The organism is Mycobacterium florentinum (assembly GCF_010730355.1).
GTDB lineage: Bacteria > Actinomycetota > Actinomycetes > Mycobacteriales > Mycobacteriaceae > Mycobacterium > Mycobacterium florentinum.
Genome location: NZ_AP022576.1, coordinates 3,080,419 through 3,311,104 on the forward strand (window position 1 = coordinate 3,080,419; position 230,686 = coordinate 3,311,104).

The 230,686-nt window shown below is 67.2% G+C and carries 204 protein-coding genes, 1 tRNA gene and 4 pseudogenes (2 of these 209 running past the window's edge); 89 read left to right on the plus strand and 120 right to left on the minus strand.

The window, feature by feature from the left end:
* The 4 genes from iniR to G6N55_RS14625 form a co-directional block, all read left to right on the plus strand.
* On the plus strand, positions 1-62 hold the 3' portion of the coding sequence (gene iniR, locus G6N55_RS14610) for an isoniazid response ATPase/transcriptional regulator IniR (protein WP_085222609.1). The gene continues 2,323 nt to the left of window position 1, outside the view; the window shows 62 of its 2,385 coding nt (coding positions 2,324-2,385); its start codon lies off the left edge, out of view; its stop codon occupies positions 60-62.
* A 136-nt stretch (positions 63-198) separates the two neighbouring features.
* The gene (locus tag G6N55_RS14615) at positions 199-3,183 is read left to right on the plus strand and encodes a (Fe-S)-binding protein (RefSeq protein WP_085222608.1); all 2,985 of its coding nucleotides are present in this window, start codon (positions 199-201) and stop codon (positions 3,181-3,183) included.
* A gap of 30 nt (positions 3,184-3,213) precedes the next feature.
* A complete protein-coding gene (locus G6N55_RS14620) occupies positions 3,214-4,503 on the plus strand; it encodes a pyridoxal phosphate-dependent aminotransferase (protein WP_085222607.1) in 1,290 nt (429 codons plus the stop codon).
* A gap of 21 nt (positions 4,504-4,524) precedes the next feature.
* The gene (locus tag G6N55_RS14625) at positions 4,525-5,796 is read left to right on the plus strand and encodes a YibE/F family protein (RefSeq protein WP_085223015.1); all 1,272 of its coding nucleotides are present in this window, start codon (positions 4,525-4,527) and stop codon (positions 5,794-5,796) included.
* On the opposite strand, the gene rfbA is transcribed toward G6N55_RS14625, so the two are convergent.
* The 8 genes from rfbA to G6N55_RS14665 form a co-directional block, all read right to left on the minus strand.
* Positions 5,747-6,613, minus strand: a complete 867-nt coding sequence (gene rfbA, locus G6N55_RS14630) for a glucose-1-phosphate thymidylyltransferase RfbA (RefSeq protein ID WP_085222606.1) — start codon at positions 6,611-6,613, stop codon at positions 5,747-5,749. The two genes, G6N55_RS14625 and rfbA, sit on opposite strands and share 50 nt — an antisense overlap.
* Positions 6,614-6,630: 17 nt before the next feature.
* Complete coding sequence (locus G6N55_RS14635) at positions 6,631-6,996, minus strand: nuclear transport factor 2 family protein (protein WP_085222605.1); 366 nt, start codon at positions 6,994-6,996, stop codon at positions 6,631-6,633.
* A 52-nt stretch (positions 6,997-7,048) separates the two neighbouring features.
* Positions 7,049-7,804: a maleylpyruvate isomerase family mycothiol-dependent enzyme gene (locus G6N55_RS14640; RefSeq protein WP_085222604.1), complete on the minus strand. Its 756-nt coding sequence runs from the start codon at positions 7,802-7,804 to the stop codon at positions 7,049-7,051.
* A 29-nt stretch (positions 7,805-7,833) separates the two neighbouring features.
* Positions 7,834-9,159, minus strand: a complete 1,326-nt coding sequence (locus G6N55_RS14645; RefSeq protein ID WP_085222603.1) for a UDP-glucose dehydrogenase family protein — start codon at positions 9,157-9,159, stop codon at positions 7,834-7,836.
* Positions 9,160-9,250: 91 nt separating this feature from the next.
* Positions 9,251-10,798, minus strand: coding sequence for a DUF7159 family protein (locus tag G6N55_RS14650; protein ID WP_428838888.1), 1,548 nt, complete (start codon positions 10,796-10,798; stop codon positions 9,251-9,253).
* 151 nt (positions 10,799-10,949) lie between these two features.
* Positions 10,950-13,124, minus strand: a complete 2,175-nt coding sequence (locus tag G6N55_RS14655) for a DUF7159 family protein (RefSeq protein ID WP_085222601.1) — start codon at positions 13,122-13,124, stop codon at positions 10,950-10,952.
* 49 nt (positions 13,125-13,173) lie between these two features.
* Positions 13,174-13,746 carry a dCTP deaminase gene (gene dcd, locus G6N55_RS14660; protein WP_085222600.1) on the minus strand — a complete coding sequence of 191 codons (573 nt, stop codon included), beginning with the start codon at positions 13,744-13,746 and terminating at the stop codon, positions 13,174-13,176.
* A gap of 34 nt (positions 13,747-13,780) precedes the next feature.
* On the minus strand, positions 13,781-14,428 hold the full coding sequence (locus G6N55_RS14665) for a hypothetical protein (RefSeq protein ID WP_179968152.1): 648 nt from the start codon (positions 14,426-14,428) through the stop codon (positions 13,781-13,783).
* A gap of 137 nt (positions 14,429-14,565) precedes the next feature.
* On the opposite strand from G6N55_RS14665, the gene G6N55_RS14670 reads away from it, so the two are divergent.
* A tRNA-Gly gene (locus tag G6N55_RS14670) sits at positions 14,566-14,639 on the plus strand.
* A 20-nt stretch (positions 14,640-14,659) separates the two neighbouring features.
* Here the strand turns inward: G6N55_RS14670 and G6N55_RS14675 are convergent.
* Positions 14,660-15,034: a hypothetical protein gene (locus G6N55_RS14675; protein ID WP_085222598.1), complete on the minus strand. Its 375-nt coding sequence runs from the start codon at positions 15,032-15,034 to the stop codon at positions 14,660-14,662.
* 219 nt (positions 15,035-15,253) lie between these two features.
* Here G6N55_RS14675 and G6N55_RS14680 point away from each other — a divergent pair, with 219 nt between their 5' ends.
* From G6N55_RS14680 to G6N55_RS29840, 4 genes are all read left to right on the plus strand, one after another.
* Positions 15,254-17,305, plus strand: a complete 2,052-nt coding sequence (locus G6N55_RS14680; protein WP_179968153.1) for a DUF7159 family protein — start codon at positions 15,254-15,256, stop codon at positions 17,303-17,305.
* A gap of 93 nt (positions 17,306-17,398) precedes the next feature.
* Positions 17,399-18,202, plus strand: a complete 804-nt coding sequence (locus G6N55_RS14685; protein ID WP_085222597.1) for a mycofactocin-coupled SDR family oxidoreductase — start codon at positions 17,399-17,401, stop codon at positions 18,200-18,202.
* An 82-nt stretch (positions 18,203-18,284) separates the two neighbouring features.
* Positions 18,285-18,593, plus strand: coding sequence for an alpha/beta fold hydrolase (locus G6N55_RS29835; RefSeq protein WP_232079009.1), 309 nt, complete (start codon positions 18,285-18,287; stop codon positions 18,591-18,593).
* Positions 18,594-18,755: 162 nt separating this feature from the next.
* Positions 18,756-19,310, plus strand: a complete 555-nt coding sequence (locus G6N55_RS29840) for an adenylate/guanylate cyclase domain-containing protein (protein ID WP_232079010.1) — start codon at positions 18,756-18,758, stop codon at positions 19,308-19,310.
* On the opposite strand, the gene G6N55_RS14695 is transcribed toward G6N55_RS29840, so the two are convergent.
* Positions 19,311-19,952 (minus strand): S1 family peptidase, encoded by a 642-nt coding sequence (locus G6N55_RS14695; RefSeq protein WP_085222596.1) that lies wholly within the window; start codon positions 19,950-19,952, stop codon positions 19,311-19,313. It lies immediately after the preceding gene.
* Between the two features lie 171 nt (positions 19,953-20,123).
* Here G6N55_RS14695 and G6N55_RS14700 point away from each other — a divergent pair, with 171 nt between their 5' ends.
* Positions 20,124-20,978 carry a L,D-transpeptidase gene (locus G6N55_RS14700; protein WP_085222595.1) on the plus strand — a complete coding sequence of 285 codons (855 nt, stop codon included), beginning with the start codon at positions 20,124-20,126 and terminating at the stop codon, positions 20,976-20,978.
* A gap of 192 nt (positions 20,979-21,170) precedes the next feature.
* Here the strand turns inward: G6N55_RS14700 and G6N55_RS14705 are convergent, their stop codons facing one another.
* Together G6N55_RS14705 and G6N55_RS14710 are read right to left on the minus strand one after the other, a co-directional pair.
* Positions 21,171-21,713, minus strand: a complete 543-nt coding sequence (locus G6N55_RS14705; RefSeq protein WP_085222594.1) for a hypothetical protein — start codon at positions 21,711-21,713, stop codon at positions 21,171-21,173.
* Positions 21,714-21,900: 187 nt separating this feature from the next.
* Positions 21,901-22,743: a carotenoid biosynthesis protein gene (locus tag G6N55_RS14710; RefSeq protein WP_232079011.1), complete on the minus strand. Its 843-nt coding sequence runs from the start codon at positions 22,741-22,743 to the stop codon at positions 21,901-21,903.
* Positions 22,744-22,898: 155 nt separating this feature from the next.
* Between G6N55_RS14710 and G6N55_RS14715 the strand changes: the two genes are divergently transcribed.
* Positions 22,899-23,669, plus strand: a complete 771-nt coding sequence (locus G6N55_RS14715) for an alpha/beta hydrolase family protein (RefSeq protein WP_085222593.1) — start codon at positions 22,899-22,901, stop codon at positions 23,667-23,669.
* Between the two features lie 23 nt (positions 23,670-23,692).
* Here the strand turns inward: G6N55_RS14715 and G6N55_RS14720 are convergent, their stop codons facing one another.
* Positions 23,693-25,219 (minus strand): GMC family oxidoreductase, encoded by a 1,527-nt coding sequence (locus G6N55_RS14720; RefSeq protein WP_085222592.1) that lies wholly within the window; start codon positions 25,217-25,219, stop codon positions 23,693-23,695.
* A 102-nt stretch (positions 25,220-25,321) separates the two neighbouring features.
* Here G6N55_RS14720 and G6N55_RS14725 point away from each other — a divergent pair, with 102 nt between their 5' ends.
* Positions 25,322-26,047: a TetR/AcrR family transcriptional regulator gene (locus tag G6N55_RS14725; protein WP_085222591.1), complete on the plus strand. Its 726-nt coding sequence runs from the start codon at positions 25,322-25,324 to the stop codon at positions 26,045-26,047.
* A 1-nt stretch (position 26,048) separates the two neighbouring features.
* Here G6N55_RS14725 and G6N55_RS14730 read toward each other — a convergent pair whose 3' ends face one another.
* Positions 26,049-27,539, minus strand: a complete 1,491-nt coding sequence (locus tag G6N55_RS14730; RefSeq protein ID WP_085222590.1) for a bifunctional phosphatase PAP2/diacylglycerol kinase family protein — start codon at positions 27,537-27,539, stop codon at positions 26,049-26,051.
* 42 nt (positions 27,540-27,581) lie between these two features.
* On the opposite strand from G6N55_RS14730, the gene G6N55_RS14735 reads away from it, so the two are divergent.
* Positions 27,582-28,364: a hypothetical protein gene (locus tag G6N55_RS14735; protein WP_085222589.1), complete on the plus strand. Its 783-nt coding sequence runs from the start codon at positions 27,582-27,584 to the stop codon at positions 28,362-28,364.
* Between the two features lie 12 nt (positions 28,365-28,376).
* Here the strand turns inward: G6N55_RS14735 and G6N55_RS14740 are convergent, their stop codons facing one another.
* A complete protein-coding gene (locus G6N55_RS14740) occupies positions 28,377-29,066 on the minus strand; it encodes a GAP family protein (RefSeq protein WP_085222588.1) in 690 nt (229 codons plus the stop codon).
* A gap of 118 nt (positions 29,067-29,184) precedes the next feature.
* Here G6N55_RS14740 and G6N55_RS14745 point away from each other — a divergent pair, with 118 nt between their 5' ends.
* Positions 29,185-30,579: an amidohydrolase family protein gene (locus G6N55_RS14745; protein ID WP_232079012.1), complete on the plus strand. Its 1,395-nt coding sequence runs from the start codon at positions 29,185-29,187 to the stop codon at positions 30,577-30,579.
* 12 nt (positions 30,580-30,591) lie between these two features.
* On the opposite strand, the gene G6N55_RS14750 is transcribed toward G6N55_RS14745, so the two are convergent.
* A complete protein-coding gene (locus tag G6N55_RS14750; protein WP_085222586.1) occupies positions 30,592-30,897 on the minus strand; it encodes a hypothetical protein in 306 nt (101 codons plus the stop codon).
* Between the two features lie 119 nt (positions 30,898-31,016).
* On the opposite strand from G6N55_RS14750, the gene G6N55_RS14755 reads away from it, so the two are divergent.
* Positions 31,017-31,244 (plus strand): hypothetical protein, encoded by a 228-nt coding sequence (locus G6N55_RS14755; RefSeq protein WP_085222585.1) that lies wholly within the window; start codon positions 31,017-31,019, stop codon positions 31,242-31,244.
* Between the two features lie 47 nt (positions 31,245-31,291).
* Positions 31,292-32,794, plus strand: a complete 1,503-nt coding sequence (locus tag G6N55_RS14760) for a glycosyltransferase family 39 protein (protein WP_232078756.1) — start codon at positions 31,292-31,294, stop codon at positions 32,792-32,794.
* Here the strand turns inward: G6N55_RS14760 and G6N55_RS14765 are convergent, their stop codons facing one another.
* The 3 genes from G6N55_RS14765 to G6N55_RS14775 all read right to left on the minus strand — a co-directional run bounded on the left by G6N55_RS14765 (position 32,795) and on the right by G6N55_RS14775 (position 35,009).
* Complete coding sequence (locus G6N55_RS14765; protein ID WP_085222583.1) at positions 32,795-33,628, minus strand: glycoside hydrolase family 16 protein; 834 nt, start codon at positions 33,626-33,628, stop codon at positions 32,795-32,797. It lies immediately after the preceding gene.
* A 121-nt stretch (positions 33,629-33,749) separates the two neighbouring features.
* On the minus strand, positions 33,750-34,577 hold the full coding sequence (locus tag G6N55_RS14770) for a glycoside hydrolase family 16 protein (protein WP_085222582.1): 828 nt from the start codon (positions 34,575-34,577) through the stop codon (positions 33,750-33,752).
* 12 nt (positions 34,578-34,589) lie between these two features.
* Positions 34,590-35,009 carry a MarR family winged helix-turn-helix transcriptional regulator gene (locus G6N55_RS14775; RefSeq protein WP_085223013.1) on the minus strand — a complete coding sequence of 140 codons (420 nt, stop codon included), beginning with the start codon at positions 35,007-35,009 and terminating at the stop codon, positions 34,590-34,592.
* A gap of 117 nt (positions 35,010-35,126) precedes the next feature.
* Here G6N55_RS14775 and G6N55_RS14780 point away from each other — a divergent pair, with 117 nt between their 5' ends.
* Positions 35,127-35,765 carry a hypothetical protein gene (locus G6N55_RS14780; protein ID WP_085222581.1) on the plus strand — a complete coding sequence of 213 codons (639 nt, stop codon included), beginning with the start codon at positions 35,127-35,129 and terminating at the stop codon, positions 35,763-35,765.
* A 112-nt stretch (positions 35,766-35,877) separates the two neighbouring features.
* On the opposite strand, the gene G6N55_RS14785 is transcribed toward G6N55_RS14780, so the two are convergent.
* Positions 35,878-36,897 carry an NADP-dependent oxidoreductase gene (locus tag G6N55_RS14785; RefSeq protein ID WP_085223012.1) on the minus strand — a complete coding sequence of 340 codons (1,020 nt, stop codon included), beginning with the start codon at positions 36,895-36,897 and terminating at the stop codon, positions 35,878-35,880.
* Positions 36,898-36,944: 47 nt separating this feature from the next.
* Between G6N55_RS14785 and G6N55_RS14790 the strand changes: the two genes are divergently transcribed.
* Positions 36,945-37,673, plus strand: coding sequence for a DUF3060 domain-containing protein (locus tag G6N55_RS14790; RefSeq protein ID WP_085222580.1), 729 nt, complete (start codon positions 36,945-36,947; stop codon positions 37,671-37,673).
* Positions 37,674-37,677: 4 nt separating this feature from the next.
* Here the strand turns inward: G6N55_RS14790 and G6N55_RS14795 are convergent, their stop codons facing one another.
* The 4 genes from G6N55_RS14795 to G6N55_RS14810 all read right to left on the minus strand — a co-directional run bounded on the left by G6N55_RS14795 (position 37,678) and on the right by G6N55_RS14810 (position 44,715).
* Positions 37,678-40,851, minus strand: coding sequence for an adenylate/guanylate cyclase domain-containing protein (locus G6N55_RS14795; RefSeq protein ID WP_085222579.1), 3,174 nt, complete (start codon positions 40,849-40,851; stop codon positions 37,678-37,680).
* A gap of 52 nt (positions 40,852-40,903) precedes the next feature.
* Positions 40,904-41,290, minus strand: a complete 387-nt coding sequence (locus G6N55_RS14800) for a hypothetical protein (RefSeq protein ID WP_085222578.1) — start codon at positions 41,288-41,290, stop codon at positions 40,904-40,906.
* Between the two features lie 91 nt (positions 41,291-41,381).
* Complete coding sequence (locus G6N55_RS14805; protein ID WP_085222577.1) at positions 41,382-43,331, minus strand: Hsp70 family protein; 1,950 nt, start codon at positions 43,329-43,331, stop codon at positions 41,382-41,384.
* Positions 43,332-43,485: 154 nt separating this feature from the next.
* Positions 43,486-44,715 carry a hypothetical protein gene (locus tag G6N55_RS14810; RefSeq protein WP_085222576.1) on the minus strand — a complete coding sequence of 410 codons (1,230 nt, stop codon included), beginning with the start codon at positions 44,713-44,715 and terminating at the stop codon, positions 43,486-43,488.
* A 38-nt stretch (positions 44,716-44,753) separates the two neighbouring features.
* Between G6N55_RS14810 and G6N55_RS14815 the strand changes: the two genes are divergently transcribed.
* Both G6N55_RS14815 and G6N55_RS14820 read left to right on the plus strand, forming a co-directional pair.
* On the plus strand, positions 44,754-45,374 hold the full coding sequence (locus tag G6N55_RS14815; RefSeq protein ID WP_085222575.1) for a TetR/AcrR family transcriptional regulator: 621 nt from the start codon (positions 44,754-44,756) through the stop codon (positions 45,372-45,374).
* A gap of 137 nt (positions 45,375-45,511) precedes the next feature.
* Complete coding sequence (locus G6N55_RS14820) at positions 45,512-45,991, plus strand: nuclear transport factor 2 family protein (protein ID WP_179968069.1); 480 nt, start codon at positions 45,512-45,514, stop codon at positions 45,989-45,991.
* Between the two features lie 3 nt (positions 45,992-45,994).
* Here G6N55_RS14820 and G6N55_RS14825 read toward each other — a convergent pair whose 3' ends face one another.
* Together G6N55_RS14825 and G6N55_RS14830 are read right to left on the minus strand one after the other, a co-directional pair.
* Complete coding sequence (locus G6N55_RS14825) at positions 45,995-46,660, minus strand: L,D-transpeptidase family protein (protein WP_085222573.1); 666 nt, start codon at positions 46,658-46,660, stop codon at positions 45,995-45,997.
* 74 nt (positions 46,661-46,734) lie between these two features.
* On the minus strand, positions 46,735-47,382 hold the full coding sequence (locus G6N55_RS14830) for a phosphatase PAP2 family protein (RefSeq protein ID WP_085222572.1): 648 nt from the start codon (positions 47,380-47,382) through the stop codon (positions 46,735-46,737).
* 68 nt (positions 47,383-47,450) lie between these two features.
* Between G6N55_RS14830 and G6N55_RS14835 the strand changes: the two genes are divergently transcribed.
* Entirely contained in the window at positions 47,451-47,933 is a 483-nt protein-coding gene (locus G6N55_RS14835; RefSeq protein WP_085222571.1) for a hypothetical protein, read from the plus strand.
* A gap of 10 nt (positions 47,934-47,943) precedes the next feature.
* Here G6N55_RS14835 and G6N55_RS14840 read toward each other — a convergent pair whose 3' ends face one another.
* A complete protein-coding gene (locus G6N55_RS14840; protein WP_085222570.1) occupies positions 47,944-48,195 on the minus strand; it encodes a hypothetical protein in 252 nt (83 codons plus the stop codon).
* Positions 48,188-48,688 carry a tautomerase family protein gene (locus G6N55_RS14845; protein WP_085222569.1) on the minus strand — a complete coding sequence of 167 codons (501 nt, stop codon included), beginning with the start codon at positions 48,686-48,688 and terminating at the stop codon, positions 48,188-48,190. Before G6N55_RS14845 ends, G6N55_RS14840 begins: the two co-directional genes overlap by 8 nt.
* Before the next feature lie 110 nt (positions 48,689-48,798).
* Between G6N55_RS14845 and G6N55_RS14850 the strand changes: the two genes are divergently transcribed.
* On the plus strand, positions 48,799-49,278 hold the full coding sequence (locus G6N55_RS14850) for a winged helix-turn-helix transcriptional regulator (RefSeq protein ID WP_085222568.1): 480 nt from the start codon (positions 48,799-48,801) through the stop codon (positions 49,276-49,278).
* Positions 49,279-49,319: 41 nt separating this feature from the next.
* Here G6N55_RS14850 and G6N55_RS14855 read toward each other — a convergent pair whose 3' ends face one another.
* Complete coding sequence (locus G6N55_RS14855) at positions 49,320-50,216, minus strand: alpha/beta fold hydrolase (RefSeq protein ID WP_085222567.1); 897 nt, start codon at positions 50,214-50,216, stop codon at positions 49,320-49,322.
* 129 nt (positions 50,217-50,345) lie between these two features.
* Here G6N55_RS14855 and G6N55_RS14860 point away from each other — a divergent pair, with 129 nt between their 5' ends.
* A complete protein-coding gene (locus tag G6N55_RS14860) occupies positions 50,346-50,795 on the plus strand; it encodes a DUF4383 domain-containing protein (RefSeq protein ID WP_085222566.1) in 450 nt (149 codons plus the stop codon).
* An 18-nt stretch (positions 50,796-50,813) separates the two neighbouring features.
* Here the strand turns inward: G6N55_RS14860 and G6N55_RS14865 are convergent, their stop codons facing one another.
* Positions 50,814-51,098, minus strand: coding sequence for a hypothetical protein (locus G6N55_RS14865; protein ID WP_085222565.1), 285 nt, complete (start codon positions 51,096-51,098; stop codon positions 50,814-50,816).
* Between the two features lie 46 nt (positions 51,099-51,144).
* On the opposite strand from G6N55_RS14865, the gene bluB reads away from it, so the two are divergent.
* Together bluB and G6N55_RS14875 are read left to right on the plus strand one after the other, a co-directional pair.
* Positions 51,145-51,858: a 5,6-dimethylbenzimidazole synthase gene (gene bluB / locus G6N55_RS14870; protein ID WP_085222564.1), complete on the plus strand. Its 714-nt coding sequence runs from the start codon at positions 51,145-51,147 to the stop codon at positions 51,856-51,858.
* Between the two features lie 179 nt (positions 51,859-52,037).
* Positions 52,038-53,399, plus strand: a complete 1,362-nt coding sequence (locus tag G6N55_RS14875; RefSeq protein WP_139826899.1) for a sulfatase family protein — start codon at positions 52,038-52,040, stop codon at positions 53,397-53,399.
* A 6-nt stretch (positions 53,400-53,405) separates the two neighbouring features.
* Here G6N55_RS14875 and G6N55_RS14880 read toward each other — a convergent pair whose 3' ends face one another.
* Positions 53,406-54,185 (minus strand): trans-aconitate 2-methyltransferase, encoded by a 780-nt coding sequence (locus G6N55_RS14880; RefSeq protein WP_085222562.1) that lies wholly within the window; start codon positions 54,183-54,185, stop codon positions 53,406-53,408.
* A 154-nt stretch (positions 54,186-54,339) separates the two neighbouring features.
* Here G6N55_RS14880 and G6N55_RS14885 point away from each other — a divergent pair, with 154 nt between their 5' ends.
* Positions 54,340-55,542, plus strand: coding sequence for an alpha/beta hydrolase family protein (locus G6N55_RS14885; protein ID WP_232078757.1), 1,203 nt, complete (start codon positions 54,340-54,342; stop codon positions 55,540-55,542).
* Here G6N55_RS14885 and eccE read toward each other — a convergent pair.
* The 15 genes from eccE to G6N55_RS14960 all read right to left on the minus strand — a co-directional run bounded on the left by eccE (position 55,529) and on the right by G6N55_RS14960 (position 76,120).
* Positions 55,529-56,539, minus strand: a complete 1,011-nt coding sequence (gene eccE / locus G6N55_RS14890; protein WP_085222560.1) for a type VII secretion protein EccE — start codon at positions 56,537-56,539, stop codon at positions 55,529-55,531. The two genes, G6N55_RS14885 and eccE, sit on opposite strands and share 14 nt — an antisense overlap.
* The gene (mycP, locus tag G6N55_RS14895) at positions 56,536-57,948 is read right to left on the minus strand and encodes a type VII secretion-associated serine protease mycosin (protein ID WP_085222559.1); all 1,413 of its coding nucleotides are present in this window, start codon (positions 57,946-57,948) and stop codon (positions 56,536-56,538) included. The genes eccE and mycP overlap by 4 nt, the downstream gene beginning before the upstream one ends.
* On the minus strand, positions 57,945-59,345 hold the full coding sequence (eccD, locus tag G6N55_RS14900) for a type VII secretion integral membrane protein EccD (RefSeq protein WP_139826866.1): 1,401 nt from the start codon (positions 59,343-59,345) through the stop codon (positions 57,945-57,947). The genes mycP and eccD overlap by 4 nt, the downstream gene beginning before the upstream one ends.
* Positions 59,346-59,428: 83 nt before the next feature.
* Entirely contained in the window at positions 59,429-60,307 is an 879-nt protein-coding gene (locus G6N55_RS14905; protein WP_085222557.1) for an ESX secretion-associated protein EspG, read from the minus strand.
* 10 nt (positions 60,308-60,317) lie between these two features.
* The gene (locus tag G6N55_RS14910) at positions 60,318-60,608 is read right to left on the minus strand and encodes a WXG100 family type VII secretion target (RefSeq protein ID WP_025736523.1); all 291 of its coding nucleotides are present in this window, start codon (positions 60,606-60,608) and stop codon (positions 60,318-60,320) included.
* 32 nt (positions 60,609-60,640) lie between these two features.
* A complete protein-coding gene (esxG, locus tag G6N55_RS14915) occupies positions 60,641-60,934 on the minus strand; it encodes a type VII secretion system protein EsxG (protein ID WP_085222556.1) in 294 nt (97 codons plus the stop codon).
* 54 nt (positions 60,935-60,988) lie between these two features.
* Positions 60,989-62,470: a PPE family protein gene (locus G6N55_RS14920; protein WP_085222555.1), complete on the minus strand. Its 1,482-nt coding sequence runs from the start codon at positions 62,468-62,470 to the stop codon at positions 60,989-60,991.
* 2 nt (positions 62,471-62,472) lie between these two features.
* Positions 62,473-62,781, minus strand: a complete 309-nt coding sequence (locus G6N55_RS14925; RefSeq protein ID WP_085222554.1) for a PE family protein — start codon at positions 62,779-62,781, stop codon at positions 62,473-62,475.
* A gap of 35 nt (positions 62,782-62,816) precedes the next feature.
* Entirely contained in the window at positions 62,817-66,785 is a 3,969-nt protein-coding gene (gene eccCa, locus G6N55_RS14930; RefSeq protein ID WP_085222553.1) for a type VII secretion protein EccCa, read from the minus strand.
* Positions 66,782-68,383 carry a type VII secretion protein EccB gene (gene eccB, locus G6N55_RS14935; protein WP_085222552.1) on the minus strand — a complete coding sequence of 534 codons (1,602 nt, stop codon included), beginning with the start codon at positions 68,381-68,383 and terminating at the stop codon, positions 66,782-66,784. The genes eccCa and eccB overlap by 4 nt, the downstream gene beginning before the upstream one ends.
* Positions 68,380-70,233: a type VII secretion AAA-ATPase EccA gene (gene eccA, locus G6N55_RS14940; protein ID WP_085222551.1), complete on the minus strand. Its 1,854-nt coding sequence runs from the start codon at positions 70,231-70,233 to the stop codon at positions 68,380-68,382. Before eccA ends, eccB begins: the two co-directional genes overlap by 4 nt.
* A 562-nt stretch (positions 70,234-70,795) precedes the next feature.
* Positions 70,796-72,292: a PPE family protein gene (locus tag G6N55_RS14945; protein ID WP_085222550.1), complete on the minus strand. Its 1,497-nt coding sequence runs from the start codon at positions 72,290-72,292 to the stop codon at positions 70,796-70,798.
* 202 nt (positions 72,293-72,494) lie between these two features.
* Positions 72,495-73,400: a class I SAM-dependent methyltransferase gene (locus G6N55_RS14950; RefSeq protein ID WP_085222549.1), complete on the minus strand. Its 906-nt coding sequence runs from the start codon at positions 73,398-73,400 to the stop codon at positions 72,495-72,497.
* A 72-nt stretch (positions 73,401-73,472) separates the two neighbouring features.
* The gene (locus G6N55_RS14955) at positions 73,473-75,065 is read right to left on the minus strand and encodes a PPE family protein (protein WP_085222548.1); all 1,593 of its coding nucleotides are present in this window, start codon (positions 75,063-75,065) and stop codon (positions 73,473-73,475) included.
* Between the two features lie 155 nt (positions 75,066-75,220).
* Positions 75,221-76,120 (minus strand): oxygenase MpaB family protein, encoded by a 900-nt coding sequence (locus G6N55_RS14960; RefSeq protein ID WP_085222547.1) that lies wholly within the window; start codon positions 76,118-76,120, stop codon positions 75,221-75,223.
* 92 nt (positions 76,121-76,212) lie between these two features.
* Here G6N55_RS14960 and G6N55_RS14965 point away from each other — a divergent pair, with 92 nt between their 5' ends.
* On the plus strand, positions 76,213-76,908 hold the full coding sequence (locus G6N55_RS14965) for a TetR/AcrR family transcriptional regulator (RefSeq protein WP_372517584.1): 696 nt from the start codon (positions 76,213-76,215) through the stop codon (positions 76,906-76,908).
* Here G6N55_RS14965 and G6N55_RS14970 read toward each other — a convergent pair.
* Complete coding sequence (locus tag G6N55_RS14970; protein ID WP_085223010.1) at positions 76,841-77,389, minus strand: hypothetical protein; 549 nt, start codon at positions 77,387-77,389, stop codon at positions 76,841-76,843. The genes G6N55_RS14965 and G6N55_RS14970 overlap by 68 nt on opposite strands.
* Positions 77,390-77,424: 35 nt before the next feature.
* Positions 77,425-78,006 (minus strand): VOC family protein, encoded by a 582-nt coding sequence (locus tag G6N55_RS14975; protein WP_085222546.1) that lies wholly within the window; start codon positions 78,004-78,006, stop codon positions 77,425-77,427.
* A 93-nt stretch (positions 78,007-78,099) separates the two neighbouring features.
* Between G6N55_RS14975 and G6N55_RS14980 the strand changes: the two genes are divergently transcribed.
* The 4 genes from G6N55_RS14980 to G6N55_RS14995 are packed head-to-tail and all read left to right on the plus strand — an operon-like array spanning position 78,100 to position 83,040.
* On the plus strand, positions 78,100-78,732 hold the full coding sequence (locus G6N55_RS14980) for a TetR/AcrR family transcriptional regulator (protein WP_372517617.1): 633 nt from the start codon (positions 78,100-78,102) through the stop codon (positions 78,730-78,732).
* Position 78,733: 1 nt separating this feature from the next.
* The gene (locus G6N55_RS14985) at positions 78,734-79,867 is read left to right on the plus strand and encodes an alpha/beta hydrolase (RefSeq protein ID WP_085222544.1); all 1,134 of its coding nucleotides are present in this window, start codon (positions 78,734-78,736) and stop codon (positions 79,865-79,867) included.
* A complete protein-coding gene (locus G6N55_RS14990; protein ID WP_085223009.1) occupies positions 79,864-80,814 on the plus strand; it encodes a 2-hydroxyacid dehydrogenase in 951 nt (316 codons plus the stop codon). The genes G6N55_RS14985 and G6N55_RS14990 overlap by 4 nt, the downstream gene beginning before the upstream one ends.
* A gap of 51 nt (positions 80,815-80,865) precedes the next feature.
* Positions 80,866-83,040, plus strand: a complete 2,175-nt coding sequence (locus G6N55_RS14995) for an acyl-CoA dehydrogenase (protein ID WP_085222543.1) — start codon at positions 80,866-80,868, stop codon at positions 83,038-83,040.
* Between the two features lie 171 nt (positions 83,041-83,211).
* Here the strand turns inward: G6N55_RS14995 and G6N55_RS29490 are convergent, their stop codons facing one another.
* Positions 83,212-83,577 (minus strand): hypothetical protein, encoded by a 366-nt coding sequence (locus G6N55_RS29490; RefSeq protein ID WP_179968070.1) that lies wholly within the window; start codon positions 83,575-83,577, stop codon positions 83,212-83,214.
* Positions 83,578-84,209: 632 nt separating this feature from the next.
* On the opposite strand from G6N55_RS29490, the gene G6N55_RS15005 reads away from it, so the two are divergent.
* Positions 84,210-84,593 (plus strand): ATPase, encoded by a 384-nt coding sequence (locus tag G6N55_RS15005; RefSeq protein WP_372517585.1) that lies wholly within the window; start codon positions 84,210-84,212, stop codon positions 84,591-84,593.
* 19 nt (positions 84,594-84,612) lie between these two features.
* On the opposite strand, the gene fadD2 is transcribed toward G6N55_RS15005, so the two are convergent.
* Positions 84,613-86,292 carry a long-chain-fatty-acid--CoA ligase FadD2 gene (gene fadD2, locus G6N55_RS15010; protein WP_085222542.1) on the minus strand — a complete coding sequence of 560 codons (1,680 nt, stop codon included), beginning with the start codon at positions 86,290-86,292 and terminating at the stop codon, positions 84,613-84,615.
* 58 nt (positions 86,293-86,350) lie between these two features.
* Here fadD2 and G6N55_RS15015 point away from each other — a divergent pair, with 58 nt between their 5' ends.
* The 10 genes from G6N55_RS15015 to G6N55_RS15060 all read left to right on the plus strand — a co-directional run bounded on the left by G6N55_RS15015 (position 86,351) and on the right by G6N55_RS15060 (position 96,771).
* On the plus strand, positions 86,351-87,625 hold the full coding sequence (locus G6N55_RS15015) for a DNA polymerase domain-containing protein (protein WP_085222541.1): 1,275 nt from the start codon (positions 86,351-86,353) through the stop codon (positions 87,623-87,625).
* A gap of 70 nt (positions 87,626-87,695) precedes the next feature.
* On the plus strand, positions 87,696-88,697 hold the full coding sequence (locus G6N55_RS15020; RefSeq protein WP_085222540.1) for an ABC transporter substrate-binding protein: 1,002 nt from the start codon (positions 87,696-87,698) through the stop codon (positions 88,695-88,697).
* A gap of 100 nt (positions 88,698-88,797) precedes the next feature.
* Complete coding sequence (locus G6N55_RS15025) at positions 88,798-89,460, plus strand: 5-oxoprolinase subunit B family protein (RefSeq protein ID WP_085222539.1); 663 nt, start codon at positions 88,798-88,800, stop codon at positions 89,458-89,460.
* A gap of 14 nt (positions 89,461-89,474) precedes the next feature.
* Complete coding sequence (locus G6N55_RS15030) at positions 89,475-90,377, plus strand: 5-oxoprolinase/urea amidolyase family protein (protein ID WP_232078758.1); 903 nt, start codon at positions 89,475-89,477, stop codon at positions 90,375-90,377.
* Positions 90,378-90,427: 50 nt separating this feature from the next.
* Positions 90,428-90,973 (plus strand): GNAT family N-acetyltransferase, encoded by a 546-nt coding sequence (locus G6N55_RS15035; RefSeq protein ID WP_085222537.1) that lies wholly within the window; start codon positions 90,428-90,430, stop codon positions 90,971-90,973.
* 223 nt (positions 90,974-91,196) lie between these two features.
* Positions 91,197-92,597, plus strand: a complete 1,401-nt coding sequence (locus G6N55_RS15040) for a nitrate/nitrite transporter (RefSeq protein ID WP_139826898.1) — start codon at positions 91,197-91,199, stop codon at positions 92,595-92,597.
* Between the two features lie 345 nt (positions 92,598-92,942).
* Entirely contained in the window at positions 92,943-94,340 is a 1,398-nt protein-coding gene (locus G6N55_RS15045; protein ID WP_085222535.1) for a nitrate/nitrite transporter, read from the plus strand.
* 77 nt (positions 94,341-94,417) lie between these two features.
* Entirely contained in the window at positions 94,418-95,563 is a 1,146-nt protein-coding gene (locus G6N55_RS15050) for a uroporphyrinogen-III synthase (RefSeq protein WP_085222534.1), read from the plus strand.
* Entirely contained in the window at positions 95,560-96,297 is a 738-nt protein-coding gene (locus G6N55_RS15055) for a sirohydrochlorin chelatase (RefSeq protein WP_085222533.1), read from the plus strand. Before G6N55_RS15050 ends, G6N55_RS15055 begins: the two co-directional genes overlap by 4 nt.
* A gap of 24 nt (positions 96,298-96,321) precedes the next feature.
* Positions 96,322-96,771, plus strand: a complete 450-nt coding sequence (locus G6N55_RS15060) for a TetR/AcrR family transcriptional regulator (RefSeq protein WP_085222532.1) — start codon at positions 96,322-96,324, stop codon at positions 96,769-96,771.
* Here G6N55_RS15060 and nirD read toward each other — a convergent pair.
* Together nirD and nirB are read right to left on the minus strand one after the other, a co-directional pair.
* On the minus strand, positions 96,768-97,124 hold the full coding sequence (nirD, locus tag G6N55_RS15065) for a nitrite reductase small subunit NirD (RefSeq protein ID WP_085223006.1): 357 nt from the start codon (positions 97,122-97,124) through the stop codon (positions 96,768-96,770). The genes G6N55_RS15060 and nirD overlap by 4 nt on opposite strands.
* 14 nt (positions 97,125-97,138) lie before the next feature.
* On the minus strand, positions 97,139-99,706 hold the full coding sequence (gene nirB / locus G6N55_RS15070; RefSeq protein WP_085222531.1) for a nitrite reductase large subunit NirB: 2,568 nt from the start codon (positions 99,704-99,706) through the stop codon (positions 97,139-97,141).
* A gap of 225 nt (positions 99,707-99,931) precedes the next feature.
* Here nirB and G6N55_RS15075 point away from each other — a divergent pair, with 225 nt between their 5' ends.
* Positions 99,932-100,372 carry an Hsp20/alpha crystallin family protein gene (locus G6N55_RS15075; protein ID WP_085222530.1) on the plus strand — a complete coding sequence of 147 codons (441 nt, stop codon included), beginning with the start codon at positions 99,932-99,934 and terminating at the stop codon, positions 100,370-100,372.
* A gap of 65 nt (positions 100,373-100,437) precedes the next feature.
* On the opposite strand, the gene G6N55_RS15080 is transcribed toward G6N55_RS15075, so the two are convergent.
* Positions 100,438-100,977, minus strand: coding sequence for a DUF302 domain-containing protein (locus G6N55_RS15080; protein WP_085222529.1), 540 nt, complete (start codon positions 100,975-100,977; stop codon positions 100,438-100,440).
* 8 nt (positions 100,978-100,985) lie between these two features.
* Entirely contained in the window at positions 100,986-101,987 is a 1,002-nt protein-coding gene (locus tag G6N55_RS15085) for a quinone oxidoreductase family protein (RefSeq protein WP_085222528.1), read from the minus strand.
* A 90-nt stretch (positions 101,988-102,077) separates the two neighbouring features.
* Between G6N55_RS15085 and G6N55_RS15090 the strand changes: the two genes are divergently transcribed.
* Complete coding sequence (locus G6N55_RS15090; RefSeq protein WP_085222527.1) at positions 102,078-102,572, plus strand: winged helix-turn-helix transcriptional regulator; 495 nt, start codon at positions 102,078-102,080, stop codon at positions 102,570-102,572.
* A gap of 3 nt (positions 102,573-102,575) precedes the next feature.
* Here G6N55_RS15090 and G6N55_RS15095 read toward each other — a convergent pair whose 3' ends face one another.
* The gene (locus G6N55_RS15095) at positions 102,576-103,337 is read right to left on the minus strand and encodes an isocitrate lyase/PEP mutase family protein (protein WP_085222526.1); all 762 of its coding nucleotides are present in this window, start codon (positions 103,335-103,337) and stop codon (positions 102,576-102,578) included.
* Positions 103,338-103,450: 113 nt separating this feature from the next.
* Here G6N55_RS15095 and G6N55_RS15100 point away from each other — a divergent pair, with 113 nt between their 5' ends.
* The 4 genes from G6N55_RS15100 to G6N55_RS15115 all read left to right on the plus strand — a co-directional run bounded on the left by G6N55_RS15100 (position 103,451) and on the right by G6N55_RS15115 (position 107,361).
* A complete protein-coding gene (locus G6N55_RS15100; RefSeq protein ID WP_085222525.1) occupies positions 103,451-103,747 on the plus strand; it encodes a hypothetical protein in 297 nt (98 codons plus the stop codon).
* A gap of 79 nt (positions 103,748-103,826) precedes the next feature.
* Complete coding sequence (locus G6N55_RS15105; protein WP_085222524.1) at positions 103,827-104,657, plus strand: hypothetical protein; 831 nt, start codon at positions 103,827-103,829, stop codon at positions 104,655-104,657.
* 41 nt (positions 104,658-104,698) lie between these two features.
* Complete coding sequence (locus G6N55_RS15110; RefSeq protein WP_085222523.1) at positions 104,699-106,615, plus strand: fumarate reductase/succinate dehydrogenase flavoprotein subunit; 1,917 nt, start codon at positions 104,699-104,701, stop codon at positions 106,613-106,615.
* Complete coding sequence (locus tag G6N55_RS15115; RefSeq protein ID WP_085222522.1) at positions 106,615-107,361, plus strand: succinate dehydrogenase/fumarate reductase iron-sulfur subunit; 747 nt, start codon at positions 106,615-106,617, stop codon at positions 107,359-107,361. Before G6N55_RS15110 ends, G6N55_RS15115 begins: the two co-directional genes overlap by 1 nt.
* A gap of 95 nt (positions 107,362-107,456) precedes the next feature.
* Here G6N55_RS15115 and G6N55_RS15120 read toward each other — a convergent pair whose 3' ends face one another.
* Together G6N55_RS15120 and G6N55_RS15125 are read right to left on the minus strand one after the other, a co-directional pair.
* On the minus strand, positions 107,457-107,945 hold the full coding sequence (locus G6N55_RS15120; protein WP_085222521.1) for a flavin reductase family protein: 489 nt from the start codon (positions 107,943-107,945) through the stop codon (positions 107,457-107,459).
* Positions 107,942-109,009, minus strand: coding sequence for an isopenicillin N synthase family dioxygenase (locus G6N55_RS15125; protein WP_372517586.1), 1,068 nt, complete (start codon positions 109,007-109,009; stop codon positions 107,942-107,944). The genes G6N55_RS15120 and G6N55_RS15125 overlap by 4 nt, the downstream gene beginning before the upstream one ends.
* A 201-nt stretch (positions 109,010-109,210) precedes the next feature.
* Here G6N55_RS15125 and G6N55_RS15130 point away from each other — a divergent pair, with 201 nt between their 5' ends.
* Entirely contained in the window at positions 109,211-111,046 is a 1,836-nt protein-coding gene (locus G6N55_RS15130; RefSeq protein ID WP_085222520.1) for an acyl-CoA dehydrogenase, read from the plus strand.
* Between the two features lie 301 nt (positions 111,047-111,347).
* On the opposite strand, the gene G6N55_RS15135 is transcribed toward G6N55_RS15130, so the two are convergent.
* Positions 111,348-112,694: an acetyl-CoA C-acetyltransferase gene (locus tag G6N55_RS15135; RefSeq protein ID WP_085222519.1), complete on the minus strand. Its 1,347-nt coding sequence runs from the start codon at positions 112,692-112,694 to the stop codon at positions 111,348-111,350.
* A 123-nt stretch (positions 112,695-112,817) separates the two neighbouring features.
* On the opposite strand from G6N55_RS15135, the gene G6N55_RS15140 reads away from it, so the two are divergent.
* Both G6N55_RS15140 and G6N55_RS15145 read left to right on the plus strand, forming a co-directional pair.
* The gene (locus G6N55_RS15140; RefSeq protein ID WP_085222518.1) at positions 112,818-114,182 is read left to right on the plus strand and encodes a 3-oxoacyl-ACP reductase; all 1,365 of its coding nucleotides are present in this window, start codon (positions 112,818-112,820) and stop codon (positions 114,180-114,182) included.
* A gap of 16 nt (positions 114,183-114,198) precedes the next feature.
* Entirely contained in the window at positions 114,199-115,041 is an 843-nt protein-coding gene (locus tag G6N55_RS15145; protein WP_085222517.1) for a MaoC/PaaZ C-terminal domain-containing protein, read from the plus strand.
* Between the two features lie 8 nt (positions 115,042-115,049).
* On the opposite strand, the gene G6N55_RS15150 is transcribed toward G6N55_RS15145, so the two are convergent.
* From G6N55_RS15150 to G6N55_RS15160, 3 genes are read right to left on the minus strand one after another with little or no spacing between them, the layout of a single operon-like run.
* A complete protein-coding gene (locus G6N55_RS15150; protein WP_085222516.1) occupies positions 115,050-116,309 on the minus strand; it encodes a chloride channel protein in 1,260 nt (419 codons plus the stop codon).
* An 18-nt stretch (positions 116,310-116,327) separates the two neighbouring features.
* Positions 116,328-116,957, minus strand: coding sequence for a TetR/AcrR family transcriptional regulator (locus G6N55_RS15155; RefSeq protein WP_085222515.1), 630 nt, complete (start codon positions 116,955-116,957; stop codon positions 116,328-116,330).
* A gap of 52 nt (positions 116,958-117,009) precedes the next feature.
* Positions 117,010-118,161, minus strand: coding sequence for a glycoside hydrolase family 3 N-terminal domain-containing protein (locus G6N55_RS15160; RefSeq protein WP_085222514.1), 1,152 nt, complete (start codon positions 118,159-118,161; stop codon positions 117,010-117,012).
* Positions 118,162-118,556: 395 nt separating this feature from the next.
* Between G6N55_RS15160 and G6N55_RS15165 the strand changes: the two genes are divergently transcribed.
* The 4 genes from G6N55_RS15165 to G6N55_RS15180 all read left to right on the plus strand — a co-directional run bounded on the left by G6N55_RS15165 (position 118,557) and on the right by G6N55_RS15180 (position 124,836).
* Positions 118,557-118,772, plus strand: a complete 216-nt coding sequence (locus G6N55_RS15165) for a hypothetical protein (RefSeq protein ID WP_085222513.1) — start codon at positions 118,557-118,559, stop codon at positions 118,770-118,772.
* A gap of 85 nt (positions 118,773-118,857) precedes the next feature.
* The gene (locus G6N55_RS15170) at positions 118,858-119,031 is read left to right on the plus strand and encodes a DUF2613 domain-containing protein (protein ID WP_066947240.1); all 174 of its coding nucleotides are present in this window, start codon (positions 118,858-118,860) and stop codon (positions 119,029-119,031) included.
* A 43-nt stretch (positions 119,032-119,074) separates the two neighbouring features.
* The gene (locus G6N55_RS15175) at positions 119,075-123,307 is read left to right on the plus strand and encodes an alpha-(1->3)-arabinofuranosyltransferase (RefSeq protein ID WP_179968071.1); all 4,233 of its coding nucleotides are present in this window, start codon (positions 119,075-119,077) and stop codon (positions 123,305-123,307) included.
* 86 nt (positions 123,308-123,393) lie between these two features.
* Positions 123,394-124,836 (plus strand): lipase maturation factor family protein, encoded by a 1,443-nt coding sequence (locus tag G6N55_RS15180; protein WP_085222512.1) that lies wholly within the window; start codon positions 123,394-123,396, stop codon positions 124,834-124,836.
* Between the two features lie 9 nt (positions 124,837-124,845).
* Here the strand turns inward: G6N55_RS15180 and G6N55_RS15185 are convergent, their stop codons facing one another.
* A complete protein-coding gene (locus tag G6N55_RS15185; protein WP_085222511.1) occupies positions 124,846-125,313 on the minus strand; it encodes a PaaI family thioesterase in 468 nt (155 codons plus the stop codon).
* 146 nt (positions 125,314-125,459) lie between these two features.
* Here G6N55_RS15185 and G6N55_RS15190 point away from each other — a divergent pair, with 146 nt between their 5' ends.
* Together G6N55_RS15190 and G6N55_RS15195 are read left to right on the plus strand one after the other, a co-directional pair.
* Entirely contained in the window at positions 125,460-126,404 is a 945-nt protein-coding gene (locus tag G6N55_RS15190) for a R2-like ligand-binding oxidase (protein WP_085222510.1), read from the plus strand.
* Position 126,405: 1 nt separating this feature from the next.
* Positions 126,406-127,296 (plus strand): HNH endonuclease signature motif containing protein, encoded by an 891-nt coding sequence (locus G6N55_RS15195; RefSeq protein WP_163667347.1) that lies wholly within the window; start codon positions 126,406-126,408, stop codon positions 127,294-127,296.
* A gap of 164 nt (positions 127,297-127,460) precedes the next feature.
* On the opposite strand, the gene G6N55_RS15200 is transcribed toward G6N55_RS15195, so the two are convergent.
* The 4 genes from G6N55_RS15200 to G6N55_RS15215 all read right to left on the minus strand — a co-directional run bounded on the left by G6N55_RS15200 (position 127,461) and on the right by G6N55_RS15215 (position 131,742).
* Positions 127,461-127,850, minus strand: coding sequence for a DoxX family protein (locus G6N55_RS15200; RefSeq protein ID WP_085222508.1), 390 nt, complete (start codon positions 127,848-127,850; stop codon positions 127,461-127,463).
* 73 nt (positions 127,851-127,923) lie between these two features.
* Positions 127,924-129,078, minus strand: coding sequence for an NAD-dependent formate dehydrogenase (locus G6N55_RS15205; protein ID WP_085223003.1), 1,155 nt, complete (start codon positions 129,076-129,078; stop codon positions 127,924-127,926).
* A gap of 97 nt (positions 129,079-129,175) precedes the next feature.
* A complete protein-coding gene (locus G6N55_RS15210) occupies positions 129,176-130,093 on the minus strand; it encodes a LysR family transcriptional regulator (protein ID WP_085222507.1) in 918 nt (305 codons plus the stop codon).
* A gap of 5 nt (positions 130,094-130,098) precedes the next feature.
* Positions 130,099-131,742 (minus strand): acetolactate synthase large subunit, encoded by a 1,644-nt coding sequence (locus tag G6N55_RS15215; RefSeq protein ID WP_085222506.1) that lies wholly within the window; start codon positions 131,740-131,742, stop codon positions 130,099-130,101.
* A gap of 82 nt (positions 131,743-131,824) precedes the next feature.
* Here G6N55_RS15215 and G6N55_RS15220 point away from each other — a divergent pair, with 82 nt between their 5' ends.
* Positions 131,825-133,201, plus strand: a complete 1,377-nt coding sequence (locus G6N55_RS15220; protein WP_085222505.1) for an NADP-dependent succinic semialdehyde dehydrogenase — start codon at positions 131,825-131,827, stop codon at positions 133,199-133,201.
* A 14-nt stretch (positions 133,202-133,215) separates the two neighbouring features.
* On the opposite strand, the gene G6N55_RS15225 is transcribed toward G6N55_RS15220, so the two are convergent.
* On the minus strand, positions 133,216-134,151 hold the full coding sequence (locus G6N55_RS15225) for a R2-like ligand-binding oxidase (protein ID WP_085222504.1): 936 nt from the start codon (positions 134,149-134,151) through the stop codon (positions 133,216-133,218).
* Entirely contained in the window at positions 134,148-134,849 is a 702-nt protein-coding gene (locus G6N55_RS15230) for a TetR/AcrR family transcriptional regulator (RefSeq protein ID WP_085222503.1), read from the minus strand. The genes G6N55_RS15225 and G6N55_RS15230 overlap by 4 nt, the downstream gene beginning before the upstream one ends.
* A 269-nt stretch (positions 134,850-135,118) precedes the next feature.
* Between G6N55_RS15230 and G6N55_RS30150 the strand changes: the two genes are divergently transcribed.
* Positions 135,119-137,749, plus strand: coding sequence for a helix-turn-helix transcriptional regulator (locus tag G6N55_RS30150; RefSeq protein WP_085222502.1), 2,631 nt, complete (start codon positions 135,119-135,121; stop codon positions 137,747-137,749).
* A gap of 118 nt (positions 137,750-137,867) precedes the next feature.
* Positions 137,868-138,216: pseudogene (locus tag G6N55_RS29570) on the plus strand (PPE domain-containing protein); the annotation flags it as partial.
* Positions 138,217-138,859: 643 nt separating this feature from the next.
* On the opposite strand, the gene G6N55_RS15245 reads toward G6N55_RS29570, so the two are convergent.
* Positions 138,860-140,557: an acyl-CoA dehydrogenase gene (locus tag G6N55_RS15245; protein ID WP_085222501.1), complete on the minus strand. Its 1,698-nt coding sequence runs from the start codon at positions 140,555-140,557 to the stop codon at positions 138,860-138,862.
* A gap of 121 nt (positions 140,558-140,678) precedes the next feature.
* Here G6N55_RS15245 and G6N55_RS15250 point away from each other — a divergent pair, with 121 nt between their 5' ends.
* From G6N55_RS15250 to G6N55_RS15260, 3 genes are read left to right on the plus strand one after another with little or no spacing between them, the layout of a single operon-like run.
* The gene (locus G6N55_RS15250; protein ID WP_085222500.1) at positions 140,679-141,659 is read left to right on the plus strand and encodes a phosphotriesterase family protein; all 981 of its coding nucleotides are present in this window, start codon (positions 140,679-140,681) and stop codon (positions 141,657-141,659) included.
* On the plus strand, positions 141,652-143,142 hold the full coding sequence (locus tag G6N55_RS15255; protein ID WP_085222499.1) for an AMP-binding protein: 1,491 nt from the start codon (positions 141,652-141,654) through the stop codon (positions 143,140-143,142). Before G6N55_RS15250 ends, G6N55_RS15255 begins: the two co-directional genes overlap by 8 nt.
* A gap of 49 nt (positions 143,143-143,191) precedes the next feature.
* Complete coding sequence (locus tag G6N55_RS15260; RefSeq protein ID WP_085222498.1) at positions 143,192-143,671, plus strand: YbjN domain-containing protein; 480 nt, start codon at positions 143,192-143,194, stop codon at positions 143,669-143,671.
* Here the strand turns inward: G6N55_RS15260 and G6N55_RS15265 are convergent.
* The gene (locus G6N55_RS15265; RefSeq protein WP_276072508.1) at positions 143,668-144,768 is read right to left on the minus strand and encodes an acyltransferase family protein; all 1,101 of its coding nucleotides are present in this window, start codon (positions 144,766-144,768) and stop codon (positions 143,668-143,670) included. The two genes, G6N55_RS15260 and G6N55_RS15265, sit on opposite strands and share 4 nt — an antisense overlap.
* A 153-nt stretch (positions 144,769-144,921) precedes the next feature.
* Between G6N55_RS15265 and G6N55_RS15270 the strand changes: the two genes are divergently transcribed.
* Together G6N55_RS15270 and G6N55_RS15275 are read left to right on the plus strand one after the other, a co-directional pair.
* A complete protein-coding gene (locus tag G6N55_RS15270; protein ID WP_163667350.1) occupies positions 144,922-146,193 on the plus strand; it encodes a DUF3068 domain-containing protein in 1,272 nt (423 codons plus the stop codon).
* 42 nt (positions 146,194-146,235) lie between these two features.
* Positions 146,236-148,004 (plus strand): annotated as a pseudogene (locus G6N55_RS15275) (hypothetical protein).
* 51 nt (positions 148,005-148,055) lie between these two features.
* Here the strand turns inward: G6N55_RS15275 and G6N55_RS15280 are convergent.
* Positions 148,056-149,219 carry a glycosyltransferase family 4 protein gene (locus G6N55_RS15280; protein WP_085222495.1) on the minus strand — a complete coding sequence of 388 codons (1,164 nt, stop codon included), beginning with the start codon at positions 149,217-149,219 and terminating at the stop codon, positions 148,056-148,058.
* A 40-nt stretch (positions 149,220-149,259) separates the two neighbouring features.
* Here G6N55_RS15280 and G6N55_RS15285 point away from each other — a divergent pair, with 40 nt between their 5' ends.
* Together G6N55_RS15285 and G6N55_RS15290 are read left to right on the plus strand one after the other, a co-directional pair.
* Positions 149,260-150,030: a class I SAM-dependent methyltransferase gene (locus G6N55_RS15285; RefSeq protein ID WP_085222494.1), complete on the plus strand. Its 771-nt coding sequence runs from the start codon at positions 149,260-149,262 to the stop codon at positions 150,028-150,030.
* 92 nt (positions 150,031-150,122) lie between these two features.
* Complete coding sequence (locus G6N55_RS15290; RefSeq protein ID WP_085223001.1) at positions 150,123-151,592, plus strand: aldehyde dehydrogenase; 1,470 nt, start codon at positions 150,123-150,125, stop codon at positions 151,590-151,592.
* 23 nt (positions 151,593-151,615) lie between these two features.
* On the opposite strand, the gene G6N55_RS15295 is transcribed toward G6N55_RS15290, so the two are convergent.
* On the minus strand, positions 151,616-152,440 hold the full coding sequence (locus tag G6N55_RS15295; RefSeq protein ID WP_085222493.1) for a crotonase/enoyl-CoA hydratase family protein: 825 nt from the start codon (positions 152,438-152,440) through the stop codon (positions 151,616-151,618).
* Positions 152,441-152,890: 450 nt separating this feature from the next.
* Between G6N55_RS15295 and G6N55_RS15300 the strand changes: the two genes are divergently transcribed.
* Positions 152,891-153,472, plus strand: a complete 582-nt coding sequence (locus G6N55_RS15300; RefSeq protein ID WP_085223000.1) for a TetR/AcrR family transcriptional regulator — start codon at positions 152,891-152,893, stop codon at positions 153,470-153,472.
* 8 nt (positions 153,473-153,480) lie between these two features.
* Here the strand turns inward: G6N55_RS15300 and G6N55_RS15305 are convergent, their stop codons facing one another.
* From G6N55_RS15305 to G6N55_RS15345, 9 genes are all read right to left on the minus strand, one after another.
* On the minus strand, positions 153,481-153,777 hold the full coding sequence (locus G6N55_RS15305) for a hypothetical protein (protein ID WP_085222492.1): 297 nt from the start codon (positions 153,775-153,777) through the stop codon (positions 153,481-153,483).
* A gap of 17 nt (positions 153,778-153,794) precedes the next feature.
* The gene (locus G6N55_RS15310; RefSeq protein ID WP_085222491.1) at positions 153,795-155,303 is read right to left on the minus strand and encodes a class I adenylate-forming enzyme family protein; all 1,509 of its coding nucleotides are present in this window, start codon (positions 155,301-155,303) and stop codon (positions 153,795-153,797) included.
* Between the two features lie 69 nt (positions 155,304-155,372).
* Entirely contained in the window at positions 155,373-156,152 is a 780-nt protein-coding gene (locus tag G6N55_RS15315) for a crotonase/enoyl-CoA hydratase family protein (protein WP_139826863.1), read from the minus strand.
* Between the two features lie 145 nt (positions 156,153-156,297).
* Positions 156,298-157,707 (minus strand): WS/DGAT/MGAT family O-acyltransferase, encoded by a 1,410-nt coding sequence (locus G6N55_RS15320; RefSeq protein WP_085222489.1) that lies wholly within the window; start codon positions 157,705-157,707, stop codon positions 156,298-156,300.
* Between the two features lie 44 nt (positions 157,708-157,751).
* A complete protein-coding gene (locus G6N55_RS15325) occupies positions 157,752-158,957 on the minus strand; it encodes an alpha/beta hydrolase (RefSeq protein ID WP_085222488.1) in 1,206 nt (401 codons plus the stop codon).
* A gap of 112 nt (positions 158,958-159,069) precedes the next feature.
* Positions 159,070-159,582 (minus strand): hypothetical protein, encoded by a 513-nt coding sequence (locus G6N55_RS15330; RefSeq protein ID WP_085222487.1) that lies wholly within the window; start codon positions 159,580-159,582, stop codon positions 159,070-159,072.
* A gap of 1 nt (position 159,583) precedes the next feature.
* Positions 159,584-160,828, minus strand: a complete 1,245-nt coding sequence (locus G6N55_RS15335) for a molybdopterin-dependent oxidoreductase (RefSeq protein ID WP_085222486.1) — start codon at positions 160,826-160,828, stop codon at positions 159,584-159,586.
* Positions 160,825-161,481, minus strand: a complete 657-nt coding sequence (locus G6N55_RS15340; protein ID WP_085222485.1) for a class I SAM-dependent methyltransferase — start codon at positions 161,479-161,481, stop codon at positions 160,825-160,827. The genes G6N55_RS15335 and G6N55_RS15340 overlap by 4 nt, the downstream gene beginning before the upstream one ends.
* A 181-nt stretch (positions 161,482-161,662) precedes the next feature.
* Positions 161,663-162,478, minus strand: a complete 816-nt coding sequence (locus G6N55_RS15345) for an alpha/beta fold hydrolase (protein WP_332103839.1) — start codon at positions 162,476-162,478, stop codon at positions 161,663-161,665.
* Between the two features lie 110 nt (positions 162,479-162,588).
* On the opposite strand from G6N55_RS15345, the gene G6N55_RS15350 reads away from it, so the two are divergent.
* Positions 162,589-163,491 (plus strand): alpha/beta hydrolase, encoded by a 903-nt coding sequence (locus tag G6N55_RS15350; protein WP_085222484.1) that lies wholly within the window; start codon positions 162,589-162,591, stop codon positions 163,489-163,491.
* On the opposite strand, the gene G6N55_RS15355 is transcribed toward G6N55_RS15350, so the two are convergent.
* The 3 genes from G6N55_RS15355 to G6N55_RS15365 are packed head-to-tail and all read right to left on the minus strand — an operon-like array spanning position 163,488 to position 166,991.
* On the minus strand, positions 163,488-164,789 hold the full coding sequence (locus G6N55_RS15355; protein ID WP_085222483.1) for an amidohydrolase family protein: 1,302 nt from the start codon (positions 164,787-164,789) through the stop codon (positions 163,488-163,490). The genes G6N55_RS15350 and G6N55_RS15355 overlap by 4 nt on opposite strands.
* Positions 164,783-165,955, minus strand: a complete 1,173-nt coding sequence (locus G6N55_RS15360) for a CoA transferase (RefSeq protein ID WP_085222482.1) — start codon at positions 165,953-165,955, stop codon at positions 164,783-164,785. The genes G6N55_RS15355 and G6N55_RS15360 overlap by 7 nt, the downstream gene beginning before the upstream one ends.
* 19 nt (positions 165,956-165,974) lie before the next feature.
* Positions 165,975-166,991, minus strand: a complete 1,017-nt coding sequence (locus tag G6N55_RS15365; protein ID WP_085222481.1) for a MaoC family dehydratase — start codon at positions 166,989-166,991, stop codon at positions 165,975-165,977.
* Positions 166,992-167,048: 57 nt separating this feature from the next.
* Here G6N55_RS15365 and G6N55_RS15370 point away from each other — a divergent pair, with 57 nt between their 5' ends.
* The gene (locus tag G6N55_RS15370) at positions 167,049-168,194 is read left to right on the plus strand and encodes an acyl-CoA dehydrogenase family protein (RefSeq protein WP_085222480.1); all 1,146 of its coding nucleotides are present in this window, start codon (positions 167,049-167,051) and stop codon (positions 168,192-168,194) included.
* Positions 168,195-168,315: 121 nt separating this feature from the next.
* On the plus strand, positions 168,316-168,810 hold the full coding sequence (locus G6N55_RS15375; protein WP_085222479.1) for a CD225/dispanin family protein: 495 nt from the start codon (positions 168,316-168,318) through the stop codon (positions 168,808-168,810).
* Here the strand turns inward: G6N55_RS15375 and G6N55_RS15380 are convergent.
* From G6N55_RS15380 to G6N55_RS15410, 7 genes are all read right to left on the minus strand, one after another.
* A complete protein-coding gene (locus G6N55_RS15380) occupies positions 168,804-169,772 on the minus strand; it encodes an enoyl-CoA hydratase/isomerase family protein (protein ID WP_085222478.1) in 969 nt (322 codons plus the stop codon). The genes G6N55_RS15375 and G6N55_RS15380 overlap by 7 nt on opposite strands.
* Positions 169,773-169,775: 3 nt before the next feature.
* On the minus strand, positions 169,776-171,305 hold the full coding sequence (gene fadD4, locus G6N55_RS15385; RefSeq protein WP_085222477.1) for a fatty-acid--CoA ligase FadD4: 1,530 nt from the start codon (positions 171,303-171,305) through the stop codon (positions 169,776-169,778).
* Between the two features lie 84 nt (positions 171,306-171,389).
* Complete coding sequence (locus G6N55_RS15390; RefSeq protein WP_139826862.1) at positions 171,390-172,460, minus strand: alpha/beta fold hydrolase; 1,071 nt, start codon at positions 172,458-172,460, stop codon at positions 171,390-171,392.
* Positions 172,461-172,538: 78 nt separating this feature from the next.
* The gene (locus G6N55_RS15395) at positions 172,539-172,829 is read right to left on the minus strand and encodes a hypothetical protein (RefSeq protein ID WP_085222475.1); all 291 of its coding nucleotides are present in this window, start codon (positions 172,827-172,829) and stop codon (positions 172,539-172,541) included.
* Between the two features lie 145 nt (positions 172,830-172,974).
* On the minus strand, positions 172,975-174,801 hold the full coding sequence (locus tag G6N55_RS15400; RefSeq protein ID WP_085222474.1) for a phosphoenolpyruvate carboxykinase (GTP): 1,827 nt from the start codon (positions 174,799-174,801) through the stop codon (positions 172,975-172,977).
* Positions 174,802-174,976: 175 nt separating this feature from the next.
* Positions 174,977-176,518: a hypothetical protein gene (locus G6N55_RS15405; RefSeq protein ID WP_179968181.1), complete on the minus strand. Its 1,542-nt coding sequence runs from the start codon at positions 176,516-176,518 to the stop codon at positions 174,977-174,979.
* Positions 176,512-177,555, minus strand: a complete 1,044-nt coding sequence (locus G6N55_RS15410; protein ID WP_085222473.1) for a hypothetical protein — start codon at positions 177,553-177,555, stop codon at positions 176,512-176,514. Before G6N55_RS15410 ends, G6N55_RS15405 begins: the two co-directional genes overlap by 7 nt.
* A 221-nt stretch (positions 177,556-177,776) precedes the next feature.
* Here G6N55_RS15410 and trmB point away from each other — a divergent pair, with 221 nt between their 5' ends.
* From trmB to G6N55_RS15425, 3 genes are read left to right on the plus strand one after another with little or no spacing between them, the layout of a single operon-like run.
* On the plus strand, positions 177,777-178,601 hold the full coding sequence (trmB, locus tag G6N55_RS15415) for a tRNA (guanosine(46)-N7)-methyltransferase TrmB (protein WP_085222472.1): 825 nt from the start codon (positions 177,777-177,779) through the stop codon (positions 178,599-178,601).
* Entirely contained in the window at positions 178,598-179,317 is a 720-nt protein-coding gene (locus G6N55_RS15420) for a PIN domain-containing protein (RefSeq protein ID WP_085222471.1), read from the plus strand. Before trmB ends, G6N55_RS15420 begins: the two co-directional genes overlap by 4 nt.
* 52 nt (positions 179,318-179,369) lie before the next feature.
* Positions 179,370-182,210: an MMPL family transporter gene (locus G6N55_RS15425; protein WP_085222470.1), complete on the plus strand. Its 2,841-nt coding sequence runs from the start codon at positions 179,370-179,372 to the stop codon at positions 182,208-182,210.
* 12 nt (positions 182,211-182,222) lie between these two features.
* Here G6N55_RS15425 and G6N55_RS15430 read toward each other — a convergent pair whose 3' ends face one another.
* Positions 182,223-183,368 carry an AI-2E family transporter gene (locus G6N55_RS15430; protein WP_085222469.1) on the minus strand — a complete coding sequence of 382 codons (1,146 nt, stop codon included), beginning with the start codon at positions 183,366-183,368 and terminating at the stop codon, positions 182,223-182,225.
* A 122-nt stretch (positions 183,369-183,490) separates the two neighbouring features.
* Between G6N55_RS15430 and G6N55_RS15435 the strand changes: the two genes are divergently transcribed.
* The gene (locus G6N55_RS15435; RefSeq protein ID WP_232078759.1) at positions 183,491-184,711 is read left to right on the plus strand and encodes a lysylphosphatidylglycerol synthase transmembrane domain-containing protein; all 1,221 of its coding nucleotides are present in this window, start codon (positions 183,491-183,493) and stop codon (positions 184,709-184,711) included.
* Here G6N55_RS15435 and G6N55_RS15440 read toward each other — a convergent pair.
* The gene (locus G6N55_RS15440) at positions 184,708-185,247 is read right to left on the minus strand and encodes a hemophore (protein WP_085222467.1); all 540 of its coding nucleotides are present in this window, start codon (positions 185,245-185,247) and stop codon (positions 184,708-184,710) included. The genes G6N55_RS15435 and G6N55_RS15440 overlap by 4 nt on opposite strands.
* Before the next feature lie 240 nt (positions 185,248-185,487).
* Here G6N55_RS15440 and G6N55_RS15445 point away from each other — a divergent pair, with 240 nt between their 5' ends.
* Together G6N55_RS15445 and G6N55_RS15450 are read left to right on the plus strand one after the other, a co-directional pair.
* Entirely contained in the window at positions 185,488-188,499 is a 3,012-nt protein-coding gene (locus tag G6N55_RS15445) for an MMPL family transporter (protein ID WP_085222466.1), read from the plus strand.
* Entirely contained in the window at positions 188,496-189,005 is a 510-nt protein-coding gene (locus G6N55_RS15450) for a transcriptional regulator (RefSeq protein WP_085222465.1), read from the plus strand. Before G6N55_RS15445 ends, G6N55_RS15450 begins: the two co-directional genes overlap by 4 nt.
* Before the next feature lie 4 nt (positions 189,006-189,009).
* Here G6N55_RS15450 and G6N55_RS15455 read toward each other — a convergent pair whose 3' ends face one another.
* Both G6N55_RS15455 and G6N55_RS15460 read right to left on the minus strand, forming a co-directional pair.
* Positions 189,010-189,699: a hypothetical protein gene (locus tag G6N55_RS15455; protein WP_085222464.1), complete on the minus strand. Its 690-nt coding sequence runs from the start codon at positions 189,697-189,699 to the stop codon at positions 189,010-189,012.
* Entirely contained in the window at positions 189,696-190,346 is a 651-nt protein-coding gene (locus G6N55_RS15460; protein WP_085222463.1) for a hypothetical protein, read from the minus strand. Before G6N55_RS15460 ends, G6N55_RS15455 begins: the two co-directional genes overlap by 4 nt.
* Positions 190,347-190,424: 78 nt before the next feature.
* On the opposite strand from G6N55_RS15460, the gene G6N55_RS15465 reads away from it, so the two are divergent.
* Entirely contained in the window at positions 190,425-192,410 is a 1,986-nt protein-coding gene (locus tag G6N55_RS15465; RefSeq protein ID WP_085222462.1) for a M13 family metallopeptidase, read from the plus strand.
* A gap of 47 nt (positions 192,411-192,457) precedes the next feature.
* Here G6N55_RS15465 and G6N55_RS15470 read toward each other — a convergent pair whose 3' ends face one another.
* The 5 genes from G6N55_RS15470 to G6N55_RS15490 all read right to left on the minus strand — a co-directional run bounded on the left by G6N55_RS15470 (position 192,458) and on the right by G6N55_RS15490 (position 198,171).
* Complete coding sequence (locus G6N55_RS15470) at positions 192,458-194,704, minus strand: molybdopterin-dependent oxidoreductase (RefSeq protein ID WP_085222461.1); 2,247 nt, start codon at positions 194,702-194,704, stop codon at positions 192,458-192,460.
* Positions 194,705-194,723: 19 nt separating this feature from the next.
* The gene (locus G6N55_RS15475; RefSeq protein WP_085222460.1) at positions 194,724-195,299 is read right to left on the minus strand and encodes a TetR/AcrR family transcriptional regulator; all 576 of its coding nucleotides are present in this window, start codon (positions 195,297-195,299) and stop codon (positions 194,724-194,726) included.
* Between the two features lie 86 nt (positions 195,300-195,385).
* Positions 195,386-196,174 carry a TrmB family transcriptional regulator gene (locus G6N55_RS15480; RefSeq protein ID WP_085222459.1) on the minus strand — a complete coding sequence of 263 codons (789 nt, stop codon included), beginning with the start codon at positions 196,172-196,174 and terminating at the stop codon, positions 195,386-195,388.
* A 15-nt stretch (positions 196,175-196,189) separates the two neighbouring features.
* On the minus strand, positions 196,190-197,821 hold the full coding sequence (locus tag G6N55_RS15485) for a solute symporter family protein (protein ID WP_085222458.1): 1,632 nt from the start codon (positions 197,819-197,821) through the stop codon (positions 196,190-196,192).
* Positions 197,818-198,171 (minus strand): DUF485 domain-containing protein, encoded by a 354-nt coding sequence (locus G6N55_RS15490; protein ID WP_085222457.1) that lies wholly within the window; start codon positions 198,169-198,171, stop codon positions 197,818-197,820. Before G6N55_RS15490 ends, G6N55_RS15485 begins: the two co-directional genes overlap by 4 nt.
* A 436-nt stretch (positions 198,172-198,607) precedes the next feature.
* Between G6N55_RS15490 and G6N55_RS15495 the strand changes: the two genes are divergently transcribed.
* Positions 198,608-199,666: a carbon-nitrogen hydrolase family protein gene (locus tag G6N55_RS15495; RefSeq protein ID WP_085222997.1), complete on the plus strand. Its 1,059-nt coding sequence runs from the start codon at positions 198,608-198,610 to the stop codon at positions 199,664-199,666.
* Here G6N55_RS15495 and G6N55_RS15500 read toward each other — a convergent pair.
* The 3 genes from G6N55_RS15500 to ricR form a co-directional block, all read right to left on the minus strand.
* On the minus strand, positions 199,663-200,664 hold the full coding sequence (locus tag G6N55_RS15500) for a L,D-transpeptidase (RefSeq protein ID WP_085222456.1): 1,002 nt from the start codon (positions 200,662-200,664) through the stop codon (positions 199,663-199,665). The two genes, G6N55_RS15495 and G6N55_RS15500, sit on opposite strands and share 4 nt — an antisense overlap.
* 117 nt (positions 200,665-200,781) lie before the next feature.
* A complete protein-coding gene (locus G6N55_RS15505) occupies positions 200,782-202,026 on the minus strand; it encodes an MFS transporter (protein ID WP_085222455.1) in 1,245 nt (414 codons plus the stop codon).
* Between the two features lie 139 nt (positions 202,027-202,165).
* On the minus strand, positions 202,166-202,456 hold the full coding sequence (gene ricR / locus G6N55_RS15510) for a copper-sensing transcriptional repressor RicR (protein WP_085222454.1): 291 nt from the start codon (positions 202,454-202,456) through the stop codon (positions 202,166-202,168).
* Positions 202,457-202,581: 125 nt separating this feature from the next.
* On the opposite strand from ricR, the gene ilvD reads away from it, so the two are divergent.
* The gene (gene ilvD / locus G6N55_RS15515; RefSeq protein WP_085222453.1) at positions 202,582-204,294 is read left to right on the plus strand and encodes a dihydroxy-acid dehydratase; all 1,713 of its coding nucleotides are present in this window, start codon (positions 202,582-202,584) and stop codon (positions 204,292-204,294) included.
* Positions 204,295-204,362: 68 nt separating this feature from the next.
* Here ilvD and G6N55_RS15520 read toward each other — a convergent pair whose 3' ends face one another.
* Entirely contained in the window at positions 204,363-204,803 is a 441-nt protein-coding gene (locus tag G6N55_RS15520) for an SPW repeat protein (protein ID WP_085222452.1), read from the minus strand.
* Positions 204,804-204,934: 131 nt separating this feature from the next.
* Positions 204,935-205,600: an O-methyltransferase gene (locus G6N55_RS15525; protein ID WP_085222451.1), complete on the minus strand. Its 666-nt coding sequence runs from the start codon at positions 205,598-205,600 to the stop codon at positions 204,935-204,937.
* A 199-nt stretch (positions 205,601-205,799) separates the two neighbouring features.
* Here G6N55_RS15525 and mymT point away from each other — a divergent pair, with 199 nt between their 5' ends.
* On the plus strand, positions 205,800-205,955 hold the full coding sequence (gene mymT, locus G6N55_RS29850) for a copper-binding metallothionein MymT (RefSeq protein ID WP_085222450.1): 156 nt from the start codon (positions 205,800-205,802) through the stop codon (positions 205,953-205,955).
* Between the two features lie 34 nt (positions 205,956-205,989).
* On the opposite strand, the gene G6N55_RS15535 is transcribed toward mymT, so the two are convergent.
* Genes G6N55_RS15535 through G6N55_RS15550 form a run of 4 tightly spaced genes read right to left on the minus strand, consistent with a single transcriptional unit; the run spans position 205,990 to position 210,282 of the window.
* Positions 205,990-208,050 (minus strand): beta-glucosidase family protein, encoded by a 2,061-nt coding sequence (locus tag G6N55_RS15535; protein ID WP_085222996.1) that lies wholly within the window; start codon positions 208,048-208,050, stop codon positions 205,990-205,992.
* A 53-nt stretch (positions 208,051-208,103) separates the two neighbouring features.
* On the minus strand, positions 208,104-208,667 hold the full coding sequence (locus tag G6N55_RS15540) for a TIGR04338 family metallohydrolase (RefSeq protein WP_085222449.1): 564 nt from the start codon (positions 208,665-208,667) through the stop codon (positions 208,104-208,106).
* Positions 208,664-209,413: a DUF2786 domain-containing protein gene (locus G6N55_RS15545; RefSeq protein ID WP_085222448.1), complete on the minus strand. Its 750-nt coding sequence runs from the start codon at positions 209,411-209,413 to the stop codon at positions 208,664-208,666. Before G6N55_RS15545 ends, G6N55_RS15540 begins: the two co-directional genes overlap by 4 nt.
* A gap of 35 nt (positions 209,414-209,448) precedes the next feature.
* Positions 209,449-210,282, minus strand: coding sequence for an alpha/beta hydrolase (locus tag G6N55_RS15550; RefSeq protein WP_085222447.1), 834 nt, complete (start codon positions 210,280-210,282; stop codon positions 209,449-209,451).
* On the opposite strand from G6N55_RS15550, the pseudogene G6N55_RS15555 reads away from it, so the two are divergent.
* Both G6N55_RS15555 and G6N55_RS15560 read left to right on the plus strand, forming a co-directional pair.
* A pseudogene (locus G6N55_RS15555) lies at positions 210,236-211,367 on the plus strand (sigma-70 family RNA polymerase sigma factor). The gene G6N55_RS15550 and the pseudogene G6N55_RS15555 overlap by 47 nt on opposite strands.
* A gap of 32 nt (positions 211,368-211,399) precedes the next feature.
* Positions 211,400-212,818, plus strand: coding sequence for an alpha/beta hydrolase domain-containing protein (locus G6N55_RS15560; RefSeq protein ID WP_085222995.1), 1,419 nt, complete (start codon positions 211,400-211,402; stop codon positions 212,816-212,818).
* Positions 212,819-212,827: 9 nt separating this feature from the next.
* Here G6N55_RS15560 and G6N55_RS15565 read toward each other — a convergent pair whose 3' ends face one another.
* Positions 212,828-213,679 carry a LysR family transcriptional regulator gene (locus G6N55_RS15565; protein ID WP_085222445.1) on the minus strand — a complete coding sequence of 284 codons (852 nt, stop codon included), beginning with the start codon at positions 213,677-213,679 and terminating at the stop codon, positions 212,828-212,830.
* A gap of 172 nt (positions 213,680-213,851) precedes the next feature.
* Between G6N55_RS15565 and G6N55_RS15570 the strand changes: the two genes are divergently transcribed.
* Together G6N55_RS15570 and G6N55_RS15575 are read left to right on the plus strand one after the other, a co-directional pair.
* Entirely contained in the window at positions 213,852-214,784 is a 933-nt protein-coding gene (locus tag G6N55_RS15570; protein ID WP_085222994.1) for a DMT family transporter, read from the plus strand.
* A 186-nt stretch (positions 214,785-214,970) separates the two neighbouring features.
* A pseudogene (locus G6N55_RS15575) lies at positions 214,971-216,144 on the plus strand (DUF222 domain-containing protein).
* Between the two features lie 124 nt (positions 216,145-216,268).
* Here the strand turns inward: G6N55_RS15575 and G6N55_RS15580 are convergent.
* A complete protein-coding gene (locus G6N55_RS15580; RefSeq protein WP_179968072.1) occupies positions 216,269-217,405 on the minus strand; it encodes an NAD(P)H-dependent amine dehydrogenase family protein in 1,137 nt (378 codons plus the stop codon).
* Between the two features lie 61 nt (positions 217,406-217,466).
* Here G6N55_RS15580 and G6N55_RS15585 point away from each other — a divergent pair, with 61 nt between their 5' ends.
* The 4 genes from G6N55_RS15585 (at position 217,467) to G6N55_RS15600 (ending at position 221,705) form a co-directional block, all read left to right on the plus strand.
* On the plus strand, positions 217,467-218,333 hold the full coding sequence (locus G6N55_RS15585) for a MarR family transcriptional regulator (protein WP_085222443.1): 867 nt from the start codon (positions 217,467-217,469) through the stop codon (positions 218,331-218,333).
* 22 nt (positions 218,334-218,355) lie between these two features.
* Positions 218,356-219,075 carry a pirin family protein gene (locus G6N55_RS15590; protein ID WP_085222442.1) on the plus strand — a complete coding sequence of 240 codons (720 nt, stop codon included), beginning with the start codon at positions 218,356-218,358 and terminating at the stop codon, positions 219,073-219,075.
* Positions 219,076-219,109: 34 nt separating this feature from the next.
* Positions 219,110-220,516 carry a YhgE/Pip domain-containing protein gene (locus tag G6N55_RS15595; RefSeq protein WP_085222441.1) on the plus strand — a complete coding sequence of 469 codons (1,407 nt, stop codon included), beginning with the start codon at positions 219,110-219,112 and terminating at the stop codon, positions 220,514-220,516.
* Between the two features lie 79 nt (positions 220,517-220,595).
* Positions 220,596-221,705, plus strand: coding sequence for a phosphodiester glycosidase family protein (locus G6N55_RS15600; protein WP_139826860.1), 1,110 nt, complete (start codon positions 220,596-220,598; stop codon positions 221,703-221,705).
* Here the strand turns inward: G6N55_RS15600 and G6N55_RS15605 are convergent.
* The 9 genes in view from G6N55_RS15605 to G6N55_RS15645 are tightly spaced (at most 38 nt apart) and all read right to left on the minus strand, a layout consistent with a single transcriptional unit that may run on beyond the window.
* Complete coding sequence (locus G6N55_RS15605; protein ID WP_232078760.1) at positions 221,702-222,421, minus strand: YoaK family protein; 720 nt, start codon at positions 222,419-222,421, stop codon at positions 221,702-221,704. The genes G6N55_RS15600 and G6N55_RS15605 overlap by 4 nt on opposite strands.
* Before the next feature lie 38 nt (positions 222,422-222,459).
* Entirely contained in the window at positions 222,460-223,179 is a 720-nt protein-coding gene (locus tag G6N55_RS15610; protein ID WP_085222439.1) for a hypothetical protein, read from the minus strand.
* Positions 223,146-223,703 carry a mammalian cell entry protein gene (locus G6N55_RS15615; protein ID WP_085222438.1) on the minus strand — a complete coding sequence of 186 codons (558 nt, stop codon included), beginning with the start codon at positions 223,701-223,703 and terminating at the stop codon, positions 223,146-223,148. Before G6N55_RS15615 ends, G6N55_RS15610 begins: the two co-directional genes overlap by 34 nt.
* Positions 223,700-224,665 (minus strand): RDD family protein, encoded by a 966-nt coding sequence (locus G6N55_RS15620; protein ID WP_085222437.1) that lies wholly within the window; start codon positions 224,663-224,665, stop codon positions 223,700-223,702. Before G6N55_RS15620 ends, G6N55_RS15615 begins: the two co-directional genes overlap by 4 nt.
* On the minus strand, positions 224,662-225,528 hold the full coding sequence (locus G6N55_RS15625; protein ID WP_085222436.1) for an Mce protein: 867 nt from the start codon (positions 225,526-225,528) through the stop codon (positions 224,662-224,664). Before G6N55_RS15625 ends, G6N55_RS15620 begins: the two co-directional genes overlap by 4 nt.
* On the minus strand, positions 225,498-227,048 hold the full coding sequence (locus G6N55_RS15630; RefSeq protein WP_085222435.1) for an MCE family protein: 1,551 nt from the start codon (positions 227,046-227,048) through the stop codon (positions 225,498-225,500). The genes G6N55_RS15625 and G6N55_RS15630 overlap by 31 nt, the downstream gene beginning before the upstream one ends.
* Entirely contained in the window at positions 227,042-228,187 is a 1,146-nt protein-coding gene (locus G6N55_RS15635; RefSeq protein ID WP_085222992.1) for a virulence factor Mce family protein, read from the minus strand. The genes G6N55_RS15630 and G6N55_RS15635 overlap by 7 nt, the downstream gene beginning before the upstream one ends.
* An 8-nt stretch (positions 228,188-228,195) precedes the next feature.
* Entirely contained in the window at positions 228,196-229,809 is a 1,614-nt protein-coding gene (locus G6N55_RS15640; RefSeq protein ID WP_085222434.1) for a virulence factor Mce family protein, read from the minus strand.
* A protein-coding gene (locus G6N55_RS15645) for a virulence factor Mce family protein (protein WP_085222433.1) crosses the window boundary here: on the minus strand, positions 229,806-230,686 show its 3' portion. Its footprint extends 709 nt past the window's final position; only the last 881 of its 1,590 coding nucleotides appear in the window; its start codon lies beyond the right edge, outside the window; its stop codon occupies positions 229,806-229,808. The genes G6N55_RS15640 and G6N55_RS15645 overlap by 4 nt, the downstream gene beginning before the upstream one ends.

Here is a 230,686-nt window from a genome sequence, read left to right on the forward strand (position 1 = left end):
GCGCCGGATCACGCTCGGAGATGTTGTCTATGTTACGTGCCATGCTGGCCCCGGAAGGCTAAGCCGCAGGTCAAAGGCTTTCGCGAATCCCAGTTAGGGCAACCTTTCTCGCGTCGATACCGGCCCGGATGTCACTATGAGCTAGCAAAGATCGAACGAATTTTCGTTGAGTGACGATGCAATGGGGAGAGACCTTCGGTGACCACGCAGACGATCATCAGATTGGTGTTGGGGCTGGGCCTGACCGCGATCGTGGCGTTGTTGGCACTGAAACGCGTCTGGTGGCTCTACCGGCTGATCATGTCCGGCCAGCCGGTCAGCGGCCGCACCGACAACGTCGGCACCCGAATCTGGACACAAATCGCCGAGGTGTTCGGTCAGCGCAAGCTACTGAAATGGTCGATCCCCGGCCTTGCCCACTTCTTCACCATGTGGGGGTTCTTCATCCTCATCACGGTGTACATCGAGGCATACGGCACCCTGTTCCAACCCAACTTCCACATCCCGATCGTCGGCCGCTGGGACGCGCTGGGTTTCCTGCAGGACTTCATTGCCCTCGCCGTGCTGGGCGGCATCATCACGTTCTCGATCATCCGATTGCGTAGCGAGCCAAAGGAACACGGCCGTTCGTCGCGGTTCTACGGCTCCCACACCGGCGGCGCCTGGCTGATTCTGTTCATGATCTCGCTGGTCATCATCAGCTTTGCGATTTTCCGCGGCGCCGCGGTCAACACCGGAAACTTCCCGTACGGCTGGGGGGCGTTTTTCTCGCAAGGCATGGGCAAGCTCATGCATCCGCTGGGCGAAACCGCCAACGAGTGGATCGAAACGTTCGCGCTGCTAGCCCACATCGCGGTGGCACTGTTCTTCCTGCTGATCGTGCTGCACTCCAAGCACCTGCACATCTTCCTCGCGCCGATCAACGTCACCTTCAAACGCCTGCCCGACGGCCTGGGCCCACTGCTGCCGATGGAATCCGGTGGCAAGCCGATCAACTTCGAAGATCCCGGCGAGGACGACGTTTTCGGTCGCGGCAAGATCGAGGACTTCACCTGGAAGGCGAACCTCGACTTCGCTACCTGTACCGAGTGTGGGCGCTGCCAGTCGCAGTGCCCAGCCTGGAATACCGGAAAACCCTTGTCGCCCAAGCTCGTGATCATGGACCTGCGCGACCACTGGATGGCCAAGGCGCCTTACATCCTGGGCGAGAAGACCGCCGAGCCGCTCGAGGGTCTGGACCTCGAGACGGAAAAGGACGAAGGACACCATGTCCCGGAGTCCGGCTTCGGTCGCATTCCCGGGCACGGACCCGAGCAGGCGGCCCGTCCGCTGGTCGGTACCGCCGAACAGGGCGGCGTGATCGATCCCGATGTGCTGTGGTCCTGCGTGTCCTGCGGCGCCTGCGTCGAACAGTGCCCGGTGGACATCGAGCACATCGACCACATCATCGATATGCGCCGCTACCAGGTGATGATGGAGTCGGAGTTTCCGTCCGAGCTGTCGGTGCTGTTCAAGAACCTGGAGACCAAGGGCAACCCGTGGGGCCAGAACGCCGGGGACCGCACCAACTGGATCGACGAGGTCGACTTCGACGTTCCGGTCTACGGCCAGGACGTCGAGAGCTTCGACGGCTACGAGTACCTGTTCTGGGTGGGATGCGCCGGCGCGTACGACGACAAGGCCAAGAAGACCACCAAGGCGGTCGCCGAGCTGCTGGCCATCGCCGGGGTGAAGTACATGGTGCTGGGCACCGGGGAATCCTGCAACGGCGACTCCGCACGCCGATCGGGCAACGAGTTCCTGTTCCAGCAGCTGGCCGCCCAGGCCGTCGAGACCCTCGACGGGGTCTTCGAGGGCGTGGAGACCGTCGACCGCAAGATCGTCGTCACCTGCCCGCACTGCTTCAACACGCTCGGTAAGGAATACCGCCAGCTGGGCGCCAACTACAGCGTCCTGCACCACACCCAGCTGCTCAACCGGCTGGTGCGCGACAAGAAGCTGGTTCCGGTAACGCCTGTCTCGCAAGACATTACGTATCACGACCCCTGCTACCTGGGCCGACACAACAAGGTGTACGAAGCGCCGCGCGAGCTGATCGGCTTTGCCGGGGCGAACCTCACCGAAATGCCGCGCAACTCCGACCGCAGCTTCTGCTGCGGCGCCGGCGGTGCCCGCATGTGGATGGAAGAGCACATCGGCAAGCGCATCAACCACGAGCGCGTCGACGAGGCGCTGGCCACCGGCGCCGCCACCATCGCCACCGGCTGCCCGTTCTGCCGCGTGATGGTCACCGACGGTGTCAACGACCGCCAGGAAGAGGCCGGCCGCAGCGGGGTCGAGGTGCTCGACGTCGCCCAGATCCTGCTCGGGTCGCTCGAGTACGACAAGGCGACGCTGCCGGAGAAGGGCACGGCCGCCAAGGAAGCAGAGGAAAGGGCGGAAAAGGCCGCGAAGGCCGAGCCCAAGGCCGCTGCTCCCGCCGCCACGGCACCGGCCGAAGCACCCGCAGAGGCCGCGGAACCCACCGAAGCCGAGCCCACCACCAAGGCCGCCCCGGCGCCCGCGAAGGGGCTGGGTATCGCCGGCGGCGCCAAGCGACCCGGCGCCAAGAAAACTGCGGCCCCGGCCGCCGAAGCCAAGACGGAAGCCGCGCCCGCCAAGGGGCTCGGCATGGCCGCCGGCGCCCGGAAGCCCGGCGCCAAGAAAGCCGCTGCCCCGGCCGCGGAAGCCCCGGCCGCGGAAGCCCCGGCCGCCGAGGCGGCGGAAGCCAAAACGGAAGCCGCACCCGTCAAGGGCCTGGGCATGGCCGCCGGCGCCCGGAAGCCCGGCGCCAAGAAGGCAGCCGCCCCGGCCGCCAGCGCACCGGCGACCGAAGCCAGGCCAGAGCCCGCCGAGGCCGAGGCGTCAGCGCCCAAGGCAGAGGCCACCGAACCCAAGGCACCGGCCGCACCCGTCAAGGGCCTGGGTATCGCCGCGGGTGCCAGGCGCCCCGGTGCCAAGAAAGCGGCCCCGGCAGCCGAGGCGAAAACCGAGGCCGCCGCGCCCGTCGAGCAAAAGACTGAGGCCAAAGCGGAGCCCAAGCCGGAGCCGGCCGAGGAAACCAACGGCGACGCGGCCCCACCGGCAGCGCCCGTTAAGGGGCTCGGCATCGCCCGCGGCGCCCGCCCTCCGGGTAAGCGCTGATCACAGATTGGCCTCTATCAGCAAAAATCGGTGGACACCGATGGCACCATGGGTGACGTGACCACTCACCAGGTGCCCGTGCACAGCCCCGGCCACCACCGGCAGCGGACCTTCGCGCAGTCGTCCAAGCTTCAGGACGTTCTGTACGAAATCCGCGGCCCGGTGCACCAGCATGCTGCGCGGCTGGAGGCCGAGGGGCACCGCATTCTCAAGCTCAACATCGGCAACCCGGCGCCGTTCGGCTTCGACGCACCCGACGTGATCATGCGCGACATGATCCAGGCGCTGCCCTACGCGCAAGGCTATTCGGACTCGCAGGGGATCCTGCCGGCCCGGCGCGCGGTGGTCACCCGCTACGAACTGGTCGACGGCTTCCCGCGGTTCGACGTCGACGACGTCTTCCTCGGCAACGGCGTATCCGAGCTGATCACGATGACGCTGCAGGCCCTGCTCGACAACGGCGACCAGGTGCTGATTCCCTCCCCCGACTACCCGTTGTGGACGGCGTCGACGTCGCTCGCCGGGGGCACGCCCGTGCACTACCTCTGCGATGAGACCCAGGGCTGGCAGCCCGACATCGCCGACATGGAGTCGAAGATCACCGAGCGCACCAAGGCGCTGGTCGTGATCAACCCGAACAACCCCACCGGCGCCGTGTACAGCCGCGAAATCCTGAGCCAGATGGTCGACCTGGCCCGCAAACACCAGCTGCTGCTGCTCGCCGACGAGATCTACGACAAGATCCTCTACAACGACGCCAAGCACATCAGCCTGGCCACTCTCGCGCCCGACCTGCTGTGCCTGACCTTCAACGGCCTGTCGAAGGCCTACCGGGTCGCCGGGTACCGGGCCGGCTGGCTCGCGATCACCGGACCCAAGGACCACGCCGGCAGCTTCATCGAGGGAATCAGCCTGCTGGCCAACATGCGGCTGTGCCCGAACGTCCCCGCCCAGCACGCGATCCAGGTCGCCCTCGGCGGCCACCAGAGCATCGACGACCTGGTGCTGCCCGGCGGCCGGCTACTCGAGCAGCGCGACGTCGCGTGGACCAAGCTCAACCAGATACCCGGGGTGTCCTGCGTCAAGCCGGACGGCGCGCTGTACGCGTTCCCGCGGCTGGATCCCGAGGTCTACGACATCGAAGACGACGAGCAGCTGGTCCTCGACCTGCTGCTGCAGGAGAAGATCCTGGTGGGCCAGGGCACCGGCTTCAACTGGCCGGCCCCGGATCACCTGCGCATCGTGACCCTGCCGTGGGCGCGTGATCTGTCCGCCGCGATCGAACGGCTGGGCAACTTCCTGACCGCCTATCGGCAGTAAGCCGCCTCTACGGTGGAGCGGGTGACCCACTCGCACTCGCACACCCTGTCGTCAGGACCGTCCCCGCTGGGGCCGCTGCCCGCCAAGATCGTGGTGGGGCTGCTGGTTGCGATCGGGATCGCCGCGATCGCCGGTGCGGCGATGCTGTGGCCGAGCCGCCAGCACGTCGACATCCCGATGCCGTATCAGAGCGCGACCGGCGGGGCGGTGAGCACCGAGCGCGCGCACGTGCTGTCCAGCGGGTTGGGCGACTGCGGCAGCCCGTCGGCCAGTCAGGTGCTCACCACGACTCCGCAGCCGGGAACGCCGGGCGCCGGGCGATGCGTCCAGACAGTGGTCGCGATCGATTCGGGTCCGAACGCCGGCGCCAAAACACTGTTGGAGTTCTCCCCGGGCCCCGGCCAGCCGCAGTTCAACCCCGATGACCGCATCCGGGTCGTGCGGCAGGTCGACGCCCAGGGCGCCACCACGTACGCGTTCTACGACTTCGAGCGCGGCTGGTCGCTGGTCGCGCTGGCCCTGGGGTTCGCGTTGGTCATTGTCGCGGTGGCACGCTGGCGCGGGCTGCTGGCGCTGGTCGGCATCGTGGTCGCGTTTCTGGTGCTGGTGGTCTTCTTGTTGCCGGCGCTGCGCGACGGCGCACCCGCGGTTCCGGTAGCCCTGGTGGCATCGGCCGCGATCCTGTACGTGGTCATCTATCTCGCGCACGGAGTCAACCTGCGCACCAGCGCCGCCCTGCTGGGCACCTTGTCGGCACTGCTGCTGGCCGCCGGATTGTCTTGGGGGGCAATCGAACTGACACATCTGACCGGACTCTCGGATGAGCAGAACTCGGCGGTCAGCGCGTATCTGGGCAGCGTGTCGATCAGCGGCCTACTGCTCGCCGGGTTCATCATCGGATCGCTGGGCGTGCTCAACGACGTAACTGTGACGCAGGCGTCGACCGTGTTCGAGCTCGCCCACGTCGGCGGTGACACCTCGCGGCGGGCGATTTTCCTGAGCGCAATTCGGGTGGGGCGCGACCACATTGCCAGCACGGTCTACACGCTGGTGCTGGCGTACGCCGGCAGCTCGTTGCCGTTGCTGTTGCTGTTCAGCGTCGCCAACCGATCGCTGAGCGACGTGCTGATCAGCGAGAGCGTGGCCATCGAGCTCGTGCGCTCCGCGGTCGGCGGGATCGCCCTGGCACTGTCGGTGCCGTTGACGACGGCGATCGCCGCGGTGCTGGCCAAACCGATTGGCGTCAGCCCCGTTCCAGCAGCTCCAGCAGGTAGCCGCCATACCCGGACTTGACGGTCTTATGGGCCCGTTTCGCAAGCTCGTCGTCGCTGACCCAGCCCTGCCGCCAGGCGATTTCCTCGGGCACGCCGACCTTCAGTCCCTGTCGGCGTTCCAGCGTACGAACGAAATCGCTTGCGTCCAACAATGAATCGAATGTCCCGGTGTCCAGCCACGCCGTGCCGCGGGCCATCACCTCGACCGCCAGCTGGCCGCGGTTCAGATAAATCCGGTTGACGTCGGTGATCTCGTACTCGCCGCGCGCCGATGGTTGCAATCCCTTGGCGATTTCGATCACGTCGTTGTCGTAGAAGTACAAACCCGGCACGGCGTAATTCGACTTGGGCGTCTGCGGCTTCTCCTCCAGCGACAACGCCATGCCGTCGGCGCTGAATTCGACGACACCATAGGCCGACGGGTTGGCCACCCAGTAGGCGAAAATCGCTCCGCCGCTGACGGATTGGAAGCGACTCAGGCTGGTACCCAGCCGTGGGCCGTAGAAGATGTTGTCCCCCAGCACCAATGCCGCGCAGTCATTGCCGATGTGCTTTGCGCCGAGGACGAAGGCCTGTGCCAGGCCGTCGGGCTTCTCCTGCTGGACGTAACTGAGGTCGATGCCGAACTGCGAGCCGTCACCCAGTAGCCGTCGAAAGCCGTCCGCGTCGTGGGGCGTGGTGATGATCAGAATGTCGCGGATTCCGGCCATCATCAACGTGGACAGCGGGTAGTAAATCATCGGCTTGTCGTAGACGGGCAGCAGCTGCTTGCTGATGCCCATCGTGATCGGGTGCAGGCGGGTGCCCGAACCGCCGGCCAAGATGATTCCGCGCATGTAGTGGCTCCTAAGCCCTAGGTAACGAGGTCGGCCCGGGTGAGTTCGGTGGCTGCCAGCGCCGACGCCAAGTCCTGGTGACGGAACACCGAAGTGACGTGGTCGTGGACGACCCGGAACGCCAACGCGGTGTTGGTGGCCGCATCGGGGGTGTCGCCCGTTAGTTCGGCGACCACGACACCGTCGTGCACGTACATCTCGCCGAGTTCGGTGGTCGCCCGGCCGGAGGAGGCCCAGGTGCGCAGCGCCTCGTGGCCCTGTGCGGCTCCGTGCGCATCACCGATCTCGATGTCGTCGCTGGACAAGGCCGCCAGGGTGTCGATGTCCGCGGCATTGAGAGCGTCGTGCCACGCCAGCACGGTGGCAATCTCCGATGTGGTCATGGCCTAAAAATTACCGTGTGCCACTTCCCAGCACCTCGTTTCCCCGACGTTGCTAGAGAGGCGTGCGCTCCAGCCAGTTTTGCCACACGGCCTCGTTGCCGAACAACTCGATACCGGTGTCTGCGAGCGGAGTTCGACGCGCCATCGCCAGCAACAGTTCGGTGGCCGCGCCCCGCAACGCCGCACTACCCTTGCCGTGCTCGTGTGACCAGGAGATGGCGGTGCCCGAGACGCCAACCGTCCATTCGCCCGCTTCGCCGAGCCCGGGGTCGGTCGCGTGCAGGTGCAGGGTCTGGTCGTCCGCGAGCGGCAGCGGCTCGCCGGTGCTGCCGGCCTGGATTGCGATCCGCTCCAGGAACTCGGTGATGCCGTCGGCCGCGACAGCGGGCTCGAGGGTGAATTCACGCCCCAGCGCGATGGCAGCGTCGGCGCGATGCACCGAGGTTTCGTGCAGCCGGCGCCGGATCCACCAGTTCGCCGGGCGCTCACCGAGAAAGGTCCACACCGGCGTCTCCACGCCGGACTGTTCGACGGCGTCGAGCAGACGTTGGGCTCCGCCGTGCAGCCAGGAGATCGCGTCGGCCGGGTCCGGTGGCGGCTTGCCAGCTTCGACGCTGCGGACGTCGAGCGGTTCGCCGAGCCGGTCCCGCACGATTTGCGCCGCCCAGCGATCGCCGCGGCCCACATGTCGGAACAGCTGCTTGAGGCTCCAGCCCGGGCAGGTCGGCACCGGGTGTGAGTCGTCGACTTCGTGGAAAAGCTCCGAAAAAGCGCGGTTTTCGTCGAGAAAGGCTGCCGCGTAGTCCACGCAATCAGGCTACTCGCCAGGGGTGCGATTCAGGGACGTCGCGCTCCGAGCCGGAACACCCGCCAACCCGCCCGCGTCCAGCGCTCGGCATCCAGGCAGTTGCGGCCGTCGACGACGACGCGGGCCCGCACCCGGTCGGCGAGGTCGTCCGGGTCGAGGTCGGTGAACTCCTGCCATTCCGTCAGCACCAGGACCGCGTCCGCGCCCTCACAGGCCTCGGTCACCGACACCGCGTAGTTCAGCGTCGGGAACAGGCGGCGCGCGTTTTCCAGGGCTTTCGGGTCGTAGACGTTGACCGCGGCCCCGTTGAGCTGCAACTGACCGGCGACGTTGAGCGCGGGCGAATCCCGGACATCGTCGGACTCGGGCTTGAAAGCCGCACCGAGCACGGCGATGTTGGCGCCCAGCAGCGAACCGCCGCACGCGGCGGTGGCCAGCTCGACCATCTTGGTGCGCCGACGCATGTTGATGCTGTCGACCTCGCGCAGGAACGTCAGCGCTTGATTGGCGCCCAGCTCGCCGGCGCGGGCCATGAACGCCCGGATGTCCTTGGGCAGGCAGCCACCGCCAAAACCCAAGCCCGCGTTGAGGAATTTGCGCCCGATGCGGGAGTCATATCCGAGCGCGTCGGCCAGCAGCGTGACGTCGGCGCCCGCCGCTTCGCACACCTCGGAGACGGCGTTGATAAACGAAATCTTCGTCGCAAGAAAGGCATTGGCCGAAACTTTGACCAATTCCGCTGTCTGCAAATCGGTTACGAGGAATGGCACACCCGCGTCGAGGATTGGCGCGTACAACTCGCGGATGACGATCTCCGAGCGTACCGAATCCTGTTGGATGCCAAGCACAATACGGTCCGGCTCCAAGGTGTCGTGCACCGCGTGTCCCTCGCGCAAGAACTCCGGGTTCCAGGCGATTTCGACGTCAACCCCCGCGGGCGCCAGCGCGGCGGTGCGCTCCCCGAGCTCGGCCGCAGTGCCCACTGGCACAGTCGATTTGCCGACCAGCACGGCCGGGCGGGTCAGCCGGGGTACGAGGTTGTCGATGACGGCGTGGACATGGCTCAGGTCGGCGCCGTATTCGCCCTTCTTTTGCGGCGTGCCGACGCCCAGGAAGTGCACGTCGGCGAAATCGGCCGCCAAATCGTAGTCGGTGGTGAACCGCAATCTGCCGGCAGCCAGGTTGTCGGTCAACAACTCTCGCAGGCCGGGCTCGTAGAAGGGGATATCACCTGCGGCCAGCTTGGCGACTTTACCTGGGTCGATGTCGACTCCGACGACCTCGTGTCCCAGTACCGCCATCCCGACTGCGTGCGTAGCACCCAGGTATCCAGTGCCAAAGACGGTGCATCGCATACCACCGTGTGTAGGTGGCCGCGATGAGCTAACTGCATCGCCCCGTCAATCGGGAGGCAAACGGGAGGTGACTAGGTGGCTCTCGGGAAACCTAGTGGCGACCAAATCCGCCGTGGCCGCCGCCGAAACCACCGTGACCGCCGCCACCCGGGAAGCCACCGCCGCCGTGGCCGCCGCCCGGGAACCCGGGGAACCCGCCGCCGCCGTGGCCGCCACCGGGGAAGCCGCCACCACCGGGGAACTCGCCGCGTCCGCCGCCGGGACCTTGGTTACCTGGGAACTCATCGCCGCCGTGGCCTCGGTTGGGGAATCCGCCGCCGGGACCCAACGGCCCGCCGGGCACGCCGATAATCGGCGGTATCGGCAGCGGGATCGGGACGGGAATGGGCGCCATGGGTGCGGGAGCCGGGGCCGCTGGGACCGGGACCGGCGCGGGCGCATCCGGTATTGGTGCGGGCGCATCCGGCACCTGGACCGGGACCGGCGCCGGGGCGTCGGGTATTTGGACCGGAGCGGGTGCTTGAGGAACGGGCGCCGGAGCGGGGATCGGGGCCGCCACAGGCGCGGGAGCCGGTGCCGCGGGCGCGGGAGCCGGAGCCGCGGGCGCCGGTGTGGCCGGGGCGACGATGTTGTGGCTGGGAACGGGCTTCACGCCGGCAGTCGGCCGAATCGCGATCGCCAGCGAAACGACCAGCGCCGCGACGCCGACGATGAAGATCGACGCCACCACGCTGCCTACCAGTCCAAATGATCGGCGTTCGTGATAGTCGGCGAGCGAGGTGGCAGCGGTGTGCTGGCCGGTGTAGGCATCGGCATAGTCGTCGGGCATAGCGCTGTATGCCAGCGCATCGTCGCCGGAGTCCGGGTTGTCGAAATATCCGGGGGCAATCGCGAACGGGGCGATGGCACCGGTGCCCGGGTCCTGCGCATAAGCCTGTGCGGCGGTAGACGAAGCGAACAGCGGCGCGTGCGCCGAGGCCAGCGCAGCGCCGCGAGCGAGCGCGGTGTCCGGCTCCTCGGGCATGGCCAGCGGGAGTGTCGTTGCGGCCTCCAGCGCCGGCTTGATCAGCGGAACATCGACGCCGGAGCCCACGACGAACACGGCGCCAGGGCACGTGTTCAGCGTCTCGGCCTCGGAGACCATCGAGGCCAGCTGGGCCACCGCGGTCTCATCGTCCTCGGCCAACGGCTGGCGATGCACATCGGCGATCGACCCGTCGGCCGTATCGACGAGCGCCAAGGTCGCGGTGTCGGGCTCGATGAACAGCAGCGCGGTCTGCGCGTAGTTGGTTTCGTTGCCGACCGCCTGCGCCAGCGCGGCCGCGGCCAGGAAGGCCGAGACCAACATCACATTCTCGACCTTGTGGGCGGCCAGTGCGTCGCGCAGGGCCGCTGCCTCGATGGGATCGGTCCAGGTGACCCCGGTCGAAGTCAGCTGGTAACCGCCCTGAGCCGCACCCTCCTGGGTTCCCAGGATCGCCGAGACGACTTGATCGGCAGCGCTGGTCGTTGCCGCGTCGTCGTCGGACGCAACGTCGAAGTTGTCTTCGTCGACGGTGACGCCATCGCCATTCTCGCCTTCGACCAGAACCATCCGGACTACCGACGGCGCCATCGACACCCCAAGTACGGTGTCCAATGCCCCTCCATTGTCATTTGCTAGACAGTGCAGCGGAGGACGTCGCCATCACAGGCTCCGGCTGCCTCGAGACGTCGTGAATCCCCACCCTGTATTCCCGTAGCGACCCGCTTTTACGCGTGATCCGATGCAGTTGCCTCGAACGAGATCGCTAATGGTGTCCGCCGCCACCACCACTGTGACCGCCGCCGCCACCACCGAAGCCGCCTGCGCCACCGCTGTGACCACCACCGAAGCCGCCGCCCCCGAGGCCACCGCCTCCACCAAAACCGCCACCACCAAGACCGCCACCAGAATGGCCGCCTCCGCCGATGGGTCCACCCCCGATAGGCCCGCTTGGCGCCCTGCCGCCTCCGCCGAACGGTCCCCCGCCACCGTGGCTGCCTCCACCGATCGGCCCGCCACCAATGGGGCCGCCACCGATGGGCCCACCCGACGGCCCACCGCCAAAGGGACCACCCGCACCGTGGCCACCTCCACCGATCGGTCCACCACCGATCGGTCCACCACCGATCGGTCCACCACCGTGGCCACCGCCGCCAATCGGACCACCCCCAACGGGGCCGCCACCGATCGGAGCACTGCCGCCGTGGCCAGGCCCGCCGCCGTTAGGTCCGCCCCCGAAGGGGCCGCCCGAACCGTGGCCGCCACCACCGGGACCCGAGCCAGGATGACCACCAGGGCCACCACCGTTGGCGCCACCCGAACCCGAACCAGGCGGCGGAACATGCCCGCTGCCAGGACCACCCGGACCCGAACCGGGGATGCCGTCGCCGGGACCACCGGGACCCGAACCAGGATGGCCACCCGGGCCATTCGGCTTGGTCGGGCCAGTTTGTGGAGGAGTTTGATGCGGAGGTGACTGCGGGACCGAGTCCGGTGGCTCCGGGAAATGCACCGGTGGCGGCTGCTGCACCACTACAGGTGGCGGCAGTACGCGCGGTGGCGCCTGGATCACCGGCGGAGTCATCAGCCACTCCGGGGCAGGCACGCGGATCTGGGGCGCCGGGATCGGCACCACGGCCGGAACCGGCACCACCGGCGCAATGGGAGGAGCCACGGGCAGTGGCGGCGGAGCAGCGGGCGCCGGAGCAGCCGGCAGCGGTGCCGCTAACGCAGGATGCAATGGCATCGGCGCCGCCGCGGGCGCCGGGAGACTGAACTTCGGCTTCGGAGCGGACGCCTGCACGGGCGGGGGCGCGGGAACCGGTTGGCTTGGCACGATGAGGTTTTGGTTGGGACTGGGCTGCACCGCCACGTTCGTCGTGCGGATGCCGATCGCCAGTGCGATCTCAAGCGCCACCACGGCGCTGATCGCGACCACCGCCATCCCACTGCCGACCAGCAGCACCGGCCTGCGGCGAGGTTCGATTTCGTCCGGCCCGGCGAAGTCAGCCGGGTCGATCACGACTGTCGGCGCGTCGGCGTCCTCGTCGGACACCAGGCTGTAGGCGAGCTCGTCGCGGCCGAGCGTCGCGTCGGAAAGGTAGGACACGCCAAGGTATTCGGGCCTGTCGGCCGGCTGGACGGCACCGGTTCCCGGGTCTTGCGCGTACGCCAGCGCGGCAGTCGACGACGCGAACAGCGGCGCGTTCGCCGACGCCAGCGCGGCCCCGCGGGCCAGCGCGGTCTCGGGCTCTTCCGGCGTGTTGACGTTCAGCGCGGTTGCCGACTCCAGCGCCGGCTTGATCGCCGCGATGTTGACGCCCGAGCCGACCACGAACACCCCACCCGGCGGCATGTCCATCTCCTCGAGCCCACCGATCAGGCCGGTGAGTTGGGCGGTGGCTTCCTCGTCGGACTCGGGGTCGAGCTGTTCTCTGAAGAACTCGCTGATGGACCCGTCGGAGGTCTCGACGACGGCCAGCGTCGCGGTGTCCGGCTCGACGAAGAGCACTGCGGTGGTCTCGTAACCCATTGCCCCGCCGACGGATTGACCCAGCGCCGCGGCAGCCAGGAACGCCGAGACCAGCATCACGTTCTCGAGCTTGTAGGAGGCCAGCGCGTCACGGAGCACGGCCGCATGCAGCTGGTCGGTCCACGTCACCCCGATCGAGGACAGCTCAAGCCCGGCATCGGCCGCACCCTCGCGGGTACCCAGGATCGCCGAGATCACCCGATCGGGGACACCGGTGGGTTCGGTGAGATCGGTTGCGGCGAAGTGGAATTCGTCCTCTTCGACCAAAGCACCGTCAGCGTTCTCGCCTTCAACCAGGACCATCTGGACCGAGTCCGGTGCGACCGAGACCCCGAGCACAATATCCAAAACCAACCCCTCCAAAGGTGGTGCTAGCCGAGCCGTGCTCGGGCGGAGGAGAAAAACCATTGACTATCTAATAATCCCGCAGAAACGCTGTGCGGGCACCCTGCCGAAGCTATGTAGTTCTTATGAAGTTCTCATAGGAGCGCGACGGCGTCGGGCCGCGCTGCCCCTGGTACTTCGAACCCACTCGCGAACTGCCGTAAGGGTGTTCGGCCGGGCTGGTCAGTCGCAGGATGCACAGCTGGCCGATCTTCATGCCGGGCCACAGGATGATCGGCAGGTTGGCGACGTTGGACAGTTCGAGGGTGATGTGACCGGTGAATCCGGGATCGATGAAGCCCGCGGTCGAGTGCGTGAGCAGGCCCAGCCTGCCCAGCGACGACTTGCCTTCCAGACGCCCGGCGAGGTCGTCGGCCAACGCGACCTGCTCGAGCGTCGAGCCCAGCACGAACTCGCCCGGGTGCAGCACGAACGGCTCCCCTGCGGCGGGTTCCACCAGGCTGGTCAGCTCGTCCTGCTGCTTGGCGGGGTCAATGTGGGTGTAGCGGGTGTTGTTGAACACCCGGAACATGCTGTCGAGGCGGACGTCAACGCTCGAGGGCTGGACGAGGGTGTCGTCGAACGGGTCGATGCCCAACCGGCCGGCGGAGATTTCGGCCCTGAGGTCACGATCGGAGAGCAGCACGCGACGAGCCTATCGGTTGCTCGGGGTCCGGCCTTCAGTCGGCGAGATACGTTTCGCCACCCTTGGGGTAGCCGCCACCGGTGGTCGTGATGTGGACGTGGTCATAGTGGCCGAGCCTGCTCGTCTGTGCACCATTGGGCGTGTAGTAGACGCCGCGCCAGATCGCATCCTGCATCCCGAACCGATTCGAGTTCTGCAGCACGTAGGCGACGATCGCGTTGCCCAGCGCGATGCCCTGCGCGCTCCCGGGATCCGGGATCATCACATCCAGCGCCAGGCCGAGCGGGTGCCAGGGCAGCGGATCCGGTCGGACGCCGCCGATTTCGTGAATCTGCGGGAACGTGGCACTGATCGCGCGGGACGCCAGGATCGTCCGCACTTGCAGGCCCTGCTCGGAGCAGAGTCCCACAGGCAAGAAACGGGACCGGACGTGGTATCTCGATGCGACCTGCTGGCCATCGGGGACTGCCAAGCCGGGCGCGCCATGCGGGATATTCGGTGCCGCAGCGACAATTTCTAAGTACGACGGCGCGGGCTCACTAATAACGGGTTTGGCTTCCGCAGGGGCGGCGAATGGGCCGACATCACCCGACACCGCGAAGAACACCGCGGCGGGAGCCAGCATCGCTGCCAGGACAACCGGCGATTTCCGCCGCTTCTTGGCTAACCTGTGCCGACCCACTCAGGGCACATTACGGCATGATAACGAAAGAATAAATGTGAGCATTTTAAATTTCATTGAATAGGCCCATTTCCGCGTGGCCATTCGACTGTTGCGGCTGGTCGAGCGCCCGGGTGCTAGCCTTCTTGGGCAACCGCGCCGATGTAGTTCAATGGCAGAACATCAGCTTCCCAAGCTGAATACGCGGGTTCGATTCCCGTCATCGGCTCCACCATTGCAGCTGGCGTCGCGCTATCGCATCCGCCGGAGAAGATCGGCGAGCTGAAGCGTCGCCGACAACAACATGCCCTCGACCTGTAGCTGCTGACCCGGCGGCAGATTGCGAGTCTCGGCGTCGACTAGGGGGGCCTCCTGTTGTAAGGCCTTCAGCCGCCGATTCCGCTCGTCCGGGCTCAGGGTGTCCCAATTGTCATGCAAATCGGAGATGTGGGCTTGAAAGTTCTGCACCGCCACCAGCGGATCGGGGTCGACAACGGGACCGGGCGGTGGCTGCAGCGGATAGACGTGGGCCGGCACCGGCCCGGCCGTCACGTCTGCCTGGGCGGTGCTCGCTGTAAGCGATGTGCCGACCATAAGAGCGGCAAGTGCCATGGCGGCAATCTTCATGGAAACTCCATCGGGTGGTTCGAATTACCTCGTCGCGGTAAGTCCACCCCCAGCGTGTCGCTACCGATCCCAACATCGACGTGGCTGGAAACGCATAGCGCGCACCCAGCATCCGCCGGACCCTGACACAGCTTCCCCAGCGACGATCGGCTCACGACTCCGTGTGGCTCTTTCGGTCCAAACCAGGGCCGGCCGCCGAGATGTCGGGAGGCGTGGGCAATGGACATCGTGCTCGGAGTTTCGATAGCGCCGGCTTCGGTTCAAATGGTCATGCTGCAAGGCGAAAACGCCGACGGCCCCACGATCGACGAGAACGAGTTCGCGATCGCGGCTGCCGACGACTCGCCCACCGTCAGTGCGTCCGACCGAGTGATCGCCGCCATCATGTGTACCCGTGAGGACGCGGCCGGCGCCGGGCTCGAACTGGACTCGATCGGGGTGGCGTGCACCGACCAGCTAGAAGCGGCAGTGCTGCGCGACGCGCTGGCCGCCCACAAGATTGAGAACGTCTTGCTGGTCTCGGCGTTTGTGGCCGCGGCCGCATTAACCCAATCCGTCGGCGGCGCAATGGGTTACGAGCGCACCGCAATGCTGTTCGTGGAGCCCGACACCGCGACGCTGGCTGTTGTCGAAACCTCCGACGGTTCCGTCGACGATGTCCGCAAAGAACAGTTGGATACCGGGTCCGCGGTCACGGCGGAACTGGTGGAGTTGATCATCGGCCTGGACGAGCTGCCGATACCGCCGGGCGGCCTGTTCGTGGTCGGGTCCGGTGTCGACATCACCCCGATCAGGCAGGGTTTGGAAGACGCGACGTCGCTCATCGTGAACGTGCCGGAGGAACCGGAGACAGCACTTGCCCGAGGCGCGGCCCTGGCGTCCGCGAATGCGCTCGCGTCGCCGACTGCCGCACTGGCCTACGCACTGGACCCCGGCACGGGGGCGGTCGACGTGTCTGCCCTGCCCGAATATTTGAGCATCACCCACACCGAGCTGGGCGAGGACGACCTCGCCTACAGCGCCGTCACCGACGATGAAGCCGATGCCCAAACCGTCGTCATGGACGCTTCGGATGACAGCGAGCCCCGTGCTCGCCCGGGCCTGCTGGTCGGAAGTGCGGTGGCAGTAGCCGGCTTCAGCGCGGCGCTGGCCCTGGAGATCGCCCTGTCGCTCGGCATTCGCACGACGGTCGGTTCGTTGCCCGCCCCGATCCAGGGCATCATCGCCCCCGTCCAGCAGGCACTATTGCCCGCGCCCGAAGTGGCCGCGATGAAGATGGTGGCGCCGGAGCCGCTGCGTCCACCCCCGGTCGCACCGGCTCCGACGGCCCCGCTCCCCGCAGCGCCGCCCGTTGTGGTCCCCGCACCCGCCGTGGCTCCCGTGGCGCCGGCCATGCCCGTTCCCGTATTTGTCCCGCCGATCGCGCCGGCTCCGGTGCCACCGGTTCAGCTGCCCGATCCGCCTGCGAGTCCGCCGGTGGTCGAGGCTCCGCCGCACTCGTGGCCGCCGATTTACCTCCCCCGACCCAAGTCGCCGCCGCACCGGCCACCTCCGGAGCAAGGGCCTCCGCCCAACTCCGGCGGTGGTGGGCCGACTAGCGGCTCGGGCCCGGTCCGCGGCAACCCCGGCACCGGTGGGCCGCACGGCGGCGGCCCCGGCCACGGCGCTCCCGGCAGCGGACCAACCAGCGGCGGTGACAGTCCGAGCAGCGGCCCACCCGCGGGAGGCGGACCCGTTACCGGTCCCGGCCACGACGCTCCCGGCAGCGGACCAAACAGTGGCGGGCCGACCGGAGGCGGACCAACCAGTGGCGGGCCGACCGGAGGCGGTCAAACCCCTAGCGGTGGCGCGCCCACCAGCGGTGGTGAAGGTCCGAACAGCAGCCCGCCTGCGGGCAGTGCACCACCCGCCGCCGGTGCGCCTTCGGGCGGCGGGCCAACCGGCGGTAGTGAAAGCCCGAGCGGCGGCGCGCCGAGCGGCGGCGGCGAAACCCCTAGCGGCGGTGGGCCTGCCAGTGGCAGCTCTAGCAGTGGAGGCGCCGAACTCGGCGGTGGAAGCAGCCCCAGCAGTGGCGGCAGCGAGAGCGGTGGAAGTAGCCCCAGCAGTGGAAGCAGCTCCAGCGGCAGCGAAAGTAGCGGCGGGAGTTCCAGCAGCTCGAGCAGTGGCAGTGAAAGCAGCTCCGGCAGTTCCAGCAGCTCGAGCAGCGGCAGCGAGAGCAGCAGCTCCAGCAGTAGCAGCAGCTCTGGCAGCTCCAGCACTGGCGGCCACTAGCTAGCGCCGAAATATGTTCCACAGCAACTGATTTCATGGCATAAGCCGGACCTGCAAGCGCCTCGTCCAAAACTGCAGGTAGCTTCTACCCCTATGGGTGCTTTGGACGGACGCGTGGCCTTCATCACCGGGGGGGCTCGAGGACAGGGACGCGCACACGCGGTGACGCTAGCGGCCGAGGGAGCCGACATCGTGGCCGCCGATGCCCCCGACGCGATGACGGACCTGACCTACCCCCTGGGCACCGAGGACGACCTACGCGAGACGGCGAAGCTGGTCGAGGCGCTGGGCCGACGATGCCTACCGCTCACCCTCGACGTGCGCGATTCGGCCGCGGTCGGCGCGGCGATCAAGCAGACGGTCGCCGACATGGGCAGCCTCGACATCGTCGTAGCCAACGCCGGAATCGTCAGCACCGGGCTGCTGGAAGACGTCAGCGACGTCATATGGCAACAGCTGATCGACACGAACCTGACCGGCGCATTTCACACCCTGCGGGCCGCCATTCCGGTGATGCGACGCCAGCAGTTCGGACGGATCGTCGTGACCTCCTCGATGGGCGGCCGGATGGGCATCCCCGAGCTCGCCGCCTACAACGCCACCAAGTGGGGTGTCATCGGCCTCGCGAAATCCGCCGCCCTGGAGGTCGCCAAGGACGGCGTGACGATCAATGTCGTCTGCCCGACCACGACCCAAACACCGATGGTGCAACCCGCCGGCGGCGACGACATCCCCGACGATCTGGTGCGCCGGATGATGCGGGCCAACCCGATACCTCAACCCTGGCTGCAACCCGAGGACGTCAGTCGCGGTGTCCTGTACCTGGTCACCGATCCCGGCGTCATCACCGGAAGCGTGCTGGAGATCGGCCTCGGCGGCAGCGCGCGCATCCACTGACATTCGGCTCCCAAGCCCGCACACGCTGGTTCGATTCCCGTCATGGCCTGCGCAGCGAACTCGGTGATGCCAAGATGTCGCTATGAGCGACCCCCGGGTCCGCTACGCGCGCAATGGCTCTGTTCGTCTCGCGTATCGCGAGTTCGGAGAGGGCGACACGACGCTCGTGTGGAACCCCGGTTGGTTCAGCAACGTCGACCTCGTCGACGAACCGACAAGTCCAGTCGCGGCCTTCGTCGAACAGCTAGCGGAATCCACCCAATTGATCGTGTGGGACAAACGGGGTACCGGCCGACATACCGGGATTTCGCGACCTCTATGGGCGGTATCAACGGGTGAGCGCGAGCCCGACGATGGCCGCGTGGCTGTGGCAGGCACTCCTGGAGATTGATGTTCGGGGCATTCTTGGTTCCATCCGGGCCCCCACCCTGGTACTGGCAAGGCCGGACGATCGAGTGGCCCCATTCGAGGGCGCGAAGGCGCTGGCGGCCGCCATCCCCGGGGCCCAATTCATGACGCTGCCCCAGGGACCGCACTCGCTCTCGACGACGCGGTGGGTTCGGCCATTATCGATTTCGTCTGCGGCGCAACGAGTGCCGCCGTCGACGAACGATTGGTCAAAACGGTGCTTTTCACCGACATCGTCGGTTCCACCGAACTGCTCAGCGCTCGGGGCGATGCGCACTGGCGTCGCCAGCTCGATGCACATGACAAAGCCGTCGACTGGCTAATCGAGAAGTACGGCGGCCGCCGCGCGAAACACACCGGCGACGGGATCTTCGCGCTCTTCGACGGCCCGACCAAGGCCGCCCGCTGCGCGCTGGAACTGGTTCCGGCCCTCGCCACTCGCGGGATCCGGATCCGCGCGGGCGTCCACACGGGTGAATGCGAGCGTCGCGGCGAGGAGTGGAGCGGCGTGGCCGTCCACACGGGTGCGCGTATCGGGGCCTTCGCTGGTACAGGTGAGGTGTTGGCGAGTCGGACCGTTCGCGATTTGTCCGCCGGTTCGGGACTAGCCTTCGACAGCCTTGGACCACAACGGCTGAAGGGCCTACCCGAAGAGGTCGACGTCTACCGGGTCACTACACCCGGCGGGCGGACACCATAATCAGCCGACGATGTGCACGCCCCATCTGCCCAGCAGTGGCTGCACCAGGACGAAGTAGGTCGTGTTGGGGTCACCCGCCAACGACGTGGACATCACCAGGCCGACCGCGGTGACGGTGCCGTCCGCGTTCTTCACATAGCCCGGACCGCCACTGTCACCGGGCTGAGCGAACACATTGGCTTCGATGACCTCGCCGTCGATGCTCTTGACGGACCCACAGGTCTCACCGGTCATCGCTCCGAACTTGCAGAACGGCATGCCCGACTTGATCTGCGAAGCACTCAACACGCCCCGAACGCGCTGGCCGCCGACGCCACCCGGTGGTGCACCGATGTCCGGGTCAAGACGGATGATCGCTGCGTCTTTGAGGTCACCCAGCATCTCGCTGGCCGTGATGTGCCCGAGCGGGACGTTCTCGTCGTAGGTAAACGGCGCGCCATGGTCGCAATGCCCGCTGGTGAACAGGTAGTAGCCGCCGTCGCCGCCCTGGGCCGCGAAACCCGTTGAGCACTTGGTGATTCCATCGCTGACCAGGATCCCCGGCGCGGGAGGCGGCGCGGCTGCCGCGGTGCCCGCGACCCCCGCGGCGCACATCAGCATGGCACCGGCCAGACCAACTCCTCGACACCAACGTGCGGGCATTGCTCTCCTCTATCAGGACGACGACTCGCGACGATCACGTTGACAGATCAGATCGCCGTAGCCAAATCGTGACAGAGACTTGATCAATTACAAACGCGCCCTTACGCTTCCGCAGCTCAACAGCCATTTACCATCTCTATTGCAACTCTGTCAGTTAAAGGAATTGAGGCTATGCGAGCGGGTATTCGGGGTGCCGTCGCTGTCATCGGAATCGGCGCGAGCGTAGTTGCCGGGACGGCGGTCGTGAATCTGCCGGTGCCCGCCGACGTGAGCCTCGCCTCCGCGAGCCAGTCGTACGCGTTCCCAATCGCCTCGGTGCTGCCCACGAGCACCCAGGCGGTCGGCGTGGCGCACCCGGTCATCGTGACCTTCCGTGCCCCCGTCACCGACCGGCGCGCCGCCGAGCAGGCGCTGAAGATCACGTCGAAGCCCGCGATGACCGGCAAGTACGAATGGCTCGACAACAAAGTGGTGCAATGGGTTCCTGACCGATACTGGCCGGCGCACAGCACCATTGCGCTGACGGTGGAGGGCCAGCCCTCCGAGATCAAGACGGGCCCGAGGGTCATCGGCATTGCCAGCATCTCCGAGCACACCTTCACCGTGAGCATCGATGGAGTCGAGTCGGGACCGCCGTCGTCGCTGCCGTCGCCGCACCACCGCCCGCACTTCGGCCAGGAAGGCGTGCTGCCGGCTTCGTTGGGTCGACCCGAGTATCCGACGCCGATCGGCTCCTACACCGTTCTGTCCAAAGACCGCTCGGTTCAGATGGATTCGAGCAGCGTCGGCATTCCCGTCAGCGATCCCGACGGTTATCTCGTCACGGTGGACTACGCCGTTCGTATCACCAACCATGGTCTTTTCGTGCACTCGGCTCCCTGGGCGGTCAATTCGCTGGGGCTGGAGAATGTCAGCCACGGCTGCATCAGCCTGAGCCCCGAGGACGCCGAGTGGTACTACAACACCGTCAACGTCGGCGACCCGGTCGTCGTGCGCGAGGCCACCAACGAACTGCCCTCGTCGTAAACCGTTGTCGCACAATTTCTAGCGTTGCTTCGCGTCGTCGAGTGTGTACTCACGGCGGGATTTCCGCGGGTTCCCCACCAAGGCGTCACACTCGACAAGAGAGCACCCGACACTCGGCAACGGAATACCTGCCCCCGCAATAGAAATGACCCGCCGGGCTGAGCCCAGCGGGTCATTCAATCCGAGCGGAGATCAGCCTCCGTGCACCGGCGAGGGACCGGGCGAGACCGGCTGACCGGCCACCGGCCCACCGGTGGGCGCCGGACCGGTCGGCGCGTCCTTCACCCCGGACATGTCGATCAACGGGGCAACCGGAATGCCATCCGCAACCCCACCCAGCGCAACCAGCGGAGCACCCAGCGGCAGCGGCGCGGCGATCGGCACCGGAGGAGCGCCCAAAGGCAACGGCGCACCCAGCGGCACGGGTGGTATCGGCGGTCCGAGCGCAATCAGCGGAGCACCAGCGGGAACCGGAACAATTCCCGGCCCGGGCACCACCATTGGGACACCGGCCATATCAGTCAGTGGAGCGGCGCACGGTGCTGCCGCTGCTCCGGCGCCCGCGGCCCCGACGGGTCCACCAGCTGCCGGGACCTCACCGGCCTGCCCATACATGCACGCCCCGCCACCCGTCATATATGGGACGGCTGCAGCGTCCGGGCTCAACGCTATGGCGGCACCGCACAATCCAGCGCTAGCAACAACACCGATGTTGAATCGATCGAAGATCGTCATCAACGTCCAACTCCTTCATTCGCGCAGCAGAACCACATAGCCGTAGCCAGGTCGCACCTCGACGACCGCCCCCATTGTTGGTGGGTGACGCGCGACACGGCGCGCGCCGCACCGCGCTGTTTCCAAATGGTGACGTCACGACGGCGTCACAAGTCGGTAGCGCGAATACTGCGCTACGCCAAGGGGATCAGCGAGGCGACGGTTGACGGCTGTAGAGCCGGATCAGCGCCATGATCCCGGTGAATACGATGGTGAATAGTGCTGTCGACGCACATGATTCGTACACGTCGGCGATCGCGATGGTCTTGCCGCCACGCACCGCGACGCCGTCGGTCCCATGGATCAGCTCGACGAAGACCTGGGCGCTGGTGGAAAGCCAGAACAGGCATGCCGGCAGCCAGTAGCTGCGACCCTGGGTGACCGGGCGACCGGGGAATTTCGTTTCGACCAGAGCGACGAGCTGAAAGATCACCCAACCCGTCAGCAGCCAGCCGAGGTAGTTGGTCACCGGAACACCCAGCGCACCGGTCGGTTGGTCGTAGGAGTACCAGCTGTGCGCCGTCGCCCCGACGGCGTCGTACGCCAGGTCATAGCCCCCGAGAATGAACGTCGCCACGATCGGGGTCGTAAAGCGTTCGGCGCCACCGAGAGCCGTAGCCGGCACGGCCCGCATGATCATCCGAGCCAGCGCCCAGGCCAGCCAGCCGAACATAATCCAGCCAAGCAGGACCGCGAGCGGAACCCCCAGGGGTTTCACACCGGGCAGGTGATGCGTGTAGGAGCCGAACGGAAAACCGGTGGCGATGCTGAGTGCTTCGAATGCGAAGGAGATGACACCGGCGATCACCACGAAGGCGGCCATGCCTCGTGCGGAGTAGCCCAGCCACGCGTGGACGACGACGAACAGGATGAGCAGGGCGGCCTGGGCGGATGCGGCTTGGGCGGCCAGCGACGGCCACAGTGCCATCACCGCCACCGCGACCACCGTGAGCGCGAGCAGAACCCAACACAATGCGCTGAAAAGTTTCATGTGTGCCGCAACCTCCGTTGGCCAGGACGCTGGTCACCTTATGGGGGACGCGGGCCGACCGCCAGCGGCATGAGCAAATCCTAGGTTGCCGACGCAGCAAATTCCTGCCGTATTGCCAACTTCGCCCTCGGGCGTCACGTAGTTAGATCTGCACTATGGGCGAACGTGTCACGTTCCTAAGCTCCACGGGCGCGAATCTGGCCGGGGTCATCGAGGTCCCGGAAACTCCGGCGCGCGGTTGGGGGGTGTTCGCGCACGGCTTCACCCTCGGCAAGGACTGCCCGGCCGCGGCCCGGATCTCCAAGCAGCTGGCGTCCGACGGCATCGGCATGCTGCGCTTCGACGCGCTGGGGCTCGGTGGATCCGACGGAAACTGGGGTGACGGGTCGTTCACCGTGAAGGTCGACGACGTCGTCCAGGCCTGCGAGTTCATGGCCAACCGCGGGACGCCGGCCGACATCCTGGTCGGGCACTCGTGGGGTGGCGCCGCGGTGATCGCGGCGGCGATGCGGGCGCCGGGCGTGCGATCGGTCGTCACGGTGGCCGCACCGTTTGACCCCAGCCATGTCGAAAAGCATTACGACGCAGTGGTCGACCGCTGCTTGGCCGAGGGCAGCGTCGAGTGGCTGGTCGGTGGGCGCAAGCTGATCCTCAAGCGCGCCTTCGTCGAGGACGTCCGCGCGGCGCATCTGCACGACAAGATCAAGGGCTTGCGGCTGCCGCTGCTGATCCTGCACTCGCCGACGGACAACACCGTCGGCATCGACAACGCGAGCGAGATCTTCCGGTTGGCGCGCCACCCGCGCAGCTTCGTCTCGCTGGAGGGCTCCGATCACCTGCTCACCGCCCGCGGCCAGGCTCATCGGGCCGGCCGGATCATCGGCGCCTGGGCCGACGCCTACCTGGGAGCAGACGCGGAAGGCTAGCAGGCAGAACGGAATTCGGCCCGTCAGCCACCGATCATCTCGGCGGCCCGCTCAGCGATCGCGTAGACCGTCGCGGCCGTGTTGGCCGACGGGATCGACGGCATCACGGATCCGTCGGCGACCCGCAGGCCGCTGATGCCGTGCACCCGCAATTCGCTGTCGACGACCGACATGTCGGTGTCGCCCATCGCGCAGGTCCCCACGGGGTGGAAGTAGGACATGTAGGCGGCCTTGGCGAAAGCAGCGAGGGCAGCATCGCCCTCGACGGCCGGACCGGGCGCGGCTTCTTCGGCACGCCACGGCTCGTAGGCACTGGCGGCGCCGAGCCGGCGGGCCAACCGCAGGGCGGTGATCATGGTGCGCACGTCGCGCTCGTCGCCGAAATAGTTGGGGTCGAGCACCGGCGCGTGATCGGCGGTCGGTCCGGACAGCCGGACGCTGCCGCGGCTGTAGGGCGTCATCAGCGACGCGCCGATCATGTAGCCGACCACGCTGCCGTCATCCCCGGGCAGGCCGATACCGGTGGAATCGATCAGTAGGAGTTGGACGTCGGGTCCGTGCTCGGCGTATTCGGTCTGGATCAATCCGAGTGCCTCGCTGTGACTGCTGCGGCTGGGCGGCATCGGCCGGGTGGAGCGGTACACCACCGGCGACATCACGTGGTCGTGGAAGTTGGAACCCACGCCCGGCAGGTCGAGGCTGACCTCGATGCCGACGTCCCGAAGGTGTTGCGCTGGGCCAACTCCGGACAGCATCAGCAGCTGCGCCGAGCCGATGGTGCCGGCGGTGAGCACGACCTCGCCGGAGCGCACCAGAGAAGTCCCGTCGGCCGTGGTGTACTCCACGCCGGTGCAGCGGCCATTCTCGATCGCAAGCCGGTGCACGGTGGCTTCGGCGACGAAGTCGAGATTGGGTCGGTTGAGGGCGGGGAGTAGATAGGCGTCGGCGGCGCTGAGCCGTTTCCCGTCGACGATGTTCAGAAAGGTCGGGCCGAATCCGACTTCGGATCCCGCGCTGATGTCGGTCGCCCGGCGGTATCCGCACTCGAGCGCGGCCTCGAGCCCGGCGGCGATGATCGGATGTACCGGATCCAGTGTGCCGATCCGCATCGGGCCGCTGTCGCCGCGCAGCGCCGGGTCGCCGCCGACCGCGGTCTCGCTGCGTTTGAAGTACGGCAGCAGGTCGTCGTATCCCCAACTCTTGGCGCCGACGTTCTCCCACGGCGCGTAGCTGTCTCGGTGTCCGCGAACGAACATCATGCCGTTGGTGGCCGACGATCCGCCGACACCCCGGCCCCGGGACAACGGCACCGACGATCCGGTCGCCGCCTGCACAGTGGTCGACTCGCCCCAGTCGGCCTCGCCGCCGATCAGGGTGGGCCACAACTGGGGGTTGGCGCTGGCCGGCGGCGGCGTTGCGCTACCCGCCTCGAGGAGCAAAACGCGGGTGTCGGGCTGTTCCGAGAGTCGGCTGGCGAGCACACAGCCGCCGACCCCGGCGCCGACGACAACGAAGTCGTAGCTGGTCGATGGGTTCGATGCTGAAGACATTGGGGGTTCCTTTACGCGGTCCTGTTGTTAACAGCGATATCGCATCAAACGATATCATCGATTCGTATCACTGCAATCAGGCAATTTGTTATCGTTGAAAACATGAATGCCCAGAAGCCGAGGACTCCCGGCCCCGAGGCGGCGGGGAAAGTGCTGGAAGCCGCGGCCGGACTGCTTGCCTGCGGCGGCGTCGACGCGGTCTCGACCAGGGCCGTCGCGGCGGCGGCGGGTGTGCAGCCACCGGTGATCTATCGGCAGTTCGGCGACAAGCAGGGCCTGCTGGATGCGGTGACCGGGTACGTGCTGCAGAGCTACCTACGGGACAAGCGGGGTGCCGCCCTCACCGACGACCCCGTGCAGGACTTCCGCGACTCGTGGGACTTGCACGTAGGCTTCGGCCTCACCCACCCCGATTGCTACATCCTGGCCTACGTCCAGGACCGTCCCGGCAAGATGCCAATGCTCGCCCGCGAATCGCTGGAGATCCTGCACCGACTGGTCTCGCGCATCGGGGACCGCGGCCTGCTCAAGATGAGCGTCAAGCGCGCTGTCCAGGTCACGCATGCCGCCGGACTGGGCTACGTGCTGGCCCAGATTCGGGTGCCACCCGAGGACCGCGACCCGGAGTTGTCTTTCATCACGCGGGAGAACACCATCGCCGCGATCGTGACCGACGGCCCGCGGCGGGCGCCCCCGTCCGATCTGCCCGGGCGTGCCGTTGCCCTGCGAGAAGCATTGCGCGCCAACAGCAATGGCCCGCTGACCGCGGGTGAGAAGGCGATGATGGCCGAATGGCTCGATCGCCTGGCCGACCAGCCGGCCGGGTAGCTCAGCGAATCGGCCGGAACACCGGCAGAATCCGGTACTTCGCGGTGAAGCTGGCCTCGCGGTACTCGTCGCCGACCTCTCCGTCATGCGCGACGACCGTCGGCGCGTCGACGGCCGAGAAGCTGAATTCGGGCACCCGCAGCTCGTGGTAGAGCGGGCTGCGCTGCAGCCGCCCGAGGGCGAGCGCGGTCAGGATCCTCGTGGTGGCGAACCGGCGACCGGTTTCCAGGATGCGCACGTCGATCAGGCCGTCGTCCATCCGGATTCGACGGGACGGGGCGAACCCGGTGGGCAGATACAGCGAATTGCCCAGGAAGACCAGCGATGTCAGCAGCGTCTTGTTGTCGTAGCGGATGCGTACGGGTTGGTCGGTGCGCAGCGTGTGCAGCATCGCGTAGAAGCCGGCCAACGGCTTGCCGATGCGTTTCTCCAACTTTTCGCGCTGCTGCACGAACGCGGGGTACGCGCCGATGCTGGCGGTGTTGATCACGATCTGACTTTCGTTGAGGCACACCAGATCAACGCGGGCCACGCTGCCGCGACGGATCGACTCCACCGTCTTGCCCACGGTGTCGCAACCGATGTCCTTGGCGAAGTGGTTGAACGTTCCGGCGGGAAACACCGCCAGCGGCAGGCCCGCTTCGACCGCCACGGCCGCGGCGGTGGCCACCGTGCCGTCGCCGCCACCCACCGCGAGCACCTCGGCCCGCGACGCGGCGTTGCGCAGCACCCTCTCGGGGTCGTCGTCGGGACCGAGTTCCACGATCTCGGCCTTCGGCAGCTCGGCACGAACCTCGTCGACGACGCGAGCACCGGTACCGCTGCCCGACGCCGGATTGACCACGAACACCACGCCGGAACCGTCCGGCCGTTCCGGCGTCTCGATGCGCAACGGTTCCGATTGCGCCAGAGCGGTTTCGACGACGGGTGGGACCAGCCGCCCGCCCAGCACGGCGATCCCGGCGCCGATGCCCAGGCCCGCAATAACATCTCCGGGGTAGTGCGCGCCGGTGGCCACCCGCGACAATCCGACCAGCCCGGCGAGTAGGGCCAGCCCGAAGCCCAGCGGCGGATTCTCCAGACTCACTCCGACGGCGAATGCGGCGGCGCTGGCCGAGTGTCCCGACGGGAGCGAGTTGGACGTCGGGCGGCGGTGGGCTCTTCTGACCACCGGCACCGAGTCGTAGAGCGGCCGCTGGCGCGGGCGGATTCGTTTGGCGACCTGGTTGGTGAACAAGCTTGTGACAGCGAGCGTCACGAGCCCACGGGCCGCGCCGCGCTGCGCGGCGGGCTTCTTGGTCGCGAACAGCAAGCCGGCAATCATGATCCACAGTTTGGAATGGTCGGCCGCCCGCGTCAGCGGAGGCATGACTGAGTCGAGCAGCGGGGTCGGGGTTTCGGCCACCGCGACGAACAACTCGCGATCCAGCGTGCCCAAACCCCGGGTGATCTGCTTGATCCCGCGCACGCGTTGCCAGGGCCCCCTGCTCATTCGCTACACCTTAGCCGCGGGACTGATAACAATTGACGCACTATGACCAGGCGGACGGCGGCGGACTATCACCAGAAGTGGCTGGCCAACGCCGAACGTCTGGGCGTGCCGTCGACGAACATCACCGCGATCGCCAGGCAGCACGGCATCACGCACGAGAGCTTTCGGGTACTGGAAGAAATGGCCGAGCTCAACGACCCGGACGGCAAGTCGTTCTTCCTCATTCCGCCGGGCACCGCCGGCGACGAGGCGCGCGACGCGACGCTGATGACCTACATCCTCAACGCGGGCACCGGCTACGGCGGCCCGGCGAACGACTTTCCAGAAACACCGTACACCGCCGACGAGGTGCGGCGGATTGTCGATCGGCAACAGGCGAACAACTGGAGTTACGGCCAGGACGTCGGATTCGTCGACCGCAACGGCGGGCGTCTCGTCACAACCCCGAACGGCATGCTGATGGGCTTGGGCGGCAACTGGATCCAACGGCTGTTCAGTCAGCAGGGCGGCACCGCGTGGGGTGACATCTTCATGGTCAATGTCGCGGTCGACGCCCAAGACCCGGCCGGACCCGCCCGGCGGCTGCGCCAAATCGTCGAGTCCGGGCACGCGTGGTACACCGACCGCAAGGGCCGGCCCGTGGAAAGCAATCTCGCGCTCGACCGCGTCCTGCACCACGAGGAGCTGCATTCCCAGCAGTGGGCGACCAAAGGCCACTCCCGCATGATCGCTGCCTACGTCTGGGAAGTGTTCCGCGACAGGATCTTTGGCAAGACCAACAGGCTCGAAGCGCAGGCCGGCCTGGCCGATGGCGGCTACCGGTAAACCTCGCCCGGGCTATAGGGCCTTAATTCCGTTGTGCAGCACCATCAAACCGATCAGGATCAGGATGGCCGCCATCAGCGCGGCGTTGTTCTTCTCCATCCAGTCTTTGATCTTTTCCATCGTGTTGTCGAGCCGGTGGCCCGCGGCCACGTAGGCCAGGATGGGGATGGCGACCGTCGACGCGGACACGGCGACGAAGACGATTCCGGCAGACAGTTTGTCGGCATCGTGCAGGTCGGCGGTACCGATGGCCAAGCCGGCTGCCAGACACATCAACAGCACCTCGACCCGGATCACGGTCAGTACCAGTCCGGTGATGGCCGCGCGCCGGGGGCGCATCGTGGAAAAGGAACGCATCCAGGCCGGTGACTCGGTGTGCCGGTGGCGGGTCACCCACCGGTAAATACCGAACAGGATCAGCGCGGACCCGAGCACCACCCGCAGCCAGGACGCCCACGTCGGTGGCGATTTATGCATACCGCCCAGCGCACCGGAGCCCTCGACGAAGAGCACGGTCTGCACCACGAGCCCGACCAGCCAACCCCCGAGGAAGGCGAGCCCGGCGGGCCGGGGCTGCGGCGCGTGCAGCACGAGGACGGCCGGGATGATCGACAGTGGCGAAACGGCGATCACGAGCGCCAGCGGAATGAGCGTGGTCAACAGCGAACTCCAGCTTTCTGCCACGGGCAGCAATCCTTTCATCGACATCGTCACCGCGCCACCGAACCAGCCGCGCTCGCTGTCCGGGCCGTCGCCGAACACGCCCAGGTGGTTGTATGTGAATTGCAGCGCGACGGGGAAAACACTAGGGGAAGATCACGTGGCTCGGATTCACCTTGGGCACATTTTTCACCTTGCCGGCTCTCCGCTGGTGTCCGAAGCCGCCCATGCGTTGGTGTCGATCCCAGAGGGCGCGTTGGTGGTCGAGGACGACGGCAAGATCGCATTCTGCGGCGATCGCGCCGGCGTCCCGCTGAAGTACCGGGTCACACCCGTGACGGATCACCGGCCCGGGTTTCTGCTTCCGGGCTTCGTCGATACCCACGTTCATTTCCCCCAGACCTTCGCGGGCGACTCGTACAACGGTGGCCAGCTGCTGGAGTGGCTCAACCACTGCATCTATCCCGCGGAGGCCCGCTTCGTCGACCGGAACTTCGCGAAGCGGGCCGCCGTCGAATTCTGCGATCGGCGCATCGCGAGCGGAACCACGGCCGCGATGGTCTTCGGATCTCCCTTCCCCGAGGCGCAGGATGCGTTGTTCGCCGAAACGGCGCGCCGCGGGCTGCGGATCGTCAGCGGCCGCGGCATCCAGACTGTCGGGCCGCAGGCCGCCAAGCCGTTGATGACGTCGGAGGACGACGCGATCCGGCTGGCCCGCGAAGAGATCAACAAGTGGCACGCCGCCGATACCGGCAACGTGAAAACCGCCCGGCTGCATGTGGCGCTGGTACCGCGATTCGCGATCGCGGTGACCGGCCAGACCTTGAAAAGGCTTGGCGAACTGTATGATTCGGTGCGAGATCGTGGCGTGTACTTTCACACACACCTCAACGAGAACAACCGGCCCGACACCGGCGAAGTCGACCAGACCAAGCAGATCTATCAGGTCGACTCGTACCTGGACACCTATGACGGCAAGTTTCTGCCCGGCTCGAAAGTCGGTGGGCCGAGCATGCTCGGGCGGCGCAGCGTGATGGCGCACGCGGTGCACTGCCAGGACACCGAACTGCAGCGGATGTCGGAGACGGGCACGTCGATCGCGCACTGCCCGGTGTCGCAACAGTTCCTCGGGTCCGGCACCATGCCGTGGCTGCGGACGGTCGCTTCCGGGGTAAACATCGCTGCCGGAACGGATTTCGGTGGCGGGGACGAGTGGCCGATTCCGCAGGTGCTCGCGACGGCCTTCAAGGTGCACATCGGCGAATCCGGCGACGCGGGCGTGTCGATGCATCCGGCCGAGATGCTCTTCATCGGGACGCTCGGCGGTGCCCGCGCGCTCGACATGGAGGACCGGTTCGGCAACTTCGACGTCGGCAAGGAGGCCGACTTCGTCGTCATCGACCCGAACCGCACGCCGGCGCTGAAGGCCGTGATCACCGAAGGCGTGCGATCCGACGATCCGGCCATGGCGCGCGACCAGACCCTGTTCGGTTTGCTGATGCGAACGCGTGAGACGTCCATCGCCGCCACCTTCGTGCAGGGCCGCCGGCTGTAACCCACACCGGCTCTAGCCCTTTCGCCGCAGCGTCCAGGCCGGTACCCAGTGCGTCACGTTTTTCTGCTTGGACCCGTACACGATCGGATAGGTCACCAGCCCCCACCAGTCGCCCTGCTCGCACAGGCCCCAGCAGCTCAGCCACCCCTCGACGACCTTGTGCAGCTGCAGCCCGTTGGGCTGATACCGGCCGGAGCGATGCGGCTCGCGCGGAAAAAGCACCGTCAGATCGATCAGCACCGCGATCGGCGGACGCACCACCCGAAACGGGTCACGGAGCGGCTGCCCGTTGTACCCGATCGACGCCAGCGGCCTCATTGTTCGATCATACGTTCGAATTGTGAAGGTCTGGTTGCGCCCGAGCAATTACCCTCGGCCGCCCCAGCAAATCGATATAGTTCGCCTGGCAAGCGATCGCTACGACAGGGGAGATCCGCATGAAGAGGGTTATCGCTGCCGGTTTACTGGCGTTGGGCGGGCTGATGACCACCGCGGTGGGCGTCGCCAATGCCGACGAAGTTCAGGTCGAGGGTTCCTACTCAACCCTGGCCGCGTGCGAAGTCGACGGCCCGCACGTCGAGATCGCCCAGAACAACCACCTGTACACGCACTGGGACTGCCGCCAGCACGCCGACGGCCTGTATTACCTGTACCTGACGAACTAGCAGGCGCGCCCGGGAGAGTCCGGGTTTGCTTCTGGCACCATAACGGTGTGTCAGGGCGTCGCGTGCTGGACCCGCTGATCGTCGCAGTATTGGCCACCGCGGTAAGTCTGGTCGGCGCCGGCCGCCCCTCGTTCTGGTACGACGAGGCCGCGACCATTTCGGCCGCATACAGTCGTTCGCCGGCTCAGCTGTGGCAGATGCTGAGCAACGTCGACGCCGTCCATGGCCTGTACTACCTGCTGATGCACGGCTGGTTCCAGCTCGTCGCGCCCAGCGAGTTCTGGTCCCGTGCGCCAAGCGGTCTGGCCGTCGGGGGCGCCGCGGCCGGAATCGTGGTGCTGGGCAACCAGTTTTCCTCTCGCACCGTGGCGCTGACCGCCGGAGTTATCTGCGCGATCTTGCCGCGTTCGACGTGGGCGGGCATCGAAGCTCGCCCGTACGCCCTGTCGATGATGGCCGCGGTGTGGCTGACCGTTTTGTTCGTCTACGCGACGCGTCGCAGCAGCGCCTGGATTTGGGCGGCTTACGGTGTTGCTCAAGCATTTTCGGTCGTGCTCGATGTGTACCTCGTGCTGCTGTTGCTGGTGCACTTCGCGTTCGTCTGCGCCTTCCTGCGCAGGCGGTCGGTGGTGACCGGCTTTGTCGTCACATCCGTTCTGGCAAGTTGTGCCGTGGCGCCGTTTCTGTTCGTGGCGGCGGGTCAGGTGCATCAGATCAGTTGGGTCGCACCGATCGGGCACCGAACGATCGAGGACGTGACGGTCCAGCAATACTTCGAGCGGAGCCCACCGTTCGCCGTGCTGTCTGCCCTGGTGATCGCGACAGCCTTTGCCGTGTGGCGCTGGACGTCGACGAAACTCGTTGCGGCAGATCGGCAGTTGCTGACTTTGGCGGCCGCGTGGCTGTTGTTACCGACCGCCCTGATCGTGGCTTGGTCGGCATGGGTTCACCCGATCTACACGCCGCGCTATCTGTGCTTCACTGCACCGGCGATCGCGCTGGTCCTGGGTGTCTGCATTGGCGCGCTCGCGGCCAAACCCTGGGTTGCGCCGGCGATCGTTGCCCTCTTCGCGGTCGCGGCGGCGCCGAATTACCTATGGGTGCAACACAACCCGTATGCCAAGTACGGGATGGACTACAGCCAGGTGGCGGATCTGATCACCGCCCAGGCGGCGCCGGGTGATTGCCTGCTGATAAACGACACTGTGACGTTTATGCCCGCACCGATGCGGCCGTTGATGGCGGCACGCCCCGATGCCTACCGGAAGCTGATCGACCTCACCCTGTGGCAACGGGCAACGGCGCGCCGGGACGTCTTCGACACCAACCTGATCCCGCAGGTCGTCGCCCAACCGCTGAGCCAGTGTCGCGTGGTGTGGATCATCACCCAGGCCGACGAGTCGATGCCCGCCCACGAACAGGGTTCGGCACTACCGCCCGGCCCGCGCTACGGCGCAACACCGGCCTTCGCGGTCCCGCACGACCTCGGCTTCCGGCTCGTCGAGCGCTGGCAGTTCAACCTTGTTCAGGTGTTCAAGGCACAGCGGTAGCTACCAGATGCGGATGTAGTCGACCAGCATGGACGCCGGGAAGACACCCGCGGCGGGATCACCGGCGCCGACGCCACCGACCGCCAGGGTGAACATCGGCGTCATCCAGTAGCCGGGATTGTTGAACGGCCAGCGCATGTCTTCCGGCGGGTTGCCGGCCACGTGGATGGGTTTGTTCGGGACCTTGAAGTACTCGGACCCGTCGCGCGAGAATTCGAATCCCTTTTCGCCCCAATGCATCCGCCAAGTGTGCCAGTCACCGTCGACCAGACCGGGAATCGATTTGCCTTCCCAGGTCTTGCCGTTGGATGCCGCGTGGACCGTGGTACCGGGGGCCCATTGGCCGTTGCCGTACCACTCGAAAATGTCCACCTCGCCGTCGGGCAACGGGTCTTCGTTGACTCCCCAGAACGACGGCCACAGGCCGGGGGTCAGGCAGTCGAGTTTGATCTTTGCTTCCCAGGTCTGGTTGATCATGCTGCGGAAGTTTCCGCGCAGCTTGCCGGTGTAGTAGGTGTTGGCCAGGAAGTCATGGGTGGCGCGCAAGACGAGGTTGGAGTGACCGTCCTGGAATACGTTTTGGGGGTCGGCGCGGTAAATCCCCTCGACCGGCGGGTAGACGTCGTCTTGCCAGGTCTGGATCGTCCACTTGCCCGGATCGGGAAGAGAGCCCGCGGGGCCGTCGAACTCGTCGGCAAAGATGTACGGCCCGCCGGGACCGGCGGCCGGCGCGGCCGGCGTGGAGGGGGACGCCAGCGCTTCGGGGAGCGGCGTCGACGCCGCTGCCGCCAGGATGCCGAGCCCCGTCGTCAACAACATGCGGCGACGATCCATATGCACCTACCACCCATCGCTCATGGCCGGAGCTCCGACTCGGCACGGTCCCCCCGGCCAACTCCCGCAAACGGTGTTATACAACCATGCGCCGCGAGGGCGTGCATCCCGCACCCGCCGCTTAAAACACGCGCACCCAATCGACCAGCATCTCCGCCGGGTAAGCACCCGACCCGGGGTCGCCGCCGCCCGAACCGCCGACCGCAAGGTTGAGCATGGGAAACATCGTGTATCCGACGTCGTTGAACGGCCACATTCGGATCGGGTCGTGCACGTCCTGGATGCCGGTCGCCGGCACGCTGAAGTAGGGTTCGGCGCCCTCGGCAAAGTCTTGCCAGAAGTACATGCCGCCCGTATTCCACGTCACGCGCCAGGTGTGCCATGCGCCGTCAACCGCGATCGGGTGGGTCTCGAATGCGGTGCCGTCCGGGTTCGCGTGCACGGTGGTGCCCGAGGGCCACTGCCCGTTGCCGTACCACTCCATCAGGTCGACTTCCCCGCTGCGACCGGGATCGTCATTGGACAACCACCAGGCGGGCCAGCAGCCGCCGGTAAGACAGTTGAGTTTGATGCGCGCTTCCCAGGTGGTCCCGATGGCTCCCCGCCAGGTACCGCTCACCAGGCCGCCGAAGTAGTTGCCGCCGTCTCGGGTGGCGCGCAGCACGAGGTTGGATTTGCCGTCGACGAACACGTTTTGCCGGCTGTCGCGGTACTGTCCGAAAAACTCGGGCCGGTCGAACCCGGTCGGGTTATGGATCGGCGTACGTTGGCTCGCTACAACCCATTTCGAGGGATCGGGAGCCGAGCCGGCCGGACCGTCGAACTCGTCGTGAAACAGGTATGCCCCGGCCCGCGCCGGCGCGGCGCCGACCCTCGCGGTGGGGACCGCCGCGGCCACGAATCCCGCCAGCATCATCATCCGGCGACGATCCATACCTGGCATTCGCAAACGACTTTCGGTTCAAGGGGTGCCCGCAGCATAAAGCAGTTCTTTGAGCTGACTTTGCTGCTCGGCGGCGAGCCGGGTCAGAATTCGCTGTTCGGCCACCGCCACCGCCGCATCCGCACGCTTCAGCAGGGCTTTGCCGCGCCGGGTTAGCCGGGCCGGCATTGCGCGGCCGGCCGGCGCCGTCGCCGCACGGCTGCATGCGCCGCGGTCCTCGAGTGCGTGCAGCACCTGGTTGGCCGCCTGTGCGGAGACATTGGTGCCGCGAGCCAACTCCGCACTCGTGAGCCCGGGGTGGTTGGCCAGGATCCGCATGCACACGAATTCGGGCAGGCCGAGTCCCAGCGGCTTCAGCTCCGCTGCGACCTGGGGCCGCAACGACGCCATCACTCGGTACAACAGGAACCCCAAAGGCTCGTCATGGGAAGCACTCATGTTCACATGCTGACATGCGCCACAACGTTCATCGCACGGAACCATCAACTTTGTTGACATTGCCGGAGTCGGTGGTATCAAGGAACTTGATGGTCCATAACGAAAGGAACGACAAGGATGTCTGGTGACGGATTCTTCGGTGGCCCCGGCGGTTTCGGGGGCGGCTTCGGCGGCCCCGGCTTCGGTGGCTTCGGTTTCGGTGGCGGCCCCGGCGGTTTCGGGGGCGGCTGGGGCAAACACGGTTGGGGTCATGGCGGGCCCGGCGGCCCCGGTTTCGGTGGTGGTTTCGGTCCGGGCGGTCGTCCGCCGCTCAAGCGCGCGGCCTTTGTCACGGCGGCGCTGTTGCTCGACGGGCCGGCCGATGCCGCGCAGGTGATCCAGCGGGTGTCCGACGCGACCGACGGCGCGATCACCCCTGCGCAGGAGATCGCGGAGCTGGCCATCGGTCTGCTCGCCGGCCGTGGCGTGGTGACGGTCGACAACGGCGTGGCAACGCTGACCGAGCTCGGCAACAACCTGTTGAAGTGGCGGGGCGTCAGCAGCGAAACCGCGCACGCTTTCCTGGCCCGCGCGGGTCAGTTCGGCGACGTGTTCAAGATCCGCAGGGAACTGTTCGAGATCGCCGGCCTGGCGCGCACGATCACCTGGACGGGCACCGACGAGCAGAAGCAACAGCTCGCCGAATCACGGACCAAGGTTCTCGAGGCGCTGCGCGAGGCCAAGAAGACGCTGCACCGCGTTCTCGGCGAGGACTAGCGCATGAGTGTGCGTCCACGGCGATGCGTGTGCGCTTAGGGCGGCGACACGCCGGGCGAGACCGCCGTGGGCGCACACTCAAAGCCCTAGACGCACACTCAAAGCCGAACCCCTAGGGAGCCGAGGGCTCGCTCAGCTTGACCAATGTCTTGCCGATATTGGCGCCGGTGAACAACCCGTTGAGGGCGTCGACGCACGACTCGATGCCGTCAAAGACGGTCTGGCGATGGGTAAGCCTGCCCTCGGCCCCCCACTTGCGCAGCGCTGCATGGGCCTCCTCGAAGCGGCCCCATTGATCCAGCGCATTGAATCCCTGCATCCGCGCGGTCTTCGACAGCAGGTTCACGTAGTTGGCCGGGCCCGGGTGTTCACCGGTCAGGTAGCTGGAGATGACGCCGCACAGCACGACGCGGGCGTTGTTGGCGAGCCGGCCGAGCACCGCGTTGAGGATCGGCCCGCCGACGTTGTCGAAGTAGACGTCGACGCGCTTCGGGCAATGCTGCTTGAGCGCGGCGGGAATGTCGTCGTTCTTGTAGTCGATGCACGCGTCGAATCCGAAGTCCTCGACCACCGCCCGGCATTTCTCCGGCCCGCCCGCGATGCCCACCACCCGCGCGCCGGCGATCTTGGCGATCTGCCCGGCGATCGATCCGGTGGCGCCCGCCGCGGCCGAGACCACCACCGTCTCCCCCGGCTGGGGCATACCGACGTCGACCATTCCGATGTACGCGGTGGCGCCGGTCGGCCCGTACACCGACATGATCGCCAGCTGGTCGTCCTCACCGGGGATGGGCGTGCTGAACACGTCGTCGCGGATGATCACGTACTCCTGAAAACCGGTCAGCGTGGTGACCACGTCCCCGACGGCAAAGGCATCGCACCGCGTCTGAACCACCTCCCCGATGCCGGCGGCGCGGATCACCTCGCCGAGTTGCACCGGCGGCAGATAGCTCGGCTGGTCGTTCAGCCAGGTCCGGACCGCCGCGTCGAGCCCCACGTAAGTGGTTCGCAGCAGCGCCTCGCCCTCGGCGGGCTCGGGTGCCGGCCGGGTGATCAGCTCGGTGTCATCGGGTGCGACGAGCCCGATCGGGCGGCGACGCAGGACGATCTGGCGATTCGGCATGTCGGGCACGCTGCTGAAACTACCCATTAGACGCCCTCGGGTGGGAGCATCTGTCCATGGAATCGCAGGACGACCCGGAAAAACGGATCCGGGACCTCGAGCGCCCGCTGGCCGAGACCGCGCGCGCTTCCGAATTGGGCGGCACACCGCAGGGCGGCCACGCCTACCCACCGCCGCCACCGGGCCCGGTGCCACCGCCACCCCCCGGCTCGGTGCCACCGCCGCCGTCCATGTACGGCTACGGCGGCCCCTATGGCGGGCCTCCGCCGAAATCTTCGGGCAACCGGCTGTGGTGGATCGTGGGCACGATCATCGTCGTCGGCGTGCTGGCGCTCGCGGGCGGCATCGCCGCCTTTGCCGCACACCAGATTTCCGGTGTCCGGTCGATCATCAACTCGGAGATTTCGACGACGCCCAGCACGTCCTCGAGGGTGACGACGTCACCCCGGACTACGCCGCGGAGCCCGCGGTCGTCGACCAGCGCGCCGCAGACCACCTCGACGTCGGCGTTGCCGCCGCAGGGCGCGCCGCTCGACATCTCCGGCATCGACGAGAACAAGACGATCGCGTGCAACGACAACGTGGTCACCGTCAGCGGAATCAACAACACGATCGTGATCACCGGCCACTGTGCGAGCCTGACGGTGTCGGGCATGAAGAACACGGTCACCGTCGATTCCTCCGACAGCATCGACGCGTCCGGCATGAACAACCACGTGACGTATCACTCGGGTGCGCCGAAGATCTCCAACTCCGGGGTCGACAACGACGTCTCGCAGGGCTGAGGTGTCAGCCGGCGGCCATCGCGTCGGCAAGGGCCACATAGCCCTCGAACCCGACGTCTTGGGCTCTGGCCCGAAAGCGTTGCAGGAACTGCCGATAGCCGGACTCGTCGCCATGAACTCGGGCCAGCAGCGCCCGCAGCCGTAACACCGGAATTTCGTGCAGCACGAATCCCGGCTCGACCGGGACATCCGCGAGTCGGTCGATCGCGCGCTGCGCGGCCTCGATATCGCCCGGGCCGTTGCGCGCCAGCAGTGTCTCGACGAGCGCGGTGGTGGCGGGTGCCCGGAACATCATCGTCCCGGCCTCGAACTGTGCGTTGAGGATCCGGGAAACCAGGTCGATCGCGCCGTCGAGATCGCCGGAACGGGCCCGCCCACGGGCGATTTCGGCGTCGGTCATGCGCCGGATCGCCACGATCAGCTTCTCGTCGACCAGCATCTCGCGAGCCTTGGCCAGATATTCCCAGCCTTCCCCTGAGCTTTCGTCGTTGCGGTGGATCAGCGCGGTGGCCCGATTCACCAGCGCGTACGCCAAAGCGGCGTTGTCACCGGAGCGTTGGGCGATGTTCAGCGACTCGGCCGTCTGCGCCACGTCTTCGGCGGTGGGCAACACCGCGCCGTTCTGCACCGCGGCCGCGTATTTGTACAGCTGCGCGAACGGGTGGGTGGTCGGGTCGAACGACCGGGCCATCGCGATGCCCTCTTCGAGATCCTGCCGCCAGCCCGACCGGCCCAAAAACATTCCGGCCGCCCCCTTTAACGTGATCGCCCAGGCCAGCGGGGAGCCGATCACGAAGTTGCCCATGGTGGGATCACCGTGTGCGACGTCGATGATCCGCTGCGCCAGCCGCAGGCATTCGGTCGCCTCGCCGACCTCCCACTTGGCCTGGGCAGCGGCATAGAACAGCCCGGCCGTCATCGCCGGATCGCCGATCGATTCGACGAGCGTGGCGAATTCCGTCGCCATGGCGGCCGCCTCCCGATGCTGGGAGTTGAACGTCAGCGTGGTGAGGTGGCCCGCCATGCCGACGGCCAATGACCGCTTGTCGCCGGCCTGCGTGGTGAGAGCGCGTAATTCGTCGAATCCGGTCTCGTCGGGCGTGCCACCAACCTGAAACACGCTGCCGCACAGCAACGCTCGCGGAGCGATGCGCATAGCCAGCCGGTCGGGGTGATCGTCGGGCAGCCGGTCGGCGAATCGCTGCGCCTGTTGCCAACTGGCCCGGGCGGCGCGGATATCCCGCCCGCCATACCAAGTCCCGGCCTGCATGTACCACTCGTAGGCCTCGCGCAAATCCCCGGCCGCCGCGTACTGGGTTGCGACGATCGAGGCCTCCTGGCCGGTGAATTCACCGTAGGTGCGTTGCAACACGGCGGCGACGTGGCGGTGCAATTCCGCTCTGCCGGCTTTCAATTGGGATTCATAGGCCACCGCCTGGATCAGGGGATGGCAGAAGGCGTACGTCTCGTGCGGTGTGAAGCCGATCTGCTCGACCAGTGACGCTGCTACCAGTGGCGCCACGTCGACGGCACCCAGCAGACACTTGAGCAATTCGGTGTCGAACTGCGCCCCGATGACTGCCGCGGCGTTCAGGGTGCGCTTCGCCGTGGCATTGAGTCGATCGATGCGCGCTCCGATGATGGCCTGCAGGCTTGCCGGAACATGGATTTCGCGCACTTCGCGCACGCACACGTAGGCGCCCGGCGCGCCCTCGAGCTCGCCTCGCTCGGCGAGGTCACGCACGATCTCCTCGGCGGCGAACGGCAGGCCGGCGGCGCGATCGGCGATCACCGCCGCCAATCCGGCCACCGAAGGGTCAGCCCCCAACAGCTCGTTGATCAATTCTTTGATATGCGAATCACACAGTGGCGCGAGTAAAAACGGATGGGCGTCCGGGATCCGGGACAGGGGCCCAGAGTATTCGGGCCGATAGACGACGAGCAGCGCCGCACGCATGCCGGGCACCGCCGCCGCGAATTCGGTGAGCAGCGATTCGCTGACGCTGTCGATCCACTGGGCATCGTCGACGACGTAGAGCGCGGCCCCGGGCCGAGCCGGCGAAATGGTGTTGATCAGGTCCACCAGCCGGCGGCGCCGCGCGTCCGGGGTGATGTCCGGGCAGGGCATATCCGGGTCGCGGATGCCGAGCAGGTCGTCGAGCAGCACCAGATCCTCGGCGCTCGCCTCGGGGATTTCGGCGCGCACCCGCGCCCGCGCCACCTCCAGGGTGAGGCCGCCGAGACCGAAGACCGCGCGCAACAGCCGCGAGATCACGTGTAACGGGACGTCGCGGGTATGGGATTCGCAATAGGTGACGAACACTTCGACACCGCCGCTACGTGCTGTCGCCAGCGTCTCGCGCATCAGCCTGGTCTTGCCCACGCCCGGGCGACCGGTCACCGTGATCACGGTTCCCTCGCCGCCCGCGGCCCGGTCCAGCAACTCCGCGATGGCGTCCTTCTCGCTCTGGCGTCCAACCAGCCGGGACTGCTGACGGGGCTTGCGACGTCCGGCATCGACGCTCAGCAGGCGCCGCGCCGGCACCGTGGTGGCGAAGCCCTTGATGTGCACGGTCTCGGGCTCACCCAGCACCGCGCGGTTCTCGACGAGCCGTGCCGTCGACTCGCTGAGCATCACACCGCCGGGCGGCGCCACCGTTTCCATCCGCTGGGCCATGCCCACCTGTTCGCCGACCGCGGTGTACCCGAGATGGGTCGCGCCGACCTCGCCGGTGATCACCTGACCGGAATTCAGCCCGACCCGCAGCCGCAGGTCGATCCCGTCGCGGCGGCCCACCTCGACCGCCAGCTGGCGGACCCCCTCCTGAATCTCCAGTGCCGCGAGACAGGCGCGAAAAGCGTGGTCTTCCAACGTGATTGGCGCACCGAACAGCGCCATGATGCCGTCGCCGGTGAACTTGTCGACCGTGCCGCCGTAGCGCTGGACCACGGTTGCGGAATGATCGACCAGTTCGGTCATCACCTCGCGCAGCCGCTCCGGGCCCAGCGCCGCGGCGATGTCCATCGACCGCACCACGTCGGCGAAGAGAACGGTCACCTGCTTGTATTCGGCGGTCTCGACCTGCGGCGCCAGTGGACTGCCGCAGGCGTCGCAGAAGCGGGCGCCCTGACGCGGGACCGAGCCGCACACCTGGCACACCGACGACGCTGGCGTCACCTCTAAACCCTAGGCGGAATCCCTGCCAGGGGGAACGCCCGGAATAGGCATCCTACGTTTGCTCTTCCGCATCGTCGTCGAGGACGCTGACCGCGATGCCGTAGGGCAGGAAGCGCACCTTGCGCTTCGGATCGACATTGTTCTTGTTGGCCCGCAGCGCGTCGAGCTCGCTGGCATACACCTGTTCGACGTGCGCGTCGCCCGCGGCGTCCACGGTGTAGATCGCCCAGACGCCGTCGCCGGCCTCACCCGCGGTTTCCGGCCCGGAACGGGACCGCCGCGACAGGTCGTCGAAGAATGCCGAAAACCCGGTCCGGGCACCCGGAGCGGCGGCGAACCTGCCGATCCGCTCGAACACGTCGCGCAGCCCCTCGCTGCCCTCCCTGATCACCCGATCGAAGTCCTCGGGATCAAATCCGAATGCACCGTGCTCGCCCACGCGGCCTCCTCGCAGCTCGTAGCGTTAATGCCCAGTGTGCGCCCGCGCGCGGCGATCCGCCACGGAGTTTGCTCCAAGCCGAACGCCACCGCTAATAGCCGGGGCCCAGGAACGGGTTCTGTGAGTACCCGCCCCCGCTGGGGGGATATCCGCCGCCGTAGCCGCCACCCGGATACTGCCCCGGATATTGCTGAGCCGGGTATTGCGGAGCGGCCGGTGCCTGACTTGCCGGCACCTGGATCGGGATCGGCACCGGCAGCAACGGAACGTGGATCCACTGCGTGGTCATCGGCGGCTGCGTGGAGGTACTCGGCGGCGGAGGCGTCGTCGTCGGCGGCGGCGGCGTCGTCGAGGGCGGCGGAGGCGTCGTCGTCGGCGTGGTCATCACCGGCGACGGCGGCTGAGTCGTCTGCGGCGGACGCGGATGCGGATGCGTGACGACCGGCGGCGGCTCGGCGGTCACCACCGGTGGCGGCGGTGGCGACGGTGGAGGTTCCGGCGGCGGCGGCGGCACCGAAGAGGGCACCGGCGCAGCGGTGGGCGGCGGTGGTACCGCCGTGGGAGGTGGCGGTGCAGGACTAGGCATCAGCGAGCTGACCGGTGGCAGCGGCACGGGCGCGACGGACGGCACCGGAGGTGCCTGTCGGTTTTCGATCCCGGTCAATGTGTACGCCACACCGCCGACCGCGGTCATGGCCACCAGTGCGAACATCCCGACGACCAACTGCGACAGCCGCACCCGGCGCCACGCGCGGTCCCGGGGCGGCTCGATCACGTTCAGGCGCATCGACCAACCACCGGGGTTGCTCTCTTCGTCGAAGGCCTCGGGCGTGTAGGGCACCCGGATATCGCCAGGGTATTCGGTTTGCGACCAAGCCAACTCGCGATCGGTGAGCGCTTCCTCGTCGATCACCAACAGGTCGCCGGCGGGCAGTTCGATGATGTCGCTGCCCGACGAAGCGGCGAGCAGGCCGATGGACGTGCGGGTGCGCAGGTCCTGTTCTTCACCGCGCGCGGCCAGCACCAGTGCGCCGGCGGCGGCCGCGAACGCGGGTTGTGCCGGTGACACCACCGGTCGGCGGCTGTGCACCGAAAGGCGTTCGTTGACAAGTGGAATGCTGGCGACACCGCCGACGGTAACCACCGCGGACAGATCACTCCAGCTCTTGCGGTGCCGGCACAACATATCGTCGAACGCGTAGATGAGGCCGGTCAGCCGATCCTGGATGAGGTCACCCAACTCGTCACGGGTGAACTTCATGGTGGCCCGGCGCCCACCGAGCTCGGCCACGAATTCCGTTGTGCGTTCTGTAGATAGCTGCTCCTTGGCGGCGCGGCACTGCTCCCGGAGCCGGGCCAGTTGCCCGACCGCGGCGGTGCTGGCCGGGTCGATGCCGCTGCCATGTCCCAGCTCCTCGAACACGCAGAGCAATAATGCCGCGTCGATCTCGCCGCCGGAGAAGTCGGTGTAACGCATTGTGGCGCTGAGCGGTTTGAGATCACCGGCGAGGTCTACCAGGGTGGCCGAGGTACCCGAGCCGCCGAAATCGAGCAATCCGACGACTCCGGTTGCGGCAAGGCACAGCTCGGCGTTCGCCGCGGTCACCGACGCGATCGCGTCCGAGACCAGGCGCGGTGCCATACCGCTTCGCACGAAACCTAGATGTGTGCGCAATCCGTTGCGTAATGCCTGCGTGGTAGCGGGTTTCCAGTACGACGGAACGGCGATCGAGATCTCCGAGGAGCCCGCGTCCGCACCCGCGGCGAGCACCATCGCGTCCAGTGCTTCGACCATCAACAGGTCGGGGTCGTGAGCCGAGCCATCGCCAGAGACGAGCGCCACCGAGTCGCCGACGCGGTCGACGAACCCGCTCATCAACATGCCGGGCTCAGTGAGGTTCGGGTCCTCTTCGGGCAGACCAACTTTGGGTGCGCAGTGCGGGTACAGCGTGAGCACTGCTCGACGTGAAACCGGCGGGTTTCCGTCACGCGCTGCGACCAGGTTGGTGGTTCCGATCGACAACCCAAGTGGGTCGTACATAGAGCGAATACTTTCGTCTATAGGGGTCGGTGGCCAGCGTTAACGATAGCCGCGGACACGCGGAAAGCCGATGGCTTGCAATCCCATTGGTATCGCCCCGATGCGATTGTGTCACCGAAGCGGTACTAAAAACCCCTTGACAAACGTCGCTTTATCACACGACGGTGAGTGGCAGCGAACGCCGCGGTTCGAAGACCCACGACGCTCCGCCACTGAACTTGACCACTTCCACCTCAGGTAGTTCGGCTGCGGTGGTGTCGGTTTCGGTGAACCCTGCCGTCCAGTCGGTGTCCGTCCCGCTAACCCGCACCTCGATATGCGGATCCACCGCGGTAGCGATCGCCTGCAGCGGCTGCACGGACTCCGGTGAGCACAACGTGATCCACGAGCCGTCGTCATGGGCCGCTGACCGACGCACGGCCAGCCGGTTGGCCTCGATGTCGGCGCAGACGTAGCCCCCCGGGTTCAGCAGTGGGTGCAACTCCAGCACGCGAAGCACGCCCTCGGGCCCGCCCGGCAATTTCAGTGCCTTGTGAATGCGTTCGGCGGCAACGCCGGCGATGCCGGTAAGACCCTTGGTGCACACCGAGATGGCTTCGGCCTCGTCGGCGGCGCGTGCCCGCACCGCGATCGCGAACGAGAGATAGAGCAGATGCATCTGCAGGCAGACCTCGTCGGCCATCCGGACCAGTGCCGAATGCGAGAAGGCGGCAAAGTCGAAATCGGAGAGCAGCGGACCCGAGTAATCGGCCTGCCCCTCGTCGGAGGTATCGATGGGATCGAGTTTCCAAGTCGCAGCGCGTGTTTGGCGAACAATGTCCAACGCGGGAATGCCGTGAACCTCCGGGTAGGACTCGTCGATTTTGACGGTCCACGCGCAGTGCGGATGCCGATCCGACGGCGTCCGCGGCGGACGGTGGATCGGGCGCACCTGAGCCCGGGCGTTGGTGGCCACCGCGGTGGCATCGAAGGTCGGGTCCTCGATGGTGTGGCACATCCCGAACACGTACTGCTCGCCCATCGGCTCGACGTCGAGCAGGGCGCCGCAGTGGTCGAGGTGGAATTCGCCGTTCCATCGGTCGTGGACGGTGTAGCGGAAATCCATGAATTGCGGTGGGGCGCCGATGTCGAGCTGCAGACCCTTGAAGATGGTCACCACGTCGACGCCCTCGTACTTGAGGGCCTGCTGCATGCGCCGGGTGTAGATCGGGCTGGCGCCGGCCCACTCCTCGATGGCGATCTGCACCATCTCGTCACGGCCGAACGAGCTGATGCACCAGGCCATTCCGGATCGGTCGATCAGCTGCCCGATCAGCAGCAGCTCGGGAACCAGGACGGTCAGCTGTTCACGGGACAGTTGCGCGTATCGCGAGGGGCTGCTCACGCTACAAAAATAGACTCGACTATGTTATAAAGTCAACGATGTTCATCGTCGGAGGCCAGACACACGGGCGCTCGGTCAGGCCGACCCGGCGCACCAGTGCGCCGCGCAAACGTGGCGACGACACCCGGGCGAAGATCATCGACGAGACGGTGCGCTGCATCCAGGAGGAAGGCTTCGCCGCCGCCACCGCCAAGCACGTGGCCGAACGTGCCGGTGTCACCTGGGGCGTCATCCAATACCACTTCGGTGATCGCAACGGCCTGCTGATGGCCGTCGTGGACGACGGGGTGGACCGGCTGATCGAAAGCCTGTCGTCGGCCGACGTCAGCGAGCTGCCGCCACAACAGCGCATCGAGGTCGTCATCGACACCGCGTGGAGTTGCTACAGCAGTCCGACGTCGATGGCCGCGTTCGAGATCCTGCGAGCCACTCGCGGCAGCCTCGGTGATTCCTCGCGGCGCCACCTGCTCGAGATGAACTCCGCGATCGCCCAGCTCGGTCGGCTGATCACCACGGATCCGGCGAATGCGGGTGTGGCCGAGGTGATTTGGGCCACGCTACGGGGTGTGGTGCTGGCCCAGATGGTCACCGGGACGACCATCGATTGGAGCCTGGAGCGACGGGCCCTGATCGACATGGTCACCCGTGTGCTGCAATGACGGGATCGGGCCGCCCACCTGTCCGCGACACTTAAACCACGCACACGACACGCCGCGCCGGCTCGCAATGGTTTAAGTCTCGGCGACGCAACCGGTCCGCAGGAGGATGCCCGCGACCCGTGTGCTGCAATGACGGGATGACCCTCGACGATCTGGCCGACATCGAAGCCATCAAGCAAGTCAAATACCGGTATCTGCGCGCACTGGACACCAAGCACTGGGACGACTTCACCGACACCCTGGCCGACGACATCAAGGCAGACTACGGGCCGTCGATCGGCAACGAGTTGCACTTCACCAACCGCGCCGACTTGGTCGAGTACATGCGGACCTCGCTGCCCGCGAACGTCCTCACCGAGCACCGGGTGACCCATCCCGAGATCATCGTGGACGGCGACTCCGCAACGGGCAGTTGGTATCTGCAGGACAAGGTCATCGTCGCCGATTTGGACTTCATGCTGATCGGTGCGGCCTTCTACCGCGACACCTACCGGCGGACCGAGAACGGTTGGAAGATCAGCGGAACCGGTTACGACCGAACCTACGACGCCACAATGTCGTTGAAGGGCATGGACTTCAACGTCAAGCCCGGTCGCGCCATCAACAGCGCCGGCTGAGCACTACTTGGTGATCGCGATGACTGCGCCGGGCCGCAGCCATTTCATGATCGACACCAGCTGAGCATCGTCGACCGCCACGCAACCCTCGGTCGGCTGGCCGTCGGTGGTGTGGAAGAAGAAGGCGGCGCCACCACCCGGCGTCTTGTTCTTGTTGACGCCCATCACGACCGCGTGCTTGTACTGCGGGATCTGCAGGTTCTCACTCTCGGACGTGTTGAACTGGCACTGCGCCTTCGGACACACCTGCATCGAGTTGAACGTCGGGCTGTGGTCGTCGCCGCTCCACCAGTAGTTGGGTCCGGCGACCTGGGTGTACGGCAGTCCGGTACCGGGATTCGGCGCGGTGCCGAATGCGGCGTCAAGGCTGTAGACGCCCATCGGCGTGGCCGGAACGCCGCTCTTGGCCTGCGGCGCCATGCCCGCCGACCCGACGTGCGTCGGGATGCCGGACCGCAGCGACTGCCAGCCCGCCGCGGTGCGCTGGAATATCTCCATCGTCGCGTTCGAACCGCCGGTGCTGACAACCGAAACCACCTGTGTGGCATTGCCAACCGAGTTCGCAAACCACGGAACGGCGCCCGGGGTGCCGGCCGGGGCGGCACCTGCCGTCGGCGCGAGCACGAGCGAAATCCACAGGGCGCACAGCGAAGCGAGCAGTCGGCGCATGCACTCCATCGTCCGGCGACGCCAAGCTCGGGGTCAAGTCAAGCTTTGGCCCCGGTTGGGTCACAGCCTCGTGATCAACGAAAAGCCCACCACGGCAGTGGTTTAGGACGAAACACCGCCAGGCACAGCAGAACGTAGAGGTATCCGAGCGCCCAGCCGGCCAGGACGTCGGACGGGTAATGCACGTTCAAGGCGACCCGGGAGATCCCGACCACCAACAGAATGATCGCGCTCACCGTCATCGCGATACGCCCCATCGTCGCGTTCATCATCGGCACGACGAAGGCCAGCAGCGCGAGCACCGACGCCATCGTCTCCAGCGCGTGCCCGGAGGGAAACGACGTCTGCGCGATGGGCACCAGCATGGTCGACGGCCGCGGACGATCGGCCAGGCCCTTGGCCGCCTGCGTCACCAACCCGTTCAGCAGCCCGCAGGCGAACAGCACCAGCGCCGCGCGCACGTTGCGCCGCAGCAGCGCGACCACCGTCGCCACCGTGCCCACCAGCCGCAGCGGGACCGGCCCCAGCACATTCGTCACGACTTCCCAGAACCGCAGCCACATCGGATGCTTGACCGCGACGTCGTGTGAGGCGTTCAGCAACGACCAATCCAGCCCATGCAGCCAGCCCCAATTCTGGCGGTACCCCACCCACATCAGCGCATAGACCGCGACGGCCACCAGCGCGGCATAGGCGGCCATGGACGGCCGTGGGCGAGTCACCCCTAAGCGATACCAGGCTCACCACGCGGATCGGTGGACCCCACTCGGTTCCGCGTCATACTGGCTTCATGGCGGTCATCGTCCGCAGATTGCTCGGCATCGGAAAGCTACCCGACGACCTGCATGCCCAGGTCGAAGCCGAAGGGGTGCTCTACCTCGCCGACTACGTCGCGGTGACCAGGCGGTTCAGCGGCGTCATCCCCGGTGTGCGGTTGCCGCACAGCGTCGCCTACTACACGGGCTCGCTCGTGCTCACCAGGGAACGAGTGCTCGCGACGCTGTCGATGCTGCCGAAGCTGGCCGGCGTGACCGTCGACGTCCGCTGGGATGCACCGCCCACCGGCGCGGCCCGAGTGGAGATCTCGTCGACGGGCCTGGAGGTCAACGTCGACGTCGCGCAGGTCGACGACAAGTTCAGCGGCGAACTGTCGCTGGTCTACAAGGCCGAGATCCCGCCGGATGTGCTCAGCGGGTTGCCGGCACGTACGTTGACGTTCGACATGACGCCAGACTGCGTCGTGCGCGCGGTCGGCGTCACCTACAGTCCGTGAGCGGGCCCTCTCACAGCCTGAACATCTCGCGGGACATCGCCGCGTCCTCGACGAAACGTTCGCGCCGGTGGTAGTGGGGTTGGGCAGGCCGCTCCCTGCGCCGCGGTGAAATGACCACGGCGCAGCCGGCGATCACGGTCTCGGCTATCCGGCGCGCGAATTTTCGAGCGCTGAAGGTGCGTGCCGATCCCCCGCCCGGCAATCGCCACGCCACAGGCTCGTTGCCCGCGGGATGGCTGGCCCCGACCGCGAGGTCAGTCACCGGAGGACTCCGCGAACGCGACGTCGCGCCCAGCCAGGCGTTGCTCGGCGTAGTCACGCCCCTTGTCGCGGTCACGCAACACGGCGCCCGCGATGTCCGCAAGACGGACCACCCGTCCGCCGGCGCCCCAGTTGCCGTCGGGAATCTCGTTGCCAATGACCCAGATTCGTAATGGGTCCTGGTCGTAGCGCCCCTCTTCGGCCGCCAGGATGGCGTTGGTGATGTCGGCGACGACGCTCGCGGTGCGCGCATCGTCCAGCTGGCCTTGGGGCACCGAGGCGATCACCTTGTAGTGCGGGGCCGAGGGTGTCTCACCGGCGTGCAGCATCGCCGCGGGCCGATGCAGCCACACCTTGGCGAGCGACCGCGCAACCGGATCGGATGGGTCGGCCCCCTCGTGTTCGATCAGAATCTCGGCGAGCTGGCGCAGCAAGTCTTTTTCGGCATCTGCCGGCAAGGCCTGGTCGGGAATGTAGACGTCGAGCATGGGCATAACGGTCTGCCTTCCGATCGGGGCGGCGGGCCTGAACCGCTCTGAGTTGTGTAATACAACGCAGCCTAGAAAGGCTGGGTTGCAATGTCAAACTCTGATAGGGTCTGAATATGTCCGACATGCGTGAGCACTATGTCGCCGACAATTGCTCGATCAAGCGGGCACTCGACGTCGTCGGCGAAAAGTGGACCCTGCTGGTGATGCGTGAAGCGTTCTACGGTGCCCGCCGATTCGATCAGTTCCAGGCCCGCATCGGATGTGCGCGCAACATCCTCAGCGATCGCCTGCTGACCCTGACCGAGGCCGGGATACTCCGGCGGGTCCCTTACCGCGAACCCGGACAACGCGAGCGACACGAATACCGGCTCACCGACAAGGGATTGGACCTCATCACCGCCGTCATCGCCCTGATGCAATGGGGAGACCGCTGGGAAGCCGACGAGGACGGACCGCCGGTCAAGGTCTTGCACGACGATTGCGGCCACCCCGTCGAAGCAATCCTGCACTGCCCCCACGACGGCACGCTGCTGACCGCCCGAGACCTGCACGCCGTGCCCGGACCCGGTGCCCGCCTTGCAGCCGGCGCGTAGAGGTACGAATTACGGTTTCAACCAATGCTTTCCGACGAAAGCTAGGTGATCGACCAGAATTCGAGCAGGGTGCGCAACGTCGCGACAAGCGGCAGCGGTTGGTCGAGCATGGGATGGTGACCCGCCTCGGCCAGCTGCACGAACGGGCCCCTGAGTTGGAAGAGCGACCGCAGCAGCTCGCCCATGGCAGCGGACACCAATCCAGCTTCGCAGCTCAGATAGCCTATGCGGCAGCGCATTTGGGCAATCATGGTCTCCAGCGACTCTTCGTCGTCGGGTTCTGGCTCGAGCAATTCACCATCGAAGATGGTCGGGTCGAATTTCCAAACCCACTTTTTTCCGGCCTTGCGGACCGATTCGGCGGCGATGTGCTTGGCGACGTAGGGCAGCACCAGCTCCTGCCGGGGCACCGCTGTGAAATGCGACAGGATTTCGTCTCGTGATCCATACTCGGTGCGCTTGCGGTTGCGCAGCCTTGCCGCTTCGGGCGCACGGTCTCGCAACGGCGAGTCGATCACCACGACGCTGTTGATCTCGTCGCCACGATTGATCGCCGCGGTCGCCGCCACCCAACCACCCATGCTGTGGCCGACGATGGTCGGCCGGCCCGAGGCCCCGGCGGCCGGCAGGATCGCCATCACTTCCCGCGCCCAGGTTTCCAGGTCGTAGCTGGCGCGGGTGTCGCTGTCGCCGTGTCCGGACAGATCCGGTGCGATCACGCGATGGGTGTGGGAAAAGAACGGGGCGATGTGGTCCCACCAGCCGGAGTGCGCGGCGCCACCGTGGACGAACACCACGGGCGGTTGGTCCGGGTCACCCCAGGCGCGCACGTGTATTCGGCAGCCGTCGACCTCGGCATCGCAATGGTCCGGCTTTTGCGCGAGTGCGGCCGTGAACCACGACGGCTCGGCCGGGGTCAGGCGAGAACGGGAAAACAAGTCCGGATCCTTCCCGTTCGCGATGAAAAGTCAGCCCAATCGACGTCTCACATTAGCGGCAACTCTTGGCAACAATTACTACGCTATGTAGTATTCGACTATTACCCGCCGTCCCCAGGGAGGTGCGCGGTGAAGTGGAGTTTCGCGCAGATCGCTCTGCTGATCATTTGTGCGCTGCACGTCATTGAGTCCGTGATCGGATTCATTCTCGAACCCAGCTTCGCGACCGGTCCCGGCGCGCCGACCGTGCAGCTGCTCGGCATGGACTACAACGGGTGGCACGCCGTGGCCGGACTGGCCCTCTTCGCGCCCGGCTTCGTGTTCGCCCGACGAAAATCGTGGGCGGTGCTGTATCTGATCCTCGCCGCGATCGGCGGTGCGCTGCCGGGCATCTGGGCCTTCTTCTCGCACCAGGTCGCCGTCGTTTTCACCTTCCCCAACAACACCACCGACGCCGTGGTCCACCTGGTCACCGGGGCGGTGATGGCCGCGGCCGCGGCCGTGCAGATCCACATCGACGGTGGCCTCAAAAACTCGCTGGCCGATCTGCACGCGAACCATCGGTCCGCGGGGCGTTGATCTCGTCGGCGGTCGGCGCTACCGGTTCTCGGTGATCGTCATCAGGGGCCACGGCGGCTGCCGGAGCACCGCGAGGCTGCCGATGACCGCCGCTAGCAGACCGGTGAGCACTCCGAGCAGCGCGACGCGACTGGCGTCGACGGCGGGCACCCAGGTGCCCTTGCCCGCGTGGATGACGAAGACGCCGAGGGGCTTTTCGACCCGGATCACGGTGGTACCGTCGCTGGTCTCGAAGGGCTCGCCGTAGACACGGCCGGCGCTGCCGTCGGTGGGCAGTTGTTCGAGCACGTCCGAATACTTCACTGCACGCTCCCTTGCTGTTGTGGGACTGCGCGATACATTGACGCTAATGCCATTCTCCCCCGGTGAGTACTCCGATGGCGCTGTGAGCGAACATGCGTTCAGCTCGCAAGACCGTCGCGTCGTCTACCGGGTGATCGCCGAACGACGCGACATGCGCCGGTTCGTGCCCGGCAGCGTGGTGCCCGAGGAGGTGCTGGCCCGCCTGTTGCAGGCCGCGCACGCCGCCCCCAGCGTCGGGCTGATGCAACCGTGGCGGTTCATCCGGATCACCGATGACGCGGTGCGCCGCAGCATCCACGCCCTCGTCGACGAGGAACGCCCGCGCACCGCCGAAGCGCTGGGACCGCGCGGCGCGGAGTTTCTGCGGCTGAAGGTCGAGGGCATCCTCGAATGCGCCGAACTCCTGGTGGTGGCGCTGGCGGACAATCGCGACGTCCACATTTTCGGCCGGCGCACGCTGCCGCAGATGGATCTGGCATCGGTGTCCTGCGCGATCCAGAACCTGTGGCTGGCCGCTCGGGCCGAAGGTCTGGGGGTCGGCTGGGTTTCGCTGTTCGATCCGCAACCCCTGGCCGAGCTGCTGGCAATGCCGGCCGGTGCCGAGCCGGTGGCCATCCTGTGCGTCGGACCGGTGCCCGAATTCCCCGACCGGCCGGCCCTCGAGCTCGACGGCTGGACGCGGGCACGACCGCTGTCGGAGTTCGTCTCCGAAAACCGATGGTCTCAGCCGCCGGACGCCCGGCCCGGCCGGCCCGCGTAATCCCACTCGGTGTGAGTCATACGCGCACCATGCGCCGAACGTGCTCTCATGGCGACAAAATGGCCGAAAACCCGCCCTGAGAGCACGTTCGGCGATGGACTGGGTGGCACACCCAGATTCATCGCACGTCGCTGCGGGTATCGTCGCCGGTCGCAAGGCAAGGTGTAAAGGTGACGGAGATGACCGGCGACAACGTACTGATCGTGCACTGGCACGACCTGGGGCGCTATCTCGGCGCCTACGGTCACTCGGACGTCACCAGCCCGCGATTGGACCGGCTCGCCGCCGAGAGCATCCTGTTCACCCGGGCCCATGCCACCGCACCGCTGTGCACGCCGTCGCGGGGCTCGTTGTTCACCGGTCGCTATCCGCAGAGCAACGGACTGGTCGGCCTGGCCCACCACGGCTGGGAATACCGCGCCGGCGTCCAGACCCTGCCCCAGATCCTGTCCGAATCGGGCTGGCATTCGGTGCTTTTCGGTATGCAGCACGAGACGTCCTACCCGAAACGTCTGGGCTTCGACGAATTCGACGTGTCCAACTCCTACTGCGACTACGTGGTGGACAGAGTCCAGGATTGGCTGCGCACCGACGCCGCGGCGCGGGGCGACCAACCGTTCCTGCTGACGGCCGGATTCTTCGAGACCCACCGCCCCTATCCGCGAGACCGCTACGAGCCGGCCGACAGCGCGGCCGTCGATCCGCCCGACTACCTGCCCGACACCCCGGAGGTGCGCGGCGATCTGGCCGACTTCTACGGCGCCATCAGCACGGCCGACGCCGCGGTGGGCCGGATGCTGGACACGCTGGCCGAGACGGGCCTGGACGCCAGCACCTGGGTGGTGTTCTTCACCGATCACGGCCCCGCCTTCCCTCGGGCGAAATCCACGTTGTACGACGCCGGAACCGGCATCGCCCTGCTCATCCGCCCGCCGGCCAGCCGCGCCGCAACACCTCAGGTCTACGACGAGCTGTTCAGCGGCGTCGACCTGGTGCCGACACTGCTGGAGCTGCTGGGCCTCGACGTGCCCGCCGAGATCGAGGGCGTCTCGCACGCGCACGCCCTGCTCGCCCCGGACACACCGGCCGACCCGGTGCGTGAGCAGGTGTACACGATGAAGACCTATCACGACTCGTTCGATCCGATTCGGGCAATCCGCACAAAGGAATACAGCTACATCGAGAACTACGTGCCACGCCCGCTACTAGACCTGCCCTGGGACATCGAAGAGAGCCCCTCGGGTTTGGCGGTTGCGCCGTTCGTGAAATCGCCACGCCCGGAGCGCGAACTCTACGATCTGCGAACCGATCCCACCGAGACCACCAACCTGCTGGCCGACGGCGATTCGGGCATGGACGCGGTTGCCGCGGATTTAGCTGTCCGCCTTAATGATTGGCGCCAGCGTACCGGCGACGTCATCCCGTCGGACTTCGCCGGCACCCGCATCGCGATGCGCTATACCGAGACGTACCTGCAGATCCATCACACGACACCGACAAGCCGGTCGGCGATCGCCGCCGACCGCGGCGTCGAGGAGTAGGCAGCGCTATCCGCCGTCGGCGCCGCCGACCTCGGCGACGATGAACACCCGCCGGAACGGGAAGATTGTCGTACCGTCGGCACGGGGCGGGTAGGCGTCGTCGAGCAGCGGGATGAGTTCTTCACGGAACTGTTCCCAGCCCGCGTCGTCGAGCCGCTCACGCACCGGGACCAGCGCGGTGCCGGTAATCCATTCCAGCACTGGGTGTTCCCCGGTCAGCTGGTGTAGATACGTCGTCTCCCAGGCATCGACCCGGCAGCCCGCATCCATCAACAAATTGGCGTAGTACGCCGGCGGCTGGACCACCGCGCCGACGCGGAAAGGTATGTCCTTCAGCATCTTTGCGTAGTGTTCGCGGCGTGCCACGGCCCGCACCGCGGCATGTGACGGAGTTTCGAAGTTACCCGGAATCTGGACCGCGATCCACGATCGGGACGGCAGCTCGCCCGCCCACCGGACCAGCAGGTCGGCATGCTCGGGAACCCAATGCAGGGCGGCGTTGCTGACCACCACGTCGGTGTCGGGTTTCGGCTTCCACTCCCGCAAGTCGCTGACCGAGGCATCGATCCCGCGTTCCCGGGCGGCGGCCACCATCTCCGGCGAGGTGTCCATCGCCTCGATTGCCGAGCCGGGCCAGCGCTTCTCCAAGTACTTCGTCAAGTTGCCGGGTCCGCAGCCCAGGTCGACCACCCGGCGCGCCCGCTCGGCCCCCACTCTCGAGAGCAAGTCGTAAAACGGACGGCTGCGATGGTCTGCAAATGCCAGGTAGACGTCTGGATCCCACATGTCGGTCCTCCTGATCAACACCGCGGCTGGTCGGCCACATAGACAAAACCGTATTACCGCATCGTGCACCCGCGCCGCCCGAGTGGCCCCGGAATCCGCGCGGAACCCGTCAAATGCCCAGAATCCGCCGTCGGGCGCGTTAGCATCGGCATTCGTGGGGAGCGACACAGATCCGATCGATCCGCCCCTTCCGGTTCCCGACATTCCCGGTGCCGATGTGCCGCCCGGAGCCGACGGATTGCCCCCGCTTTCGGCCTTGTCGACGCACGAACGCGGGGTGGTCGCGGCGTCGGCCGCCGGCGACATCGCATTGCGCACCTGGGTCTCGTCGCTGCTGGCCGCGACGGCCGCACCGGTCGTGGTTGCCACCTCGTTGCGCCACACCAAATCCGGTAGCGAACGCAGCAACCTGAACTTCTACGCCGAGCTGGCCGCCGAGCACGACCCGGTCAAGTCGTTTCCGGCACCCACCGAACTGCCCCGGGTGTCGTCGCGGCCCGCAGGTCCGCTCGCGAGATGGATCGCCCGCGGCACCGTCGAGAACATCTCGTTTCCCAGCAGCTTCACGGCGATCAACCCCGCGATGCGCGAACGGTGGAATGCGTGGGGGTCCAACAACACCGCGCGCGCCCAGCATTGGCGCCACGACGACGGGCCGCGTCCCACGCTGTGCGTGATCCACGGCTTCATGGGGTCGTCGTATCTGGCGAACGGCCGCTTCTTCTCGATGCCGTGGTATTACCGGTCCGGCTATGACGTGTTGCTGTTCACGTTGCCGTTCCACGGCCAGCGCGCCGAAAAGTACTCGCCGTTCAGTGGTTTCGGCTATTTCGCCGGCGGGCTGAGCGGGTTCGCCGAATCGATGGCCCAGGCCGTGCACGACTTCCGGTCCGTCATCGACTATTTACGTCACACCGGCGTCGATCGTATTGCGCTGACCGGCATTTCGCTGGGCGGCTACACTTCCGCACTGGTGGCCTCCGTCGACGACAGGTTGGAGGCCGTCATCCCCAATTGCCCGGTCGTCACACCGGCGACGATGTTCGACCAGTGGTTCCCGGCCAACAAACTGGTCGGCCTGGGCCTTGGGCTGTGCAGCATCAACCGCGACGAACTAGACGCCGGGCTCGCCTACCACTGCCCCCTGAACTATCAGCCGCAGATTCCCAAAGACCGGCGGATGATCATCACCGGTCTCGCCGACCGGATGGCTCCCCCGGGCCAGGCCGTGATGCTCTGGGAGCATTGGGATCACTGTGCGCTGCACTGGTTTCCGGGCAGTCACGTGCTACACGTGAGCCAGCTGGACTATCTGCGCCGGATGACCGGCTTCCTGCACCGTTTTATGCTGGACTAGCCGCCTCGGTGCGCGCAGCGCGGTGCGCGCCCGTGATCGGCGTCGGCCAGTCGAGGCCGCCCAGCAGGCCGGCGGGCGGGGCGGTGTGGCCGTCAAGTCGCTGCGTGGACAACAGGTCCAGCGCCGCCAGCGCCGGCGCTTGGTTGCCGCGCTGCGGGATCAGGCCGTCCACCGGTGGCGCGCCTTCGGGCATCGCGTCGGTCTGGAAGGCGCACGCGGCCGCGACCGTGTTCTGGTCACCTGAGCGCGCGCCGGCGATCTCGAGCGCGGTGCACGTCTCGCGAGCCCCATGCGACCGGATGGCCTCCAACGTCGCGGGCAAGCCCGCATCGACCACGATCTGGTATGCGGCAACGAAATCCGAGGTGCCGCGCTGCACCGCACGCCAGCTCTCGCGGGCGTTGGCCGTCACCCACCGTGGCACGTCATCCGGCGCGACAGGGTTGGCCTCCCAACCGATCTCGCGCAGGTGGTCGGCAAGTCGCCGGGCGGCAACCTCGGCGGTCTCGTACAGCGGGATGCGCGACGAACGGGCCTGCAGTGCCGGCAGGTTGTCGGCGGCCGACACCGTGATGCCGATCCACGTCTCGCGTCGCGAGGCGTCGGATGCGTTGTCGCGGCTGGTGATACGGACCTTGTCAGCGCGGATGCCGTAGCGGTCCAAGTACCGGGCGATCAGCTCCAGGGGAAGCACCGCGCCGTCGGCGCTGGACGGGCCGATCCGCACCAGCGCGGTTGTCGCTGCCGCAACGGCGGATTGGATGTCGGACTCGTCGGTCTGGTTGGAACGACGGCTCATGATGGCCAGCCGGCGCCCCAGAATCGTGGTGAAGTGCAGTCCACGCCACCAACCGAACAACACGATCACCGCTACGGCGGCAATGCCGAGCAGCCAGTAGTCGCGCGTCGTGTGCCAGGGGTAGGCCAGCGCCGCGGGCACTATCGCCAGTGCCGCCAACGTGATTCGGGCGCTCCCCGGAATCGGGATCAAGCTCACGAGGTCGTCTCCTTCCGTCGGCGCGCGGCGGTGATCGCGGCCGCGGCGGCAACCGCCGCGACAATCAACGCCAGCGCGGCGGTCCCGGCGAACGCGACGGTCCGCGGGGTGTTGTCTTTCGGCGCCGGTGCCGGAGGCACGGCGACCGGCTTCACCGGCGTTCCGGCCGGCCCGGTGCTCGCGGGCAGTTCCCAGGTCAGGGCCGCCAGCGGGTCCACACTTCCGGTGCCGACGAGGTTCGACGGCGCCCGGGCGCCGTTATGCGCGGTCGCGGTGATCCGGTGCATCACCTCGGAGGCGGACAGGGTGGGGTACTTGCTGCGGACCAGCGCCGCGACGCCCGCCACGTAGCCGGCCGCGTAACTGGTGCCGCTGAGCGCGCTCAGCTGCTGATGCTCGTCGGGCAGGCCGTTGGCCAGGCCGCCGCCGTCGCGATTGCTCACCGACACGATCTTTTCGCCCGGGGCCGCGATACCGACCCACGGCCCGGACATGGTGAATTTCGACGGCTGGCCCTCCGCCGTCAGGGAGGCCGCCGACAGCACGTACGGCTGCCAGTACGACGGAATGGAGACCGAAGTGACGCCGGCCCAGTTGCGCGCGTCGTCGGGGCGGCTCAGATCGGTGAGCGGGTTGGCCTCGCAAGACATTCCGCCGCCGAACGATCCGGAAGACCCGGTGTTTCCGGCGGCCGCCACGATCACCGCGTCCTTGTCCACCGCCGCGAAGCGGATCGCCGCACCGAGCGCGGCCTGGTCGACAGGCCGATCGGCGGCCATGCAGGTGACCTCCGAGATGTCGATCACCCGGGCGCCGAGGTCGGCCGCGTGCACGATCGCCCGGGCCAGCGTCGCGACCTCGAGAGACACCCGCGCCACCATCGGATCGCCGCCCGGTGAGCGCGGCGAGAACTTGCCGGACGCCGTCCGGATCGCCAGCACCCGGGCCGCGGGCGCGACCCCCGAGAAGCCGTCCTCGGCGGACGGCTGGCCGGCGACGATTCCGGCGACCAGTGTGCCGTGCCCGTCGCAGTCGGTCAGGCCGTCGGTCGTCTCCACGAAATCGCCGCCGGGATCGACATTGGGCAGCCGGGGCCCCGGCCGCACACCGGTGTCCAGCACCGCCACCAGCTGACCCTCGCCGCGGGAAAACTGCCATGCCGCGGGAAGATTCAGCATTGCCTGACTGGGCGACACGGCGGCGGGATCGCTGCCGCCGATGACGCCCGAGGCGGCGCAGGGTCCGCGCTGCTCCATCGGCTGCACCGGTCCGGCAGTCCCGCTAGGCGGTTGCACGCCCGGGTCGACCACTGGCTGGCTGATCGCCGATGCCTGCGGACAGCCCCACGGCACAATGGCCTGCGAGAAGACCAACGCCGCTGTGAGGCAGGCGAATCCGGCACGAATCATCGATTGAGCACCCAGGCGAAGAGGCCGACCAGGTAGGCGATGACGGGGATCAGCGAAGCGTCCAGGCCGGTCGCGACGAAGCCCAGCAGGCGGCGCACCGGCAGCGAATAGGTCTCCGGTGAGGCGATGCTCGGGTTGAGCGCCACCACCGCCCATGCCAGCACCAGCGCGACGAGCACCGCCGCCGCGATCAGTGCGGCGAGGAAACGTCCGGTCGACGCGTAGAGCACCAGCAGGACACCGGCGACCAGGAACGGCTGAGCCAGCAGCCAGGCCTTGCACGCGGCCGAATCCCACACGCGGGCACGCAGGACGGAGGTCGCCGCGGTGGCGGCCAGTACGTACCAGCCCCAGCCGCTCAACGACTCGGGCCGCAGCGCGATCGCCACCGATCCCAGGACACTGAGCAGCACCGCGCCGGCGATGAAGCCGCTCTGGTGGGCATCACCGATACGCACCCGCCGCGGCAGGTCCTCGAGCACCCGAAGCGCGGGCGCCGACGGGGTCGGGTCGCCCGGTGCCGGAATGACCGGCAACGGGAACCGCGCCCACAGGGCGGAAAGCTGCGCCGCCTCGATGGTCACCAGTAGCGCCACCACGATCAGTCCGGCTCCGATGGTCAATATCGGTAGTTGCCAAAGCAATTCGGCGACCGCGGCCAACAACACCCCGGCGCCGACCACCGCGGTCGCGGTGAAGAAACCGGCGATGCGCTCACGCTCGGTGGTCGGCACCATCAGGACGATCAGCGACCACGCGGTCACACCGGCGGTGGCCAGCACCAGCTGTGCGGCCCCGAACTTCCCGGGCACCGCCAACGCCAGGGCGGCACCGATGGGCACCAGCGCCGACGCGGACAGCGCCATCCCGGTGCGTTCCGAACGCAGCGTGACGAACAAACCGGCGATCGCGGTCACCGCCGCGATCACACTGACCGCGACGAGTCCGGCCAGGCCGCCGGTGGCCACGCGGTAGGTCACTCCCAGGCCCGTCGCCAGGAAAGCCACCAGGATCGCGGCGAGCAGCGCCCCGCGCTGGATCTGCGCAATGCCCCATGGCTTGCCCCGCGATGTCGAGAAGATCATCGCGGCGTCGGCGATGTCCTCGACGATGCCGGGCGCGGACGGCCCTAACGGAACAGGCTGCAGCGCAAGCAGATCCCCGTCGACGACGCCGACGGTGTCCAGGCTGGCGTCCAGACTGAACGGCGCTCCCCCGATGGGGGCCAGGCTCAGCTGGGAAACCGCGCCGTCAGGGTCACCGCCGTCGCCGTTCTGGGCCGTCGGGACCACCAATCGCTGTACCGCGGGCAGGACTTCGCGCAGCGGCAGCTCGGCGGGCAGGGCAACTTCTGTCAGCCTGCTGTGCGCGAGGATGGCCACGCGAACGATTGGCATGACGGCGCCGGACGTCACCGGACCCTCGAATTGGCCTGCGGCCGTTCCTGGAACATCGTGCTCTCTCTCTATCTGGTTGTGATTTACGCGTATTGGATGGACAAATCTCGGGACAGCCGCTGATTGGGGAACCAGTGGCCATCGGGCAGGCACCCGGTCAAGTGCTCGACCGCGACCGCTATGGCGAACGGGGTTCCCGAACTGAACGTCGAGACCCATTCGCCGTCGAACGCGCGGGACGGACTGACCAGGATCCGGCCCGAGGTCGTATCGACGATGCTCATTCCGACTTCGGTGGTGGCGTGCTGCCCGTCGCGTTGGCAGCCGGCGACGATCTCGACGTAGGTACGCGGACCGGTGAATACCGATTCCACCACCGCGCGCGCTGATTTTGGAATGCCCAGGTAGTCAAGGACTTCGGTCAGCGGCGCACCGGAGCGCAGACGCTCGTCGGCGCGGGCCCCAACCCGTGTCGGCATGCTGAACTCGGCGAACTGCGCCGGCGGCCGCTGGCCCAGCCCCACACCGAGGACCGGAACCAGCGCGCGGGCATCGTCGATGTTCATGGCGGTAAAGGTGACCAGCTGCGCGCTGCGTAGCGCGACGACGGTCTTCGAAGACTTGCCGGTGGTGCCGGGGCGCCGCGCGACCACACCGCGCAGCAACTCGCCGGCATCGCCGGCTGCGCCGGAGCCCACGTAGCGCAAATCAAGCCATTGCTCGGGAAAACACACCAACTTGATCCAGTCGGCGACCGCCGGGTTCACGACGCCGTCTGGCGACATCAGACCCATCCGGGTCAACTCGTCCTTCTGCTCTCGGAAGAACGCATCGCGTTGCGCGGCATCGCGATACGGCGTCGTGATCGCCAAAACCCACGGGAAGCTGCCCGCTCCAATGGTTTCGGCGATGAACCACGCGTTTTCGACCGTCAGCTCGACGGCATTGGGCTCGACACTCATCGAGGGAGGACTAGCCGCCCCACTTGGCGGCTTCGGCCGTGTCCCGCGCGAACATGGCCAGGGTGTTGTTCTCGTGCGTGCTGGCCATCGCCTGGTAGGAACGCACCAACGCCTCCATGGCCTGGTTCCACTGGGCCTGCCACACCTGGTAGGTCATACCGGTGTCACCCTGCCAGGCGTTCTGCAGTGCTGCCTGCTCGGTGGCGATGTCGGCGCCGAGCCCCTGCATCGTGCCGGCGTAGCCCGACATGTCGGCGGCGTGGCTCAGCATCGCCGGGTAGTTGTACATAATCTGCGACATCTCAAGTCCTTTCGCGGTTACTAGTGGTCAGCTCAGAACGAGGTGTAGCCGGAGGCGGCGGCGGCATCAGCGGCCACGTAGGTGCCCGCTGCGTCGCCGAGGTTGGCCTGAGCGATGTCGAGCAGGGTGTTGACCCGTGCGGCCATTTCCACAAACCGGGCGTGCGCGGCCTGGAATGCGGCCGAGGACTCACCTTGGTGGAACGCCTGGGCGGACATCGCTTCCTGCTCGGCGCTCTGGATCGTGCTGCGCATCAGGGCCGCCTTGGCGCTGAACGCCGACTGCGAGGCCACCAACTGTGGAATGTGTGCATCCAGAAGACTCACAACGTTTCCTTTCTCTTCTGTCCCTTATGATTTCGGCTGTTGGCTGACATGTTGCTAACTTTTGGAGCCCCCTCCCCCCGCTTCATCGGGCTCGCCCGGGCCCGCGCCGTTCTGGTCCCAGGTTCTCGGCACCATGGGCATCCGCGGGCCGCTGCCGTACTCATCGCCGGCCAGCTCGGTCAACCCCGACGCCTGCAGATCCGCTTCTTTGCGCGCGGTTCCGGCAAACCCCAGCCGCCCGGCTCCACTTCCCGAAGCCATCGCCGCCCCCACGAGCTCCTGTTCATCGGCGCCGCCCCAGTCGGGGTCGACATCGACGTTCATGTCGAGGAATTCGTCGCCGTGGTCACGCATTGCGGCCCGCCTGCGCCGCCGCGCCGCGGCCGCCCGGCCCGGCACCGCCGCGGCGGCCGCCGGGATGGTCGCGGCCGGCGCCTTGATCCCGCCGCGGCCACCCAGGGTGGGGCCGAAGCCGGATTCCGGATCGCCGCCCATGGCCACCAGGTAGCCGAAAGTCCCAGCGACCGGCGCGGGTGCCGGTGCGGGGGCCGCACCGGCCGCCGAGGCCGGCGCGGACGCCGGAGCCGAGGCGGGCGACGGTGCCGGCGGCGCCATGGCTGCCACCGGCGGCATCGAGGGAGCCTGGGACGCCGACGCCGGTGGGACCACCGCGGGCACCAGATCATCCGGTAGATCGCCGAGACCTTGCAGATAAAAGTAGGCGCCGATGCCGATGACCAGGGGGATCAGGAATGGTGCGGTCAAGATCGCGCCCCAGGTGGGCCAGCCGAGCAGGTTGGTGACCAGCTGGTAAGCGAGGAAGAACAGCAATGGGCCATTGGCCACCAGGAACGGCCCCAAATTCTGCATGAACTGCTGAATCATGTCGGACAGGTTCTGGAAGAACTGCTGCAGCTGCCTGAGCAGGTTGTCCCACCAGTTGCCGGAATCGGAGTCGTTGGCGGCCAGCGTGGAGAAATTGTTGGTTTCGCCACCGGGCCGCAGCACGTTGGGCGCGGGGCCCGTTTGCGGCGCCGCCGCCAGGGCCGCGTCGGACACGACCTGATAGGTGCTCATCGTGGTCGCGGCCTGGATCCACATCCGCGCGTAGTCGGCCTCGTTGACCGCAATCGGAATCGTGTTGATCCCAAAGAAATTCGTCCCCACCAGCACCCCGTGAATGGTGTGGTTGGCGGCCAGCTCCCCCAGGGTGGGCATGGCCGCCAGGGCGCCGGTATAGGCGGCCGCCGCGACCTCATGCTGGGCGGCCACGCCCGCGCTGTCGGCACTGGCCTGCATCAGCCACGCCAGATACGGGACGTGCGCGGCCGCATACTGCGCGGCGCTCGGCCCTTCCCACGCCCCCGCTTGTACCTGCCCCAGTAGCCCACTGAGTTCGGCTGCCGCATTGGCATATTCGGTGCTGAGCGAGGTCCACGCGCCGGCGGCCGCCAACAGCGGCCCCGGTCCCGGACCAGCGGTCAGCAACGCCGAATGCACCTCCGGCGGAGCAGCCATCCAGATAGGCGCAGTCATTGTCAGACGCCGCCCACTCCGTACGTAGCGGCGGCCGCGGTGTCACCCACGAGATAGCTTGCGCCACCTTCTCCCACACCGACACCGGCGCGGCCCAGCTCCTCGACGCCCTCGGCAGCCACCACCGAGTGCATCTGGCCCTGGGCGCTGAATCCGGCGGCGGTCGTCAGCGACACCGGATCCGCCGCGGGCGGCACCACTGCGGTGATCGCCGGAGCGGCCGCCGCATGCGCACTCGCCAGCCGCGCCGTCAACGCCTCCACCGCCGCACTCGTCGCCGCCAGGCCTTCAGGAACAACTCGCAACGTCACAATGACTCCTTTTGTTGCGCTTCACTAGATCACCATCAGCGGGCGAAACCTTCGTCGGCTCCCCCTACAACAGACTCGCCAACCAACGGGTTGACCAACTGCACATACGTCGGGCTTTCGTTGTCTCCCAACAGGATTGCCCGTCCGGCAGGCAACCGGCCAAACCGTTGACCACGGATCTTCCCGCTGTCCTGCGGGTTGCCCGCCATCATCAACGTGGTCGCCTGCAAGTCGTTGAATCGGCGCAGCAACGGGCTTGTCATCAGGGCGTGCCCCGACCCCGTCGCCCGTGCCGTCACGATCACCCTCAGCCCCAGATCGGCGGCCTGACTCAGCTCCGGGATGAGGCTGGTCCATGGCCGCTGTCCAAGGTAGGGGCCACTCGTCGCCGGCGTATCCGGAATCTGGTCGACGTCATCGATGATCAGGTAGTGAGTCTGGCCCTCGTAACTCCACCGGGCCAACTCCGCCGCCGACAGGCCGGCCGGCGGGCGCCGCGATCCGATGATGTTGGACAGCCCGAGCATCGCGGGGATGATCCGGTCGATGTTGGCGGTGTATTCGTTGTCGCCGAAGAGCGGTTCGTCGACGAGATGCAGCCGCCGATCCAGCACCGTGAACGCCACCTGGTCCGGCGTGGAGTGCTCGCGGATGGTGCGAATGATGTGGCGCAGCAGCGTGGTCTTGCCCGCCTTGCTGTCGCCGAACACCATCAGCAGCGGGTTTTCCGAGAAGTCGAGCACGACCGGCGCCAGGTCCTCTTCGCGCTGGCCGATGACGACCTGTTCGGGTCCGCGATACAGCGGCCCGAGGGCATCGGCTGCCAGGTTGGCCGGCAGCAGCCGAACCGGAGGTGCGGCCACGCCCGGGTAGCGGGCATTGATCGCGGCCACCTGATCCAGCTGCGGAGCCGCGAACAGGAAGTGCTCGGCGGCCATGGTCAACCCGCGACCCGGCTGGTCGGCCGGCACCGCGTCCGCCGGGCGGCGCAGCGCCCCGACCACCCGCACATTGCTGTCCCGAGCATCATGCAGCTTGAGCTCGAGGCGCAGCCCGAGGCCGTCGCGCATTGCCAACGGCACCTCAAGCCAACTCGGGGTGGTGACGATCACGTGGATGCCGTACGCGAGGCCGACGTTGACGAGCTCAGTCACCTTGCCCAACAACGGGTTACGCGTGTTGAACTGGTCTGTGTTGTCCCTCGCGAAGGCGTAGAGGTTGTCGATCACCAGGAAGACCTCGCCGAAGCCGTCGTCGTGAGTCGAACCGTGCTTGTCCCGGAACGCCTCGCGCTGCTGCCGGGAAACCAGCAGCTGCTCGAGCTCGCCGAAGGTGCGGCGAATGCGCTCGGGTTCCAGCGGCGACGCCACACTGCCGACGTGCGCCAGGTCTTCCAGCGCGCGCAGCTGCCCACCGCCGTAGTCCAGGCAGTAGAAGCTGACGTCGCGCGGCGAGTGCAGGCTGGCGGCGGACAGGATAAATGTCTGCAGCGCAGACGATTTACCGGACTTGGCACCGCCGTGAATCACCATGTTGCCGGACGCTGACGTGGCGTCGAACACCAGCGAGTCGCGGCGCATCTCGAACGGCTTGTCGATCTCACCGAGCGGCCAACGCCTTTGCCCTTCCGGCACACCGGCATTCGCCAGCACCGTCGTCAACGGGATCGGCTCGTCCAGCGGCGGCAGCCAGAGCCGCGGCGCATGCGGCCCGTAGCGGGCGAGCTGTTCGCCGATGGTGGCGATCAGCTTGCGCGGCGGTCCGACGAACTCGTCTTGATCCGCTCCGGTGATCACGGTGCCCTGATCGGGCTCCACCCGCCCGGCCGTGAACAGCTTCGGCTGCGGAATAGACTGCACCACAAGGGTCTTGGCGGTCTGCGGCGGCTCGTAGATGCCGTCGACGTAGGTGCTACGGAACTTGATCGGTGCGGCACCGGGAGCCGGGACCAGGAAGCCCACGCCCTTGTGCTCTTTACCCGATTCGATGTGGTAGGCGTCGTCTACGCCGATGATCTGGCGAGAAACGCTGGGACTGGCCACCTTCAGACCGATACGGTACGAGGTGTTCTTGTCGATGTCCTTGATCTTGCCGACATCCAGCGTCTGGGACGCGAACAGAATGTGGATGCGGAACGAGCGGCCCTTGCGCGCCACATAGTCGAACAGTTCCGCGTACTCCGGGTAATCCGCCAGCATCAGCGTGAACTCGTCGGCGACCACGAACAGCGTCGGGATCGGCGGCAGGTCGTGGCCGGCGGCGATGGCATTCTCGTATTCGACCACCGAGTTGAACGCACTGCCCTGAACCCGGCGGCCCGCCTCGCGCAGCAACGTCTCGCGTCGGGCAACCTCACCGCGCAGCGTGTCGGCGAACCGGTCGGCCAGCGATTTCTTCTCCGCCATGTTCGAGATCACCGCGACAACCTGGGGGAAGTCCCGGAAGCTGTCCGCGCCGGCCTCACCCTTGAAGTCGGCATAGATCACGATGAGCCGATCAGCCGAGTGAGTTGTTAACAGCGACAACAGAATCGACATCAAAGTCTGCGACTTGCCGGAACCGGTCATACCGATCATCAGGCCGTGCGGACCCATCCCGCCCTCGGCTTCGTCCTTGAGGTCGAAGTACAGCGGCTCACCGGTCGCGGTGACACCGATCGGCACCCGCAACTCGTCGTCGCGGCGACGCGGTCCCCACAGCGTCGGCACATCCAACTGCGACGCGTCCGGAACACCCAGCAGTGTCGTGAACGACGCGCCCCGGGTGGCCGCCGAGCGCAGCCCGGTGTGGGTGGGATTGGAATCCCAACGCGACAATTGCCGGGCCAGGTGCGCGGCCTCGTCGGCACCGAGGTGGTCGGCGTTGTCGATGAAGGGCTGCCAGCCGCCGGTCTGCCAGCGCGCAATCGCCCCGTCGGCCACCCGCAGAATCGGCTTTTCCGGGTCCGAATACTGTTCGCGGTTAGGCGATGTCGTGGTGCGATGTACGACGGTCACACCGGCCCGGCCGATCGCCAGCGCCGACGCGTTCACGTCGTAGTCGGGATCGTCGACGATGATCAGCAGGTGCCGCAACGCGTCGGACGGCCCCCCGGTGAACGCCGGCCGATCGGCCAGCGCGGGCCCCAGCAGCGAGACCAGCTCGTCGGGATTGTTGGACAGGAAGCGGGCCGGACCGACGCCGTCGAGTTCGCCGGGAATATCGATGTGCGGCAACCACTTCAGCCAGGACCAGTCGCGGTTCTCCGGATCCCGGGTGGCCAGCGCCACCCCCAGCACCGTCGGGTCGTGCCAGGTGACGGCCTGGGCGACCCAGGCGCGCAGCGCCCCTTGCACCTCGTCCGGTTCACCGAGGACCGTGATCCGCGAGACCTTGCTCAAGTCGATTCCGGTGGGCACGTCGCGGACGGTGCGCTGGGTGTCGAGCAGGCTGCGTAATGCGCTGTGCGACACCGGTTCCAGATCGATTTCGTCGGCGGCGTCGGCGACCCGCACCGGGGTGGCCAGGGGAACCTGGTGACGCCCGGCCCGCAACACCAAGAAGTCGGGGTCGTGCGGGTCACGCTCCCATTGGCGGCGCGATCCGGGCACCGTCGCCAGTGCGGCCGGCTCGGGATGCGACCATTGCGCGGCGGCGCGCTGCTGGGCGGCCTGGGTCCGGATGTTGTCCCGAACCACCGACAGGTAGCGCAGGTAGTCGGCGCGTTCGGCGTCGACCTCCTCGGTGCGCATCTTGTTGTCGTTGCCGCGATATAGCGCGGTTGCGGCCAGCAGCAACACAAATGGGAAGAACAGGGTCTGCGGGGAAATCACCCGCATTCCGGTGGCGACCAGCGCGACGATCATGCCGACGATCAGGATCACCAGCACGTAGGGCATGGCACGGCGCAGGAACGACGGCGGAATCACCCGGGGCAGCTCGGGGGGCGCCTCGATGGTGATGGCGCCCTGGCGGGTACTCGGCGGCGCCAGGCGCCGGCGGGCTTCGAAGATCAGTCGGCTCATCGGGGTCCTCCTTCGGCCGACACCGGACGTCCGGGCTTGCTGTCGGGCGCCAAACCGTCGTGTGCGAGTAACGCGTCGGCGCGCGATAGCGTCGGGCCCGTCGCGAACAGCGACAGTATCGACCAGGGAATAGGAACGGGGGGTTGGGTTAAACCAAGGGCCTCAACGGTTTTGCCGTGTCCGGCACCCTCGGCCTCGTTGTCGATGCCGTAACGCACACCGGTGTCGGACACCCAGAACAGCGAACCGGCGCCCGGCGAGGTCGCACCGCCACCGACGCTCTGCGCGAAGTAGCCGGTGCCCGGCGCCAGGGCGACTCGGGTGGCCACCCCTTGGGAGCCGCCACCGATCAGGTTCACGGTGCGAACCGCATCGGGCACCGGCAGTGCGGAGCCGGCCAACAGCCCCAGCGAGCTGCTTGCGGCCCCGGCCGGTTTGCTCCAGTACGCGCAGGCGACGGGGTTCTTGGCCGCGTCGACAAGGGCGACCTGGCGGTCGGGGAAGCGGGCGGTGTCCAGCATCCGCGACACCGGCAGCTTGGCCACCTCATCGGCACCGAGCCGCGGGGGCTGGTCCAGGCCATAGGAATTGGTGTTGCGCAGGACCGCGGCGAGCACCGGCGAGATCGGTTGCAGGCCATCCGGCAGCACCGCGTAGTAGCGCACGTTGCCGGGATCGACGCCATAGGACGTCACGACCGCGCCGATCGGTGCCGGGACCGAATAGTTGGCCGGGGCACCGGCATTCGCGATGCCGGGTGCGGTCAGCGCGGGCGCCTCGGGGATCGCGTTGAACAGCCCCGCCGCGATGGGCCGCGGTGTGGGCACGTCGGCACCCAGGCCCAGCGCGTTGGTGACGGCATGGTTGGCCAGGTCGATCTGGCTGCGCTTGCCATCCCATAGCAGCCAGGTGCTGGTGCCCTTATCGCCGGTGAACTCGACCAGGATCCCCTGGCCGGCCGCGACGGCCGCGGCACGACTGCCGCTGCTGTCGGGGGTGCCCGCGATCACGGTGACGCCGGTGCTGTGCACGGCGTGCGAGCCCGGGGCCCCCTCGCTGATCGCATCGCACACCGTCCAGTTCGCGTCATGAGATGCGTTCTGCACCATGCGTTCTGGCGCACCCGGTATGCCGATCAGATTTCCGCGTGGAAACCGGTCCAGCTCAGTGCTTTTCACCGTGGCGGGGTTGACCGGCTTGCCGGCGATGAGCCGGGCCGAGGTCAGGTTCAACACCGGGTGCAGTTCGTCGCCGATCCGCACATACAGTGCGGCCGTGTCCCGGTCGGCGAGCACCGCATTGCTGCCCGCCTGGCCGTTGGGCCGGATCAGCGAGAACACGAAGCAGCCGGCCAGGCCGGTGATCAGAATCAGGGCGCCCATCAGCACCGCGCGCGATTGGGTACGCAACGGGTCGACCAGCATCCTGGTGTCGTGCAACGCAATTCCGGAGGCGATGCGGCGCATCACGAAGCGCCAGCCGGTCACCTGGTGCCGGGTGACGAATCCGCGGCGGTAGACCACCTTGTCGGGATTGTCGTTGAGGGGCGTACGCGAGGAGAACGAACGTCGTTCGTCGGCAGGCTCCGGGTTGGTCATGACGGCACCGAGAGCCCCAGGCCGCGCAGCAGCGGCTCTACCGAATTACTGACATCTCGGTCGGTGATCGTCATCAGCTCCTCATCGGTGAACGCACCGGTTCCCGCCTGTTCTGAATGGTCCAACCGGAATTCGCGCTCCTCCTCGGCGCGCTCGACAATGTTTCGGACAAAGCGGCCGTTACCCGCGATGTCGAGGCTGCGCCGTTCGACCCCATTGGAGTCGGGTGTCGTGGCCGTCGCCAACTTCTCGAACAGGGCATCCATGTGCTCGAGCGCGGATTGCTCGAAGATGCTGTCGCGCTGTTCGGCCATCTTGTGGGCGATCTCCACCAACTCGTGCGAGTTGTACGACGGGAAGGTGATGTTGCGGGTGAACCGCGACCGAAGACCCTCGTTGGTGTCCAGGAACTTGTCCAGATCCGCCCGGTAGCCGGCGATGATCACCACCAGCCGGTCGCGGTCGTTTTCCATCCGGGCCAGCAGCGTGTCGATGGCCACCAGCCCGAAGTCGTTCTTGGCGCCCGTGGCCACCAGCGCGTAGGCCTCGTCGAGGAACAACACCCCGTCCAGCGCGCTGTCGATGATCGCGTTGGTCTTGGCTTCGGTCTCGCCGATGTGCTGACCGATCAGGTCGGCGCGGTGCACCTCGCGGATGTTCTCCCGCTTCAAAAGGCCGAGACCGCAATAGATTTTGGCGACCACACGGGCAATCGTGGTCTTACCGGTCCCGGGCGGTCCGGCGAACACCAGGTGGTGCGCGCGTTGGGCCACCTGGAGCCCCCGCTGCTTACGCACCAGCTCCATGGCCACCGAACTCTTGAGCCGCGCTACCTGGTTCTTGACCTCGTCGAGCCCGATGAACTCGGCGAGCTGGCGCTCGGCCTCGTGCAGCAGCACGGACTTGCGTTCATGCGCAGCGGGATCGACGAAGTCCTCCGCGCTGGGTTCGGTTTCCGGATCCCACGGATCGGTGCGGGCCTCGATGCGGGCCGCGTTGGTGGTCACGATCCCGAAACTGGTGTCGGTCAGGGCCTGTTCGACCTGTTCGTTCTCGGGGTGTGCCGCATACAGGTCCTGCAGGACCTCGCTGGCCGACTCTTCGTCGACGTGCACGCGCAGCACGAGCGCCTTGGCCAGCGTCCCGTCGACGGTGGCCACCTCGACCGGGCCTTCGGGTTCCTCGAGGTAGGACAGCGCGGGGGCGAACAAGCCCAGCCGGGCCAGCGAGGTGCCCAGGGCGATCTTGGCCGCGTGCGAGTAGGCCTCGTCGAGATCGGAATCGTTGACGACCGGGGTCAGCAGCTTGACGACGTCGGACCACCGCTCGGCGCGATAGTTGATGACGACGGAGATCCAGCGCGCCTCACGCCAGCTGGGACGGCGCGCGCTGAGGCCGGTGACGATCTCGTCGGCCTCGGCAAACCGCCCGGCCGTTGCCAGTGCGGCCGCGAAGGCGAGATGAAACTCGTCCGGGTTGGTGGCGCGAAATTGTAGATAAAGCCCGCTGTCGTAGCGGAAGCCCAGGGCGCCCGGTGCCAGGTCGGCCTGCCGCTGCAGCACGCCCGAAGTGGCCGCGGTGCGCGACACCGCCTCGAGCACCCGGAAGGACGCATCGCCGGCGGCCGCTAACCCGGTCCACGCGTCGCACTGGTCATGGGCGATGCGCGTCAGCGCCGTGAAGCCCGAGCGAGCGGCGGCCAGATCGGCCGGACGCCGGCGTTGATCGACCGCGATACCCAGTGCCCGGCAGCACGTAGCAAACCGGCTGACGACGTCGCCGTCGACTCTGGTGTCCAGCCGAGAAGTGCCTGGCTGGACTGCGAGCACACCACTGTCACCGAGTTCCACGGCCGCTATTTTCCATGAAGATAGTCTCCCCTAACTTAATTTGCTGAAGTTAGCATTGCATAAGCTAAGTGTCGAGGCTCCCGGGGTCGCCCCCACGACCGCCAACCGGCCCCCTTTGGGGCCTCTAACCTCGGCGTTCTGCCCGATCACCGGCACACGGCTGCAGTTGTGGCGTTGGCCGCACTTCTCCCGGCGGCACAGCTTACTGAATATGGTTTTCACTATCAAAGCGTGCTCGGGGTGCCCGGTCCCCGACACCTTCGACGCCAGACCGGCGAAATCCACCGGGGTCCCCACCCCACGCGCAGACGTTTCGACGCGGCCCGCCGCAATCCCAGGGTTCGGCGCGGGTTCGCGGTTGTGGTCGTCGATCGCCGCATGCCGGCACGGGGGTGCGGCCATCCAAACCGGCGCGGTCACAGCAGCGACTCCTAACCGATCGGGTGGGGCGCAACGACCGCCTTGACGAAGAAGCGGCGCCGCGGAGCAGGCAGTTAGTAGTCGGCTGTCCGACCGGAAAAGTTCCCGCCGGCACCCGCTCTGATCCAGCGCAAGGACCTTTTCACGGCTGTCCGCCGTCGCCGGCCTGGTCGGGTTGCCAGGTGCCGGGCACCATCGGCAACGACGGTCCGCTCCCGAACTCGTCACCGTCCAGTGTCGCCAGTCCCGCCGGCGCAACGGCGCCCTTACCGACGGTGCCGGCAAAGCCCAGCGCACCCGCTCCCCGGTCGGAGGCTGCGATCGCTTCGTGCTCGTCGGCCAATCGGCCGGCCCCATCGTCGGAATCCAAGAATTCGTAGCGGTAGCCGGGCTGGCGGCCCCGCATGCCCGCACCCCGGCGCCGGCGGGCCCGCCGCTCGTGCTGCGCGGCCGCCGCGGCCGCCGCGGCGACCCCGGCCGAATCGGGCTCCGGCGCCTTGCGCTGTGCACCAGTGCTCATCCCCGAGCCGGTCCCAATCCCGGGGCCGCCCACCAGGTACGGGTAGGCGGCGCCCTCGATCCCGGCGGGCGGCGGAGGCCCTGCGGATGCGGGTGCCGCCGCGGGCGCGGTCGCCGGAGCCGCAGCCGGGGCTGCGGTGTGCGCCGGGGCGGCGTGCGCGCCCACCGAGTGAGCGCCGGCCGCCGCGTGCATGCCGGGCGGCTGCGGCAGTGGTGCGGGCACCAGCAGGGCCGGGGTCGCGGCCACTTGTGGCTGGATCGCGGCCAGCGAAGCCAGGCTCGCCAACGCTCCGGCGAAGCCGAGGGTGGAGGTCGCCACAATGATCGCGATCTGGGGGGCGAACGCTTGAAAGGCCTCCAGCGCGTGGCCGAGTTCGTCGGCGATCAGCGGGCCGATGTCGGCCAGCAGATGGGTGATCGCCCCGATCGGATCGGTCTGAAAGTCCTTCAAGTCACGGGCGAAAGTCTGGAATATCTCCAGGAATCGGTTGATCCACCAACTCAGTTGGTAGGGGTTACCGGAGTCGTCATCGACGATGTCGTCGTCGCCGCCGTCACCCTCGCCATCGCTGTCGTCGTCGGCGTGCATGATCACCGGCGCCGGATCGGCCTGCGGCGCGGCCACCAGCGCCGTGGCCGTGACGGCCTGATAGGTGGACATCGTGGTGGCGGCCTGGACCCACATCCGGGCGTAGTCGGCCTCGTTGACCGCGATCGGAATCGTGTTGATCCCAAAGAAATTCGTCGCCACCAGGGCGCCGTGGACGACGCGGTTGGCGGCCAGCTCGGGAAGCGTGGGCATTGCGGCCAATGCCGTGGTGTACGCGGCGGCCGCCGTCTCGTGCTGGGCCGCCATCGACGCGCTGTCGGCGCTGGCCTTCATCAGCCACGCCAGGTATGGCGCGTGCGCGGCGACATATTCCTCGGCGCTGGGCCCCTGCCACGCGCCGGCCTGAGTGTCCGCCAAGACCGCGGAGAGCTCGTCCGCGGTTTGCGCGTAGGAGGCAGTCAACGAGCTCCACGCGCCGCCGGCGGCCAACAAACCGCCGGGTCCCGGGCCGCTGCTCAGCAGGGCGGAATGGATCTCCGGGGGTGATGCCATCCAAATCGGTGCGATCATTTTCGCCCGCCGATCGCGCGCGGCAACGATAGCGCCATCCCAGCACTCCTCGCCTGGCCGAAATCGGCGACGTCCGGGCAGTGGACGGCATACGTATCAGCCCGTTAGTAGTCGGCAAGCAGTGCGCAAAAGTTCCCGCGCGCATTGACATCATCGAAAGCTCAGCGAAAGGGTGCGCCAAAGCGGCGCCACTGCAACGAGATCAGGCCCGAACGGCGCTGACCAGTGTGTTGCGGGCAATCATCGGCCCGGCTTCGGTCTCCGGCCCGGGGACCGGACGGCCGACCTCTCGCAAGTAGTCGGCCAACGGCGTGCCGACCGCGTTCCAGCCGTGCTGACCGAACCATTCGGTGGCCGGGGCGTGTTGCTCGTTGTAGACCAACTGGAAGAACACCCGCCCGTCGCCCTGTTCGGCGGCCGCACGCTCTTCGGCGACGGCGGCCTCAAATTCGTCGGGCTGCAGCGGCGCGCCGTCTTCGACGGCGACATGGCTTCCGTGGCCGGCCAATCCGTCGATGCCGGTGAACAGCTGCTCCTGGGCGGCGGCCGGCAGATAGATCAGCAGACCCTCGGCAATCCACGCCGACGGCTTGGCCGGGTCGAAGCCGCTGTCCCGCAAAGCTTGTGGCCAATCGTCGCGCAGATCGACGGCTATCTCCCGGCGCTCGGCGCGCGGCTGGTCGCCGTGACCGGCGAGCACCTCACGCTTGAAATCGAGGACCTGCGGACGGTCCAGCTCGAAGATCGTCGTCGCGGCGGGCCAGTCGAGCCGGTAGGCACGCGAGTCGAGCCCGGCGGCCAGCAGCACAACCTGGCGCACACCGGCGTCGGCGGCTCGCAGGAAGTACTCGTCGAAGTACTTCGTGCGAGCCGCCTGGAAGTTGACGAAGTGGTCGCCGAAGTCGGCGGTCTTGAGCGGGTGGTCGGGTTCGTTGCCGTCGAGCACGTCGGCCGACGGACCACCGACGGCGCGGCAGAAGACCTCCGCATCCGGGTCGACGGCCAGCGGGTTGGGCTTTTGCGCCTCCAATGCCCGCGCGGTGGCTACGAATAACGCGGTCGCGCCGACGCTTGTTGTGATGTCCCAGGTGTCACCTTCGCTACGCACTCAACCGACAGTACGCCGCCGCGCTGCTACACCTTTCCCGCTGGGGTGCAACGAGTCTTGAGCACAGACATCTCACCTTTCCATCCGGCGACGGCCCGGTGAATTGCGGTCGACGCCGTCGCGGTCCCAGCTGCCCGGGAGCATCGGCATGCGGGGCCCACCCCCGAATTCATCCCCGGCCAGGGTGGTCAGGCCCGCTGCGGCGGCCGTCTCCTTGCGCGCCGTGCCGGTGAACCCGAGATTCCCGGCGCCCCGATCCGACGCCTTTGACACCCCGGCCGGCAGCGCTCCCCAATCCGGGTCGACGTCGACGTTCATGTCCATGAACTCGTCGTCATGGCCGTGCTGCCGAGCCCGTCGCCGACGCCAGGCCCGGGCCTGCTCCCGGGCGGCAGCCGCGGCCGAATCTGGCTCGGGCGCCTTCTTTTTCGCGCCGGCCGCCGCGCCGGCACTCATCCCGGTGCCAAACCCGATGCCGGGTGGGGCGACGAAGTAGGGCGACGCAAAACCCGGCCCGGCGGGAGGCGGTGCCGGTGGCGCCGCGCCGGCCCCGGCGCTGGCCGCGGGAGTCGGTGCTGGTGCCGTCGCGGGAGCCGCGGCCGGGGCGGCGATGAGCGTCGTCCCGAGCACCGCCGGCAGGCTGGGCACCTCGGGCGCGCCCGGTGGCGGCACCGGCACCGCCGCAGGTGCGGGCAGTGCGGCGAGCCCCGCAAGACCGGCGACCGCCCCGAAGGGCGCAACCGCGACGAGCATGGGAAGCAACAGCAACTGCGGCGCGGCCGGGAGAAAACTAGCGAGCTGGGCCAGGTGGGTCGGCCAGTCCAGCAGCACCAGCTCGGTGATGAATTGGAAAGCCGCCGCGGGGTTTTCCAGCAACAACTGCCCGAATCGTTGAAAATCCGAGAAAAGCTCGACGGCTCGAGCGACCCACCACAGCAATTCGCCGGGGTTCGTATAGGCATCCAGTGGGAGTCCGTTCAAAGTCCCCTCAACGGGGTCCCAATCGATACCGAAGGCCCGCAGGATCTGGGCGACGAACCGGTTGAGCCAACTGTCGAAGCCGTGCTCATGGCCCTCGTGATCGTGGTCCTCTTCTTCCTCGTGGTCGTGCGCGGTCGAGGCCTCGGATCTCAGGATCTGCGGCGCCGGCTCGGCCTGCGGTGTGGCCGCCACCGCCGCACTGGAGACGGCCTGATAGGTCGTCATCGTGCCGGCCGCCTGAACCCACATCCGCGCGTAGTCGGCCTCGTTGACCGCGATCGGAATCGTGTTGATGCCAAAGAAATTCGTCGCCATCAGCACGCCGTGGACGGCGTGGTTGGCGGCCAGCTCGCCCAACGTCGGCATGGCCCCCAGCGCCGCGGTATAGGCCGTCCCGGCCGTCTCATGCTGCGCGGCCGCCGCCGCGCTGTGGGCGCTGGCCTGCGTCAACCACGCCAGATACGGGCCATGTGCCGCGACGCAGGACTCGGCGCCGGGCCCCTGCCACACCCCGGCGTGCATCGACGCCAGCACAGCTCTGAGTTCTTCTGCGGCCGAGGCATATTCGGCGCTGATCGAACTCCACGCGGCCGCGGCGGCGAACATCGAGGAGGGCCCCGGGCCACTGCTCAGCAGGGTTGAGTGGACCTCCGGCGGCGAAGCCATCCAAATCGGGGCGGTCATTGCCGGGCACCCGCGCTGAGATCCAACGGGGCGACCGCGGCCTGCGACGTCATCACCGGCAACTCCTGGGCTGGGAAGGCTAAAGGGTTGCCAGGAGTTTAATGATAATGATTGTCGTTATCAACACGGGGATCCGAGCCCGCGTGGACGGTGCGCTAGACCAACGGGCGCCCCGTCCGGATCCGGCGGTCCAGGTCCCAGAGCATCAGGTTGAACGGGAACTGCCGGATGGTCCGCGGCAGTACGCGATTCACGACTCCCAGGACCGACATCAACCGGTCGAAGCGCCGCTGCTTGGCGGCGTCCCACGGCAGCCGCATCTCGTCGCGAAACCGTTGCGGCAGAAAGCCGGTGGTGATCAGCAGGTTGAAACTCTCCAACGGTTCGCGCAGCCATCGGGGCAGGCGTACACCGCGCACCCGGGACACCGCAATCGGATACAGGAATTCGCGAACAGTGTCATCGATGTGCACCTTGTCCAGCGATTCCTGCCAGTACTTGTCGAAGGCCGCCCGGTCCGCCGGCCACATCTCGGGCGGCACCTGCAGCGTGGTGCCCAACGACATGCCCTCGCGATAGAGGCGATCGGCGTCTTGCTCGTCCAGTTCGCCGACAAACGTGCGGTAGACGTCGATGCCGCCCTTGTAGATGCAGGCCGCCACCCACAGCTGCAATTCGGGATCAAAGGCGTTGTACTGCACCGGATCGCCGGGCCTCGAGTAGACCTCCGCGTGCGACCGATTGACCGCCCGGCGATACGCGGCCTTCTGCGCGTCCGTCCCGCCGTTGGCGACCGCGATGTAGGTGAATGTCGTGCGTGCCCGCTTGATCGGGTGGCGGTCGATGCGACCGCTCTCGACACGGCTCTCCGCCACGCCATGGCCGACGCCGGGACGCGCGAGTTCCATGATCACGTTGGCCGCACCGGCCAGCAACGCGATTCCCATCAGGGCGTAGTCGTCGGGATTCGGCCGCCGTCGGCCATGGCGCGGCGGGTCCGAGACCGGACGCTCGACATGCGGAATGCGCTGCTGAACCGCCTCGTGAATCGCCATCCGGATACCCCTCCGCCGCTCCGTACGCCAAATGTGACAACGGTTGTTTCCTGATATTGTCGGTGCATCGCGCCGGTGTCAAGATGGAGCTCATGGCCGAGACCCCGAGCGAGCGCCCCTATCGCGGCGTCGACGCCGCGCGTCGTCTGGCCGAACGACGGGGCCGGCTGCTGGCCGCTGGCCTGGACCTGCTGGGCGCCGACCAGCAGGATGCCTCCGCCCTGACGGTTCGTGCGGTCTGCACCCGGGCCGGCCTGACCCCCCGCTATTTCTACGAAAGCTTCAGCGACAGAGACGGATTCGTCGGAGCGGTCTTCGACTCGGTGATCGCCGACCTGGCGGCCACCACCCAGGCGGCCGTGGCGGCGGTGCCGATACCCGAACAGGCCCGCGCCGGCATGGCCAACATCGTGCGGACCATCGCCGACGACCCGCGCGTCGGACGACTGATGTTCAGCACCCAGCTCGCCGATGCCGTGATCGTGCGCAAACGCGCCGAATCCACCGCATTATTCGCGATGCTGCTGGGCCAGCACGGCGGCGACATGCTGCGGATGCCGGCAAACAACAGCATGAAGGCGGGCGCGCACTTCGCGGTCGGTGGCGTCGGGCAGATGATCAGCGCCTGGCTGATCGGCGACGTGCTGCTAGACCCCGACCAACTCGTCGATCAGCTCGCCGTGCTGCTCGACGAACTCGCTCATCCGCGGCTGTACGGCGTCACGGAAACAACGGGAGCCGCCACAGCCGCATCCCGGGATCCAGGAGCCACAGGCGCAACATCGTGAGCCGCATGATGCGCTGCGCGCCGCGGATCATGAAAATCGCGAGCGGCACCTCGATGCCCAGTGCAGTCACCACCGACAGCCAGACATCGTCGGGACCTGCGGTCATCAGGTCGAACCACGCGTCGCAGATCAGCAGCACGCCGGAAGTGAATGCCGCGAACAACAGCACCTGACGGCGCAGGTACCCGAAAACCGCTGTCGCCAGCATGAATCCGGCCAGCAGGATATCGAAGCCCACCCAGGTGAACGGCCAGTTGTGCGCGACATAGTTCTCCGGCAGCGTCAAGGACAGGTAGACCAGCCAGGGGATCATCGCGACCGACCCGCCGATCATCAGCCCCAGTCGGATGCGGCGTATCCGAGACAGCACCACCGGGTCGATGACCTCGTGCAGCGGTGCCTCCAGTCGCATGATCAGGTCTCGCCGCTGCGCGGGCGTCAACGCCGCGATCTGTTCATCGGTCAATATGCCGTCGGTCATCATCGACTCCCCCGGCTCGGCCCTGGTTTTGCCGACTAGGTTACGGCGTGCTCCCGGGGTCGCCGATCGGCCGCCGTCTTGGGAACAGCCTGGGCATCACTCGCACCGAATTCCTTTACCCAGCAGGCGAACTCAAGTGTTACGCCGTCGGGGTCCTGGAAATAGAACGAGCGCACGTAGACGCCGGGATGCACGGTCGCGGAAACCTGCATCTCGCTCTCATCGTGATTGAGGATCGGGCCGACCCGTACTCCCTTGTCCTTGAGCCGCTGCCGATAGGCGTCGAACTTCTCGGCCGGGACGTGAAAGGCGAGATGGTTCATCGTGCTGACCGCGCTGGTGATGTCCCCGATACCCGGGATCGCGCCGGGTGACGAGATCCCGGGCACCCGGTCAGGTGCATCGGCGAACCAGAAGAACGCGACGCAGTCGCCGTTGCCGGCATCGAAGAAGAAATGTTGCCCGGCACCGTGCGGCAGATCGAGCGACTTGATCAGCGGCATGCCGAGGATGTCACGGTAAAACTCGACGGTGCGAGCCATGTCGGAACACACCAGCGCAACATGATTGATCCCGCCGAGTTCGAATTCGGTGTTGGTGTTGTTGGGCTTGATCATGTTGCGGCTCCCCTCGATTGGGCCTGGCCAATCCATGAAACTGAATCTAACATCAGATTCAGTTTCAATCCAGGGGAGGAACACCAGGTGTCGATCGCGGCGGAATCCAGCGAACGCCCGGCCGAGTTCCCGACGCACCGGGGCCGGCGTACGCAGGCAGCGATCGACGCCGCCGCGCGAACGGTCGTGGCGCGCAAGGGAATCCTGGCGACGACGATTGCCGACATCGCCGCCGAAGCCGGCCGTTCGGCGGCCTCCTTTTACAACTACTACGACTCCAAGGAGGCGATGGTCCGCCAGTGGGCCTTGCGCTTTCGCGACGAGGCCAATGAGCGCGCGCGCTCGGTCACCGGGCATGGACTGTCCAACCGGCAACGCGCCCACGAGGCGGCCGCGGCGCACTGGCACACCTACCGCAATCGACTCGCCGAGGTGATCAGCGTGTCTCAAATGGCGATGGTCAACGACGACTTCGCGCAATACTGGGCCGAAATCTGCGATATTCCAATATCTTTCATCGCCGAGACGGTGCGGCGCGCGCAAACCAAAGGGTATTGTGCGGGCGATAATCCGCAGCTGATCGCCGAGGCGATCGTGGCGATGTTCAACCAGTTCTGCTACATCCAACTCAGCCGGGCCGGCGACGACGAACTCGACGACCAGGCCTGCATCCAAACCCTCGCCAACATCTACTATCGGGCGATTTACACGAAGGAAGGTCGCTGAATTGACGCCAAACAGCGGCAGTGCAGGGGTAGTCCGCGAATTCGTCGGCCTACCGTCGCCCACCGCCGGGCGCGCCGGCGCGGGCGGGCATCCCTGCCAGGGTCTGTATCACCGTGGCGTGGGACGCAAGCCGAGGGTGGCCATGATCGCCACGCACTACCAGATCGACTTCTCCGAGCATTATCTCGCCGATTACATGGCCATTCGGGGTATCGGATTTCTGGGCTGGAACACCCGGTTCCGCGGTTTCGAGCACAACTTCCTGCTCGACCACGCGCTGGTGGACATCGGCGTGGGGGTGCGCTGGCTGCGCGAGGTTCAGGGCGTGGATACCGTTGTGTTGCTGGGAAATTCGGGGGGCGGATCACTGATGTCGGCCTACCAGTCGCAGGCCGTCGACCCGAATGTGACCCCGCTGCACGGCATGCGACCGGCGGCCGGGCTGACGGAGTTGCTGCCCGCCGACGGCTACGTGGCCACCGCCGCGCATCCCGGACGTCCGGAGGTACTCACCGCCTGGATGGATGCCGCCGTCGTCGACGAAAACGATCCCGTCGCCACCGATGCCGAGCTCGACCTGTTCAACGAGGTCAACGGCCCGCCGTACCCGCCGGAGTTCATCGCCCGTTACCGCTCGGCACAGACCGCGCGCAATCACGCCATCACCGACTGGGCCGAGACGGAGCTCAAACGTGTTCGCGCAGCCGGATTTTCCGATCGTCCGTTCTCGGTCATGCGAACCTGGGCCGATCCCCGCATGGTCGATCCCAACATCGAACCCACCAAGCGGGCGCCCAACCAGTGCTACGCGGGTGTGCCGGCCAAGGCCAACCGGTCCGCCCAGGGCATCGCCGCGTCCTGCACACTGCGTAACTGGCTGGGCATGTGGAGTCTGCGGGTGGCGCAAACCCGGGCCGAGCCGCACCTGGGCCGCATCGCCTGCCCGGCCCTGGTGATCAACGCCGAGGCCGACACCGGCGTGTTTCCGTCTGACGCCCAACGCATCTACGACGCGCTCGCCGGCACCGACAAGTCGCAGGTCTCGATCGACAGCGACCACTACTTCACCACCCCGGGCGCGCGCAGCGAGCAGGCGGATACCATCGCCAGGTGGATCAGCAAGCGGTGGCGCTGAGAGTTCTCGCCCACTTCGTTCCCGGTGACAAAGTTCTCGATTTCCTTGCGGCCGAAGCAGATTGGCTCGACATTCGGTGGTGCGCCGCCGATGACGACGCGAGCTTCTATCGCGAGCTGCCCGAAGCCGAGGTGATTTGGCATGTACTACGACCGTTGTCAGGCGCCGACCTGCAACGCGGCCAACGACTGCGGCTCGTGCACAAGCTCGGCGCCGGGGTGAACACCATCGACGTGGCGACGGCGACCGAGCGCGGCATCGCCGTCGCCAACATGCCCGGCGCCAATGCGCCGTCGGTGGCCGAGGGAACCGTGCTGTTGATGCTCGCGGCGCTGCGCCGGCTGCCGGAGCTGGACCGCGTCACCCGGCAAGGGCGGGGCTGGCCATTGGATCCCGGGCTGGGCGAGACGGTCCGCGACATCGGTGGCTGCACCGTCGGCCTGGTGGGTTACGGCAATATCGCCAAGCGCGTCGGTGAGATCGTGACCGCCATGGGCGCCACCGTCGTGCACACCAGCACGCGCGACGACGGCCGGCCCGGCTGGCGGCCGCTGCCCGAACTGCTGGCCGTCAGCGACGTCGTCTCGCTGCACCTACCTTTGACCGAACAGACGCATCGTCTGCTTAACCGGGATGCGATCGCGGTGATGAAGCCCAGCGCGGTGCTGGTCAACACGTCACGCGGGGCCATCGTCGACGAAGACGCGCTTGTCGGGGCGCTGCGCGACGGGCGGCTGGCCGCCGCGGGCCTCGACGTTTTCGAGGTCGAGCCCACGCCGTCCGACAACGCACTGTTCGGCCTGGACAACGTGGTACTGACACCACACGTCACCTGGTACACCGCCGACACGATGCGGCGCTACCTCGTCGAGGCCGTCGCCAACTGCCGCCGGCTGCGTGACGGCGAGACGCTGGCCAATGTAGTCAACCAACCCACCGGTTATTAGATTGGTGGGTGCTTGGCCGAAACGAACCCCGAAAGCATGGGAAGGCGACCAATGCCGATCGCGATAATTTCTGAGCATCAAGATCTGGCCGACTCGGTGCGATCCCTGGTGGCGCGCGTCGCGCCGTCCGAGGTGTTGCACGCGGCCATGGAGACCCCGGTCGAGAACCCGCCGCCGTACTGGCAGGCGGCCGCCGAGCAAGGCCTGCAGGGTGTTCACCTCGCCGAGTCCGTCGGCGGCCAGGGCTTCGGCCTGCTCGAGCTGGCCATCGTGCTGGCCGAGTTCGGCTACGGCGCCGTGCCGGGGCCGTTCGTGCCGTCGGCGATCGCCAGCGCGCTGATCGCCTCGCACGACCCGGAGGCCAAAGTGCTCGCCGACCTGGCGTCCGGCGCGGCGATTGCCGCCTACGCGCTGGACTCCGGGCTGACCGCCACCCGCAAGGGCGACGTGCTGGTGATCCGCGGCGAGGTGCGCGCGGTTCCCGCCGCGGCGCAGGCATCGGTGCTGGTGCTCCCGGTGGCGATCGACAGCGGCGACGAGTGGGTGGTGCTGCGCGCTCACCAGCTCGAGATCGAGCCGGTGAAAAGCCTGGACCCGCTGCGGCCGATCGCACACGTGCGGGCCGACGCCGTCGAGGTCGGCGACGACGCGCTGTTAAGCAGCCTGACCATGACAACCGCCTACGCGCTGATGTCGACGCTGTTGTCCGCCGAGGCGATCGGCGTGGCCCGCTGGGCCACCGACACGGCATCGCAATACGCCAAGATCCGGGAGCAGTTCGGCAGGCCGATCGGCCAGTTCCAGGCCATCAAGCACAAGTGCGCGGAGATGATCGCCGACACCGAGCGGGCCACCGCGGCGGTGTGGGACGCGGCGCGCGCGATCGACGAAGCCTCTCCGGACGTGGAGTTCGCCGCCGCCGTGGCCGCGACACTGGCACCGGCGGCCGCCCAGCGGTGCACGCAGGACTGCATCCAGGTGCACGGCGGCATCGGCTACACCTGGGAACACGACACGAACGTGTACTACCGCCGGGCGCTGATGCTGGCCGCCTGCTTCGGCCGCAGCGCGGACTACCCGCAGAAGGTGGTCAACACCGCGACCACCACCGGCATGCGCCCGGTGAACATCGACCTGGATCCCGAGACGGAGAAGCTGCGCGACGAGATCCGCGCCGAGGTCACCGCGCTGAAGGCGATGGACCGGGAGCCGCGCACCGTGGCGCTCGCCGAGGGCGGCTGGGTCTTGCCGTACCTGCCCAAGCCGTGGGGCCGGGCGGCCAGCCCGATCGAGCAGATCATCATCGCCCAGGAGTTCACCACCGGACGGGTGCGGCGGCCGCAGGTCGGCATCGCCGCGTGGATCATCCCGTCGATCGTCGCGTTCGGAACCGAGGAGCAAAAGCAACGGTTCCTCCCGCCGACCTTCCGCGGCGAGATGATCTGGTGCCAGCTGTTCTCCGAGCCGGGCGCCGGATCGGACCTGGCCGGGCTGACCACAAAGGCAACCCGGGCCGACGGCGGCTGGCGCATTACCGGCCAGAAGATCTGGACCACCGCCGCGCAGTACTCGCAACGGGGTGCGCTGCTGGCCAGGACGGACCCGTCGGCGCCCAAGCACAACGGGATCACGTACTTCCTGCTGGATATGAAGAGTGAGGGTGTGACGGTCAAGCCGCTGCGCGAGCTGACCGGGAACGCGATGTTCAACACCGTCTACATCGACGACGTGTTCGTGCCCGACGAGTGCGTGCTGGGCGAGGTCAACCGGGGCTGGGAGGTCAGCCGCAACACGCTGACCGCCGAGCGGGTATCGATCGGCAGCAGCGACGCGAATTTCCTGGCGACCCTGCCCCAGTTCGTCGAGTTCGTCCGCGACGGCCAGTTCGATCAGGTCGCCCAACACCGGGCCGGACAGTTGATCGCCGAGGGGCATGCGGCGAAGGTGCTGAACCTGCGCTCGACGCTGTTGACGCTGGCCGGGGGCGACGCGATGCCGTCCGCGGCGATCTCCAAGCTGCTGTCGATGCGCACCGGCCAGGGCTACGCCGAATTCGCGGTGTCCTCGTTCGGTACCGACGCCGCGATCGGCGACCCCGATCAGCTAGCGGGCAAGTGGGGCGAGTACCTGCTGGCCAGCCGGGCCACGACCATTTATGGCGGTACCTCGGAAGTGCAGCTCAACATCATCGCCGAGCGACTGCTGGGCCTGCCCCGCGACCCGTAAAACAGATCCATGCCGACCCGGGGCCGGTCCCAGGTCGGCATGGACGTCTATTGAGTCAGGGGGCCACGCCGGCCCGAGATTGTCAGACCGGCGTGGATCCCCCCCGGGATGCGGGTCGGCCACCCCATGACGTGGCAGGACGAGGCCGGCCGACCCCGCGATCTTGGTGGATCACCACCAGGGGCGCCACCAGTTGCCCCAACCCCAGCCACCGCCGCGGCCCCAGCCACCGTGACCCCAGCCACCGTGACCCCAGCCGCCGTGGCCCCAGCCACCGCCGCGGCCCCAGCCACCGTGACCCCAGCCACCGTGGCCGCCGCCACCCCAGCCGTGGCCGCCGCCGGGCCGTTCCGGAAGAATTCCGGGGCTCAGCGGTGCGGCGCCGTGCGGGCCGTTGAGTTCAAACGTTGTCGCAGGGGCGGGCGCCGGTGCGGCCTGCGCCGCGGGGGTGCCGCCGAATAGCATCGCGCCGGCCACCGCTGCGGCGCCGACAGCGCCAGCGGCAGCACCGCGGATCGATCGCAGTGAATTCCTCATCGTGAGCTCCTTCCGAGACCCCAGTTCCCCCGACATCTCGAAACGCTACGCATAAATTCCTGGGCAAACAATAGCAATGACACTAATTCGGGCTGTGAATTCGGTAACAGTTGCATTTCATCATCCGTCGCGCAATTTCGTATCCGTGTATCTCATAATTGCATTGCCAATAATACTTATTTGCGTTAATCAGGACGGGTGCACATACGGAGATCAGTAGTCACTGATAGCTCCATCATCAAGGCTAAACCGTACTATACTGAGTTACTGAAGTCCGTATATTAGGATCTCATTACGTCATTATCTGCGCGCTTTTATTTGCTCCCAATAGGCGACACAAGCTCCTACCATCGTGACGGATGAATGGTCTACAAGCAATGAAAGTTAGACTCACTGTATGAGACATCCTATTTTTCAGCAGCAATCAAAGTTAATTTCTGCAGATGAAAGCCGCTATTCGCGGCGGCGGCGTCGTCGCCCCGCGGCGTTCAGTGGTGACACCCGGCGTGTTCTGCCGTAACACCCGGCCTCGCGCGACGCGACTTACGCTGGTGTCAGTGAGACAATCAGTAGGCAACGCGCACTGAAGTACTGATTTACTGATTGGGACCCACGGAGGGACGGTCGCCCCAGTGAGCTTCAACCCCGGCCACATCCGGCCCGGCGCCGGACCGCTCCGGGGGCAGATGTCCGCCGCAACACCCCCCGGAGACAGCGCACCAACCGAACGCCTTACCGGCTTCCGGCAGCCACGCCCCCAGCGGTTAGTCAGTCAGCCCGCGGAACCCAGATCACGCGCCACCGGCGAAACGCCCCGCATCCAGCGGACGCGTCGCACCGTCGACCTCCCGGCGGCCACCCACCGAGCCCTCGACATCTGGCAGCGCGAAGCCGCCGACCAACTGGGCGTCGCCCGGGTCACCGGGCAAGAGGTGCTCACCGCGCTCATCGATCAGCTGCTCGCCGATCCCCAACTCGCGGCCCAGATCACCCGGGCCATTCAGGACCGCCGCTAAGCCTCGGCACGACCAGCCGCTAGTCGACCTGCATTTCACGCAGCTCGCGCTTGAGGATCTTGCCGGTCGGGTTGCGCGGTAGCTCCTCGAGGAAGATCACCTCGCGCGGCACCTTGTAGCGGGCCAGGTGGTCGCGCACGTATCCCTTGATGGTGTCCTCGTCGACGTCGGCGCCTTCCTTCTTCACGACGAACGCGCGCAGCCGGTGACCCCACTCCTTGTCCTCGACACCGATCGCGGTGGCCTCCACCACGGCTTCGTGTCCGCTGATCAGGTCCTCGACCTCGGCGGGGAACACGTTCTCGCCACCCGAGACGATCATCTCGTCGTCGCGGCCGCTGACATACAGCAGGCCATGCTCGTCGAAGTAGCCGACGTCGCCCGAGGACATCAGGCCGTCGATGATCTGCTTGTGCCCGCCGCCGGTGTAGCCCTCGAACGGGAAGGCATTGCCGACGAAGATGCGTCCCACGCCGCCCTGGGGCACCTCGTTGCCGTTGTCGTCGAGGATCTTGACCTTCACGCCCTTGACGACCGGGCCGACCGTCGACGCGTTGCGTTCGAGGTCCTCGGGCCGGGCGATCGTCGCGAACGCGATCTCGGTCGAGCCGTACATGTTGTAGACGACCGGACCGATGTCCTTCAGCGCGCGGGTGGCCAGCTCGGCGCCCAACTGGGATCCGGACACGAAGATGATCTTCAGGCTGGACAGGTCGGGCTTGGGGTCCGTCTTTTCCAGCGTGTCGAGGATGCGCGACAACATCACCGGCACCACGACCATGGCCGTCACCTTGTGCTTCTCGATGTCCTCGAGCACCAGCGGCGGCTTGAATTTGCGGCGCAGCACCAGGGTGGACCCCAGGAACATCGCGATGGTGGCGTGCAGATAGCCGAGCGCGTGGAACATCGGCGCCGGCAGCGAGGTGACCTCGTTCGCCTTGAACGGGACGTGCGACAGGATGCCGCCGACGGGGGCGAGCGTGGGCGGGGTGCTGCGGTTGGCGCCCTTGGGTGTCCCGGTCGTTCCGCTGGTCAGGATGATGATCGACGCGTGCTTGCCGGCCTTCGGGGCCGGCTCCTTGCTGCTGTGCGCGATCAGATCGGCGAGCGTCTCGTCGGTGCTGCCGGACGGCTCGTCGCTGTCCGGGTTGATCCCGAGCGCGCGCAGCTTGCCCAGCACCGGCTCGGCTTTGCTCACCGCGTTGGTGTATTCGTCGTCGTAGATGATGATCTTGGCGCCCTCGCGCTCGGACACCTCTTTGATCTGCGGTCCGGAGAATTCGCTGTTGAGCAGGATGATGCGGGCGCCGACCCGGGCCGCACCGTAGTTGGCGATGAGGAACCAGCGGTGGTTGCGGGCCAGGATCGCGACGCCGTCGCCGCCCTTGACACCCTTGTCGATCAGGCCGTTGGCCACCGCGTGGGCGGCTTCGTCGAGCTCGCGATAGCTGAGCTCGCCCTCTTCGTCGATCAGCGCCGCGCGGTCGGGAGTACGCCGGGCGTTGAGCGAGGGCAGCATGCCGAACTCGCCCCACTTCGCGATGTCGGCCGCCATCACCGCGGTCTTGAGGGGCGACTCCAGCTTGAACGCGCCCGCCTCGAAGATCTTCCGCACGTAGTGCAGTTCCGCGGAGCCGCGTTCGACGTACTGCTGGAGCTTGGAAACGGCTTGCCCGGCCGGGCCTGGAAGGTTAGGCATAACCTAACCATATGTGACGCGGGTCGCAACGCGGCCAGAAAATTCTCGCGGAATTACGATGAACTCCATGGCCGGTCCGGTGTCATTGGAGGTTGCCGGGCACGAAGTCACGATCACTCACCCGGACAAAATCGTCTTCGATTCCCGTGGTGAAACGGGGCCCTACACCAAGCTCGACCTGGTCCGCTATTACCTCTCGGTCGCCGAGGGAGCGTTGCGGGGAGTGGCCGGCCGGCCGATGATCTTGAAGCGCTTCGTCAAGGGGATTGCGCAGGAGGCGGTGTTCCAGAAGCGCGCGCCGACGAAACGTCCGGACTGGGTCGACGTCGCCGAACTCCACTACGCGCGGGGCACGTCGGCCGCGGAGGCCGTCATCCACGACGCCGCCGGGCTGGCGTGGGCGATCAACTTGGGCTGCGTGGACCTCAACCCGCACCCGGTGCTCGCCGACGACCTCGATCATCCCGACGAGCTGCGGGTCGATCTGGATCCGATGCCCGGGGTGAACTGGCAGGGAATCGTCGACGTGGCGATGGTGGCCCGCGAGGTGCTGGAGGACTACGGCCTGACCGCGTGGCCGAAGACGTCGGGATCGCGGGGCTTTCACATCTACGCCCGCATCGCGCCGCGCTGGGAGTTCCGTCAGGTCCGGCTGGCCGCCCAGACCGTGGCCCGCGAGGTCGAGCGGCGGATCCCCGAGGCCGCGACCAGCCGCTGGTGGAAGGAGGAGCGCGAGGGCGTCTTCGTCGACTTCAACCAGAACGCGAAGGACCGCACGGTCGCGTCGGCCTACTCGGTGCGGGCCACTCCGGATGCCCGGGTGTCGACGCCGCTGCTCTGGGACGAGGTCGCCGGCTGCCGGCCGGAGGCGTTCACGATCGAAACCGTTCCCGAGCGGTTCGCCGATATCGGCGACCCGTGGGCGGGGATGAACGACGCGGTCGGCGAGCTGGATCGGCTGCTGACGCTGGCCGAGGAAATGGGTCCCCCGAAGCGGGCACCCCGCGGCTCGGGAAAGAGTTCGGATGGCCGGCGCCGGTCCTCGATGCCACTGATCGAGGTCGCCCGGACCAAGACCAAGGGCGAGGCGATGGCCGCGCTGGACACCTGGCGTGACCGCTATCCCGCCGTTGCCGAGCGATTGCAGCCGGCCGACGTGCTGGTCGACGGCATGCGCGGGCCGAGTTCGATTTGGTACCGGATCCGGATCAACCTGCAGCACGTTCCGGTGGATCAGCGCCCGCCGCAGGAGCAGCTGATCGCCGACTACAGCCCCTGGGCGGGTTACACCCCGCCGGGTTTCCGGCCGGGTGCCGCGGGCGCTGGAGATTGAGGCCGCTGGGGTGAGCGGTCACACCGAGCGGCGATGCAGGTCAGCGTCGCCGACGCGATACTCTCACGCGATGCGACAGGGATGGAATCGGCGAGGGTTCTTGCAGCTCGCCGGTGCCGCCGCGGCCGCCGTGGCAGCCGGGGTCTCGGCGGGGTGCTCGGACCCCAAACCGAAGACACCGAGCGCCCCCGGTGGCGAAGGCGTGACGATCACCCATCTCTTCGGCCAGACCGTCATCAAGGCGCCACCCAAGCGCGTGGTCAGCGCCGGCTACACCGAGCAGGACGATCTCCTCGCGCTCGGCGTCGTACCCGTCGCGGTGACCAACTGGTTCGGTGATCAGCCGTTCGCGGTGTGGCCGTGGGCCCGGCCCAAGCTCGGTGGCGCCCAACCCGCGGTGTTGAACTTGGACAACGGAATTCCCGTCGACCAGATCTCGAGCCTGAAGCCCGATTTGATCGTGGCCATCAACGCCGGCTTGGACGCCGACACCTACCAGAAGCTGTCCGCGATCACCCCGACCCTCGCCCAGTCCGACGGCGACGCCTTCTTCGAGCCGTGGAAGGACCAGGCCACCGCGATCGGCCAAGCGGTGTTTCAGGCCGACCGGATGAAGGCGTTGATCGATGGCGTCGACAAGCAGTTCGTCGCCGTCGCCCAGAATCATCCGCAGTGGAAGACCAGGCGGGCATTGCTGATGCAGGGCACCCTGTTCCGGGGCACCGTGGTCGCCACCGCGGCGGGCTGGCGCACCGACTTCCTCAACCAGATGGGTCTGGTAATCGCCGACAGCATCAAGCCTTTCGTCACCGACCACCGTGCCGTCATCCCGCGCGATCAGATCAAATCGGTGCTCGATTCCGCCGACGTGGTGATCTGGACGACCGAGAGTCCCGACGAGCAGAAGGCGCTGCTGGCCGACCCCGAGGTGGCGGGATCGCAGGCGACCGCGCAGAGCCGCCACGTCTTCACCACCAAGGAGCAGGCCGGTGCGATCGCATTCGCGTCGCCACTGAGCTACCCGATGGTCGCCGACCAATTGCCCCCGATGATCGCCAAAGTCCTCGGATAGCCCCGTCTCTTTGAGCATTCGGTAAGGCAGCTCTGGCAGTGCTCGAAAATCCCGCGCCGCCCCCTTTCGCCTGCCCCGATTCCGAAGTTACCGTTCAGTAATGAGCGTGACGGATCTCCCCGCGGACGTGCCGACCGATCTGGTGGGCAACGTCGTTCTGGACTACGGCGACCAGGCGCTGTTGGTGCAATGTGGCAGCACCGCAGAGGTATTGGCATGGGCGGACGCGTTGCGCGCGGCGGCGCTGCCCGGCGTGCTCGACATCGTTCCGGCCGCCCGCACGGTGCTGGTCAAACTCGACGGCCCGCGCTATCAGGGAGTCATCCGTCAGCGATTGCGCAAACTGCGGGTCTCCCCTGAGACGGCCGCCCCGGCGGAGCGCATCGCCGACGTGGTGATCGACGTCGTCTACGACGGTCCGGATCTCGGCGAGGTCGCCGCCCACACCGGGCTGACGATCGCACAGGTCATCGACGCGCACACCGCTACGTTGTGGCGAGTCGGATTCAGTGGATTCGCACCAGGTTTCGCGTACCTGATCGACGGCGACCCGCGGCTGCGGGTGCCGCGGCACGCCGAGCCGCGCACCGCGGTACCGGCCGGCTCGGTCGCACTCGCCGGCGAGTTCAGCGCGATCTATCCACGCCGTTCCCCCGGCGGTTGGCGACTCATCGGGCACACCGACGCGGTCCTATGGGACCTGGCGCGACCCGATCCCGCGTTGCTGACGCAGGGCATGTGGGTTCAATTCCGGGCCGTGTGACCAAGGAGCATGACGTGACAAACCCCGTTGTCAGCCTGGAAATTCTGCGCACCGGACCGCTCGCCGTCGTCCAAGACCTCGGTCGGGTCGGGCAGGCCCACCTCGGCGTCGGCCGCTCCGGTGCCGCCGATCGTCGCTCGCACAAACTCGCCAACCGGCTGGTCGCAAACCCCGACGACCGCGCCACCGTCGAAGTGACGTTCGGGGGTTTCGCGGCCCGGGTGCACGGCGGTGACGTCGACATCGCGGTCACCGGCGCCGACACCGACCCATCGGTCAACGGAATCAAGTTCGGCACCAACAGCATTCATCATGTCCGCGATGGCCAAGTGATTTCGCTGGGCACCCCGCGGGCCGGGCTGCGGACATACCTTGCGGTGCGTGGCGGCATCGCGGTGCAGCCGGTGCTGGGCTCGCGCAGCTACGACGTGATGTCGGCGATCGGCCCGTCGCCGCTGTCCCCTGGAGACCAGCTTCCGGTCGGCGCGCACACCGACGAATACCCCGAACTCGACCAGGCTCCGGTGGCGGCCATCACGGCCGAACCGGTCGAGCTGCTGGCGGTACCCGGACCACGCGACGACTGGTTCGTCGATCCCGCCGTCCTGGTGCACACCGACTGGGTGGCATCCGATCGCAGCGACCGGGTCGGGATGCGGTTGGTCGGCCGCCCGCTGCAGTACCGCTTCCCCGACCGGCAGCTGCCCAGCGAGGGCGCGACAAGGGGCGCAATTCAGGTGCCGCCCAACGGATTACCGGTAATCATGGGTCCCGATCATCCGATCACCGGCGGGTACCCGGTCGTCGGCGTGGTGATCGACGAGGACATCGACAAGGTCGCCCAGGTGCGGGCGGGCCAGCGCGTGCGACTGCACTGGGCACGCCCGCGATCACCGGTGGGCCCCCAGTCTCACTGAGCCCGATTCTCCTGATGCGAGGCCGGCGTCAAGACTGGTAGACAAGGAGTGTGCGCACCCAGGTACACACCGCACGCCTGGTTCACACTGCCGATCTCGACAGCGATACTCGCCAGCGCGTCCACGACATGGTGACCGAAGCCTTCGCGGGTGATTTCACCGAGGACGACTGGGAGCACACCCTGGGCGGCATGCACGCCCTGATCTGGCATCACGGCGCGATCATCGCGCACGCCGCGGTGGTCCAGCGGCGCCTGATCTACCAGGGCGACGCGCTGCGCTGCGGCTACGTCGAAGGTGTCGCGGTGCGGGAGGATCACCGTGGCCAGGGGCTGGTGCACGCGCTGCTGGACGGGGTCGAGCAGGTGATGCGCGGCGCCTACCAGTTGGGCGCGCTGAGTTCATCGGTGCAGGCCCGCGGCCTCTATGCGGCACGCGGCTGGCTGCCCTGGACCGGTCCGACGTCGGTGCTGGCCCCGAGCGGTCCCACGCGCACACCCGACGACGACGAAACGATATTCGTCTTCCCGGTGGTGAGCGCCCTGGACACCTCCGCGGAATTGATGTGCGACTGGCGCGCCGGCGACGTTTGGTAGGTGTGCTCGAAATCTCGTTCACCCCAGCGTGATTCATCACAACGCGGTTGGCTACACTGTGAGTTGCTGTGGTTTTCCCAGCCGCTATTGTGGTGCACGCCACACTGATTGACGGCCCTCACACCGCCTGACTTCCGAAGGTGAGCGGAAATTCACGCCCGGGTCATTGCGGGCAGCGCTCGGGCAACAATGGATTCCTAGCGTTGTCGCCATGAAACTCTCGTTGGGCCGCTCGCATGTCCTTTCGAACTGGGACCCCGAAGACACGGCGGCCTGGGAGGCCGGCAACGACAAGATCGCTCGTCGCAACCTGATCTGGTCGGTGGCCGCGGAGCACATCGGCTTCTCGGTCTGGTCGATCTGGTCGGTGATGGTGCTGTTCATGCCGGCGTCGGTGTACGGCTTTTCCGCCGGGGACAAATTCCTGCTCGGCGCCACCGCGACCCTGGTTGGGGCCTGCCTGCGCTTCCCCTACACGTTCGCCACCGCGAAGTTCGGCGGGCGCAACTGGACGGTGTTCTCGGCGCTGGTGCTGTTGATCCCGACCGTCGGCACGATGGTGCTGCTGGCCCACCCCGGTCTGCCGCTGTGGCCGTATCTGGTGTGCGCGGCGCTGGCCGGCCTCGGTGGCGGCAACTTCGCGTCGTCGATGACCAACATCAACGCGTTCTACCCGCAGCGCCTGAAGGGCTGGGCATTGGCGGTCAACGCCGGAGGCGGCAATCTCGGTGTGCCGGCGGTCCAGCTGGTCGGCCTGCTCGTGATCGCGGCCGCCGGAAACCGACAGCCATATTGGGTGTGCGCCATTTACCTTGTGCTGCTGGCGTTCGCCGGTATCGGCGCCGCGCTCTACATGGACAACCTGCAGCACTACCGCATCGATACCAACACCATGCGGGCGGTCCTGTCCGAGCCACACACCTGGGTGATCGCGCTGCTGTACATCGGCACCTTCGGCTCGTTCATCGGTTTCTCGTTCGCGTTTGGCCAGGTGCTGCAGATGAACTTCGTCGCCAGCGGCGAGAACACCGCGCAAGCCTCCCTGCACGCAGCCCAAATCGCTTTCTTGGGACCACTATTGGGATCAATATCGCGGGTTTACGGCGGCAAGCTCGCCGACCGCATCGGTGGCGGCAGGGTCACGCTCGCCGTCTTCTGTTCGATGATTCTGGCCGGCGGAATATTGGTCAGCGCAAGCACTTTCGGCAGTCATGGCGCCGGCCGGACTTCCGCCGCCACGATGGTCGGTTTCGTGATCGGCTTCGTCGCACTGTTCATCCTGTCCGGCATCGGCAATGGGTCTGTGTACAAGATGATTCCGTCGATTTTCGAGGCGCGTAGTCACTCGCTGCAGATGGGCGAGACGGAGCGGCGGCAGTGGTCGCGCTCGATGTCTGGAGCACTGATCGGACTCGCCGGTGCGATCGGCGCCCTCGGCGGCGTCGGCGTCAACCTGGCACTGCGCCAGTCGTATCTGCACAGTGGTACCGCGACGTCGGCGTTCTGGGCCTTTACGTTGTGCTACGTGGCCGCCTCGGTACTGACCTGGGCGGTGTACGTCCGCCGTCCGCTCGAGGTGACCGCACCGGAGGCCGCATCGGGGGCTCGGCTGGCTACCGTATAACCGCGGTATACGCGCGATACCGATTCGATAGAGAACTCGTAGAGCACGAAATGTGTTGCACCTCACTTCGAATTCCGCGAACACCCCGAAACCGTCGAGTAATTGACACCCTCAGCGATCTACCAGATAACTGGGATTCAACCTACAGGCGATATTGGCCCGAATAAGTTGACGCAGTTCGGTTCCGAATGTGAGCATCGAGACCACGGCAGGGCATGCCTCGCTAGTTCGCGGCGCCCGCAAGGGCATTGAAGGCCCGACTCACCGCAGCTCTTCCCACTGATGGGCTGAACTGGTTGACGCACAGATGATTTCGACCACTCGTTTACGGAAGGTGCAGATCGCATGGGCCGCAGCCACCGCATCACGGACTGGAATCCGGACGACGCTGCGGCCTGGGACGCCGGCAACAACAAGATCGCCCGCCGCAATCTGCTGTGCACGATGGCGGGTGACCATGTCGCCTTCTCGATCTGGACGTTGTGGTCGGTGATGGTGCTGTTCATGCCGATGTCGGTCTACGGCTTCCGCGCCAGCGACAAGTTGCTCCTCGGTGCGGTTGCCACTCTGGTCGGCGGCGGCGCACGCATCCCCTACACCCTGGGCATCGCCAAGTTCGGTGGCCGCAACTGGACCGTGTTCTCCGCGTTCGTGCTGCTGGTCCCGACCGCGGGCACCATCGTCCTGCTGGCCAATCCCGGGCTGCCGTTGTGGCCGTATGTGATCTGCGCCGCACTGACCGGACTGGGCGGCGGAAATTACGCGGCATCGCTGGCCAACGTCAACGCGTTCTATCCGCAGCGGCTCAAGGGCACGGCGCTGGCGATCAACGCCGGCGTCGGCAATCTCGGTGTCGCGGTGATCCAATTGATCGGCCTGCTGGCGCTGGCCACCGCCGGCCACCAGGCGCCATACCGGGTGTGCGCGGTCTACCTGATTCTGCTCACTGCCGTCGGTATCGCCGCGGCGCTGTTCATGGACAACCTCGACCACGGCATCCAGCTCAACCACATGCGCTCGACCCTCTTCGACCGCGACACCTGGGTGATCTCGCTGCTCTACATCTGCACCTTCGGCTCCTGGATCGGGTTCTCCTTCGCCTTCGGTCAGATCCTGGAGGTCAACTTCGCGGCCAATGGCGAAAGCGCCGCGCATGCGTCGCTGCACGCGGCTCAAATCGCCTTTGTCGGGCCGCTATTGGGCTCGCTGGCGCGGATCTACGGCGGTCGGCTGGCGGACCGCCGTAGCGGTAGCCGCGTCACCCTGGGCGTCCTGGTGGGCATGATCGTGGGCGCAGGCCTGCTGGTGGGCATCAGCACGGTCGAGGACCGCAGCGGCGCTACGTCGTCCACCGCAATGGTCGGCTCGGTCATCGGATTCATCGTCTTGTTCGTGTTGTCGGGAATGGGCAACGGCTCGGTGTTCAAACTGATCCCGTCGGTCTTCGAGGCGCGGAGTCGCTCGCTGGATGCCAGCGAGGCGGAGCGCCGGCAGTGGTCGCGTGCCAAATCGGGATCGCTGATCGGCATCTGCTCGGCGGTCGGGGCGCTCGGCGGCGTCGGAATCAACTTGGCGCTGCGCGAGTCCTACCTGCGCAGCGGCACCGAGACATCGGCGTATTGGCTGTTCCTGGCCTCCTACGTCGTCGCGGCAATCCTGACGTGGAGGATGTATGTGCGTCGCCCGGAGTCGACGTTGGCCGCACCGGATTCGGTGCTCACACCGGAACCCGCTCGGGTGTGACAATCACCGCAACATGGGCAATGCTTAAGCAATCGCCAGGTAACGGTGCCGAAACGTCACAGGCATACACAGGTCGTATGGAGCAGCCCGCCTCACCACCGCTAACCGGATACCGGATAGCGGTCACCTCGGCGCGCCGCTCCGAGGAGCTGTGCGCACTGCTGAGCCGTCAGGGCGCCGAGGTCTCCAGCGCCGCCGCGATCAACATGATCGCGTTGCCCGAAGACGACGAACTGCAGAGCAATACCGAAGCCGTGATCGCCGACCCGCCCGACATCTTGGTCGCGCACACCGGGATCGGATTTCGCGGCTGGGTGGCCGCAGCCGAAGGTTGGGGCCTGTCGAACCAACTCATCGGGTCGTTGTCCAAGGCGCGGGTGCTGGCCCGCGGGCCCAAGGCGACCGGTGCGCTGCGCGCTGCCGGCTTGCACGAGGAGTGGTCACCGAAATCTGAATCCTCCCAAGAGCTTCTCAAGTACTTGCTCGAATCGCCGTTGTCCGGGCTACGTATCGCGGTCCAACTGCACGGTGCCGCCGACGCTTGGGACCCGTTCCCGGAATTCATCGGCGGCTTGCGCGCCGCCGGCGCCAACGTGGTGCCCATCCGGGTGTACCGGTGGAAGTCGACTCCCTTGGGCGGCAACTTCGACCAACTGGTCACCGGAATCGCGCGACGCCAGTTCGATGCGGTCAGCTTCACCTCGGCGCCCGCCGCGGCGGCGGTCCTGGAACGCAGCCGCGACTTGAATATCGAGACCCAGGTGATCGAGGCGCTGCGCACCGACGTCCACGCGATGTGCGTCGGCCCGGTGACGGCACAGCCATTACACCGCAAGAGCATTCCGACATCGGCGCCCGAACGAATGCGGTTGGGCGCCTTGGCCCGTCACATCGCAGAGAAGCTTCCGCTACTCGGATCGTGCAACGTGACGGCCGCGGGGCACGCGGTCGAGATCCGCGGAAACTGCGTGCTGGTCGACGGTTCGGTCCAGTCACTGTCCGGGTCCGGGATGGCGGTGCTGCGCGCGTTGGCGCAGCGTCCCGGCGACGTCGTCGCCCGTGGTGATTTGTTACGGGTACTGCCCGGCAACAGCAACGACCCGCACGCCGTCGACACCGCCGTGCTACGACTGCGAACTGCATTGGGCGACAAGAATATTGTCGCAACAGTCGTCAAACGTGGTTACCGGCTCGCGATCGACGAACCGGCGGTGATGCTATGAGCCTGATACTTGCCGCACACGGCACCCGCCGCCCGGGCGGTGTCGCGATGATCGGCGATCTGGCGGAACAGGTGAGCAGGCAGCTCGGCCGCACCGTGCGGGTCGCCTTCGTCGACGTCCTGGGACCCACACCCAGCGAGGTGCTTTCCGCGACCGGCGGCCACCGGGCCGTCGTGGTGCCCGCGTTCCTGTCCCGCGGCTACCACGTCCGCGCGGATGTCCCCGCGCACGTCGAGGCCAGCGGGCATCCCAATGTCATCGTCACCCCGGCGCTGGGCCCGGGCGGAGAGATCGCCCGGATCGTCGCCGACCAGCTGATGAAATCTGGTTGGCGCCCAGGTGATTCGGTGATCCTCGGGGCGGCGGGAACATCGGATCCCGTCGCGCTCTCGGACCTGCACACCACGGCGACGCTGTTGTCCGCGCTGACCGGCTCACGAGTTACCCTGGGATTTGCCGCCATTGGCGATCCGCAGATCACCGAGGCCGTCGAGATGGCGCGTGCCGGCGGTGCGCGCCGCGTCGCGATCGCCTCCTATCTGCTCGCCGAAGGCCTGTTTCAGGAGAGGCTCCGGAACTGCGGTGCCGATCTGGTCAGCCGGCCGCTGGGGACGCATCCGCGACTGGCGCGCCTGATCGCGAACCGATTCCGCAGGGCGGTGCCGGTGGCGACGCGGCATCCGGTGCGCCGTTACCGCCCGGGCGCGCCGACACACGCGATGCTTGATCTTTGATCACGCTCGGGTGATCCTGGCACCATGCCCAGTCGCGAAGAACCATCGCGTGGGCTCCTCGACCCGGTCGCGAAGATGCTGCGGTTGCCGTTCGGCACACCGGAATTCATCGACCGGATCATCACCGGAGGGGTCAACCAGGTCGGCCGCCGCACGCTCTACATGCTGATCACTACGTGGGATGCCGCCGGCGGTGGGCCGTTCGCGGCGAGCGCGGTCGCGTCCACCGGGATGGCCAAGACCGCCGAGGTGGTGCAAAGCATGTTCATCGGACCGGTTTTCGGCCCGGTGCTGAAAGTGCTTGGCGCCGACAAGGCCGCCGTGCGGGCGTCGTTGTGCGCCTCACAGTTGGTCGGCCTCGGCATCATGCGCTACGGAGTGCGCTCCGAGCCGTTGCACTCGATGTCGGTCGACGCGCTCGTCGACGCGATCGGCCCAACGATGCAACGGTACCTGGTCGGCGATATCGGCTAGGCAGCCAATCGCGCGATCTGGATCTCTCCCTGGTCGGTAACGCGCACCTGGTACACCGGCACCGACACCCGAGGGTCGTCCAGGCAGCAACCGTCGTCCAACGCGAAAGCCTGCTTGAGAATGGGTGATTGGACGGTCACACGACCGCCACGGTCACCGACGATACCGCGCGAGATCACGGCCGCGCCGGAGAACGGGTCGACGTTGCCGACAGCGTGCAGCGACCCGTCGTCCAGACGAAACAGCGCCGCCTGGGAACCGTCGTCGAGCAGCACACCGACTCCGCGACCCGGGATGAGGTGGTCGTAATTGCACGCAGTGGTCCACACCGAAATGTCGTTGAGAAGTGTCACGCTGCCTCCTGAACTCATGAACGGACCCGTGGCATGCCAATGGACACAGGGATTTTGCGCCCGGCATGCTCGGTGAATGTCACAGTCGAATCGATTTCTTCCGGCGCATTGACGAAGGAGACAAACCGCGAGAGTTTGTCGGGATCTTCGAGCACGCCCTTCCACTCACATTCGTAGTTCTCGACGTGCCGCTGCATTGCGGCCTCGAATTCCTGGGCCAGGCCCAGCGAGTCGTCGCACACGACCTCGCGCACGTGGTCGAGGCCGCCGTCCAGGGAGTCGACCCACGGCGCGGTGCGCTGCAGCCGGTCGGCAGTGCGGATGTAGTACATGAGGAAGCGGTCGACGTAGCGGACCAGCGTCTCGGTGTCGAGGTCACTGGCCAGTAGCTGGGCGTGCTTGGGAGTCATGCCGCCGTTGCCGCCGACGTAGAGGTTCCAGCCCTTTTCCGTGGCGATGACGCCCACGTCCTTGCCGCGCGCCTCGGCGCACTCCCGCGCGCAGCCCGAGACGCCCATCTTGATCTTGTGCGGGGCCCGCAGTCCGCGATAGCGCAGCTCCAAGTCGATGGCCAGCTGCACCGAATCCTGCTGGCCGTAGCGGCACCAGTCGGTGCCGACGCAACTCTTCACCGTGCGCAGCGCCTTGCCGTAGGCGTGGCCGGATTCCATGCCGCCGTCCACCAGCCGCTTCCAGATCTGCGGCAACTGGTCCACCCGGGCGCCGAACAGGTCGATCCGCTGGCCACCGGTGATCTTCGTGTAAAGCCCGAAGTCCTGGGCGATCTGGCCGATCAGGATCAGGTGCTCGGGCTTGATGTCGCCGCCGGGCACCCGCGGCACCACCGAGTAGCTGCCGTTCTTCTGAATGTTGGCCAGGAAGTGGTCGTTGGAGTCCTGCAGCGAGGCCTGCTCGCCCTCGAGGATGTGGTCGGAACCGGTCGAGGCGAGGATGGAAGCGACGACGGGTTTGCAGATGTCGCAACCCCTTCCGCGACCGAACCGCTCCAGCAGACCGGAGAAGGTACGGATCTCGGTGGCCGAGATGATCTCGAAAAGCTCCGCGCGCGACTGGCTGAAGTGCTCGCACAACGCCTTTGACTGTTCCACGCCCTCGGCTTCCAGCAGCTGCTTGAGCAGCGGGACGCACGACCCACACGACGTACCAGCCGCCGTGCACGACTTCAGCGATCCGACGTCACCGCAACCGTCGGCGATCGCGCACTTCAGATCGCCCTTGGTGACGTTGTTGCAGGAGCAGATCTGGGCCGAATCCGGGAGCGCGCCGACCCCCAAAGCCGAAGCGCCGCCGCCGGACCCCTCCGGAGCGATCAGCGCAAGCGGGTCGCCCGGCAGCTCGCTACCGACCATCGGCCGCAGCACCCCGTAGCTGGAGGCGTCGCCCACCAGCACCCCACCGAGCAGGGTCTTGGCGTCGTCGGAGAGCACCAGCTTGGCGTAGGTGCGGTTCACCGCATCGTTGATGGCGACCTCGAGGCAGTTCTCGGTCGTGCCCATCGCGTCGCCGAAGCTGGCGACGTCGACGCCCAGCAGTTTGAGCTTGGTGGACAGATCGGCCTCGGGGAACTCGGCGGCGCCGCCCAGCAGCCGGTCCACCACGACCTCCGCGGAGGTGTAGCCCGGTCCGACCAGGCCGTAGCACCGCCCGTCGATCGCAGCGACCTCACCGATCGCGTAGATATCGGGATCGCTTGTCCGGCAGGACAAGTCGGTGAGCACGCCGCCGCGCTGGGCCCGCGTAAGCCCCGCCGCCACGGCCAGCTCGTCACGCGGCCGGATGCCGGCGGCAAAAATCACCGGGCCAGCCTCGATCACCGTGCCGTCGCTCAGCCGCACCCGCGTCGAAGCCGAACCATCGGCGAGTGGGGCGGATTCAATCGATTCGGTGCCCGTGCCGACGTGCACCGAAATCCCGAGCTCGGTGACCATCCTGGCCAGCAGCGCACCGCCGGCCTCGTCGATCTGCTGGGCCATCAGTCGGGGCATCATCTCAACGACGTGTGTTTCCAACCCGAACTGCCGCAACGCGTTCGCGGCTTCCAGCCCGAGCAGGCCGCCGCCGATCACAACGCCGGCAGCATTGTGACCGTCATCACGCGCGCACTCGGCGGCGGCACGGATCGCGTCGAGGTCGTCCAGGGTGCGGTAGACGTGGCAGGCGGGCAGATCGTGCCCGGGCACCGGGGGAACGAACGCGTAGGAACCGGTGGCCAGCACCAGGGCGTCGTAGTCGAACCGCTCGCCGGCCGCTGTCACCACAGACTTTGTCGCACGGTCGATTTCGGTCACCCGCGCGTTCAGCAGCAGCCGCACCCGCTCGTCACCGGCGTAGTCATTGCCGGGCAGCGCCAGCAGGCCGCGGTCCCAGCTTTCGGTGTACGAGGTCAGTCCAACGCGGTCGTAAGCGGCGTCGGCCTCTTCGGCCAAAACGGTGATGCGCCAGGACCCGTCGGTGTCCCGGGCGCGCAGCGCCTCGACCAGACGGTGGCCCACCATGCCGTGCCCGACCACAACCAGGTGACGGGCAGCACAGTGCGCGCGCGTATCGGGGGCTGAGGTCATGCCACGAGGTTAAGGGCCAGAAATTACGGAAATTTCGCTGAATGTATCGCTCGTATGACGTGGCTCTCACACCTCACAATTTCCTGTGTGATGTGTGTTCGCTCCGGGCGAACGGCCTGGTGGAACTTAAGCGTGGTCAGCTCAAGTTTGTCTAGGTAGCGGGCCGGCAAGGAGCCGGTCACAGCACACTCACAATGAAGTTCAAGGAAGCAAAGAGGAGACGCCATGAGCAATCTCGCAGTGTGGTCACGCCCGGCTTGGAACACCGACCGGTGGTTGCGCGACTTTTTCGGCCCCGCCGCGGCAGCGGACTGGTTCAAGCCAGTGACCAGCGGTTTCAACCCGGCGGCCGAGATCGTGAAGGACGGAGACGACGCGGTAGTGCGCCTGGAACTGCCCGGTGTTGACGTCGAGAAAGACGTCAACGTCGAGGTCGACCGGGGCCGCTTGGTAATCCACGGCGAACACCGCGACGAGCACGCCGAGGAGACGGACGGCCGCACGCTGCGGGAAATCCGCTACGGATCGTTCCGCCGCTCGTTCCAGCTGCCCGCGCACGTCACCGGCGAGGCCATCACGGCCTCCTACGACGCCGGCGTGTTGAGCGTGCGGGTCACCGGTGCATACGCCGGAACCCAGGCGCAGCGCATCGAGATCTCCAAGTAAACGTCGACCGTCGAGTTGTTGGGCAACAGCGCGGCAATACCGCCCAACAACTCGACGTTCGCGTTTTACTGGGCGAACGCCTGGTCGGCGTCAATTCCGATCACTCGCAACAGGTTTGCCACCTTGCGATCCAGGCTCTCGCCCACCTTGGTCACCTCGGCAATCCCGAGGCTGCCGAACGCGGGGCCCGGCTGGTCCATCGAGAAGATCGCGTTGCCGTCGGCGCCGGCGTGGACCAGAAGCCGTAATGGCGCGTACAGCAAGGCTTTCGGGTCATGCCGGTACATCGTTTCGGCGATCGTATGGTTGCCGAGCAGATACTCCACCGCCTTCGTCGTGTGGCCGGCGAGCGAGAAGAACGGCAGTGCGTCGATCTTCGCGTAGACCATCAGACCGTTCGGCGCGTTGGTCTCGGCCGCCGCTAGGACGTCGTCCCAGCTGCCACCGCGCGCGACGATCTGTTGCACCACGGACCGGTCCACCGGCGGCGCGGCCTTCTCGAAAGCCGCGATGAACGCCTCGAATTCGACACCGGTGGCGATGTCGATGCGGTTCATGGTGTGTGTGACCACACTGAATTCGACTGTTTTCACGCTACTTGTCATGGCATTCCTCAGGTTTCGATAGTCGGGTCCAGGACGATGACGCCGCGCACTTCGCGGCTCTCCAACCGCCGATGTGCCTCGGCGGCCTGGCTCAATGGCAATACCTCGTCGACGTGCGACATGATCTGCCCGGCCTTGAGGCCGTCGGCCAGGAAGCGCAGCGCGTTGCCGATCAGCTCTGGCCGGTCGTAGAACACCGGAAGATAGAAGCCGATCAGGGCTTGCGATCTGGTCATCAGTCGGCGCGGCGCAAACGGTTCGCCGGGTCCGCGGGTCGAGCCGAGCAGCAGGTACCGGCCGAAAGTGGCTAGGGCGTCGAAGTTTTCCTCGAATACCTCACCGCCGATCGACTCGATCAAGACGTCGACACCGCGGCCCGAAGTCAGCTCCCGCACTTGCTCGGTCCAGCCGGGTTCGTCATAGGAGATCGCGGCGTCGGCACCCAGCGTCCGGACGAATTCACGGCGCGACGCGGTGCTGGCCGTCCCGATGACCGGCTTGGCGCCGAGCGCCTTGCCGATCTGTACCGCAAGGCTGCCCACTCCCCCCGCGGCGCCGTGCACCAACAGCGACTCACCGGCTCGCAGCATGGTCGAGGCCTGCAACAGCAGATGTGCGCAAGCGGCCTGCGCGGCGAATCCCGCCAGCACGCTCAGATCCGCGTCGTCGTCGACGACCGCGCACAGCGCTTCGTCGGCAACGGCAAGCTGGGCGTAGGCACCCTTCGTCATCAGCGCCACCACTTTGGAGCCGACTGCCACCGAAGCTTGCGGGCCCGCCGCGACCACGGTGCCCGCGACCGCCAGGCCGCCCACCTGCGGAAGCTGCACCCCACCCACCCGGGTCTCGGCCTTGTTGTAGACGCCCAACCGCTCGCGGATGTCGGGGAAATTCACTCCGATCGCCGCGGTTTCGATGAGCAGCTGCCGGTGACCGGGCGTTGGGTCCGGAAGAGCCAGGTACTCAAGCACTTCCGGCCCGCCGAAATGGTCGTAGCTGACTGCCTTCATCGTGGCCTGTCTCATTGGTTCGGTGAACGAACTTAACGATTTGGAGTATACGGTTCGGTGAACGAACCATCAAGGGGTAACATTGACGACGTGGCCCTTCCTCGCGAGTACCCCGACGAGAATTGCCCCATCGCACGGTCGCTGGAGGTCGTCGGCGAGCGGTGGACATTGCTGATCGTGCGTGACGCCTTTTACGGCGCACGCCGTTTCAGCGACCTCCACAATCACCTGGGCATTCCCAAGGCCGTGCTGGCCGACCGCCTCGCGTTCCTGGTTGCCGAGGGTGTACTGAGCAAAGAAGTCAACGAGTATCGACTCACCGCGAAGGGCATGCAGCTGTGGCCGCTGATCTGGTCGATGATCACCTGGGGCCGAGAGAACTTGCTGGACAAACCGACCCGGACGTATCGGCACGCGGAATGCGGGGGTGCGATCGGACCCGATCGCGTCTGCCAACGATGCGAGCAGACCCCCGAGGTCGGCGATCTCGTTGTCCACCCGCCGCGCCGTCCGCACGATCCGAACCGAGACGATCCGGTCACCCGCGCGCTGCGCCGGCCGCACCGGATGCTGGAACCGATCTAGCGGTCAGCCCCAGCGGGCCAGCAGCTCCTTGGCCCGGCCGGCCAGTGCGGCTTGCAAGAACGGGCCGAAGCTGATCCGGGCGACACCCAGCGGGCCGAATGACGCCGGGTCGTCCTGGTCGGGCAGTGCGATCGCGTTGATCGGCAGCGGCAGCTCAGTTGCCAAGCGCCGCAACGTCTCCGGGGCGTGGCGACCAACCGGGTAGAGCACGTCGGCGCCGGCGTCGGCCGCCTCGGTCAGTCGTGCGACGACCCGCTCGACACGGTCCGAATCGTCCCCGTCGTTGCGCAGGAAGACGTCGGTGCGGGCGTTGATCACGACCCGCACACCGGCCGCATCGGCGGCCGACCGTAGTGCGCCGACCAATTCGGCATGCTCACGGGCGGACCGCAGCCGCTTGTTCTCGGCATGCACGGTGTCCTCGATGTTGAGCCCGACGGCGCCGACGCTGAGCAAGCCGTCGATCAGGCGCTGGGCCGGCTGCCCGTATCCCGACTCGATGTCCACCGACACCGGGACGTCGACCGCCGCGGTGATCTGGGCGACCCGGGTGAGCACATCGTCGAAGGACATGCCCTCCCCATCAGGTTTGCCAATGGAGTCGGCCAGCGGATGGCTGCCGACGGTCAAGGCGGCAAATCCGGCAGCCGCGGCAAGGCGCGCCGACCAGGCATCCCACACGGTCGGGAGCACGACGGGGTTGCCCGGTTGATGCAGTTCCAGCAGTGTGGCCGCGCGCTGCGCGGCGGTGGTCTGACCTGGCATGTGTGTTTGCTCCGCGATCTGGGCGAGTCATCTTTCCGACGTCAGTCCGGTGCGGTGGATAGTATCGAAAGTCATACTGTGATTCTTGACACCCTCAGCCTTTAGGAGACCCCTTGTCCGCCACGACCGAACTCGCCGAACTGCACGATCTCATCGGCGGTTTGCGGCGGTGCGTGAGCTCCTTGAAGTCTCGCTACGGCGACAGCCCGGCAATGCGCCGCATCATGATCGACGCCGATCGCATCATGAGCGATGTCGAATTACTCGACACCGATGTTTCGGAATTGGACTTGGCGCGAGCCACTGTTCAGCACTCCGGCGAAAAGATCACCATTCCCGACACCCAATACGACACCGACTTCTGGCGCGATGTCGATGACGAGGGTGTCGGGGGTCACAATCGCTCCTGATATTCCAAGCCCCCGTTAAATCGGGGTACCCGGTCTTGTACCCTTCGACCAACAGCCCTGTTCGAAGAGGAACATTTGCATGAGCGCACCTGCGGCGAACCGTCCTGCGTCCGGCATCTTTTCACCGACGCGCGCCCAAATTCCGGACCGGACACTACGTACCGACCGGTGGTGGTTGTCACCGTTGCGGGTCGACCTGGGCTTCGCCGCGTTTGTCATCTACGCGACGGTGCGCGCGTTCCTGCAGAACAACTATTTCGTCGAGAAGTACCACTACCTGACGCCGTTCTATTCGCCGTGCGTCAGTCAGGGGTGCGTGAAAGAGGCCAGTGAGTTCTGGCCGCAGATCCTTCCAGATGTGTGGTGGCTGCCCTACGCGGCGCTGACGCTGCCCTTCCTGCTGCTGTTCCGGCTGACCTGCTACTACTACCGTGGCGCCTACTACCGCACGGTGTGGCAGTCGCCCACCGCCTGCGCGGTGGCCGAGCCACGCGTCCACTACACCGGCGAGACCAAGTTCCCGCTGATCATTCAGAACACCCACCGCTACTTCTTCTATGTCGCCGGAATCATCTCGGTGATCAACACTTACGACGCGATCGTCGCGTTCCACTCCGAGACCGGGCCGGGCGGATTCGGTTTCGGACTGGGCAACATCATCCTGCTCGGCAACGTCATCATGCTGTGGGTCTACACGCTGTCCTGCCACTCGTGCCGGCACGTGACCGGTGGGCGGCTCAAGCACTTCTCCAAACACCCTGTGCGGTACTGGTTCTGGACCCAGGTCAGTCGGCTCAACACCCGGCACAAGTTGTACGCGTGGATCACCCTGGGCACGCTGATGGTCACCGATTTCTACGTCGCACTAGTGGCCAGTGGCACCATCTCTGACCTGAGATTTGTTGGCTGATAAGCCCTTTCGCGGAAATTCAGACAGTTAAGTGAGGTTCCATGACTGAGGTCGAACGCCACTCCTACGACGTGGTCGTGATCGGTGCCGGCGGCGCGGGGTTGCGCGCGGTCATCGAGGCGCGGGAACGCGGTCTCAAGGTTGCGGTGGTGACCAAGTCGCTGTTCGGCAAGGCCCATACAGTGATGGCCGAGGGCGGCTGCGCGGCCGCGATGGGCAACACCAACCCCAAGGACAACTGGAAAACCCACTTCGGCGACACCATGCGCGGTGGCAAGTTCCTCAACAACTGGCGGATGGCCGAACTGCATGCCAAGGAGGCACCGGACCGGGTCTGGGAGCTGGAGACCTACGGCGCCCTGTTCGACCGCCTCAAGGACGGAAAGATCAGCCAGCGCAACTTCGGTGGGCACACCTACCCGCGGCTGGCGCACGTCGGTGACCGCACCGGCCTGGAGCTGATCCGCACCATGCAGCAGAAGATCGTCTCGCTGCAGCAGGAGGACTTCGCCGAACTCGGCGACTACGAGGCACGGATCAAGGTCTTCGCCGAATGCGCCATCACCGAGCTGCTCAAAGACGGCGACGCGATCGCCGGGGCGTTCGGCTACTGGCGCCAAAGCGGCGGGTTCGTCGTGTTCGACGCACCCGCCGTAGTGCTGGCCACCGGCGGGATCGGCAAGTCCTTCAAGGTCACGTCGAACTCCTGGGAGTACACCGGCGACGGCCACGCGCTGGCACTGCGGGCCGGCGCGACGCTGATCAACATGGAGTTCATCCAGTTCCACCCGACGGGCATGGTCTGGCCGCCGAGTGTGAAGGGGATCCTGGTCACCGAGGGTGTGCGTGGTGACGGCGGGGTGCTGAAGAACTCCGACAACAAGCGCTTCATGTTCGACTACATCCCCCCGGTGTTCAAGGGGCAGTATGCCGAATCCGAGCAAGAAGCCGACCAGTGGCTCAAGGACAACGACTCGGCCCGCCGCACCCCGGACCTGCTGCCCCGCGACGAGGTCGCCCGCGCGATCAACTCCGAGGTCAAGTCCGGTCGCGGCACCCCGCACGGCGGTGTCTACCTGGACATCGCCTCGCGGTTGACGCCCGACGAGATCAAGCGGCGGCTGCCGTCGATGCACCACCAGTTTATGGAGCTGGCCGGCGTCGACATCACCAAGGAGCCGATGGAAGTCGGGCCCACCTGTCACTACGTGATGGGCGGCGTCGAGGTCGACCCCGACACCGGTGCGGCCACCGTCGCCGGCCTGTTCGCCGCCGGCGAATGCTCGGGCGGCATGCACGGCTCCAACCGTCTGGGCGGCAACTCGCTGTCGGACCTGCTGGTCTTCGGCCGGCGTGCCGGGCTGGGCGCCGCCGATTACGCGCGCGCCCTGGCCAGCCGCCCGACCGTCAGCGAGGACTCGATCGAGGCGGCGGCAAAGCGTGCGCTGAGTCCCTTCGAGGGACCGACCAACGGCGCCGCCGCGGAGAATCCGTACACGCTGCAACACGAACTGCAGCAGTCGATGAACGACCTGGTCGGCATCATCCGCAAGCCGGAGGAGGTCGCCGAGGCGCTTGAACGGCTCACCGCGCTACGCGAGCGGTTCAAGCACATCCATGTCGAGGGGCACCGGCAGTACAACCCCGGCTGGAACCTGGCGATCGACCTGCGCAACCAGTTGCTGGTCAGCGAATGCGTGGCCAAGGCCGCGCTGATGCGCACCGAGAGCCGCGGCGGACACACCCGCGACGACCACCCGGGCATGGACTCGTCGTGGCGCAAGGTGTTGCTGGTGTGCCGCGCCGCCGGCGGCGACGACTTGATTCCGGACGTCACCGTCACGCGCGAAGACCAGGTGCCGATGCGGCCCGACCTCTTGGAGCTCTTCGAGATCTCCGAGCTGGAGAAGTACTTCACCGACGAAGAGCTGGCCGACCACCCAGGACGGAGGGGCTAATGAGCTACGACGCGACGATGCGGGTGTGGCGCGGCGACGATGTCGGCGGCGCGCTGCAGGACTTCACGGTCGAGGTCAACGAGGGCGAGGTGGTGCTCGACATCATCCATCGTCTGCAGGCGACCCAGACTCCGGACCTCGCGGTGCGGTGGAACTGCAAGGCGGGCAAGTGCGGATCCTGCTCGGCCGAGATCAACGGCAAGCCGAAGTTGATGTGCATGACCCGGATGTCGTCGTTCGCCGAGAACGAGGTCGTGACGGTAACGCCGCTGCGGACCTTCCCGGTGATCCGCGACCTGGTCACCGACGTCTCGTTCAACTACGAAAAGGCCCGGGAGATCCCGTCTTTCGCGCCGCCAAAGGACCTCCAGCCCGGCGAGTACCGGATGGCGCAGGAGGACGTCCAGCGCTCGCAGGAGTTCCGTAAGTGCATCGAGTGCTTCCTGTGCAACAACGTGTGTCACGTGGTGCGCGACCACGAGGAGAACAAGAAGTCTTTCGCCGGCCCTCGCTTCCTGATGCGGGCCGCCGAGCTGGAGATGCACCCGCTGGACACACTCGACCGGCGCGACATGGCGCAGGACGAATTCGGCCTCGGGTTCTGCAACATCACCAAGTGCTGCACCGAGGTATGCCCGGAACACATCAAGATCACCGACAACGCGCTGATCCCGATGAAAGAGCGGGTTGCCGACCGTAAATACGACCCGATCGTTTGGCTGGGCAACAAGCTGTTCCGGCGGTAACTTTTTCGCCGAACGTGCACTGATGGCGAAAATTTGGCTGATTTTGCGCCCTGAGAGCACGTTCGGCGCGAATGACGGCAGTGAGGCGCGGAAAGTCAGACACCAAGGCGGCGAAATGCGCTGCGGTGGAAGACAATCGGTGCCACCTCGGCGTCGACCGTCACCTCGTTCACGCGCAGCACGACGATGACGTGATCGCCGGCCGGGATAATTTGCTCGATCGCGCTCTCCAGCCACAGGCCGGTGCCCTTGATGAAGACCGCGCCGGAGTCGTACGACACCGTCTCCATGCCGGCAAAGCGGTCACCGGTCTTGGCGGCCAGGGTCTTCGCGGCCTCGTCGTGAGCCTCGCCGAGCACGCTGATGCCCAGCATCGGCAGGTCCTTGAGCTTGGGCCAGGTGGTCGACGTGTTCTGCACGCAGAACGAGACCAACGGCGGGTCCAACGAGACGGGGACGAAGGTGCTGGCCGCCAGGCCCACCCGAACGCCAGCTACCTCGGCGGCGATCGCGACAACACCGGACGGAAAGTGGCCGAAGGCCTCACGCAGTGAGGTCGGAGTCAGCTTGTTCGATGCATTCACTGGACTTCACTCGCCCCTTGAGCCGACGACGGATTCGCCGTTCCGACATTACCTGCCGAGTATCCGTGCGCGACGGCCACATCCGGGTGCGCCCGCAGCCTGCTCTTCCAGGCGTTACGCCCGTAAACCGAGAAGATCGGGTCCGACGGGTCGTCGGTCGGCGTCCACGTCCTGTCGGTGCGCGCGGCGAGTTCGCCGGGCAGTGACAGCACCGGTAGCTGCGCGTCCAGCCGGGGATTGAAGAAGTACGGCACCGAAATCCGCTCGGCGACTCCGCCGTGCAGGTTCACCCGGTGGTCGGTGGCACGCAAATAGCCGCCGGTGGCGAACTCGAGCAGCTCGCCGATGTTGACGATGAATGCCCCGTCCAGCGGCGCGACGTCGATCCAGCCGTCCTCGGCGTCGGCACTCCTGCCCCGGCGCACCTGCAGACCTCGACTGCCCGGCTCGGCCAACAACAACGTCAGCACCCCGGAGTCGCGGTGCGCACCCACGCCCTGCGGGCTGGCCGCGCGGGCGGGATAGCGGATGACCTTGATCAGGGTGGCCGGCGTCTCGGCGAAAGCGGCGTCGAACACCTCGGGCGGACTGCCCAGCGACGCCGCCCAGTGCCGCAGCAGGGTGCGGGCCACCACCGACAGGGCGGCGTCCCACTCGGCGATGATCGCCGGCAACTCGGGCAGCGCGGCCGGCCACTGGTTGGGGCCCTGCAACCAGAGGTAGTCCGGCCTACCGGGCCCACCCACCGGCGGGCGTTCGGGCCCGATATCAATCTGCTCGCGCCAATCCACCTCGCCCAGCGTGAGTTCGCCACCCAGCCGGGTGTAACCGCGGAAATGCGGGCTGCGCACCATCGCCACGGCGTCCTTGTCGGCCTGCGGCAGCGCGAACAAGGCGCGGGCCACCTCGAGCACCCGCGCGACGAGCGCCCGCGGTACACCGTGGCCGGTCAGATAGAAGAAACCAACCTCGTGGGCGGCCTCGCGCAGGCCCTCGCGCAAGGCGCCGGTTTCGGCCGTCAGGTCCACGACGGGCAAGACGGTGACCCTCTTCACACCTGTCACGCTTCCATTATCGCCGCAGGTAGAACACGTGTCGAAGCCGTGAGCTGGGCCTTCCCAACCGGTTGGTTAATTAGACAATGAAATCTAGCTCACATTGACTTGCGCCGCCTGATCCAGCGGCTATATTTAGCGGTGTTACTGGTGGGTAACTTAGCCCAAGTACCCAACCACAACGTGGCATTCTCAACGAGGAGGAGAGTAGTGAGCCACTACAAGAGCAACGTCCGTGACCAGGTATTCAACCTGTTCGAGGTGTTGGGCGTAGACCAGACACTGGGCCAGGGCGCATTCAGCGACCTGGATGCCGACACCGCCCAGGAAATGCTGACCGAAATGAGCCGGCTGGCCGAGGGGCCGATCGCCGAGTCGTTCGTCGACGGCGACCGCAATCCGCCGGTGTTCGACCCCAAGACGCACACGGTGACGTTGCCGGACTCGTTCAAGAAGTCCATGCGCGCTCTGTTCGACGGCGGCTGGGACAAGGTCGGTCTGGCCGAGGAACTCGGCGGCATGCCGATGCCCCGCGCGCTGCAGTGGGCCCTGATCGAGCACATCCTCGGCGCCAACCCGGCGGCCTACATGTACGCGATGGGCTCGGGCATGGCCGAGATCTTCTACAAGAACGGCACCGACGAGCAGAAGAAGTGGGCCGTGCTCGCTGCCGAGCGCAACTGGGGCGCCACCATGGTGCTGACCGAGCCGGACGCGGGCTCCGACGTCGGCGCCGGCCGCACCAAAGCGGTCCAGCAGGAGGACGGCACCTGGCACATCGACGGTGTCAAGCGGTTCATCACCTCCGGCGACTCCGATGACTTGTTCGAGAACATCATGCACTTGGTGCTGGCCCGCCCCGAGGGTGCCGGCCCGGGCACCAAGGGGTTGTCGCTGTTCTTCGTGCCGAAGTTCCACTTCGATCACGAGACCGGCGAGCCGGGTGAGCGCAATGGCGTGTTCGTCACCAACGTCGAGCACAAGATGGGTCTGAAAGTCTCCGCCACCTGCGAGCTCTCGCTGGGCCAGCACGGCGTGCCCGCCGTCGGCTGGCTGGTGGGCGAGGTGCACGACGGTATCGCGCAGATGTTCGACGTGATCGAGCAGGCTCGAATGATGGTGGGCACCAAGGCTATTGCGACGCTGTCGACCGGCTACCTCAACGCGCTCGAGTACGCCAAGGAGCGCGTGCAGGGCGCCGACATGACGCAGATGACCGACAAGACGGCTCCGCGCGTAACCATCACGCACCACCCCGATGTGCGACGTTCGCTGATGACCCAGAAGGCCTACGCCGAGGGTCTGCGCGCGCTGTACCTGTTCACCGCGACGTACCAGGACGCGGCCGTCGCCGAAGCGCTGCACGGTGTGGACGCCGCCCTCGCGGTCAAGGTCAACGACCTGATGCTGCCGATCGTCAAGGGCGTCGGCTCCGAGCAGGCCTACGCCAAGCTGACCGAGAGCCTGCAGACATTCGGTGGGTCCGGTTTCTTGCAGGACTACCCGATCGAGCAGTACATCCGTGACGCCAAGATCGACTCGCTCTACGAGGGCACCACGGCCATCCAGGCGCAGGACTTCTTCTTCCGCAAGATCGTCCGCGACAAGGGTGTGGCGCTGGCGCACGTGTCCGAGCAGATCCAGAAGTTCGTCGACTCCGAGACCGGCAACGGCCGGTTGAAGACCGAGCGCGAGCACCTGGCCAAGGCTCTGGAAGACGTCCAGGCCATGGCGGCCACCCTGACCGGCTACCTGATGGCCGCACAGGAGGACGTCACCAGCCTGTACAAGGTGGGTCTGGGCTCGGTGCGCTTCCTGATGAGCGTCGGCGACCTGGTGATCGGCTGGTTGCTGCAGCGTCACGCCGCGGTGGCCGTGCAGGCGCTCGACGCCGGCGCCAGCGGTGCCGAGCGGTCCTTCTACGAGGGCAAGATCGCGGTGGCGTCGTTCTTCGCGAAGAACTTCCTGCCGCTGTTGGCCGGCACCCGCGAGGTCATCGAGACGCTCGACAACGACATCATGGAGCTGGACGAGGCCGCCTTCTAAGCGACTCGCCTACGCAGGCAAAATCCCCCGCTTCCACGCTGAAGCGGGGGATTTTGGGTCTTGGAGACGGGGATACGAAAAAGACCGCCGCTGGATCCCCTCAAACCAGCGGCGGCCCTTTTCGCACGCCCGTCGTTTTTCATACCGGCGGTCGATTCAGGGATGTCCCGTGTTGCCGTCGGGGTCGGGGGGTCAGACCACAGCACGGGACAATCCGAAAGTACGGTTACCCATCCCCCGCTGCAGCTAATCAGCTGTGACGAACGTCATTCGTCACCGCGGCGAAGAGACCGTGCGCAGGTCAGGCCTCCAAAATGGCGGCTACACCCTGCCCGCCGGCCGCGCAGATCGAGATCAGCGCGCGCGCCGGACCGCCCCCGTCGGCCTTCTTCTCGGCCAGCTGTTTGGCGGCCTGGGCGAGGATCCGCCCGCCGGTCGCCGCGAAGGGGTGGCCGGCGGCCAACGACGAGCCGTTGACGTTGAGTTTGGACCGGTCGATCGACCCGAGGGCGGCGTCCAGGCCCAGCCGCTCCTTGCAGTACTCCTCGGATTCCCAGGCCTGCAGATGCGCCAGCACCACCGACGCAAAGGCCTCGTGGATTTCGTAGAAGTCGAAATCCTGCAGCGTCAGGCCGTTGCGGGCCAGCAGCCGGGGTACCGCATACGTCGGTGCCATCAGCAGCCCGTCGCGCCCGTTGACGTAGTCGACCGCGGCGGTCTCGGCGTCCACCAAGTAGGCCAGCGCGGGCAACGAATGCTCGGCGGCCCACTCGTCGGTGGCCAGCAGCGCGACGGAGGCACCGTCGGTCAGCGGTGTCGAGTTACCCGCCGTCATCGTCGCGTCGCCGGCCTTGACCCCGAAGACCGGGCGCAGTGTGGCGAGCTTCTCCGTGCTGGAATTGGCCCGCAGATTGTCGTCGCGGTACAGCCCCAGGAAGGGTGTGACGAGGTCGTCGAAGAAGCCCCGGTCGTAGGCCGCTGCCATGTTGCGGTGGCTGGCGACCGCCAACTCGTCCTGGTCTACCCGCTTGATGCCCATCTGCTTGGCGGTGATCGCGGCGTGCTCGCCCATCGACAGCCCGGTGCGCGGCTCGCTGTTCGCCGGGATTTCGACACCCAGGGTGGCGGGCAGCGTGCCCACCAGCTTCAGCCGTTGCAGGTTGGACTTGGAGCGGCGCAACTTCAGCAGGGTGCGGCGCAGGTTGTCGCCCAGGCCGATCGGCGGGTCGGAGGTGGTGTCCACCCCGCCGGCGGCGGCGACGTCGTAGCGGCCCGACGCGATGCCGTCGGCCGCCGCGATGGCCGCCTGCAGGCCGGTGCCGCAGGCCTGCTGAACATCGAATGCCGGTGTGTACGAAGATAATTCGGAGCCCAGCACGCACTCGCGCATCAGGTTGAAGTCGCGGCTGTGTTTGAGCACCGCGCCGCCGACGACCACGCCCAGTCGCTGCCCGCCCAGCCCGAACCGGTCCACCAGCCCACCCAGGGCCGCGGTGAACATGTCTTGGTTCGACGCCTCGGCGTAGGCACCGTCGGATCGCGCGAACGGAATGCGATTGCCGCCCAGTACGGCGACGCGTCGCCGGGACTTCACGCTCGTCTGTGCAGCCTGATCAGTTGGCTGTGAGCTTGCAGGGGCCACGTTCATCTCCAATTTTCAGTTTGGGGGATTGGCCGTTGGGACCCATACTACCCACGGTTCTTACTCTGCAGTAAGTTCGTCCCCGATACGGTTGGCCTGTACGGCACTCAAGAAACGGAAGGCAGCTCAGTGGCTCCCAATCGTTCGTCCGATCTGTTCTCGCAAGTGGTCAACTCCGGCCCCGGATCCTTTGTGGCAAAGCAACTTGGTGTTCCACAACCCGCGAACCTGCGGCGCTACCGCACCGGTGATGCGCCACTGTCCGGATCCTTGCTGATCGGTGGTGACGGCAGGATCGTCGGGCCGCTGCGAGCGGCGCTGGACAGCGACTACGACGTAGTCGGCAACAACCTGGGTGGCCGCTGGGCCGACCGATTCGGCGGCCTGGTTCTCGACGCCACCGGCATCACGGCGCCCGCCGGCCTGCGGGCGTTGCACGATTTCTTCACGCCGCTGCTGCGTAACCTTGGCCACTGCGCGCGGGTTGTTGTGGTCGGCACCACACCCGATGCCGCGGGCAGCACCGACGAGCGGATCGCGCAACGGGCGCTGGAGGGCTTCACCCGATCGCTGGGCAAGGAGCTGCGTAACGGCTCCACCGCCGCGCTGGTCTACCTGTCGCCGGACGCCAAACCGGCCGCGACGGGCCTGGAATCGACTATGCGGTTTATCCTTTCGGCCAAATCGGCCTACGTCGACGGCCAGGTCTTCTACGTCGGAGCCGACGACTCCACCCCGCCGGCGGACTGGGACCGGCCGCTGGACTCCCAAGTCGCGATCGTGACCGGCGCCGCGCGCGGCATCGGCGCGACGATCGCCGAAGTGTTCGCCCGCGACGGTGCCCGCGTGGTCGCGATCGACGTGGAGTCCGCCGCCGAGGCGCTGGCCGAAACCGCAAGCCGGGTGGGCGGCACGGCGCTGTGGCTCGACGTCACCGCCGACGATGCCGTCGACAAGATCACCGAGCACCTGCGCGACCACTACGCCGGGCGTGCCGACGTACTGGTCAACAACGCCGGGATCACTCGCGACAAGCTGCTGGCCAACATGGACGACGCGCGCTGGGACGCCGTTCTGGCCGTCAATCTGCTTGCCCCGCAACGGCTTACCGAAGGTCTGATCGCAAACGGCAGCATCGGCGAAGGCGGCCGGGTGATCGGCTTGTCGTCGATGGCCGGCATCGCGGGCAACCGCGGGCAGACGAACTACGCCACCACGAAGGCCGGCATGATCGGCCTCACCCAGGCGCTGGCGCCGGAACTGCACCAGAAGGGCATCACCATCAATGCCGTGGCGCCGGGATTCATCGAAACCAAGATGACAGAAGCCATTCCGCTGGCCACCCGCGAGGTGGGCCGCCGGATGAACTCGTTGTTCCAGGGCGGCCAGCCGGTCGACGTCGCGGAGACGATCGCCTACTTCGCCAGCCCGGCGTCAAATGCGGTGACCGGCAACGTCATTCGCGTCTGCGGCCAAGCGATGCTGGGCGCATAGGTTCAAGGAGAGCGCGATGAATCAACCAAGCGGCCTGCGGAACATGCTGCGGGCGGCCGCCGGGGCACTGCCCCTGGTGTCCCGGTCGGATAAGCTGCCCAGCCGCACGGTGACCGTCGAGGAGCTGCCGATCGATCAGACGAACGTCGCCGAGTACGCCGCGATCACCGGTCTGCGCTACGGCAACAACGTGCCGATCACCTACCCGTTCGCGCTGACCTTCCCGGCGCTGATGTCGTTGGTGACGGGCTTTGACTTCCCTTTCGCCGCAATGGGTTCGGTTCATACCGAGAACCACATCACGCAGTACCGCCCCATCGCGGTCACCGACACCGTCGGCGTGAAGGTGCACGCCGAGAATCTGCGCGAGCACCGCAAGGGCCTGCTGGTCGACCTGGTCACCGACTTACATGTCGGCAACGAAACCGCCTGGCACCAGGTGACGACCTTCTTGCATCAGCAGCGCACCAGCCTGTCCGACGAACCCAAACCCCCACCGCAAAAGCAGCCCAAGCTGCCGCCGCCGCCCACCGTGCTGCGCATCACGCCGGCCCAGATCCGCCGTTATGCCGTCGTCGGCGGCGATCACAATCCGATCCACACCAATCCGATCGCCGCCAAGCTATTCGGATTCCCGACCGTCATCGCACACGGAATGTTCAGTGCCGCAGCGGTACTGGCCAACATCGAAGCCCGGATCCCCGAGGCGGCCCGGTACTCGGTGCGGTTCGGCAAACCGGTGATCCTGCCCGCGACCACGGGCCTCTACATCGACGAAGCCGACCAGGGCTGGGAGCTTTCGCTGCGCAATATCGCCAAGGGCTATCCGCATCTGACCGGCAGCGTCCGGCCGCTGTAGCAATCGCCTCAGCCGGCGCGTTCGTCGTGCTGCTGCGCGCGGACGCTCAGCAGCTTTCTCAGTCCGTGCGCACCGGTTGCGGTCAGCAGAAAAACTCCGAACAGCCATAGCGGCGGGCGGGCCAGCTCCCACACGAAGATCGCGGCCCAGATCGGTGAGCCCTGGGTGACCGCGAGCACCCCGGCGGCACCCGCCAGCGACACCGCCGGCACATGCAGGTGTGTCCCCGCAATCCAATTGATCGTCAACACCAGCAGCGTGCCCGTTGCGGCGCCGGTGGCCAGCGACGGTGTGAGCATGCCGCCGGCCCCTCCGGCGCGCAGGAACAGGGCGGTCAGCAGCGGCTTCAACAGCAGGATCGCGGCCGCCGCGGTCAGCGTCAGCCCGCTGGCCAGGCTGACCGTCAGGATGCTGCGACCGTTGCCGGGCAGCTCGGGCCACCAGTGCGAACAGATGCCCATCACCAATCCGGCGCCGGCCAGCGCGGGGATCAGCACCCAGCCGCGGACCTGGCGCGCGGGGCGCGCCGCCGCCATCAGGCGGTTGAACGCCAGGCCCACCGCGAGGGCGAACGGGGCCAACAGCAGCCCGTGCGCGGTCAGCAGGTAGGTGGACTCCCCGATCGGCCAGTCCAGGTTGGGCTGATCGCGGGTGATGGCCGAGCCGATCGCCACGGCCAGGCTGGAGGTGAGGGCCGCGGCGCCGAGCGCCCTGGGATGCCAGGTGTTGAGCATGATCCGCACCGAGAACAGCGCGCCGGCCAGCGGCACGGCATACACCGCACCCAAACCGGCCCCGGCCGCGCAGGCCAGCAGGATCTCGCGGTCGCGGCCGGACAGCCGCCTGAGCCATCCCGTCGCGAAATCGCTTAGCGCTGCGGCGAATTGGCGTGGCGCACCCTCGCGCCCGAGGGAGGCCCCCGAGCCGACCAACAGCACCTGCAGCATGGCGTCGATACTCCAGGACAGTCGCGGTATCCGCTCCTGGCGGGCGATGGTTCCGGCCAGTGGTGGCACCTCGGCGCGGCGCCGCAGGATCCACCAGCCCAGCCCGGCCAGCGCGGCACCGACCATCGGCCCCAGCACCCGGCGCACCGGACTGCTGTCGCTGACGCCGGCCAGCAGGGTGCCGAAACTGTAGTGGTAAGTCAGATGCTGAACGAAACGCAGCACGAACGTCGTCGACAGCCCGGCGACCCCGGCCAACAGCCCCACAATGACGACGGCACAGAAGAAGTCGACATTGCGGCCCGAGCTGGCGGCGGGCACGCGGGGCACTGCACGAATCTAGCCCGCGTTACGGGTCGAAGCGCTGACATCCTGATCCACCGGCACGCCCCGAAGGCCGTGCCAGAACAGGTCGATCATCAGCTCGGCGGCCTCGTCGACGTCGATGTCGCCGGTGGACAGCCGGTTGGCCATCGCCTCGCCCGCGCCCACCAGCGCGACGGCCATCATCTGGTGCTCGGCGTCGGTCCGCGGCGTGCGGCTGTTTTCCCGCACCAGGCCGGCCACCAACTCGATGATCTGCTCGCGTCCCTCGCGCACGGTGTGGGCGAACGCCTGCGAGCTGATCGCCTGGGTGTACATCACGATCCAGGACGCCCGGTTCGCGTCGATGTAGCGCAGGAACGCCCCGATGGTGTTCTGCAGCAAGTCTCGCGGGCTCTGGGTGAAGTCGATGTCGGCGCGTACCGCTTCGATGAAGCGGGTCATCTCGCGGGTCAGGCAGGCGCCGAACAAGTCCTCCTTGGAGCCGTAATACAGGTACAGCATCGGCTTGGAGATCTCCGCCGCGGCGGCGATGGTGTCCATCGACGTCTCGTGGTAGCCGTTGATCGAGAACATCTGGACAGCGGCGTCGAGCATCTGCTGTTCGCGGACAGCTCGCGGTAACCGCTTGGTACCACCTGCCATCGCTGCGCCCTTCTAGCTCAATCCGACTCCAGGGTAACGATCGGGCGGCGGACTAGTGTCCACACGTCCGGGCGGGTCCCTTCATCGTCGCCACCCGCACCACCGATTGGTCCACCGCCGGCAATGCCAATTCACCTGCGGATACCGCTTTTTCGAGCCGGTCCAGGACGGCGGGGACTTCGTCGGTAGTCACCCACAGCGCGACATCGATGCCCGCCTGCAAGGTCTTGAGCACCGCCTCGGCCACGCCGAACCGGTCCGAGATCGCGGCCATGCTGGACAGGTCGTCGCTGAACACCGGGCCGTTGAAGGGCGGAGCCCCGTAGCCGATGCCATCGCGCAGTAGCTGCACCGCCGGGCGGCTCAGGCTGGCCGGGTCGTCGCCGGTGAGCCCGGGAACCTGCAGGTGACCCACCATGACGGCGACCGGTGCCGCGGTGGTCAGCGTCCGGTAGGGCACCAGGTCGCTGGTTTGCAGGTCGGCCAGCGGCGGGGTGACGACCCCGCCCTTGTGCGAATCACCGGACCCGTGCCCGTGGCCGGGGAAGTGTTTGAGCACCGGAAGCACTCCGGCGTCGCGCAAACCCTGCGCGTAGGCGCCGGCGTAGGCGGTGACGGTCGCCGGATCGTTGCTGAACGAGCGGTTGCCGATCACGGCGTCGTCGGGCTCGTCGGAGACGTCGACCACCGGCGCGAAGTCGATTGTGATGCCCAGGTCGCGCATCTTTTTGCCGCGCTGCGCCGCCTGGTCGTGGACCTGCTCGACGGTCTGGGTCTGGGCCAGCTCCCGCGGCGACAGGGCCGTGCCGATCAGCGACTTCAACCGGGACACCCGGCCGCCCTCTTCGTCGACGCTGACGGCCAGCGGCAGCGGCCCCGCGTTGCCCGCGATGTCGGCCAGCGGGCCCGCAAAAATGCCCAGGTCCGTCCAGCTGCCGATGAAGATGCCGCCGACGTGGTAGCCGTTGACCACGGCGCGCGCGTCGTCGGCGTTCTTCACACCCACCATCAGCAGCTGGGCCAGCTTGTCGCGGGTCGACAGTTTGGCCGGCATCGTCGCCGGGTCGGAGCAGACCGGCGGCGCCGGGAGTGCGGCGACCACCTTGCTGGTCGTGGTCGACGCGGGCGGCCGGGCGGCGTCGTGGCCACATGCGACCAGCAGCGCCGAGGCGGCCAGCAGGGCCAGAGTGCGCGAAAAAGCCATCGGGTCATGGTGTCACGACGGGTACGCGCGTCGGTGCGGCCCCACTCGGCGCATTTGCGCGCAGCCGCCGCGGGCATCGCCGCGGGTCTGGCAATCGGTGCTGTCGCGACCGTCGGCGCGTCACGCTGACCGCCGAGGACCACACGATGGTGCCGGCCCGAGCCCCGTCCAGTCCGTCGTCGCCCTACCTCGTGCAGTACGGCGACCGCTGCATTGACGGGTGTTGCCTGCCGTGCGACAGCCCGGACGACTGCTTGAACCAGATCCCCCCGGTGCCGCCGGAACTGCAGCCCTGACGCGGCTCACGCCCAATGGGCGCGCCCAACGGCGCTGACGCCTCTACCCGGTTAGGTTGGCCGTAGACCCAAATTTGACTGGCAAGGGAGGAGCCAGCGATGACGGGGTTCACGCTGGCCGCTGTCGCCGGCGTCGCGGCGGGGCTGATGATCGGTGCCGCGGCGACCGTCGGCGTCACGCTCACCTTGGACGTCACGGCAGACCACGGCCGCGCGCCGACCCAGATCGCACCGGCCGCGCGGAGCCTTTCCGTGCCGTACCCCGTGCAGTACGGTGACCGGTGTTGGCACGGTCATTGCATACCGTGGCCATGACTCGCTGGTCCGGTCGATGACGGCCGTTCTGCTAGGTTGACTTTCGGGTAGTCCTCCGTGACGACCGCGAGACCCAGGGAGACCGATGAACCGGATTATTGCGCCCGCCGCCGCGAGCGTGGTGGTTGGTTTGTTGCTGGGCGCAGCCGCGATCTTCGGAGTCACCCTGATGGTGCAACAGGACACGAAGCCGCCACTTCCCGGGGGCGATCCGCAGTCGTCAGTGCTCAACCGGGTCGAGTACGGCAACCGTAGCTAGCTCGGAGGCCCGTACTCCGCCTGCGGCGGACCCGGCCACGGGCTTGTCGGCGACGCCCCTGTCGCGACGCTGGCTCTTCTTGGTCGGTGCGGTCGCCCTGGCGCTGACGTTCGCGCAATCCCCCGGCCAGGTGTCCCCCGACACCAAGCTGGACCTGACCGCCAACCCGCTGCGCTTCCTGGCCCGCGCGACCAACCTGTGGAGCAGCGAGCTGCCGTTCGGCCAAACGCAGAATCAGGCCTACGGCTATCTGTTTCCGCACGGCACCTTCTTTGCGATCGGCCACCTGCTCGGCGTGCCCGGCTGGATGACCCAGCGGCTGTGGTGGGCGTTGCTGCTGACGATCGGCTGCTGGGGATTGCTGCGGGTCGCCGAGGCGCTGGGGATCGGGAGCCCGTCGTCGCGGGTGATCGGCGCGGCCGCGTTCGCGCTGTCCCCGCGAGTGCTGACCACGCTCGGCTCGATCTCGTCGGAAACCTTGCCGATCATGCTGGCGCCGTGGGTGCTGCTGCCGACGATCCTGGCGTTGCGAGGGAGTTCGGGCCGGTCGGTGCGGGCGCTGGCCGGCCAGGCCGGGCTGGCGGTCGCGCTGATGGGCGCGGTCAACGCCATCGCCACGCTGGCGGGCTGCCTGCCGGCGGTGATCTGGTGGGCCTGCCACCGGCCCGGCAGGTTGTGGTGGCGCTACACGGCGTGGTGGCTGTTGAGCCTGGTGCTGGCGATGCTGTGGTGGGTCGTCGCGCTGGTGCTGTTGCGTAGCGTCAGCCCGCCGTTCCTGGACTTCATCGAATCCTCGGGGGTCACGACGCAGTGGTCGTCGCTGGTCGAGATGCTGCGCGGCACCGACAGCTGGACGCCGTTCGTGGCCCCGACCGCGACCGCGGGCGCGCCGCTGGTGACCGGATCGGCCGCCATCCTGGCGACCTGCCTGGTCGCGGCGGCCGGACTGGCCGGGCTGGCCAGCCCCGCGATGCCGGCCCGCGGACGGCTGGTGACGATGCTGCTGGTCGGGGTGGTGCTGATGGCCGTCGGCTACAGCGGCGGGCTGGGCTCGCCGCTGGCCCATCAGGTGCAGCTGTTCTTGGACGCCGCGGGCGCACCGCTGCGCAACGTGCACAAGCTGGAATCGGTCATCCGGATCCCGATCGTGCTGGGCGTGGTGGCGCTGCTGGGCCGGGTCCCGCTACCGGGCAGCGCCCCGCGAGCGCAGTGGCTGCACGCGTTCGCCCATCCCGAGCGCGACAAACGGGTCGCCGCGACGGTGGTGGTGCTGACCGCGCTGATGGTGAGCACCTCGCTGGCGTGGACCGCCCGGCTCGCTCCGCCGGGCACGTTCAGCGCGATCCCCCGCTACTGGCACGACGCCGCCGACTGGCTCACGGCGCACAACACCGGCAGCCCCCTCCCCGGCCGGGTGCTGGTGGTGCCGGGGGCACCGTTCGCCACGCAGATGTGGGGCACCACCCACGACGAACCGCTCCAGGTGCTCGGCAGCAGCCCGTGGGGTGTGCGCGACTCCATCCCGTTGACGCCGCCGCAGACCATCCGGGCGCTGGATTCCGTGCAGCGCCTGTTCGCCGCCGGACTCCCCTCCGCCGGGCTGGCCGATACCCTTGCCCGCCAAGGTATTTCGTATGTCGTCGTACGCAACGACCTGGATCCCGACTCGTCGCGTTCGGCCCGCCCGATCCTGGTGCACCGCACCATCGAAGGGTCGCCGGGATTGCAGAAGACCGCGCAGTTCGGCGAGCCGGTGGGGCCCGGAACAGTGCCCGGGTTCGTCGCCGACAGCGGGCTGCGTCCGCGCTATCCGGCGGTCGAGATCTTCCGGGTCGGCGCGCCCGGCAATCCGGGCGCGCCCTACTTCGCCGGCACCGACGGGTTGGCCCGCGTCGACGGCGGGCCCGAAGTCCTGCTGCGCCTCGACGAGCGGCGCCGGCTGTTGGGCCAGCCGCCGTTGGGTCCGGTGCTGCTGACCGCCGACGCCCGCGGTGCCGGCCTGCCGGCGCCCGTGGTGACCGTGACGGACACCCCGGCGGCGCGCGAGACCGACTACGGCCGCGTCGACCAGCACTCGTCGGCGATCCGGGCCGACGGCGACGCCAGGCACACCTTCAACCGGGTGCCCGACTATCCGGACCCCGGTGCCGACCCGGTCTACGGCGGCTGGAATGGCGGGCGGATCACCGTGTCGAGTTCGTCGTCGGATTCGACCGCCATGCCCGATGTCGCTCCGGCGACGTCTGCAGCCGCGGCGATCGACGGCGATCCGGCGACGGCGTGGGTGACCAACGCCCTGCAGGCCGCCGTCGGGCAGTGGCTGCAGGTCGACTTCGACCACCCGGTGACCAACGCGGCGATCACGCTGACACCCAGCCCGACCGCCGTCGGCTCGCAGGTTCGCCGCATCGTGATCGACACCGCGACCGGCAGCACCACCCTGCGCTTCGACCAGCCCGGCACGCCGCTCACCGCGGCGCTGCCCTATGGCGAGACCCCGTGGGTGCGGATCACCGCCGCGGGCACCGACGACGGATCCAGCGGGGTGCAGTTCGGCATCACCGACCTGTCGATCACCCAGTACGACGCCTCCGGCTTCGCGCACCCGGTCGACCTGCGGCACACCGTGCGGGTGCCCGGGCCACCACCGGGTTCGGCGATCGCCGGCTGGGACCTGGGCTCGGAATTGCGCGGCCGGCCGGGTTGCGCCGCGGCCGGCGACAGCGTGCGCTGCGCGCCGTCGATGGCGCTGGCCCCGGAGGAGCCGGTCAATTTCAGCCGCACCCTGACCGTTCCCGCGCCGGTGTCGGTGACCCCGCGGTTGTGGGTGCGCCCCCGGCAGGGCCCCAACCTCGCCGACCTGATCGCCGAGCCGAATACCACTCGGGCCCAAGGTGATTCGGATACGGTTGATGTCCTCGGCTCGGCCTACGCGGCCACCGACGGCGATCCGGCCACCGCCTGGACGGCGCCGCAGCGGGTGGTGCAACACCGTAGCGCGCCGACGCTGACGCTGGTCCTGCCCCGACCGACCGAGGTCACGGGGCTGCGGCTGCTGCCCAGTCGCTCGACGTTGCCGGCCCGGCCGACGATGGTGGCCGTCAACCTCGGCGACGGCCCACAGGTCCGCAAACTCATGCCGGGCGACGAAGGTGCCGCTCGGCCGCAAACGCTGTCGCTGCGACCCCGGGTGACCGACACCGTCACCGTCAGCCTGCTGGACTGGCAAGACGTCATCGACCGCAACGCGCTGGGCTTCGACCAGCTCAAGCCGCCGGGGCTGGCCGAGGTCGCCGCGCTGGGCACCGACGGCAACCCGATCGCCCCCGCCGACGCCGCGCGCAACCGGCCGCGCGAGATCGTCGTCGACTGCGACCACGGCCCGGTGATCGCGGTCGCGGGCCGGTTCGTGCACACCTCGATCCGGACCACGGCGGGCGCGCTGCTGGCCGGCGAGCCGGTACCCGTCAGCGTCTGCGACCCCAATCCGATCGCGTTGCCGACGGGGCAACAGGAATTGCTGATCAGCCCCGGCGCCCAGTTCGTCGTGGACGGGGCACAGCTCGTGACCGCGAATGCCGCCGAATTGCCCGGCGGCACCGGTCTTTCGCCGGTGCCCGCCGCGACGGGGGCTTGGGGCCCCGACCGTCGCGAGGTCCGGGCCCCGGCGTCGCCCACCGCCCGGGTGCTGGTGATTCCCGAAAGTATCAATCCCGGCTGGGTGGCACGCACCGGCACCGGTGCCCGGCTCACGCCGGTGGCCGTCAATGGATGGCAGCAGGGCTGGGTGGTTCCTGCTGGGGACCCCGGCACCATCACGCTGAGCTTTGCGTCCAACTCGCTATACCGGGTTGGCCTGGCCGCCGGCCTGGCGTTACTGCCGCTGTTGGCCCTGCTGGCGTTGTGGCGCCGGCGCGGGCGGTCCGACGACCCACCCGCGCAGCCGTGGTCGCCCGGCCCCTGGGCGGCGGTGCCACTGCTGGCGGCCGGGGCCGTAATCGCCGGCGTGGCCGGGGTCGTCGTGATCGGGGGCGCGCTCGGCCTGCGGTACGCGCTGCGCCATCGTGAGCGGTTGCGCGATCGGATCACCGTCGCCGCCAGTGCGGGCGGACTGATTCTGGCCGGCGCGGCGCTGTCCCGGCATCCCTGGCGATCGGTCGACGGCTACGCCGGCCATTCCGCGAATGTGCAACTGCTGGCGTTGATTTCGCTGGCCGCGGTCGCTGCCTCGGTGATCGCGCTGCCGGATCGCGGGCGCGCGGCGCACGACGAATAGCGTTTCCGGCGTTGGCTGGCCGCTTGCCGGCTGGTTGACTGAATACACGCAATGGTGTGACAGTCACCGTCCGAGGAGCTGTGGCCATGGACTGGTTTGCTGCATCCGACTACTGGTTGGGCAGGTTCGTGCTCGAGCGCGGCGTGGCGGCCATCTACCTGATCGCGTTCGTCGCCGCCGCCCTGCAGTTCCGCGCACTGATCGGCGAACACGGAATCCTGCCGGTGCCACGCTTTTTGGCGCGTCAGTCGTGGTGGAGCTCGCCGAGCATCTTCCAGGTGCGCTACTCCGATCGGCTGTTCGCCGGTGTCTGCTGGTTCGGGGCGGCGCTGTCGGCCGCCGTCGTGGCCGGCGCTGCCGACCTGCTACCGCTTGGGGCCGCGACGTTGATGTGGCTGACGCTGTGGGTGCTCTACCTGTCGATCGTCAACGTCGGGCAAGCGTGGTATTCGTTCGGCTGGGAATCGCTGCTGCTGGAAAGCGGATTCCTGATGATCTTCCTCGGCAATGATCGCGTCGCGCCGCCGGTGCTGACGTTGTGGATGGCGCGGCTGCTGCTGTTTCGCGTCGAGTTCGGCGCCGGGCTGATCAAGATGCGCGGTGACGCGTGCTGGCGCGACCTGACCTGCCTGTACTACCACCACGAAACCCAGCCGATGCCGGGGCCGCTGAGCTGGTTCTTCCATCACCTGCCCAAGCCGCTGCATCGAATTGAGGTGGCGGGCAACCACTTCGCGCAGCTGGTGGTGCCGTTCGGGCTGTTCGCGCCCCAGCCAGTATCCAGCGTGGCGGCGGCGATCGTTGTGGTCACCCAGCTGTGGCTGGTGGCCTCCGGCAATTTCGCCTGGCTCAATTGGCTGACGATTGTGCTGGCGTTCAGCGCCATCGACGACTCCTCTGCGGCGCTGCTGGTGCCGATACCCGGGCACTCGCCGCCGGTGTCGCCGCTGTGGTTCGTCGGCATGGTGGTGGCGTGCGCGGGCGCGGTACTGTTCCTGACCTATTGGCCGGTGCGCAACATGTTGTCCCCGCGTCAGCGAATGAACATGTCGTTCAACCCGTTTCACTTGGTGAATACCTACGGTGCATTCGGCAGCATCGGTCGTGTCCGCCGGGAGGTGGTGGTCGAGGGCACCGACGAGCCACGGCTCACCGCGCGGACGGTGTGGAAGGAATACGAGTTCAAGGGCAAGCCCGGCGCCGTCGGACGGTTGCCCCGCCAGTGGGCGCCCTATCATCTGCGGCTTGACTGGCTGATGTGGTTCGCCGCGATCGCGCCGGGCTACGCCCAGCCATGGCTGAAGCCGTTCTTGCAACGGCTGCTGCGCAACGACCGCGCCACGCTACGGCTGTTGCGGCACAATCCTTTTCCGGACTCGCCGCCGCGCTATGTGCGGGCGCAGCTCTACCAGTACCGCTTCACCACGCCGGCGGAGCTGCGGCGCGATCGGATGTGGTGGCATCGTGCGCTGGTCGGCCAATATCTTCCGCCGATGACGCTGACGACGGCGTCTCCCCCGGCCGGCTGAGCAACGCGGTCAGATCAGTCTGCTGATATCGGTCAGCAGCTGGGACACCACCGTGATCGAGGCGATTCGACGCCCCGTCTCGTCGTCGAGGTCGGCATCCAGAACGGCGTTCGTCTTCGTGAGCTTGAGGACACGACCCGTCGCCACATAGCCTTTCGCCGTTCCGCTGCGCAGGATCGTCACCGTCATGCTCAGCGTCGGGCAGGGATGGCCCGTCACCAGCGACCCGCAATGCGTGGCCGTCTGATCCAGCATCTCGGCGATCGATCCACCGCTGATCACGGTGAAATTGAAAGCACTGGAACCCGGCTCGTAAGACATGCGCAGCCATCGCTCGTCACGGCTGCCGTCGAGGAACCTCGCGTTCAGCGTCGAGAGATTGGGGGTCAGGTGCTTGTTTGCGTGTGCAACCCATTCCGCATCGGACAGCGTGTTCCCGGCTTCTCCGAAGAGGCCGAGATATCCATTGACATCCACGTCTGCGAGGTTAGAACGATTGAGCTTTCCGCCGTGGCTGGTGCGTTTGGCGTATCAACTCGTGCGTGTTCTGTCCAGCGCCTGGCCGTTATTCGCGGTCTGGACGCACCATCGAGTCATCACACTCGGTTGGGGAGGTCGGTCAGATGACACGCACACATTCGGGTTCACTGCTCGCGGGCGGACTGAACTGGGATAGTTTGCCGCTGAGGCTATTCGCGGGGGGTAACACCAAGTTCTGGGACCCCGCCGATATCGACTTCTCCCGCGACCGCGCGGACTGGGAAAGCCTGACCGATGAGGAACGCCGCCTCGCAATGCAATTGTGCGTGCAATTCGTTGCCGGGGAGGAGGCGGTGACTGAGGACATTCAGCCGTTCATGGCGGCCATGCGGGCCGAGGGCCGGCTGGGTGACGAGATGTATCTGACGCAGTTCGCTTTCGAGGAGGCCAAGCACACCCAGGTGTTCCGCATGTGGCTCGACGCCGTCGGTGAGACCGGCGATCTGCAGGCCTACCTCGAGCCGCTGCCCGCGTACCGGCAGATCTTTTACGAGGAGCTGCCAAACTGCCTCAACGCCTTGACAATCGACCCGTCACCCGTCGCGCAGATCCGGGCATCGGTGACCTATAACCACGTGGTCGAGGGCATGATGGCGCTGACCGGCTACCACTCGTGGCACAAGATCTGCGCCGGGCGCAACATTCTGCCCGGCATGCGGGAGTTGGTCCGGCGCATCGGCGACGACGAGCGACGGCACATGGCGTGGGGCACCTTCACCTGCCGGCGCCACGTCGCCGCCGACGACACCAACTGGGCCGTGTTCGAGGCACGGATGAACGAGCTCATCCCGCTGGTCATGCAAACGACCGAACAGGCTTATGCCACGTTCAGCGATCCCATCCCGTTCGGCCTGGACCCAGACGAGTCGCGCCAGTACGCCTCCGACAGGGGTATGCGCCGGTTCGGCACCATCGCCAGTGCCCGCGGCCGACCGCTCGGTGAGATCGACGTCGACTATTCGCCGCTGCAGCTGGAAGACAGCTTCGCCAACGAGGACGAAAAGGCCTTGGCGGCCTCGGCACAGTGACATGAAAGCACTCACGATCGCGGCAGCAGCCGCCATAGCGCTCGCACCCGTCGCGGTGGTAGCAACCACACCCGTTGTGGCACAGGCGGCTCCGTTTGTCGGCGCTGCGCAACATCGCATTCCGACGAGGCCCGCTCCGCCGGAGCCGACCGACGACCGTGACACCGGCGGGGACCCGACAGGTCGTTTCACCAACTCCTCGGGGCCCGAGCGGGCCGCTGACGACGAGCCGAGCCCACCCTGGCGGCACCTGGCGCTGCACTACGCGGTGTTGATGACAGTGGTGGGCCTTGCCGCCTGGGCTATCGGATCGTCTTCACGTCGCGCCAGGGGTACACCTGCGATCCCGGCCCGGCCGGAACCGCGCCGGGTCGGCCGCGCCGCGCCGGCCGTCAAATCCGCGCGCACATTTGCCACGATTGATCCGCCAGACTCAGAGGCAAAGCAACGGGCGCTAGTCGAGGCGGCCCATAGATGCGCCGTCCCCACCTGCCGGCATCCAACGACCGAGATAGCTCACATCGTGTCCACGTCGCAGAGCCGCGACGACTCGTTCCAAAACCTCATCGCGTTATGCCCGGGCTGCCAAGAGAAGGAAATCGATCCGCAGTCGATCCGCAGGTACAAGCGCAATCTCGGGATCTTGAACAGTCGCTACTCTGCTTTCGAGCGCCGGTTGTTCGACCAGATTGCCGAGACCGGCCGGAGATCCTTCGTGGTCCAGGCGGGTTTGGAGATCCCGCTCCTGCACGCAGTCGGTGATGGGTTTTTGAAGCGAATCGAACCATCGCCGGTACCGACCCAACGCGATGAACCCACCCATTACCGATATGAGGTCGCCGATGCCGGGCTGGAATTCGTTGGCCGATACGTCCGGGGTGAAGACATTTGATAAGTTCCCCCAACGGCGTCGGCTGAGGAACCAAGACGCCCTAGTTCTGCAACGACATAGAGTGCCTGCGAGACTTCGAAACCGCGGAGTAGCGAATGCATTTGGGCAGCCGCGGACACAGACGGTTGATCGGCCATGAGTAATCCTTTCCACATAGGTCACAGTCATCGCTCCCACATCGCGATCGCCGCAAATGCCAGCAGTGCCAAGTTCAATAGGATGATTCCCGGCTCACGCCGACGCGCGTGCACCACTGCCGCACCTAACATCACGACAATCAAGCCCACTGTCCCAAGCGTTACCGTCAGCCGGGACGAGATTTCGAGCATCGCGGGTACGACCATCGCCAGACCGCCCGCGACCTCTGTCAATCCCACGAATATCACTGTGCGCGGACTGAAGTCGTCGACCCAACTCGAACCCCGCAGTGCCAGGTGCTTTTTGGGGATGACCAACTTCATGGCTCCGAAGGCGGCGAAAGCCACACCCATCCCAGCACTCACAACCCATAAAGCCACGTTCACTTCCACGTTCGTGACGGCTGTGCCGTTCATTCTCGGTCAAGAAGCGTGGTGACGATCTGGTCACTGGAGACGCCTTCGCCGACGAGGACCAGAAGGCTGTTCCTTACTTCTGGTAGGACAAGGCTCCCGTCCCGGCGAGCTTGCCGCCCTCGACGATCAGGTATTCCGGGCGAATGGGTGTGCCCGCGAACCAGCTTTCCAGAATCTCCCGGGTACCCGCGGCGTACCGGGCCTGCGCGGACAGCGTGGTACCCGAAACATGGGGCGTCATAGCGTTATTCGGCATGGTCCGCCACGGGTGGTCGGCCGGCGGCGGCTGCGGGAACCACACGTCGCCGGCGTAGCCCGCGAGCTGACCGCTGCGCAGCGCGGCCGCGATCGCCTCCGGGACTGTCTCCTCGCCGCGCGCGGTGTTGACGATGTAGGAGCCGCGCCGCATCGTGCCCAGCAGTCGCTCGTTGAACATCCGGCGGGTGGCCTCGTACAGCGGCGAGTGGATCGACACGATATCGACGGAGCGGACCAACGATTCGACGTCGGGATGGAACGTAACGTTGAGTTCCTTCTCGACCTCCGGCGACAGCCGGCGCGTGTCGGTGTAGTGCAGGTTGACATCGAACGGCGCCAGCCTGCGCAACACCGCGCGCCCGATCCGGCCGGCGGCGATCAGCCCCACGTCCATGCCCTCCAGGTCGTAGGCACGCTCCACGCAATCGGCGATGTTCCAACCGCCTTCGCTGGCCCACCGGTGCGACGGGACGAAATTGCGCACCAGGGTGAGGATCTGCATCACCGTATGCTCGGCGACACTGATGCTGTTGCTGTAGGTCACCTCGGCGACAGTGATTCCGTGTTCCTGGGCGACGTCGAGGTCGACGTGGTCCGAGCCGATTCCCGCGGTCAGCGCCAGCTTGAGTCTGGGCGCCTTCTCGATCCGCTCTTTGGTCAGGTATGCCGGCCAAAATGGTTGAGAGATCACGATATCGGCGTCGGGCAGCTCGCGTTCGAACTCCGAATCCGGCCCGTCCTTGTCCGACGTCACCACCAACTCGTGGCCGGCGTCTTCAAAGAACTTGCGCAACCCGAGCTCGCCTGAAACACAGCCGAGTAGCTCACCGGGCGTGAAGTCAACCTTCGACGGTGTCGGTACGGTGCTGCCGTCGGGGTAGCTCGGAATCGACGGGATGCTGTCCCGGGCGTACTTCGACGGGTATCCGCCGACCGGGTCTGGGTAGAGCACCATCACACACTTGGCCATCGGTTTCTCCTCATGCTGGGTCGCCGCATCCCAGCTTTCGCCGCCGGAGTCGGCGATGTCCAAGACGGAATTCCGACCGGCCGATAGGCCGCGCCGATCAGGCCTGGTGAGGTCCGCCGAACACGTCACCAATGCTGGCGTCCCGCGCGGTCTGGACCAGCGCGCGGGTCACCACCGAGCCGGGATCTTCCGCGCGGGTGACGAGCACCATCGCAGCGATGATCGACGGATCCTGCAGCCGTAGCACCGATGCCCCAGCGGGCACGCCAAGGGTACGAATCCAGGTCTGCGGCACGATGCTCGCCCAGCGGCCCGTGCAGACGTGGGCGAATAACGTGGCAACAGAATCGGTTTCAAGCTGCGGGGTCACCGAAAGACCCTCCGCGGCCAGCGCGTCGTCGATGACGCGACGTCCGCGCATCCCGACAGTGAGCAGGCACAACGGTAAGGCCAGCGCGTCCGACCAACTGATGGAGTCGGATTTCCCCGCGAGCAGGTCGCTGCCCACGATGAGCACCTGGTGCTCCTGGTAGAGCGGGGTGACCAGCAGTTCGTCGGTGTCGTGGCGATCCGGGTACAGAATCCCCGCGTCCAGCTCGAACCGGCGGATTCGTTCGATGATCCCCGCCGAGCGCAGGTTCGTCTCCACCTGTACCCGCACCAGCGGGTGCGCGGCACAAAACGAATCCGTCAGCAGCGCAACGGTAGTGGCGGCATTGGGGACCACACCCAATCGCAGCTCGCCGACCAGGCCGGTCTGCAATGCCGTGACCTCAAGAGTGAGCGCGTCGCGGTCGGCCAGGATGCGCCGGGCCCAATGGACGAGCCGTTCCCCTTCGGGGGTGAGGCCCTCGAACTTCTGGCCGCGCCGGACCAGCGGGACCTTCAGCTCGTGTTCAAGCTTGCGGATGGCCTCCGACAACGCCGGCTGGGATACATGGCACGCGTCGGCGGCGTGAGCGAAATGACGCTCCCGGGCGAGCGCCACGAAATACTCCAGCTGGCGAAACAGCATGGACGCTATAGAGTTTCGTCTAGCTCGCCGAGCCGGTCGGTCAGCCGCAGATTCTCCGAGTAATCCACCGGGCAGCAGATCAGCGACACCCCGTCGTCGTCGAGTGCGGCCCGCAGCGTCGGCAGCAGCTCGTCGGCGTGAGAGATCCGATACCCTTTGGCGCCAAAGCTTTCGGCGTACGTGACAATGTCGGGGTTGCCGAACTTCACGTAATAGTGGGCCCCGAGCTCGAGATCCATCTTCCATTCGATCAGGCCGTAACCGCCGTCCTCCCAGATCAACACCACCAGCGGTATCTTCTCCCGCACGGCGGTCTCAATTTCCTGCGAGTTCATCAGGAAGGCACCGTCGCCCACCACGGCCAGCACCTTGACATCCGGTTGCGCCAGCTTCACCCCCAGCGCACCGGGAAGAGCAAAACCCATGGTGGACAAACCGTTTGAAATCAGACACGTGTTGCGTTCGAACGTTGGATACAGCCGGGCCATCCACATCTTGGTGGCACCGGTGTCGACGAGCACCACGTCGGAGCGGCCCAGCGCCGCCCTGGTGTCGGCGACCACCCGCTGCGGGGCCAACGGAAATCGCGAATCTTGCTGTCCACGAGCGAATTCCTCGGCCAACAACCCCGACCCGGGTACGTCGGCGTCGTCGAAACGGTGACCGGCGAGTGCGTCGGCGAGCTCGTTCAGTGAATCGCTGAGGTCGCCGATGATGCCGACGTCGACCGAATAGTGCGCGTCAACCTCAGCCGGGAAGCGATGGATGTGGATGATCTTCTTGTCGGCCTGCGGGTTGATCCGGACCGGGTCGAATTCCTGCAACTCGTAGCCGACCGCGATCACGACGTCGGCGCAGTCGAACCCGAAGTTGACGTAGTCGTGCCGCATGAACCCAATGGTCCCGATGCTGTTGGGGTGATCGTCGGGCATCACGCCCTTGCCGTGGAAGGTGTTCGCGACCCGGATCCCGAGATCCTCCGCGAAGCGGACCAGGGCATCCGTCGCGTTGCTGCGGGCAGCCCCGTGCCCGACCAGCAGCACGGGACGTTGCGCGTTGCGCAGGATGTCGACCGCCCGCGCCACCTGGCCGGGCGCCGGCGCGTCGGCGCGGACAACGTTGCGCGGCAACGCCGTCAGCTCGTAATCAGTCTCGTCGGCGTCGATGTGCTCGGGCACCGCGAGATAGACCGCGGCGGGTCGTTCGGTCTCGGCGGTTTTGAACGCCTTGCGGACCATCTCCGGAATGGCGCGCGCGGTGGGGACGCCGGCGGCCCAGCGGGTGATCGGGTCGAACATCGACACCAGGTCGACGTACTGGTGCGACTCCTTGTACTCGCGATCCTGACCGACCTGCGCCGAGATGGCGACCACCGGGGTGCTGTTGGTGGTGGCGTCGGCGACGCCGAGCTGCATGTTGATCGCGCCCGGGCCCAGCGTGGCCGACACCACACCGGCGCGCCCGGTGACGCGACCGTACATCTCGGCCATGAAGGCGGCCGCCTGCTCGTGCCGGGTGAGCACATAGCGGATGCCGGAGTGCGCCAGCGCCTGGGTGAACCGGATGTTCTCCTCCCCCGGTATCCCGAAGACGACCGCAACACCCTCATTCTCCAGGCACTTGACGATCAATTGAGCCGCAGTGCTCATCCGCCACCTCCCTCTTGGGAACGATAGTGGCAGGCTAGGTGTTGGATGTTTTAGTCACCCAAGCGAAGGGAAGGATGTCAGCGTGTCAATCGCGACCATCAACCCGGCCACCGGCGAGACCGTCAAGATCTTCACCCCCGCGACCGACGACGAAGTCGACGCCGCGATCGCAAGGGCGCACGCGCGGTTCCTCGACTACCGCCACAGCACCACTTTCGCCCAGCGTGCGCAGTGGGCCAACAACGTCGCGGATCTCCTGGAGGCCGAGGCCGACGACGTCGGGGCCATGATGACCCTCGAGATGGGCAAGACGCTGAAATCGGCCAAGGCGGAAGCGCTCAAGTGCGCCAAGGGTTTTCGCTACTACGCCGAGAACGCCGAGAAGCTGTTGGCCGACGAGCCGGCCGAGGCCGCCAAGGTCGGCGCGAAACGGGCCTACACCCGGTGGCAGCCGCTGGGTGTGGTGCTGGCCGTGATGCCGTGGAACTTCCCGCTCTGGCAGGCCGTGCGGTTCGCCGCGCCGGCGTTGATGGCCGGCAACGTCGGCCTGCTCAAGCACGCGTCGAACGTGCCGCAGTCGGCGCTGTATCTGTCCGACGTGATCGCCCGCGGCGGCTTCCCGGCGGACTGCTTCCAGACGCTGCTGATCTCGTCCAGCGCCGTCGAGCGCATCCTGCGCGACCCCCGGGTCAAGGCGGCCACCCTGACCGGCAGCGAACCGGCGGGCCAGTCCGTCGCCGCGATCTGCGGTGACGAGATCAAGCCCACCGTGATGGAGCTCGGCGGCAGCGACCCGTTCATCGTGATGCCGTCGGTGGACCTCGACGAGGCGGTCAAGACCGCCGTCACCGCCCGGACCCAGAACAACGGCCAATCCTGTATCGCGGCAAAGCGATTCATCGTGCACACCGACATCTACGACGCCTTCGTCGACAAGTTCGTCGAGCGGATGGCCGCGCTCAGGGTCGGCGACCCGACCGACCCGGACACCGATGTGGGTCCGCTGGCCACCGAGTCGGGCCGCGACGAGATCGCCAAGCAGGTCGACGACGCCGTCGCGGCCGGCGCCAAGGTCCGGCTCGGCGGCAAGACTCCCGACCAACCGGGCTGGTTCTACCCGCCGACGGTGGTCACCGAGATCACCAAGGACATGGCTTTGTACACCGAGGAGGTCTTCGGACCGGTCGCCTCGATGTACCGTGCCTCGGGCATCGACGAGGCCATCGAGATCGCCAACGCGACCACGTTCGGCCTGGGATCCAATGCCTGGACCAACGACGAAGCCGAGCAGGAGCGCTTCATCGAAGACATCGAGGCCGGGCAGGTCTTCATCAACGGGATGACGGTGTCCTACCCCGAACTGGGGTTCGGCGGCGTCAAGCGATCCGGCTACGGCCGCGAGTTGGCGGGCCTCGGTATCCGCGCGTTCTGCAACGCCAAGACCGTCTGGGTCGGCTAGACGGCCGCCTTCGGTCAGACGGTCGCCAGGGCCCGCTCGTCCTCCTCGGCGAAGGTGTCCTCGAGCTGCAGCGGTGAGTAGTCGAGGTCGATCTCGCCGAGCGGGCGGCCCCGGGCGCTGGAGATGGTGCCGAACCGGCGCATGCCCTTGTCGGAGGCGTACTGCATGAATTCGTCCACCGACAGGCCGAAGGGCATCGGGTCGTACAGCGCGAAGCCCTCTTCGATCAGGCGCAGCCCGAGCGGCATCAGCTCGTTCATCCGCGTCTCGAAGACGCCCCAGTTGGCGTCGTCGGCGGCGACGTGGCGCCGGCAGGTGAACGTGCCCCACGCCATGTGGCGTCGCTCGTCGTCGCCGATGCGCCGGACCAGCTCCTGCATGCCCGGCAGGATGCCGCGCTCCACGCAGATCTTGTGCCAGCCGAAGTAGCCGGTCAGCGCCAGCATGCCCTCGACCATGTGGTTGTAGGTGACCGACGCCCGGACCTGGGCGGCCGGCGACGGATCGACCGACAAGGCGCTCAGACAGTCCGGCAGCTCCTCGTAGAAGATCGTCCGGTAGGTCGGGACGTCCTCGAGGAAGTTGTGCAGGTCCTCGGTGATGCCGACGGCGTCGAGCCACATGCGGAACACCTGGACGTGCTTGGCCTCCTCGAAGGCGAACTGGGTCAGATACATCTCGTCGCCGAGCCGGCCCTCGGCCCGCATCGCGGCCATGAACGGCTGGATGTCCTGGGTCACCGATTCCTCGCCCGCGATGAACTCGGCGCACAGCCGGGTCGCGTAGCTGCGTTCGTCGTCGGTCAGGCGTTCCCAGTCCTCGCGGTCGCGGGAGAAGTCGATGTCGGCCGGATTCCAGAATTTTGCATTACCGCCCGCAAAGAGCTTGAGCGGCAAGCTATCCCAGTTGAGACCGCCCTCGGCCATTGAGGCAATTCGGGTGCGTTTCATGTGACCTCCTCAGATCGCATTGGGGCTGGGTTATTCGAGGCATTCGGTGTCGCCGGCGAGGCCGCGAACGCGGCGATCAGCACCGCGACCAGCCTGCGCACGGCCAGCGCCGGCTGTTCCGGGCTGGGCTCGTCGAGGCCGAGGATCGGGTCCAGGCCGCGCATGTAGGGCGCCAACGCCAGGTGCGGAAAGATCAGCAACAGCAGCGACAGCAGCGCGTCGGTGTCGGCGTCGGCGCGCAGATCGCCGCGGGTCTGGGCGCCGTGCACCAGTGGCCGCAGCACCTCCAGGTAGTGCCGGTGGATGACGCTGCGCACGCTGACGCGGGCGTCGGTATCGACCTCCAGGGTCGCCGCGGCGTGCAGCGATCGTTCCCGCGGATGCTCGGCGAAGTAGGCGACCCAGCCGTCGAGCAGCTCGGTGAGAAATTCGAAGAACGGCCGGTTCGGGTCGAGTTCGCGGATCAGGTCTTCCATGTAGGTGCGGACCCGCTGGCTGCCGATGTCGGCGATGAAAGCGAACAAGTCGCGCTTGTCCGCGAAGTACTGGAACAGACTGCCCTTGGCGACCCCGGCCCGGCGCGCGATGACGTTCAGGCTGCCGCCGGAAAACCCGTGCGCCCCGAACTCGGCCTCGGCGGCCTCGATGATGGCTGTGCGTCGAGCGGGGTCGACACGTGCCCATGTCACGGTTGGCATCTCGCCTCCTTGCGTCGATGACCAGTGGTCATTTTACTGTGAGCCGCGCCACAGTCAAGGCTTTGGGCTGGTATCACCTAGCTCAGCAGTCACGCCAGCGCCAACATCTAGGCATGTGCTCGTTCTGAAACGCGAGAGCGCATGCGATATCGCAATTGAAGACGCTCGCATGGTCGGGCCAGCCCAGGCGGCCGGTTGCGCGTGCCGGAACCGGCAGCGGCACAGCCAGATCGCAGGCGAAGATCGAAGCCGCTGGCTAATATCTACAAGTGTTCGAACACTGGCCCATCGTCGGCAGAAGCAGGGAGATCGACGAGGTCGGCCGCCTGCTCGCCGCCACCGAAGGGCTGCGCGGTGTCGCATTGTCGGGCAAAGCCGGGGTGGGCAAGTCGCGATTGGCCCGCGAGGCCGTGCTGGCGGCCGCGGATGCCGGGTGGACGGTCCGCAGCACTGCCGCCACCGTTACCAGCCGCACGATTCCGCTGGGCGCCTTCGCAACATGGACCGATGATGCCGAGGGCGCACCACATACGTCAGCGCGCCGGGTCGTTGACGCGCTGACCGCCGGTACGCAACCGGACCGTCTCCTGGTCTTCGTCGACGACGCCCATCTCCTCGACGATCTGTCCGCCCTGGTGCTGCATCAACTCGTGCAGTTGCAGGCCGCGACGGTCATCGTCACGATTCGTACGGGCGAGCGGGCTCCAGCCGCAGTGACGGCGCTCTGGAAAGACGGACCGGTGGAGCGGCTCGAGGTCGACCCGTTGACCCACGGCCAGATCGACGAGCTGTTGCTGGCAGTGACGGGGTGCGCACCCGATCAGCGGTGCGGGGACGAACTGTGGCGTCTCACCCGCGGAAACGTACTGTTCCTGCGGCAGCTGGTCGAACAGGAGTTGCGCGCGGGACGCATGGTCAGCGACGACGGCGTGCTGCGCTGGCAGGGAAACCTCGGAGTGTCAGGGTCCCTCGCTGAGCTGGTGGATGCCCAGATCGGCGCCATTCCCGACGACGTGCGCGACGTCGTCGATCTCGTGGCCGTTTCCGAACCCGTCGACTGGCAGTGCCTGAGACTGCTCGCCGAGCAGGACGCCATTGAAGAGGCCGAACAGCGCGGCTTGATCCGGTTGTCCGCCGACGAGGTCTACATCGGCCATCCCATGTTCGCCGAGGTGCGCCTGGATCGCTGCGGCTCCTCGCGGTTGCGACGCCTTCGTGGCCAGGTCGCGACCGCGATGAAGGACGGCGGGCGCGCCGCGAAGGTAATGACGCGGGGACTGCTCTGGTTGGAGTCGGACCTTCCGCCCGAGCCCGACGTCTTGCTGTCGGCCGCCACGGCGGCGAGTTCGCTGTTGGACTTTGAGACCGCGGAGCGGCTCTTTCGCGCCGCCGCCGACACCGGCATCGGGGCACAGGCGCGCATACCTCTGGCCTACTCGCTGTTCATGATGGAGAAGGGCGAGCTTGCGCTGGAAGTCCTCGAGGGCGTCGAGGTCGACGAAGCGACGGAATCCGCTTTCATCAACGACGTGGTGATGCGCGCGTCAAATCTGATGTGGGGCATGCGATCACCGGAGCGGTCCTGGCGCCTCATCGACGATGCGCTTAAGGCATCGCACGGTGCGCGGCGCCAACAACTACTGGTGTTCCGCGCCAATCAGCTTGCGCTGGCGGCGAAGCCGCTTGAGGTCCTTGCGACCATGGCCGACGTCGACTATGAAGACCTCGACCCGTACGGCGCGACCATGGCCTACAGCGCCGAGAGCATGGCCTATGGCGAACTCGGTCAACCCGATCAGGCGGCGGCAAGGGCCATCGATGCCGATGAGGCACTCACGCTGAGCGAGCAGGGTAAATTCCTTCGCCAGACGTTGATGGAGTTTCACACGTTCGCCCTGGTGGCGGGCGGACGCATCGCCGAAGCGGTCGACGTTGCCGAATGGCACTTGCGCGCCCACCACGACGAGCCGCCGGATGTCCGAGCGGTGGCGTCAGAGATCCTCGGCATGGTGATGTTGGCCGCCGGCGATCTCAACGCGGCGCTGCGGCATCTGCCACATGAAGTCGATGCCAAGAACGCCAACAGTTTCCACGTCGTGAACAGCTTCCATCGCTTCCACTTGCTGCGTGCGCAGGCACTGGCCCGATCCGGCGATGCGGATGCAGCCGCTGACGCGCTGAAAACTGCGCGGGCGCACCAGCATCCGGCCTACGTGTACGTCACGTCCACCGAATTGCTGAGCGAAGCCTGGCTGGCCGCGGTCCGCTCGCGCTCCACCGAGGCGCGCCAACTCGCGCGCAAGGCGGCCGACTTCGCGCGCGACCACGATCAACTCGCCCGTGAAGTGTGGTGTCTACAGACCGCTGTGCAATTCGACGACACCGATGCGGCCGAGCGGCTCGCGGATCTGGCGACGCGCGTCGAAGGCCCGCGCGTTGCGGTCGCGGCGCGCTACGCGGCGGCGCTGCAAGCCGACGACGCCGGCGAACTCGACCGGGTATCAGCCGAATTCGAGGCGATGGGCGACTTGCTAACCGGCGCCGACGCCGCGGGGCAAGCCGCCACGTCACACCGGCGCGCGGGTCGCGCAGGCAGCGCGATGACCGCGGCGGCACGCGCACACCGGCTGGCGGCACGGTGTCACGGCGCGACCAGCCCCGCCGTCGAGGCAGCTTCCTTCGCTCCGCCGTTCACCAACCGAGAACGCGAGATCGCGGTGTTGGCTGCCCAGGGCCTGTCGAATCGTGAGATCGCCGAGGCGGTGTCGCTGTCCGTGCGGACCGTCGAGAGCCACATTTATCGGGCCTGCAGTAAGGCCGGTGTCGCCGGCCGTACCGGCCTTGCCGACGTCATCGGCGGTGCGGCCCGCACGCCTCGCTACGGCACCACCGCGCGGTGAATGCAGTAGTCGTTCGCTGAGGCCGGCGAAAGGTGCAGTAGTGCTTCCCGGAATGCACGGTCGTGGTTGCCGCACACGATGGTCGGCGAATGCGCTGTCGTGACGAAAGCAAGATTGCATGGATTTTGCGTTGTTGCCCCCGGAGGTCAACTCGGGGTTGATGTATGCGGGTCCGGGATCGGGACCAATGCTGGCCGCCGCCGCGGCCTGGAGCGATGGGGCCGCCGAGCTGGAATCGTCGGGGGACGCAGGCGTATGCGGCGGCCGCCGCGTATGAGACGGCGTTCGCCATGACGGTGCCCCCGCCGATGATCGCCGCCACCGAAGCCGAATACACGCGGATGTGGGTGCAAGACGCCGCCGCCTCGGCGACCGCGAGCACGCTGCAGTCGTTTGACGAGCCGCCGCACACCACCAACCCGAATGGTCAAACTGACCAGGCCACCTCGGTGGCCCAGACCACCGCCAACACCACCAGCGGCCGGACCCAATCCCTGGTTCAGAGCCTCGCCACACAGCAGGGCAACCTCGTCGACCCGCCCCTGCCAGATGGCAGCACCGCCAACATCGCACCCGGCGGCGCAACCCTCGAGCCCGGCACGACCGTCACCAACCCCGTGTCCGCCACCTTCGGCGCCACCTTCACAGCCAACACCGACGTCACATATATAAACCTCTCCGCCGGAGTCACGCGCACTTCCCAAGCCGGTGGGGTCTACGTCTTCAACTTCAATGCCACGATCACGAGCGGCCAAATCTTCGTCGACAGTCCCAGCCCCTTTCCCGGGGGGACGGGCGGGTTCACCATCCCCAGTGGCGGCGTCACCGCCGGAAGCAGCGGCGTCGAGGCCACCATCGACTCCAGCACCGGCCTCGTCACCGCCATCAACGCCGGCGGCGTCATCACCGCCCCAGTCACCGCCACTTCGTACTTCCTGCCCGCCGTCGCCCCCGTCGTCTCCAGCGCGCCCAGCGCCTTGGGTGCGGCACCGGCGGCCATGGCAACCAGCGCACCGGGCCTGGCGGGAACCGCAGCAATCCAACCCCAGCTCAACATCGACGCGCTCTCGGCCGCCGCCGGATAGCAGCGCAAACCGACCCGCCGCCCAGCTACGGCCGCATTTGGTAGGCGCCGTTGATCGGCAGGATGTGGTCCTTCCAGATCTGGTCGTAGCGCGCGGCATCGAACACCGGCCGGCGGATCATCCGCATCGCGAAGCGGGCCTGCGCGTCCGTCGTCGCCGACTTGCCGCTCAATTCGACTGCGTAGCTGTTGAAGTCACGCACCAGCACCGCGAAGATCTCGTCGATCAGCGCCTCGTCCACCCCGGACAGCGGGGCCTCCTCCAGGATCAGCTGCGCATAAGGCACCGTGGCGAACAGCTGGCCCACCCCGAAGGAGAAGTCAATGTCCTTCTGCTGCACCGCATCTGGAGTCGCACTGGCCAGCATCTCGGCCAGCACGTCGACCTGCGCACGCAGCAGCGCGACATTGGGCAGATGCGCGAAGCTGTCGAACGGCGCACGCCAATCGTGGAAGCGCACCTTGCCCAGTCCCCCGGTCGGGCCCTGATTGAACAGGAACGAGTCGTCGACCGCCTCGTCGCGGCGGCCGATCAACGGCAATTCGCTGTTCGGCGCGAACAGGTAGTTGGGCATGAACTTGGCCAGCAACCCGATGTTGATGTGCACCGTGCCTTCCAGCCGCGGCAGCAGCCCGATCTCGCGGGCCATGGCCTCGAAGATGGTGTCCTTCTCCACTCCCTTGGCGGCGATGACGTCCCACAGGGCGGTGATCACCCGCTCGCCCTCGCCGGTGATCTTCGCCTTGGTGAGCGGGCTGTACAGCAGGTAACGGCGGTCTTCGGCCGACGCGCTGCGCATGTAATCGGAAGCGCGAGTGGCGACCATCTTCATCGCGATCAGGCGCGTATAGGCGTCGGTGAGCAGTCGCCGCACATGAGTGAAGTCGGTGACGACGGTCCCGTACAGGATGCGGTTGGAGGCGTGGGTGACCGCCTCGTACATGGCGTGGGTACACATGCCGACCGCGCCCCAGCCGAGGTTGTACTTGCAGATGTTGACGGTGTTCAGCGCGGCGTGGAAGGCGCCGGGGCCGCGGTGCAACAGGTCGGCCTCGGTGACCGGATAGTCGTGCAGTGCGTAGTTGGCGACGTAGTTCTGTGAGTTGACGACGTTCTTGATCAGCTCGTAGCGATCGTGCTGGGAGTCGGCCACGAAGAAGACGTATTCGTCGGAGCCGTCGATCTTGCCGAAGGTGGAGACCATCCGCGCCGCATTCGCGTTGCCGATGTAGTACTTCTCGCCGTTGGCGACCCAGCCGTTTTCGGACTCCGTCAGGATCATGTCGGTCTGATAGACATCGGCGCCATGCGCCTGCTCGGATAGGCCGAAGGCGAACACCTCGCCCTGCTCGAGCTGGGCCGCGGCCTTGCGCTTGGCGTCCTCGTTGTCGCTCATCCAGATCGGGCCCAGGCCAAGGGCCGTGACCTGGAACGGATACCAGTAGTTCAACCCGTAGAAGCCGACGATCTCGGCGAACTCGCTGATTCGGTAGGTATCCCAGCGACAGCCCGAGGCGCCGTACGCCGACGGCGTCAGCAGCGAGGCGAAGATGCGTTCGCGTCCGACGTGGTCCAGGAAGTCGGAGTACCAGACCCGCGCGTGGTCGTCGGCCTTGAGCCGGGCCTTGCCCCGGGACTCGAAGAAGTCGACGGTGGCGGCCATGATCTCCCCGGATCGGGCGTCCGGGTACTTACGGTTCAACTGGTTGGGGTTGAGCAGCATGCGGCAGACGGTACGCCGATGCGCGGAGTCGCGGTATCAGCCCGCGGTTCGCTGGGAAATCCGCATTGTCGTGGCAATTGCCTCTGTTGGATCACCACCGGCCGGGCCTAGCATCAGCGACGTGTCCGAACTAAATACCGCGCGCGGATCCATCGATACCGCCGATCTTGGCGTGACGCTGATGCACGAGCACGTGTTCATCATGACCACGGAGATCGCGCAGAACTATCCGGAAGCCTGGGGAGACGAGGAGAAGCGCGTCGCCGACGCCATCGAGCGCCTCAACGAACTCAAGTCCCGCGGCGTGGACACCATCGTCGACCTCACGGTGATCGGACTCGGCCGCTACATTCCCCGCATCGCCAGGGTCGCGGCTGCTACCGAGCTGAATATCGTTGTCGCAACCGGGTTTTACACCTACAACGATCTGCCGCTGCGATTCCATTACGAGGGTCCGGGTGGGTTGCTGGGGGGTCCGGAGATCATGGTCGACATGTTCGTAAAGGACATCGAGGAGGGGATCGCCGACACCGGCATCAAAGCCGGAATCCTCAAATGCGCCACCGACGAACCCGGCGTGACACCCGGCGTCGAGCGAGTGCTGCGCGCCGTCGCGCAGACGCACAAGCGCACCGGGGTGCCGATCTCCACGCACACCCACGCCGGGCTGCGCCGCGGCCTCGAGCAGCAGAAGATCTTCGAAGAAGAGGGCGTCGACCTGAGCCGGGTGATCATCGGGCATTCGGGCGACAGCACCGACATCGGCTACCTCGAGGAACTCATCGCGCCCGGTTCCTACATCGGGATGGACCGGTTCGGCATCGACGCGTACCTGCCGTTCGAGGAGCGGGTGGCCACGGTGGCGACGATGTGCGAGCGCGGGCACGCCGACAAGATGGTGCTGTCGCACGACGCCAACTGTTACTTCGACGCGCTGCCCGAAGAACTGGTGCCGCAGATGATGCCGAACTGGAACTACCTGCACATCCACAACGACGTGATCCCGGCGTTGAAAGAGCGCGGCGTCACCGACGAGCAGCTGCACACGATGCTGGTGGACAACCCGCGCCGCATCTTCGAGCGGCAGGGCGCGTATGAGTGAGCCGGTCCCGCCGATCGGCACGCAGATTTCGGCGCTGGCCGAACTCGCCCCCGACGAGCCGGCGGTCACCTGCGACGGCCTGACCATCACCCGCGGCGAGCTCGACTCCTCGACGAACCGGCTCGCGCGCGCCTATGCCGAGCGCGGCGTCGGCGTCGGCGACTACGTGACGATGGTGCTGCCCAACTCCATCGAGTGGATCCAGGCCGCCGTGGCGTGCTGGAAGCTGGGCGCGGTACCGCAACCGCTGTCCGCACGGTTGCCGGCCGCCGAGCTGGCCGGCCTGGTGGAGTTGCGGCCGCCCGCGTTGCTGGTTGGTAGAGACCACCCCGAAATACCAAGCGTTCCAGCCGGTTTCACGCCCGACGCGACGCTGTCCGACGCCGCGCTGCCCGAGGCGGTCTCGCCGGTGTGGAAGGCGATGGGGTCCGGCGGCAGCACCGGCCGGCCGAAGCTCATCGAGTCCGGCGGCGACAGCCGCATCCCCGCGGCGGTCGGCTATCCGCTGGGCGCGCAACCGGGGGACACCACCCTGGTGCCGATCCCGCTGTCGCACAACACCGGCTTCACCACCGCGACGATCGCGTTGCTGATGCGCCACCATCTGGTGGTGATGAGCCGGTTCGACCCGCACGGGTTCCTCCGGCTGATCACCGACCATCGCGTCACGTTCCTGACGACGGTGCCGACGATCATGCAGCGGGCGCTGCCGGTCTACCACGCCGACCCGGGGGCCTATGACCTCTCGTCGCTGCGGCGTTTCTGGCACATGGGGGCGCCGTGCCCGCCGGCCATCAAGGAGGCGTGGATCAACCTCGTCGGACCGGAAGTCGTCTGGGAGCTCTACGGCGGCACCGAACTACAAGCGCTCACCTTCATCTCCGGCGATCAGTGGCTGACCCACCGCGGCTCGGTCGGCGTCGTGGTGGCCGGCGAGATGCAGGTGCTCGACGACGACGGAAACCCTTGTCCCCCAGGCGTAGTCGGGGAGATCTATATGCGGCCCAGCCCGGGCAGCGCACCCACCTATCGCTACGTCGGGGCCACGGCGAAAAGCCGCGACGGCTGGGACTCGCTGGGCGATCTGGGCTACTTCGACGCCGACGGGTTCCTGTATCTGTCCGATCGCCGGGTCGACATGTTCACTGTCGGCGGCCGCAACGTCTATCCCGCGGAGATCGAGAGCGCACTGTCGGCGCACCCGGAAGTGTTGTCCTGCTTGGTCGTTGGCGTCCCCGACCCGAACGCCGGTGATCTGGGCCAGGTGCCCTACGCGCTGGTGCAGACAATCGACGGCTCCGCTTTGGATGCCGTCGGCGTGCAGGAGTTCCTGCGCGCCAACATCGCGGGGTACAAGGTGCCGCCCAGCCCGGACTTCGTCGAATTCGTCGACGCACCGCTGCGCGACGACGCCGGCAAGGCCCGTCGATCGGCGGTGCGCGCCGAGATCATGGCGCGGTTGCCGGTGACCGAGGCGGGCTGACCAGAGGGCATTGAGAATCTTCCAAGGCCCCGGCACCACGATCAGGGCCATGGAGATCGAGCCATTGAGTCCCGAGCTGGTCGAACGTTATCTGCGATCGCGCCACTTGCGATTTTTCCGCAGCGACGACGGCGAGGAATTCATGATGGTGCTGTCAAACTACGAGCGGGGCAAGCTGCACGTGAACCTGCGGATCAACGGTTTGCGGCGCGACATCTTGGAGATCTCGGTCAGCCCCGCCGGCTACTACCAGGCCAGCGACCGCCCGCGCCTGATGGAACTGGTGAACGGCTGGAATCGCGACACCCATTGGCCCAAGGCGTTTGTCCGCGAGACGGCGCAGCCGAGCCACGTCAACGTGGTCGGTGAGAGCGCCTACCTGCTGACCGATGGCATCCACCTGGACGCCCTGGGCAACTTCATCAAGTCCACCGTCGAGTACGGGACCGATTTGATCGAGAAGATCGAGCGGGCCGTCTGCCTGCCGTCGGCCGACGCACTGGAAGAGTGGATGGACCGCACCGGCTAGGGCGCTATCGCGTCAGCCTCGGCATCTACCTCCGCAGCGGCCGGCTTCTCGCGTTTCTCCCAGCGGCGCAACGCCTCCCGGCACGGCGACTCGACCAGGGCGTAGCTCACCGCCGCGATCGCGAAACCGAAGATCAGCGTCAGCACCAACACCGTCGGCATGTTGCCGGTGAACGGGAACGTCCCGACCACCGGGAACACCATCGCCAGGGCGGCCAGGTGCCAGATGAACAGGCCGTAGGACCAGCGCCCCAGCGTGACCATCCCGGCCGTGCCCAACAGTCGGTGTCGGGTGTCGATGCGATCCAGCACCAACGGCGCGACCAACGCGAACGCCACCACCGAGCCCATCGACGTCTTCACCGCGAACTGCGTCGCGGTCCCGGGAATCAGGCCCTCCGGACCCGCCAGCGGAGACGCGGCCACCAAAAACGCGGCCAGCGCGATGACGGCCATCAGCACCCGCCGGCGCGCCAACCGGTGCGGCAACCCGATCGGGCTGTGCACCCATTCGGCCAGCAGCACGCCGGCCGCGAACCAGGAGAAGAAGGCCGGCGGCCAGTTCAGCGGATTGCCGGATCCCGAATGCAGGGGCAGCCAGCCCCACGCCCAGCTGAGGGCCCCCAGCGCGGCGATCGCCGGCACCCGGGCGCGCACCGGAATGCGGCGGGCCAGCAGCGCGAGAATCGGGAGCGCCAGATAGAAACTCACCTCGACCGACAGGCTCCACATCTGCGTCAGGCCGCCGGTCAGGGTGAGCGGCACATAGATCTGGGTGAGCGTCAGGTTTGCCAGCCACACCGTCAAATTGGCGTGGTCCGCGTCGGGCAGCAGGGTGAGGATCACGACGACGGCCACCAGATAGGCCGGCATGATGCGGACCACCCGCGATCGCAGGTAGTGGCCGGTGAGCGGGCGCGGCCCCAGATTCCGGGCGGCCGCCGCATGCCCACGCCACAGCAGGAACCCCGACAACGCGAAGAACACCGCCACGGCGAGGTCGAAGCGGCCGAAGAGCCGTCCGTCGACACCGCTGGAGTGACCGGTCTGGAAGGCCACGTGTGTGATGACCACACCCATGGCCGCGCAGGCGCGCATACCCTCGACAGCGGGCAGGAAGCTGCGGGTTCCGCCCACCTGGTCGCCATCGGTCACGATCACAGTCTGCCTGCGCTCTGTTACCTGCCGTACCGGGTACTGCTGTTAGGGTCGAACGGATTTGCCTCGAGCATTTAGGGAGGGCACAGCAACGTGAACCGAGCGGTTATGTTGCGGTTCGCCGCATGCGGAATCATCGGACTCGGGGCTGCCCTGCTGATCGCCGCGTTGCTGCTGTCGACCTACACCACCGCCAAGATCACCAAGATCCCGCTCAACATCGACACCATGCTGGTCAGCGACGGCACCGGCACCGCGCTCGACACCGCGTCGCTGTCCGGCGATCACTTCATCATCAACCAGAACGTGCCGCTGGTTTCCCAACAGCAGATCAGTGTCGAGTCGCCGGCCAACGCCGACGTGGTCACGCTGCAGGTCGGCAACTCACTTCGGCGCACCGACAAGCAGAAGGACACCGGGCTGCTGCTGGCGATCGTCGACACCGTCACGCTCAACCGCAAGACCGCGATGGCCGTCTCCGACGACACCCACACCGGCGGCGCCGTCCAGAAGCCGCGCACCATCAGCGACGAGAACCCGCCCACCTCGATGCCGGTTCGCCACGACGGCCTGTCCTACCGATTCCCGTTCCACACCGAGAAGAAGACCTACCCGTATTTCGACCCGATCGCGCAGAAGACCTACGACGTCAACTACGACACCCAAGAGGACGTCAACGGGCTGAGCACCTACAAGTTCACCCAGAACATCGGCTACAGCGCCGACGGCAAGCTGGTGGCGCCGGTGAAATACCCGTCGCTGTACGCCGGTGACGAAGACGGCAAGGTGACGGCCTCCGCGGCGATGTGGGGCCTGAAGGACGTGGACCCGGCCGAGCAGATCACGATGACCCGCTACTACGCGGCGCAGCGGACCTTCTGGGTGGACCCGGTCTCGGGCACCATCGTCAAGCAAACCGAGCACGCCAACCACTTCTTCGCCCGCGATCCACTGAAGCCCGAGGCGACGCTGGCCGACTACAAGGTCACCTCCAACGAAGACACGGTGGAGTCCCAGGTGAATGCGGCCCGCGACGAGCGCGACCGGCTCGCCCTGTGGTCACGGGTCCTGCCGATCACGTTCACCGCGATCGGCCTGATCGCGCTGGTCGGCGGCGGCTTGTTCGCGTCATTCAGCCTGCGGACCGAGAGCGCGCTGACCGACCCCGGCCTGGACCGCGGCGACGAGGAGTTCTTCGGCCGCAGCGGGCTCGAGGAACGGGTGCCCGGCGCCGAAGCCGAGACCGAGAAGCTGCCGGCGCAGCCCTCCGAATCGCATGACGATCCCGATCCGCCGCCCGGCTCCGATCCGCCGCACGGCGAGGCGTCCGAGCCCAATCCGTCCGGCCCGCCCGACCGGGACTAGCCCGCGGTTGCGCCGACGGTGACCGCACCATGGCGCCGGGCCGTGCGGTGGGCTGTTCCCGGGTATGCGTTGACCCTGGCGCTGCTGGTGACCGCGCCGTTGCTGCGGCCGGGGTACCTGCTGCTGCGCGACGCGGTGTCCACGCCGCGCTCCTACCTGTCCGATACCGCGCTGGGTTTGACGGCACCGCCGCGGGCGACGCCGCAGGACTTCGCGGTGGCGCTGGCCTCGCACCTGATCGACGGCGGCGTCGTGGTGAAAGCGCTGCTGGTCGGAGGCCTGTGGCTGGCGGGCTGGGGAGCAGCGCGCCTCGTCGCGACCGCGCTGCCCTGCGCCGGGATGCCGGGCCAGTTTGTCGCGATCACGCTGGCGATCTGGAATCCCTATGTCGCCGAACGACTCCTGCAAGGTCACTGGAGCCTGCTGGTCGGCTACGGCTGCCTGCCCTGGGCGGCGACGACGGTGTTGCGGCTGCGCTCGGGTGAAGCCGGCTTTTTCGCGCTGGCGTTCTGGATCGCGCTGGCCGGACTGACGCCGACCGGGCTGATGCTTGCCGCGACGGTGGCGCTGGTCTGTGTCGCCGCACCGGGTGCCGGCCGGCCCCGCTGGCTGTGCGCCGTGGCGGCGCTCGGTCCCGCGCTGATCGCGGCGCTGCCGTGGCTAGTGGCCGCGGCGACGGGTGCGTCGTTGTCCACCCCCAAGGCGGCGAGCACGCTCGGTGTTCTCGCGTTCGCGCCGCGCGCCGAGCCCGGTCTGGGGACGCTGGCCAGCCTGGCCAGTCTTGGCGGTATCTGGAACAGCGAGGCCTTACCCAGTTCGCGCGCAACGCTTTTCGCGGTGGTTTCGGCAGTGGTGCTGCTGGGCGTGGTGGCGACCGGGCTCCCCACGGTGCTCCGTCGCCCGGCGGTGGTGCCGCTGCTCGTGCTCGCGGCGGTGTCGGTGATGACACCGGCCGTGCTGGCCAGCGGGCCGGGCCTGCATCTGCTGGCCGCCGTGGTGGATGCCGCACCCGGTCTGGGGGTGCTGCGCGACGGGCAGAAGTGGGTCGCGCTGGCGGTGCCGGGCTACGCGCTCGCGAGTGCCGGTGCGGTGGTGACGCTGCGACGGTGGTTGCCCCCGCCGGCCGACGTCGGCACGGCGCTGGTCGGCTGTCTAGCGCTAATCGCGGTGTTGCCGGACCTGGCGTGGGGTGTGGGAGCCAAGGTCGAGCCGGTGCACTACCCGCCGGGCTGGGCTGCCGTGGCGGCGGCGATCAACCGTGCGCCCGCGCCGGTCGCGGTGCTGCCCGCGGGCTCGATGCGGCGCTTCGCCTGGTCGGGTCCGGCGCCGGTGCTCGACCCGCTGCCCCGCTGGCTGCGCGCCGACGTGCTGAGCACCGGCGACTTGGCGATCTCCGCGCGGGTGGTGCCCGGCGAGGGCAACCGCGCCCGGGCGGTCCAGGAGTTGCTGCTGTCCGGGCCGTCGCCGTCGGCGCTGGCGCCTGCCGGTGTGGGGTGGCTGGTCGTCGAATCGGACAGCGCGGGTGACATGGGCTCGGCCGCGCGCACTCTCGGCGGGCTCACGCCGGTTTACCGCGACGACGAATTGACGCTGTACCGAATCGGCGGCAACGCCCCCGGGGTGCCGTCGGCCCGGCGCCAGGCCACGGTGATCGCGCACCTGGCGTGGCTGGGGCTGCTGCTCGTCGGCGGTTGCGGCGCGCTGGTCGCCGCTTGGCGGCGCCGCATCCGGGTTGGCGGTGCCGCGTCCCGGTTGCGCCGCGACACTTAAACCGCGGCGACGACACGCCGACAGACTCCGCCGAGGATTAAGTTTCGCGAAGCGGTATCGCCACTTGGCCGCGCTGGTCGCCGCGCGCCGGATTAGACCACGCCGCTGACGAACTCGCCGGCCAGCACGCCCTCGAGCACGGCGCGCATGGCATCGGCGCTCTGCGCCCAGGAGAACTCGCCGCTGCGCGTCTGCGCCTTGGCTCCGAGCTGATCGCGCAGCACCGGATCGCACAGCAGCTCTTCGAGGCGGTCCATCAGCTCGGCGCGCGTGTCCACCAAGACCCCGGTCACGCCGTCGACGATCGAGTCGGACAGACCCCCGGAGGAGCGGTACCCGATGGTCGGCACGCGGTGCTGGGCGGCCTCGACGACCGCCAGGCCCCAGCCCTCCTTGCGCGAGGGCAGCACATGCACCCAAGCCCCTTGCAGCACATGGTGTTTGGTCACATCGTCGACGTGGCCGTGGAAGGTCACCGCGTCGCCGATACCGAGGCCGCGGACCTGGTCGACGAGACGCTGGCGCCACCAGCCGTCGCCGACGATGTCGAGATGCAGTTCCGGCAGCCCTGGAACACGCCGTCGCAGCTCGGCGACGGTCTCCAGGGCGTCCTCGATCTGCTTGTGCGGCACCAGACGCGAGAGCACCACCACCCGCGGCACGGCCGAGCGCGGGCCTTCCAACGACTGCGCCGGCGCCTCGTCGAGGCCGTTGCGCACCACCGCGATCCGCTCGTTGTCCGCGCCCAGGGCGACCAGGTCGCGCGCCGACGGCAGCGACACCGTCAGGTACTGATTGCGCCGGTGCAGCCGCGGCGACAGCCACGACTCGACAAACCAGCCCAGCCGGCCCAACACCGGCCCGGCCACCGGCCACTGCTCACGGTGGCAGTGGTGCACCAGCACCACCACGCGGCGGCCGTAGATCAGCCGGGAACAGAACGGCAGACCGTTCTGCGAGTCGACGACCACATCGGGCCGCACTCCCCGCAGCGGCCCGAGCCCGACACGCGCCAGGGCCATCGCCAGCAACGCGAACACGTAGACGGAGTAGCGCCCACCCGAGCGGCTGATTCGCACGCCGTCGACGACCTCGCGGCGCGGTGCGCCCGGATAGCGGGCGGTGCGCAGCGTGACCGCGACGCCCGAGGCGGCCAGCTGCGCGCCGATGCGCTGCAAATAGGCCTCACTGCCGCCGCCCTGCGGGTGGCCGGTATCGCGCCAGCACAACAGCAGTACCGAGCGCAGACCAGACATCCTGGTCAGCCTAGCCGCTACCCGACGTAGGGTCTTTCCGGTGGCGGTGACTGACCTTTTTGCGCGACGAGCCACGCTGTCGCGCTCGGTGCGGCTGCTATCGGAATTCCGCTACGAACAGCCGGACCCGGCCCGGTTCTACGGCGCACTCGCGGCCGATACCGCGGCGATGGTCGGCGACCTCTGGCTGGCCGCCCGGGGCGAATCGCCGGCCGGCCGCACGCTGCTCGACGTCGGCGGTGGGCCCGGGTATTTCGCCGAGGCGTTCACCGACGCCGGTGTGCACTACCTGGGCGTGGAACCCGATCCGGGCGAGATGCACGCCGCCGGGCCCAGCCTCGCCCGGGCAACCGGCACCTCCGTCCGGGCGTCGGGCATGGCATTGCCGTTCGCCGACGACTCGGTGGACATCTGCCTGTCGTCCAACGTCGCCGAACACGTGCCGCGGCCGTGGCAGCTCGGTGCCGAGATGCTGCGGGTGACCAAGCCGGGTGGGCTGGCCGTGCTGTCCTACACCGTCTGGCTGGGCCCCTTCGGCGGGCACGAGATGGGTCTGACCCACTACCTGGGCGGAGAGCGGGCGGCTACCCGGTATGCGCGCAAACATGGCCATCGCGCCAAAAACGACTACGGGTCGTCGTTGTTCGCGGTGTCGGCGGCAGCGGGGCTGAGCTGGGCCGAAAACACCGGGGCGCTGCTGGCCGCATTCCCGCGCTACCACCCGCGATGGGCCTGGTGGCTGACGTCGGTCCCGGTGCTGCGCGAGTTCGCGGTGAGTAATCTCCTATTGGTGCTCCAACCGCAAGAATGAAACATGTTCTCGTTTCGTTTTTGCTTGGGTATGGTGGCGCCAGGCCCGCCGGCGACGATGCGGAGCGGAGCGATGAGGAGGAGCGGCGGAATATGACCGACATCAAGACCGAGTACGACAAGCTTTTCATCGGCGGCAAGTGGACGGAGCCGTCGACCGCTGAGGTGATCGAGGTGCACTGTCCGGCCACCGGCGACTACTTCGGCAAGGCACCGCTGGCGGCGGCGGCGGATGTCGACGCGGCGGTGGCCGCGGCCCGCGACGCGTTCGACAACGGCCCCTGGCCCTCGACGCCGCCGAAGGAACGTGCGGCCGTGATCGCCAACGTGGTCAAGCTGATGGAGGAGCGCAAGGAGCTGCTGAGCGCGCTGCTCGCCGGTGAGACCGGCCAGCCGCCGACCACCATCGAGACCATGCACTGGATGGGCTCGATGGGCGCGATGAACTTCTTCGCCGGCCCGGCCGTCGACCAGGTCAAGTGGCGCGAGGTGCGCACCGGCGCCTACGGGCAGTCCATCGTGCACCGCGAGCCGATCGGCGTGGTCGGCGCGATCGTGGCCTGGAACGTGCCGCTGTTCCTGGCCGTCAACAAGCTGGGTCCCGCCCTGCTGGCCGGCTGCACCGTGGTGCTCAAGCCGGCCGCCGAAACCCCTTTGACCACAAACGCTTTGGCGGAGATCTTCGCCGAGGCCGGCCTGCCCGAGGGCGTGCTGTCGGTGGTGCCCGGCGGTATCGAAACCGGCCAGGCCCTGACGTCGAACCCCGACGTCGACCTGTTCACCTTCACCGGCAGCTCGGCTGTCGGCAAGGAGATCGGCCGTCGCGCCGCCGAGATGCTCAAGCCGTGCACGCTGGAGCTCGGCGGTAAGTCGGCGGCCATCCTGCTCGAGGACGTCGACCTCGCTTCGGCGATCCCGATGCTGGTGTTCTCCGGAATCATGAACACCGGACAGGCCTGCGTCGGCCAGACCCGCATCCTGGCGCCCCGCTCGCGGTACGACGAAATCGTGGAAGCGGTAAGCCAATTCGTGCAGGCGCTGCCCGTCGGACCGCCGTCGGACCCGGCCGCCCAGATCGGTTCGCTGATCTCGGAGAAGCAGCGCGCCCGCGTCGAGGGCTACATCGCCAAGGGCATCGAGGAGGGCGCCCGGCTGGTGTGTGGCGGAGGCCGTCCCGAGGGCCTGGACAACGGCTTCTTCGTCCAGCCGACGGTGTTCGCCGACGTCGACAACAAGATGACGATCGCGCAGGAGGAGATCTTCGGGCCGGTGCTCGCCATCATCCCCTTCGACACCGAAGAGGACGCGGTCAAGATCGCCAACGATTCGGCCTACGGCCTGGCCGGCAGCGTGTGGACCACCGACATCCAAAAGGGCATCGAGATCTCGGAGAAGATCCGCACCGGGACCTACGCCATCAACTGGTATGCCTTCGACCCGTGCTGCCCGTTCGGCGGCTACAAGAACTCCGGCATCGGCCGCGAGAACGGGCCGGAGGGTGTCGAGCACTTCACGCAGCAGAAGAGCGTGCTGATGCCGATGGGCTACACCGTCGAGGGCTGAGGCCTTCCACGCCGAGTGTGCGGCTAGCGGCCCTGGAAGTGGGCCTCGCGTCGCTCGATGAACGACTGCACGCCCTCGGCGGCGTCCTCGCTGGCGAAGAGTTCGGTGACGACGGGGCGCAGCCGCTCGATCGCGGCGGCTTCACCCTGAGTGCGTGCCAGGTGCGCCGACGCCAGCGTGGCCCGCACGCCGAGCGGCGCCGCACGGTCGGCGATCGTGTGCGCGATGTCGCGCGCCCGCGCCACGGCGGCGGCCGCGTCGGTGGCGACCTCCTGGACCAGCCCGATGCGGTACGCCTCGGCGGCGTCGAACTCGTCACCGGTGAGCAGCCAGCGCATAGCGTTACCCCAGCCGGCCTCACGGGGCAGCCGGACCGTCGCCCCGCCGAACGGGTAGATCCCGCGCCGCACCTCGAGCTGGGTGAATCGGGTGCCGGCGGCGGCGATGCGGATGTCGGCGGCCAGCAGCAGCTCGATGCCCAGCGTCATGCACCAGCCGTGCGCGACGGCGACCAGCGGTGTGGTCCAGGTGCCGTCCAGCCGCCACGGGTCCCGGCCGTCGTCGGGGAAGGGGTTCTCCCCGGACGCGATGCCCGGGCCGACGTCGGCCAGATCCAGGCCGGCGGTCAAGTGGTCGCCGTGCGCGAACAGCACCCCGGCCCGGACCGAGGCATCGGACTCCAGCACCGCGTAGGCGCGGGAGAGATCGGCGAGCATCGCGCGGTCGAACGAGTTGCGTTTGTGCGGTCGATTCAGGCCGATCAGCAAAACGTGGCCGTCGCGTTCCAGGGTCACGGTGTCGAGAGCGGGAAGGATTTGATCGGCAGGGCTGTTGGACTTGTTCGCCATCGCCAAAGTGAATCGCAGAACCCCGGATTATGCAATACAGCATAATCCTTACGGTTTACTCAGCCTGGAGTTAGACAAGATCAATGACCTAGGTCACATATTTGCCTGGTCTGCGAGTTTAGTACCTCTAACAACTTGCTTAGTAGACCAGTGTCTTATATGATTCTCAGCATAATCATGAGTCGCCGGCTTCGGCACATGAGAGCAGCACTAGGCCGGGAGAAATACCATGTGGATCATCGAACTCAATGTCGCCGGCTATCAATACACCCGCGAGGTGCGTGACCTGAAACGCCCGTCTTTCCGGTTCAGCCCGCGTAACATGCATTGGCCGGTATCGCGGCATTCGCACGCTGCATGACGTCGGCCCTAGGAGGTACGAAAGTGCCGACCACGAGCGACATCGACCCGCAACCCACCTCGACGAAGCGCGTCGGCACCCGGACCAAGATGCTCGTCAGCGCCGCCGAGGTGATGCGTGAGCGCGGAGCCGCCGGCGTCACGATCGACGCCGTATTGGCGCGCAGCGGCGCCCCGCGCGGCTCGGTCTACTACCACTTCCCCGAAGGCCGCAACCAGATCCTGAGCGAAGCGCTGCGCTATTCGGGGGATTCCATCACCTCCACCATCGACGCGGCCGCCGATCACGGCGCCCGCGCCTTGCTGCGCGAGTTCATCCAGCTCTGGGAGCGGCTGCTGACCGACGGCGACTTCCTCGCCGGCTGCCCGGTGGTCGCGGCCGCGATCAGCTCGGACGAAAGCGATCAGGACCTGACCAGCGAAGCCGGCATGATCTTGGGCCGGTGGTGCACGGCATTGACCCGGGCGTTCGCGAAAGACGGCTTCGACGACGACGATGCCGCCTCGCTGGCGGTGATGTCGATTTCGGCACTGGAGGGTGCGGTCGTGCTGGCTCGCTCGACCCGCTCGGTTCGCCCGCTCGGCCAGGTCGGCGAACAGCTCGAATTCCTAATCAAGGCAAGGGAATTCGTCACCCGTAATGGGATGCCCGGCAAGCAGGACGGCGCGTAGCCCCGATGTCAGTCGCTTGCGGGAAGCGGCTTGACCTCTTTGAGTGCAAGGGCGGTCTGCCCGATGCTCAGGCTCCCCGCGCCCGGCTTGGTCACCAGCACCTCGGCGCCCGCCTCGTCGACATAACGCTTGCCCATCACGGTGCCGCCGGAGAAGGCCGGGTCGAGTTCGCCCGAGCGCTCGGCGCCGATCGGCACCATCGGCGCTCCGCCGCAGCGCAGGTCGTCGAGGCTGTCTGAGCTCCTGACGACGATCACCTGGGTGTCACACACCTGGCTGGTGAGACGGGTTCCGTTCTTGATCATGATCTTTCGTCCTCTGCTTACTGCTCGACCGGTGCGGCCTGCAACCCTTCGATGATCTGCCGCCGAAGCACCTTGCCCGTGGGTGTGGTCGGCAGCTCGTCGCGAAACACTACGCGGTCGGGGGTACGCGAACCGCGCAAACTCTTGCGCACGTGCTCCCGCAATTCCTCGGGATCGGGTTCGACGCCGGGCCGCGGTACCACCACGGCAACGATCGCCTGTCCCCACTGCGGGTCTTCGACGCCGACGACGGCGACGTCGCGAACATGCGGATGCTCGACGAGCACCTCCTCCAGCTCTGCGGGCGCGATGTTCTCGCCGCCGCGGATGATGGTGTCGTCGCTGCGTCCGCCGATGAACAGGTAGCCCTCTTCATCCAGCATTGCGATGTCTTTCGTTGGGAACCAACCGTTTTCGTCGAGAACCGAGCCGATCCCGGTGTAGCGCCCGGAGACCTGCTCGCCGCGCACGAACAGCTCGCCGGTCTCACCGGCGGCCAGTACCTTGCCCTCGTCGTCGCGGATCTCGATCTCGATGCCGGGCACCGGGCGGCCCACCGAACCCAGCCGCTTGACCGCGGCCTCTTCGGACGCGGACTGCGCCGCGCGGTGGTCGTCGGGTGTCAGCACCGCGATCGTCGAGCTCGTCTCGGTCAGGCCGTAGGCGTTGACGAACCCCACCCCCGGCAACAGTTCGAGCGCCCGGCGGACCAACGGCAGACCGACCTTCGAGCCGCCGTAGGCCAGGTTGCGCAGCGACGTCAGCTCGTGGCCGCCCGCCTCGAGCACGGAGACCACGCGGTCCAGCATGGTGGGCACCAGCGTCGCGGTGGTCACGTGCTCGGCGCCGATCAGCCGCACCCATTCGGCAGCGTCGAAGTTGGGCAGGTAGACCATCTTGCGGCCGGCGTAGAGATTCGACAGCGCGGCGCCGACCCCGGCGATGTGATACGGCGGCACGCAGATCAGTGCCGCGTCTTGCTCTGCGGCCGAGTCGAATTCGACGGTTCCGGTGACGTAGCTGGTCAGGTTGTTGTGCGAGAGTTCGACGGCCTTGGGCTGCGAGGTGGTGCCGGAGGTGAACAGCACGATCGCGACCGACTCGGGGTCGGGGAACACGAGACTGTCGGGGGCCGGCTCGGCGCTGCGGGCGGCGGTCAGGAAGTCGTCGGAATCCATCACCCGCTTGGACGAATCGCCGAGCATGTCCCGGTAGCCGCTGTCGACGATGACCAGGGGGTCGGGCAGCCGCTCGATCAGCGTCTGGATGCTTTCGGCGGACAGCCGGTAGTTGAGCGGGGTGAACGGCAGCCCCGCGCGGGCCGCGGCGAAGATCAGCGCCGGCAGCATCGCGCCGCCGACACCCACGTAGGCCACGTGCGCCGCACCCGATTCCGCGATGACCCCGGCGCCGCCGTCGGCCAGATCGCTGAGCTGCTGCGTCGTCAGCCGGGTTTCCCCCGAGACGACGGCCGTGCGATCCGGGTTGCTGGACACAGCCATCTCGAGAAGCAACGAAATGCTCATACTCGATCCCTCTGAATCCCAACCCTTTTGCGCCCCGACGCGAACTCTACGAACATAGTGTATCGGATCTCAGGTGCCGGTCCACTGGGGAGCGCGCTTCTCGGCGAATGCGATCGCGCCCTCCTTCGCGTCGTTGGAACCGAACACCGGAGCCAGCAGCTTGCCCTGCTCGGAAAAGAAGTCCTTCGGGTTCCAGCTGCGGGACTCGACGATGATCTGCTTGGTGACGGCCACTGCGAGCGGCCCGTTGGCGGCGATCCTTTCGGCCAGCTCGATCGCGGCGTCCAGCGCCGACCCGGGCTCGGCCAACACGTTCACCATGCCGAGCGCGTGGGCGCGCTCCGCGGTGAGGTTCTCCCCGGTCAGCGCCAGCTCCATCGCGATGGCCGACGGAATGCGCTGCGGCAGGCGCAGCAGCCCGCCGCCACCGGCGACCAGACCGCGCTTGACCTCGGGGATACCGAAGGCCGAGTCCTTGGACGCCACGATCAGGTCGGTCGCCAGTGCCAGCTCGGTGCCACCGGCCAGTGCGTAGCCCTCGACCGCGGCGATCAGCGGCTTGGTCGGCGGACGCTCGGTGAAGCCCATGCCGCGGCCCTCAACGATGGGAAATTCGCCCCGGGCAAACGCCTTGAGGTCCATGCCCGCGCAGAACGATCCCCCGGCGCCGGTCAGGATGCCCACGGAAAGACCCGCGTCGCCGTCGAGCCGGTCGACCGCTTCGGCCAGGCCTCTGGCCACCGCGAGGTTGACCGCGTTCTTGGCCTTGGGCCGGTTAATCGTGATGATCAGGATCCGGCCGCGTTGTTCGACCAGGACCTCGGGCTCGTTGGCCTCGTCAGTGCTCACGGTGCTGCGAATCTCCTTCGAATCGGTGGCATCGGTGCAAACCAGTGGCTGTTACCGATTGATGGTAGCGGCCGACGGAAATGGCACTGGCACCAGGAGAGAGTCGCGTTACCAGAAAACGGGGCCGTCGCGGCAGCCGGACCGGTCAGGCCGGCGCCATCGCGGCCTCGACGGGCGTTAGCTCTTCGGAAAGACCTGCAGCCCTGCGCAATTCGATGAAGTCGGCGATCATCGCCTCGGTCACCTCGTGCGGGTCCTTGACGGTGGCGCCGTCGGACAGCACCGAGATGTTGAGCTGATCGACGTAACTCCACACGGTGATGTTGAGCCCGCTGCCCGCGGTCAGCGGTCCCACCGAGTAGATCTCGGTGACCTGTGCACTGCCGACCCGGCCGCGCTCGCGCGGTCCCGGCACATTCGAGATCGGCAGGTTGAGCACCTTGTTCTGGCCGTCGCGGCTGGAGGCCCAGCGGAAAAACGACTCGGTGGCCAGTGGCGGCATGTAGTTCGACCACCGGCTGATCAACTCGGGTCCGACCAGATGAAACGCCTCCTTGGCGGAGTTGGCGTTGTCGCGGCACGCGGCCAGGCGTTCCAACGGGTCGTCGAGGTCGGCCGGCAGCGCCACCATCATCCCGGTGAAGTAGTTGCCCGATATCCGCTCCGGGGAGAAGTCGAAGCTCGCCGGGACGGAGGCCAGCAGCGGTTCGGCGGTGCCGTCGTAGCGCAACAGCAGGGTCCGCAGCGCCCCGGTGGAGATGGCCAGCACCACGTCGTTGATCTTGGCGCCCCGCTTCTTGCCGGTTTCCTTGACGTCGGCGAGCGCCAGGGTGGCCGTCGCGAAACGGCGTTCCGGGGTGATCCGGTGGTTGAGGAAGGTGGGTGGCGGGGTGAAGGGCATGGTCAGCTCCGGCGAGAGCTTGCGTGAGCTGCGCCGCACCCGGTTGATACCGCTGGCGGTGTAGCGGAACGTCCCCGGCAGCTTTCGGGCCTGGCGGAGGTGGTCGAAGAATGCCGTGCGCACCAGTTGCGGCTTGGTGGGCGCGGGGTCGGTGATCTGCGGGCCGCTGTCCGGTGTGGGCAGCAGGTCCATGCCGCGGGCCATCAGGTTGGCCGACGCGACGCCGTCGGCGAGCGCGTGATGGATTTTGCCGACGACCGCGACCCGATTGTTGGCCAGGCCCTCGATGAAGTACATCTCCCACAGCGGGCGGTCGCGGTCCAGCGGGGTGCTGGCAATGCGCCCGATCGCGTCGTCCAGCTCGCGGCGGCCGCCGGGCTCGGGCAACCGCATCGGGCGGATGTGGTAGTCGAGGTCGACCTTGCAGTGCTCGCGCCACATCGGATGGTGGAACTTCCACGGGATGTCGACGAGCTGATACGTGAAGGGCTCCAGCTTGTTCAGCCTGGCCCCGATGACCTGGCGAAACGAGGCGACGTCGAAGTCGCGGCGATCCGGGTCGATCTCGACGACGGCGACCTTGATCGTGTGCATGTGCACGTTCGGGGTCTCGCTGTACAGCAGTACCGAGTCCCAGCCGCTCAGCCGTTTCATCGCCGCCCCTTCCCCTCAAGCAGGGACCTTACTCAGCGGCCGAGCTAGATGACCTCTTTTGACCTGATCTGCAACTTGGTGCGGTAGATCTGGTTGAGGAACAGCGAAGTCGCATGGGCCGCCACACCGGCGCGCTCGCCGTCGATCATGTCGAAGCCGTGTCCGGCCCCCGGCAACTCCAGGTACCCGACCATCGAATGCGAGACCGCCCGCAGCCGATCGACGAAGCTGCGCGCCTGCTCGACCGGGATGACGCTGTCCTTGCTGCCGTGAATCACCAAGAACGGCGGGGCATTCCGGTGCACCCGCGCGATCGGCGACGCGTCCCGGTACAGCTCGGGGTGACGGGCGATGGATTTCTTGACCACCACCCGCTCCAGGAATTCGACGAACCTGTCCCGCTCCGGGGTGGAGCGGTCCTCCCAGTCGTAGCGGCCGTAGATGCCGACCACCGCGTCCACCGAGCTGTCCGCGCCCTCCGGCAGCCTGCGCTCGAAGTCCGGGTCGTCGGGTGTGAGTCCGGCCAGTGCGGACAGGTGCCCGCCCGCCGAACAGCCCGCCACCGCAACGAAATCGCGGTCACCGCCGAACTTGTCGACGTTGGCGCGCGCCCATGCGATCGCGGTCTTGACGTCGGTGATGTGACGCGGCCAGCGGTGATACGGCGCCACCCGGTAGTCGATCGCCAGGCATACCCAGCCCTGCTCGGCCAGGCGCGACATCAGGGTGGTGCCCTGCATCATCGCGCGCCCGTGCACCCAGGCGCCGCCCGGAACGAAGATCAGCACCGGTGCGGGCTGGGCCGGCAGATCCTTGCGCCGCCAGACATCGAGCACCTGCGCGGGGTGGTCGCCGTAATGCACGGCCCGGCGGTACAGATAGCGGCGCTGCCGCAACGCGTCCCAGATCGGCGGCGTCTTCTCGGCCGCCGGCCATTCGGCGTCGAGGTCCGCGGCCGACACCACGCCGCGCAAGGCGGCGACGGACACGTCGTGCGTGCTTTCCCGGTCCCGGCGGCGCGCGTCGTTGATGCCCGGCGTCAGCAAGTCCTTCTTCAGGGCAGAAAAAGCCTCCGGTGCATGCCGCGCACCCCAGACACCCATCGCGGTCACGCCACCCAGTGGTTCCAGGTGCTTACCGACCACCGGTAGCGAAGCTCCGGCAACGCTTAGTGCCAGCGCATAGTCGGCGGGACGGGCCCGCAGCAACCATTTCAAACAGGGTGTCATGCTGGGGACCCTCGCCGTCATGTAGGGGACTGTACCCCCACCGCGTCAGGGGAAACTGACGTTTGTGTAGAAGCGGCGGACATGACGCGAAATCACCCGGATAGATGTTTGCTAAATTGCCGGATTCACTGCCCTAGACAGGGTTTTTAGCTTCGCTGGACGAGGCGCGCCGACGCGCCGCGAAGAGCCGGATCGTGTAGCAGATAGCGCTCATTGCGAACATCGCCGCGGTGAGCAGCAGCCACCTGCCCAGGAAGGGCTGCTGGGTTTGTCCGGTCGCCGCCAGGTAGGTGGGCCCGCCCTGCTCGATGATGCCGGGCAAAAAGATCAGCAACGTCAGCCCAGCCCCCATCGCGGGCACGCGAATGTAGTTGCGGGCGAGCACCTTTGGGTGTCCCCGAGGCGGGCGGGCCGACAGCAGCCGATCGGCCAGCGCGTAGAGCGGGAAGAACAGCAGATCGTGAACGACCACGGCGGCGGCGAACCAGACCGCGATCGACTGCCACCAGGTTTCGGGGTTCCACAGCGTCGCCGGTTGGAAGGTGAACAGGATGTAGCCCAGCAGCGCGAACCCGCACACCATCGTCAGCAGGTGCAGCGGATGCGATCCGTAGATCGCGGCGAAACGTGTTGAATGTCTTGTCATCTCAACCGCCTTCGAATTCGATGGCGGCCACCCATTTGGTGTTGTGCACGCCGGGCAGCGCGGGCCCGATGATCCGGGCCGGATAGCCGTGGTCCAGGGACAGGTCGGCGCCGTTGACCCGCAGCGCCAGCAGGGCCTCGGGATCGCGAATCTGGTTGGCCTGCAACGTCGCCTGACCGAAGGCGCCGCCTCGCTGCAGCGACAGCACCCGGGCCGAGCGCGGCGCGGGTACGCCCGCGATGCGGGCCAGCTCGGCCAGCCGGACCCCGCTCCAGGTCTGGACGGTCGACCATCCTTCGACGCACGCTAGCGGCAAGCGCGCGGTGGTTTGCGGCATTCCGGCCAGCGCGGCGCGGTCCAGCGTGACTTCGGAATGACCACCACGCAAGACCAATACCCAACTCGCGCCGACACTTTCGTGGGTGATGCCCGCGGCGACCGCGGTCTTGTTGACCGGGAAGTCACTGCGGCCCCGCCCGCGTGGCAACAGCAGGGCGGCGCCGCGGGCAGCTCCACCGACGGTCTGGCCGACGGTGAGCGCCGCGATCAGCAGCACGCCGCTGCCGACCAGCGCGAGGGCCCCGCGCCTGCTGATGGTCGGTTCGGCCGGATCCGTGGCCACCAGGCCGTCGGGATCGGCCGGCTCGGGACGGGTGTCGGCGCGGCCGGTGCGCAGCACGTCGCGCAGCGGCAGCGACCGCAGCCCGGCGACCATGCGCGGCAGCTTGATCGCGATGTGCATCAGAAATCCGGTGATGAAGACCCACCCGCCGAAGTAGTGCGCGTCGTAGAAGCTGAACCCGAAAACGTAGTCGTACTGGATGTTCAGCACCCCGGTCACGGTCTCGAACAGGATCCCGCCGACGAGCATGACCAACGACAGCCGCTCCAGCAGCGCGGCCACCGACCGTGCCGGCGGCCAGACGAACAGCCGCGGGATCACCGACCACAGCTTGGCCAGCACCACCGGGATGATCACCAGCCCAAGGCCGACGTGGATGCCCTGGGTCAGCCGGTACAGCCAGGACGGGCGGGTGGGCCAGACGAACAACGGCAGCCGCAGCCAGCCGACATCCGCGGGGATGGCCTGGCCGAGTTGCGGCGCGTAGGCGACGTAGGACAGCAGCCCGGTGATCGTGATGATCGGCAGCGCCACCAGCAGCACCAGCCCGAACACCGACGTCAGCCACGGGCCGCGCAGCGGGCTCCGAAAGCGGGTGGTCAACCGGTCACCCAGGCCGCTCACGGCGACGCCAGGCTCGCAATCACCCGGCCGCTGACCAGCCGAACACCGGTCAACGTCAGCCCGACTTGCGCCGCGAGGGCGGCGGCACTGTCCACCCCGACCGACGCCCAGCGGAACCACGGCCCGACGTCACAGGCCGACTCCAGCCGCACCCAGCGTGCGCGAATACCGATGGCGTCGGCCTCGAACTCGGCCACGCAGTGCCCGCCGCGGCCCAGCAACTCGGCGGCGCGCGCGAGAATCCGTCGCGGGTCCCCGCCGAGGCCGACATTGCCGTCGACCAGCAGCACCGTCTGCCACCGGCCCATGCCGGGCAGCGGCTCGAAGACGTCGCTCAGCAAGGCCGGGGCCCCGCCGCGACCGGCCAGCCTGATCGCCGTCGCGGACCGGTCGATGCCGAGTGCCGGTATCCCCCGCTCAAACAGCCGCGCGACCAACCGCCCTGGCCCGCAGCCGAGTTCGATCGTCGGCCCGCTGCACATCCGGGTGACGGCCTCGTCGAAGACCTCGTCAAGGGCATCGACGAATCCGCCATTCGGGGAGCACCGGGCGCCCAGCCAGCGATGCGCGGGCAGCACTCGAATTTCGCCGTCCTCATGACGAATCCAACATCGCTCGCCGCCCAGTGCCCGTTCGTAGAGATGCCCCAGCATTTCACGTCCCCCGCATCGTGCCCGACTGAGCGGCCAACCCTCGGATCGATACCCCGATCGTGCGCGGGTTAACCACACCGATCAACGCTGTTCACTCGGCAAGGCGAAATGCGGCACGAGCCTGATTCGGAGCCGAAGCCGGTTTGGATGGCGACGAATCTCGCCGGAAGCGTTTCGTGTGTCAATCGGCGCGGTCGAACAGGAACTGATCCAGCAATCGGTTCACCCGAACGGGTTCTTCGAGTGCCGCAAGGTGCCCGACTCCGTCGAGAACGGTGAAGCACGAATCGGGAATGGATTCGGCCATGGCCCGCGTCTCGGCCACCGGGAAGGTGGCATCTTCGACGCCGGCCACGACCAGCACCGGGGTGGCGACGCGCCTGAGCAGAGCGTGCTGATCCGGCCGGGCGGGGACCACGCTGCGCACTGCCCAGCTGGTCGAGCTGATATCGAGACCGTGCAGGCGCGCGCGCAGGTTCTCGACGACATCGGGCCGGTTGCGCAGGGTGGTGGGCCCGAGGAAGCCGCGGATCACCTCCCGCGTCAGCGGGGGTCGTACACCGCCGAGAATCCTCGCCATCCGCAACATGGCCCCGTATTTCACCTTTTGGGGGAAACCGGCTTTCGAGGCGGTGCAATTCATCAGAACGGCGTGCCTGATGCGGTCAGGATGCTGAGCGGCGAACGTGCCGCCGATCATGCCGCCCCAGGAATTGCCGACGAAATGGGCCTGGTCGATGCCGAGGCCGTCCATCAGGTCGACGACGCAGCGCGCGCATTCGGTGAAGCTGAACATCGCTTTGAGCGGCTCGCTGCCGCCGTGGCCCGGGGGATCGATGAGCACCACCCGGTGCTCTGCCCCGAGATGGGCGGCTTGGCCGGCCCACAAGTCGCCGGTCATCAGCAGGCTGGGCCACATCAGCACCGCGGACCCGGTTCCGGGACTGACCCGCACGTGGATCTTGCCGAGGACGGTGTCGACATACCGCGAAGCCAAAGTCGTCACGTCCCCTCCATATTCGATAAGCCTATGCGCCGCCGTCGCACGAACTCGCGTTCTCGCCGGCCGACAACACTCGATGCCAAGCCGGCGGTAATACTGAACCGGTGCCGAACAGCGACGTTCACCCCGATTTGCGCCGGATCGCGCGCATCGCCCCGCGACAACTGGTCACTCCCCGCAGTGTGTCCCTGATCCGGGCGTTGCTTCCACTGCGGACGCTTCGCAAATCCGACGCATCCGAGGCTGCCGAACCGATCACCCTGGCCTCCGGGGCCGGCGTTCGGCTGTTCCGGCCGCCCGGCGTCACCGAGCCCGGACCGGCGCTGCTGTGGATACACGGCGGCGGATACGTGATTGGGACTGCCGCACAAGACGATCGGGTATGCCACAACTTCAGCACCAGGCTGGGCATCACGGTCGCGTCGGTGGAATACCGCCTGGCGCCCGAACATCCGTATCCCACACCGGTCGAGGACTGCTATTCGGTGCTGACGTGGCTGGCCGGGCTGCCCGCGGTGGACCCGACGCGGGTGGCGATCGCGGGCGCCAGCGCCGGCGGAGGTCTGGCGGCGGCCCTGGCGTTCCTGGCCCGGGACCGCGGCGAGGTCACGCCCCTGCTGCAGATGCTGGTGTACCCGATGATCGACGATCGCAGTTCGCTGACCGCCGGAAAGCCGGACTACCGACTGTGGAGCACCCGCAGCAATCAGTTCGGCTGGGCGGCGTATCTCGGTGACGCCGACCCGCAGGTCGCCGTCCCGGCCCGCCGCGACGACCTCGCCGGGTTGGCGCCGGCGTGGATAGGGGTGGGGACACACGACCTGTTCCACGACGAAGACCTCGCCTACGCCGAGCGCCTGCGGGCCGCGGGAGTGCCGTGCCAGGTCGAGATCGTCCCCGGCGCCTTCCACGGCTTCGACCTGGTGGCACCGAAAGTTAAAGTGTCGCAGCGCTTTTTCGACACCCAGTGTGAGACTCTGCGTACCGCGCTGGCGGTGGCGCGCTAGTCCGCCGGGTAGGCGAGGATGCCGCCGATGATTGTGGCGGCGACCAGGCCGGCGTCCAGCTCGGCCAGCACCGTCGCCGGCGGCGCGGCCAACACGCACAGATCGCCCGGCTGTCCGACGTCGACCGATCTGGGCCGGCCCGGCTGGTCGGCATAGCCCAGGAACATCGTCAAAGCTTCTGGCGCCGAGACGCATTCGTCGGCGCCGAGCACCGCGCCACTGGGCGTGGTGCGGTGTACCGCGGCGCGCATCGCCGCCCACGGGTCACCCCGGCCGAACGGCATGTCGGTCGACAGCGCCATGCGCACCTTGGCTTTTCGCACGGAGGCAACGCGCCACAGCGCGGCGTGCTCGGCGGCGGGGATCTCGGCGAGGTACTGATCGCCGCGTTCGGCGACGAAGTTCGGCTGGGTCACCACGGTGACTCCGAGGTCGGCGAGGTCGGTCAGATTGTCGTCGTCGACGACCGCGGCATGCTCGATGCGGTCTTGTGGGTGGCCGCCGGCGGCGCGCAGCGCCGCGATGGTCACCACCAATTGGGCCCCGGTCACGCAGTGCACGGCAACCGGCCGCCCGTCGGCGTGCTGGTCGGCGATCCATCCGGTCAGCGACTCCAGGTCTAGACGATCATCGTGCAGGATCTTCTTACCCGGGGCCAAGAACGACAGCTGCGGCCGGAACTCGCCGTGCCGGTGCGCCACCATCAGCGACACCATGTCGTCCGCATCGAGATCCGGTGTGGCGTCAGTGACTCCGGTGATGCCGACCGCGGTCAGGCGCCGACTGAGCTCGGTGAGGTCGGCGTGGTGACGCTGCAGCGCCTCGGACCAGCGGTCGCTGGCGCGCAGCCGCCCGTCGGGGTGCTCGGCCATTCCGAGTCGTCGCAGCGCCGCCGAGTTGAGGATCCACAGGGCGCCGCTGCGGTGCTGGACACGGACCGGAACGCGGGCCACCATGGCGTCGAGCACGGCCCGATCCAGCTCACCGGCAACGGATTCGTGGTAGCCGATCGCCCGGATCCACCCGTCGATGTTCGGTCTGGCCTTCGATAGTTCTTCTGCCAGCTGGTCTCTGGTTCGAATACGGGGTGGTCCGAGCATCAGCGAATCCATCGCAGCGGCGGCCGAACGCAGGTGCACATGATGGTCGTGCAGACCGGGCAGCACCGTACCGCCCTGCGCGTCGAGCACGATCTCTCCGCGTCGGGGTTCCAGGTCTTGGCCCATTTCCTCGATCCGTGCGCCGACCCGGATGTCGGTCACCGTGCCGGCCAGCAGCATCGCTTGCTGAATCAACATGAAAGGAGCCATCTTTCGGCGACCAGGCGGCGTACGGCGTCGTTGTCCGCGCCCAGCTCGGCGGCGCGGCGGTGTGGCGGCGGAGCCTGGGGTGCCGCGCATTCCGAGACCGACGCCGTCGTGGGCAGGTCCGCGTAGCCCGCGGCGATCCCCGCCATCGACACCTGGATCAACTCGCCGCCGCCCCGGGCCAGCGATTCGACCACGGCCGCGGCCGCCTCCAGGCCCGTGAGGGGATCGGCGATGGCGTCGCCGCAGAACACCGGCCCCGCACCGACCAGGCCGCCGGCCACCGCGGCGTCGTCTCCGAACGCGGGACGGGTGGGGTCTTGGTCATAGCCGGTGATGCGCAACCAAATTCGGCCCGCTCGCGGTGCAATGTGATCCGGGCCGAGCCGGCGCCGGGTCAGCGCAGCGGGTCGCGAGCCCTCGATCACGATGTTGGCGACCGCAAGCAGCTCGCGCAAATCGTCGGCCTGATGATCGAAATCCAGGCAGTAAGACAGCTTTTCGCCGTTCATCCAGTCGAAGAATTCGCGATTGCCCGCCCGGGTGCCGTCCGGGCGTCGGGGGCTTTCAACTTTGACGACGGCGGCTCCTGCGCCGGCCAGCAACTGCCCGCACAGCGGGCCGGCCCACATCGACGACAGGTCGGCCACCAGCAGGCCGGCGACGCCGCGCGCGGAACCTCGACCACCCAATCGCTGGATCCGCGGTGGCGCGGGGTCGGCCTCGCCCAGGCCGGCCGCCGGAATATCGAGCAGATTCGCTCGTTCGATGATCGCCGATACCAGACGTGTTGTGGCCCAACGTTGCAACATCGGCCAGGGGTCGGCGGGCACCTCGTCGACTTCGACCAGCGCGGGGACGGCGGCGATGTCGTCGGGGCGCGACAAGGTGAGCGCGCACCAGCCGTCGCGCGCCGAAAGCAGCCGGGTGCCTCCGCCGGCCGAAATCCGGCCGCCGCGGCTCAACCCGAGCAATGCTGCCCGCCCGGACAGCAGCGTCGCCGCATCGACGGCGATGCCGAGATGACCGCCTACCGTCGTCGCGACCCGCTCGGCGCGGGCCAGCACCTCGGCGCGGGAGAAGTCCGGTGCTCCGTCGGGCGGGCCCGTCAGGCAGGCCAGCCCGCTGCTCCCCCACCGGGACGCCGCGTTGCTCACCGGGCCATTGTCCTCCGGCTCAGAAGTGCAGCGCGCTGAACCGCCAGTCCAGCACGGCCCGGTCGGGTTCGCCGGCCCCGTCGGCGGCCGCGAAGACCAGCGACCGAAGGCCCAGCACACCCCCGTGCTCGGTGGGCTCGGCCGACTCGACGTGCAGCTCGCTGTACAGGGTGTCGCCTTCGTACACCGGCCCGGTGTGATCGCACGACTCCCAGCCCAGTACCGTCCCCAGGTTCGGCAGCAGCCTGTTGGCTTGGGCGAGCGCCAGCCCGATGGTGTGCCCGCCGTACACCAGCCGACGTCCGCCGGCACGCGAATCATGGTGTGCTGCAGCAATATTCAAGGTCAACCGGGCCAGTTCCGGTGCACTGCTGACCACGTCGCCGGTGCTGTGCAGCACCGCGCCCGCCATGATGGTGTCGAAATGTGGCCCGGGCACCCGCTTTCGGAAGACTTCGCCGTCCCAATGCGCGGCCGGCGCAACGGCGGGCGGTGCCGCATCGGTACCGATCGTGGACAGATCATCGGCGGGCGCGTCGTCGGGATTGAAGTCCGGGCCGGCGGGCAACATGGCACAGCGGTAGAAATCGAGCACGAGCTGATCGGCCTGGTCGATCGTGATCATCCGTAACGCCGCCAGTCCCGTCGGCGCGCGGCCCGGCTTGGCCGAGTTGGCGTGCAGCCCAACGACTTCGGTGCGGGTGTACAGGGAATCGCCGATCACCGGAAATCGATGGAAGGTCAGCCCGCGGTAGAACAGGTTGGCTTTGACCCGTTGGGTGACCAGCGTGCTCTGCCCGATGGCGACATCGCAGACCAGCCCCGGATGTGCCAGCGGCCCCGGCCCGCCGGTCACCGCGGCGGACAGGTCGGCGTCCAGGGCCAGGCGCAACCGGTCCCCCACGATCGCCTGATGAGCGGCGGCCAGGCCCGCCGAGAGCGTCGCCACCGGCGCCCAGTCGAAGACCTGACCCCTCGACAGATCGTCGAAGTACGGCCCGCCTTCGCGGATCCCCGCATACCCATTACCCGTCACAACGCCACATGCTGGCAGGCTGTCGAATCGAAGCGCAACGCAGGAAGGTGATCAGAGGTGGACGACGAAGAAGATATGCTGGTCGCCACGGTGCGGGCGTTCATCGACCGCGAAGTCAAACCGACGGTCCGCGAGGTCGAGCACGCCAACACCTACCCCGAGGCGTGGATCGAGCAGATGAAGCGGATCGGCATCTACGGGCTGGCCATTCCCGAGGAATACGGCGGGTCGCCCGTCTCGATGCCGGGCTATGTGCGGGTCACCCAGGAGCTGGCCCGCGGCTGGATGAGCCTGGCCGGCGCGATGGGCGGGCACACAGTGGTCGCCAAGCTGCTGACGTTGTTCGGCACCGAGGAGCAGAAGCGGACCTACCTGCCACGGATGGCCACCGGCGAGGTGCGGGCGACGATGGCGCTGACCGAGCCCGGCGGCGGCTCCGACCTACAGAACATGTCGACCACCGCGCTGCCGGACGGCTCCGGCGCCTTGCTGATCAACGGCGCCAAAACCTGGATCAGCAACGCGCGCCATTCCGGGCTGATCGCGCTGCTGTGCAAGACCGACCCGAATGCCACACCGCGCCATAAGGGAATCTCGATCGTGCTCGTCGAGCAGGGGCCGGGTCTGACGATATCCAGGGATCTCCCCAAGCTGGGCTACAAGGGCGTCGAATCCTGCGAGCTGTCCTTCGACAACTTCTCCACACCCGCGTCTGCTGTCCTGGGAGACCGCATGGGCGAAGGCTTTTCGCAAATGATGAAGGGACTCGAGACCGGCCGCATCCAAGTCGCGTCCCGCGCCCTGGGCGTGGCGACCGCGGCGCTCGAGGATGCGCTGGCCTACGCGCAGCAACGAGAGAGTTTCGGCAAGCCGATTTGGAAGCATCAGGCCGTCGGCAACTACCTGGCCGACATGGCCACCAAGCTCACCGCCGCACGCCAGCTCACCCGTTACGCCGCGCAGCGTTACGACAGCGGCGAACGCTGCGACATGGAGGCCGGGATGGCCAAACTGTTCGCCTCCGAGATCGCAATGGAGATCGCACTGAACGCGGTACGCATCCACGGCGGCTACGGCTACTCCACCGAGTACGACGTCGAGCGCTACTTTCGCGACGCCCCGCTGATGATCGTCGGCGAGGGCACGAATGAGATCCAGCGCAATGTGATTGCCGGGCAGCTGATTGCCCGGGGCGGGATCTGAGCGCGGTTGAATTGGCGCTTGACCTCCGCTTGTGCGCTATATTTGCCAGACTTACGCACCAGCAAAGCGGCGCGGGAGTAAACCTGTTTGGACCGGAGGAACCCCCAGGAAGGCAGTCGCCATGAGTTATCCCCCAGGGCCGTACGAAGGTTCCCCCGAGTGGCAGGGCCAACCGCCGCAACCCGAGTGGCAGGGCCAACCGCCGCAACCCGAGTGGCAGGGCCAACCGCCGCAACCGGAGTGGCAGGGTCAGCCGCAGCAGCCGGGCTGGCCGCAGCCGCAACAACAGGGCTGGCCGGGCCAGCAGCCGGGCGCTTGGCCGGGCCAGCAAGAGCCGGATAACTACCTCGTCTGGGCGATTCTGTGCACGGTGCTGTGCTGCCTCCCGTTCGGGATCATCTCGCTGGTCTACTCGAACAAGGTCGCCGGATTGTGGGCCCAGGGCCGAGTCGCCGAGGCTCAGGAAGCGTCGAGCAACGCCAAGAAGTGGGCGATCATCGGTGCCATCGCGGGTGGCGTCACGTACGCGATCATCGCCATCTTGTACATCGTCATCGCCGTCGTTGCCGTGTCGAGCATACCGTCGACGACCACCACCACCTTCGGCGGCTACTGAGCAATCGCTTGCGCGCCAACGTAAGTCGCATCGATTAGCCCCCAGCGCAGCGCGGTATCGACGCCGATCGTACGGCCGGACAGCACCAGATAGGCGGTACGCCAGCGGCCGATGCGGCGTGTCACGCTGACGGTGCCGCCGGCGCCCGGGATCAACCCCAGACCCAGTTCCGGTAGACCGAAGAGCGAATCCTGCTGCGCTTCAACCCATCCGCAGAACGCGGCCATCTCCAGACCGCTACCCAGCACCCGGCCGTGTACCTCGGCGCGGCATGCCCGGCCGAGCCTGGCCGTCAGCGCATCGAGCGCCAGTGCCGGGCTGTGCCGGGTGCGGGCCAGGTGCGCGCTCGCGGGATCGGCGAACGTACCGAATTCGGCGAGGTCTCCGCCGCTGCAAAACGATGGGCCGTTGCCGCTCAACACAATCCCGGTCACCGACCGGTCGAGTTCCGCGACGGTCAACGCCTCCAGCAGTGCGGCGCGCGCATCGGTGGAAAACGCGTTGTGGCGTTGTGGGCGGTTGAACCTGATAAGCAGGGTGTCGCCGTCGCGTTCCACCTGCACCGGGTCGGCGATCTCGGGCATCCGGGCCGGGCCGCGTTCACCGAGCCAGCGCGCGAACTCCGGGCCGGCCTGCAACGTGGAGTAGGCCAGCGATTCGGTCACCACCCCGGCCAGCGCCGGGCCGTCGGGCGGCGCCGCGCGCAGCACGTCGTCGCAGACACTGCTGGCCTGTGGCCAGTGCTCACAACGCTTGCGCAACTCCGCGAGCGTCTCGGGAACCGAATCGACGGTGATCACCCGCCGGTCGGCGCAGGGTTCCTCGGTCAGCGTGAAAGTCGCTGCATCCAGCCAGAATTGGTCCTGTGCGATCTCGGCGGCCGAACCGACGCCGACGACCACGCCGGGCGGCGACGGCAGCCCCGCTTCCGGCGCGCCCGACAGGTCGACCACCCGGAACATCGGTCAGACCGAGTACTTCTCGATCAGCCCGTTCTTGTAGAGCTTGCCGGTGTCGGTGCGCGGGAGCTGCGCCTCGAACGCGATCGAACGCGGGCATTTGAAGTGCGACAAGCGGTCTCGTAGCCAGGTCATCAACTCGTCGGCGAACTCGTCGGTGGCGTCGGCCTCCTCGACGGCCTGGACCGCCGCGACGACGCGCTGGCCCATCTCGTCGTCGGGAACCCCAAACACCGCGGCGTCCAACACCTTCGGATGGGTGACCAGAAGATTCTCGGCCTCTTGCGGGTAGATGTTTACCCCGCCGGAGATGATCATGTGGTGGCGCCGGTCGGTCAGGTACAGATAGCCCTCGTCATCGAGGTAACCGATGTCACCGACGGTCATCCACCCGTGCTTGTCCCGCGACGCAGCGGTTTTCGTCGGGTCGTTGAGGTATTCGAACGCATACCCGCCCTCGAAGTAGATCTCGCCGGCCTCACCGGGCGGCAGCTCGTTGCCGTTCTCGTCGAGAATGTGCACGCCGCCCATCATGGGTTTGCCGACCGAGCCCGGGTGCGTCAACCACTCCTCGGCGCTGATCAGCGTCGACCCGTGCGCTTCCGAGGAGGCGTAGTACTCGTCGATGATCGGCCCCCACCAATCGATCATCTCCTTCTTGATCTGCACGGGGCACGGCGCCGCGGCGTGCATCACCCGCTTGAGACTGGACAAGTCGTACGAATCACGCACGGCCTGAGTAAGTTTCAGCATCCGGACGAACATGGCCGGGACGAATTGGCCGTGGGTGATCCGGTGGCGCTGGATCGCGTCCAGCGTCCCCTCGGCGTCGAACTTCTCCATGACCACGGTGGTGATGCCACCGGCCTGGATGGTCATCGACCACACCGACGGTGCGGTGTGATACAGCGGGGCCGGACTCAGGTACACCGCATCGGCGTCCAGCCAGAATTCGACCAGAGCCGACATCATGCCCGGCGCCTCGTCCGGTGGCAGGTGTGGTAATTCGCGCTTGATCCCCTTGGGCCGGCCGGTGGTTCCCGACGAGTACTGCAGCAGGTCGCCTTCGATTTCGTCGTCGATGGGCGTATCCGGGTAACCGGCAACGCATTCCGGGTAGCGCTCCCAGCCCGGCAGCTCGCCTGGCGAAATAGGGCCAGCGATCAGCAACAGCTCCGGTAGCCCGTTCGGCAGATGCTCGGCCAGGCCGGCGCAGGTGTCGCGCAGCGCCGCCGAACCGATGATCGCCTTGGCGTTGCTGTTGTCGATGATGTAGGCCGCCTCGGCCGCGGTCAGATGGGTGTTGATCGGCACGTAGTACAAGCCGCTGCGCCGAGCCGCCCACATGACGGCGTGGATGTGCTGGTTGTTCTCCATCAGGATCGCGACGCTGTCGCCCTCGCGCAGACCCGCCTTTCGGAACCCGTGCGCCAGCCGGTTGGCCCGCGCTTCCAGCTCGTCGAAGGTGATGACCGTTCCCGACGGGTACAGGATGATCGCCGGTTTGTCGGCGCCGAGATGGGGGCGGATCTGCATGCGACGACTGTACCGCCGTCGAAATTGACGGGTGTCAAGTGGCCCGATCGGTCTGTTTTGAGGGCCGCCGGGGCCCAACAGCGCTCAACGGAGAAATTCCAGCACCGCCGAGAAGAACGCGGCCGGTGTTTCCAGATGCGGCACATGGCCGGTGTCGGGCACACCGACGAAACGGGCAGCGGGCATCCGGGCCACGAACGCCTGGGCCATCGCGGCGATATTCCCTTTGCCGGCTTGCTCGTTGGGCGCGGTGTACTTCGCGCCCACGTAGGTGCGGTCGGACAAGCCGCAGACGAACAGCGTGCGGACGGGCAGCGACGCGATGAAATCCACTGCCGGCTCGTTGAGCAACATGTCGGTGGCCGCCGCCGAGCTTTGCACCCAGCGCTCGAACTCGGGCGAGGCCGCGATGGCGGTTCGCACCGCGACGAACGGCTCGATGAGCCGGGGATCTTTGTTCACGAAATAGTGCCCGATGTACTGCCGGATCTGGTCGGGTGTCGAGGAGCGTTCGTCGGTCGCCCAGTCGTCATGCCCCACCTGCCGGGTCAGCCCGTGTCGGTAGTCCTCGAGTCCCATCGGGTTCTCCAGCACCAGCGACGCCACCCGCTCGGGTAACGCCCGGGCCGTCTGCATGGCCACCAGTCCACCTGTCGAATGCCCCACGACGGCAACGGAATTCACCTTGAGGGCATCGAGTAGCGAACGTAGATGCGCCACCAGCGATTCCGCGGTCAGCGTCGACGGTTTGGTGGACTTACCCCAGCCGACCAGGTCGGGAACGATCGTCCGGTAACCCTCGCGGCGCAGCGTCGCGATGACGTCCTTCCAGTACGCACCGAAGAAGTTCTTTCCGTGCACGAGTAGGACGGTGCCTCGTGGTTGCCCACTCTCGGGCGCAATGTCCATGTACGCCAGGCGCGCCCGCCGTTCCCACTCCGGTGCCTGACGATCGATCCACGTCGCCTGCGCGACGTGCGTGACGTCGAGATAGTGCACGGGGTACGGGTAGGGATAGCCCTCCAGCCCGATGCCCAGGGTGTCACCGGTGGGCCAGGGCACCGGGGGCTCGGCGTCGCGCGCCGTCGTGTCACAGCCCGAACCAAGCAGCCCCGCCGCCGCCACAGCCAGGGCGCGACGCCTATCAACAATCACGATTCGATGATCTGCACCGGCGCCGTCGGCGTGCAACTTCCGCCGGTAGACGGCTCAGCCGAACTACCTCGGGCGGCGTCAGCCGTGCGGCGCCTCGGAAATCTTGCTGTCCGGCTTGCCCAGCGTTTGGCAGTACGTCTGCGCGGACAGCCGCGTCGCGGAGATCTCCAAATTGGTGGGGTCTTGGCCGCTCTTGTCCTTCAGCATTTTGCTGACCTCGTCGTTCTGCTTCTTCTCGTCTTGGGTGGTGAAGTCCTTGCACTTGGTATCGCCGCCGGTGTTGATCACCTGCGACGCCGAGCATCCGCTGAACAGAATTCCCGCCACCGCAACCACAATCGTGAGCGCGGAAGTTGTCGTTGACTTCATCGTCGGCCTTCCAGGTTCGGTGTGTTAGCTATCTATACACCGCTGCGTGCGGTTCCAAACGCCGGTTTGCCGACGAACCCGGCGAAAAAGAAATCGGGCTGACGCGTCTTGCGCGCCAGCCCGATTCGATGGTTTCTCTGCGGTGCTACTCGGACTCCGCCAGCCGCTGCTTGAGCGCCTCGAACTCGTCCTTGACCCCGGTGGGCAACTTGTCGCCGACGAACTCGAACCACTCTTCGATCAGCGGCAGTTCCTCGCGCCACTCGGCCGCGTTGACCGCCAGCGCCTTGGCCACGTCGCCGCCCCGGATGTCGAGCCCGTCGAGGTCCAAGTCGTCCGCGGTCGGCACGATGCCGATCGGGGTGTCCTGGCCCCCGGCCTGGTGTTCGATGCGGTCGACGATCCACTTCAGCACCCGGCTGTTCTCACCGAAGCCCGGCCACAGGAAGCCGCCGTCCTCGTCGCGGCGGAACCAGTTGACGAAGAACACCTTTGGCAGCTTGGACTCGTCGGAGTTCTTGCCCAGGTCGATCCAGTGCTGGAAGTAGTCACCGACGTGGTATCCGAGGAACGGCAGCATGGCCATCGGGTCGCGGCGTACGGTGCCGACCTTGCCCTCGGCGGCGGCGGTCTGCTCGCTGCCCATGGTGGCGCCCATGAAGACGCCATGCTGCCAGTCGCGTGCCTGCGTGACCAGCGGAACGGTGGTCTTGCGGCGCGCGCCGAACAGGATGCCGGAGATCGGCACGCCCTGCGGGTCGTCCCACTCGGGAGCCAGGATCGGGCACTGCGACATCGGGGTGCAGTACCGCGAGTTGGGGTGAGCGGCCTTCTCGTCGCTGTCCGGCGTCCAGTCGCGGCCCTTCCAGTCGATCAGGTGCCGCGGGTCGCCTTCCAGGCCCTCCCACCACACGTCACCGTCGTCGGTCAGGGCGACGTTGGTGAAGACGGTGTTGCCGGCCTCCATGGTGCGCATCGCGTTCGGGTTGGACTTCCAGTTCGTGCCCGGCGCGACGCCGAAGAAACCGAACTCGGGGTTGACGGCGTACAGCCGGCCGTCCTTGCCGAAGCGCATCCACGCGATGTCGTCACCGAGAGTCTCGGCGCGCCAGCCCGGGATGGTCGGCTGCAGCATCGCGAGGTTGGTCTTGCCGCACGCCGACGGGAAGGCCGCGGCGAAGTAGTAAGCCTTGTTCTCCGGGGAGATCAGCTTGAGGATCAGCATGTGCTCGGCGAGCCAGCCCTCGTCGTGCGCCATCGCCGAGGCAATACGCAGCGAGTAGCACTTCTTGCCCAGCAGCGCGTTACCGCCGTAGCCCGAGCCGTAGCTCCAGATCTCGCGGGTCTCCGGGAAGTGGGTGATGTATTTGGTTTCGTTGCACGGCCACGGCACATCCTTCTGGCCGGGCTCCAGCGGGGCGCCCACCGAGTGCAGCGCCTTGACGAAGAACCCGTCTTCGCCGATCTTCTCCAGCGCCGCGTTGCCCATCCGGGTCATCACCTTCATCGAGAGGACGACGTACTCGGAGTCGGTGATCTCCACACCCAGCTTGGGGTCGTCTGCGCCGAGGGGTCCCATGCAGAACGGCACCACCCACATGGTGCGACCGCGCATGCAGCCGCGGTACAGGTCGGTCAGGGTGGACCGCATTTCGGCCGGGTCCATCCAGTTGTTGGTCGGGCCGGCGTCGATCTCGCGCTCGGAACAGATGAAGGTCCGGGACTCGACGCGCGCCACGTCGGACGGGTCGGACAGCGCCAAGTAGGAGTTAGGGCGCTTCTCCTCGTTCAGCTTCTTCAGCGTGCCGGCCTCGACCAGCTGGGCGGCCAGGCGGTTGAACTCCTCGTCGGAGCCGTCAGCGAACACAACCCGGTCGGGCTGGGTCAGCTCGGCGACCTCCTCTACCCAAGCCAGCAACCCCCGATGATTCGTGGGTGCATTGTCCAGACCGGGAATGGTCGCTGAGGTCATTGAACTCTCCTGAATTCATCTCCGTACGCGTGGGCATATTGGGATTGCGTATGCAGTCGCCCACACAGATATTGACATGGTGGCGTTAGCTACAGGTTATCGCGATCCCCTTGCTGGGGAAGGCCCGGGCGGGTATAAGCCTTCTCACATCAACGATTCAGAAGCGCTCAAACGGTCAGGAATTGTCCTCATCCGCGCTCCCCGGGGCCGATTCAGTGTTTTCTGCCCCGCCAGTGTCCTCGGCAAGGTCTTCGGGTCGCGGTGTACCGGGCTCTCCGAGTTCGGCACGCACCGCCTCCAGCGCGGCCTGAACCGCGGGCATTTCCCGGTCCCGGACCGCCGCGGCACGCGCCGCGGCGATGGCGTGTTCGCGCAGTTCGCTGTCGATGGCACTGACCTGCTCGGTCACCCGGGTGTGCGCCGCCTCGTCGTGAGCGACCAGCCCCGAGCTCAGCAACGACTCGGCGGCCAGTACCCGGGTGGCGACCAACTCCTCGGTCACCGATCGCAGCGACGACGCCAGATCGCCCGTCCAGCGGTCCAGCAACGAGCGGTCATGCAGCAGGGCGCGCAGCTTGACCACCAGGACGGTGACCGCCAGGCCGACCGCCACGCACACCACGGCGCCGGCGATCTCGAGCGCCGGATTCAGCCGCTGGGCCAGCCCGGCCACCAGCCGGGACAGCGTCAGCGCGACGCCCACCCCGAACCCGACGCCCAGCAGCAGCATCAGCCAGGTCTCCTGGCGCCGCGATTTCAGCGGCGGGGGCGCCACGTCCACGGTGGGCAGCTGCGCGACAGGCGGTAGCTCCATCGGCAGATCCAGCTCGCGCGCGACGTCGTCGAGCTGGCTGGTGGTGCCCTCGTTCACCTCGCTGACCACTTCGGCGGCCCGGCCCCGCGCGTGCGCCTCGAACCCGGCCATGTCGCGGCGGGACAGGTGCGCGGCGTCGGATTGCAGCTCGCTGCGCACCGACGAGCATCGGTTCAGCGCGAAGTGCGACAGCTGGACCCGGGCCTGCTGGGTCTGGCCACGCATCCGGATGCTCCGCTCGGATTTGGCTTGCCGGCGCTCACGCAGGGCGGTGCGGCGCTGCTCGCGCAGCGCCTCGACCCGGGCCCGCCGTCCGGCGCTGTCCGCGTCGCGGTCAAACCGTTGCGCGACGGTCTGAAGCCGGGATTCCCAGGCCCGCAATCGATTTCGCCGCTCGACATCCGAAACGGCGAGCTGCGCCGCGACGGTGTCGGCCAGTTCATCCAGCTGCGGCTCACCCAGCTCGGGAGCGCCCGCCGCACCGATCCACGGCACCTGGGCGTAGCGCGGCGCATGTGCGGCGAGCAGGTCGCGATTGGCGCTCAGCACATCGCGCCAGCCGCGGTGCACGTCGATCTTCGACACCACGGCGACCACCACGTCGGTGTGCTCGCAGGCGGCGTCGAGCAAGGCACAGTCCGATCCGGTGAGTTCGGCGGCCGCGGAGACGACGAACACCACCGCCTTCGGAGCCTCGCCGGGCTGCAGATCCGTCGACTCGACGAACTTGTGCTCGGGCAGCCGCTCGCCCAGCGCGGTGGCCACCCCGGTCACGCCGGCCATCCACGGGCCGGTCACCAACACCACGTCGCGGCGACTGACGGCGGGCGAATCCAGCCGCGGCCCGATCGCCGCCACCAGTTCGTCGACCTGGGCCACGTCGGACGCCTCGGGACTCACGATGACTCCCGGGTCTTCGACCACAGCCGCAGCGACCCCCGGGTGATGTCCACCCCGCAGGCCCGGTGCAGGTCGCTCGCCGATCCGCGGCTGTGCCGCTGCCAGCGCGCCGCCCGGGGCAGATGCCCGGCCGGGTCATGGCAGTCACCGACCTGATGGCCGGCCGCCTCGGCCATCTCGACGGCGCCGGCCATCCGCGCGATCACCGTGTCGTCGCGGGACAGGAAACCGCCGACCCGCTCGCCGACCGGGGACCCGCCGACGGCCAGGGCCTCGAGCTCCGCGGTGGCCTCGAGCACCCGCCGGTAGCGCGCCTCGGCACCGAGGGCCGACAACCGGGCGATCACCGCGTCGACGCCACTGACCCGGCGCAGCAGGGCCCGGAGCTGCGGCAGCGTGCCACCCCTGCGGACCGCGGCCATGCCCAGCGCGGTGCCGAACAGGTCCAGGGTGTCCAGCAGCCGCAGCCGCGCTTGCGCCGGCACGGGATTATCGGCCGCGACGAACTCCCCGAACGAGCCCTGCAGACAAGCGGGGTGGGCGGCCAGCGTCCGCAACGCACCCCACGATGCGGCGTCCAGCCCCTCGAACGCGGCGACGGTTAGCAAAGCGATCATCGGCTCGACCGCGACGCCGGTGAGCTCGGCGAGATGCGCGCACCGGGTTCGGGCGGACGCCAGCGGCCCGTCGGCGGTGCGACCCGACAGCCGGCCGGCCAGGTCCGCCTTGTTCAGCACCGTCAGCACCGGGCGACCGGCGGTGGCGATCGCGTCGGCGTCCTCGGGTTTGACCACTTCAGCGATCACCTGGACGACCAGATCGGCCTCGCCGTCGGCCGGCATCACCGTGATTCCCGACGCCGGCGCGGCGTGCGCCAGGGCGCGTGCGACGGTGCCGCGACCGACTCCGGCCCGTCCACGCACCGCCGCGCGCAACGGCGCCGCGACATTCGCGGCGATCGCACTCACGCGCTCGTCGTCACATCCGGCAGCAAATCGCGCCAGCTCGTCGGCGAAAACTTGGCTCCCCCGTACCTTCATCTCTTGCCTGCTCGATCCGATCCTCCGGCACCCCATGCCGGCGTTGCTCCGGTCGCATGCGGGGCCGTCGCCGATGCCGGGCGCGTTTGCCGGGCGGAGATTCGGGCCCCACCGCATAGTGGCACTTGCGTCTTCGAGTTGCGAGCCACCGTTTATCTGTTACCAGTTGAAGGCAACTGTTGGGTATCAATCTGGACCAGGGGCGGCTACATCGGGGCTTCATGGGCCACCATGGACAAATGCATGCGCAACCCGGGGTCGGGACATGTCCCGATGCACCGGCGGAGGTGGGAGCCGGCCTGGATACCGAAGAAGGCATTACGCCGGAGCCGGAGCCGCGGCGTTCGGGCGCCCCCGAACGGGGCTATCTGCCGGCCACCAGCTTCCGTTCGCGGCGTTCCACCCTGTCCGGCAGCCAGCGGGAGACCTGGGATCGGCTGTGGCCGACCGTGGGCCTCTCCGACATACCGCGCCACTTCGAACCGCTGGACACCCGGGCCTGGTTCGGCCGGCAGGCGCCGCTGGTGCTCGAAATCGGTTGTGGCAGTGGCATATCGACGCTGGCGATGGCGCGCGACGAACCCGAAATCGACGTGATCGCGGTGGAGGTCTACAAACGGGGCCTGGCCCAGCTGCTGTGCGCGGTCGACCGCGAGCAGGTGAGCAACATCCGGCTGATCCGCGGCAACGGGATCGAGGTGCTGCAGCATCTGATCGCCCCGGCTTCGCTGACCGGGTTTCGCCTCTACTTCCCCGACCCGTGGCCGAAGGCGCGCCACCACAAGCGGCGCTTCCTGCAACCTGCCACGGTCGCCCTGATCGCCGACCGGCTACTGCCCGGTGGCGTCCTGCACGCCGCGACGGACCACCCCGGCTACGCCGAGCAGATGGCCGAAGTGGGCGACGCCGAACCCCGGCTCTGTCGCGTCGAACCCGGCAGCGCGCTGCCCATCTCGACCACGCGCCCCACGACCAAGTACGAGCTGAAAGCCCAAGAAGTGGGCAGCTCGGTATCCGAGTTCATCTGGAAAAGACGATGGGTATGAGCCTCGCAGAACAAACGACCGCGGAAGCCGCCGCGGCGCCCACCGGAAGCGATACCGGCGACCTGGGCAGCCTCGATGCTCCGCCGCGGCGCGTGCTGCTGGTGTGGGACGCCCCCAACCTCGACATGGGCCTGGGCTCGATCCTGGGCCGCCGCCCGACCGCGCTGGAACGCCCCCGGTTCGACGCTTTGGGTCGTTGGCTGCTGGCCCGTACGGCCGAGGTCAGTGCCGGGCGGCCGGGCATCGTCGTCGAACCCGAGGCCACCGTGTTCACCAACATCGCCCCGGGCAGCGCCGACGTCGTTCGACCCTGGGTGGATGCGTTGCGCAACGTGGGGTTCGCGGTCTTCGCCAAGCCGAAAATAGATGAAGACAGCGATGTCGACCGGGACATGCTCGCCCACATCGAACTGCGGCGCCAAGAAGGGCTCGCGGGGCTGGTCGTAGCGTCCGCCGACGGTCAAGCGTTCCGTCAGCCGTTGGAAGAAATCGCACACACCGGGGTCGGTGGCTCGACCCCCGTCCAGGTGATCGGATTTCGCGAACACGCGAGTTGGGCACTAGCGTCGGATACCTTGGACTTCGTTGATCTGGAGGACATCGAAGGTGTTTTCCGGGAACCGCTGCCGCGGATCGGCCTAGATTCGCTGCCCGACCAGGGGGCGTGGCTGCAGCCGTTCCGGCCGCTGTCCGCGCTATTGACCACGCGTGTGTGACACTGGAAAACCAATGCGCGGGTCGCTGTTAGTGATCCAGTAAGGAGCTTACGTGTTCGCCTGGTGGGGTCGAACCGTGTACCGCTACCGGTACATCGTGATCGGGGTCATGGTGGCTCTGTGCCTTGGCGGCGGAGTCTTCGGGATGAGCCTGGGTAAGCATGTCACGCAGAGCGGTTTCTACGACGACGGCAGCCAGTCCGTCAAGGCTTCGATATTGGGCGACAAGACCTACGGCCGCGATCGCACCAGCCAGATTGTCGCGACCTTCACGGCGCCCGACGGCAAGACCGTCGACGATCCGGCCTGGCGACAGCAAACCGTTGACGAACTGAACAAGTTCGTCAAGGACCATTCCAGTCAGGTACTCGGCTGGGCCGGCTATCTGGCGTTGGCGCCGGGCGCCGAGCCCCCCAACGCTCAGATCAAGGGCATGGCGACCGAGGACCACAAGCACACCTTCGTCACCGTTCCGCTCAAGGGCGACGACGACGACACCATTCTCAATAACTACAAGGCCATCGCCCCCGACCTGCAGAAGCTCAACGGCGGCAAGATCGAACTCGCCGGCCTGGAGCCGATCGCCAACGCCCTGACGGGCACCATCGCCACCGATCAGAAACTCTTGGAATATTTCGGATTACCGGTCGTCGCTGTAGTGCTGTTCTTTGTTTTCGGCGGGGTGATCGCGGCCGGCCTGCCGGTCATGGTTGGCGGACTAAGCATTGCCGGGGCTACCGGCATCCTGCGGTTCGTCGCCATGTTCGGCCCGGTGCACTTTTTCGCCCAACCGGTAATCTCGCTGATCGGCTTCGGTATCGCGATCGACTACGGGCTTTTCATCGTGAGCCGATTCCGCGAGGAGATCGCCGAAGGGTATGACACCGAGGCCGCCGTGCGGCGCACCGTGATGACGGCCGGCCGCACGATCGCGTTCTCGGCGGTGCTGATCATCGCCTCCAGCGCCGCACTACTCGTGCTGCCGCAGGGCTTCGTGCACTCGCTGACCTACGCGATCTTCGCCGCCGTGGGGCTCGCGGCAATACTGTCCATCACGTTGCTGCCGGCCTGTCTGGCGGTCCTGGGCACCAACGTCGACGCGCTGGGCGTGCGGACCCTGTTCCGGGTGTCCTTCCTCCGCAATTGGGAGGTATCGCGGTCCCTCATCAACTGGTTCGCCGAGCGGTTGCAGAAGACCAAGACCCGTGAAGAGGTCGAGGCCGGCTTCTGGGGCAAGCTGGTCAACCGGGTGATGAAGCGGCCGCTGCTCTTCGCCATTCCGATCGCGGTCGGCATGATTCTGCTGTGGATTCCGCTGGGCAACCTGTCGCTCGGCGGCATGAGCGAGAAGTACCTGCCGCCGGACAATGCCGTGCGTTTGGCGCAGGAGCACTTCGACAAGCAGTTCCCCGGGTACCGCACCGAGCAGCTGACCGTGGTGATCGAGAGCAACAACCACAGCAAGGTCACCGATCAGCAGGTCGCAGACATCCGCAGCAAGATCTCGGGGATCACCGGGTTCACCGACAAGACGTGGGAGGAGCGGCCGTGCCCAGAGATCGCCGGCAACTCCTGCGTCGCCGGGCCGAACGGGACCACCCGGCCCAAGGATGACTCGGTACGGGTGATCCAGAACGGCCTGGTCAACAAGAACGACGCCGAGAAGAAGATCGACGAGCTGCGGGCGATCAGCCCGCCGAAGGGCCTGACCCTGCTGGTCGGCGGCACGCCGGCGCTGGAGCAGGACAGCATCCACGCCTTGATCGACAAGGCCCCGCTGATGGTGGTGGTGCTGCTCGGCGCCACCCTTGTGCTGATGTTCCTGGCATTCGGATCGGTGGTGTTGCCGATCAAGGCAGTGCTGATGAGCGCGCTGACGCTCGGGTCGACCATGGGCATCCTGACCTGGATCTTCGTCGACGGGCACTTCTCGAAGTGGCTGAATTTCACGCCGACGCCGCTGATGGTCGTGCTCATCGCGCTGGTCGTGTGTGTGGGCTTCGGGCTGGCCACCGACTACGAGGTATTCCTGGTGTCCCGGATGGTGGAAGCCCGCGAGCGCGGCATGTCGACCGCCGAGGCGATCCGGATCGGTACCGCGACCACCGGCCGTTTGATCACAGCCGCCGCGCTGGTGCTCGCCGTGGTCGCCGGCTCGTTCGTGTTCTCCGACCTGGTGATGATGAAAACCCTCGCCTTCGGGCTGATGGCGGCGTTGCTGCTGGACGCGACCGTGGTCCGGATGTTCCTGGTGCCGTCGGTGATGAAGCTGCTCGGCGACGACTGCTGGTGGGCGCCACGCTGGGCCCGTCGGCTGCAGAACCGCATCGGCCTGGGCGAGATCGACCTGCCCGACGAGCGCAAGCGGTCCGGTGTCAACGGCCGGGCGATCCGCCCGCCGGTCGCGGCCAGCCTGGTCGCCGCGAAACCCCGTGCGCCGCACGACCCCACGCACCCGGGCGCCCCGCCGGAGCCGTCGCGGCCGTCGGGCCTGCCCGAACCACGGCCCGCCGCGGAACTGCCCGCGGGTGCCAGCGCCGCGCGTGGCCCGGCCCGTCCCAGCCAGCCGACCGAGGCCAAGACGACGCGCTTCTCGGCGCAGGGCAATTCCGACGCGCGGCCCCCGGCCCCGACCGCGCCACCCGCACCGCCGCCGTCGGCCGGTCAGACCCGGGCGATCCCGGTTCCGGGGAACCACGAGAACACCGGCGACCCGGCCGACCCGACCACCGCGCTTCCGGTGATGCGGTCGGAGGGCAACGAACCCGACGCCGCCACCGAGAAGATGAACGCCCGCGGCCAGGGCGATAACGGCGACAATTCGCGGCCACGACGCCGTGCCGGCGGCGGGCTGTCCGCGCAGGATCTGCTGCGTCGCGAGGGACGGCTCTAGACCGCACGAGTCCTAGCCGGGCGCCTTGCGCGCATCGTCCGGCGTGGCGTGCATGACGGCCGAGTGGTCGCCCTCCTTGGACAGCTGTTGGGCTTCGGCCTCCGGATCCGGGGCGAGCAGCACCTGAATCGCGTTGTTGAGGAACGCCACCGTCGGGACCGCCAGTAGGGCGCCGACGATCCCGGCGAGCACACCGCCGGTGGAAATCGCCAGCACCACCCCCAGCGGATGGATCGACACCGCGCGCCCCATCACCAGCGGCTGCAGCAGATGCGACTCGATCTGGTTGATGACCACCAGCAGGCCGAGGGTGAGCAGCGCGTAGATGATGCCCTTGGTCAGCAGCGCGACCACCACGGCCACCAACCCGGAGATCAGGGCACCGATCAGCGGGATGAAGGCCCCGAGAAATACCAGCGACGCCAGCGGCAGCGCCAGCGGGACGCCCATGATGGCCAGCCCGGCGCCCACTCCGGCCGCGTCGGTGAAGGCCACCAGGAAGGTTGCCCGGATGTAGGCGATCAGCGACCCGTAGCCGGCGCGGCCCGCTTCCATCACCCGATCGCGCACGCCGATCGGGACGATCTTGGCCACGTACGCGAAGATGGTGCGGCCGCCGTAGAGGAAGAAAATCAGGGTGAACAGCACCAGCACCGCGGCCGTGAGCAATTCGGTGAGGGTGGCCGCGGTGGACAGCGCCCCGCTGGTCAACTTCGACTGATTGTTGTGCAGCGCCTGGATCGCGGCGTTACCCGCGTTGGTGATCTGTTCGCTGCGCAGATGCACCGGCCCTTCGATCAGCCACCGCCGGGTGGTATCGATGCTGCGGGTGACCTGTTCGGTCAGATCGGGCAAACCGACGATGAACTGCGTGATGACGAACGTGAGGATGCCGCCCAGCAGCGCGAATCCGCCCAGCAATACCAGCGCGACGGCGCCGCCGCGCGGCAGGCCGCGCCGGTCCAGCCAGTCCACCACCGGCACCAGCAGCGCGCTGATCATCAACGCCAGCAGCACCGGGACGACGATGACCTCGAGCTTCGCCACCACCCAGAAGAAGGCGAGCGCCGCGGCGAAGATAGCCAGCAAACGCCACGCCCAGGCGGCGGTGTTTCGGACCAGGGGCGTGACCGAGGTGTCGTCGGAGTTTGCCGGCATCCGGCCAGCCTATCCGCCGCTCCGGAGTTGGGTAGTGACGTCAGCACGATCCGGTTACGACGGCGACACGCTCGGAGTTGCGTCGCGATTGCCTTGCCACCTGCGCGGTTACCCTAAATCACGTGCCGCACGACACACCCATCCGCAACCTCTGCTTCCCGGGCGGCGGCGTATCCACCGATGAGGGTGGGCCGCCGGCTCCGGCGCGCGGGGGCGAGACGTCGCGGGGCAAGTATTGGTGGGTGCGGTGGGCGGTGCTGGGCCTGGTCGCGATCGTGCTCGGCGTCGAGATCGCGCTGGGCTGGGATCAGCTGGCCAAAGCCTGGACAAGCCTGTTCCAGGCCAACTGGTGGTGGTTGCTCGCGGCGGTGGCCGCGGCCGCCGCGTCGATGCACAGCTTCGCCCAGATCCAGCGCACGTTGCTCAAGTCCGCCGGGGTGCACGTCAAGCAGCTGCGCTCCGAGGCCGCCTTCTATGCCGCCAACTCGCTGAGCACCACACTGCCCGGCGGCCCGGTGCTCTCGGCAACGTTTTTGCTTCGCCAGCAACGCATTTGGGGCGCCTCGACGGTGGTGGCGTCCTGGCAGCTGGTGATGTCGGGTGTGCTGCAGGCGGTGGGGCTGGCGCTGCTCGGGTTGGGCGGCGCCTTCTTCCTGGGCGCGAAGAACAACCCCTTCTCGTTGTTGTTCACCCTGGGCGGCTTCATCGCCTTGCTGCTGCTCTCTCAGGCGGTGGCGTCACGGCCCGAGCTGATCGAGGGCATCGGCACCCGCATCCTGACGCTGTTCAACTCGGCGCGCGGCAAGCCGGCCGACACCGGCCTGGCCAAGTGGCGCGAGATCCTGATGCAGCTCGAATCGGTCAGCCTGGGCCGTCGCGACCTGGGGGTGGCGTTCAGCTGGTCGATGTTCAACTGGATTGCCGACGTCGCCTGCCTCGCCTTCGCCGCGTATGCGGCCGGCGACCACGCGTCGATCGCGGGACTGACGGTGGCCTACGCGGCCGCGCGCGCCGTCGGCACGATTCCGCTGATGCCCGGCGGCCTGCTGGTCGTCGAGGCGGTGCTGGTGCCCGGCCTGGTGTCCAGCGGTATGTCGTTGCCTAACGCGATCTCGGCCATGCTGCTCTACCGGCTGATCAGTTGGCTGCTCATCTCCGCGATCGGCTGGGTGGTGTTTTTCTTCGTGTTCCGCACCGAGCACCCGGGCGGCTCCGACGACGATCCGCCGACGGATCCACGCTTACGGATCCAGCCTCAGTTGCGGCGCTGGGACGATCCCTGCGACGAGGCCGCGCTGCAGGGTCCGCTACCGCCACCCGAACCGGGGAAAGGCCCCGGCTAGCCGGCGTTGTTCTGCCGCGACGGGCCGGGCAGCGTGCCACCGGCCGCGGGCGAGGTCGCCGCGGGCGGGAGATTCCCCAGTCCGGCGCCCACCGGCGACGTGCCGGCGCCACCCGGCGGCGAGGCGGGCAGACCGCCGGCGCCCTGCGCCTGCTGCATCATGCCCATGGCCTGCGGGATGCTGATCGGCAGCTTGCACTGCATCGACAGGTTGGTCAGCGGCTGCCCGATCCCGGCCATGTCGGCGGCCACCTTGGGGTTGCCCTCGAAATAGGACTTCAGCGAGCCGACCGACTGCGGGCCGGCCTGCTGCAGCATCGTGGTCATCGTCTGGTTGGTCTCCGGATGCGAGTCCAGGTAGTCGCCCATCGACTTGGAGACCGAACCGACCGTCCGGGCGACCTCGCTGGCCGCGCACGGGTCGTTGGCGCCGGTCGCCGGCGGCCCCGCCAGCAGTGCCACGGCCGCGGCGGGCACCGCGCAGCCGATGATCCCCGCAATCAGGGTGCCCCGTCCTGTCTTGAAGCCTGTCTTCATACCCGAACTCCATCCCCCCGCGCGGCACAGCGACATCCTGCCATCCGGGTCGATGCCCTGCCACCTGGTGTGACCGAGATCCGCTTGGTCACCGGTCGGCAACGACTTGGCCGCGACTCGGCCACGGAGCCGTCTGCGCAGCTCACGAATTCGTTAAGCCGAACTAATGCACAGGCTGCTGCGGTATCGTCGCCCTCACGCGTAAGCGAGATATTCGGGGAGCCTGAAATCCAGCAGTTTATGATGCGCCTCAGCCGCAGCCTGCGCAGGTACCGATGGTTGGTCTTCACAGGCTGGTTGCTGGCATTGGTCCCGGCGATTTATTTGGCGTTGACGCAGTCCGGGAATCTCACCGGCGGTGGTTTCGAAGTAGCCGGCTCGCAGTCGTTGCAGGTCCACGACCAGCTCGAGGATCAATACCACGACCTGGGCGCGTCGTCGTTGGCCCTGGTGGCCGCCCCGCGCCCCGACGCCAGCTATGACGACATGAACAATGCCGTGGCGCAGCTGCGGCAGATCATCGGCGAATTCCCCGGCGTCACGGAGAAAACCAACCCGACGCAGCGCCCGCCGCAGCCCGACCGGCCCTATGTGCTGACCCTGCGGCTCGACTCCCGCAACGCGGGCACCAGCGACATCGCCAAACGGCTACGGCAAAAGGTGGGCGTCAAGGGCGAGCAGTCCGGGCAGACCGCGGATGGCCGGGTCCGGCTCTACGTCATCGGGCAGGGCGCGCTCAGTGCGGCCGCGGCGGCGAACACCAAACACGACATCGCCAAAGCCGAACAATGGAACCTGCCGATCATCCTGATCGTCTTGCTCGCGGTGTTCGGCTCGCTGGCCGCCGCGGCCATCCCGCTGACCCTCGGCGTGTGCACGGTCGTGGTGACCATGGGACTGGTCTATCTCTTGTCGGCCTACACCACGATGTCGGTGTTCGTGACCTCGACGGTGTCGATGTTCGGCATCGCGCTGGCCGTGGACTATTCGCTTTTCATCCTGATGCGATTCCGCGAGGAATTGCGGGCCGGCCGCCAGCACCGCGAAGCCGTGGACGCCGCGATGGCGACTTCCGGGCTGGCGGTGGTGCTGTCCGGGCTGACGGTCGTCGCCTCGCTCACCGGCATCTACCTGATCAACACCCCGGCGCTGAAATCGATGGCTACCGGGGCGATTATGGCCGTCGCGGTCGCCATGCTGACGTCGACGACCTTGACGCCCGCGGCGCTGGCGACGTTCGGCCGCGCGGCCGCCAAGCGCTCGATGCTGCTGCACTGGTCGCGGCGACCGGAAAGCACGCAGTCCCGGTTCTGGAACCGCTGGGTCGGATCGGTGATGCGCCGGCCGTGGATCTCGTCCATCGCGGCGGCGACGGTGCTGCTGGTGATGGCGGCGCCGGCGGCGTCGATGGTGCTGGGCAACAGCCTGCTGCGCCAATTCGACTCGTCGCACGAGATCCGGGCCGGCGTCGCCGGGGCATCCGAGGCCCTCGGGCCCGGGGCGCTCGGTCCGATCCAGGTAATGGTGAGCTTCCCCGACGGCGGCGCGTCCGCACCCGAACACAGCCAGACGCTGGCCGCCATCCGGGCGCGCATGGCGCAGGCCCCCCACATCGCCTCGGTCACCCCGCCGCAATTCGCCGACGACAACAGCAGTGCTTTGCTGTCGGCGGTGTTGTCGGTCGATCCCGAGGACATGGGTGCCCGGCAATCCGTCGACTGGATGCGCGCCCAGCTACCGCAGGTTCCCAGCGAGGGGACCGCGCGCGTCGACGTCGGCGGGCCGACGGCGTTGATCAAGGACTTCGACGATCGGGTGTCGGCGACCGAGCCGCTGGTGCTGCTGTTCGTGGCGGCGATCGCGTTCGTGATGCTGCTGCTGTCGATCCACTCGGTGTTCCTGGCCTTCAAGGGCGTGCTGATGACGCTGCTGTCGGTCGCCGCGGCCTACGGAAGCCTGGTCATGGTGTTCCAATGGGGCTGGTTGAGGGATCTCGGCTTCGCCCACATCACGTCGATCGATAGCACCGTTCCCCCGCTGGTGCTGGCGATGACGTTCGGGTTGTCGATGGACTACGAGATCTTCCTGCTCACCCGCATCCGGGAACGCTTCCTGCGCACCGGGAACACCCGCGACGCCGTGGCGTACGGCGTCAGCACCAGCGCCCGCACCATCACCAGCGCCGCCCTGATCATGATCGCGGTGTTCATCGGGTTCGCGTTCGCCGGCATGCCGCTGGTCGCCGAGATCGGGGTGGCGTGCGCCGTCGCGATCGCTGTCGACGCCACCGTGGTGCGGTTGGTGCTGGTTCCGGCGCTGATGGCGATGTTCGCCCAGTGGAACTGGTGGCTGCCCGGGTGGCTGCGCAAGGTCTTGCCGTCGGTCGACTTCGACCGGCCGCTGCCCGAGGTCGACCTCGGCGACGTCGTCGTCATTCCCGACGACATCTCGGCGCTCACCGCGCCCAGCGCGGACCTGCGGATGGTGCTCAAGTCGGCGGCCAAGCTCAGGCACTTGGCGCCCGACGCCATCACCGTGGCCGATCCGCTGGCGTTCACCGGCTGCGGGCGCAACGGCAAGGACGCCGAGGAACCGCGCGGCCAGGGCCCCGGACAGATTCCGCACCAGGTCAACATCGCCGACGACGACGCCGTCGCGATCACGCTCGGCGGCAACGGTCAGACCAAGGCCGCGTCCGGCGCCAAGAAGCTGGTCGACGGCTTGGCCGCACGCAACGGCATTTCCCGGGCCATGCCGTGGGGCGAGCGGCCGGTGCATCCGGTCACCCTGTGGCGGGGCCGGTTGTCGGTTGCCATCGATGCGCTCGAGGCCGGTGCTCGCACCCGCGGTCGGCCGGAATACGCCCGTCGCAGCCCGGTGGAAACCACCAATGTGCAGTTGCCCACCGGCGACCGGCTACAGGTCCCGACCGGTGCCGAGACGCTGCGCCTCAAGGGCTACCTGATCATGTGCCGTAACAGCAGCCGCGATTTCGCCGAATTTGCTGACATGGTGGACACATTAGAACCGGAAACGGCCGCGGTGGTGCTCGCCGGAATGGACAGGTATTACTGTTCTCAACCGCCCAAGCAGCAATGGATCGCCTCCGAGTTGGTCCGTCAACTCGCGGATCCGCACCCTTCCGATCTGTCTGACGATCATTGGTCGGAACCGGACGCCAAGGCAGACTGGGATGAGGTCAGGCAGCGCTGCCTGTCCGTGGCCGTCGCAATGCTGGAGGAGGCGAGGTGACGTTGGCAGCCGACCGACGACGCGTGCCGCCGCCCCAGCAGCCCGCCGCCGAAACTCGTCCGCACGATTTCGATCAGCCGGTCGAGTTCTGGCCGACGGCCGCCATCCGCTCGGCGCTGCAGGGCGGTGACATCGAGACCTGGAAGCGGATCGCCGCCGCGCTCAAGCGCGACCCGTTCGGCCGCACCGCCCGTCAGGTCGAGGAAGTCCTCGAGGGCACCCGCCCGTACGGCATCTCCAAGGCGCTGTGGGAGGTGCTGGAGCGCGCCCGCGTCCACCTGGAGGCCAACGAACGCGCCGAGGTGGCCCGCCACGTGGGGCTGCTGATCGAGCGATCCGGCCTGGCCCAGCAGGAATTCGCCGCCCGCATCGGGGTGGCGGCCGAGGATCTGGCCAGCTACCTCGACGGCAGCGTCAGCCCGTCGGCCTCGCTGATGATCCGGATCCGCCGGCTCTCGGACCGGTTCGTGAAAGTGAAGTCGGAGCCCACGCCCGACGCCGACTGAGCCGTCAGCGGGCGTTGATCGGCAGCACGTCGTTCACCAGCCAGTCGCCGCCCCGCTTGACCAGTGCCACCCGCAATGCCGGTGCCGCCCGACTGGGCGGCTGACCGGGCGTGTTCTGGGTTACCCGCAGGATGACCGCCACGCTGGCCGCGGTGGGCCCGAGCGCCTCCACTCCGGCCGCCAGGGTCGAGGCCTGCGCCGTGACATTGCGCTGGGCGAGGTCGGCGCTGGTCTTCTGGTACTGCTGCTTGAACGCGTCCGCGCGCTCGGGCACCATCATCGCCGCGGCCCGGTCGATCGAGCTGCTCGGGGCGCTCGGAGTAAACGACGCCATCGCCTCGGCCATCCCGCTGGCGACCTGGGCCACGTCCCGGGAGTCCTTCTTAAAGTCGCGGTCGGTGCTGGTCCAGTGGGTGTAGCCGGTGAGCACGGCGGCCGACAGGGCGGCCGTACACAGGGCGACGACGGCCAGGCGCAGCCCGGGCGCTTCGTCGTCGGTGCCGACGCTGACCGAGTCGCGGCGCAGCAGCCAGAAATTGACCCCCACCCCCTCGACGATCAGCACCAGCAGCACCGAGCACACCGACACCCACCACAGCGGCCAGTCCAGGATGACGCCGATCATCGGCAGCGCGCCGACCGTGGCCACCGGCGCCAGGATGTCGAAGGCCAGCAGCCGCCAGAGGTTTCTCATCGGATCGACTCCAGGTGAGAGATCAGCAGCTTGCCGTCGACGTTGGAGACGTCGAGGCGCAGGCTCCAGTGCACCGTCTGCGGCTTGGCGCCGACGTTCTCGCTGACCGACGTCGCGACCAGCATCACCGAATCCGTCCTGCTGGCGAACGGTGGCAGCTTGGTGGTGACCACCGACCGCGCGACACCCGGTTGGCTGTCCAGGTCGTGATGCACCGTCTCGATCGCCACCGACTCGATCCGCCCGCTGCTCTGCGACTGCAGTTTCTCCACCACCTGCTTGTAGGGCTGCACCGTCGCGTCGAAGTCGGTGTTCAGCTCGCCGACGGTCCCGTCGTGCAGGTGCTGCAGGCTGGCGTCGACGTTGGTGCTGTTCATGTTGATCAGCACGCCGGTCCAATCGGCGGCTGTCTGCATCACGCGGCTCAGGTAGGTGCGTTCGGCCGAGTCCGCACGGTGGTCGGACCAGATGATCCCGACGAGCACCACCGCGGCGACCGACAGCACGCCGAGGACCGCGGAGGCGATCCCGAACGGAGAAAAAATCACCGCGTCGGAGTCTTCGGCGTCGTCGGCTTCCGCCGCGCTGGCCTCGGCGTCCTGCTCGTCCACGTCGGTCGCCGCGTCGGTTTGCTCGCCGTCAGGCATGGGCGCGAGGTTACCCGGCCGCCGGTCGCAGTCGGCGCAGCAGGCGCCCGGCGCGCAGAAGATGGTAAGGATGGCAGGGTGACGTATGCGGCCACACGCTCGGGCCTGGACCTGAGCCACATCGACGAAAATGCCCGTCCCCAAGACGACCTGTTCGGCTACGTGAACGGTCGCTGGCTGGCCGACTACGAGATCCCCCCGGACCGCGCCACCGACGGAGCCTTCCGCATCCTGTTCGACCAGGCCGAGGAGCAGGTCCGCGACCTGATCATCGAAGCGAGCGACAGCGGCGCCGCGCCGGGCACCGACCAGCAGCGCATCGGCGACCTCTACGCGAGCTTCCTCGACGAGGACGCGGTCGAGCGTCGTGGCCTGCAGCCGCTGCACGACGAGCTGGCTACCATCGACGGCGCGGCCGATGCGGCCGCCCTGGCCGCCGTCGTCGGCACCCTGCAGCGCACCGGGGTGGGCGGCGGCGTCGGCGTCTACATCGACACCGACGCCAAGAACTCGACCCGCTACCTGGTGCACGTCAACCAATCCGGCATCGGGTTGCCCGACGAGTCGTACTACCGCGACGAGCCGCACGCCCAGGTGCTCGCGGCCTACCCGGGACACATCGCTCGGATGTTCGCCCTGGTGTACGGCGGGGAGGCGGCGGACCACGCCGAAACCGCGGCCCGCATCGTGGCGCTGGAGACCAAACTTGCTGCCGCACACTGGGATGTGGTCAAGCGCCGCGACGCCGACCTGACCTACAACCTGCGCACCTTCGCACAACTGCAGACCGAGGGCGCCGGCTTCGACTGGACCGGGTGGATCACCGCGCTGGGCAGCACCCCCCAGGCCGTCGCGGAAGTCGTTGTGCGCCAGCCCGATTACCTCACTGCCTTCGCCACGCTATGGGACGGCCAAGACCTCGAGGACTGGAAGCGCTGGGCCCGGTGGCGGTTGATCCGCGCCCGCGCGTCGTGGCTTACCGGCGCCCTGGTCGCGGCGGACTTCGACTTCTACGGCCGCCTGCTGACCGGGACCGAACAGATCCGGGCCCGGTGGAAGCGCGGGGTTTCGCTGGTCGAGAACCTGATGGGCGATTCCGTCGGAAAGCTGTACGTGCAAAGGCATTTCCCGCCGGAAGCCAAGGAGCGCATCGACGCGCTGGTAGACAACCTGCGGGAGGCCTACCGGGTCAGCATCAGCGACCTGGACTGGATGACGCCGCAGACCCGGGAGCGCGCGCTGACCAAGCTCGGCAAGTTCACCGCCAAGGTCGGCTACCCCGCGAAGTGGCGCGACTACTCCGCGCTGGTGATCGACCGCGACGACCTGTACGGCAACTACCTGCGCGGGTATGCGGTCAACCACGACCGCGAACTGGCCAAGCTTGGCGGGCCGGTGGACCGTGACGAATGGTTCATGACGCCGCAGACCGTTAACGCCTACTACAACCCGGGGATGAACGAGATCGTCTTCCCCGCAGCCATTTTGCAGCCGCCATTCTTCGACGCCCAGGCCGACGACGCCGCCAACTACGGCGGGATCGGGGCGGTGATCGGGCACGAGATCGGGCATGGCTTCGACGACCAGGGCGCCAAGTACGACGGCGACGGCAATCTCGTCGACTGGTGGACCGACGACGATCGCAGCGAGTTCGGGGCCCGCACCAAGGCGCTCATCGAGCAGTACGAGGCCTACATCCCCCGCGAGCTCGACGGTGCCCACCACGTCAACGGTGCCTTCACCGTCGGCGAGAACATCGGCGACCTGGGCGGACTGTCCATCGCGCTGTTGGCCTACCAACTGTCGCTGAACGGCGAGCCCGCCCCGGTGATCGACGGCCTGACCGGCGTGCAACGGGTGTTCTATGGCTGGGCGCAGGTGTGGCGCACCAAATCCCGTGAGGCAGAAGCAATTCGACGCCTCGCCGTGGACCCGCACTCGCCGCCTGAGTTCCGGTGTAACGGCGTCGTCCGCAACGTCGGCGCCTTCTACGAGGCCTTCGACGTTGCCGAGGACGACGCGCTGTTCCTGGCGCCGCAGCGCCGGGTCAGGATCTGGAACTAGGGGTCGCCTTTTCCCGCGAGCAGACGCAAAAGCACCCTGACACGCCGTTAAACGTGAGCTTTTGCGTCTGCTCGGCACAATTCGATCCGCGCGGGCACGTGCTTGTGCCAGGGCGTCCCGGCGTAGGAGTCGCGCCACCCGGTCGAGGTCAGCGCGTTCGGGGCGACGCCCGGGACGACGGTCTTTCCATCCTCCCCGATGTAGTCGAGTCCAAAACCGTTGGGCAGGGCCGCATGTCCGGGCAACATCGTCTCGGTGATCTCGATGGTCGCCTCGGCGCTGCCGGCCGCGGTGGTGATGCGCGCCCGGCAGCCGTCGACGAGTCCGAGGTCCTGGGCATCCTCAACGCTGACGCGCAGTGCTCCGTCGGCGTCGCGCTTACGCCAGGACGGGTCGCGGAAAATGTCGTTGGCGGTGTAGGCGCGCCGCTCGCCCACCGACAAGACGATGGGCAGCTCGTCGGTGGTCAGTTGCGGCGGCGCGTCGGACAGCGCCCGTAAATCGTGGAGCATTTCCGGGATTTCGACCGCGATCTTGTGATCGGAGTGGGTGATCAGCGCGAAGTCGTCCTCGTAGTTGTGCGCGGTGAAGACGACTCCCGACGGGTTGTCCAGGATGGCGTCGAACAGCGCGTTGCCGTCGGCGTGCCCGGCGCGGCGCACCGCATCGGGATAGGTCATCGCCGTCTTCTGCGCCAGCCCCCACACGGCGGCGGCCCCGGCCATACCCTCGGGCAGCGTCGGCCCCAGGGTTTCGTAGAGCACGTACGGGACCAGGCGGGCCATCGTCGGATTGCCGGCCACGGCATTCAGGAATGCTTCGGCGTATGCCTCGCGACCCTGTTGGGCGGCATCGCGCAGCGGCCGTAAGTCCGCGTCGTCGAGCACTCCGAGTGCTCGCACCAGCCGGGTCCAGATCTCCGGCTCGGGCAGTGTTCCCGGCAATGGCTTGAGCAGCGGCCGGCGCAGGTGAAAGCCGTTGTGCGGGAACTCGAAATTGAAGAACGTGGCCTCGGTCTTCTCGTACTGGGACGCCGCGGGCAACACGTAGTGCGCCAGTCGAGCGGTCTCGGTCATCGCAACGTCGACGACCACCATCAGTTCCAGGGATTGAAAGGCCTCCCGGCACGCCGTCGAGTCGGCCAGCGAGTGCGCGGGATTGGCACTTTCGACGATCATCGCCCGGAACCGGTCCGGGTGATCGGTGAGGATCTCCTCGGGCACGGCGTTGGACGGAATCAGCCCGGCAATGATGGGCGCCCCGGTGACGGGGGTGCGCCCCGAAACCGTGCTGAACAGCGATGCCAGCGACGAATGAAGGTGCTGGCCACCCTTTTTCGCGAAGTTGCCGGTGAAGATCCAGAGCAGCTTGTTCAAGTAGGAGCTCAGGGTGCTGTTGGGGGCCTGCTGAACTCCGAGGTCTTCGAACACCGAGACGCTTTCGGCGGTGCCGATGCGCCGCGCCGCGGTCCGTAGCAGCTCCGCGTCCACCCCGCAACGCTGCGCGTAGTCAGCGATCGAGATGTCGCGCAGCGCGTCGCGCACAGTATCGAAACCGTGCACGTGCTCAGCGAGAAACGCTTCGTTGCACAGGTTTTCCTGAACCAGCACCGCCGCCAGTGCGGCCAGGCACCACGCGTCGGTGCCCGGTCGCACTCGCAGGTGGAAGTCGGACATCTTCGCGGTGTCGGTGACGACGGGGTCGATCACGATCAGCGATCGATCGGGGTCCTTGGCGATCTCGTTGAGCACCACCCGGGCCCGGGGGAAGCTCTGCGACATCCACGGGTTCTTGCCGATGAACACCGAGACTTCGGCGTGCTCGAACTCGCCCCGGGTGTGGCCGCCGTACAGGTGTCCGTCGACCCATGCTTCTCCGGTCTTCTCCTGCGCCAACGCATTTGAGCGGTACTTCGACCCCAGGGCCTTCAGGAAGGCGCCGCTGTAGGCCCCACCCAGGTGGTTGCCCTGCCCGCCGCCGCCGTAGTAGAAGATCTTGTCGCCGCCGTAGGTGTCGCGGATGTGCTTGAAACCCTCCGCGATCTCGACAATCGCGGTCTCCCAATCGATTTCTTCGTAGCTGCCGTCGGCACGGCGGCGCATCGGGGAGGTCAGGCGAGCGCGGTTGTTCTGGTAGTGGTCCAGCCGCAGCGCCTTGTTGCAGGTGTAGCCCTGCGACGCGGGATGGTTCTTGTCGCCGCGGATACGCGACAGCGTGCGATCTTCGACCTGTACGACGATGCCGCAGTTGCATTCGCAGAGGATGCATGCGGTCGACTGCCACTCAGCGGCCATCGCGGGACTTCCTTTCGGGCTACTTCTTCAAGGCGGCCAGCAGCGAATTGCGCAGCTGACGGTGGATGAGATCCAGTGGCGCCACGTCGCGCCGCACCCGGGCCAGCACGATGGCCCCTTCGAGCGCCGACATCGTCAGCACCGCCAGTTCGCTGGCCTGCACGGCGGGTATGCCGTCAGCGATCAGGCGCTGGGCAACCTGGCCGTTCCAGCGATCGAACACCGCGGCGGCTCGCTCGACGACCGGCGCCATCCGCTGGCCGTCCTGCTCGTCCCCGGATTCGACGGAGACCGCCACGACCGGGCAGCCGGCCCGAAAGTCGCTGTCGAGCAACTGCCGGCGGTACTTGTCGATCAGCGTGTCCAGCAGGTCGAGGCCGCTGTCGGCCTCGTCGATGACGGCCCCGACGTGCTCGCCGGCGTAATCGACCGCCTCGCAGAGCAATTGGGTTCGCCCACCCGGGAAGTAGTGATAGGCCGAGCCGCGCGGTGCGCCGCTGTGCTCCAGCACGTCCGAAATCGCGGTGGCGTGCGCGCCCCGTTCCCGGATCAGCAGCGCGGCCGAGATCACCATCCGCTCGCGTGGACTTCGCATCGCGCCCCTCTCACCTTATGTATGATGCTATACATAGTCGCCGGGCCGGCGAAAGTTCTCGCCTCGAAATCGGCCGTAGCCAGGTGTTATGGCAGCTCTGGGGCCCGCGCGGGCGGATCTTGGGCGGCGACAGCCCACAGCACCTCGAACAAGTTGCGGTGCATCTCGACGTACTCGAGGCTCTCGACCACCAGGGCGAAGTTCTCGCGCTGGGACGAAATCATCGCCGCCGACGTGTCGCCGATGATCATCGACATCGTGAAGAGGTATTCGGCGGGCACGTACCGGGCGCGGCGATAGTCGTCATAACTGGTGGGCCAGCCGCCGGGCAGATCCTTCTCGGGTGACCGCAACACATGCAGCCACAATTGACGCTCACGGCGCCCGGCGATGTACTCCTGCATCGCCTCGACTCCCGGCACGCTCAACAAGTCGCGCATCGACAGGACGCCGCGCAGCGGCGAAGGCCAGTCCAAGGTCTCCAACAACGCCGTCCTGATACCACTCGCGCCCTCGAGATACCGCACCCGGGGAGCCGTGCCGGCCTTGGCATGAAAGGCGCGCAGTTGGGGCACCACCGATTCCAGGACCCGGCGCCGCTGACTCCATTCGTCCAGCAGGCGTTGCGGATCCGCCGCTCGCACAATGGTTCTGGGACGTCCGCCGGCTTTCGGGTCGTCGCGATGGCTGCCGCCCTCGATCAGTGAGACCAAGCCACGCTGGGCAAGGCGTTTGACGATGTCGTAGGCGTTGGTGCGGCTGATCCGCGACGCCTCGGCGAGCTGGGCAATGGTTGCCGAGTCCATGTTGAGCGCGGCCAGGTAGAAGCGCGCCTCCTTCGGTTCAAGCCCGGCTTCGACCAGCTCTGCCCACATCGCGTGTCTCTCCCGTCAATGGACGAGCGCCTTTTCCACGCCGACGCCGGTGAGGGATCGGACCTCCATCTCTGCTTGTTTGGCCCGGTCCTCGGGCCGGCGTCGCCCGACGCACGTTCCGACGATGCCGAGGGCGAACGCCAGCGGGATGCTGACAATGCCCGGGTTCGCCAGCGGGAACCAGGCGAAGTCGACGCCGGGGAACATTGCCGAGCGGTTACCGGAGACCGCGGGCGAAAAGATGATCAGCACCAGACAACTGACCAGCCCGCCGTAGATGCTGAAAAGGGCGCCGGCGGTGTTGAACTGTTTCCAGAACAACGAGTACAGCAGGGTCGGCAGGTTGGCCGAGGCGGCGACGGCGAATGCCAGCGCCACCAGGAAGGCCACGTTCTGCCCCATCGCGAGGATCCCGAGCACGATGGCCAGGATGCCGATCACCACGACCATGATGCGCGAGACATGCACCTGCCGTGCTTCGGAAGCGTTGCCGCGCTTGATCACACCGGCGTAGATATCGTGGGCGAACGACGTGGCCGCCGTGATCGCGAGGCCGGCCACCACCGCCAGGATCGTCGCGAATGCGACGGCAGCGATCACGCCGAGGAAGATCGTTCCGCCCAACTTGAATGCGAGCAACGGCGCGGCGGAGTTCTCCTTGCCGGCGGTCGCGAGTATCACGTCCGGGCCGACCAACCAGGCCGCGCCGTAGCCGATGGCCAACGAGAAGAGGTAGAAAATTCCGATCGCGCCGATCGCCCAGGTGACCGAGCGACGTGCTTCCTTGGCGGTGGGGACCGTGTAGAAGCGCATCAGCACGTGCGGCAGTCCGGCGGTGCCCAGCACCAGCGCGATGCCCAGCGACAGGAAGTCCAGTTTGGTGATTGCGGTCGCGCCGTACTTCGCACCCGGCTCCAGGATGTTGTGGCCGGCCACCGCGTGGTTCTTCGAATGATCCACCACACCTTGGGCATTGGCGAGCAGTTGGGAGAAGTTGCCCCGCACCGCGATCACGACCAGCCCGAAGATGATCGCCGCGCCCGTCACCAGCAGAACGGCCTTCACCATCTGCACGTACGTCGTGCCCTTCATTCCGCCGATGAGCACGTAGGCGATCATCAGGGCGCCGACGATCGCGACCACAGTCGACTGGCCCGCTTCACTTTTGACGTCGAGCAACAAGGCGACCAGTCCGCCCGCGCCGGCCATCTGTGCGACGAGATAGAACAGCGAGACCGTCAACGTCGACACCGCGGCGGCCATGCGGACGGGGCGTTCGCGCAGCCGGAAGCTCAACACGTCGGCCATCGTGAAGCGGCCGGTATTGCGCAGCATCTCGGCAACCAGCAGCAGCGCTACCAGCCACGCCACCAAGAAGCCGATCGAGTAGAGGAATCCGTCGTAGCCGTAGACCGCGATGGCGCCGGATACGCCGAGGAACGACGCGGCCGACAGGTAGTCGCCGGCGATCGCGAATCCGTTTTGCGCCCCGGTGAATTCACCGCCGCCGGTGTAAAAATCGCTGGGCTTCTTGGTACTGCGGCCGGCCCAGACCACCAACGCCATGGTGCCGGCCACGAACACCGCGAAGACGGAGATGTTGATCGCCGGATTCCCGACGTTGGCAGCCGCGAAGGTGGCGGTCACGCGCCCGCTCCGCCGAGGTCGGCGCGGATCTTCGCGGCTCGCGGATCCAGCGTTCGGGCGGCGAATCTCACGTAGAGCGCGGTGATCCCGAAGGTAGTGACGAATTGGCCGAAGCCAAGCACTACACCAAGATTGATGTGGCCCAACACCTTTGTGGCCATCAACGCGTGCGCATACGTGGCGAGCAGCATGTAGGCCAGGTACCAGACCAGGAAGAATGCCGTCATCGGAAAGACGAACCGGCGCAGCCGGTGCGCGAGGTCCTGGAACTCCGGCGAGGCTTGCACTCGCGCGAAGTCGTACAGATTCGGCGTCGTTGGCGCCTCGTCCGGGACGGGATCGACGTGCACCGAAGTCGAATTGTTTACTGTATGGCCATTATTGGACGGTTGCGACAGTGCGATTGGCGCGGTAGGACCGCGTTGCGTATCGCTACTCGTTGTTGGCTGTGACACGTGAACCTCCGAATTCGGCAAAACGTAGGGTGTCGAAAAGCGTCGACTGTCTCAATGCGCGACACATCGAAAAGTGTTGTGCATCACTATAAGCGGCGGTACACCATCGGCAAGTTATCGGTGAAAGCCTTTACCTCCTACGGTGTCCACTGATTTCGACAACCTCTCAGTGGCCGCCATAGTTGTCGAGAAATGTCGACAATCAAACCGGAATCGCCGCCAGGACAATCCGATTGACAGTCAATCGGCGGTGAATAGAGTGGGATTCGCGGTTCGACCGGAACCCGAACCATTGTCGATAGATCAGAACAATCTCGAGAAGGGCAACGACATGTCATCGCTGGACCTCCCGAAAGTGGCTGTTGCCGCAGTGAACGCGTCGCCGGTCTTTCTCGACCTGCCGGCCAGCCTCGACAAGGTGGAACACCTGGTCGCAACCGCCGCTCGAGACGGCGCACAGTTGGTCGTTTTCGGTGAGGCGTTTCTGGCCGGATTCCCGGTGTGGAACGCCGTGCTGCCTCCGATCGACCAACACGAATGGCATGAGCGGCTCGTTGCCGAGTCGGTCGTCGTGCCCAGTCCCCAGACCGAACGTCTCGGTCGCATTGCCCGCGCGCACGGGGTGACATTGTCCGTGGGGGTGAACGAACGCAATCCCGATAGCCTGGGCCAACTCTGGAACTCCAACCTGGTGTTCGACCCGAGCGGCCGGCTGGTCAATCACCGTCGCAAGCTGGTGGCTACCTGGTACGAACGCCTGACTTGGTCACACGGCGACGCGCACGACCTGCGGCCGGTCGAACTCGGCGGGTGGCGCCTCGGCGCGCTCATCTGTGGCGAAAACACCAACACGCTAGCGAGATTCACCCTGCTCGCCCAGGGAGAGCGGCTGCATATCGCGACTTACCCGCCGGCTTGGCCATTCGACGGCCGGTCGCAGGACTTCGACTACGACCTCGCCGAGTTCATCCGGTTGCGCAGCGCCGCCCACGCGTTCGAGGGCAAGGTGTTCGTCGTCGTCGCGGCGACGACGTTGGACGAAACCGCCGTCCGTGAGATCGCCGGCGGCGACGCTCGCATCGAAAAAGCCTTGACGGCAACGCCTCCCGCCGCGATGGTGATCGGCCCTGACGGTCAGGTCCTGGCCGGACCGATGACCGAGCCGGACGCAATCCTGCACGCCGAGGTCGACCTGCAGAAGGAGGTCATCGCCAAGCAGGCCCATGACATCGTCGGCACCTACAACCGGGCGGACATCTTCAGCCTGTCAGTCGACATGAGCCGGCCGGCGATTCTGCGCGCGAATCACCCCGCAAGCGAATCGAATTCGTCCGACACACCGGGATCGACCATCGACGAGCGCGTCGTCGTCACCAACAATCTCGGCTAGTTGGTGATCCAGTCGCTGGAGCCGTCGTTCTTCTTGTACGAGCCACCGCTGGAGTTCTTCACGATGATCGGGTCGCCGGCGCCGAAGTTGTCGAAGAACCACTTGGCGTTGCTCGGGCTGATGTTGATGCAGCCGTGGCTGACATCGCGCTTGCCCTGGTCGTCCACCGACCATGGGGCGCTGTGCACGAAGTCGCCGACGTTGTCGAACCGCACGGCCAGCTCGACGGTCACCTTGTAGCCGTAGGTCGAATTGACCGGCACCCCGTAGGTCGAGGAGTCCATCACCACCGAGGGCATCTTCTCTTGGACGTAGTACGTGCCGTTGGGGGTCTGGTGGTTGCCCGACGTCATACCCATCGACATCGGGATGGTCTTTTCGAGGGTGCCGTTGCGGGTCACGGTGAGCTGATGCGTGGCGTCGTCGGCCGTGGCGATCAACTGGTCGCCGGTGCGGAAGCTCGACTTGGTGCCGCCGGCGTCGATGTTCACCGCGGTGTTGGCGGGCCAGAAGTTGATCGGCCGCCAGCGCAGCTGCGTCGGGGTCATCCAGTAGAACTTGCCCGGCACCGGCGGAATGGACGACACGTGCACGGCGGCTTGGGCCGCGCCGGCGTCATCGACCCGGCCGGGGAAGTTGATGATGATCGGCTGGGCGACACCGACCATCGAGCCGGTTTTCGGGACGAACGAGGGCGTGCCGAACGGCGCGGTGCCGGTGAACGGGTTCGGGTCCTGCCCGTCGGCGGCCGGCACTGCCACCGGCGGCGCCCACGGCGGGGGCGGCGGAGCGTCACCCGGTGGCGGAGGCGGGAACCCCGGCAACTGCGGCAGCTCGAATGGCGGCGGAGGCGGAGCGGGGGACGCGGCAACCACGTTCGGGTCGGCGGGAACCGGGTCCGGATCCGCCAGAGCCGGGGCGCTCCCCAGCACCAGCACGGCGGCGACACCGGCTGCGTTCAGAGCCGCGAAGAGGCTTGTCCTCGTCCAGCCCGACATATGCATACCTCCAGTCAGTAGCTGGACCCAGTGTGGCACAGCGGCGCCCCCAGCTACCTAATCCGGACCCGGCGCGACCCCGGTCATGCCGGCAATCAGGGCCGGTGAACTGCCGAATTATGAATCGCGTGAGCTTGACGGAGCAACGTCCAGCACCCGCCGGTTGGCCGCAATGCCGGCCAGCGCTATTCCCATCAAACCCGCCGACGCGGTGAGCATCGTCGCCACGCTGTGCTCGTACAACAAACCACCCGACAGGGAGCCGGCCATGATGCCCACCTGGAACGCCGTCACGTACAGACCGGACGCGCCGTCGGGGTCGTCGGCGCCGTTGCGCATCGCGGCGGATTGCATCATCGGCGACACCGCGGTGGCCATCGCGCCCCACAGCACGATCGCGGCGGTGCCGATCAGCGCGGTCAACAGGGTGGTGGTGCGGTCGCCGAACGCCAGCGCGGTCAGCACCACGAACGCGGCCGTCAATCCCGCCATGCACAGGATGATCGCGCCCCGGGGCCGGCGGTCCAGCGGCCGCGCTACCAGAGACACCGCCAGCAGGCCCGCCAGGCCGTAGGCGGCCAGCAGCCAGGCCTGGTTCGGCCCGCGCACGCCGACGACGTCGCGGATGACCACCGAGATGTAGGTGTAGGAGACGAAATGCCCGGTGACCGCGACCATCGCCAGCAGGCTCACGATGATCAGCCGCGGATTGCGGTGGTGGGTCGACCGCGGGCCGACGCAGGCCAGCTGGTCCTTGGTGAGCACCATCGGCGGCAACATCACCCGGGCGGCGACCGTGACGACGGCCGCCGCGGCCATCACGCACACGACCGCCAGCCGCCAGCCCCACATCAGGCTCATCGCCGCCGTGAGCGGGCTACCGATCACCAGCGCCAGGCTGGTTCCGACGTAGATCGACGTCGTCGCGCGGCCCGCGTGGCTGGGCGGCACCAGGCGGGTGGCGATCGGGGCGATCACCGCCCACAGCAGGCCGTGGGTGAACGCGCACAGCACCCGTCCCGCGGCCAGCACCGCGAAGTTGGGCGCCAGCGCCGAGATGACCTGCGAGGCGGTCAGGCAGGTCAGGCTGAGCATCAGCGCCCGGCGGCGCGGCCAATGCGCGGTCCAGCGCACCAGCGGCACCGTCGTCAGGGCCGCGACCAGCGCATACCAGGTCAGCAGGGTTCCGACGTAGACGACGCTGACGTGCAAGTCCCGGGAGATCGCGGACAGCGCGCCCACCGGCAGAATCTCGGCCGTGACATAGATGAATGCCGCGGCGGCCAGCACTGCCAGCTGCGCGGCGATCCGTGGCGTCCACGTTCGCGCGGTGGCGGTGGCTGTTCCGGTTTCGGCAGTCATGGCGTGGGATACGGTATCGGCCGGGCTCCCCAGTTCCTGGGTTGTCGTGCCTAATGCGATCACACTGCCTTACCGTACGCACCTCAACAACGGGTTCGGCCAACTTAGGACCGCAACCCGGTCTCAACTACGTCACCAATCAGGAACGAACCAGACGCGCGATGGCCGCGGACGCCTCGGCCAGCTTGTCGTCGGCGTCGCTGCCGCCTTCGGCGACGGCGCGGGTCACGCAGTGGCCGAGGTGCTCGTCGAGCAGGTTCAGCGCCACCGACCGCATCGCGCTGTTTACGGCGCTGATCTGGGTAAGCACGTCGATGCAGTACTTGTCTTCCTCGATCATCTTCGCGATGCCGCGCACCTGACCCTCGATGCGCCGCAGCCGCTTGGCGTAGTTGTCCTTCTGCTGTGAATATCCGTGTGGAGTCGTCATCTCGGCCTCAAAACCCTCCCGGCTGCGCGCCCAGCTCCCGCTGCGTGTGAACCCTCCACGATACCTCATACCCCAGCGGGGTATGGCCTGAAAATTGGCTTGTCGTCCCCGCGCATACTTGATCGATGGCCCTAAGCACCGACGCGGCAACCGCCGACATCAAACCCCGTAGTCGTGACGTCACCGACGGTCTGGAGAAGACCGCCGCCCGGGGCATGCTGCGCGCGGTAGGCATGGGCGACGAGGACTTCGCCAAGCCGCAGATCGGCGTCGCGTCGTCGTGGAACGAGATCACGCCGTGCAACCTCTCGCTGGACCGGCTGGCCAAGGCGGTCAAAGAGGGCGTGTTCGCCGCCGGCGGCTACCCGCTGGAGTTCGGCACGATCTCGGTCTCCGACGGCATCTCAATGGGCCACGAAGGCATGCACTTCTCCCTGGTGTCCCGCGAGGTGATCGCCGACAGCGTCGAGACCGTGATGCAGGCCGAGCGGCTCGACGGCTCGGTGCTGCTGGCCGGCTGCGACAAGTCGCTGCCCGGCATGCTGATGGCCGCCGCACGCCTGGACCTGGCGTCGGTATTCCTGTACGCGGGCTCGATCCTGCCGGGGGTGGCCAAGCTCTCCGACGGTAGCGAGCGCGAGGTGACGATCATCGACGCGTTCGAAGCCGTGGGCGCCTGCTCGCGCGGATTGATGTCGCGTAAGGACGTCGACGCCATCGAGCGCGCGATCTGTCCGGGCGAGGGCGCGTGCGGCGGCATGTACACCGCCAACACGATGGCCAGCGCCGCCGAGGCACTGGGCATGTCACTGCCCGGCAGTGCGGCGCCCCCGGCCACCGACCGGCGCCGCGACGGGTTCGCCCGGCGCAGCGGCCAGGCCGTCATCGAACTGCTGCGCCGCGGGATCACCGCCCGCGACATCCTCACCAAAGAGGCCTTCGAGAATGCGATCGCGGTGGTGATGGCGTTCGGCGGCTCGACCAACGCGGTGCTGCACCTGCTGGCCATCGCTTACGAAGCCGAGGTCGAGCTCTCGCTCGAGGACTTCAGCCGGATCGGCGCCAAGGTGCCGCACCTTGCCGACGTGAAGCCGTTCGGCCGGCACGTGATGTCGCATGTCGATCACATCGGCGGCGTCCCCGTCATGATGAAGGCGCTGCTGGATGCCGGTCTGCTGCACGGTGATTGCCTGACGGTGACCGGACGCACGCTGGCCGAGAACCTGGCCGCCATCGAGCCGCCCGACCCGGACGGCAAGGTGCTGCGCGCGCTCAGCGACCCGATCCACCCGACGGGTGGCATCACCATCCTGCACGGGAGCCTGGCGCCCGAGGGCGCCGTGGTGAAGTCGGCCGGTTTCGACTCGGACGTGTTCGAGGGCACCGCAAGGGTTTTCGATGGCGAGCGGGCCGCCCTGGACGCACTCGAAGACGGCACCATCACCAAGGGCGACGCGGTGGTGATCCGTTACGAGGGCCCCAAGGGTGGCCCCGGGATGCGCGAAATGCTGGCCATCACCGGCGCGATCAAGGGTGCCGGGCTCGGTAAGGACGTACTACTACTCACCGACGGACGTTTCTCCGGCGGGACGACCGGCCTGTGCGTGGGACACGTGGCGCCCGAGGCGGTGGACGCCGGGCCGATCGCCTTCCTGCGCGACGGCGACCGAATCCGGCTCGACGTCGGCGGTGGCACTCTTGACGTGCTGGCCGACCCGGCCGAATTCGCTTCTCGGCAAGAGGGTTTCACTCCTCCTGCGCCGCGCTACAAGACCGGCGTGCTGGCCAAGTACGTCAAGCTGGTCAGCTCGGCGGCAATCGGCGCGGTCTGCCGCTAGGCCTGCCCTGGGCCGAGATCGATCGGCCGGGCAGGGCGAGTTACTGCCTGGCTCAGCGGGTTTCGCTGCTACCCGTGGTCAGCCGCGGCGCGCGTGCGCATGCCGAAGTAGGCCGCGTTGAGACCCAGGAACGTCATCAACGCACCGGCGACGACATGCGACCAAATCATGCCGGCGGTCAGCGCGACACCCGGGACGACCCACGGCGCGACGATGACCCACACGCCCAGCACCGGCAACGTCCAGGTCATCCCGTGCGCGCGGTCCAGCGTCGTCGCGAACCCATACGCCAAGAACGCCATCGCAATCCCGACGATGAAGTCGGACGTGGCAAGCGATGCCGTTCCGCTGAATCCGACGATCCACGGTGATGCGGCGACGTACAGGCCCGTCAGCAGGACCATGCCGAAGGTGAAATGCGCACTCATCGACTCGGCGACGCGCTCGTAGCGTGCCCGCAGGGCCAACAAATCCGGGTGGTGATCGATTGATGAATGGACTGTACTCATTTTGTGACCTTTCTGTTATGCAGCAAGCCTTTTGAGCGGACTGCAACCATCCATCTTTTTCAAGATTACGCCAGATCACGCGGCGTCAGCAACGAAATTCGTTGCCGCTAAACGGCGGCCTTTCCTGCGATTTAGCGCGACTTCACCAGCGCGATAGCGAAGCCGTCCCAATGCTTGGCGCCCACCGTCTGGATCACCGCGGTGTCCAGCTGCGCGTGCTCACCCATGACCTGCAGAGCCTCACGCGTCGCGACGATCCTGGCGTCATCGGATTCCGGCGCCAGGATCCCGCCTTCCCGAATAACGTTGTCCACCACAATGAGTGCGCCCGGGCGGGCCAGCTTGACCGCGTACCGCACGTACTCGACGTAGTTCTCTTTGTCCGCATCGATGAACACAAAGTCGAAGGGATCACCGTCGATGGTGGGCAAGGTTTCCAGCGCAGCGCCGACCAAGACCCGCACTCGGTCGGCGACTGCGGCCCGCTGCAGATTGGCCCGTGCGACGGAGGCGTGGGTGGGCTCGTACTCCAGCGTCACCACCTGTCCGTCCGGACCCACCGCACGCGCCAGCCAAATCGTGCTGAAACCGCCGAGGGTGCCGATTTCGAGAATGCGGCGCGCCCCGATCGCACCGGCCAGCAGGGACAGGAACTTGCCCTGCTGCCATGACACGGCGATCCGCGGCAGCCCGGCCGCGTTGCTGGCCTCCAGCACGGCGGACAAGGCCGGATCGTCACCGATGACTGTGCTGTCCAAGAAGGCGTCGACGTCCTGCGGGGTTGGTTTGTCGGTCATGAGATCAACGCTAGCCGCGAACGCTGTTCCACGGCGTCGCGCCTGGTCGTGCATCCGATCGATAACGGGCACCACCCGGTGCTTTACCAGATACCCGTATAGGGTATACATTGGGCGTGGTTGTCCGATCGGCGGGCAACCACCGAAGAAGGTAACCACTGGATTTCGGTCAAGGACCGCAATCCCGTAACAGACAAGGGTGATTCACATGGCGCACTACGACGAGGGGACGCAGCTGACCTGCGGTCACGAGGGGTGCGGTTGTCGCGTCCGCATCGAGGTCGCATGCCACTGTTCGGGCGCGGACGAGGATTACCGCTGCTCCTGCGGCGAAGCATTGGTGCCAGTCAAGTAGATCCCGCGGGACGGCCGTGCGTTCGAAAAGCCACTCAGCGCACGAACGCACGGGCGTCCAGCTCGACCTCGGCCATCAGCCGCAGCGCGACCGCCGAGCCGCCGACCGCCACCGCGTAGGGGCCCGCCTTGATCCGCCAGCTTGCGCCTTCGTAACGGGCGAGCAGGCGCGGGTCCGCCGCGATCGTTACCCGGCGCGTCGCGCCCGGGTCCAACTCGACCCGCTCGAATCCCAGCAATCGCATACGTGGCTCGCCGGCGTGGGTCAGATACAGCTGCGGGACGTCGGCCCCGCTGCGATCACCGGTGTTGACGACGCTGAAGCTCGCGGTAACCGTGTCCCCGCCGGTGACTGCGAGGTCGCGGTACTCAAAGCTGGTGTAGGACAGGCCATGACCGAACGCGAACAATGGCGTGTGGCCTCTGTCGGCGAACCATCGGTAGCCGACCTCGGCACCTTCGAAGTAGTCGATCGTGGTCGGTGTCCCGAACGCGGTGCCCAGATCGGTCAGCTCCGGGCGCGGTGTCTGATCGAGTCCGATCGGAAACGTGATCGGCAGCCGACCCGACGGATTCACTTGGCCCGCAACGATCTCCGCGATCGCCCGACCGCCGGCCTGACCCGGATACCACGCCTGAAGGATTGCGTTCGCCGAGTCTCGCCACGGCATCTCCACCGGGTTGCCGGTCTCCAGCACCACCACGGTGTTCGGATTGGCGGCGGCGACCGCGGCGATGACGGCGTCCTGGCCCCACGGCAGCGACAGGTCGGCGCTGTCGAAGCCCTCGCCTTCGACGCGGATCCCGAACACGATCGCGACGTCGGCCCGACGCGCGGCCAGCACCGCCTCGGCCGGGCTGAGGCCGGGATCAAACTCGATCTGCGCGTTGGGGAATTGCTTCCTGAGTTCGTCGAGCGGGCTGGACGGCAAGAGGTACAGATTTCGGGTGCCGCCGGTCAGGCCGGCGCCGCCGATCGGGACCACGTGCGCGTAGCCGCCCGGCGGAACGACGGCACTCGACCCGCAGCCCGTCGGAACCCCGAGCTGCGCGTGGCCGCCGATCACGACAATGCGGGCGTCGGGCGCCAGCGGCAGCACTCCGCGGTTCTGCAGCAGCACGGTTCCCTGCCGCGCGATGTTCAACGCAATCTCATTGTGGGCGGCCATATCCGGCTCGTGAGCGTCCCCGCACTGGTCGATACCGACCGCGAACATCGAACGCAGGATCCGCCGGACCATGTCGGACAGGCGGTCTTTGGGTAACTTGCCGTCGGCGTACGCGGCTCGCAGGGGTTCGGTGAACGCCTCCGCCCCCCAGAACACGGTGTCGATCTGGGCGCCGCATTCCTGGTCCAAGCCGTGCAGTGCGCACTCCCAGCCGGGCGTGGCGCCCCAGTCGGACATGACCCAACCACGGTATCCCCAGGCGCCTTTCAGGATGTCGTTGAGCAACACCGCGTTCGACGAGGCGTAGTCACCGTTGACTTTGTTGTATGCCGTCATCACCGCACCCGGGCGGGACCGCTCGATCGCGATCTCGAAGGCCAGCAGGTCGGATTCGCGATGCGCGTCGGGGTCGATGATCGCGTTCAGCCAGTGCCGGTTTGTCTCGTTGCAGTTCAGCGAATAGTGCTTCACCGTCGAGATGACACCCTGTTGCTGGATGCCATTGACGGACTCGGCGGCGATCGTGGCCGTCAAAAGCGGGTCTTCCGAGACGTATTCGAAGTTGCGGCCGTTGCGCGGGTCGCGGGCCAGGTTCATCGCGCCCGCCAACTGCACGTTGAATCCGCGGCTGCGCGCCTCGCGGCCGATCACCTGGCCCGCCGCACGAGCGAGAGCGGGGTCGAAACCGGCGGCCAGCGCCAGGCCGGCCGGCAGCGCGGTCGCGGTGTCACCGGGCCGGTAGCCGGGATTGGTGACCCCGAGGCCGGCGTCGCTCATTCGCAGCGCCGGGATACCGAGCCGGGGAATCCCCTGCACATATCCGGCACTCATCGGGGTGCCGGGCGGGATGCGGTCATCGGGCAGCGGCCACAGTTCCGACATTCCCATCACCGCGACCAGCAACGTGAAGCGCTCGTCGTCGGTCATCCGGCTTTCGATATCGCGCGCCCGGGCGTCCGGGTCGGCTGATTCGGCCGGGCTCAATTGTCCGGCTCCTCAACAGGCCGCCCAGCGTCGCGCAGCGATGCCGTCCACCGCACACCCTCTTTGGCGTAGACCACCCGCAGCACGTGCCCGACCTCCGGCCCCATCACCAACTCGGCCAGCGTGCAGATCGTGTCGACGAACTCCGGGCCGTGTGCCGGCTGCGCCTGACACAGGTGATGCGCCACTTCGTGCAGCACCACCAGCTCACGCAGCGCCCAGTCGGCGGTGGCACGGTCGGGAACCGCGATAATGCCTGCGCCATCGTAGTTTTCGTAATGCGCGGCGGTAGCGGCCCGCCGCGACCGCACTCTCAGCGGCGACACCTCGGGCCAGCGGTCCCGCACCGCCGGTAGCGCAAGCACCTGGTCAACATAGCGCTGCGCCGCCGCGACGGAGCCGAATCGCCCTTCCGGGGGCAGCGTCAACTGCGTGCCGAAAAACTCCAGGGCCGAAGAGCCGTGCTCGGCGGCGCGGTCGAACATGGTGCGAACGAACTCCTCGGCGGCATACACCTTGGAGCGCTGGGAATCTCGCTTGGGCTCATCCCCCGCGGTCACGTGCCCAGCGCGCTCCGCGCTCCGGGCAACTCGGGACTGTTGCCGAGCCGCGCCCGCTTGCCGGCCCGATCACCCGCGCGCCGCGCGGCCGACGAGTACCCCGCCGTCGCGCGGCTGACTTGGTAGGTGCCGCGCGCTTTGGACGCCCCACGGTAGTGGTCATGTAACTCAACATCTTTGTCCCGCAATGCAATTGCAGTACCGGGCCGACGGCTGTGGTCCCTGGTGGCCTCGCGCCGCGCCTCTTCGCGCGCCTCGCTGAGCCGGTGACCGATGCGGGCCCCGAAGGCAAGCTGGAAGTTGAGCCGGGCGGTGATCGTCGGCGTGGGCCGGTGTGCGCCCGAGGCGAGGTAGGCATCCGAGGCCCGCACCATCTGAACGACCAGGCTGGCGTACAGGGCGTGGCTGGCGTCGATGTCCTCGGCGAACCCGTAGGCGTAGACGAACGTCGAATTCGACGCGACGTCGCAGCGCACGTCGTTGGCCGACGCGATCAGCACGAAGAGCTGCACGTATGTTCGCAACCCCTTGGTGCCGGCCGCCCCGATCGTGATGGTCCGCTGGGTCGGCGCTTGTGCCGCCGAACGGTTGGATGCGTGCGAACGGGCGACCGCCAAGTCGATGGACGCCGCCGTCGCCAACCGCTGCGCGGCGGTCATGAACGCATCGGCCTCGTGCGTGTTGTCGGTGCCCTCGGCCTGACGCAGCAGCGCGGCGATGCGCGCCAGCATTTTGTCGTCGGTCATAAGCGCCAAACTACAAGAGGGATCCGACAGTTCGCTCAGAGCCGATCGGTGATCCACGTGACGACATCGCCGAGCACCTGGTCTTGCTCGGGCTCGTTGAAGACCTCGTGGTAGAGCCCCGGGTAGACCTTCAGCGTGACGTCGGTGGAGCCCACACATTCGACCAGGCGACGACTTCCGGCGACGGGCACCAGCCGGTCTTGCTCGCCGTGCACCACCAGCAGCGGCGCGGTCAGGGCCGGCGCCCGCTGCGGCATCGTCTCGCTGACCTCCAGCATCGCCCGGCCGACACCGAACGGAATCTTGCCGTGGTAGACGAGCGGGTCGGCCTTGTACGCGGCGACCACCGCGGGGTCCCGGGAGATGGCGTCGACGTCGAGGTCCTGCACCGGCACGCCGGGAAGCACGGCGCCCAGGAACTTGGCGGCGAACGCCACCAGCCCCGGCACCGCATCCTGGGCCGCCACCACCGGCCCGGACAGCACCATCAGGTCGTAATTGTCCGGCCGCTCGACGCCGTAGGCGAACACGATCCCGCCGCCCATGCTGTGCCCGAGGACGACGCACTTGAGCCCGGGGAGTTCCCTGGTGGCGATGCCGACCAGGGTGTCGAAGTCGGCGGTGTACTCCGAGACGTCGCGGACCAGCATGCGCTTGCCGCCGGAGCGGCCGTGTCCGCGGTGGTCCAGCGCATAGGTGACCAGTCCGGCCTCTTCGAAGCGCTGCGCGACGTGGTCATAGCGGCGCGCGTACTCGCCGAGACCGTGCGACAGCACCACCACGGCCCGCGGCGGGGTATCCGGCGTCCAGACGTCGTACACGATGCGCACGCCGCCCAGGCCGTCGAAGTTCCGTTCACTGCGGGTCATCGGGCGTCCTAGTCATTAGGGGCAGCGTAATGGCTCCTGAGGCGCTATGGTCCGAGGCGCTGCGTAGGCTCATCCGGGTGAGCGTGCTCGCGGAGAACTCCGACGACGCAGAAATCCCCGCCGCGGGCGGGGGCCACGGCGATTTCTCAGCCCGTACCGAGCCGTATCGTCGCGAATTGCTGGCGCACTGCTACCGGATGACGGGTTCGCTGCACGACGCGGAAGACCTGGTGCAGGAGACGCTGTTGCGGGCCTGGAAGGCCTACGACCGGTTCGAGGGCAAGTCCTCGATACGGACCTGGCTGCACCGCATCGCCACCAACACCTGCCTGACCGCACTGGAGGGCCGGACCCGACGCCCGCTGCCCGCCGGGCTCGGCGGGCCCAGCTCGGACCCGACCGCCGAGCTGGTGGAACGTCGCGAGGTGCCCTGGCTGGAGCCACTGCCCGACCTGACGCAGGATCCGGCCGACCCGTCCGTGATCGTGGGGTCGCGCGAGTCGGTGCGACTGGCATTTGTCGCTGCGCTGCAGCACCTCTCAGCCCGGCAGCGCGCGGTGTTGCTGCTGCGCGACGTGCTGCAGTGGAAGGCCGCCGAGGTGGCCGATGCGATCGGCACCACCACCACCGCGGTCAACAGCCTGCTGCAGCGGGCCCGGTCCCAACTGGAGACCGTCGGGCCCAGCTCGACCGATCGCCTGGCGGCGCCGGATTCCAGCGAATCCCAGGACCTGCTCGCCCGCTACATCGCGGCGTTCGAGGCCTACGACATCGACGGGCTGGTGGAGCTGTTCACCGCCGAGGCGGTCTGGGAGATGCCGCCGTACACCGGTTGGTACCAGGGCCCACAGGCCATCATCACCCTGATCCACCAGCAGTGTCCCGCCGAACATCCCGGGGACATGCGGATGATCCCGCTGGTCGCCAACGGCCAACCCGCCGCCGCGATGTACATGCGGGCCGGCGAGCAGCACGTGCCGTTTCAGCTGCATGTGCTGGATGTCCGCCCCGACGGGGTGTCGCATGTGGTTGCATTCCTCGACGACGCATTGTTCACGAAGTTTGGGCTGCCCCGCTCCCTGTGACGGGCCGGCCGATCGGAGAGAAGGGTGTAGCCATGACGGAGTCCCCCACGATCACGCCGGTGTCCGGTAAGCCGGCCTTGCTGTTGGGCGGCTTCGACATTGGCGACCTGGGCTACGTCGCCGAGGAGTTCTTCGTCTCCGGAACGGCCTCGTCCTACACTCCGGAATCCGAGCTGGGCCCCGACGGCCAATGGGACGTAACACCGTTCGGCACGGCCGATTACACGACCCGGATCGTGGTGCTCACGCCGTCCGATCCGGCGCGTTTCAACGGGACGGTGCTGGTCGAGTGGCTCAATGTCAGTGGCGGCATCGACGCTCCGGCGGTGTGGATGATGGCGCACCGCGAAATCATCCGGGCGGGGTACGCCTATGTCGCGGTCTCGGCCCAAAAGGTCGGGGTGGACGGCGGGACGAGCATGCTCGGCTTCGACATGTCGCTGAAGAGCCAGGATGCGATTCGGTACGCGGCGCTGAGCCACCCGGGCGACGCGTTTTGCTACGACATCTTCTCCCAGACCGGCGCGCTTGTCAGGAGTGCCAACATTTTACGCGGACTGCACGCCGAACACGTTGTCGCCGTTGGTGAGTCGCAGTCGGCTATGTTCCTCACCACCTATGTCAACGCCATCGATCCCCTCGCCCGGGTCTACGACGGCTTTCTGGTGCATTCCCGTTTCGGCCCCGCCGCACCGCTGGACGGCGGCTCCATCTTCGACGAATTGCAGAGCAGCACAACGCAAGCGGTGAGGTTCCGTTGCGACCTGCGGGTACCTCTTCTGGTGATCATCACCGAAACCGACCTGTTCGGCGGCCCCCGTGTCGGCTATTACTACGCGCGTCAGCCGGACAGCGAGCGGCTGCGCGTCTGGGAGATCGCCGGCTCCGCACATGCGGACAACTACACGATCCTGGTCGCTCCCATCGACACCGGCTCGGCACCGCTCGACGCCATCGTCGCCGCCTACACGCCGACCGACATGCTGATGGGGCAACAGCTCGACCACTACATCAACTTCGCGCCCCAACACCACTACGTCGTGCAGGCGGCAATAGCGTCACTGAACAGGTGGGTCGACACCGGCGAGGTCGCCCCCGCAGCGCCGCCCATCGAGGTGCGTGAAACCGAAGACCCACAACCGATTCTGGATAGCAACGGTATCGCTCAGGGGGGCATCAGGACCCCCTGGGTGGACGTGCCGGTCGCCCGCACGTCCGGTACCGGCGCCTGGGTAGAGACGCTGGAGAACGTCATGGCCGCGATCTTCGGCTCCGGCGAACCCTTCGACGAAGCCACCGTGCGCCGGCTCTACCCCGGTGGAGTGACGGAGTATCTGGACAGCTTCGCCACGGCGCTGGACAAAGCCATCGGGTCCGGCTTCATCCTGCCCGCCGATCGTGCCGAGATCGTCGAGCTGGCCGGTGCTACCTACCCCGGCGGGAATTCATAAAGTCCGCGTTCACTTTTCGTCGGCCAGCACGTCGCGCACGGCGGCATCGACGGTGCTCAGCACATTCGGGTCGAGGCCGGAGCGGCCGCGAACCAGTATCGAAGCGCAGTTGGGCACCGGCAGTCCCTCGGCCGGACACACACCGTCAGGCAGCTTGCCGATCTTGGGCAGCAGAGCCAACCCGAGACCCGAGCGCACCGCGGCGTAAAGCCCGGCCAGATCACCACATTCGGCCACAACCTCGTAATCGACGTGCTGCTTCTCGAGCAGCGCGAAGGCTGGTTCGCGCAATGTACACGGTTCGGCATAGATCACCAGCGGCAGCGATTGTCCCTGTTGGACGGTGAAAGTGCGCCCTGAAACCCATTGCAGTTGAACAATTCCCGACGCATTGCCCCGATCCAGCCCCGACCCGTCGAGCATGATCGCCAGGTCCACCAGGCCCCGGTCGATCGCGTCGGCCAGGGAAACGTTGCGGTCCAGCCGGAAGCGCGGGCGCCGGTCGGGAAGGCGTTCACGCAGCACGCTGGTCAGGGCGGGCAGCATCACGTCCGCGCCGTGCTCGGTGGCGCCAACCGTCAGCACCTTTTGTTCGGTCGCGCCGAGGTCGTCGAGCGCCGCGTCGTGCGCCGCCAAAATCGTGCGTGCGTGCCGCAGCACCCTCTGACCCATTTCGGTGAACAACACGCCACGACCGGAGCGCTCCACCACGGGCTCGCCGACCACACCCTCGACCCTGCGCAGATGCTGGCTGACCGCGGACTGACTCAAGTGCAGCGCCGCGGCCGCGCGGTGAAATCCTCCGCAATCGGCCACCGCGACGAGGCTGCGCAGCGGCGCGATGTCGAGTACCTGAGGCATAGCTCACAACCATAGTTCGATCAGCAATCCTGATCAATTATTCGGATTGATGACCTGGATATTCCCATAAATCGATGGATCTGATCACGGTTTGTGATCGATCCCGATCGTCAAAAATCGTTGGACGGAACAGGTGGCGGTTCGCGACCATGAGGGCATGCACCTTCCGCGCATGCCCTTGAGCACCGCCTCGGCGGTGACGTTGACCTACGCGATCGGATATCCGATCGGGGCGCTGGCGGTGGCCGAGATGACTCCGATGGCCGTCCTGGTGCTGCGCTTCGGATTCGCTGCGATCATCCTCGCGTCTTGGGCCTTGGTGGCCCGGGCGGCCTGGCCACGCGGGGCGCAGTTCGGTCACGTCATCGTCGCCGGCCTGCTGATCCAGGCCGTGCAGTTCTGCTGCCTGTACGAGGCGCTGCTACTCGGCGCGCCGGCGGTGCTGTGCGCGGTGGTGATCGCGATGAACCCGGTCATGACGGCCATCCTGGCCACCCTGTTCCTGCGCGAGCCGCTCGGCCGGCTTCGGATCGTCGCCCTGGTCCTCGGCGTGGTCGCGGTACTGGCCGCCTGCGCCAGAAGGCTGATGGGCATGCACGGCGTCGACCCGGTCATGCTGCTGCTTGTGCTGGGGCTGCTTGGCCTTTCGGCCGGCGGGGTGTATCAGCAGCGATTCTGCGCGGGGGTGGACTTCCGCACGATGAGCGCGGTGCAAAACTCCGTCGCCTTCATTCCCGCGGTTGCGTTCGCGATGCTCACGCCGTTCGCCGTGCACGACCCGGGCAGAGCCGCCGCCGCGATCGCGGGCATGGTGCTGCTCAACGCCACGCTCGCGGTCAGTATTTACCTGCGCGCCATCAGCATTCACGGCGCGGCGGCGGTGGCGATGCTGTTCGCCATCATTCCCGCGGCGGCCGCCGTGCTGTCCTGGCTGATGCTCGGCCAGCGCCCGGATGTCGGCGTCGCGATCGGTCTGCTCGTCGGTGGCGTCGCCTGCTGGCTGAACAGCTCGGCCGCCAAGCGGCACCGCGCGGAAAAGGTCAGCGCCGAGCCGGAATTGAGGCCCGTGGCGCGCGGCATGGTGAGTTGTTCAGCGTCCGACTAGGTGTTGCGCTTGCACGCAGAGCAGTGCGGGAGGGCATAGCGCTCAGCAAACGGGGCTTGCCGGCCTGGGCACTAGGCGAAAGCGACAAACCAACGCGCCACACGACTTACGAGGTCCTCTTCGAGGAGCGACCCTGGCGCGGATCGGCGGCCGAGATTTGTCGTACCTGGCTGTGATGATGGGGGTATGTCTTCGACCGCATCGTCAAGCGCCGTTGTATCGCGCCCTGGTGAGCGGCTTGGGGTGTTGTTCGCCGAGTTGGCCGAGTTGGCGGGTCAGCGCAACGCGATCGATGGGCGCATCGTGGAGATTGCCGCCGAGATCGATCGCGAGGAGCTGTGCGGGTCCATGGGTGCGCGGTCGGTGGCGGCGTTGATGGCCTGGAAGCTCGGCTCGTCATCGGCACATGCGCATACGATCGCCACGGTGGCGCGCCGGTGGGAAGAGTTTCCGCGCTGCGCGGCGGGCATGCGGGAGGGTCGGCTGTCGCTGGATCAGGTGGGGGTGATCGCGGCGCGGGCGGGCGAGGGCTCCGATGCGCACTATGCGGAGCTGGCCGCGGTGGCGACGGTGCACCAGTTGCGTACCGCGGTCAAGCTGGAACCGCGACCCGAACCCGAGTCCCGACCGGATCGGCGGGCCTCGATCACCAAAACCTCCGATGATCAGGGCAGCTGTTGGCGGATCACACGTGGGCACCTGGATGTGGCGTTGGCGTCTCATCGTGATGCGCTGATGGCCGAGTGGAAGCACGATCACGGTGACGGCTCCGCCGGTGCCGCCGGTGCCGCCGGTGCCGGGCAGTGTGGAGGCGTTTCTGCGCCTGGTCGAGACGGGTTGGGATGCCGAGGCGGCCCGCCGGCCCCATGGGCAGCACACCACTGTGGTGGTGCATGTCGATGTGGAGCAGCGTGCCGCCGCGCTGCATCTGGGTCCGCTGCTCACCGAGTCTGAACGCCGCTACCTGACCTGTGATGCCACCTGTGAGGTGTGGTTCGAACGTGACGGCGAGGTGATCGGCGCCGGGCGCGCGACCCGCACCGTCAACCGGCGGCTTCGCCGCGCGCTCGAGCACCGCCACCGAACGTGTGCGGTCCCCGGCTGTGGCGCCACCCGCGGTCTGCACGCACACCACCTCCGCCACTGGGAAGACGGCGGACCCACCGAGTTGGCCAACCTGGTACTGCTATGCCCGTACCACCACCGCGGCGTCATCACCATCACCGGACCCGCCGACGACCTCACCATCACCGACACCTCCGGCCGACGGCTCCGTCCAGGATCACTTGCGCGCCCGCCGAATCATGCCCCGCCCGATGTCCCACCATGCCCCGGACCCACCGGCGAACGCGCCCAATGATGGTGGTACCAACCCTTCCAACCCCAACCACCACCAAACAACTAGGCTGGCGACTAGCACCTATCGATGAAACCGGTCGGGGCATAGAGGAATTCGTTCGCGATACCTCACCTACGTCATGGCCTCATGTGAAGAGGCGGCTATCCGGTGACGGACCTTCGACCGAACGGACCAGACCCGTCCCGGTGATCAACGGCAGGTCGAGTGCGGACAGCAGTCCGGGCGCGGCCGCGCACACCGCGGGGATGGCGTTGACCATGCGCGAGGCGCCCGCGATGCGCGCACCCAGATCGTGGTCGTGGTCCTCGGCCATCTCGAATTCGCACCGCATGCTCGGCGAGCCCTCGATCTCGACGCGATAGACACCGCGGCCCGTCGCCGGCCCGAAGCCGAGGTCCTTGGGCGCCAGACTGATGTGCGGCTGAGGCCAGTCTCCGGCCATGTCGTCGCGCATACGTGTCACGTGGTCGACGACGAAAGTTGGCTTGTCTCCGACGTATCCGGTCAGCGTCGAGCGCATCGCCGCGATCGTCCCCGCCTCGATGCGCCCTGTCGGGGTGTCGAAAGACTCGTCGGCCGCGACGCGTTCGTTGCTCTCCTCGATGTTGTCGATCTTGACGCCCAGCCCCGCGGCAAGCTGGTGCAGCACCGGGCCCCAGCCGAAGCTGAATACGCCCGGCTGGGCGGCGAACGCCGGATACTCCGGCGGCTTGCCGAACCCGAGGATCTCGTACACCGCGACCTGGTCCGGGTAGGTGGCGTAGTTGAACATCTCCGTCACGCGTACCGATTCGATGACCCGCGAGACACCGGTAAGCGCCAGCGGCAGAACGTCATTGGCGAAGCCCGAGTCGATGCCGGTGGTGAAGAACGACACCCCGCCGTCCAGCGCGGCCTGGCGCAACGGATCGGTGAACGCCGGATCGACGGCCTCGGGAAAGACAAGCGGCACCACCGAACACGACACCACGTTCTTACCGGCCCGCAGGATCGACACCATGTCTTGCACGGCGTCGAGCGGCCGCAGGTTCGCACCGGCGGCGTACACCACCGCGTCCGCCTCGCCGGCCAGCATTGCCGCCGGGTCCTGGGTGGCCAGCACGCCGACCGGCGCGATTCCACACAGTTCCCCGGCATCGCGACCCGCTTTGGCATCGCTGTGCACGACGAGATCGGTCAATTGCAGCTCGGGGTGGTCGATCACGCCTCGCAGGGCGATGACGCCCATCGAACCCGGCCCCCAGACTCCCACCTTCAGCACCTTATCTCCTAATATTAGGACAGCTATTCTTACATTTTGGACGGATGCTAGGGAGCCGGGCATGAGCGCGTCAACCGCCAAATCGCCGCCGACCACCCGGGTGATGGACGTGCTTGGCACACTGGCGGATTCGCCGCACGGGCGGACCTCGGCGGAGCTGGCCAAGACCTGCGGGATCAGCACCTCGACCTGTGCGCTGGTACTGGCCGAGCTGGAACGCCGGTCCTGGGTCACCCGGCGCGGCGACCGCCGCTTTTGCCTGGGCAGCGGATTGTTCGGGCTGGTGCACGGGCTGCGGACGCAGTTCCCGCTGCTGGATCGCGGCCGCGATGCGCTGACCTTTCTGCACCACACCCTCGGCGCGGGCTGCTCGATGTCCAAGATCGGCGACCGCCATCTGACCACCGTCGACGCGGTGGGGCATGGCACCGACGGCGAGCACGCCGTCGGTCAGCGCTTCCCGATCGATCCGCCGTTCGGGCTGGTCGCGATGGCCTGGCGCGAAGACGATTTCGTCGCCGCCTGGCTGCAGCGGGTGCAGCCGCGGCTGACGCGCACCGAAATCGCGCAGCATCAACGGGTACTGGCCGACATCCGGAACCGCGGCTACGGCGCCTGGCGGTTCGACGACACCCACCAATCGCTGCACCATCGCCTGGCCGGGGTGCTCGCGTCGCTCGAGCCGACCGCGCAAGTCACCCGTCAGCTCACCACGCTGATGACCATGGTGACGCTGCAATCGATCACCGACACACTCGAAACAGACTTGGCATCAACAGAATTCGTTGTGCTGCCGATTTTCGGCCAGCACGGGCAGCCGGAATACCAGATCGAGATCCATTTGGGCGGCCCGGCCGGATTGACGATGCCCACCCTCGACGCCGCGCTGCGGCACGCGCAGGGGCTGTTGGGCGCCGGGGTGGCCTGAGGAGACTGATTACGCTGAAGCCATGGCTGCCCACTTCGAGATTCGGCGCGCGGTCGACCGGGCTGTCACCACGACGCCGTGGCTGACATCGAGACATTCGTTCTCGTTCGGCGATCACTACGAGCCGGACAACACGCACCACGGGTTGCTGGTGGTGAACAACGACGACGTCGTCGCGCCCCAGAGTGGATTCGATACCCACCCGCACCGCGACATGGAGATCGTGACGTGGGTGCTGGAAGGCGAATTGACACACCAGGATTCGGCCGGCAACCACGGTGTGATCTATCCTGGCCTGGCGCAACGCATGTCGGCCGGCAATGGGATCCTGCATTCGGAGAAGAACGATTCGTTAACGCAGCCAGTACATTTCGTTCAGATGTGGGTGATCCCCGACGAAACGGGCATCTCCCCCGGCTACCAACAGCATGAAATCGGCCACATCGGTGCCGATCTTGTGACGATCGCCTCGGGCATACCCGGGCACGACGCGGCCATCTCGCTACACAACCGCGACGCGGCCCTACACGTCGCGCGGCTGCAACCCGGCGACGCCGTGACCGCGCCCAACGCGGCCTACCTGCACGTCTTCCTGCCGCGCGGCCGGCTCACGCTGGACGGGGCCGGCGAACTCACCGAAGGCGACGCGGCCCGGCTCACCGACGCCGACGGCCCGCGGCTGACGGCAACCGAACCGACGGAGCTACTGATCTGGGAGATGCACGCAAACCTGGGCGGCTAGACCAATAGAGTGGGCATGACAGACAGGAGCGGGGATGTCGAAAGCCCAACCGCGACACGCGGTGCCGAACCCGAAGCACAACGCGAAAGCACTGAAGACGGTGCAGTTCTGGGCGTTGCCGATCGGCGCCACGCTGGCCCTGATGTCGGCTCTGTGCGCGCTGTATCTCGGCGGCATCTTGAATCCGACCACGAACCTGCGTCATTTCCCGATCGCCGTGGTGAACGAAGACGCCGGCACCGCCGGCCCGAAGATCGTCGACGGCCTGGTCTCCGCGCTGGATAAGGACAAATTCGACATCCGGGTGGTTTCGCACGACGAGGCCAAGCGGCTGCTGGACCGGGCGCAGGCGTACGGCGAATTGGTGATCCCGCCGACGTTCTCGTCGAATTTGCGCGAGTACGGCGAGAGCGCCGTGATGCCCACCAAGGCCCAGCGGCCCTCCGTCACGATCTTCACCAACCCGCGAGCGGGCACGTTGGGTGCCGGCATTGCCGGACAAACGCTGAACCAGGCCATGGTCGCCGCTAATACCAAAGTGGGACAGTATCTTTCGTCCGAAGTCGCGCAGCAGACCGGCGGGGCACCGCTGACCGGAGCGGCGCAGGCCGGACTGGCCAGCCCGATCGACATCAAGTCGGCCGTGTACAACCCGCTGCCCAACGGCACGGGCAATGGACTGTCCGCGTTCTACTACGCATTGCTGTTGTTGCTGGCCGGGTTCACCGGCAGCATCGTCGTGTCGACGTTGGTGGACTCCTTGCTCGGATATGTGCCGGCCGAATGGGGCCCAGTGTATCGATTTGCCGAGCAGGCCAACATCTCTCGCTTCCGCACGTTGCTGGTGAAGTGGGGCATCATGCTGGTGCTGGCGCTGCTGACCTCGGGTGTCTATCTGGCCATTGCCCATGGATTGGGCATGCCGATCACCCGCGGCTGGGAGTTGTGGGCGTACGGCGTCTTCGCGATCGTCGCGGTGGGTGTGACATCGAGTTCGCTGATCGCGGTGCTGGGTTCGATGGGCCTGCTGTTCAGCATGCTGGTCTTCGTGATCCTCGGGTTGCCGTCGGCGGGCGCCACCGTCCCGCTGGAGGCGGTGCCGCCGTTCTTCCGCTGGCTGGCCGAGTTCGAACCGATGCACCAGGTGTTCCTGGGCGTGCGGTCGCTGTTGTATCTCAACGGCGACGGGCAGGCCGGCCTCACGCAGGCGTTGCTGATGACGTCGATCGGGCTGGTGATCGGCCTGTTGGTGGGCGGCATCGTCACGCGCATGTACGACCGCAGCGGGTTCCACCGCATACCTGGTGCCATCGGCGTCGCGATCGCCGAGGTGCACCAATCCCAACACCAGGCGCGCAAGGGCAAGCGCGCAAGTTCGGGCGAATCCGCCGACCCGGACCCCAGCGAACCTGAACCCGAAAGCGTAAGCGAGCAAACGTAATTCGGACGCGGCCTAAGTGTCACGCGTTTGTTATTTATGTTGACAGTGGGGCTATTGTGACTGATGCTTTGAATGTTGCATCCACATAAGTGCCGAAAGGGCTGCCGTGCTGACACGACGCACCGGGTTGCGCCGACTGGCGGCAAGCCTCGCGGCGATGTTCGCCTGCACCCTGTTGACGAGCACCCTCGCCTCACCCGTCGCCCACGCCGCTGACGCCCGCGAACTCCTGGCCAGTGCGATCGGCGCCACCAAGGGCTCGTATCTGGTCTACAACTTCGGCCCCGGCCACCCCACCCCGCTGATGGACGCCAGCGGTCGCTGGTACGAGATGAACAACGGCGGCCACCTGATGATCATCAAGAACGCGGCGGGGCGTCTCGCGCCGCACCTGCTGGTCGACACGCATCGCGGTGACCAGGCGCGCTGCGAGCACAATGCCGGGGCCCGCACCGGCGAGGGGTTGTGGCAGGCCTCCGAGCTTTACGAGCCGCGTCAGGCGTGGCTGCGGATGGGGCAGCCGACCATCGCGATCAACGCGAACTTCTTCGATGTGCGCGGGCAGAAGGGCGGCAGTTGGCGCACCACCGGCTGCAGCTCGCCGCTGGGTGCGTTCGTGGACAACACCAACGGCCAGGGCCGCTCCAACCAGGCGGTCACCGGCACCGCGGTGTATCCGGGCAAACAGGGCCTGTCGGGCGGCGGCGAGAGCTGGTCGTCGCTGACGACGATGATCCTGCCGACGGGGGCGGCGCCGTACGTGGTGTGGCCCAGGAGCAAGAGCGACTACGACTCCGCCACCCCGGTGGTGGAGGACCTGCTGAACAAGAACGAGAAGTTCGTGGCGGTCTCCGGGATCGGGCTGCTGGGCCCCGGCCAAACTCAACAGCTGCATGACGGCGGTCCCAGCGCGGCGCGAACGGCCCTGGCCTATGTGAAGCAGCGCGATGAGATGTACATCTTCGAGGGCGGCAGCTACACCCCGGACAACATGCAGGATCTGTTCCGCGGTCTGGGCAGCGATACCGCGATCCTGCTCGACGGCGGCGGCTCGTCGGCGATCGTGCTGCGCCGCGACACCGGCGGCATGTGGGCCGGGGCGGGTTCACCGCGCGGGTCCTGCGATACCCGCCAGGTGCTCTGCGACTCGCACGAGCGCGCCCTGCCCAGCTGGCTGGCCTTCAACTAACCGTCGGCCGGCTCGGCCGTCGCGGCCGCCGCGGGTTCGGTCGCGGGAGGCCCGAACCGGAAGATCAGCAGGCTGAGCGCGACCAGGACCGCGATGAGGCTAAATACCGGGGCGATGACGAACCGGGAGATCGTCGCGCCGGCGAACGCACCGGCACACATCGTCAAAACGACGGTAAGGCGCAGGTTTTCACGCGCGCCCGTACCACCGGACAGTCGGCTATCCATACCGAGACTGACGATCGTCGCCGTCAACACGGTGGTGGAGAGCTCCTGGATACCGAACTGGCGAGCGCTCGAATGCTGTAGACCGAACGTCACGGCGAGAAAGCCGATCACGATCAGTTTGGTGTCGTCGTGATAGCGCAGCACACCGGAGCCGGCCAGGATCGACAACACGATCAGCAACACGAGCTCCAACGACAAGACGGTAGTGATCCATGGGCGCGTCCGACTACCGAAATAGCGGGTCAGCCGGCCACTGAGGATGGTGGTGATCACGAAGGTGGGCAGCGCCACCACAACCGCGGTCAAGTCGATGTTGGTTCGCGGAGCGAGCCAGAAGCCAAGGAAGATCACATTGCCGGTCATGTTGGCGACGAACACGTGGCCGAGAACCAAGACGCTGATCGCGTCGGCCAATCCGGTGGCGAAGGTCAGCAGCAACAGGGCGACGACGGTCGACCGCTCGGATACCGGCGACGCCTTGAAATCCACGGGGTGCAGTATATTTCGGCGATCCCGGTTCGGCCGGGCTACTGATGCGGGGTGAGATCCAGCGAGGTCACGGTCGTCATCCTGGTCACCAGCCAGTGCCCGTTCGCGCGCTTCATGAACAGCCGATAGGACAGGTACTTCAGCGCCGGGATGTTCTTGGTCAGCGGGCTGGTCGAGGTGGTGTTGGTGTACACGATGACGACCGCGTTCGGGCCGTCCAGCGATTCGACTGCCGCGCCGGTGACTTGGGTGCTGTTGCTGATCTTGGCTTGCTTGTTCGGGGCCACGATGGCGTCGACGAATTTGCGGTACTGGGCCTCGAAGTCGCCGCTGAGGTAGGCCGATGCGCGATCGGCGAGGCTGTCCATGTTCTCCGGCGTGTAGGTCCACAGCGTAGTGATCGCGCGGGCCGCGGTGCGGGCCACGTTGAGCTTGGTTGCCGCCGTGGCCCGGTCGGCCAGATAGGGCTGCATCGTCGCGCCCGCGAATGCCGCCGACCCGACGAACAGCAGAGCGGCCACCGCGACGACGATGGCCATCCCTTTTCCGGCCGGCAGTTTGCGCCGCCCGCGGCCGCCTTCTTCGGTCTGGGTCTCGGATTCGTCGGTCTCTGCGGACTCCGCCGTGTCGGCGTCCGTCTCGCCGATCGGTTCTGCTTCGGATTCCGTTGTCGTGGAGGTGTTTTCGTCGTTCGCAGCGGTGTCGTCGGAGGCCGCCTCGACGGTCAGATCACCTGCAGCAGGCTGCTTATCTTCCACTGATTCCCTTCCCGCGTCGCAGTTGCCGTCCAACGATTGGTGTTCTCGTATACCTGCTTTTGATCCGGCGACTTGGACGTGACTTCGGTTGCCACCATCACGGTGACGCTGCCGTCGTCGTTCCATCGTTCCACGGCCGCGCCGAGGATGGTGCCGGTCGCGGGCTCCGCGCGCGCGACCTGCAACAGAATCTCGTTGGCCTTGTCGTGATACTGCTTGGCGAAATCGCCCGTCGCCTGGGCCATTACCCGCATGACGTAGTCGTTCGCATGATAGGGGTCGAGCGAAGTGAACTGAGTCATGAACCCCGTCACGTAGGCGAGCACCTCACGGTCTTTGGACGCGGCGTGCTCTCGGGATTCGTGAGAGATCAGCATCAGGGTGGCGAGCGTGATCGCTGCGGTGGTCAACACCGCGGCGACCGCACTGGCAACGGGCAAACCCCACGGCCGGCGCTGGGTCTCCGGATCCGTCGCGACGAGCAACGCGCCCTCGCCCGGCTCAAACTTGCGGCGGGGGCTCATTTTCCGTTCCCCGGCGGTTTCGGTTTGGTCAGCACGGTGAGGTTGTCGACCAGCCAATGGCCGCCGGCGCCCTTGACGAGACTCACCCGGACGGTTGCGGTGATGTACCGCTCCTCGGGCGCCGCGCCCCGCCGCCCCTGCATGAACAACAGCATCGTCGCTCGATCCGGCGACGCCGACTCGATCGAACTGTCGGTCACCCAATACTCGTTGATGACCGGGTTTCCCTTTTGGACGATGTCCTGCTGCGCCTTGAGCTGGCCCCGGTAGGCGTCGGTCGCCAGCGACTGGGCACGCACGAAATCGTCGTGCAACGACTTCGGGTCGTACGTCAGCATTTGCGCGACGATCTTCGGTCCCTGTACTCCGATCTGGGCCCGCGTTTGATCGGTCTCCCGATCGCGGGAGTACACCACCCCGTAGCTCACCACGACACCGGCCACGCATAGTGCGGTCGCGGTGAGCACCGCGATGATCGTCCACCGCCGAATGTCGGGCCGTGGCGTTTGAAAGCACCGCACTTCGGTGCGCAGCAGCAGGTCGGCGAAGGTGCGTCGCTGCGAATCCCACAGCGGCCAAAGCCATCCCACCAGCGACACGGTGTCGAGCAGGTGGGCAAGATCGCGCAGCAGCAGGCCCCAGGCGCCGATGACGCCGCCGTCGCGGTGTGCCACCGCGATTCCACACAGTGCGCGTCCCAGGCTCCAGCCGTAGATGGTCGGAAACAGCAACCGGTTTACCAACATCGCCAGGACTGCGATCCCGAGCACACAGATGCTCAGCCACCACCAGACTCCGCGCGGGGGCACGGTGAACGACACCAACACCATCGTCGTCGCCACGGCGGCCGCCGGCAGCACGTCGACCGCGAACGCGCACGCGCGAATATGCCAGGGCGCCAAGGCATTCTCTGATGACACTTGGGGGGCCGTGGTCTGAGTCTCCTCGACCACCAGCGTCACTTCGTCACCTGGTCGAGCTTGGCGATCCGGTACTGGCCTTCGTCCAGCGCCATCTTCACCCGCAGCCGGTAGCCGGTCTCGTTCTGCGATTGCTCGGTGGCCACCTTCACGCGCATCGCCACGAGTACCTCGACCGAACCGTCCTTGTTGTTGCGCTCGACGGCGGCGCGGACATCCGAGACCTGAACGTGGACGTTCGCGGACTGATAGGCCTGCACGAGCATGCCGGTGTAGACCATCGCCTGTTCACGGAAGGCACCGGTACCGCACTCGATGATCTTCTGCTCGCTGGCGATCATCGCGTTGGTGTCGGGAGCCTGTGTCGCCGATACGCAGTCGATCGCCGCCCTCAGCGCCGCGGCGTTGTTGCGTGCGATCGCCTGGCTCTCGTGGTGGTATCGCAGCGCCAGATAGCCGCCGGTGCCGACGGCACCGGCCAGCAGGACGAGGGCGGCGGCGATGCCGGCCAGCCACGCGCGGCCCAGGGCCGACGGGGGACGCCCTGCGCCGTCAGCGTCCGCCTCGGTCGTAGCGTCGGTGTCGCTTTGATCGTCGTCGGCCTCCGGCTGTTCGTCATCGTCGTCCGCCGACGCGGCTTCGGTTTCGGCCTCAGGTTGCTCCGCAGCGTCCGGGGCGGCTTCGGCCTCCGCTTCGGGTTCCGGGGTGGCTTCGGGCGCTTCGGGTTCGGCCGTCGCCTCGGTCTGATCGGTTCCGACCTCGGATTCAGCTGAATCCTCGGCCGTCACCTCCGGGTTTGTCTCGTCGGTGACGTCGTCCGATTCCTTCGGCCGTCTCCGACGCAGACGACTAAGCATCGACATCGGTGGTGGGTTCAGCCGGCTGGCGCCAGCATCTCCTTCCATCCGTCGTCTCCTGTTTTGGTCGAGTTTTCGACGGAGTATTTGACGCCGTCGGGCCCTACCAGTTCACCGCTCTGGGGACTGTATACCGCCGAGGGAGGTCCCATAGGCGTGTAGACACACGGGTTGGGCTGCTGTCCGTTGCACTGCACCGTACCGGACCCGGGCCGGGTCAACGGGTCACTGGTGGCCGGCGGCGTCCCCGCGACGCGGTCCGATGGCGCCGGGTTCATGCCGTTGTTGATCGACGGCGCCGGGATCACCATGCCCGGTCGCACCGACTGATCGCATCGCGCTCCGGGTGCCGGGCAGGTCAGAATCTGGTTCGGGTCACCGAACCACGGGTTCGTCCCGGCCGGAACGTACGGCCTGGGGTCGCGGCACTCACGTGGCGTCGCCGCCCGCTTGCCGGGGACGTCGGTACACGGGATGTTGCGCGACCCGCGGACGCTGTTGGCCGGGGTGTCCATCGGAATCTTGCAGTAGGTGCCCGACGGCAGCGGCTGCATGCTGGTGTCGGCCGGGGACCGCCACTCCGGGGCCGGAATAAAGCCGGTCAAACACGGCGGCGGCTGGTTGATCGACAGCGCCAGGTCGAGCGCGGCCTGGTTGGGGAACGGCGCGGCCACCGTCTGCGCGATCGAGGCGCCCTGCGGCAGGAACACCAGCACCTGCTCCACCCCGGTGTGGTAGCGCTTGAGCAGATCGAACACCACCTCGAGGTTCGCCAGCGTCTGCGGCAGCGACTCCCGCACGTCGCTGAAGACGGAGTTGACATTGTCGGCGGTCGGCGCCGCTTGCGACAGAACGCTCTTCACGTTCGCGTCGCGCTGGGCGGACTGCGCGGCCAAAGTGTTGAGGTTGTGCGCCCAACGCTCGATCGCGTCACCAGACTTCACCTGACTGTCGATCACCGGTCCGGAGTTCTGGATGATGTCGTTGACGTTGGTGATGTTCGTTTTGAAATCGCCGACGATCGCCTGCGTCGAGTCGACCAGGCGCTGCAGCGCGGGACCCAGGCCACCGACGGACTCCGCCGTCTCGTCGAGCAACTTGCCGATCTTGTCCCTGGGCAACGCCTCGAGCCCGCGGTTGGCGGTGTCCAGCGCCGGACCGATCTCGGCCGGCACGGTGCCCTTGCTGATGGTTTGCCCGTCGGCGAGGTACTTCCCGGGGTTTCCCGTCGAGACCAGGTCCAGATACTGCTCACCAACCGCCGACACGGAGTGCACGTTCGCGATCGTGTCGACCGGGATCTTGTACTGGCTGTCGATGCTCATCGTCGCTTCGGCGCCATGCTCGGTCGGCTCGACGTCGGTGACCTTGCCGATCGTGATGCCGCGATAGGTCACGTTGGCCGTCGGGTACAACCCACCCGATGCCGGCAGCTCGGCCTTCAGCGAGTACCGGCCGATCCCCATCAGGCTTGGCACCTGCAGGTAGTAGACGCCCAGCACCAGCAGCGAGACGACCGTCAGGACCACGAACGCCCACAGCTGGCGTCGGATGAACGGGGTCAGCAATTCCGGTCCCCCCTTTCCACCAGCGGTCCGCCGGGCGCGTCATTCGGGTTCGGCGTGTAGCGGACGTCGGGGATCATCGTCTCGGGGTCGCGGCCGAAGGACTGCTCGAGGGCCCGCAGTGCGCCCGACAATCCGGTTCCGGTGAGGAACGCGTTGTCGACCGAGCTATAGGTCACGTCCAGCGTCAGCGAGATGTTCACGTAGTCACCGCGGAACATCTTCGGGACGGTGTCGATGTCGAACGGCTGCGTCAGGATCAGCTTCAGCGCGCCGATCAGGTACGGCGACGAGCGGCCGAGTTCCTTGAGCGGGCACTGCAGGGCCTGCAGGCTGGCGTGCAGCGGCGCGCGGGCTTCCGACAGGTACTGGTCGGCGGCCCCGCTGAGCCGGCCCACCGAGTCGACGGCATTGATCAGCAGCTGCTTGGTGTCGGCGAAATGCTTGATCAGCGGCGGGATGTCGGTCAGCACCCGATCGAGGACGTCCGAGCGGCCGCCGACGTAGACCAGCAGCCGGTTGGTGGAGTCGATCGCGTGGGTGATGTCGTCACGCTGCTGGTTGAGCTGGGTGGTGAAGGTGTCCAGCTTGCCGAGGAAGGACCGGATCTGTTCCCCGCGCCCATGGAAGATGTCGTAGACCTCGTTCTGCAGCACTTCCAGGTTCGGGATGCCGCCCCCGCGCAAGATCAGCGACAGGCTGGCCAGCGTCTGCTCGGTGGTGGGATAAGACGACGAATTCTTCAGCGGAATGGTGTCGCCGTTGCGCAGCGGCTCCGACGACGGGTTCGGCGGCGCGGCCAGCTCCACGTGCTGAGAACCCAGCAGCGACGTCTGCCCGATCCGGGCGATCGCGTTCTTGGGCAGCTTGACGCTCTTCTTCACGCCCAGCGTCAGCGTGGCCACCCAGTTCTTCAACTCGATCTTCTTGATCGAGCCGACGAACACGTCGGCCACCATCACCTTGCTGTTGCCGTTGATCGCCAGGGTGTCCGGCACCTGCACGTAGATGGTGTAGGACCCCGGCCCGTCGCCCGGGCCACCGGGAATCGCGACGTTGGAGATGCCTCGCCAGCCGCAGGAGCTCAGCACCGTGGCGATCACCAGCAGCACCATGACCTGCCAGGCCCGGTGCCGGATCATCCGCGCGATCACTGGCCACCCCCGAAGTCAGCGGCGATCGGCGGACCACCGGCATTGGGTGCCGGGGCCCCGACCGGCGCGGGCGTCGGCGCGACGGGCCCCGGAATCACTCCCGGTCCCGGCGCCGGCGGCTGGATCGGTGTCGGAGCGCGCAGCCCGATGGGCGGCAGGATCGGGTTCTCGTCGTAGGCGTTCGGCGGCCCCGGCGGGGTCTGCAGGTTCGACTGAACGGGCTCGATGTTCGGGCCACCCATCAATTCGGAGAGCGATTCGGGGGTCATCAGGCCCGCGGTGATCGGTCCCACCTGCTGGCCCTGCATGCCCGGGGCGACGATCCAGCCCTGCTGGGTGTTGCGGTGCGACAGCGGCGTATCCGGCACCCAGATACCCGGGACGGTCGTGTCCTTGTAGCCGTTCGGCGGGTGCAGCCGGTCTTCGGAATACGCGACCTGCTTGGGCAACGTCTCGGCGGTGCTGAACAGGTTGAGGCCGAACGGCAGGTAGTTGAACTTGATCGCGTCCAGGATCGGCGCCAGGTACTGCGCGCAGAGTTCGGCGGATTCCTGGTAGCCGAGCCGGCTGCCGGCCTGAATCGAGCTGCAGATGAACTGCATCGGGTTGGCGAAGTTCGTGATGGCCGGAATGGCGACCACCGAGCCGTGCGACGGGTGATAGATCTGGTTGATGTTGGCCGCGGCCGTCGGCAGGATGTGCAGCGCGGTCTCCAGCCCGTTCAGCGGATCGGGTTGCAGCAGCGTGTTCGTCGCGGTGGCCAGGTTGTTGACGTCGGTGGCGAGCACCTCGTGGTTCTTGTCCAGCCACGGGCGCACGGTGGTCAGCAGGCTGTCGAACTGCTGGAGGGCATTGGACAGGGCGCCGTCGTCCTGCGCGAGCCGGCCGGTGACGTCGGCCAGGTTCTGGTTCAGCGCGACGAACTGCGCGTCGTCCTGGTGCAGCGCGTTGACGAACAGCGCCAGGCTGCGCACCACGGCGAAGAAGTCGCCGCGGCCCTCGTTGAGCGCGGTCAACGCCGACGACAGGCTGTTGAGCGCGGTGTTGATCTGCTTGCTCTTGCCGTCGAGACCGTCGGCGAACGACGAGATGACCTCACCGAACGGCCCGGTCGGCTGCTCCTTGGTCGGACCCAGCTTCGAGATGATGTTGGTGATGCTGTTGCGCAGCTCGTCCCACTCCACCGGCACCTGGGTGCGCTCTTCGGGGATCACGGCGTTGTCGCCCAGCACCGGCCCGCCCTTGTACGGCGGTTCCAGCTGGATCGCGCGCGATGCCACCAGGGTGGGGTTCAGGATCACCGCCGAAGCGTTGGCGGGGACCTTGTACTTGTTCTCGTAGTGGAACGTCACCTTCATCTTGTCGCCGACCGGCTCGATGCTGTCGATCGAGCCGACCCGCAGGCCCATGATCTGGACCTTGTCCCCCTTGTAGAGGGCGTTGGCCGCCGGGAAGTAGGCGACAACGGTGTTGTTCGTCAGCTTCTCGAAAAGCCGGTAGCCAACGTAGCCGACGACCAGGGCCACCACGATGATCAGCGACCCGAGAATCACCGTCGTCCGGGAGAACTTCGGTAGCCGGATGTTGCGGACGTCAAAGATGGTGCTCAATTCTGGCTACCTCCCGTGACACCACTACCGCCCGAACCGCCGGGATTGATGAACGGCGCCGGCAACTGGTTCCCAGGTCCGGGCGGGGCCGGTGGACCCGGCGGCAGACCCGGTGCGAAGGTCGACGGCGGCGGCGTCGGGCCGGCCGGCGCCAGGTTCTCGGTGCGCGCACCGGGTGGTGCCTGCGTCGGCAGCGGCACCGGCGTGCCCGGAACGTTCGGCGGCGGGTCGCCCGGGCGCCCAGCGATATTGATGCCCGGGGTGGGCGGCAGACCGTCCGGGTTCGGCGGCGACGTCGCGACGTCGACCGGCGCGGGAAAGCCCGGCCCGCCGAACGGTCCCATCGCTGCACCCGCACACGGCAGCGGGTTCCACGGCCGCGGCAGACCCTCGTCGCCGACGGTGATGTTGCCGCCGGGGTTGGCCGGCGTGTACGAGCAGGGCGATCCGGGCGGGATGGCCGGGCCGGGGTGATCCGGGGTGCCTTCCAGCACCGGCGGTGCCGGCGGCGGCGCACCGTTGGGGAACCGGGTGCCGTTGGGGTCGGGCCACCGGTATTCCGGCAGACCGGCGCTGCGCCAGAAGTTCTCCGGGTCGATGCCGCGCTTCTTGAATGCGGCGTCCACCCACGGCTGGATGATCTGGTAAAGCGCGAGGTTGTGCAGGACCACCTTGAAGAACGGTCCCGACGCGATGGCCTCGTTCAACGACGGCAGGAAGTGGCCGACCTCGGTCAGACCCGCGGCCACGTCGTCCTTGCGCTCAACCAGGATCTGGCTGATCGTGCGCAGCTGCTCGAGCACGTGGTTGAGGTTCGGATTGTCGTTGATCAGGCCCTTGACCTGCTCGGAGAACGCGGCGACATTGCTCAGCAACG

Coding starts and splice junctions, on each gene's coding strand:
- G6N55_RS14780 (WP_085222581.1), top strand. CDS start 35,127: ATGTCTGGTGACGGATTCTTCGGTGGCCCCGGCGGTTTCGGGGGCGGC.
- G6N55_RS15310 (WP_085222491.1), bottom strand. CDS start 155,303: ATGAGCATTTCGTTGCTTCTCGAGATGGCTGTGTCCAGCAACCCGGAT.
- G6N55_RS15075 (WP_085222530.1), top strand. CDS start 99,932: ATGAGCAATCTCGCAGTGTGGTCACGCCCGGCTTGGAACACCGACCGG.
- G6N55_RS14755 (WP_085222585.1), top strand. CDS start 31,017: ATGAAGAGGGTTATCGCTGCCGGTTTACTGGCGTTGGGCGGGCTGATG.
- G6N55_RS14675 (WP_085222598.1), bottom strand. CDS start 15,034: ATGAAGATTGCCGCCATGGCACTTGCCGCTCTTATGGTCGGCACATCG.
- G6N55_RS15545 (WP_085222448.1), bottom strand. CDS start 209,413: ATGACCGACGACAAAATGCTGGCGCGCATCGCCGCGCTGCTGCGTCAG.
- G6N55_RS15520 (WP_085222452.1), bottom strand. CDS start 204,803: ATGAGTACAGTCCATTCATCAATCGATCACCACCCGGATTTGTTGGCC.
- G6N55_RS14765 (WP_085222583.1), bottom strand. CDS start 33,628: ATGGATCGTCGCCGCATGTTGTTGACGACGGGGCTCGGCATCCTGGCG.
- G6N55_RS15340 (WP_085222485.1), bottom strand. CDS start 161,481: ATGCTGGGGCATCTCTACGAACGGGCACTGGGCGGCGAGCGATGTTGG.
- G6N55_RS15145 (WP_085222517.1), top strand. CDS start 114,199: ATGAATCAACCAAGCGGCCTGCGGAACATGCTGCGGGCGGCCGCCGGG.
- rfbA (WP_085222606.1), bottom strand. CDS start 6,613: ATGCGCGGAATCATCTTGGCCGGCGGTTCGGGCACCCGCCTGCACCCG.
- trmB (WP_085222472.1), top strand. CDS start 177,777: ATGGGCCACCATGGACAAATGCATGCGCAACCCGGGGTCGGGACATGT.
- G6N55_RS14835 (WP_085222571.1), top strand. CDS start 47,451: ATGGCGGTCATCGTCCGCAGATTGCTCGGCATCGGAAAGCTACCCGAC.
- G6N55_RS15625 (WP_085222436.1), bottom strand. CDS start 225,528: ATGGAAGGAGATGCTGGCGCCAGCCGGCTGAACCCACCACCGATGTCG.
- G6N55_RS14845 (WP_085222569.1), bottom strand. CDS start 48,688: ATGCCCATGCTCGACGTCTACATTCCCGACCAGGCCTTGCCGGCAGAT.
- G6N55_RS15505 (WP_085222455.1), bottom strand. CDS start 202,026: ATGACTGCCGAAACCGGAACAGCCACCGCCACCGCGCGAACGTGGACG.
- G6N55_RS15395 (WP_085222475.1), bottom strand. CDS start 172,829: ATGAAGTCAACGACAACTTCCGCGCTCACGATTGTGGTTGCGGTGGCG.
- G6N55_RS14775 (WP_085223013.1), bottom strand. CDS start 35,009: ATGAGTGCTTCCCATGACGAGCCTTTGGGGTTCCTGTTGTACCGAGTG.
- G6N55_RS15080 (WP_085222529.1), bottom strand. CDS start 100,977: ATGACAAGTAGCGTGAAAACAGTCGAATTCAGTGTGGTCACACACACC.
- G6N55_RS14645 (WP_085222603.1), bottom strand. CDS start 9,159: ATGCGATGCACCGTCTTTGGCACTGGATACCTGGGTGCTACGCACGCA.
- G6N55_RS14685 (WP_085222597.1), top strand. CDS start 17,399: ATGGGTGCTTTGGACGGACGCGTGGCCTTCATCACCGGGGGGGCTCGA.
- G6N55_RS15210 (WP_085222507.1), bottom strand. CDS start 130,093: ATGCTGTTTCGCCAGCTGGAGTATTTCGTGGCGCTCGCCCGGGAGCGT.
- G6N55_RS14695 (WP_085222596.1), bottom strand. CDS start 19,952: ATGCCCGCACGTTGGTGTCGAGGAGTTGGTCTGGCCGGTGCCATGCTG.
- G6N55_RS15255 (WP_085222499.1), top strand. CDS start 141,652: ATGAGTGAGCCGGTCCCGCCGATCGGCACGCAGATTTCGGCGCTGGCC.
- G6N55_RS15585 (WP_085222443.1), top strand. CDS start 217,467: ATGAGCGCGTCAACCGCCAAATCGCCGCCGACCACCCGGGTGATGGAC.
- eccD (WP_139826866.1), bottom strand. CDS start 59,345: ATGCCAATCGTTCGCGTGGCCATCCTCGCGCACAGCAGGCTGACAGAA.
- G6N55_RS15495 (WP_085222997.1), top strand. CDS start 198,608: ATGTCATCGCTGGACCTCCCGAAAGTGGCTGTTGCCGCAGTGAACGCG.
- G6N55_RS15115 (WP_085222522.1), top strand. CDS start 106,615: ATGAGCTACGACGCGACGATGCGGGTGTGGCGCGGCGACGATGTCGGC.
- G6N55_RS14725 (WP_085222591.1), top strand. CDS start 25,322: ATGAATGCCCAGAAGCCGAGGACTCCCGGCCCCGAGGCGGCGGGGAAA.
- G6N55_RS14680 (WP_179968153.1), top strand. CDS start 15,254: ATGGACATCGTGCTCGGAGTTTCGATAGCGCCGGCTTCGGTTCAAATG.
- G6N55_RS15260 (WP_085222498.1), top strand. CDS start 143,192: ATGGAGATCGAGCCATTGAGTCCCGAGCTGGTCGAACGTTATCTGCGA.
- G6N55_RS15595 (WP_085222441.1), top strand. CDS start 219,110: ATGTCGAAAGCCCAACCGCGACACGCGGTGCCGAACCCGAAGCACAAC.
- G6N55_RS14945 (WP_085222550.1), bottom strand. CDS start 72,292: ATGATCGCACCGATTTGGATGGCATCACCCCCGGAGATCCATTCCGCC.
- nirB (WP_085222531.1), bottom strand. CDS start 99,706: ATGACCTCAGCCCCCGATACGCGCGCGCACTGTGCTGCCCGTCACCTG.
- G6N55_RS15050 (WP_085222534.1), top strand. CDS start 94,418: ATGGAGCAGCCCGCCTCACCACCGCTAACCGGATACCGGATAGCGGTC.
- G6N55_RS15215 (WP_085222506.1), bottom strand. CDS start 131,742: ATGAGCACTGCGGCTCAATTGATCGTCAAGTGCCTGGAGAATGAGGGT.
- G6N55_RS15375 (WP_085222479.1), top strand. CDS start 168,316: ATGAGTTATCCCCCAGGGCCGTACGAAGGTTCCCCCGAGTGGCAGGGC.
- G6N55_RS15155 (WP_085222515.1), bottom strand. CDS start 116,957: ATGGCAGGTGGTACCAAGCGGTTACCGCGAGCTGTCCGCGAACAGCAG.
- G6N55_RS29835 (WP_232079009.1), top strand. CDS start 18,285: ATGAGCGACCCCCGGGTCCGCTACGCGCGCAATGGCTCTGTTCGTCTC.
- G6N55_RS15635 (WP_085222992.1), bottom strand. CDS start 228,187: ATGATCCGGCACCGGGCCTGGCAGGTCATGGTGCTGCTGGTGATCGCC.
- G6N55_RS15430 (WP_085222469.1), bottom strand. CDS start 183,368: ATGCCGGCAAACTCCGACGACACCTCGGTCACGCCCCTGGTCCGAAAC.
- G6N55_RS14850 (WP_085222568.1), top strand. CDS start 48,799: ATGTCCGACATGCGTGAGCACTATGTCGCCGACAATTGCTCGATCAAG.
- G6N55_RS15055 (WP_085222533.1), top strand. CDS start 95,560: ATGAGCCTGATACTTGCCGCACACGGCACCCGCCGCCCGGGCGGTGTC.
- G6N55_RS14920 (WP_085222555.1), bottom strand. CDS start 62,470: ATGACTGCGCCTATCTGGATGGCTGCTCCGCCGGAGGTGCATTCGGCG.
- G6N55_RS14955 (WP_085222548.1), bottom strand. CDS start 75,065: ATGACCGCCCCGATTTGGATGGCTTCGCCGCCGGAGGTCCACTCAACC.
- G6N55_RS15305 (WP_085222492.1), bottom strand. CDS start 153,777: ATGATCAAGAACGGAACCCGTCTCACCAGCCAGGTGTGTGACACCCAG.
- G6N55_RS14825 (WP_085222573.1), bottom strand. CDS start 46,660: ATGCGCCGACTGCTCGCTTCGCTGTGCGCCCTGTGGATTTCGCTCGTG.
- G6N55_RS14995 (WP_085222543.1), top strand. CDS start 80,866: ATGCCGATCGCGATAATTTCTGAGCATCAAGATCTGGCCGACTCGGTG.
- G6N55_RS15045 (WP_085222535.1), top strand. CDS start 92,943: ATGGGCCGCAGCCACCGCATCACGGACTGGAATCCGGACGACGCTGCG.
- G6N55_RS14655 (WP_085222601.1), bottom strand. CDS start 13,124: ATGGTTTTTCTCCTCCGCCCGAGCACGGCTCGGCTAGCACCACCTTTG.
- G6N55_RS15085 (WP_085222528.1), bottom strand. CDS start 101,987: ATGAAGGCAGTCAGCTACGACCATTTCGGCGGGCCGGAAGTGCTTGAG.
- bluB (WP_085222564.1), top strand. CDS start 51,145: ATGCCATTCTCCCCCGGTGAGTACTCCGATGGCGCTGTGAGCGAACAT.
- G6N55_RS15445 (WP_085222466.1), top strand. CDS start 185,488: ATGATGCGCCTCAGCCGCAGCCTGCGCAGGTACCGATGGTTGGTCTTC.
- G6N55_RS14735 (WP_085222589.1), top strand. CDS start 27,582: ATGACCAGGCGGACGGCGGCGGACTATCACCAGAAGTGGCTGGCCAAC.
- eccB (WP_085222552.1), bottom strand. CDS start 68,383: ATGACCAACCCGGAGCCTGCCGACGAACGACGTTCGTTCTCCTCGCGT.
- G6N55_RS14875 (WP_139826899.1), top strand. CDS start 52,038: ATGACCGGCGACAACGTACTGATCGTGCACTGGCACGACCTGGGGCGC.
- G6N55_RS15560 (WP_085222995.1), top strand. CDS start 211,400: ATGACGGAGTCCCCCACGATCACGCCGGTGTCCGGTAAGCCGGCCTTG.
- G6N55_RS15195 (WP_163667347.1), top strand. CDS start 126,406: ATGAAAGCACTCACGATCGCGGCAGCAGCCGCCATAGCGCTCGCACCC.
- G6N55_RS14720 (WP_085222592.1), bottom strand. CDS start 25,219: ATGTCTTCAGCATCGAACCCATCGACCAGCTACGACTTCGTTGTCGTC.
- G6N55_RS15160 (WP_085222514.1), bottom strand. CDS start 118,161: ATGGCTTTTTCGCGCACTCTGGCCCTGCTGGCCGCCTCGGCGCTGCTG.
- G6N55_RS14715 (WP_085222593.1), top strand. CDS start 22,899: ATGGGCGAACGTGTCACGTTCCTAAGCTCCACGGGCGCGAATCTGGCC.
- G6N55_RS15225 (WP_085222504.1), bottom strand. CDS start 134,151: ATGAAACGCACCCGAATTGCCTCAATGGCCGAGGGCGGTCTCAACTGG.
- G6N55_RS15330 (WP_085222487.1), bottom strand. CDS start 159,582: ATGACAAGACATTCAACACGTTTCGCCGCGATCTACGGATCGCATCCG.
- G6N55_RS15025 (WP_085222539.1), top strand. CDS start 88,798: ATGAGCGTGACGGATCTCCCCGCGGACGTGCCGACCGATCTGGTGGGC.
- G6N55_RS15165 (WP_085222513.1), top strand. CDS start 118,557: ATGACGGGGTTCACGCTGGCCGCTGTCGCCGGCGTCGCGGCGGGGCTG.
- G6N55_RS15380 (WP_085222478.1), bottom strand. CDS start 169,772: ATGTTCCGGGTGGTCGACCTGTCGGGCGCGCCGGAAGCGGGGCTGCCG.
- G6N55_RS15480 (WP_085222459.1), bottom strand. CDS start 196,174: ATGTGGGCAGAGCTGGTCGAAGCCGGGCTTGAACCGAAGGAGGCGCGC.
- G6N55_RS15180 (WP_085222512.1), top strand. CDS start 123,394: ATGGACTGGTTTGCTGCATCCGACTACTGGTTGGGCAGGTTCGTGCTC.
- G6N55_RS15455 (WP_085222464.1), bottom strand. CDS start 189,699: ATGAGAAACCTCTGGCGGCTGCTGGCCTTCGACATCCTGGCGCCGGTG.
- G6N55_RS14750 (WP_085222586.1), bottom strand. CDS start 30,897: ATGAGGCCGCTGGCGTCGATCGGGTACAACGGGCAGCCGCTCCGTGAC.
- G6N55_RS15355 (WP_085222483.1), bottom strand. CDS start 164,789: ATGTTGATTCAGCAAGCGATGCTGCTGGCCGGCACGGTGACCGACATC.
- G6N55_RS15020 (WP_085222540.1), top strand. CDS start 87,696: ATGCGACAGGGATGGAATCGGCGAGGGTTCTTGCAGCTCGCCGGTGCC.
- G6N55_RS15295 (WP_085222493.1), bottom strand. CDS start 152,440: ATGGCGAACAAGTCCAACAGCCCTGCCGATCAAATCCTTCCCGCTCTC.
- G6N55_RS15565 (WP_085222445.1), bottom strand. CDS start 213,679: ATGCCTCAGGTACTCGACATCGCGCCGCTGCGCAGCCTCGTCGCGGTG.
- G6N55_RS15320 (WP_085222489.1), bottom strand. CDS start 157,707: ATGAAACGGCTGAGCGGCTGGGACTCGGTACTGCTGTACAGCGAGACC.
- G6N55_RS15615 (WP_085222438.1), bottom strand. CDS start 223,703: ATGAGCCCCCGCCGCAAGTTTGAGCCGGGCGAGGGCGCGTTGCTCGTC.
- G6N55_RS15460 (WP_085222463.1), bottom strand. CDS start 190,346: ATGCCTGACGGCGAGCAAACCGACGCGGCGACCGACGTGGACGAGCAG.
- G6N55_RS15550 (WP_085222447.1), bottom strand. CDS start 210,282: ATGACCCGCAGTGAACGGAACTTCGACGGCCTGGGCGGCGTGCGCATC.
- G6N55_RS15205 (WP_085223003.1), bottom strand. CDS start 129,078: ATGGCCAAGTGTGTGATGGTGCTCTACCCAGACCCGGTCGGCGGATAC.
- G6N55_RS14700 (WP_085222595.1), top strand. CDS start 20,124: ATGCGAGCGGGTATTCGGGGTGCCGTCGCTGTCATCGGAATCGGCGCG.
- G6N55_RS14740 (WP_085222588.1), bottom strand. CDS start 29,066: ATGAAAGGATTGCTGCCCGTGGCAGAAAGCTGGAGTTCGCTGTTGACC.
- G6N55_RS15590 (WP_085222442.1), top strand. CDS start 218,356: ATGGCTGCCCACTTCGAGATTCGGCGCGCGGTCGACCGGGCTGTCACC.
- G6N55_RS15410 (WP_085222473.1), bottom strand. CDS start 177,555: ATGAAGGTACGGGGGAGCCAAGTTTTCGCCGACGAGCTGGCGCGATTT.
- G6N55_RS15525 (WP_085222451.1), bottom strand. CDS start 205,600: ATGACCGACAAACCAACCCCGCAGGACGTCGACGCCTTCTTGGACAGC.
- fadD4 (WP_085222477.1), bottom strand. CDS start 171,305: ATGCAGATCCGCCCCCATCTCGGCGCCGACAAACCGGCGATCATCCTG.
- G6N55_RS15535 (WP_085222996.1), bottom strand. CDS start 208,050: ATGACCGACGACGAGCGCTTCACGTTGCTGGTCGCGGTGATGGGAATG.
- fadD2 (WP_085222542.1), bottom strand. CDS start 86,292: ATGCCTAACCTTCCAGGCCCGGCCGGGCAAGCCGTTTCCAAGCTCCAG.
- G6N55_RS15440 (WP_085222467.1), bottom strand. CDS start 185,247: ATGAAGACAGGCTTCAAGACAGGACGGGGCACCCTGATTGCGGGGATC.
- G6N55_RS15300 (WP_085223000.1), top strand. CDS start 152,891: ATGCTCGTCAGCGCCGCCGAGGTGATGCGTGAGCGCGGAGCCGCCGGC.
- G6N55_RS14815 (WP_085222575.1), top strand. CDS start 44,754: ATGTTCATCGTCGGAGGCCAGACACACGGGCGCTCGGTCAGGCCGACC.
- ricR (WP_085222454.1), bottom strand. CDS start 202,456: ATGACGACTCCACACGGATATTCACAGCAGAAGGACAACTACGCCAAG.
- G6N55_RS14970 (WP_085223010.1), bottom strand. CDS start 77,389: ATGACCGACGGCATATTGACCGATGAACAGATCGCGGCGTTGACGCCC.
- G6N55_RS15470 (WP_085222461.1), bottom strand. CDS start 194,704: ATGGCCGCTGAGTGGCAGTCGACCGCATGCATCCTCTGCGAATGCAAC.
- G6N55_RS15135 (WP_085222519.1), bottom strand. CDS start 112,694: ATGAACGTGGCCCCTGCAAGCTCACAGCCAACTGATCAGGCTGCACAG.
- G6N55_RS14910 (WP_025736523.1), bottom strand. CDS start 60,608: ATGTCGCAGATTATGTACAACTACCCGGCGATGCTGAGCCACGCCGCC.
- eccCa (WP_085222553.1), bottom strand. CDS start 66,785: ATGAGCCGACTGATCTTCGAAGCCCGCCGGCGCCTGGCGCCGCCGAGT.
- G6N55_RS15060 (WP_085222532.1), top strand. CDS start 96,322: ATGCCCAGTCGCGAAGAACCATCGCGTGGGCTCCTCGACCCGGTCGCG.
- G6N55_RS14805 (WP_085222577.1), bottom strand. CDS start 43,331: ATGTACGACCCACTTGGGTTGTCGATCGGAACCACCAACCTGGTCGCA.
- G6N55_RS14820 (WP_179968069.1), top strand. CDS start 45,512: ATGACCCTCGACGATCTGGCCGACATCGAAGCCATCAAGCAAGTCAAA.
- G6N55_RS14730 (WP_085222590.1), bottom strand. CDS start 27,539: ATGAGCAGGGGGCCCTGGCAACGCGTGCGCGGGATCAAGCAGATCACC.
- G6N55_RS14635 (WP_085222605.1), bottom strand. CDS start 6,996: ATGACCACATCGGAGATTGCCACCGTGCTGGCGTGGCACGACGCTCTC.
- G6N55_RS15420 (WP_085222471.1), top strand. CDS start 178,598: ATGAGCCTCGCAGAACAAACGACCGCGGAAGCCGCCGCGGCGCCCACC.
- G6N55_RS14790 (WP_085222580.1), top strand. CDS start 36,945: ATGGAATCGCAGGACGACCCGGAAAAACGGATCCGGGACCTCGAGCGC.
- G6N55_RS14710 (WP_232079011.1), bottom strand. CDS start 22,743: ATGAAACTTTTCAGCGCATTGTGTTGGGTTCTGCTCGCGCTCACGGTG.
- G6N55_RS15190 (WP_085222510.1), top strand. CDS start 125,460: ATGACACGCACACATTCGGGTTCACTGCTCGCGGGCGGACTGAACTGG.
- G6N55_RS14965 (WP_372517584.1), top strand. CDS start 76,213: ATGGCCGAGACCCCGAGCGAGCGCCCCTATCGCGGCGTCGACGCCGCG.
- G6N55_RS15200 (WP_085222508.1), bottom strand. CDS start 127,850: ATGAACGGCACAGCCGTCACGAACGTGGAAGTGAACGTGGCTTTATGG.
- G6N55_RS14975 (WP_085222546.1), bottom strand. CDS start 78,006: ATGATCAAGCCCAACAACACCAACACCGAATTCGAACTCGGCGGGATC.
- G6N55_RS14880 (WP_085222562.1), bottom strand. CDS start 54,185: ATGTGGGATCCAGACGTCTACCTGGCATTTGCAGACCATCGCAGCCGT.
- ilvD (WP_085222453.1), top strand. CDS start 202,582: ATGGCCCTAAGCACCGACGCGGCAACCGCCGACATCAAACCCCGTAGT.
- G6N55_RS14705 (WP_085222594.1), bottom strand. CDS start 21,713: ATGACGATCTTCGATCGATTCAACATCGGTGTTGTTGCTAGCGCTGGA.
- G6N55_RS15280 (WP_085222495.1), bottom strand. CDS start 149,219: ATGTCTGGTCTGCGCTCGGTACTGCTGTTGTGCTGGCGCGATACCGGC.
- G6N55_RS15570 (WP_085222994.1), top strand. CDS start 213,852: ATGCCCTTGAGCACCGCCTCGGCGGTGACGTTGACCTACGCGATCGGA.
- G6N55_RS15500 (WP_085222456.1), bottom strand. CDS start 200,664: ATGTCGGGCTGGACGAGGACAAGCCTCTTCGCGGCTCTGAACGCAGCC.
- G6N55_RS14905 (WP_085222557.1), bottom strand. CDS start 60,307: ATGAGTGTCGAGCCCAATGCCGTCGAGCTGACGGTCGAAAACGCGTGG.
- G6N55_RS15475 (WP_085222460.1), bottom strand. CDS start 195,299: ATGCGAAGTCCACGCGAGCGGATGGTGATCTCGGCCGCGCTGCTGATC.
- G6N55_RS15245 (WP_085222501.1), bottom strand. CDS start 140,557: ATGCTGCTCAACCCCAACCAGTTGAACCGTAAGTACCCGGACGCCCGA.
- G6N55_RS14960 (WP_085222547.1), bottom strand. CDS start 76,120: ATGGCGATTCACGAGGCGGTTCAGCAGCGCATTCCGCATGTCGAGCGT.
- G6N55_RS29490 (WP_179968070.1), bottom strand. CDS start 83,577: ATGAGGAATTCACTGCGATCGATCCGCGGTGCTGCCGCTGGCGCTGTC.
- G6N55_RS15230 (WP_085222503.1), bottom strand. CDS start 134,849: ATGCCAACCGTGACATGGGCACGTGTCGACCCCGCTCGACGCACAGCC.
- G6N55_RS15105 (WP_085222524.1), top strand. CDS start 103,827: ATGAGCGCACCTGCGGCGAACCGTCCTGCGTCCGGCATCTTTTCACCG.
- G6N55_RS15095 (WP_085222526.1), bottom strand. CDS start 103,337: ATGCCAGGTCAGACCACCGCCGCGCAGCGCGCGGCCACACTGCTGGAA.
- G6N55_RS15290 (WP_085223001.1), top strand. CDS start 150,123: ATGACCGACATCAAGACCGAGTACGACAAGCTTTTCATCGGCGGCAAG.
- G6N55_RS15400 (WP_085222474.1), bottom strand. CDS start 174,801: ATGACCTCAGCGACCATTCCCGGTCTGGACAATGCACCCACGAATCAT.
- G6N55_RS15015 (WP_085222541.1), top strand. CDS start 86,351: ATGAACTCCATGGCCGGTCCGGTGTCATTGGAGGTTGCCGGGCACGAA.
- G6N55_RS15265 (WP_276072508.1), bottom strand. CDS start 144,768: ATGCGCGCCTGCGCGGCCATGGGTGTGGTCATCACACACGTGGCCTTC.
- mycP (WP_085222559.1), bottom strand. CDS start 57,948: ATGATTCGTGCCGGATTCGCCTGCCTCACAGCGGCGTTGGTCTTCTCG.
- G6N55_RS15325 (WP_085222488.1), bottom strand. CDS start 158,957: ATGACGGCGAGGGTCCCCAGCATGACACCCTGTTTGAAATGGTTGCTG.
- G6N55_RS15110 (WP_085222523.1), top strand. CDS start 104,699: ATGACTGAGGTCGAACGCCACTCCTACGACGTGGTCGTGATCGGTGCC.
- G6N55_RS15170 (WP_066947240.1), top strand. CDS start 118,858: ATGAACCGGATTATTGCGCCCGCCGCCGCGAGCGTGGTGGTTGGTTTG.